This window comes from Chryseobacterium sp. HNCC26DJ239 (genome assembly GCF_057180445.1).
Window position 1 is genome coordinate 1 of the sequence record NZ_JBXUGJ010000001.1, and the last position, 230,686, is coordinate 230,686.

The window sequence follows — 230,686 nt, forward strand, 5'->3', positions numbered from 1 at the left end:
TTTCAATTGGGGAGGTGGGATTACAACCGAAGACAGAACAGGTTTAGCGGCAGGTTCTTATTCCGTAACGATTACAGATGCTAATGGATGTACAGGAGTAGTAAATGTAACGGTTACACAACCAACGTCAGCAGTTTCAGGAACAACAGTAGTAACTAATGTAGCTTGTAACGGTGGTTCAACAGGAGCAATTAATTTAACACCAACAGGAGGAACAGCTCCTTACACTTTCCTTTGGAATGGTGGAGCAACAACTGAAGACAGAACAGGTTTATCAGCAGGTTCTTATTCTGTAACCATTACAGATGCAAATGGTTGTACAGGAGTTGTGAACGCGACAGTTACACAACCAACTGCAATTTCAGGAAGTACTGTGGTGACAAATGTTGCTTGTAATGGTGGTTCAACTGGTGCGATTAATTTAACACCAACAGGAGGAACAGCTCCTTATACATTCCTTTGGAATGGTGGTGCAACAACTGAAGACAGAACAGGTTTAGCTGCAGGTTCTTATTCAGTAACGATTACTGATGCGAATGGCTGTACAGGAGTTGTGAACGCGACAGTTACACAACCGACAGTTTTAACTGCATCAACAACAGTAACCAACGTAGCTTGTAATGGCGGTTCTAATGGTTCTGCTGCGGTATCTGTTTCTGGTGGAACAGCACCCTATAATTATGCATGGTCAAACAATGCAACAACAGCTATAATTACCGGAATTGCAGCTGGAACTTATTCAGTAGTTATTACCGATGCAAATTCTTGCTCTATTACTCGTAACTTCACCGTTACACAGCCAACTGCTATGACAGCTACTGTAACCCAAACCAATGTAACTTGTAATGGAGGAAACAATGGTTCGGCAACTGTAAATGTTACCGGAGGTGCAGGTGGTTACACTTATCTTTGGTCGAATAATGCAACCACAGCATCAATTAACGGTTTAACTGCTGGAGTATATAATGTTACTATTACAGATGCTAACGCTTGTACAATTGTAAAAACTGTAACGATCACTCAATCTAGTGCAATAGCAGCTCCTACAGGTGCTTCTACACAAAGTTACAATGCAGGTGACACATTAAATGCATTAGTCGTAACAGGTACAGGAATTAAATGGTATGCTTCTGCAACAGATGCAGCAAACCATACAGGAAGTTTAGCATTGTCTACGCCAATTGCATTCAATACTACATATTATGCGACACAAACGGTAGGATCTTGTGAGTCTACACTTTCATTGGCTGTTTTAGCATACAACGCGAGTTTGGCAACAACAGAAACCGTGAAATCTAAATCAGATCTTCAAATTTATCCTAATCCAGTTAGAGAGATTTTGAATATCAGTGGTAAAGAAAAAATCAACAAGGTGGTAATTTTCTCTGCTGATGGTAAGAAAGTAACTGAAAAAACGCTAACTAACGGAGAACGAGGCATCAATGTAGAATCTTTGGTTCAAGGTGTTTATCTGATTCAGATTTTCACTGAGAAAGATATACAAACGTTCAAGTTTATTAAGAAATAGAAATTATTTGTTTTATTTTTTTAAATGGATCCGCCTCAGAAATGGGGCGGATTTTTATTTAAATATTATTTTTAGGTAATACGTTTTTTATTGCTTGCTTGTACCCATTTTTTATGAGTGCAGTTTGGGCATTCACCACCAATTCCTTCGATTTTCTTTTCTGTATAACCACAGAATGTGCATGAATAATAGCCTGAAGTAGCAATTAAAGGAGAAGACAGCTTTAAGCAACCCAACATTACCGGCAAGCCATACTTTACCTCTTCATCATTTAAGAAAAAAACACTTATTTCTCCGGAAGTTTCTTCAATTGCATATTCTATCTGGCCAAGATGCGAAACTCCTTTTAGTCTAAGTTCTGCAAAAAATTCATCGCTTCCTAAATTTTCTTTTTTGAAGTTCTCTACCGAAAAAACTCCGTGATCAATTAAACAAATAGGCTTTCCTTCTAATAAGTTTTCAAATTTTTTAAATCTGCCGATCAGTTTTGTAATGGTAGAATAAAGCACAATAATAACCGCAAAAACTACAAATGAAGAAAAAATCCCTACTTCTTTGTAAAACATGGGATCACCGGCTGCAGAGCCCAAACCAATAATTACAACTAATTCAAATATCGAAAGTTGCTTTACACCGCGCTTTCCTAAAAATCTTAAACCCGCTATAATTACAACAAACATAATGACAGTTCGAAGCACAACTTCTAATAAAAAAGTCCAATCTTCTGATCCAAAGAAAAGCTCCTTCCAGCTGAGTTGTAAAAAAAGTGCTGCTCCCATAGTATTGTTTTATGAATTGATTTTCAAAAAGTAAGCCAGGAGTATAGAAAAAATCTTCATTTTTCGTTAAATTGAAATAGGCTTTTTATGTGATATTTACAAGAATTATTGTAATAAAAATGAGGTCGATAAAACTAATAAAACAATTTTAATTTGTTGAAAAATCACTTTTTTGTAATACGTAATTCACATTTATATAATTCCACCTTTTTTGAAATTTATTAGCAGATTATAATTTAATTTTATAATTTAGCCGAAAAATAACCAAAACCATTAAAATCACATTAAACATGAGAAAAATCAAACTCTTATACAGAGATTTTTTACCATATTCTATTTCATTTACTTATAGCTAAATCTACTGTAAATTCTCCTTAAAATATAAGTTTATATCAAGCTGTCTTTTTTTGATCCTATCAATTCAACATGTAAAAGTGTTCAACAAAAAAGGATTTTTCAGCACAATTTGTAATTATTTACCAACCAAAAAATATAAAGGTTGGAACTTTATGATTTTTCAATCTATTATAATAATTAAACTTATAATGAAAAGCAGAATAATTTATAATCAAAAATACTATTATATTAAAAAAATAATTATAACTTTATAGTAAACATAAACTATTAGAAACCATGATAAAAAAACTCTTATAGCCTTATTTTCCCTAGCGCTTTTACAAGCCAACGCACAGGAAACTCAACAGTCTGGAGATGATGCCGCAGAACTTGCAAAAAAATTATCAAATCCAATTGCATCTTTAGTAAGTGTACCTTTTCAAAATAACTCAGACTTTGGAATAGGCAAGTTAAATGGAACTAGAAATACTCTCAATTTCCAACCTGTAATTCCTATCAGTATAAGTGAAAATTGGAATCTTATTGGTAGAGCAGTGCTTCCCATTATAAATCAATACAATATTACTGGTCTTAATGAAAAAGAATTTGGTCTTGGAGATGCTGTAGTAAGCACATTTCTTAGTCCGAAAGAATCTAAAAATGGATTAACTTGGGGTGCAGGTCCTGTATTTTTAATTCCTACTGGAACGGATGATTATCTTACAACCAAGAAATTTGGAGTAGGTCCTACCGCGGTTGCCTTATTACAAAAAAATGGATGGACCTATGGAGCGCTTATTAACCAAATTTGGAGTGTTGCCGGAAGTAGTTCTCGTCAAGATATTAGCCAGATGTTTTTTCAACCATTCATTACGTATAACTGGAAGAGTGGTTCAGGTCTTGGAGCCAATATGGAGCTTACTCAAAATTGGAAAAGCAACACTACATCCATGTGGTTAAATCCTACTGTAAGCGGGCTTACAAGTTTAGGAAAACAAAAAGTTTCTTTAGCAATTGGGCCTAGATTTAATATAGTAGCTCCTGGTGCTAGTAGAGCTGATTGGGGTGTAAGAGCTGTAATCATATTCCTATTCCCTAAATAAAATATTTCACACATGCTGAAGAATAAGAAATATCTTTCTATTTTCTTATTTTGCTGTACCGGTTTGTATTGCCAAGAAAAAGAACTTGAGAAAGAAAAAGAAATAGAAAAACACCATCAAATTGAATTTTCAATTACCCACGTTAATATTTTTAATGGGTATAATTCAGAAGGTGGCAGTTGGATTTCTTTACCAGCTTTTAGTTTAGACTACGATTATAAATTTAATGAAAAATGGAGCCTCGGTCTTCATTCAGACATAACCATAGAAAAATTTAGCGTAGAAGAAAATCTCGATGATAATAAAGTTGTAGAAAGAAGCTATCCTTTTGCGCCAGCGGTAATGGTGAGCCGAAAATGGGGACATCATATACTCATGTTTGGTGCAGGTGCCGAATTTGCGAAAGAAGAAAATTTATTCCTAAACAGATTGGGATATAAATATGAAATAGAACTTTCCGAAAAATGGGGTGTTGGTGCTGCTTTAAACTATGATTTTCGTTGGAAAGCTTACGATAGTTACACGATTGGAATTGGCGTAAGTCGCAGTTTTTAATACAAGAAATAATATATTTTTTTGATTTTGTAAAATTACTTTATGAAATATACTTTTGTAATAGCAGCCATTTTACTTGTTGGTTGTAAAAAAAATGAAGATAAGGCGTGCTGCGAGAAAGTATCAAAAGCCAATTTTTTAATGGCATCTTCCAATTGTGAAAGCTCAGGAAACAGAGCTGCTAAAATGATGGAAGGAACTCAAAATGCAAGTACTCAAAATAAATTGATGCTCATTCCAGAAGGAACCTATATGCAAGGTTCAAATGGAGATAAGTGGGCACTACCGCGTGAATTTCCGCAACATGAGGTTAAAGTTAATAGCTTTTATATGCAAGAGCATGAAGTAACAAATGCCGAGTTTAGCAAATTTGTTGAGAAAACAGGCTATGTTACAACTGCTGAAAAACCTGTAGATTGGGAACAATTGAAAAAAGAACTGCCACCTGGAACCCCTAAACCGGTGCCGGAAGTTCTACAACCCGGATCGATGGTATTTGTTGCTCCTGATAAGGTAAACGGTCTTGAAGATTTTTCTCAATGGTGGAGATGGGTAAAAGGCGCCAATTGGAGACATCCTGAAGGACCAGGAAGTGATTTGAAAGGAAAAGAAAATCACCCAGTTGTACATCTATCATATTACGACGCTGAAGCATATGCTAAATGGATGGGGATGCGCTTGCCAACCGAAGCAGAATGGGAATGGGCAGCAAGAGGTGGTTTAAAAAATAAAATTTATCCTTGGGGAGATGAGCATGTGAGTAAAGGACAGGTGAAATGTAATTACTGGACAGGCGATTTCCCAATTACCAATACACAAACAGACGGATATTATTATTCAGCACCTGTTAAAAGCTTTAAAGCAAATGGATATGGATTATATGACATGGCAGGAAATGTATGGGAAATGTGCTCAGACAAAATGGATGTAGACTATTATAAAACTCTTGCTAAAAATGCTAGTACTGTTAACCCAAAAGGTCCAGCAAAAACAAACTATCCAATGGATCCATATGCTTCAAAAAGAGTTGTAAAGGGAGGTAGTTTCTTATGTAATGATAGCTATTGTAGTAGTTACAGAGTTTCTGCAAGAATGGCTAATTCCGAAGATACAGGAATGATCCATACAGGTATTAGATTAGTAAAGGATTTATAATCTTTACGTATTTGCCAAAGGAACAGTACAATCAATTCATTGATGATGAAGTATTTATTTTGTAATAATAAAATATTAATATTTTTTTTTCTAACCTCTACATTTTCACTTGTATTTGGGCAAAATGATTTTTTCACTACCATTTCTGCTTCAAAAAGAAAGTTGGTGAGCGAAAAACTATCGTATGCTGCAGCTTTTGATTGGAAACATATCTATAATGACGTTGCTTGGGACAGATTAGGAGTAAGCATGGAAGCAGATTATCAGCAAAATTTTTGGACATTAGAAGCAGGCGGAGTTGTTCAGTATACTTTTGATAAACAGATCAGTAACTACTTCGAACTTAGGCCTTGGATTGGTATCCGATTAGAAAATCAAATAATTCCCAATCTTTCATTTGTTCAAGAGGTTAAAGCAGAGTGGCGAAATTTCATCTTTAGAGATGCACAAGACGATAACTATATTAGAACAACTCTAGAAACCAGTTTTAATTATAACCTTGATAAACTTGGGTTTAGCGAATGGATGGTTAACAGCGGATATGTTTGGTATTTTCTTAAAGATCCAGCTTTGGGCGAGAGATTTGCAAACTCTAAAGAATTCATGTTTAGTATCAGAAAAAAAGGTAAAAACAGCTTTTTAATTGGTTATAAATATGAAAGATATAGAAAATTTCTTGAAGAAGGAAACGTAAGAGCACACTCAGTAGAACTAAAAGTTTTTTTCTAAAGAACTCATCTTAAAAATTCTGAAACACACAAAATAACTTAATTTTTTCATAACCTGAATTTTTGTTTTTTCATTGGGTATAGAATTTGTTTACACCCCTATAAATAATGTTTTCTTTTATAAAAAAGCATTATCATGAAAATTTTAAATCACAAAAATTCCGGTTATGAAAACGCTTGTGCAATACATTATTCAATTTTTAAAATGGCTCGGAATTACCATTTTTTCTATACTTTTTCTTATGTTCATCATTCCTATTTTATTTCCGGGAAAGATTTCAGAACAAGTAAAAATATTTGCCAATAAACATTTAGCAGGAGAGCTCGATTACAAAAAAACTCATCTCTCATTTTTTAAACATTTCCCGTCTCTTACTGTCTCTGTTGATGATTTGGTATTGAAGGGATCTGCTCCTTTTCAGAAGGATACCCTGCTTTCCGCAAGAGAAGTTGCAGCTGGAATTAACCTCAAAAACTTAATTTTTGATGGCGAAGTAAAAATAGATGAAATCTACGTTACAGATGCGAAAGCCAACGTTTTTGTAAATACAAAAGGACAAGCAAATTACAATGTTTACGTTGCCGAGCCTTCAAAAAAAGTGAAAGACACTACAAAAGAAGGAGCTTCACTACAACTTGATTTTATACGTTTTAAAAACTGGAACATCAAATATCATGATCTTTCTGCCCAAATTTTAGTTGATGCAAAAGGACTAAATTACACTGGTAAAGGTGGTCTTAGTAAGGATGTTTTTGATCTTCAAACAGATTTAGATATCAATAAAGTAGATTTTAGTTTAAACAGAATTTACTACGCCAAGCAAAAGACATTGCACGCCGATCTTATCACCAGAATCAATACCAATGCACTTACTTTTGTACTCAGAAAAAATGAATTGCGAATAAACGAACTTCCTTTAAAATTTACCGGTTTTTTGAGTATTTTAAAGGATGGATATAACCTCGATATAAAGGCAGCATCAGAAAAAACAACGATTAGAGATATGATTTCGGTACTTCCACCACAATATCTTGAGTGGGCAAAAGACACCAAAATACAAGGAAATAGTGATTTGTTTTTCAGTTTAAAAGGTAGATTTAGCGAAGCAAAAAAATTAAAACCAAACCTTAAGGCTAGACTTTTTGTAAAACAAGGTTTTGTCTCGAATGCAAAATCACCTGTCCCGATGAATAATCTTAATATGGATCTTCATGTAGATTTACCATCACTCAACACAAATCAATTGTACATTGATTTGAAAAATCTAAGTTTTGATCTCGGAAAAAACAATAATTTTAAAGCTATTGTGAAAACAAAAGGATTGGAAAATATTTGGGTAAACGCGAATGTAAAAGGCGCCGTAGATTTACAAACTTTGGATGAAGCTCTAGGTTTGAATGAGATCAATATGAAAGGTTTGATCAATACAGACCTTAAAGCTAGAGGAATTTTCAACCTTGATGAAAAACTTTTCCCAAAAACAAATGGTTTCTTAAATGTAAAAAATGGATGGCTTAAAACCACATATTATCCTAATGCAATTCAAAATATAAATATAGCAGCAAAAATTAACAATACAGATGGTACTTTTAGAAGTTTAGGAGTACAGCTTCATCCTTTTTCTTTCGATTTTGAAGGAAATCCGGTGTTTGTAAAAGCAGATTTACAAAATTTTGAAGATTTACTGTATAAAATTCGCGCAAAAGGCACGCTCAATGTCGGAAGAATTTATAAAGTTTTTAAAAAAGAAGGATTTGATGTGAGCGGTTTGATTATGGCAGATTTATCTTTGAACGGAAAACAGAGCTATGCCACAACAGCGCAATACAGCAAGTTGGACAATAGAGGAACTTTAATTTTAAAAAACATAAAAGCGACAACTGAAACTCTTCCAAAATCTTTTTTTATTAAAGAAGGGAATTTTAGATTCGAAAATGAAAAGATGTGGTTTACTAAGTTTTTTGCCAGTTATGGAAAATCAGATTTTGCCTTAAATGGATATTTATTAAACACCATCAATTATTTTCTCGAAAGAAAAGGAACGCTGCACGGAAAATTTAATCTTTACTCTAATTACATTTTAATTGATGAATTTATGGCTCTTAAAAACGGAGACAATACCCAAAAATCAATGAATGTTGAGTATGCTAAAATAGAAAATCCTAAAAGCAGTGGAGTGGTGGTGATCCCAAAAAACTTGGATGTTGCATTGGTTGCAAACGCTAAAAAAGTTGAATTTCAAGGTTTAAAACTTAATCTTCTTAAAGGTATTGCTTCTGTAAATTCGGGACAGGTTTTTCTTAAAAATACAAACTTTAACATTATCGGTAGCCGAATGAATATCGATGCAAGATATCAAGACGAATCGCCAATAACTGCAAATTATGATCTTGCGGTAAAGGTTTATGATTTCAATGTTCAAAGAGCATACAAAGAAATTGATATGATTAAAGAAATGGCAACTTCTGCAAAAGATGTAAAAGGAATTGTATCTATAGACTATAAATTGAAAGGAGATTTCGATAAAAATATGAATCCAATTTATCCATCACTTGAAGGAGGTGGGATTGTAAATTTAAGAGATGTAGAGGTTAAAAACCTAAAAATGCTTTCTGCGGTGGGTGATAATATTGGCGCAAAAGCTTTTAATAATCCCGATATGAAAGGGGTTGATATTGAAAGTCACATCAAAAATAATTTAATACATGTAGATAAATTCACGTTTAAAGTTTCTGTATTACGACCTTCAATAAGTGGTACAACTAGTTTTAATGGCTTGCTCGATCTACAAATTAGAGTAGGACTTCCACCAGGAGGATGGATTGGTTTTCCAATTGTAGTAACGGGAACGCATGAAAAGCCAAAAGTGAAAATCCTCAGCAAAACCGGTCAAGGAATTATAGATGCCCTATACAACAGAAAGACCAACACAGTTATACATGAAGAGCAACGCGCTCCCAAAAAAACAAGAAGACAGCAACGTCTTGAAAGAAAAGCTCAAGAAGAAAAAGCAAAAGCAGCTGAAGCACAAATTGATAAAACTTTAAAATAATCAGTAAAAATCAAATCAGAGATTTATATCAAAACTTCATCAGAATAACTATTTTTGATGAAGTTTTGAATTATTACAGCTGTTTTAGAATATGAAATATAATTTTGATGAACCCATTAACAGACGAAATACAAACTCTGTAAAATGGGATTTTTTCCCTGAAGATGTTCTTCCAATGTGGGTTGCCGATATGGATTTTAAAATTGCACCCGAAATACAAAAAGCCATTTCGGAAAAAGCTGCATCTGGTTTGATGGGATATCAGTTTACCGGTGTAGAATTTAAAACTTCAGCGATTAACTGGCTGCAAAAATATCATCAATTTCAAATCAAAGAAGAAAATATATTACCCGTTCCAGGAGTTTTAGTTGGTATTTCAGCTATTATTACTACCTTTTTTTGTGAAGCTGATAAAGTAATTTTGCAGCCGCCTGTCTACGATCACTTTTTTGAAACAGTAAAAAACAGTGGGGCAGAACTTCTTTGCAATGATTTAATATATGATGAAAACTCTTACAAAATAAATTTTGAAGATTTTGAAGAAAAAGCAAAGGATCCCAAAACAAAATTTTTAATTTTCTGTAATCCGCACAATCCTGTAGGAAAAGTTTGGACCGAAAACGATCTAAGAAAAATTGCTCAAATTGCTTCTCAAAATGGAATTATTGTTATTTCAGACGAGATTCATTCAGATTTGGTATTTAGTGGCTATGAACATATTCCGTTTGCTAAAATTGCGAAAGATTATAATCTGATTTCTTTTACTTTAGCATCACCTTGTAAAACGTTCAATTTATCTGGTCTTTCTTCGGGTTATATCGTTTCAGAAAACTTCACAGAGCTTTTAATGATTCAGAAAACACTCCAAAAACAAGAAACAGAATGGCTGAATCCTTTTTGTTCTGCGGCTTTTATTGCTGCTTACAATTCGGGGCATCGATGGATGGAAGCTGTGAAAGAATATCTTTATGAAAACTATCTTTTTGCTGAAACATTTATCAAAGAAAACATCCCAGAAGTACATGTGGTGCCATCTGAATCTACTTATTTAATATGGATTGACTGTAAAAAATTAAATCAAAGTTCTAATGTTTTAGAAAAAAGATTAATTGCCGAATCTAAACTTAAACTTAATTCTGGAACTCGGTATGGAGCTGCGGGAGAAGGTTTTTTACGAATGAATATCGCATGTAGAAAAGAAATTTTGTTGGATGGGCTCACTCGTTTAAGAAGCTTTGTAAACAACCAAAGAAAATAAGAAAAACATTTTGGCATTTTGATTGATAAGATTAAATACATCTAAATCATTCATTATGAAAAGTTTAAACAGGGTAAGTTTATTTTTAATTGTAGGAATTGCTTTAAGTTCTTGCTTACCGCCGCCACCCAGACCTCCAAGACCTCCTAAACCGCCACGTCCGCCAAGACCTCCACATCATGGTTTACTTGAATTAAAAAAAACAGATTTGGTAGCCGAGTTTACAATGGCAGCATTAAATAAAAATACATAATCTTAAGCTCTTGTAAAAAGAGCTTTTTTTTTTGAAAAAGATTTAGCTAAAAATTTTATTTTTTTTAAGAAATTATGTTCGAATATAATAATTGAGACGTTTTTGCTTCATTTTAGTTTATCAATTACGCATGTTAAAATAGTTATTACAAGTAATATCGTACAATAAATACAATATTTAAACCTTTATCGTAAAATAATTTGAATATAATCAACAAAAATATTTTAATTATTAAATAGGTTTTATAATTTTAATTAAGTACCACATTATCAAATATTTGACCAATTCAAAATACAATGAATTAGCGCGATTTTTCCATTAATAATGGCACATACATGCATTATTTTTGGAGAAAATCGCAAATATTTTAAAATATATTTTAGTATTTTCAGAAAAATGTTTAATTTTAAACAAAAAATGCAAACGATGAAAAAAATCGAATTCTTCACCGAATCCGGTGAAACTCTAGGAAACAAAACAGTAAATGGTATCAAAATTACTGAAATCGAAAACTTTTTAGAAACAATAGATAATGAAAGCTTCGAGCATATTTCATTATACTATGATGAAAGACACAATGTCTTAAGTTTGGACGAAGAAGTAGGTGTAGTATTCCCTCAATATGGATATTTCATTACGAAAATATCTGAAAGCAAATTTGCACAATGCTTTGATTTTGTATAATTTTAAATAAATAGGAAAAAAGGCGATATCAATTTGATGTCGCCTTTTTTATTTTACCAATTTTTATCTACAATAAAAACCATTTGTGCCATTACAATTGCTCCCAGAAGCAGTTCTCTTTTGTTCACTTTGTCGAAAGTATCTTCTACAGAATGATGGTAATCAAAATACCTTTGTGTATCTACCACCATTTCGGCAAGCGGAATATCTATTTTTTTTAAGGGTAATACATCTTGTATTGCTTCTGTTTGATCAAAATCATACACGCCGTAAGGTAAAAAATAGTTTTTCCACTCGAAAACAAGACGCCTTCTCTGTGGCGACATATCTAACCTGAAACCTCTCGGAGAATATCCACCCGAATCTGATCCTAAAGCTAAAATATGTTTTTCTTCTTTTTTCTTCACGTAAGAAGCATACATCTCCCTTCCTTGTCCGCCATTTTCACTATTGGCATACAAAACTACACGAATGGTGTGTTTATTCTCCAATCCTAAAGCTTTAAAAGCACGCAGAACCTCTATACATTGCACAACGCCAGAACCATCATCATGAGCACCTTCAGCAAAATCCCAAGAATCAAGTTGAGCTCCCAAAAGAATAATTTTCCCATCTTTTTTACCAGGAATTTCAGCGATTATATTTTGGTTAATTGTTTCACCTTTCGATTGTGCAGCCATGTTCAGCTTTGCTTTTACACTTTGCTTTGAAAGAAGTTTCTCAAGCTCATCTGCAGATTTTGCACCAATCGTTACTGCGGGAATTCTCGCCTTATCATCTGGTTCGTAAACAATCATTTTTGCATGAGGGGTATCATCCGAAGACGTCGTTAGAGATCTTATAATTAACGCTTTAGCTCCTTTCTGACCCACAACCGATGCAGCAAGAAGTTTATTTTTTGCGGCACTTAGGTATGCATCTACAGTGTTTACATACGTTTGATCTAATGGATAGTTTACAAAGATAATTTTATCTTTCACATCAGCAGAAGTAAGTTTGATGAACTCTTTTACATCATTTACCATCATAATATCGGCAATCATATCTTTTCCGCCAGTTCCTTCAGAATTCCCGAAAGAGAGCATTTTAATAGATTTCCAATCTCCATTTGCCGTTTTGATTTGCAAATATTCACGACCTCTTACCCAAACAGGAACTTTTACATCCTGTCTCCAAACATTTTCTGCTCCCGCTTCTTTAAGGTTTTGCTCGGCCCAATCTGCGGCTTTTGCATATCCAGAAGTACCGCTAAATCTTGCCCCAACATTTTTTGTAAGCTCTCCCAGATTGTCGTAAGCAGTACCATTTAACATAATTTCGTCAGAGATTTTTTTAAACTCATCATGATAGTTAAATTTTTCTGCTGCAGGTTTTACCTTTTTTATAGGTTTCTTTTGTGAAAATAAAAATCCACTCAAAAAGAGTGGAAGTATGATGAATAGTTTTTTCATATTAAACAGCCCGAATCTTTTCAGAGCATAAATTTAATTAAAAAATAAAATAATTACTGCTTCATATCGTACATTAACAAAGCTGTAACTAATTTTGGCTCAATAAAAGTACATTTTGGAGGCATACTTAGTTTCAGATCAGAAATTTTAAGCATATCATTGAAGCTTACAGGGAAAACTCCGAAGCCTACTTTGCCTTCACCATTATCTACTTTTTCTTTCAAAAGGTTGATTCCTTCGATGTTTGATGTTCCTTTTACGTACGTAATTTTATCTGAGCTGTCAGAATCTTTAATTTCTAAAATATCTTTAATAATATATTTATCTAAAAGATGATGATCCAAATTATCTAAAGACATTTCTTGCGAACGCAGATCGTGTTTTACGTGAAGCGAGTAGTATTTCCCGTCCAAATACATAGAAATATGGAACTTTTGAGAAGGGTAGTACGGTGTTTCTCCTTTCTCATGGATAAGGAAATATTTTTCGATTTTAGCTAAAAATTCTTCGGTAGACAAGCCGTTTAAATCTGTAACGATACGGTTGTAATCATGAATCTTTATGGATTGGTTTGAAACAATAAAGCTGTAAACAAAATTGTACGCTTCTGTACCGTTATGTCTTTTATTTTTCTCTTTGTGACGTTTTGCGTGCATTGCAGTAGAACCAATTCTGTGGTGTCCGTCTGCAATGTAGAAAGAATCAATTTGGTCGATAACTTCTTTGAATTGTTGCAATTTTAATCTGTTATCTATTTTCCAGATTTTATGTCTGATGCCGAGAGTGTCTACATGATTGAAAATAGGAACATTTTTTTCTTCATGATTCATCAACAATTCAATTTTCGGACTCGATTGATAAGTAAGAAGCACAGGTTCTGCCTGTAGATTTACTTTCTCAAGGTAATGAGCAAGTTTTTCTTTTTTTTGTGGAATAGTACTTTCGTGTCTTTTAATTTTTCCGTTCCAGAAATCTTCAATACTTGCCAATCCCATAAGACCTCTGTAAACCTGCTTGTTAGGGTAAATTTGCTCGTATAAATAGAAAGAAGAATTATCTTGCACCAATACGTTTTCTTCCACAAGATCTTCAAAAGTTGTACGTATTTTCCTCAGATTCCTGTCTACGTCTTTAGATTTGCTCACTACATAAGGCTTAATCATGTTAATGTAAGTGTTCTCTTTTTGAGCCTTTTCTGCAATCTCAGCCTGAGTAAAATTATCTAAAGGATGTGTAGGGAATGTAGCCTCATGATCTTTATGAGGTCTTATTCCACGGAATGGTCTAAAAACAGGCATATTTTATTATATAGTTTCTTGGTTGATTTTTATGATTTGTTCTGCAAGTTCAATTCCTATTTTCTCTTGTGCATCGATGGTATTTCCTCCAATGTGTGGAGATAATGAAAGATTAGGATTCATTAAAAGGATAAGTTCTGGAGTTGGCTCTTGTTCAAAAACATCCAAAGCTGCACCGGCAACTTTTCCGCTTTCAATATAATCGAGTAGGGCAACTTCGTTCAGAACGCCGCCTCTTGCAGTATTTACAATATATACTCCGTCTTTCATTTTTTCGAATTGAGGAGCATCAATAATATATTCAGTAGTTTTTGGTGTGTTGATACTGATGAAATCTGAATCTTTCAAAAACTCATCTGTGTCGTTGGTAGAAGTAATGGTGAAATTTAAACTTTGTCCATCGAAAAAATCCAAAGTTAAAACTTCGGTTCTTGGCTTTCTGGTAAGTACTTTTACCTTCATGCCCAAAGAAATACCCATTTTTACCACTTCTTGACCGATGCTTCCAAAACCAATTACGCCAAGCGTTTTTCCTGAAAGTTCATAAGCATTATTGAAGGCTTTTTTCATCGCATTAAAATGCGTTTCACCTTCAAGTGGCATTAATCTGTTTGATTCGTGAAGAAATCTTGCCAAAGAAAAAAAGTGACCAAAAACCAATTCTGCAACAGATTTTGACGAAGCTGTAGGAGTATTGATTACGTACAAACCTTTGTCTATTGCGTATTCTACATCAATATTATCCATTCCGATGCCTCCTCTTCCGACAATTTTAAGACTCGGACAAGCATCAATAAGGTCTTTTCTTACCTTGGTTGCGCTTCTTACCAAAAGTACATTTACTTGGTTTTCGTTGATAAAATTAGCTAAGTGATCCTGAGCAACTCTATGCTCTAAAACTTCAAAACCTGCATTTTTCAGTACAGTTTCGCCGCCTTTTGAAATTCCGTCGTTGGCTAAAATTCTCATACTCATTTTTACTTTTTTATTAAATATCAGACATCAGAATAGGAAAATTTCCGTTCCAATGTCTGATATTTATCTTTTTATTAAGCTTATTTTTTTGGGTTGTCTAATATAAGCTATTTTATTGAATTCATCACATCCACTAAAACCTGCACGCTTTCAATAGGTAAGGCGTTATAGATACTTGCACGATATCCCCCTAAACTACGGTGACCATTCAAACCACTAATACCTGCAGCTTTCCAAGCAGCATCGAATTCTTCTTTCTTAGCATCGTCTATCAGTTTAAACGAAACATTCATTAAAGAACGGTCTTCTTCACGACAATAGGTTTCGAAAAGTGGATGGTTATCAATTGTATCATATAAAAGTTTTGCTTTTGCGATGTTTCTTTCTTCCGCAGCCGCAATTCCTCCATTATTTTCTAAATGTTGTAATGTAAGCAATGAAGCATAAACAGGGAAAACCGGTGGAGTATTGTACATCGATTCTTTAGAAATATGTTGCGAGTAATCTAAGATTGAGAACATATTTTCTCTTCCTGTTTTACCTAAGATTTCTTTTTTCACCACTACCAAAGTAACTCCTGCTGGTCCCATATTTTTTTGAGCTCCAGCGTAGATTAAATCAAATTTAGAAAAATCAATTTGTCTTGAGAAAATGTCAGAACTCATATCACAAACCATCAAAGTATCAACTTCTGGAAATTCTTTCATTTGAGTTCCGTAGATTGTATTGTTTGATGTACAGTGGAAATAATCGTACTCTGAACCTACTTTATATCCTTTAGGAATGTATGAATAATTATCTTCTTTAGAAGAACCTACAACATCTACTTCTCCTACTTTTTTAGCTTCTTTTATAGCTCCTGCAGCCCAAGTTCCTGTATCTAGATAAGCAGCTTTACCGCCAACTTTTAATAAATTATAAGGAACCATTGCAAACTGAAGACTTGCTCCGCCACCAAGATAGATTACTTCATAATTGTCACCAAGGTTCATTAATCTTTTTACAATTGCACGCGCCTCATCCATCACTGCTACAAAATCTTTACTTCTGTGCGAAATCTCTAGAAGAGAAAGTCCAATTCCGTTAAAATCTAAGATTGCTTCTGAAGATTTTTCGAAAACTTCCTGTGGTAAAATACAAGGACCTGCGCTGAAGTTGTGCTTTTTGCTCATAATATCAATTTGTTTTTTACAGTTTATATACTGTGATTTATTTTAGGGTTTATTTGAAAGTTTAAAGATAAAAAAAAACCGCCTCATTTCAAATGAGACGGCATAGTTTATTCACCATGAAGGAATGCTTTTTTGTTGAGTAGAGCTTCTTCGCTTTCTACGTGGTCTTCATCCGGCACACAGCAATCTACAGGGCATACTGCAGCACATTGTGGCTCTTCGTGGAAACCTTTACATTCTGTACATTTGTCTGTTACGATAAAATACACATCATCACTTACTGGTTCCTGAGGCGCATCTGCATCAATCGTAAGACCAGAAGGCATCGTAACCTTGCCGCTTAATTCTGTACCTTCAGAAGCTTTCCAATCTACAGCTCCTTCATATATTGCATTATTTGGACATTCAGGTTCACAAGCTCCGCAATTAATGCATTCATCAGTTATTTTAATAGCCATCGCTAATTTTTTTTTAAATTTGCACAAAATTACAAAATATTCCCAAACTGAAACAAATTATGAGTGTTGAGCAGAGAGTTTTAGAACTTGTCAAGTTAAGTGATTTCATTAAAGGTTTTTTATCAAAAGAAACGGAATATTTTAGCGAAATTGATTTAGAATTTGAACAAATATTAAGAAAATCAGAAATTGAAAATCCTTGGTTTACCCAGGAAAGTCAAAAACTTGCGCTTGCGCAGTGGGTTTCTGTTCTTAATGAGTCCCAAATTAAGGAGTGGATAAGTGCTTATTCTGAAAATAAAACCCAAAAAAGAGTAGGTTTAATCTTGGCGGGGAATATTCCGATGGTGGGTTTTCATGATGTGATTTCTGTAATTTTAAGCAATCACATTCCTGTTATAAAACTTTCTTCTAAAGACAGACTTCTTCTTCCTTTTTTATTAAAAAAATGGAAAGAATTTTCAAACGGAGAATTGCAATATGAATTGGTTGAAAGACTGGAAAATTTCGATGCTGTAATTGCTACAGGAAGCAATAACACAGCTCGCTATTTAGAATATTATTTTAAAAATTTGCCGTCAATTATTCGTAAAAATAGAACTTCAATTGCGGTTCTTTCAGGAAATGAAAGCGATGAAGAGCTTCAACTTTTAGCTACCGATATTTTCCAATATTATGGTTTAGGATGTAGAAATGTAACTCGACTTTTCATTCCTAAAGGTTTTACTATCGATCGTATTTTCGAAAACTTTTTACATTATAAAGAAATCATAAATCATAATAAATATGCTAATAGTTATGATTACAACAGAGCTGTTTATCTTCTAAACCAAGACCAGTTTTGGGATAATAATTTTGTGATGCTTAAAGAGGACGAGAAATTATTCAGTCCGCTTTCTGTGATTAATTTCAGTCGATATGAAAATCTTGATGAAGTGAAAAATTTCATCACAGAAAACCACGAAAATATACAATGTACCGTTTCTCAGGTTGAAGATTTTGCAGACGCAGTAAAATTAGGACAAGCGCAAAATCCTAGTCTAAATACATACGCAGACAACATCGACACGATGAAATTTTTGTCAGAAATCTGATAATTTTTTGTACATTCATGGCTACCAAAATTCATGTATGAAAAAGTGTGTTTTATTTGTAGCCTTGCTTGGTTTTTCTTTTGTTTTTTCGCAGAACAAAAGCATTTTTTCGTCGGTAGAAAATTTGAAAGTAGATGTAAAATCTGAACTTCCGAAGGAGAAAACTGAAAAGTATGATAAGCAATTTCAAAACTTTATTATTGCTTTAAAAAACAAAGACAAGACAAAAGTTACTACTTTGCTTTCAGAAAAAGTAAAAATTACAGTAAACGATGAATCTTTAAAACAACTTTCGGGCGGAATTAATTTCGATAGAAAAATCGAAGTTTATAAAAGTGGGATTCAAACTTTTTCTAATGGTGAAAACTTATCTGCGTTACAATATAAATTTACCAGTGATAATTCGAATCCTCCAAAAGATATTATCACCGTATTTTTCGAAGAAAACGGAAAAATTTCAGGCATAAAACCTGAATACAGTAAATAAAATCAAATAATAAATATTAAAAAACTATGAACACAAATGTCTTAGTATCACAATCTACAGATCTTGAAAGAGGAGATTTTTACAGAAAAACATACATTCATGTCGGCTTAGCTATATTAGCTTTTATTGGGGTGGAAACTGTATTATTAAAAACAATTCCTACTGAAGTAATCTTTTTAATGATTGGTCAGAAATACAGTTGGCTACTTATTTTAGGTGTATTTTGGCTAGCTTCTTTTTTAGCTACAAAATGGACACTTTCACAAAGTAAAGCCGTACAATATATGGGTTTGGGAGTTTACGTTTTGCTTGAAGCGATTATATTTTTACCGCTTATCTACATTGCACTGCTTCAAGAAGGTGCAGGTAATGTAATTTTTCAGGCAGCAACTCTCACAATTGCAATGTTTGCGGGTATTTCTGCAGTTGCTTTTACATCAAAAAAAGATTTTTCTTTCCTTAGAAACATCATTACAATAGGAGGATTTATCGCAATAGGATTAATTGTTGGGGGTATGATTTTCGGTTTTAATCTTGGTCTTTGGTTTTCGGTAGGAATGGTTATTTTAGCTTCAGCTACTATTCTTTACCAAACAAGCAAACTGAAAGATGTATACACTACAGATCAATACGTAGGAGCATCTTTACAGCTTTTCTCATCGATTATGCTATTATTCTGGTACATCCTAAGAATTTTAATGAGCAGAAGAAGTTAATTGACTTACCCATAAACTTAAAAAAAATCCGGCATTGTCCGGATTTTTTCATTTCAAAGCCAAAAATAACATACCGTATTTATACGGATTGACTTACTATCACTTTTTACGGATCTTTGAATAAAAAAAAGAGCAGTCCTAAACTACAAGCTAACAAAAACTAATAACCCAGTCAACTTAAAGTTTGAGACAATAAAAGGCAGTCTAATTGACTGCCTTTTGCTTTTTATAGAATTGTATAAAAATTCAAACCTTTAAAAGCTCAATCATTCTTTCTGGGCTTTCTGCAGAGAATACTGCGTTCCCCGCAACTAAAACATCTGCACCTGCATCAAAAAGTTTTGAGGCATTTTCAATATTCACGCCACCATCAATTTGAATTAAAGCAGTAGAGTTGTTGTTTAAGATTAAATCTTTAGTTTCAGCAATTTTTTTATAGGTATTTTCAATAAATTTTTGTCCGCCAAAGCCAGGATTTACACTCATCAACAATACCAAATCTACATCTGCAATAATGTCTTCCAACATTAAAACTGGAGTAGAAGGATTAAGAACAACCCCTGCTTTTGCTCCCAAACTTTGAATATGATGAATTGTTCTGTGAAGGTGTGTACAAGCTTCAAAATGCACAGAAACCAAATCTGCACCGTGGTTTACAAATTCTTCTACATATTTCTCCGGCTCAACAATCATTAAATGTACATCTACAAATTTTTTAGCATGTTGTTGAATAGTTTTCATCACAGGAAATCCGAAAGAAATATTAGGAACAAATCTTCCGTCCATCACATCTACATGCAACCAATCTGCCTGTGAATTATTAAGCATCTCTATATCTCTTTGCAGGTTTCCGAAGTCTGCCGACAAAAGGGAAGGAGCAATTAGTTTTGTTTTCATTTTTAAACTTTTTACTTTTAAATTGGCTCTTTTTACTTTAATTAATGATATTTCAACTTCATTTCTGGGGTAATCTTCAGTAGAGTTTCGTAGATTAATTTAATCACATTTCCTACATCTTCTTTAGAAACCATTTCTACCGTTGTATGCATATATCTTAAAGGTAAAGAAATTAATGCACTCGGAACACCTCCGTTGGAATGTGCAAAAGCATCAGTATCCGTTCCTGTTGCACGACTTGCTGCCGCTCTTTGATAAGGAATTTCTTCTGTTTTTGCGGTTTCAATAATTAATTCTCTTACTTTATGATGAACGCTTGGCGCAAAGAAAACCACAGGACCTTTTCCGCATTTTTGGTCGCCTTCTTTTTTCTTTTCAATCATTGGAGTAGTTGTATCGTGCGTAACATCTGTAACGATGGCAATGTTCGGTTTTATGGTATCTGCAATCATATCTGCTCCATATAAACCTACTTCTTCCTGAACAGAATTCGTAATATACAACCCGAAAGGAAGAGATTTTCCGTTTTCTTTTAAAAGCCTTGCTACTTCAGCAATCATAAAACCACCAATTCGGTTGTCTAAAGCACGACAAACAAAGTATCTATCGTTCATTTCGAAGAATTCATCCGGATAAGTAATCATACAACCTACATGAATTCCCAATTCTTCTACTTCTTCCTTAGAAATAGCTCCACAATCAATAAAGATGTTATCAATTTTAGGAGTAGGTTCGTTTTGATTTGCGCTTCTTGTGTGAATTGCAGGCCATCCAAAAACACCTTTTACAATCCCTTTTTCTCCATGAATATGAACCACTTTCGAAGGTGCAATGGTTTGGTCTGAACCACCATTTCTGATTACATAAATTAAACCATCGTCTGTAATATAATTTACATACCAAGAAATTTCGTCGGCATGTGCTTCAATTACCACTTTAAATTCCGCTTCAGGGTTAATGATTCCGTAGCAAGTTCCATAATGATCTACTTCCACTTTGTCTACATAAGGTTTAATATAATTCATCCAAACTTCCTGACCTTTGTGTTCGTAACCAGTCGGAGAAGCGGTATTAAGATATTGTTCTAAAAATTTTAGGGAATTCTTTTCAAATTTCATAAAAAGGAATGATTTTTGCGTTGTGATTTTTCTGTACGAAGTGTAAAAATAATGATTTTAAATAAAGTTTTCGTTTCTTTTCTTGTTTTTTTTGGAGTAATATTCAAAGCGCAAGGAGTAGATACATTGGGAATCAGGCCATTGAGTCAGTACCCACAAGACCAGCTCAGAACAGACGAATTTGGGCAAAAATATTTTTACGACGAAAGGCAAAAAGCAAAAATCTATGACATAAATGGTGAAACAGTGGTTGTAATGGACGAATTAAAACTCGTAAACAGACCGAAGTTCAACAATCAGCTAGATAAAAACTTTTATCTTTTCCTAAACAAAAAACTGTATAGAGTTTATCCCCTGTTTCTTACTGCTTTGCAACAGTATAGAGATATCCAAAAAGATATGAAGAGTATGGATTCTGCTGCCAAAAGAAAATTTGTAAAAGACAGACAGAACATGCTTGCTGATCAATACGAAAAGCAACTTAGAGATTTAACGACGACAGAAGGGCAGATTTTTGCCAAATTAATGAACAGAGCAACCGGAAAAAACGTTTACGAAATCATTAAGGAACTTCGTGGCGGTTGGAGCGCTTTCTGGTGGAACATGAAAGGTAAAGTGGCCGATATTGATTTAAAATCGCAATACAATCCTAGAGAAAATAGAACAGACGAATTTTTAGAATCTTTACTTTACTCCAACTGGAACTCTGGTTATTTACAACCTTATCCCGGTGCAAAAGATTTCAAATCACCATAAAAAAAATAAATTCCTGTATACTTTTACAGGAATTTTTCTTTTAATTTCTCAAATACAATTTTATCGATTGGTAATGGAAAAGGATTTTCAGGAGTATCAATATCTACCCATTCTGCCTTTTCAATACAAGGATCCATAATTAGAAAATCTTCTTCATTAATAATACGCACCAAATAATAGATGGTAAGCAATTGCTCGTTTTCTCTAAATCTAGAAGTTAAAAACTGCTCCTGAGTGTAAAAATGCTCCAAAATTTCAACCTTCACATTAAGTTCTTCTTCAAACTCACGATGAAGACAGTCTAAAACACCTTCACCAAGTTCTAGACCACCACCAGGAAGTTTCATAAGAGGTACACCTGCATATTCTTCAAATAAAGTAAGCACTTTCTTGTCTTTTACTGCGCACGCATACACTCTTACATTAATTTTGTCTATCATATATAATACTTTTGATTTCGTATTGCTAAATTAAAAATTTTGTTTCTATTAAAGATGAAAACTAAAACGATTGTTCGCAATATGAGCAAATTTTAAGCCTACTGTTTCCACGCGTTAATCATTTCTCTTTTTCCGGGAGGACCCTGCATTTTTTCTACCTTAAAATTAAGTTCCTGAAGTATTCTTCGCACACTTCCTTTAGATGAATAGGTTGTTAACAAACCATTCGTGTTCATTTTGTCAGTCACCATCTCAAACAAAGGTTTTTCCCAAAGATCAGGTTGAACTCTTGCCCCAAAGCAATCATAATAAACAAGGTTTATTTTAGGTAAATCAATGTTTTTAAGGTCGAAAAAGTCACACTGTATCTTCGTAAGGTTGAATCCTTTTACGATTTCATGACTTGTTTCCCACTCTGTTTGATGAATTTTTTGGTAAATATTTTTTAATTCTTCGTTATCAAAAAGTTCAAAATATGCTAATTCTTTAATTTCTGATTCAAGAATTGGATATTTTTCAAGGGTAAAATAATTAATGTCATGATTTTTGTCAGTTTGTAAATATTCATTAATTGTTACCAAAACATTCAAACCTGTTCCAAAACCGAGTTCTAAAATATTAATTTCGCAATCATTTATTAAATTTAATCCATTTTTAATAAACACATGATTCGCTTCTTGTAGTGCACCATGGTGTGAATGATAATTCTCATTCAATTCATTGATATACAATGTTTTACTACCGTCTTCCGTTGTTTTAATTTCTCTTTTCACGCTTTTTTTTATCAAATTTAAAATAAATTTTTATATTTGGAAAATTATGTTAAATTTGTAGAACATCATAAAAAATTTAAGAAATGATAATTCAAAAGACAGAAAACTCTAGAATTTCTACATTCGATCCTAATAATTTCTCTTTCGGAAATACCTTTATAGATCATATGGTAATTTGTGAATACGAGAATGGAAAATGGGGGGATGTGAAATTGATTCCTTATGGTCCACTTCCTTTTACACCTGCTATGATGGGGGTAAACTACGGACAAGCATGTTTTGAGGGCATGAAAGCCTATAAAGACAAGGATGGGCAAGTTTTCCTTTTCAGGCCTGAAAAGAATTTTGAGCGTATCAATAAATCTGCTAAACGTTTGGCAATGCCAGAAGTTACAGAAGAAATGTTTTTGGATGGTTTAAAAGCATTAGTTGATATCGACAGAGCATGGATTCCTCAAGGGGAAGGGATGTCTCTTTACATTAGACCTCTTATTTTCGCGACAGAAGAAGCGTTAAAAGCGAGAGTTTCTGATAAATATATGTTTGCCATTGTTGCAACACCTGCAAAAATGTATTACTCTGAACCTGTATCGGTAAAAATTTCTGATCACTATTCTAGAGCTGCAAGTGGAGGTGTAGGTTCTGCTAAAGCTGCAGGAAATTATGCTGCATCTTTTTACCCTACACAATTGGCAATAGAAGAAGGATACGAGCAAATTATCTGGACAGATGATGCAACTCACCAATACTTCGAAGAAAGTGGTACCATGAACGTTTTTGTAAGAATTAACGATACAATTTTCACTCCGCCAACTTCAGAAAAAATCTTAGATGGGGTAACTAGAGATAGTTTCATAAACCTTGCTAAGAAAAACGGAATCGAAGTAAGAATAGAACCAATTGCTGTAAAAGACGTTGTTGAAGCTCAGAAAAACGGAACTTTGAAGGAAGTTTGGGGAGTAGGAACAGCGGTTGTTACAACAGTTTTCCAGGCTTTAGGATATCAAGGCGAGAAGCTTGAGCTTCCTAAACTATCAGATGAAGAAAGCTATGCTGTTACGTTGAAAAACCAATTGGTAGCACTTCAAACAAACCAATCAGAAGATTCTTTTGGATGGAGAGTTTTGGTAGAAAAAAATGTTTTAGAGACAGTTTAATCTCACAAAAAATAAATATAAAGTCAGGTTTTTTCCTGGCTTTTTTTGTTTTTATATATTCATTTAATTACGTATTTTCGCAAAAGTTTATGAAAAAAATACTTCTTCTTTCAATTCTGGCTTTTGTAAGCTGTAAAAGAAACACTACAGTTTATCCGCCTGTTGGTGGAGTACTCAGTCAGTCTGATCTTAAAACATCTAAAGAGAGAACCAAAAATCTTAATATGATGGAAAGAAAACAGATTGAAGACTGGATGACTACTCAGCAAAATAAATATTACCCTACAAAACTTAATTATTGGGTAAGTGTTGACGGCTTCGATGATAGACAAAAACAACCAGACGATGCACCTGTATCATATTCTTATGAGCTTTACGATTTTGATATGACTAAAATTTACGACAAACCTTATAAAAGGGAAAATGCAAGATTTGGACATTTTGACGAGATTAAGGCTGTAGAAAATGCTTTACGATACATGAAACCAGGCGAAGAAGTTACTCTTTTAGTTCCATCATCATTAGCATATGGTACTTTTGGAGATCAAAATAAAATTGATAACGATGTTCCTTTAATTATAAAACTGAAATTAATTTAAATGAAACTATTAAACAAAAATATAATCCTTGCAGCGGCTAGCGTTTCGCTCATGAGCTGTACTCCAATTTATAAAAAAATGAATGTAGACAAAGAAACTTACGAAGGTCTAAAAGACGGACTTTATGCTAATCTTCAGACAACGAAAGGAAACATGATCGTGAAGTTTGAAGATAAAAAAGCACCTGTAACTGTAGCCAATTTTATTGGTCTTGCAGAAGGGAAAATTGATAACAAAGCTAAGGCTAAAGGAGTTCCTTACTATGACGGGACAATCTTCCACAGAGTAATTAAAGATTTCATGATCCAAGGAGGTGATCCTCAAGGAACAGGAATGGGAGATCCTGGATACAAATTTGAAGACGAAAAGAACGACTTAAAACACACAGGAAAAGGTACGCTTTCAATGGCAAACTCAGGTCCAAATACAAACGGTTCTCAGTTTTTCATTACTGAAGTGGCAACTCCTTGGTTAGACGGAAGACACACTATTTTCGGTCACGTAGTGAAAGGTATGGAAACTATCGATGCTATTGCTGCTGTTGAAAAAGGTGCTCAAGACAAGCCTAAAACAGATATTATTTTAGAAAAAGTAGGAATCTTCAGCAAAGGAGACGAATACAAACATTATGATGCTGCTAAAGTTTTCAACGAAGGAAAAGATAAAATCGCGGCAAACAACAAAGCAATGGCTGAAAAAGCTGAAGCTGAAGCTCTAAAAAAACTAGAAGCTTTGAAAGCAGATATGCAAAAAACAGAATCTGGTCTGTACTACAAAATTACTAAAACTACTTCTGGAGCTGCTCCAAAAGTAGGAGATAATGTTTCTGTACATTATGCAGGTAAATTAACAGACGGAACAGAATTCGATTCTTCGTTCAAAAGAAATGAGCCTATCGAAATTCCAATCGGAATGGGAAGAGTAATTAAAGGATGGGACGAAGGTATCCTTTTATTAAAAGAAGGAGAAACTGCTACATTACTAATTCCACCAGCAATGGGCTACGGAGAAAGAGGAGCAGGAGGAGTAATTCCGCCAAACGCTTGGTTAATTTTTGATGTTGAGCTTGTAAAAGTAAAATAGTCATTCAAAATAAAGTGATAAAAGCCATCCGAAAGGTTGGCTTTTTTTTATATTTTTACTTAAAATTTAATTATGAAATCAAAACTAATTTTTAGTCTTTTCTTTTTTATTACCGTACTCATTTCTGCACAGAAAAATGAACAACAAACCATAAACAATAGTTTTACAACGTTTTTTAATCAATTAAAAAACAAGCAAATAGACCAAGCGGTAGAAAATATTTACCCAAAATATTACACATTTGCCTCAAAAGACCAAATGAAAATGATTTTGAATATGACCTACAACAATCCCATGATAAAAGTGGAAGTTCAAAATTTTAAAGTCAATAAAATTGGCAATCCTGATTTGGTAAACGGAGAATATTTTTCTGTAGTAGATTATTCAACAAGAGTTCGATTTGGCACAGAAAATCTGCAAGAAGAGATGCGAAAAAACATTCAAAATATGTTGGTCCAAAAATACGGACAAGGCAACGTGATTTATTACGAGAACGAAATGGCGTATTTTATTAATGGTAAATCTAAAGCTTGCGCCGTTTCTAAAGATAAAAAAAACTGGAAATTTGTCTTGGTTGAAAAAGAAATGAAAGGAAATTTAGACAAAATTCTTCCAAAGAAAGTTTTAGATAAGTTTTAATCTATAAAAAATAATACTGGTGAATCGGAAGAGAGTTTTTCTAGAAACTAAATTTTTAAGCTACGTAACTTTTGCAACAATAGTCTCAGTTATTCTTTGCGTTTACTTTTCTGGAATACATTCGCATAGAAGCTTGTTTTTAAATTCAATATTATCGACATCAATTTTAGCGGCTATATTTTTCATTTTTATTTCATCAGGATTATATTTTGGAGTTAAATTAAAAGAAAATATCGGCGAAATAGTCAACAAACAAAAATTGACAGATGTTGCAAAAAAAACACCCTTATTCGATGCTTCAGGTGCTGATATTCCTATTGTAGGAGATGGAATTGGAGGCATTATTTTAGGTGTTATTTTATGGTTGTTTTTTACTTTTGTCGCTGTGTTTCTATTGTATTTTTTAGGGGTATTCTTTTGGTCTTCCGCATTAGTTTTTTCAGGAATGCTCTATTGGGTATTCTTCCGAGCCTTGCGATTAGTTTTTAAAAACGTTAGATTTTGCAAAGGAAACTTATTTAAAAGTACAACTTATGGTTTTATGTATTCCTTTCTTTATATTTCATGGATTTACGGAGTAATATTTTTGCTTCATTTTTTACAGCACGCTGAGAAAGTCACAACTTCATAAAAGACGTTTTTAACTAATTTTATGCTTCGTTATTTTATGTTTAATCAAAAAGTTTTGCGACTTTTGTGATACAATACTAATTTAGTTTTATGAAAATTATTGCAGTGATTCCTGCGCGATACGAAGCCAGTCGTTTTCCGGCAAAACTGATGCAGACTTTAGGCGATAAAACCGTCATTACAACAACTTATCAAAACGTTGTAGAAACAGGTTTGTTTGAAGAAGTTTTTGTAGCAACAGATTCAGAAATTATCTTCGATGAAATCATAAAAAATGGCGGAAAAGCTGTAATGACCGGTCAATACGAAACCGGAAGCGACAGAATTGCAGAAGCTGTACAAAATATTGATTGCGATATTGTTATTAATGTTCAAGGTGATGAGCCGTTCTTAAAACTAGAACCTTTACAGCAATTAATTGAAGTGTTTAAGAAAGATGATAATCAGGAAATTTCTTTAGCTTCATTAAAAATAAAACTTCACGAAAAAGAAGAAATCGAAAACCCAAATAACGTAAAAGTAATTACCGACAACAACGGTTTTGCTTTGTATTTTAGCCGTTCTGTGATTCCTTTTCACAGAGAGATTTCTTACGCTGTAGATTACTTTAAACATATTGGTGTGTATGCTTTTAGAAAACATGCTTTAATTCAGTTTTCGAAATTGGAAATGAAACCTTTGGAAATCTCCGAAAAAATTGAGTGCATTCGTTATTTAGAATACGGAATGAAAATAAAACTCATCGAAACCAACTTCGTTGGAGTAGGAATCGACACTCCGGAAGATTTAGAAAAAGCAAGAAAACTATTGTAAATAGCCAATTAAAAAGTAAAAAGAGACAAGTATAATTCTTAGTATGTTTGTTTTTTAAATTTCACAATCAACATACTACAAAATTCAGATATTTTATTACACTGGTAAACTGTTACATTGCTACATTTGTTAATAAAGGTTTATATTTGATTTTTATAAAAAGATTTAATGAAGAAATTAATTTTAATTTTTGCAATCATATTTTCGCAACATATTTTTTCACAAACCGCAAAAGAAATCATCGATAAAAACATTGAAGTTTCTGGAGGTTTAACACAATGGAAGTTATTGAATTCCGTAATGCTACAAGGGAAAGTAATTCTAGGAATTAAAGACGAATATCCTATTAAAATTTATCAGGCAAGACCCAATTTAACCAAAACCATCATTACCATCGGCGGAAAAGATACCGCTATTGAAGGTTACGACGGAACAAAAGGTTATGCAATGAATTACGCAGCCAATAAACTCCAAGAGTACAAAGAGTACGTTCCTGAAAGCTTTGACAACGATTTTATCGATTGGGAAAACAAAGGTTTTTCTGCGGAATATTTAGGTAAAGAAAAAATCGGAAATATCTATTGTCATAAAGTAGAACTTACAAAAAACGTAAATAAGAACATCTATTATTTTGACACCAGAACATTTATGTTGGTGAAAGAAATTAAAAAAGATGATACTTTAATCTACTCAGACTACAAAAAGGTAGGAAATTTGATGATGCCTTTTAGAATAGAATCATCGAGCCCGAAAAAAGACGGAGATTACGTGATGCTTTTAAACAAAGTGGAAATCAACAAAGTGTTTCCTGCTAATATTTTTAAATTCTAAACTGTTTTAAATATGAAAAAATTATTCATCATGCTGCTTTCATTCGTAGCATTTATCAATAGTTGCGCACAGAAAAAATCTGAAACCGCAAAAGCAAAAACCAAAGAGCTTATGGGAAAAACAATTTACGATTACAAAGTAGATGCGCTTGAAGAAGGCAAAACCATCAACTTTGCAGATTTTAAAGGAAAGAAAATTCTTGTCGTGAATACTGCTTCAGAATGTGGTTTCACACCGCAATACGCCGACCTTGAAAAACTGTACGAAGAATACAAAGACCAATTGGTAATTGTAGGATTTCCGGCAAATAATTTCGGTGGTCAAGAACCGGGAACCAATGTTGAAATTGGCGCTTTCTGCCAAAAAAACTATGGTGTAACTTTCCCAATGGCAGCAAAAGTTTCGGTAAAAGGAGACGATACTGCGCCAATCTTTAAATTCCTTACAGAAAAACAATTAAACGGAGTAAAAGACAGCAAAATCCTTTGGAACTTCACCAAGTTTTTAATTGATGAAAACGGTAAGTTGGTAGATTCTTTCGTGAGCAACGTAAAACCTACAGACGAAGCGATTACAAAGTATTTGAAGTAATTTTCAAAAAAAATCATAAAAAAAGCGGATTTTTATCCGCTTTTTTTATTTTTGAGTATGAAAAAACTAATACTCGCTTTCATGCTGATATTTTCAGTAAAAGCAATTTGCCAAGATCCTTATTTTTTAGGAAAAACTAATTATTGTACCCCCGAAAAGCCCGAGTCTAAAAAGAAATTTGATGCTGCAATACAAGGTTTAAATTTCCCCAAATATTATGGAGGAATAACAAACCTTTTAGTTAAAGCAATAAAAGAAGACCCAAAATACTGTGATGCATATTTTTTAGCTGGATATTATTTTCGCTTGCAAGAAATGCATAAAGAAGCTCTAACATTATATTACGTTGCTGATAGCTTATCCCAAAATAAAGCTCCAAATTTTAAACAAAACCTTGCTATTGAATTTATGAGATTAGGAAGAGTAGATAGGGCTCGTGAAAAATATATTGAAATGGTAAAATATTTTCCTCAAAATCCGGAAGGTTATTACGGAATTGGAAATACTTCTATCATATTGGGAGATCATGATTTCGGACTCGAAAACCTTAAAAAAGCAGAAGAACTCTACAATGGGAAAATGAAAGACGACGGAAGGTTTATGTATGGAATTCTTTACAGCTATAAAGAAAATTACGAAAAGGCTTTATATTATCTAGATGATGTTTATTCAACATACAAAAACGATGATGGATACCTAGCTTTGTATGCAATTGCACAAATAAAAGTTGGCAAAAGTACAAATGACGAAAAACTCATCAGAAAAGCTCAAAAAACTTATGAAAAAATAAAAGGAAAAACTTTTGATGAAGACATTCTTAAAAAATTAAAAGCAGAATTTTCTTAACAAGAATTTTAAAAATAAAAAGAGGAACTTATTATAAGCTCCTCTTTTTTTATCCATTTTTAATTCGTCTTGAAGACATATTTAAGAATCGTTTTACGAGCATTAATGCAGAAACGGTTAATCCTAAACCGAGAGCAATCCACATCCCGAATGCGCCCATTTCCATCGTTACACAAAGGAAATATCCTAAAGGAATCGTTATCAACCAATACGCAATAAATGTGTAAATAGAAGGAATTTTCACATCTTGTAAACCTCGCAACATCCCTAAAGCCGTAACTTGAATCCCATCTGACAATTGAAAAAGCGCCGCAATGATCATTAGTTTTGAAGCTAACTGTATTACTTCTACTTCTTCAGGTTTTGTGAAAAATGTTGGGAGAATATTTCTTCCTAAAATAAAAACCAAACCACAGAAACACATAAATAGAAAAGCGATTTTTAAATTATTGATTCCGATTTTTCTTAACTCAACAAAGTTTTGTTCGCCTAATTTCCTACCAATCATCACCGTTGAAGCCACACTAAAACCAATACAAAGATTAAAGGTAAAAGAAGCCATACTTAAAGCGATTTGATGCGAAGCAATATCGTGCGCAGAAATTAAACCACAAATAAAAGCAGCACCTGCAAAAGCCGTAACTTCAAAGAACATTTGCAGCGCAGTAGGAAAACCCAGTCTTACCATTTTTTCAAACATTTTCTTTGAAAACACCTGCATTTGAAGTGAAAATTCTTTAATATATTGTCTTGTTTTTTTCTCTTTTAAAAGTACAAAATAGAGAAAAACAACCATGAAAATTCTGGCAATTAAACTGGCTAATGCAGAACCTTTTACACCCATTTCAGGAAAAATCCAAAGACCTTTAATAAAGACATAATTTAGTGCAATGTTAATTACATTCGCAATAATGGTGGCTTTTGTAACTCCGATAGTGTATGATAAACCTTCGGAAACTTCTCTCAACGTTTGAAAAGCCATAAAAGGAACGATACTTATCGCCATTATGGTAAGAAAATCTATGGTATCTGGAATAATTTTCGCTGGTTGACCAGAATGATTTAAAAGAGGCATTCCCAACAAAAGAACAACCATTAATAGAATTCCCACCGACATATTAATAGCAAAACCATGACTAAAAACGGAGTTGATCGTTTTATGATCGTGTTGAGAATGCGCCTCAGAAACCAATGGCGGAATGGCAAAAGAAAAACCTAAAGCCAAAACAAACATCGAGAAAAACACAGCATTTCCCAAAGAAACCGACGCCAAAGCATCTGCTCCTAAAAGTTTCCCAACAATAATATTATCGAAAAGATTTACAGAAACCTGCCCAACTTGAGTAAGCATTACCGGGAAAGCCAGCGTTAACGCTTCTTTTGTATAGTTCTTATTTAAAATTTTCATGTTTATATATAAAAAAAATTTGCAGCATAATTACTGCAAATTTTTATAAATAGTTTTAATTTATAATTAAATTATTTCCTTACAAAACTTGCAACGTCTTCTTCTGATACTGAATTACCACCTAAGATAATCAATCTTTCTACAACGTTTCTTAATTCTCTTATGTTTCCAGTCCATGAAAGTGCCTTTAAAGCATCAATCGCTTTATCATCAAATTTCTTTACAGCAGTACCGTGTTCATCTGCAATTAGCTTAGAAAAATGGTCAACCAAAAGTTTTATATCTTCCTTTCTTTCATCCAAAGGTGGTACATAGATTTCGATTACAGATAATCTGTGATACAAATCTTCTCTGAATCTTCCTGCTTCAATTTCGGTCTGCATATTTTTGTTGGTCGCAGCCAAAACTCTTACATCTACCTTTATTTCCTTATCGCTTCCTACAGGAGAAACTTTGCTTTCCTGCAGCGCTCGGAGAACTTTTGCCTGTGCAATAAGACTCATATCTCCAATCTCGTCCAAGAAAATTGTTCCGCCGTTGGCTTGTTCAAATTTTCCTTGCTTGTCTTTAATTGCACCTGTAAATGAACCTTTTACGTGTCCAAAAAGTTCAGATTCAATAAGTTCAGAAGGAATAGCAGCACAGTTTACTTCCACCATAGGACCTCTTGATCTTTCACTAAGGTTATGAACAGCATGAGCCACCAATTCTTTACCTGCACCGTTTGGCCCTGTAATCAAAACTCTTGCATCCGAAGCCGCCACTTTCTCAATCATGTCCTGAATTTTCTTCAAAGGAGCAGATTCACCAATCATCTGATATTTTTTGTTGACTTTCTTTTTAAGAGTTTTATTTTCGTTTTGAAGGGTTTTATTTTCTTTTTTAAGTGATTCTTTAGTTAAAGCATTTTTCACGCTCGTAATCAATCTGTTAATATCGATTGGCTTTGATATAAAATCATAAGCTCCATCTTTCAGACAAGAAACTGCAGAATCTATATCTGCGTGACCCGAAATCATAATAAAAGTACTATCCGGCTTCAAAGCCATACTTTGTTTAAGCAATTCTGTACCAGAAAGTTTAGGCATTTTTATATCAGAAATCACCAAAGCAAAATCTTCTTTTTCTACGTTTTTATAGCCTTCAAGACCGTCTTCGGCAATTACAAATTCATAATCGGTAAGTTCATCAGAAAGAATGCTGTGAAGTACTCCGGAAATAGCTTTTTCGTCTTCTACAATAAGGATTTTTTGCATAGTCGCAATTTAATTAATTTTTGCGTGATAATTATCAAATATCATTCCTAAAATATCTGATTTTAAGAAAATAAATACTTTTATAAATTAATATTAAATTAAATTCTGAATTTCGGTATCAAAAGAGTAAAGATTATGAATTATTTTGAATAATCTCTTCTTCCGAAAATCGCAGAACCTACACGTACAGAATTGGCGCCACAATCAATAGCAATAGGAAAATCATCACTCATTCCCATAGAAAGTGTTTGTAATTCTTTTACGGAATTTAGTTCGTCGAAAAGATTTTTTAAAATTGAAAACTCAGATTTTATTTGGGTTTCGTTTTCCGTAAAAGTTGCCATTCCCATTAAACCTGTAATTTCAACATTAGGAAATTCACTATTGATAAATTTTTCAAAAATAGCTTTAGCTTCTTCAATTTCTAACCCAAATTTAGAATCTTCCTCAGCGATTTTCACCTGAAGTAAAACTTTAATTTTGCGTTCATGTTTTGCCGCTTCTTTATTGATTTCCTTCAAAAGTTTTTCAGAATCCACACTTTGTATCGTATCAATAAACTCAGCAATATATTTTACCTTATTGGTTTGTAGATGCCCAATTAAATGCCACTGAATATCTTTCGGAAGTAGGGGATATTTCTCTGTAAGTTCCTGCACTTTATTTTCGCCAAAAACCCTTTGTCCAAAATCGTAAACCTCCTGAATTGCAGAAGCGGGATGCGTTTTCGAAACCGCAACCAATTGTACATTCTCCGGAAGTTGACTTTTAATATGTTTGTAATTGTCCTGTAAACTCATAATTGCAAATTTCTGAATTTTAAAGCCAAAAAACGAATGATTTTTAAAATTAAAGTCCCCAAAACTGTAATAACAATTCTGAGGATTTTTTTTAATTCAAAATATCATTAATTTTAGGATAATCTGAAATTTTTCTAAATACAAAACGATTCGATTTTTGAAGCTGGTCTATAAACAAATCTAGTTCTCGAAGCGAATTTTCGTCAACAAGATATTGGTCGTGCGTAAGCAAAACCAAATGCTTCGAAGTTTTTTCTAAATCATTAAAAAATATGCTGTCTACACGTTTTAACATGACTTTATGGTCGTCTTTCAGAGTCATTTTCTTAGTAGGTTTCCATTCCAAGTCCCAACCAACCAAAGTGTAGCCTGCTTTTTTTAAACTATTGGCTGCTTCAGTAGAAGATTTAAGATCTGTCACTTCAATATCATTCAAACGCCAAATATTTCGACCTGGAGTTCTTGCGATATTTCCTGAAAGTCTCAAACTATCTTTGGCACGATTAAAATCTTTTACGACAAGATCAGGGTTTTTATAAAATTCAGCATATTGATTTTTAGCATGTTCGTAACTATGATTTGCTAATTCAATTAAAGTATCATTTTTTAAATCGTCTAAATCTTGTCTTTGCTTTTTGCTGTCGGAAGCGTGTCTACCTACCAAAAAAGCAGTAGCGTAAACCTTTCTTTTTCTTAAAACTTGCAGAAGATTTTGAGTTCCGCGATTGGGACCATCATCAAAAGTGAGATAAATAACCCTTTTTCCTTCGGGAACTTCTTTACTTTTTGCCAGATGTACTTTTGCGACGGGAGGCTTTTTCGCAACAGTATTTTTACTGCTAATTTTTTCTTTTTCTGTGTTGGAATTACATCCCGTAAATAAAGTTGATGCTGCACTCATCACTGCAATCATCCCTAGAAAAGTCTTTTTTACAGACTTTTCCGCAAAAGTTTTGTTCATAAAAAGTAAATGGAATTAAAATGTTAATATAAGTTAATTTTTCTAAAATTTAGTTAACAAATTTAATGCCGAAATTTTTACTTTTCCCTTTTAGTTGAAAATTATTTTTCCATTTCTAGATTTACTGAATTTAAACGTAAAGAATTTAAAATTACAGAAAGTGAGCTGAAACTCATCGCTGCAGCTGCAATCATCGGGGAAAGTAAAATTCCAAAGAAAGGGTAGAGCAATCCTGCCGCGATGGGCACGCCTAAAACATTATAAACAAAGGCAAAAAACAAGTTTTCTTTAATGTTTTTCACTAATTTTTCACTAAGTAATTTAGCTTTTGCAACTCCTAAAATATCACCTTTTAACAATGTAATTTCTGCGCTTTCAATTGCGGCATCGGTTCCGGTTCCCATTGCAATTCCAATGTTGGCTTGTGCAAGAGCAGGAGAGTCGTTGATTCCGTCTCCGGTCATTGCAACGATTTTTCCTTGTTGTTGAAGCTTTTTCACTTCATTCAGTTTGTCTTCAGGAAGACAATTCGCTTTAAAATGTAGGATTCCCAATTCATCTGCGACAGCTTTTGCGGTGTTCTCGTTATCACCGGTCATCATAATAACATCAACACCTTCATTCATTAATTGTTGAACCGCTTTTTTAGAACTTTCCTTTATTTTATCGGTAAAACTGATGAATCCTAAAACTTCATTTTCCTGTGCAACGTAAGAAATTGTGTGTGCTTTTGCCTGGATTTCTGCAACTTTTTGTTTTAAATCTTCAGAAATTGTAATCTGATTTGAAACCAATAAGTTTTCATTTCCTAAATAAACAATTTTTCCGTTGATTATTCCTTTCACGCCTTTTCCAGAAATATTTTCAAAGTTTTGAACTTTTTCAGGGGAAAGATTTTCTTCTTTTGCTTTTTTGATGACAGCATTCGACAAAGGATGCTCCGAATTTTGATTTAATGAATACGCCAAACTTAGAATCTGATTTGAATTAGAACTTAGCGTTTCAATATGTTCAACCGAAGGTTTACCCTCCGTTAAAGTTCCTGTTTTATCGGTAATTAAAACGTTTACTTTATTCATTTCTTCAAGAGCTTCGGCATTTTTTATTAAAATACCATTTTTAGCGCCTTTCCCAATTCCCACCATTAAAGACATCGGCGTTGCAAGACCAAGCGCACACGGACAAGCCACAATTAAAACCGCAACTGCATTCACAAAAGCAAATAAGGTTTTCTGACCTTGCGGACCGAAAAACTGCCACAAAAAGAACGTTAAAACCGCAATTGCAATGACTGTTGGAACGAAAACTTTCGACACTTTATCTGTTAATTTTTGAATGGGCGCTTTACTTCGGCTGGCTTCGTTTACCATTTTAATAATTTGCGAAAGCAGGGTTTCATCGCCTACTTTTTCAGCTTTCATAATGAAAGTTTGATTTCCATTAATCGTTCCGGAAGTTACTTTATCATCTGTATTTTTTTCGACAGGAATCGGTTCTCCCGTAATCATGCTTTCATCAACCACAGAATTTCCTTCGGTAATTTTACCATCAACAGGAATTTTCTCACCCGGTTTTACTCTTAGAAAATCTCCAATTTTCACTTGTGAAAGCAAAACTTTTTTTTCTTCACCATTTATAATAAGATTAGCTTCGTCGGGAGACAAATTCATTAATTCTCGAATAGCATTTCCCGTTTTTTTATGCGCTGCAGCTTCCATCAATTGCCCAAGAATCACCAAAGTTAAAATCACGCAAACAGCTTCAAAATACAGAGGAATTTCATTTCCGTGACCTCTAATTTCATGAGGAATTATTTCAGGGAAACTCAATGCTACAATACTAAAAATAAATGCTGCTGCAACTCCTAAAACAACTAAACTGAACATATTTAAGTTCCAGGTTTTAAAGGAAACCCAACCTCTTTTCATTAAAAACCATCCTGAATAAAATAGTACAGGAACCGTTAAAATCAATTCAAATACCCCTTGAATTTGATGCGAAAAAGGAAAGTCAAACAACATTCCGCCCATAGAAAGTATAAAAACCGGAATGGTAAATGCTAAAGAAATAATAAATTTCTTCTTTAAAATTTGAAACGTTTCATCTTCAGCATCGTCCTCTTTATCGGGCATTCGAACCAAATCCATTCCGCAAATCGGGCAATCTCCTGGTTCATCACGAATAATTTCAGGATGCATCGGACAAGTATATTGCGCCGTCTTTTTCTCTGGATATTTTACCAAATCCATCCCACAAACAGGACAACCCACATTAGAATCGTACACTTTATCGCCTTCACAAAACATGGGACAATAATATTTTCCAGCCATTTCATCGGTAACTTTTGGAGCATCGTGATGATGGTGTGAATGTTGCGCAGAATTTTTTACTAAATCTTCTGTGATAGGCTCCAAATGCATGTGACAAACAGGGCAATCGTCTTTTTCATCGTAAATTTTATCGCTTTCGCAAAACATCGGGCAATAATATTTCCCGACATTGTCTTTGAAGTTCTCCGGAAGATTGGTTTTAGAAAATTGAGGTTTGTAATTAGGGTCTTTTTCAAGCTTTTCCTCGATCGGAACCAAGTACATATTACAAACCGGACATCTTTTGCCTTGTTGAAAGTAGACTTTTTCTCCTTCACATTCCATGGGACAATAATAAACCGATGACGGTGAAATTCTTTCGCTTGGATGCGGTTTTTTATGATAATGCTCGTGATTTTCCATTGTTTTGATTTTATACTACAAATTTCATCAAAGCAAATGAAAAACCGTTATATATTTAAGGAGAATGTTTATAGAATTCTGATGTAATGAAAGGATTTTACACGTAAAATTTAAATTTTGTCTAATGCTTTTCGATGATGAACTTTTAATTTTTTGAATTCGGTTGGCGTAAAACCTGTGATTGTTTTAAACTGCGTAGATAAATGCTGAACACTTTTGTAGCCCAGTTTTCCGGCGATTTCGGTGAGCGTAAATTCGTTGTAAAGAAGAAGTTCTTTCACTTTTTCAATCTTTTGCAAGATGAAAAACTGTTCTAAAGTAATGTTTTCACTCTGGCTGAAAGTTTTTGAAAGCAAACTGTAATCTTTATGCAATTTTGAACTTAAAAAATCTGAGAAAAGAAAATTTTCAGAAATATCTAAATCGGATATTTTTTTGATAATTAAGTTTTTAATCTTTTCAATTAATTGATGAGCTGTATCTTTAATTCTTTCGAAATCATTTTCAATTAAAGCTTTTTCAATTGAATTTAATTGCTCTTGAGAAAGATTTTGTTCGGTTTCAACTTCTCCTAAGACAATAGATTGCAAAGGAATTTTAGCACCATCAAAAATAGCCTGAACAGCAGAAATACATCTGCCGCAAACCATATTTTTTACGAAAATTTTCATTTACTCTTCTTTAGATTTCAGTCTGTCTTTTACAAACTCAACTTTAGTTTTTCCGTGAGGCGTGGGATTTCCGTGCTCATCAAGGTTTACCATTACAATTCTATCGACGGTAATGATGGTTTGACGGGTCATTTTATTTCGCACTTCACACGCCAAAGTAAGCGATGTAGAACCGAAATTCGTCACTTCAATACCAATTTCGATAATATCTCCCTGTTTTGCAGAACTTACAAAATTGATTTCTGAAATAAACTTCGTTACAATTTTTTTATTTTCAAGCTGAATGACTGCATATAAAGCAGCTTCTTCATCAATCCACTGCAATAATCTGCCTCCAAAAAGTGATTGATTAGGATTTAAGTCTTCGGGTTTTACCCATTTTCTGGTGTGATAATTCATAAGTTTTACAAGTTATAGATGAATTTACGATTTTTTAGACCGCATAGCTTTTACTTTTTTGATAGATTCTAATGTGGTAAAACCTTTATATTCTTCAGATTCTAAAGGAAAAAGAGCAATTTTACCATCTTCATTATGATGAATTCCAAAGCCATATCTTTTTGCCAATGCAGAAGAACGCATACAAGCTTGTCCTTTAGAGAAAAACTTTTGCCTTTCTTCATTTTTTTCGCTTTCAGATAAATTATTTCTAATAAAATAGGTTTGAAAAATAACCTCGTCTGAAGTAAATTTGTAAGGATTTTTACTAATCATTTCGTATTGAATTTCCGCAACCGTAGCCACACTTTTTCTAGGCGGAGTCTCTGCTCTCGAAACCGGGCAATCTTCTGCAACCTCGATAAATGCGTTGTAATAATTGGTTGTGTGAATTTTCATGAGATTAAAACAAATACCTTCCGAAGGTACAAAAAAACCAAGAAAAAAAATAGTTTGTGAATCTTTCAAAAAAATCTATTTTAAGAATTAATAAATAATTTTTTAAGATTTTTTTAAATAATTAAAAAAACTGTTGGTTTTGAAATTAATAATTGTATCTTGCACCCGTTTATATTTGGAATCAATATTTTGTTCATTACCCTATGTTGTTTTTCTTTTATATACCAAATCTTTACTAATTTAATTTTTTTACAATGAACATTTTTGTTTCAAACATCAACTATGCAACTCAAGAGCACGAGTTACAAGATTTATTTTCAGAATTTGGAGAGGTTTCTTCAGCGAAAATTATTACAGACAAAGAAACTGGTAGATCTAGAGGTTTCGGTTTTGTTGAAATGGGTGACGAAGAAGGAAAGCAAGCTATCGAGGCATTAAATCAAAAAGAATTTAACGGAAAAGCGTTAAATGTATCAGAAGCTAAGCCAAGAGAAGAGAAACCAAGAAGAAGTTTTGATAACAACAGAAGCGGTGGCTACGGAAACAACAATCGTGGTGGCGGTTATGGAAATAATAGAGGCGGAGGAAACTACGGAAGTGGAAACGACCGTGGCGGAAAACGTTGGTAAAATTTAAAGCGGCTTTTAAGCCGCTTTTTTTATGTCTATTCTAAAAATTAAGGAGAAAAAAATTATTTTTTCTTCTTTTTCTTTTCCTTATCTTTTTTCTTGTCTTTTTTAGGATTCAGAATTTCTTCTGCAATGTGAAGTTTTGGCTCTTTAATTTTTGTTGGTTTAATTTCGATTTTTAAATCAAAATGCTCACGCAGATCTTCTTTCTGAAGCAAATTCTCTCTAAATAAAAATTCTAAAATATCTTTTCCTGAGTTATCAAAAAAATTAGCAGCAACTTCTTTCAAAAGAAAATTTCTATAATCTTCCATAGGAACTGCAACGCTATATTTAAAGATACGACCTTCTTTTTCTGTAGTAAGATACCCTTTTTCCACTAAAATTTTAAGATAAGTAGAAACGGTATTCTGGTGTGGCTTTGGTTCTGGATGTTGCTCCATTACATCTTTAAGGTAAAATGAATTAAGTGACCAGAAAAGTTTCATCAAATTTTCTTCTGCAGCGGTAAGGTGGTTAATTTTCATAAAAATTTAGTTCCTAAATTGAATATCGCAATAAAGATAAAGAAAAGAAACCAAAAAAGCTATAAAAGCGCCTAAAATAACCTCTTTCGGAGTATGTCTCTTAAGAATTATACGTGTAACTCCCACAAGAATCGCAATAAAAAGCCACACAATACCCATGTAGGTATCAAAGCTAAAAAATAAAGCAGCAACAAATATATTGAAAGCGGTATGCATTGAGCTTTTGATAAAATAATTACTAATCTGTAAAGCCAAGAGAAGAATTAAAATAAAGAGCATCACAAAATCAAAACTACCATATTTTATATAAGTAAAAGCAAGATAGAGCAGGACGCATATTCCTATAAATATATACAAAGTTTTTCTTTGCACACGGTTAGAAACATCCATATTTGTATATCTACCTGTCTTTACATGATACACAATCCAAAAGATTACAGGTAAAATTACAATTCCCAAAATTGGAAGAAAATGTTGTAAAGCCTCTTTAATATTATACTTTTGAATACTCATATAAATAAAAAATATAATTAATGAAATGAGAGGATTAAAGAAATCTGAAATTATTCTTGAGACTTTGTGCAGTAATGAAGGCTGTTTTTCTTCCATTTTTAAATTTGATAATGTAAATATAACACTATAAGCAAAAAAACAATTCATCTCAATGTAATAAAAACGAAGATTTTTTTATATTTTTGCTCAACTATTTTGTAATAAATAAGCAAAAGCTAACGCATGAAGGAATTTTCTAAAGAAGTATACCTGAAGTGGTATGAAGATATGACTATGTGGAGAAGGTTTGAAGACAAATGCCGTTCTCTATATCTAAAACAAAAAATCAGAGGTTTTTTACATTTGTATAACGGCCAGGAAGCTATCCCTGCTGGTTTTACTCATGCAATGGATTTAACTAAAGACAGTATGATTACTGCTTACAGATGCCACATCCATCCAATGGCAATGGGAGTAGACCCAAAAAGAATCATGGCAGAACTTTGTGGTAAAGCTACAGGTACTTCAGGAGGTATGGGTGGTTCTATGCACATTTTCAGTAAAGAACACAGATTTTACGGTGGTCACGGTATTGTAGGAGGTCAAATTCCTTTGGGAGCCGGTATTGCTTTTGCAGATAAATATTTTGACAGACAAGCAGTAAATATCTGTTTCTTCGGAGACGGTGCCGCAAGACAAGGTTCTCTTCACGAAACTTTCAACATGGCAATGAACTGGAAACTTCCGGTAATCTTCGTTGTTGAAAACAACCAGTACGCAATGGGTACTTCTGTAAAAAGAACTGCAAACCATGAAGATATCTACAAACTAGGTCTTGGATACGAAATGCCATGTCTAGCTGTTGATGCAATGGACCCAGAAAAAGTAGCTGAAGCTGCTTATGAGGCAATCGAAAGAGCAAGAAGAGGAGATGGACCAACTTTCATTGAAGCAAGAACTTACCGTTTCAGAGGTCACTCTATGTCGGATGCTGAACCTTACAGATCTAAAGAAGAAGTTGCTATCGCTAAAAACGATGATCCAATCGAATTGATTAAATCAAGAATTTTAGCAAACAACTGGGCTACAGAAACAGAATTAGAAGCTTTGGATAACAAATCAAGAGATTTCGTAGAAGAATGTATCGAGTTTATGGAAAACTCTCCATATCCAGATGCAGAGAAAGTTTACGAATACGTTTACGCTCAAGAAGATTATCCGTTCTTAGATAAAATAGAAAATCAATAAACTTAAATTAATTTGAAATTTGAATTTGAGTTTCCCTAATCTCAAATCTCGAATCTCAAATCTCAAATCAATATTAAATTATGGCAGAAGTAATTACAATGCCACGTCTTTCTGATACAATGACGGAAGGAAAAGTGGCTAAATGGCATAAAAAAGTAGGAGATCAGGTAAAAGAAGGAGATATCTTAGCTGAAATCGAAACCGATAAAGCAGTACAGGATTTTGAATCTGAACTTCAAGGAACTCTTTTATATGTAGGTGTTGAAGAAGGTAATGCAGCAGCAGTAGACACTGTTTTGGCAATTATCGGAAATGCAGGAGAAGACATTTCAGGTTTAATTGGTGGAGCAGCCGCTCCCTCAAACAACGCTTCTGAACCAACAAAAGAAGCACAACCTGAAACTCAAAACGCAACTGAAGAAGCTTCTGCCGAAGTTCCTGCAGGTGTGGAAGTAATCACAATGCCTAGACTTTCTGATACAATGACGGAAGGTAAAGTGGCTAAGTGGCACAAAAATGTTGGAGATGTAGTAAAAGAGGGAGACCTTTTAGCTGAAATCGAAACTGATAAAGCGGTACAAGATTTCGAATCTGAATTCAACGGTGTTTTATTAAAGCAAGGTGTAGAAGAAGGTGCTGCAGCTCCTGTAGATACTGTTTTAGCAATTATTGGCCCAGAAGGCACTGATGTTTCTGGAGTTGGTGCTCCTAAAGCGGCTAAATCTGCAGACAAACCAGCTGAACAACAAGCAGCAAAAGTTGAAGAAAAAGCAGCTCCTCTAGCAAATTCTTCATCAGACAGAGTAGCAATCTCTCCTTTAGCTAAAAAAATGGCTCAAGAAAAAGGTGTAGATATCAATACTATTCAAGGTTCTGGAGAAAACGGAAGAATCGTTAAAAAAGATATTGAAAATTATCAACCATCAGCAAAACCAGCTTCAGCTCCTGTAGCAACTGCAGCGGCACAAGTAGCAGTAAGTTTTGTACAAGGTGAAGATACAGAAACTCAAAACTCTCAGGTAAGAAACGTGATTGCAAAACGTCTTTCTGAAAGTAAATTCTCTGCTCCTCACTACTATTTGATGGTAGAAATCAATATGGATAAAGCAATTGAGGCGAGAAAAGAAATCAATTCTTTACCAGACACTAAAGTTTCTTTCAACGATATGATTATTAAGGCAACTGCAATTGCTTTAAGAAAACATCCGCAAGTAAACTCAAGCTGGGCAGGAGACAAAATTATCCACAGAGGAAACATCAACATTGGTGTAGCAGTAGCAATTCCTGACGGATTGGTAGTTCCTGTACTTAAAAATACAGACCAAATGTCTTACTCGCAGATTTCTGCTTCAGTAAAAGATATGGCTGGAAGAGCGAAAAACAAAGGTCTTAAGGCAAACGAAATGGAAGGTTCTACATTCTCTATTTCAAACTTAGGAATGTTCGGTATTGAAACTTTTACAAGTATCATCAACCAACCGAATGCTGCCATTCTTTCAGTAGGTGCTATTATTGAGAAACCAGTAGTTAAAAACGGTCAAATCGTAGTAGGAAATACAATGAAACTATCTTTGGCATGTGACCATAGAGTAGTAGACGGTGCAACAGGTGCTGAATTCTTACAAACTTTAAGAACTTATTTAGAAAACCCATTATCTTTACTAGTATAATAACTTTTTAAATAAAAAATTTAATACCTCTCAAAAATTGAGAGGTATTTTTGTTTTTGTGTTAAAAGAAAATATGTAATGGCTTACATTTTGATACCTTTTATGTATCCAACACAAAATTTAATTGATTATGAAATGTAAGACCAACTATATTTTGGCTGTCTCCTTATTATTAGCACTCAGCTGTAATTCTGAAATAGAAAATCTACCACAACCAGAAGAAGAAGGACAAGAAGCTATCTATCCGCCGGTAGAAACTAATCCAGCAAACACTACCTACACACCTGCTTTCGCAGGACAAACTAGAGTAAATGGGGTAAAAACTGTAACACCGTACAATTTTATTGTCCTTACTTCTTCTTTATCATCACCTTGGGGAATTACTGCAATGCCCGATGGAAGACTGCTCATCACTCAAAAAAATGGAACAATGAGAATTGTAAGCTCTTCCGGTGCGGTGGGAAATCCAATTATAGGAATACCTTCGGTAAATTCATCAGGACAAGGAGGTCTTTTAGGATTATGTTTAGATCCTCAATTTAGTACAAACAGAATGGTTTATTGGGTATTTTCTGAAAATGCAACTACAGGCGGTACTGTAACTGCAGTTGCTAAAGGAAATCTATCTACCAACGAAACCACTATTGAAAACGCTTCGGTTATTTACCGAGCCAATCCTTCTTCTTCAGCAGGAAATCTACATTATGGTGGAAGAATATTATTCGATTCTTCTGGGAATCTTCTTGTAAGCTCTGGTGAAAGATCAGATCTTTCCACACGTCCTTTAGCACAATCTGTAAGTGCTGCGCTCGGAAAAATCATTAGAATTACCAAAAATGGCCAGCCAGCGGCAGGAAATCCAACATTCACGGGAAACGGCGCATTACCTGAGTTATACAGTATTGGGCACAGAAATCCACAAGGATTGGCTATTCATCCAACTACCAATGAGTTATGGCAAAGTGAACACGGTCCAAGAGGAGGCGATGAAATTAATAGAATAACTCCAGGAGCTAATTATGGATGGCCAACAATTACGTATGGAATTGAGTATAGTGGAGCAACTATCGGTGCGGGAATCCAACAGCAAACAGGAATGCAACAACCGATTTATTATTGGGATCCTGTAATTTCTCCTAGTGGAATGACATTTTACAAAGGAAATAATATACCAGAATGGCAGAATAATCTATTTATAGGCTCTTTAAGCGGAATGCATATTGCACGACTCGTAATTAAAGACAATAAAGTAACAGGGGAAGAAAGATTATTGGCAAACGAAAATCAAAGGTTTAGAGATATTACACAAGGTATAGATGGCAGTTTGTATGCTATTACAGATGCCGGAAGGCTTTATAAAATTTCTAAGCAATAAAAAAATCTCCATAATGGAGATTTTTTTTATCCTAAAATCGTAACACCTTTTTGAATCATTTCATAAATGGCATCTCTACCATTGTCTGGTTTTACATTTACAGCCTTGGTTCCGTTAAAGTGAACGCAAGTTACATATCCATTGGCAACTGCGTCTAATGCAGTAAACTTCACACAGTAATCTAAAGCTAGACCTACAATTTCAACCAATTGAATATCGTGATACTTTAAATAATCATCCAAACCTGTTTTCATGAAATGATTATTATCTTGAAAACCACTGTAGCTGTCAATTAAAGAATTGGTTCCTTTTTGTACGGTATGATTTACTTTTGAAATATTCAAATCAGGATGAAATTTTGCTCCATTACTACCCTGAACGCAATGATCTGGCCACATAAATTGCGGAACCCCATTCAAAATAATAGTTTCGCCAACATTTTTACCATTGTTAGACGCAAAACTTTTGTGGTCTGCAGGATGCCAATCTTGTGTAAGAACAATTTGGTCGTAATGATTTTCTTCCATTAAAAGATTAATGTACGGAATAATTTCTTTTGCTTCTGGTACAGCCAAAGCGCCTCCTTCACAAAAATCGTTCTGAACATCTACGATGATCAATGCTTTTTTCATATCTATTTTACTATTATTTTAAACTTAAAAAAAATAAGAATAGAGTGGTACCAATTACCTCAATATTCATCCCAAACTTACTTCTTTTTTGGTAAATTTACCGAAACTAAAACTCAAAAACCTGTCCATTTTAAAAATATCGGACAAATAGGCACTGTATGGAAAGCTTTACTATTAAACGTAGTTTTTATGATTCACGACCGCGATCGCTTATCGTTAATTCTGACGAAATTATTTACGAAAATACGAACCTTAAAAGCCAACCTTTTACAACTATAAAAAAAGAAGACATTGCGGGACTTCGCCATGGAATTGAATTTATTAAAGGTCTAGAATTTACCATTGGCCGCATTTATTATATTTTCATCAAAACTAAAAATGGAAAAGAACTGAAGATTGATTTTAAACTTTTCTATGGTATTGAACTTCAAAAAAAACACAATTTATATTGCAGTATTTTGAATGCTCTTTGGAATCATTATTTCTACAAGATGGCAGACAATTTTGTAAAAGAAGCCAAAGAAGGAAAAACCAATAAGATTTCTGGTGTTACATTTGATGATACAAAAATTGCTTTCGATAACTGTGAAATTATCTTAACAGATTTAGAAATAAAAAAATACCATCATTATTTCATATTGTATTCAAAGAATAATAACCATATCAATAAGATGCTTTATTATCTAAAGGATGGAGACGCTGTAATTTTATTATACATTTTAAAAAACCTTATCAAAAAAATATGAGTAATCTTGAATCTAAACGCTATCCCATTGGGAATTTTAACGAGCCACAAACAATTTCCGACACAGAACTAGACGAGTATATTAAAGTAATTAAAGATTTCCCTGGAAAGCTTAAAAATCTAGTAGAAAACTTTTCTGATGAGCAACTCGATACTCCTTATCGTGAAAAAGGATGGACTGTACGCCAATTGATTAACCATCTTGCAGACAGTCATGCCAATAGTTTTATAAGATTTAAACTTGCTCTTACTGAAGAAAATCCAGTTATAAAACCGTATGAAGAAGCAAAATGGGCTGAACTTCAAGATAGTATTTCGATTAATATAAAACCAGCTATGAGAATGCTGAAAGGAATTCACCAAAGATGGACTCACTTACTGAAATCGCTTACCAATAAGCAATTTGAACGCACATTTCATCATCCCGAAGTACAAAAAGATTATAATCTGAGAGTGTGCCTTGCTCTTTATGTTTGGCATTGTAACCATCATTTTGCACATATCGAAAATTTAAAGAAAGAAAAAGGTTGGTAAAAAAAAGCCTACACAACGATCTCGATTTTCAAGAAATTAAAGATAGAATCAGTAATCTTAAGCCCTCTTCCAAAAGAAAATGGGGCAAGATGAATGCTGCTCAAATGCTTATGCACTGTAGTCTTGTTTTGAATGTACCGATTGGAAAAACAAAATTACCCAAACCTTTTTTTGTTTTTCGATGGATAGGCGCTCTCACGAAATACGAAATGACGATATTCAACAACGGAATTCCGCATAATATGCCTACTTTTAAGAAACTTATTGTTACTTTTGATAGTGATTTTGAAAAAGCTCAAAAAGAACTTCTTCAAAGTCTCGATCGGTACAGAGAGTGTTATTTGCAAAAACAATTGCCAAAATCTCATTCTTTGTTCGGGAAAATGTCTCAAAAAGATTGGGGATTTTTAGAATATAAGCATCTTAATCACCATTTAAAACAATTTAGCGCATGAGTTTATTCAATAAAATATTCGGAGAAAAAAAGGAAGATGAAAGTTCTGGCAATACATCATTCTGGAAAGTGATAGAGAATGATAATGATCTTAAAGAAGCCATTAACCAATCTGAGAATACTAAAATTGCAATATTTAAACATTCTACGCGATGTTTCATAAGCAAAACTGTTTTGAAGAATTTTGAGAAAGAAGTATCTCAGAATCCCGATACAAACATAGTTTTTTATTTTTTAGATCTTATAAAATATAGGGATCTATCTAATAAAATAGCGGAAGATTTTAATGTAAGACATGAAAGTCCTCAATTAATTGTCTTTGAAAACGGAAAACCAATTACCGATGCTTCACATCAAAACATTTCTTTAAGCGTAATTTAAAAATGAGTAATATTCAGAACTATTTAGCCAATGTATTTGAGGTTCCTGCAGAAAAATTAAGTTTGTGCAGCATTCAGTACGAATCTAGGAAAATAAACAAACACGAATTTCTTTTGCAGCAAGGAGAGGTTTGTCATCATACTTTTTTCGTAGAAAAAGGTTTGCTAAGAATGTATTCTATTGATAAAAATGGTAAAGAGCACATTATTCAATTTGCGCCAGAAAATTGGCTAATTGGTGATAGAAGCAGTCTTTATTTTAATGAGAAATCTAATTATTACATAGAAGCAGTAGAAGATTCTGAAGTATTATTTTTAAAACCCGATTTCTTTAGTAAGTTGCTAGAAGAATTTCCCAATACGATCGAAAGAAATGATCTCATTATTCAAAAGCATGTAAAAAGTCTTCAAGACAGAATAAATTCTCTTCTTGGCGAGACGGCGGAAGAAAGATATATGAAATTCACAAAAATGTATCCAGATCTTTTATTGCGCGTCCCACAATGGATGATTGCTTCTTACCTAGGAATAACGCCCGAAAGTTTAAGCCGTGTACGTAAAGAGCTTGCCAGAAAGAATTTTATTACAGATTAAAAAACAAATCAAACTTTTTAAAGTTTGATTTGTTTTATGTTTTCATTTTAAAATTACTCAAAATTTAAACCTGTCATTACTTTATTTAAATATTCTTGCTCTCTCAAAACTTTTTCATAAGACTGTTTGGCGTAGACTGGACAGATCCTGTAATCTTCAGCAAATGTATCGAAGCCCTGATTTTCTACAAACCCCGAAAAATTTGATAAATATTCGGAAATGAAATGATCGATACGCTTTTTTCTTAATTCGCATACAGTGCTAGTTTTCATTCTTTGTAACGAATTCAATATAAAAGATTTATCTGCCCCAAAACTGATAATCTGAGAAACCAACGAGGTATTTTGTCGTGCAATTGCTTCCTGAATAACAGGTTTTGGCTCGTCTTCAAAAATCATGACTTTAGTATTTAAAAATTAGATCTTTTGGTTGTTTGCTAAAGATTAGCCGTTCCTTCTACACCATCAGAATTATCTGTTTTATTTCCACTAATGGCGGCTGCAACAAAATTCATGAGACTTACCAATTTTCCTGCTTTTGTATCCCAGTAATAAGTATTTTTAGGCTCTACTCTTATAATGCTTACATTAGGATCTTCTTTACCATCAAACCAAGCGTTGGCAAGAGGCGACCATTTATCTTCAATGGTAGATTTGTCTTTGTAAACAAACGCTTCACCGAAAACTGAAAGATATTCAGAGTTCGAATTATTCATAAAATAAAGCTGAACTCTATTATCTTCTTTAATTTCGAAATTTTTATTACTCGTATCACTACTTATAAACCATAAATTTCCAGTATCGTCGGTTTCCTGTAAAGTCATAGGTCTGGAATTATTTGGAAGACTTCCAAGGTCTGTACAAAACATACAAATTCTGGCACTTTCTGAAAGTTCTTTGATTTTTTTTACCGCATCATTTCGCGTAAGATTTTCTGTAGACATAATAATATTTTTTTGTGTGATTTTTTAATTAATTCAAAAAGCCGACCAATTTTATAAATTCAATGAATATTCAACGTAAAATTGATTAATTTATGTTCAAATCACAATTCATAAATAAAAATTGCTAATAAAATTAAATTATTATGATTACAATCATAATTCATTATAATACAGAGTAATATCTTAGCATTCTTAAACATAAAAACTTTGTTTAGTTATTTAATAAGTCTTTAATTCTATTCTTTATCAGGAATAGAATTTTTTTTGGCTTAAAATATGTAATGGTTTAATATAAATGTAAAATTATGGTAGATAATTTTCCGGTAGCAAAGACACTTAGCTGTATGAAAATTGATGAAATAATACTTCTGGAATTTGGGGCAGAAGCAAAAATTTATCATCAAAACGAATATATTTTTAAGGAAGATGAGAAACCCGCATTTTATTACCAAATCATAAGTGGTATGATTAAGGAAAATAATTATAATGAACTTGGCAACGAGTTTATACAAAATATTCTTGGAGAAGACCAAAGTTTCGGAGATTCCTTTTTATTCCTTAATAAAAACTACAATATTAACGCAATTGCACTAAGCGAATGTAAAATTTTGAAACTAAAAAAAAGCGATTTTTACAAAATGCTTGAAGAGAAACCAGAAATATCAATTGATACCAATAAATGCCTTTCTCAAAGACTTTATTTTAAGACCGCAATGATTCAGAATTTGGCATTTCCATTACCAGAAAAAAGGATTTTAGGACTCTTAGATTATCTAAAAAGCTTTCATAAAGATGATGAAAAATATTCTTTCAGAGTAAAACTTACACGTCAGCAGATTGCTGATTTAGTAGGTTTGCGCGTTGAAACTGTTATTAGAACTGCCAAAAAACTTGAGAAAAATAACCTTTTAAAGATAGAAGAACGTAAAATTTATTACTAATACCATATTTTTCTATTTTGAATTTTTACAACGCCATTTTTTTCCATGTTTTTGATTGCTCTTATTACAGTTTCTACACTTAGACCTGTAAAAGAAGCTAATTGTTGACGTGTAAGAGGTAATTGCAATAGGAAAGATTCTTCATACTGAGAAACCTGATTTTCTTTAAAAAGATCAAGAAAAATTTTAATTTTTACTTCTGGGCTCTGTATGGCGATTGTCTGCATCATAATCAGTTGGCTATGAATAAACTTAGCGCTGCATCTTAGAATTTCGCTGTAATAGCTAGGATTTTCATTCAATAAGGCTATAAAACATACTTTTGGAGTACGCAAAAGCTTCACTTTGGAAATTGTATACGCATTAATACTGTATCTTTTATCACAGAAAAGATAACTTTCTGCAATGCTGCAATTTTCACTTAGAATTGCATGTATAAATTCTTTACCGTTTTCTATATAGTTATTGAGTTTTACTTTACCTTCAATAATAAAGTAGTGAAAATTAGGAATATCATTCTCTGAAAAAATTCTTTCTCCGTCGTCATAAGATTTATATTCTGCTCCAAACGAAAGTAAAAGATCTTCACAAATCATAGGCTTTTTTTAGTAGTTTTTAAGTTTGTAAAGAAAAAATAATTTTGTTCATCTGTGAATTATTTAGATACCACATAAGTACCACAACAGCTAAATTCACCCCTTGTAAAGGGAGATGTACAGAACATTTGTGTGATTATAATCATAAAAAGATAAGTCTTTTTGGAACTATATTTGAAAACCACAATCAAAAAATTCGCAATTGCGAAATAATAACAACAGCTCATAAAGCTGTTTTTTTAACCCATAAAATAGGGAATTTTATAATGAATAGCACGAAAACCAACACTGAAGCAACAGTAGAAATAGAAGATAATTTTACAGAAAACGAAGAGATTATAAAACTAGCGAAAGAAAATTCTCCGAGACTTTTAAATGTATGCAAAACCGCCCATCCAATCTTTTTTGAGAGATTAAAAAATATCAATCAGAATCTGAAAAAATCCGAGCTTATATTTTGTATTTATTTAAAGCTAGATTTTACGACCAAAGAAATTGCAACTTTTATTTTTGTAACTCCTAAAGCCATTCAAAACAGAAAAAACAGGCTACGAAAAAAACTTAACATCGCTTCTGATGTCGATATTTACAAATGGTTTGCTGATCTTTAAGTCGATTTAAATTTCATATATTTCAGAATTTGTAAACACATAGAATCTTCCTTTTTGCGGAAGATTTTTTGTATCTAAACCCGTAAACTCGCTAAAAGCAGGAAGAAGAATTTGATTTTCTGATACTACGAAACAGGGAAGTACAATATTTTTCACAGCAGAATCTAAAACAAAACCAGGGTGAATATGTCCGGAAATCTGAAATTTGCTTTCGGAAGCTTCAAAATTATGCGTGAAAATTAAATCTTGAAATTCGAGCTTTGTTTCGCTAAAATCTAAGGAAAGTTTGGTCTTCAAAGACGAATTAATTTTATCGTGATTTCCTTCAATCAGAAGAAATTCAAGATCTTGATACTTGCTTTTCCAATCACAAAATGCTGTAACTTCAGAATTATCTCCGGCGTGGAGCAAATCGCCAACAAAAATTATTTTTTCAGGTTTAAAATAATCAATTAATAGGGAAAGTCGTTCCAAATCTTTTTCAAAAATAGTATTTGAAAGAGCAATTCCGTTTTTTCTAAAATGCGCCGTTTTACCGATATGAAGATCCGAAAGAACCAGCGCTTTTTGGTTTTCCCAAAACATTGCACGCCGATTGGTAAATGTAAATTCTTGGTTTTGAACGGTAATTTTTTTTGTCGCGATCTTCATAAACAGCTACTAATTTATTGTTTTATTTTCATATACAATAAAAAACAGAACCCCTAATTTAAGGATTCTGTTTATGTATTAAGTTTTATGAATGTTGTTTATTTTTTAAGAATTTTTTTTGTGATTTCAGATCCGTCATTGAACATTAAATTCAAGACATAAGAACCTGTTTTTAATGATCTTACATTTACTTTTTCAGCATCAAAATCCGGGGAAATTAACTGTCCAGAAATACTGTATACTGAAGCTTTAGTAATGTTTTTTGCACCTATTACATATACATAATCTGTCACGGGATTTGGGTAAAGTTTAATATTTTCTGTGTTAGATTTTACATCTCTTACCGCCAGTAGAGCAGAATCAAACGTTTTTACTTTCAAACCACCATCAGAATAAGCCAAAACAATTTTATTTGAAGAATCTACCGCCAAATCGTTATATGTTGCTGCACCGTCTGAAATTACATTGGTTCCCACTTTTGTCCAAGTATTAGACCCTGAATTATAGGTGTAAACAGAGTTTTTCCCATGGTTTGCATTCGAACTGTCCCAAACACTTGCCGCTGTATAAATAGAGCCATTTGGAGCTACTGCAATCGCTGTATAATTTACTACGGTATCAGAAAAATTAGCAGGCCCAACCTGTACCCAATTTGTTCCGTCGAATTTCTTAACATTTAGTTTTTTACCTTCTGCAGAAGAAGAAACATAAGAAATATATGGTGTATTGTTGCTATCTAAAGCAATATCAATAAAAGAACTGTCCGAAGAATATGCAGAAGCAGCGCTTACTCCCCCCACTAATGTCCAAGTATCGGTACTTGTTGCATTTGTAGCAATTTTATAGACTTTCAAACCACTTGCAATTTGAGCTACATAAATATTGTTATCAGAACCAATAACCATTTTTGCATACGTTGCACCTCCTGCAAAATTGGTGTTTCCTACCTGTTCCCAAACTCCGTTATTTAATCTTTTTACATTTCCAGAACCTTCAGAATTAAACGCAAAAAGCACGTCTGAAGAAGATATTGCAATCGCTTGATAATTAACAGTGTTTGAAGTTGGATTGGTTAAAGAAGACCAACCTCCGCCACTAAATTTTCTTACCTCCATTCCTGATCCGGGATATCCAACCTGATTGCTGTAATAGAGATTTCCAGCACTGTCTTGTGCAAGCGAACTGAAAGTAGCTGTACCGGTTGTAATTCCTGCAACACCACCTGCATAAGACCAAGAAGTACCATTGTATTGCTGTACAGATCCTTTTGCAACACTTACATCATAATAAGAAACAGAATAAGTTCCTGTGCTATTTGTAAGAAGATTAATATAACCTGCACCACCTGCAGATATTGTAGATGCGCTCCCAACATTCTGCCATTGTTGCTGTGCAGAAACTCCAGTCGTAGATAAAACAGTCGCAGAAGCCAAGACTAATTGTTTTAATAAGATAGATCTCACCGTCATAGTTTTAATGTTTTTTAAATTGTTAAAAAAAAGATTAAATAATCAATAAATATTAAATTGGTATGTACCTTAATTTTTTAATGATTAATGTCTTTACAAATCTAAAACAGAAACGAAGCAGGTGTTCTTTTTCTCTAGAAAATATAATTTATTTTGATACTCATCACATACTTTGATGGGCTAAAAAGAAGATTTCTAACCTTGTCTGAAATGCTGTTGCAGCAAAAAACATATACATTTTTAATATTTTGAATTTAGAAGTGCTTCAAAATACAAAACAATTCATGTTATATAATTGTTAAAATAAAATGAAATAATTATGAATATTGCAATTATATCTGATCGATATATTGGTAAATATCGACCTCTTGAGGAATTCCTAATTTTTTTCGCAACCGGTATTTTTTATTTTGAACTGTTCTGGTTTCAATAAAAGTAAATTTTGCAATTTCTTTTGTACTTAGTTTCAGTTTTAGAAGCGCACAAAACTCTCTTTCCGAAGGCTGCAAATCTGAATGACTCGCTGAAAGACTTGCCGCAAAATCAGGGAAAGCCAATTCAAAATTAATTAAAAAAGTAGGGTCATTTTTTTCTAAAAGCTCAATAAGTTGCTGTAAAACTTCCGATGATGGAGCATTTTTTTCTGTTTTAGCTTCCGAATCTTGATCCTGCAAAGACTTTCTTTTTCTGCTGAAATAATAAATTCCAAGCGCGCTAAAAACGCCCATTCCCAAGATAATATAAAGATAATAGGAAGACGAATTGTTCTGTTCCTTCTCTTTACTTAAAACCTTCTGCAAAGAATTGTACTTACTATTCATTATCTTCAAATCATAAGCTTCAGCTTTCATTCGATAAAACTCTGCGCTGTCGTCTTGATGGATCGCAGAATAAATTCTTTGTAAAGGAAGATAGATTTCATTTAAATTAAGATCGATTCCGTTGTCTTTATTTATTTTTAAAGCTTTTTGAAAATAATCAATCGCCAACTTAAAATCTTCTTTTTTCTCATAATAATTTCCTAAAACCGTGTAATTCGTCATCAAATTTCTGTCGTCTACATTTTTATTGGGCTGAATTGCCAAAGACTTATCTGCAAATATCTTTGCCGAATCAATATTCAATTGAAGGTAAATATTCGCAAGATTTGAATAATTTAAATACTGAAAGGCATTTCTTTTCTCTTGATCGACAATCTCCTCTCCATTTTTTATGACTTGAAAAATCTTTTTCGACGCTTGTCGTGGTTCTTTTTTATCTAAATAAATATTGGCAAAACTGCTTAGCACATTTGCTTTGGCAAAAAATACTTTTTCACTATTTTGATCTGCTTTTTCTAGCAATTCGTAAGCTTCATCAAGGTTTTCTATGGCTCGATCGGGTAGATTATTAATAGAGTAGGTCTCGGCAAGATATACATTTGCCATGGCTTCAAAATAAAAATCTCGATAATTAGAAGATACTTTTTTAAGAATTTCAGCTTGTACAATGAGGCTATCTGTAAGGTTTTTGCTGTAAAAATACCGACATTTTCTATCGATAATTTTCATTTCAATATTTGTGCTTTTCAACTTTCTTGAAAGCTCTAATAACTTCGGGAGTTCTTGGAAAGCCTTGTCGATATTGGTTTTGTAAAGTTTGGTATTTGCTTCCATTTTTTGGTCGAGTTGCGTTTCAGATATTGTATTCTGTGCAAAAGAGAAAACGCTCACAAACAAAAAACAGCCTGTAAAAATTAGAATTTTAAGGGCTTGAACAAACTTCACGGAAACTTACTATTAAATTGACAGAGTAAAAATATGGAAAATGAAGTGATATTAAAAATATTCCACCATAAATATTATTGTAAAAAGAAAATTTTATCAACAATTCACTAAAAGTCAATCTATTTTATCTTTTTTGCTTGTTCAATCAATTTTTGAACTCTTGCATCCAAATCTTCACTCGTTAAAGTCTGTCGCAAACTATCTACTTTTATAGGGAAACTTAGTGGTGTAAAAGCATTAGAAAATTTCAAAACAATTTTCGATTTTTCAATTCTTTTAAAAGCCTCTACCAATCTTTGCTCCTGCAATTGCATGTTAAAAACCTCGGTATACGCCTGTCTTACAAGAAAATGATTGGGATCATGCTCTTCCAAAACTTTAAAAATTAATCCTGCCGAACTTTGCAGAGATTTATTAGAACGTTGTTGCCCAGGAAAATTCTGAACCACCATCCCAGAAATTACTGCAATATCACGAAATTTTCTTCGAGCCATTTCTGCCGCATTTATACTGGAAATTACATCAGTCATGAGATTTTCTCTGCTTAAAATTTTTCCTAAATTTTCTTCGTTTAAGGGAATTTCTTTATCGCTAAATAATTCAAAACCATAATCATTCATGGCCATCGAAAACGAAATGGGTGCTAATTTCGAGATTCGATATGCAACTAAAGCAGCCATCACTTCGTGCACCAACCTCCCTTCAAACGGATACATAAACAGATGATAACCTTCGCGGTTTTTAATCATTTCCACCAAAAATTCATCTTCTTTTGGAATATGAGAACGCTCTTCCTGATTCATTAAAAGCGGATGCAAAAATTTCAATTCTTTCTCAGAAGCTTTCGGGTTTAAAGCAATTGACAATTTTTCTCTTAAAAACTGTCCTAAATTGGTGCTCAACGGCAATCTTCCCCCCAAATAACTCGGAGCTTGAGCTTTTCCTTTAGAAGCACGCACAAAAACCGTCATGTCCTTAATCATCGCGACTTCCAAAACTCTTCCAGCCAAAATAAATTTCTCTTCTTTCTTCAATCTGGAAATAAAATATTCCTCAACCATTCCAATATATCCGCCGGAAATAAATTTTACTTTCAGCATCGCATCACTTACAATTGCGCCCATATTCATTCGGTGAAGCATGGCTATTTTTCGAGAAGTTACTTTATGCAAACCGTCTTCCATTACGACCACTTTGTGATATTCTTCGTAGCTTTTCAGAGCACTTCCACCAATTGTAAGAAATTCGATTATCGATTTCCATTCTTCATTCGTAATTTCCTGAAAAGTGTAAACTTGCTTGATTCTTTCGTAGGTTTCTTCGGGATAAAATCCGTCGCCAATTGCCAAAGTCATCAGAAACTGAACCAAAACATCAAAACACAAAACTTCCGGTTCTCTAGGTTCAATTACATTTTGTTTTACCGCTTCTTTTAAAGCAGAAACTTCAATTAATTCTAAAGAATGCGTTGGAACGCAATATATTTTAGAGATTTCAAAAGGGGAGTGGCCGCTTCTTCCGGCACGCTGTAAAAATCTGGCAACACCTTTTGCAGAACCAATTTGAATAACAGTATCAACAGGTTTAAAATCAATTCCTAAATCTAAAGATGATGTTGAAACTACCGCTTTTAGTTTTCCGGAACTTAAATTTTCTTCAATCCAATTTCGCAATTCTGCGTCTATCGAGCTGTGATGTATCGCGATTTGTCCGGCAAAATCAGGATGAACTTGCAACAAAAGCTGATACCACATTTCACTCTGGCTTCTTGTATTTGTGAAAACAATCGTAGATTTTGAGTTTAAAATAATGGGAACTACTTTATCGGCTAATTTCTGACCGAGATGTCCTGCCCAAGGTAAAATTTCAACTTCATCCGGAAAGACAGGGAGAATTTCAATTTTCTTATGTTCTTTAGCGGTAATTTTTGTCTTTTTAATGGAATATGGAATTAAAACTTCCATTGCTTCATCGAGGTTTCCAATTGTTGCCGTAATTCCCCAAATTTTAAGTTTAGAAACATATTTTCTAAGCTGAGAAATTCCCAATTCAACTAAAACACCTCGTTTTGAGCCTAACAATTCATGCCATTCATCCACAACAATCGTTTGGAGATTTTTGAAAAAACGTTGATGATTTTTTTGTCCCAACAATAACTGTAAACTTTCGGGAGTTGCGACCAAAATTTCAGGCATATTTTTAACCTGTTGTTGCCGAACTTTTGGGTCTGTATCCCCATTTCTCACTCCAACCGACCAATCCAGACCAATCTCGTCAATGGCTTCCTGCATTGCTTTTGCGATGTCTTTTGATAGCGAGCGAAGAGGCGTAATCCAGATCAATTTCAAACCGCTTTTGTATTTTTCGGGATGATTCAGGAAATCTGAAATTAAAGCTAAAAAAACAGAAAATGTTTTCCCAAAACCAGTGGGCGCAACCACCATTCCGCTGTACCCATTCCCGAATTTTTCCCAAGTTTGAACCTGAAATTTAAAAGGCGAAATCGATTTTTCCATCATCCAGTTTTGAATGATTTTAAAGCCATTGGTATTTTCGAAGTTGCTCAAATTATTTTTATTTTAAACTGCTAAAGTCACAAAAGATTTAGAGTTATTTAAAATTTTAAAAAGCTCAAAAAAGCTTTTGCAAACATTAATATTCACTAATAATGAAGAATTAAAAACTTTTATGCCGTTTGTGATTAAATCTACTGTATCAATTTCTTAATTTCTTCCAGATCATCAATTTCATCTACTTTTTTATCTTTTCTCCAACGTGCAATTCTTGGAAAGCGCAATGCAACACCACTTTTGTGGCGATTACTGAAACCAATTCCTTCAAAAGCAATCTCAAAAACCAATTCAGGCTTTACGGTTCGAACAGGTCCGAATTTTTCTATGGCATTTTTGTTCACAAACTTGCTTATTTCCATTATTTCTTTGTCGGTCAATCCAGAATAAGCTTTGGCAATTGTAACCAATTTATCTTCATTTTTTACGGCAAAAGTGTAATCGGTGTAGTAAGCGCTTCGCCTTCCGCTGCCTTTTTGAGCGTAAATGAGAACGGCATCTATGGTGAGCGGATCTATTTTCCATTTCCACCAATCGCCCTTTTTTCTTCCCGAATGATAGTGTGAATTTTTCTGTTTCAGCATCAAACCTTCACTGTTGATTTCCCTTGAATTTTCTCTTATTAGATTTAAATCTTCCCAGTTTTCAAATTCGATCAGTTCAGAAAGCTTTATTTTCTCGGGATTTTCGTTTAACAATAATTCTTCCAACATGGCGCGTCTTGACGAAATCGGTTTTTCGCGTAAATCTGTTCCTTCTATTTCTAAAAGATCATACACAAAAACCTGAATCGGAATCTCCGAAAGCATTTTCTTGGTTAAAGCTTTACGGTTCAAACGTTTCTGTAATTCATTAAAATTTAAAACATTAGAATCCTTTACCGCAAGTATTTCTCCATCTAAAACAAAGCTTCCCTTCATTTTTTGAACCGTTTCTTTAATTTCGGGAAACTGCTCAGTTACCAATTCTTCACCTCTAGACCAAATAAAAACTTCGTTATTTCTTTTGATAATTTGCCCACGAATTCCGTCCCATTTGTATTCAAGCTGCCATTCTTCGGGTTTGCCTAATTCTTCCAAATCTTTTTCCAAAGGATACGCCAAACAAAAAGGATAAGGTTTTGAGTTATCGGTATTGATGTTTTCGGCAAAAATAAGTTCGTTGAAAGAAACTGTTTCAGGCTGCCATTTTCCCATCAAACTGTGTGTTAAAGCACTGGATTCTTGATTGGAAAACTTCGTTAAAGCATTCACCAATGTTTTATCAGAAACCCCAATTCTAAAACTTCCGCCTAATAATTTATTGAAAATCAACCGTTCTGTATAATCCAAACCATTCCAAGACTTCAAAACAAAATGTTTTTTGTCTGTATCTGATTTGTCTTTTAAACCAATAATTTCAGTCATCCATTCAGACAGAGATTTATCGATTTTTTCAGTAGGTGGAGGAAGAATAAGCGACAGCGTTTCTCCTAAATCTCCCACCGAAGAATAGCTTTCCTGGAACAGCCAAAATGGAAGTTGAGTAATTTCCAATGCCCATTCTTTCATGTAATTGGTGTTCACATTTCGCTTCGGTCTTTTACCTGTAAATAGGGCGATAAACCAAACTTTATCACGATCTGGAGCACGTTCCAAGTAATCGATGATGGCATCGATTTTTGCATTGGTTTTATTGGTGCTTTCGAGAGCGTTGATGAGTTCTGCGAAATATTTCATTTTTATCCTAAATCTTGATAATTTTTATAATATTGAGAATGGCGTTAACGGCTATATTTTATTTCAAATGATTGCAAAGGCAAATAGTATTTAGTTGGAAGAGCTTATTTATAAGCTTCACCAAATCAAATTGTTAATTCATTCTTTGCTCTTTAAAATCATAAATAATTATTAATTAAACTTTTGGGATTAATAATTATTTACTTTCAATATTCTTTTCTTTTTCTTTTTCTTCCTCTTCATCATCTCCGTAAAGAGTTTCTACGACATCAGATTTAATGCCGATTTCGTTGATATATTTTGAAAAAACTTCGGTTTGACCGTGCGTAACGTGTACAATTTCTGCTTCTGTACCTTTCACAGCCTCTAATAATCCTTTCCAATCGGCGTGGTCGCTCATAGCAAAACCGGCATCTGCACTTCGCCATCTTCTTGCACCACGAACCTGCATCCAACCAGAGCAAATCGCTATCGCCGGATTTGGAATTTTCTTCATAACATTAGAATCTAACAAAGCCGGCGGAACAATCACAATTTCGTCTTGCAAATGCTTTACATTTTCTCTAAAATCTGGAATTTCATAGTCGGGAAGAGTGATTCCTGCGTTTTCAAAAGCTTCATTTAGTTTTCCAATAGAGTAGTGCACGTTGATTTTTCCTAAACCTTCAACAGCTTTCATAATTCGTTGCGCTTTGCCTAAAGAATAACCTATAAATACTGATGTTTTCTGATTTTCTTTATTTCGTAACACCCAATTTTGAAGTTTCTTATTAAGATCTTCAATTTCGAGCCAGTTGTAAATTGGAAGCCCAAAAGTACTTTCGGTAACAAATTCATGGCATTTTACCAATTCAAAGGGAGTGCTTAAACCATCGCTTTGAACTTTATAATCTCCGGAAATAACAGATACATAACCTTTATATTCCAATCGAATTTGTGCAGAACCAATAATATGACCTGCAGGATGAAGAGAAACCTGTACGCCATTGATCATTATTTTCTCGCCATATTCCACACTTTGAACCTCAATATCTTCACTAATTCTTGCATGGAGAATAGGTTTTGTGAAATGATGACAAAGATATTTTTTCATTCCCCAACGTGCATGATCGGCATGACCGTGCGTAATAATCGCCAAGTCTACAGGTCTCCAAGGATCGATATAAAACTTTCCTTGAGGACAATAAATACCTTTATTTGTAAATGTAATGAGTTTCAAGCGTTATAAATGTAGTGCTTTTGATGCTATTCAAAAAACTGACCAAATTTATTTTTAAGAAAAAAAATAAAAATCTGCTATTTTGAAAAATTAAAGTTTAAAAAAATGGCACAGAAAATGAAGTTACCTCCGCAAAATCAAATACAATGAACGTTAAAAGAACATTTGGAACTGTACTTACAGTACTTGGTATTGTAGGTCTTTTGTACACAGGATACAATCTAATCCAAAAAAGTGAAGCTTATACCAATCTTGCTGTTATTGGAGTAATTGGGCTAATTTTTTTCTTTGCCGGAATAGGGTTAGTGAAGAACACCAGAGATGAAAGTTAAAAGAATAACTTTCAATTATTTAAACAAAACTCTTATCATTTGATGAGAGTTTTTACTATTTTACTTCTAAAACTTCACCTGCTTTTGCGCTGTTGTAAATTTGTTCCGCTTCGTCAAAGAAAACATTTACAGAAATTTCAAAACCATTTGCCAAAAAGAAAGTTACCATTCCGTCTAGATTGTGGCTTAGAAAACCAATATGATTTACATTAATAATCACAGGTTTGCCCAAAGCTTTTGCACCTTCTAAAGAGGTGGCTCTTTTAAAGCGTTCAATTAATGATGCTTTAATATAAATTAATCCTTCTGAAGTTGATTTTAGTTTATACATATTTTGTGTAAATCTACAACATTTTAATATCCTAAATTTTGAATAGGATCCCTAATTTTTATATTTCGATACCACAAAAAATCAGAAATTTCAAAATTCACCCGATTTTTCACCTAAAAATAAATAAACCATCTAATTTTTTGAATTGATTCTATATTTACTTCCAATTATAAATATTCTTTCAGACATTTGCAGAAAATTGAAATTAATGCAGATTATAGATCTTGAAAACTGGAACAGAAAGGAACATTTCGAATTTTTTTCATCTCTAAAAAGCCCTTATTTTGGCTTTACCACAGAAGTAGATTGCACCAAAGCTTACGAAAACGCCAAGAAAAACGGATACTCTTTTTTCGCTTTTTACATGTACAAATCGATGATGGCCATCAATAAAGTAAACGAACTTAAGCTTAGAATTGTAGACGACAAAGTTGTTCAATACGATATAGTGCACGTTGGAAGCACAATCGGGAGAGCCGATGGAACTTTTGCCTTCTCATACTTCGAGCATTCTGAAGATTTCAGTGTTTTCAACGAGAGACTTCAAAATCAGATTGAAATCATTCAAAAATCTAAAGGTTTGGGAATCAGCAATAATGTTCTACCTCCGAATCATATTAGACACACCACCATTCCGTGGAGTTCTTTTTCGGCGATTCTTCATCCCTCAGATTTAGATCCAAAAGAATCGATTCCTAAAATTGCTTTTGGAAAATTTACCTTAAAAGATGGCAAAAAAATGATGCCCGTTTCCATTGAAGCGCATCATGGTTTAGCAGACGGACTGCACCTTGCGAGATATTTTGAGGAGTTTCAAAAACAATTAGACGAAGAATAATTACTGCGTTTATTGTCTTTTTCTCTTCATGAATCTAAAACCAATCGGTATGATTCAAAAAGCAAGAACTTTCTTCGACACTTCTTCGGGGATTGTTCGGGTCACCTTCGGAAAAATGGTACTTTTCCCGAAGAGCTCTCGAAGAAACACCGAAGAAAACCCAAACAAATTATCATTAAAACGATTTTCAATTTTTATGAAACATCTCTTCATAATTTACTTTTGACAAAAGATTTTTTCATTAATTTCGTGAAAAATCAAAAAGATAATGAAGATAAAACTCACCATTTGTTTGCTTGCTTTTCTTAATTTTTATGAAGCGCAGGAAAACTTAACGTATCAAAAGCCTTCTGCAGAGATCTTAAAGCTTGCCGATTACGAAAGACCTCCAAGTGTATTAACCAATTCTAAAAAAGACTGGATTGTTTTTGCCTACAGACCTACCTACAAAACATTGGATGATTTGAACCAAACTGAAATGAAATTAGGAGGTTTAAGAATCAACCCAACTACGAATATTTCAAGCTCAATTACATACAGCAACAATCTGAAAGTTCGTAAAATGAACGATAAAACGGAAACTCAGGTAAAAGGACTTCCTCAAAATGCAAAAATTACCAACACTACGTTTTCGCCAGATGAAAAAAAGATGGCTTTTACCAATACCACAGACAAAGGAGTTGAACTTTGGGTAATTGATCTTGAAACTGCTTCTGCAAAGAAAATTTCTCAGGATAATCTGAACGCCAATTACGGAATGCCTTATCGTTGGATGAAAGATTCACAAAGCTTTTTGATAAAAGTTCTTCCTTCGGACCGCTCGAAATTGATTGATTCTTCTAAAGATTTACCTACAGGACCAATTGTTTCTTCTGCAGATGGAAAAGTTTCACAAAACAGAACCTACCAAGATTTATTGAAAAATCCGCAAGATGAGAAGAATTTTGAAACATTGATGAGTTCAGAATTATATCATGTAGATTTAAGTGGAAACTTGAAAAAATTCAAAGAAAAAGATCTTTATACAGGTTTAAGTTATTCGCCGGATGGAAATTACATCATGATTTCTGCCATCAAAAAACCGTTTTCCTACATCGTTCCGCTCGGAAGATTCCCAATGACTTCAACCGTGTACGACGCCAAAGGAAACTTGGTAAAAGTAGTGAACGAAGTTCCTCTGAACGAAATTATGCCTAAAGGTTTTTCTTCAGTAAGAACTGGTAAAAGAGATATGGGTTGGAGAAGTGATAAACCTGCAACATTATCTTTTGCGGAAGCTTTAGACGGAGGAGATCAAATGAAAGCAGCAGATTTCAGAGATGAAATTTTTACTTGGGAAGCGCCTTTTGCGGGAGCTCCAAAGTCTTTCTTTAAAACCAAACAAAGATACGAAGGAACAAGCTGGACGAACAATCATTACGCCATTGTTTCTGAAGGTTGGTATGATACAAGAAATACAAAATCATATTTAATTGATTTGAATGACGGGAAATCTCAGGTTATTGAAGACAGAAATTACCAGGATGTTTATAACGATCCAGGAAGTTTCAGTACTACAAAAAATGATTTTGGCGAATATGTTGTCGATATGAAAGGCGATAAAGCGTATCTTACCGGAGCTGGTTTTACCAAAGATGGGCAACATCCTTTTGTAGACGAAGTAGATATGAAGTCTTTGAAAAAGAAAAGATTGTATACATCTAATCTAAAGAATGCAAAAGAAGAAATTATCGATATTATTGATCCTAAAAAAGGAGAGGTTTTAACGATTCAGCAGTCTGCAAGTGCGTATCCAAACTACTACAAGAAAAATATTAAGTCTAATAAATCTGAAGCGGTTACCAATTTTGCAAATCCTTTTGAAAGCATTAAAGATGTTTATAAAGAAGTAATTACCTACAAAAGAAACGATGGCGTTACTTTAACAGGAACTCTTTATTTACCTGCAAACTACGACAGAAAAGCGAAGAAAGAAAAACTTCCGCTATTAATTTGGGCTTATCCTACAGAGTATAAAGACAAAAATACAGCCGGACAAAACACACAAAACCCGAATGATTTTACCTTCCCATATTACGGGTCATTCGTGTATTGGACAACGAAAGGATACGCCGTTCTAGACGATGCTTCTTTCCCAATTATCGGGGAAGGAAAAACAGAGCCGAACGATACTTTTATTCCACAATTGGTTGCCAACGGAAGAGCTGCAATTGATGCAGTAGATCAATTAGGCTATATCGATAGAACAAAAGTTGCGGTTGGAGGGCATTCTTACGGTGCATTTATGACGGCAAATCTTTTAACACATTCTAAAGATTACGCTTGTGGAATTGCAAGAAGTGGTGCGTACAACAGAACTTTAACGCCTTTTGGATTCCAAAGCGAACAAAGGAATTATTGGGACATTCCAGAAATTTACAACAAAATGTCGTCTTTCATGAATGCAGATAAAATGAAAACACCTTTATTGTTAATTCATGGTGATGCAGACAATAATCCAGGAACTTTCACCTTACAAACGGAAAGATATTTCCAAGCACTAAAAAATCTTGGAGCACCTGTAAGAATGGTACTTTTGCCTAAAGAAGCTCATGGATATGTTGCCAAAGAAAACATTTTACATTTGCTTTGGGAACAAGATCAGTTCTTAGAAAAATGTTTAAAGAAATAATTAAAAAATCTCGCTCTTCAAGGGCGAGATTTTTGTTTGTATATTATTTCAGAATCGGCTGTTTATCTTTTTCAATAAAAATGTAGCGACTTTTAATACCGTTTTTCAGCATCTGCTTTTTACTGTTGAGTTCTTCAATGGTGCTTACAGTTTCATTTTTGAAATTGGCAGTTTTCCCGTCTTTAATTCCTTGTGAAAACATTCTGAGCGGATCTGCATAAATATCTTCCAAATACTTATTAAACTGTTTATTGGTAACTGTTAAAGCCACTTTTCCATAATGCGTTTCCACAAAATCTTTAGTATCATAATCTTCCGCAATTTTTTTATTGGAAATTAAATGATAAACAAAATTCTTTTCATCATCTTCAATAATAAAAATCAAACCGGGAAGTCCACGAAATTTATACGGACCTTCATTTATTTGAGTTTCTTTAGAAAACCAAGCCGTCCATTTTCTACCTCCAAAATTAGTAGTTGCCTTTTGAAGTTTGTAGCCGTTATAATCTTGGGTTTCATCGAAAAGCTTCCAAGTCATTTCGTCATTAGATTTCACCACAAAATAGTCGAAAAAATCTCTGTACCAATTGTTTTTAAAAGAATTTGGTGTTCTTTCCAACACCTGATCTGTTTTTGTACTATATCGAGAAACGGAGCTCTGAGCTTGCTTATTGATAGAATCATATTCCGCAAACTTTGCATCATAAAACGTAACAGATTTTGAGGTGATGTCTAAATTCATCATTTCTTTTCTGTAGTCTTCATCGGGCGAATTGCGGTATTTCAGTTCATATACAAATCTATTGGTTTGCGCTTGTAACAAAGCAGTTACAGCAAAACTGGCAAGAATAAATAGTTTCTTCATTTTATAGTTAATCAATTTTCCTTGCTAAAATACAAATAAGTCTTTTATATGTGATTTCGATTTAATAAAAAAACTGTATTTCTACAGTTTTAAGTATTTACCAAGTTAGACTTTTAGTTTTTGTATTAAAAACGATAAACTCTCTCTTTTCGGTTTTCTTCTCTATAGTTTCTATGTTTATTAACTTTAGATTTTTAGGATTATAGATTTTAATATCCTGAGTTTTTGCATCCAAAATTACTTTATCTGCGTTTTCAAAAGTAAGATAAGGCGAGTCGAAACAAACATTTCCTGTGTAGGTCATAGTTTCGGTTTTTTTATCTGTTCTATGTGCATCACTTTTAAGTTTAATATTATTTTGTACATTTTCTTGAGCAAAAATGAAGCTTGAAACACCCATCATTGCGCAAGTAAGCATGAGTTTAATATTCATCATTTAATAATTTTTAAGGTTTGTATAATTCTAGATTAATAAAGTTATTATTTGTTTTTAGTTGTTCTTTTCTTTCTTTTTCAGACTCTTTCATTATCTCATCTTCATTATATGTTTTTCCGTTAAAAGTAATGGTCATCCCTCCACTAGAACCTGCATTCTGACGTAAATCTCTTATTGGGTCCCTTTTATATTCCTGCCAATATTTTTTAAATTTTTCTTCATTTAAAGGAATTTCTTGTCTGTAAACAAGTTTTTGCTTTGGATTTTCTTCTGTTTGAGCAACTTTTTTACTTCCGACTAATACAAAAGAATGATCTTTTTTAGAATCTTCTACTTTTACTATTAATCCTGGAAGACCATGAAATTCATGTGGACCATCTTGAATTGGAATCTCTGCTGTAAACCAAGCAATCCATTCTCTTCCCAAAAATTTCGCTGTTGCTTTTTGAACTTTATAACCTAAAACTTGCGATTTTTCGGAAAAAATTTTCCAGTTTTGTGGCTGAGAAAGTGAGAGCAAAAGTGTTGTTGTACCCACCATAGTTTTATAGACAACGTCATAATTAGGGTATTTTTTGCGAACTTCATCTCTTACTTTAGGTTGTTGAACCGAAGTCATATCAATATGATTTCCGCCGCCTTGCTTCATCTTTTGCACATTTGCACTCAGTATAGAATCTGAAAGAATCTTTTTCTGACTCACAAATCGAGAACCTTCAGCTCTCGTTTCAAGAACCATATTTTCGGTGATTACCCTTTCTCGATTCAAAGAATCAGGTTTAAATGTATATTCGTAAATAAACTGATTAGATTGGGCAGAAATTAATCCGGTTAATAAGCAAAAAACGCTTGTAATAATAATTTTCATAAAATAGTTGTAATTCATATATAAAGGAATAAAAGTACTTATTAAAACATAGCAAAATCACATCTCCTTGAAAAAATAACAAAGTTTAACAGTATTTCTAATCTTTTAATAAAACTTGCTTCAAACTAATATTATAAAGCGATTCATCAAATTCAAGAGAAGGTTTTCCCAACATTCTTTTTATCTTTACATTTTTAAAATCTAAAATAATGAAGATTGAAATATGGTCTGATGTAATGTGCCCATTTTGCTACATCGGGAAAAAAAACTTTGAAAATGCTTTAGAAGCTCTTCCTTTTAAAGATAACATCGAAGTGGAGTGGAAGAGTTTTCAGCTAGATTCAAGTCTTGAAACTGGAAAACCAATCACAACTGCACAATATTTTAAAGAAAAGAAAGGCTTTCCCGAAGCTCAGGCTAAGCAAATGACAGCACAAGTTGTGCAAATGGGAAAATCTTCAGGGATTGATTTTGATTTTGAAAAAGCGATTATTACCAATACTTTTCAGGCTCACAAATTAATTCATCTGGCGAAAAAACATCAGTTGGGAGCAGAAATGGAAGAAGAACTTTTCAAAGCACATTTTCTGGAAGGGAAAAATATCGGTCTTGATGAAGTTTTAATTTCTTTAGGCGAAAAATTAGGGATTTCTACAGACGAAATTAAAAACACACTTTCTACAGAAACTTTGGATAACGAAGTAAAGCAGGAAATTGTAGAAGCTTCTCAATTGGGAATTTCCGGTGTTCCTTTTTTTGTAATCGACAGAAAATATGGAGTTTCCGGGGCGCAACCTACAGATTACTTTAAACAAGCCATCACACAAGCCTATAACGAAAAAACCGTTGCCGAAACTGCAGAAAAAAATCTTTCTTGCGGAGAAGAGAGTTGCGAAATTTAATTACGAGACAATGCTTACAGTAAATAAAGACCACAGTTATCTTTTAGAAGACATTCTTTTTGTTTTTGCTTTAGACTATGAAGCGAAAGAAATGTTCGACCACACCAGAAAACTCATCACCGGAATTGGAAAATTGAGTGCAGCAATCAGTCTTACAAAAGCGATTGCCGAGAAAAAACCTAAAATGATTATAAATCTTGGTTCAGCCGGCGGTTTTGGTTTTCAAAAGGGAAATGTGGTGTGTTGCACGAAGTTTATTCAGCGTGATATGGATGTTCAAGAACTGGGTTTTAAAAAGTTTGAAACACCTCTTTCTAATATTCCTGTCATTCTAGAAAACGGAATTGAAATCGAAAATCTTCCCATCGGAACTTGCGGAACCGGCGACAGCTTCGAAACCAACCACATCAATACAGAATACAATGTAATCGATATGGAAGCGTACGCTTTGGCTTTAATTGCATGGCAAGAAAATATTCCTTTTGTCTCTTTAAAATACATTTCTGATGATGCAGGAAGCGACGCGGCAGACGATTGGATGGTTCAGGTACATCTTGCAGCAGAAGCGTTTAAAAATATTCTTTTCAAAGAATAAGCTTCATCGTAGAAATTCAGTACAAAAAACATCGTTTAACGGTTTATAAAAGAAAATATCGTAATTTTGTACCCTCAAATTATGACAGGACTTACAGAATACTTACCGTATGCCTTTGCTCTTATTGTGGCAATCCCTTTTTTGGTTTTGCTTAGGCAGTTTGTTTATACTTACATCAACCTTAAAAATCAGGAGCTTAAACTCTTGGGCATAAAATCTAATTCTGAAAACAAAACGCATTCTTACGAAAGAATGACGCTTTTTTTAGAGAGAATAAAGCCTTCGAATCTTATCCAAAAATTTAATAAAGATTTGGCAATTCACGAGTTTATTTTCCTTACAGAAAAATCGATTACGGAGGAGTTTGAATATAATGCTTCACAGCAATTATACCTTACAAAAAACTCTTGGAAAAACATTGTTGATTCTAAAAATGCAGTTATCGAACTCTTGCACACAACGTACGAAAGTATGAACGACAAAGCAACTTTAGAAGACTACAAAACCATTTTCATCATGAATTTCATGAAAGAAAACGATTATATTTCAGACACAATTGAAGACCTTAGAAAAGAAATTATACTTATCTCATAACTTAAAAAAATAAATTTATAATAATGACTCAAAAATTTACTGCCCATCCTTGGCACGGAATTTCTGCAGGAGAAAATGCACCGGAAACTGTAAACGTATTTGTAGAAATCGTTCCTTCTGATACTATTAAATATGAAATCGATAAAGAAACTGGTTTCTTAAAAGTAGATAGACCACAAAAATTCTCTAACATTATCCCAGCTTTGTACGGTTTTGTACCACAAACATATTGTGATGACAGAGTAATGAAATTGGCTGTAGACAACGGTTCTACAGACGTTACAATGGGAGATCACGATCCTTTGGATATTTGTGTACTAAGCTCTCACAATTTCTGTTCAGGAGGTATTTTGATGGAAGCTAGACCAATCGGTGGTTTCAAAATGATCGACGGTGGTGAAGCAGATGATAAAATCGTTGCGGTTTTATTAGGAGATCACGCTTTCGGACATTTCACAGATATTTCTGAACTTCCAGAAGCTGAAGTTAAAAGATTAATGCACTATTTCCTTACGTACAAAAACTTACCAAACGAGCCTGCAAAATGTAGAATCGATGAAGTATATGGTGCGGCTCACGCAAAAGAAGTAATCAACGCTTCAATGGAAGATTACAACTCTAAATACGGAGAATAATTTCCAGGATTTATCATAAAAAATAGAAGCAGGCTAATTTTAGTCTGCTTTTTTTATTTTAAAGATTCTCTTTCAAATATTTCATTGCCTTGATGATGATTTCATCTTTTTTAACAAAGCTAAAACGGATGTAATCTGAATCGTTTTTATGCTGATAAAAAGCCGAAAGAGGAAGACAAGACACCTTTTTTTCGACGGTAAGCCATTTCGAAAACTCAACATCGGTCATAGTAGAAGAAATATTTCTAAAATTTACCGTTTGAAAAAAACCACCTTGCGATTTTTGGTTTAAAAGAAAAGGAGTTTCGGCAATCATTTCGCAAAAAGTATCGCGTTTTTGTTGCATAATTTTCCGATTGATTTCTGGGTCAAAAACATCTAAATATTTTGCAATAGCGTATTGACAAGGCGCATTTGTACTATAAGAAATGTATTGTTGATGATTTCTAAAGTTCTTTAACAATTCTGGCGAAGCTAAAAGATAGCTCACCTTCCAACCTGTAGAATGAAACATTTTTCCAAAAGAAAAAATACTGAACGTTCTTTTTCTTAATTCTGAATGTAAAAACGCACTGTAATGAGCGTAATCATCGTAACAATAAATATCGTAGATCTCCTCAGAAATTACGTAAATTTCTTGGTCTTTAATTAAATCATATAAATTTTGCCAATCGACAACATTCCAAATTTTCCCTGTAGGATTTTGTGGCGTATTTACGATAATTGCTTTCGTTTTATCGGTAATGAGGAGCTTTAGTTTTTCCCAAGAAATACTGAAATCATTTTCCACTTCATAGTAAACAGGAACACCTCCATTAATAAAGATAGAAGGAGCATAAGTATAGTAAGAAGGCTGAATAACAATTACTTCATCTCCAAAATCTAAAATCGACTTTAAGGATGTATACAAAGCAAAAGTAGAGCAGGGAACAATATTTACTTCTTCCGTAGAAATTTGTACAGACATCTTTCTAGAAGCATTAAACTCGACAATTTTATCAATCAACAATTCATTTCCCGCAAGCGATTCGTAGCTGTGCGAGATGCTATCTGCAGATTCTTTAAGGTAAAATCTAAGTCTTTCATCTACATCAAAATCCGGCAAACCCAAAGACAAATCAAAACTTTGATGTTTCTGCGCAAGCAAAGACATCTCGGTAAAAAATGTGTAGTCGTTAAACTGTTGATCTTTATTCATTATTCAGCTTGCAATTATATCTGTAAATTTTGGTAAAAACCCCATTGATAAAGAATCTAAAAAGGCATTTACATTAACGCAAAATACAAAAGAATTTTGAAAATTTTAATAAAATTATTAACGATATAAAACAAAAAAAACCGATTCAAAACTGAATCGGTTTCATTATTATTAAAATTGCTATTTTTTTATGATTTTCATAGATTGTCTTGAGCCATCTTTCATTTCAAGAAGTAATAGATAAATACCATTTGGTAAACCCTCTAATCTAATATTAGCATTTGGATTAGGTATTGTCTGAATAAATTTGCCACTCATATCCGAAACAATAATCTTACTTACCAATTCTGGACGGTTGATGTTGATTACATCTCTAAATGGGTTAGGATAAACTTGAATTGGATTTTTCAGTGCACTCTCGCTTACTTCAAGGCAACTCGTATCTAAAGTAGCTGTAACAGAAGTTCTTTCAGATTCACAAGTTGGTGTAAAGTTTAAATTATAGAAGTAAAAGTAGTACGCTGGATAACCTGTAAAGGTTGTTCCTGTAATAACAAGTTGCGGAGTAGTATATGGAAAAGTAGCTCCTGCACCATTTCTGTATAAATTAGCTGCCCCCGATCTTCTTATTGCATAATTTCCAACAGTTAAATATTTATTTAAAACAACAGTTTGAGGAGTTGAAGTACCCGCCCCAGTTGTTACAAATGGAGTAGAAGAAATTATGTTTCCTACTTCATCAAGGATTTCTATATTCCCAGCTTGACCTGATACACCAGAAAAAACATCAACAGAATTAAGAGTTAATGAAGAGTTAACTGTAAACAATAAATTCCAAGCAGTCGAAGTATTCAAATTTGATCCTAATGCTGCTGGATTTGCTGGCCCAACATTCGTAGCCGTTTCTACGGTTGCAGCAGAAGCCCAATAATTTGTAGTTGCCGTAAGAGCTGGAGTTGTAAATGAATTCCCTGTACCAACTAAATTTCCACCTGTATTAGCATCATACCATTTGATGACAGCTCCTGTAGGTGCAGTTGCCGATAAAGTTGCGGTATTGTTTGCACAAGACGTCGTTCCACCAGTGGTAGATAAAAGTGAAGGCCCAACGCAATTTGTAGATTTCGGCAAAGATACTAGAGACCAAGAGCTTACATTTCCTGATCCACAGTTAGATCTCACCCAAAAATAATACGCAGTATTGCTGCTCAACGGAGTAACTGTATAGCTTGTAGAAGTTATATTTGTATTTGTGGGTACCGTAGAAGCAGTTGGAGGAGTTGAAGAAGTGCTGTAGTAAATTTCATATGAACTTGGAGCAGGAGATGGAGTACTCCAATTTAATGTAACTGAAGTTGCTGTTGAAGAAGAATTTTGCGCATTAATAACAGGTGCAAAACAAGAAGGAGGTGTCCAAGTATAGGTAAAACCAGCTGGAGCCATTCCAGGAGGGGTAACAGAGCTATTATAAGCTTGTGTACTATTATTAGCTGTTCCAGTTGTAGAACCTGTAAAGGCATCGGTTGAAGCGTTAAGACGATTGTTAAAGTCTGTATTATTTGCGCCCCTTAAACCAATTTGAGCACTCCCCGTGATTGCAGTTGTGCCTACTAAATAAGATCCAGAATTATAAACTACTGAAATTTGATTACTTGTTTCTTTCAGTCTCATTTGAAAAGAGAAAGCATATACAAGAGTTGTACTAGTAGTATAATTGGGTCTAAAATTATTCCATTGTATAACCAGTTCTCTATTTGGAGCAGTACCCACAGTTTCCCAACGAATATCGCCGGTTACACCTGCAATGTTATTAAATGAATTTGTAGATCTTCCCCATGCAGAGGCAATTCCCTCATAGTTTGAAGTAGAGCTAATAGGATTTGCTGCTGTTGGGCTATCTGTACCTCCAAAAGTTATATAACCATGGGAAGAAACCTTTATATCCGTATAATTTATTCCATTAAAATTAAAATTAAAAGGTAATGGGAGAGAGTAAGAAACATTATATAAACTCCCAGCTCCAGAAGTTGAACTGGCTGTTTCCAAAATTGTACCTGCGATAATAGGAGTGTAGGTTCCCGAATTTTGTGCAAAACTATATCCACTTACCTGAGCTTGTGTTAAACAAGTTCCCAAGCTTAAAAAAGATACACCATAGATAAGATTTTTAAAACACTTGTTTTGAGAAATCTTACATAAATTAAAAAAATAGTTTTTATTCATTTCATTGTTTATTTTATCAAAAATACAAAAAACAAGTCGATAAAACAACAATACCTATAAAAATATCGTTAAAAAATTACAAATTAATCAAATATATCACTCCCGAATACATTTATTTATAAGACTCAAAAACACTATTAATTCAAATAAATTAAAAACTTACATATCATTTATTAATGAATTTTTAATCATAATGTATTATGCAATAAATATATTAAATGAATAATATGAGACAATTTCCAATAACTCTATGATAGAAATATTAAGAACTTTAAAAACATCTCATTTTTTTTATTAATTTTAAACAAATAATTTTTATGAAGAGAATTCTGTTGCCGCTATTCTCAGCGGTGTTTCTTGTTTCTTGCGGAACGTCAAAACCTACCACATCAACTTCTACCACTACAGAAAATGTAATTAGCAGAAGCGGAAAAGAAGAAAAAGCATTCAAAAAAGCATACGAAAGCATTAGCCTTGAAAGTTTAAAGAAAAACCTTACTGTAATCGCTTCAGACGAGATGGAAGGACGAGATACCGGAAGTCCTGGACAGAAAAAAGCAGGAGAATATATGATTAATTTCTACAAGCAAAACGGAATTTCTTTCCCAAAAGCTTTAGGATCGTTCTATCAAAAAGTTCCTGCAACTTATATGTCCAAAAGAGGTGGTAGAAATTTACCCGACTCTGAAAACATTCTTGCATTTATTGAAGGAAGTGAAAAACCAGAAGAAATTGTTGTGATTTCTGGTCATTACGATCACGTTGGAAGTAGAAAAGGAGTAGTATACAACGGCGCAGACGACGACGGAAGCGGAACTGTAGCGGTAATGGAAATTGCAAAAGCTTTCAATGAAGCTAAAAAAGCAGGTCATGGTCCGAAACGTTCTATTTTGTTTTTACATGTAACAGGAGAGGAGCATGGTCTTTTTGGCTCAGAATTTTATACAGACAACCCAGTTTTTCCTTTAGCAAACACCGTTGTAGACCTTAACATTGATATGATTGGTCGTGATGATCCTGAAAATCGTGGTAAACAATACGTTTATGTTATCGGTTCAGAAATGTTGAGTTCGCAATTGAAAGTAATCAACGAAGCGGCTAATAAAAGCACGAATAATTTAGAACTTAATTATAAATATGATGATCCAAATGATTCGGAGAGATTGTATTACAGATCAGACCATTATAATTTTGCTAAAAATAATATTCCGGTAGCATTTTATTTCGACGGAATTCATGAAGATTATCACAAACCAACCGATGATGTCGATAAAATTGATTTTCCTTTGCTTCAAAAAAGAGCGCAATTGGTTTTCGCAACAGCTTGGGAATTAGCAAACAGACCCGAAAGAATCGTGGTTGATAAAAAATAAATTTCCTTTAATTTTATTATAAAAAAGTCTGCAAATTTTAGTTTGCAGACTTTTCATTTAAGTACTCTATAAAATCTAAGTTTGTATTGGTTTTAGAAAAATCTAAATTAATTAAATAATCAATTTTTAGCGAATTTCTATATGAATAACCTTTGATTCTGATTGTTTTGCCGATTTTTTGCTTAGATACATAATAAATTTTCTCCCAAATCATAGGAAATTCTTCTTTACTTGAAATTTTACTTATTTCAAGAATTGGTTGTGCAATTTTGAAATATTTACTTTTGATAAGAAGAAAAATATGTTCATCGAACACAATAATGGAAGCCATTTTAACTTGATAATTAAAGATTGATTTACTACTTGAAATATCAATATTGGTAATTACATTTTGTATTTTGAAGATTTTTTTTCCAGATAAAAAATTTAAAAACTTATTATGTTTATGAAGATAATAATAGTGAAAAATTAAATTGCCTCCAAAGTAAAATACGGTAAGAAATCCACCTAATAAAAAATATATTTCCATATCCAAATATAAAAAAAAGCGGAGCTTGAAAAAACTCAAACTCCGCTATAATTTTTTTGCGTTAGATTATTTACCTAAATAAGATTTCAAAATCTTACTTCTGGTATTGTGCTTCAATCTTTTGATTGCCTTCTCTTTGATCTGACGAACTCTTTCTCTTGTAAGATCGAAAGTTTCCCCGATTTCTTCCAAAGTCATAGGATGCTTCCCATTCAACCCGAAATATAATCTTACCAAATCTGCTTCTCTTGGCGTAAGCGTATTCAATGCTCTTTCAATTTCAATTTGAAGAGATTCAAGCATCAAATCTTTATCCGGACTTGGAGATTCTCCAGAACGAAGTACATCATACAAGTTAGAATCTTCACCTTCTACCAAAGGCGCATCCATAGACAAATGTCTTCCGGAATTTTTCATAGATTCTTTAATGTCTTCCTCGCTCATGTCCAAAACTTCAGCCAATTCTTCAGGAGATGGTGGTCTTTCGTTTTCTTGCTCAAGGTGAGCGTAAGCTTTGTTGATTTTGTTGATAGACCCAATCTTGTTCAAAGGCAATCTTACAATTCTCGACTGTTCTGCCAAAGCTTGTAAAATCGACTGACGAATCCACCAAACTGCGTAAGAGATAAATTTAAAACCTCTGGTTTCATCATATCTTTTCGCTGCTTTCATCAAACCTAAGTTACCTTCATTAATCAAATCGGGTAGAGAAAGCCCTTGGTTTTGGTATTGTTTAGAAACCGAAACTACGAAACGAAGGTTGGCTTTAATCAATTTTTCCAATGCAGCTCTGTCGCCTGCACGAATTCTCTGTGCCAAATCTACTTCTTCGTCTGCTGTAATTAGTTCAACTTTACCAATTTCCTGCAAATACTTGTCTAATGAAGCGGTTTCCCTGTTGGTAACCTGCTTGGTTATTTTTAATTGTCTCATTTAATTTTGCCTCAAAAAAGAGTTAGTATCTTATTATACGTTTACAAAACCAAAAAGGTTACACATGATTTATTTTTTTTGTAAAAATTTCCTAATCATAAAATCAAACATCACTCAAACCAAACATGTTTTGAAAACCTGTTAGGTTTAGTTTAAAGATTTAATAACAAAAAAAAAGCGAAACCAAAGTTTCGCTTGTATATATTATTAAGATTAATCTATCAACAAAAAACAGTCAACAGCCAACCAATTTAAAACAAATCGTTCAACAATTTCGCCAATCTCAAACCTCCGTAAAGAAGTTGTCTTTCCATTGTTTCGTTGAATTTATACTGATAATCGTAAGACAATTTAGAACCATCCGGAGTTTGCGCATAAATTTTGTTCGCAATAAGGTGAGAATCGTACAACCAGTTTTCCAAATTTCCGCTTTGGATGTGCTTTACTTCATCCTTAGATTTAATGTCTAAAAGTTTTGCATACTCAGTATAACTGTACTTTTGTGAATCTACCAATTTCCCATCCCAAACCGAATGAAGATTTGTTTTTTCACCAAAATAAGTTACATTTATTTTATTTCCTCCCAAATCATCGGCTCTTCCCACATGCAAAGGCTGCGAAAGGTCTCCCATCATATGAATCAAGAAAATTAAAGCAATTTTCCTGTCTTTTTCAGAAGTTTTGTCGTCTTTTACTTGTGCCGAAAGTGTTTTAATTTGAGAATATAAATTAGCGCCTGCTTGAGCTTTCAAATTTTTCTCAAAAGCTGGTAAATCTGTTTGTGGGTCGATATTTACATAATGCCAAGCGGAAGCTTGCTTCCAAGCACCGGTTGTATCAGATTTTATAAAATCTGGCCAGTTTGCCCAATACGCAAGACGTTCTTCACCCATCAACTTTTTAATTTCCCTTCTTGCTTTCCCTGATAGATGGTTTTCTGCAATCTCAGCAATAACGCGGTGTCCCGTTAATCCCCATGCATAAGAATAAATTGAAGACACAGCAAAAGCCAAAACCAGAATTTTAGAATAAATACTTTTCATTTTAAAATAATTTCAGGGTGCAAAGATACGCTTAGTCCCGCTAAAAATCTGTGAATGAACAAAAATTCACAATATAAATTGAAGAGATAAACATAGTTTTACAACTGATTATTTTTTTACTAAAATTTTCTCTGTCGCTTTTTTACTTAAAATCTCTTTTACACCATTAATTTCAACTGTCATCGATTTATCAAATTCTTCAATTTTCAAAATTGAAATTTCACTATTCAGAAGCACATTTTTATCTGTTAAATAGCTTAGAAATGCTGCATCAGACAAAGTCATAGAAGTAAAAACCACTTTTTCACCAACGGTACAATTTGAAAGTTGTATTAAATCTTGAGCAATGATATTTCCTTTTTTATCCGGAATTGGTTCTCCGTGCGGGTCGTATTTCGGATAATTTAAAATTTCATCCATTTTATCAAAAAACAATTGCGAATGAACGTGTTCTAATTGCTCTGCAATTTCGTGAACGTTTTCCCATCCAAAATTCATTTTTTCTACCAAAAACATTTCGGTAAGACGGTGTTTTCTTACTACAAGTGCAGCTTCTTTCATTCCGGAAGCTGTTACAGTAAGCGGTTTATAGGTTTCGTAGACTACCCAATTTTTCTCTGCAAACTTCTTCATCATATTATTGGTACTGGGCATTTTTACGTTCAAAAATTTGCTCAGTTCGTTAATCGTGACTTTCTGATTGGCATCAACGAGATGGAATAGGGCTTTTAGATAGTTTTCTTCTGTGAGTGTTGCTTTCAAAATGTTAGAAACTTTTGAGTACAAATCTAACAAAATAAATTTTTATCCATAAAATTATTGAATTATGTTTTAAATTTGTTTTATGAAAATTTCTTTTAAAAACGATTACTCAGAAGGAGCACACATTAATATTCTACAAGCTTTAGTGAATTATAATGAAGATCAACAACCAGGTTATGGAGAAGATTTTTATTCGTTACAAGCAAAAGAAAACATCAAACAACAACTAAAAAGTGAGCAATCCGAAATATTTTTTGTTTCTGGAGGTACTCAAGCTAATCTTATTGTGATTTCAGCTTTGCTAAAACCTTATCAAGCAGTTATTTCGGCAAGTTGTGGACATATTTTAAACAATGAAACAGGAGCGATTGAAGCAACCGGACATAAAGTTTTAGGCATTCAAACAGCAGATGGAAAACTAAGGCCAGAAGATATTATTCCAGTTTTGGAAGGACATAAAAATGTTCCGCATCAAGTAATGCCGAAATTGGTTTACATTTCAAATTCTACAGAATTGGGAACCATTTATCAGCATGAGGAATTAAAAACATTGTCAGATTTTTGTAAAGCCCAAAATCTTATCCTTTTTATGGATGGAGCGAGACTTGCACAAGCGTTAACTTCAGAAATTAACGATATAAAATTTGAGCAACTCGCTGATTTAACGGATGTTTTCTACATTGGAGGTACCAAAAACGGAGCTTTGCTAGGAGAGGGCATCGTCATAAACAATCCCGATTTACAGCAAGATTTTGCCTTTAATATCAAGCAAAAAGGAGCTCTTTTAGCCAAAGGTAGAGTTTTAGGAATACAGTTCTTAGAACTTTTTAAAGACAATCTTTATTTTGAATTAGGAAAAAACGCGAATGTTCAAGCGATGAAAATAAAGAATTTCTTAGTAAAAAAAGGCGTAAAATTTTTAAGTGATACATCTACCAATCAAATATTTCCAATTCTTGAAAATGCCGTAATAGAAAAGCTTTCAGAAAATTTTGAATTCTATGTATGGCAAAAAGTTGATGAGAATTTTTCGGCAATTCGATTGATTACTTCTTGGAATACCAAAGATTCTGCTACAGATTGTTTTCTAGAATCTTTAGACAAAATATTATAAAAAAACAGCCATTTGGCTGTTTTTTTTATTTTAAAATTTTATTCACTGTATTACAATCAGCTTGTTCAAATTTTTGATTTTCTGGGTAAGAAATTTTCTTTTCATCGGTGTAAACCATTTGTACGCCGTTATCTTTTAATTCTCCAATACCTTCATAAAGTAAATTATTTTTCTGTAAAAAGAAAATATCACGTTTGCTTGTGGTTCCTTCAGAAACAAATTCATAGCTCAGTTTAAGCGTATCACCAGATTTAAAACCAGAAATATCGCCTTTAGAACTGTCTTTTTCATTGTTTTTATAAGCAAGTTTTCCAGTAATGGTTCCTAGATTATCATCAAAACTTGCAGCGACAGTATCTTTGCCAATAACTTTCATAAAGCAGAAAGATTTTGCGCCCAAAGTATCAATTGGTTGTTGAGCGGTTTCTATTTTAATAGAATCTGAAATGTTAGGTTCTTTATTTACAGATTCTTTTTTTTCGCAACTGATCATCAATAGGTTTACAATGCCTACAAATATTAATTTCTTCATTTTGACTGGTTTGATTTATGGTTTGTTTGGCTAAAATAAGCAACAAATCTTAATAAAACAAAACACAAAGTAAAATCCTATAATTTATATTATGTTAAGTTTTATGTTTTTCTGGAAAAAACATAGCTTTTAATTGGCTGAGATTCTGTTCTATTCCAAATCTTTTTTTTAAATTAGATAATCCAGAAATATTATCATGATGAAAGCTTTAATTATAGGTGCGACCGGAGCTACAGGCAAAGATTTACTACAACAACTACTGAACGACCCAGCTTTTTCGGCGGTAGATATTTTTGTACGTAAACCTTTAGGAATTTATAACGATAAGCTTACGGTACATGTTGTTGATTTTGAACATCCTGAAGATTGGAAAAACCTTGTAAACGGCGACGTTGCTTTCTCTTGTCTCGGAACCACTTTAAAAGACGCTGGAAGCAAAGATGCGCAATGGAAAGTTGATTACGATTATCAATACCAATTTGCGAAAAATGCGAAAGAAAATAATGTTGAAGATTATATTCTTGTGTCTGCTTATGGAGCTAATCCTAAGTCTAAAGTTTTCTATTCTCGCATGAAAGGCGAACTTGAAGAAGCCGTAAAACAGCTTCATTTCAATAAAATCACCATTTTTAAACCTGGAATGTTGGAACGCAAAGATTCTGAACGAAACGGCGAAGTTTTAGGCGGAAGAATTATAAAATTTGCCAATAAAATTGGACTTTTAGAAAGTCATAAACCTTTACCTACAGAAATTTTGGCTAAAGCCATGATTAATTCTTCAAAAATTAAAAGCAACGGCTACTCAAGCGTAAAACTGGGTAATATTTTTGCTTTCGCAGATAAAAACTTCTAAAAACCTTAATATTTATTATAAAACCGCCCGAAAACCTTTGGTTTTCGGGCGGTTTGCATTATGATTAGAATTCAAACTCTCCTATCAGAATTTTACTGTCTTTTTCTTCTTTATTTTCCTTTTGGGCTTGGAAAACGGCAATTTTTCGCTCTTGCCTTCCATCTGAATAATACAAATAGACTTCCGCCATTATGGTTGGAGGGCCTGAAAGTATATTTTGCCTTTCTCCAAAGAAATTGGTTTTTATTTTATACTTTCCTTTCATAGCTTTCTTCAATAGAAACTGTTCTGGTCCAAAACCTTGCGTAAAATCGTTGCTCAATCTTCCTCCAATGGCTGTAGATTTATGTTGATAAGAGCAGTCCTCTCCTCTCGGATCGGTTACCCAAAGGTCAATATCGGTATTGTCTTTATTCCAATTGATAACTACGCGAATATCTACAGGAAGGTCAGCTTTTAATCGGTCATCAATTTTACTTCCATCAACATTTTTATTTTGCTTTAAAATATTGTTGATTTCCATAATTAAAATTTCCTCAATGCCATTGTCACGTGCAGAAATTTCGTCTGTAAATTCTTGGTAAAGCAAAGATTTATAAATATTTAAAGCTTCCTGCGGTTTTTTATTATCTACCAAAGCAAGGGCATAATCTCTGTGACTTTGAGCATCAAAAGGTCTCCATTCCAGAATTTTTTGTGTAATCCACAATTCTTTATCATAATGACCTCTTTGTTTAAGCAAATAAGAAATGGTTTTGTACAACTCCTCATTTTCCAAATCGAGTTCTGCTAAAGTACTTAAAACTTTCAGGGCTAAAACTTTATCTCCTTTTTTGAACAGTAATTTAGAAACATCAAAATAATATGTTACCTGCTTTTCGTGCTGCGCTCTATTGTCCAAATATTTTTGATAAATAACTTCCGCAGATTGCAGATTTTGAAAATCTTTCATGTATTCTGCAGTGCTTTCTACATCGACTAAAGTAATTTTTCCGGCTGGTTTTCTTCCTGAATTGATAATTTCTTCTGCCTCATCAGAAGCTTTTTCTGCAACCACTGAATTTCTTTGCATTCCTAATGCGCCAGTAACAACAACTTCGTCAATACTCGTTGCTCTTACCGTATCTGTTCTTGATTGATTACTCACTTTAGGATACACTTTCTTTTCATCAGGTTTGAAATCTGTATTCCACCAAGTTTTTAATTCTCTGGTTTTATCAAAAGCTTTAGATAAAAGATTTCTTCGCTGTTCTAAAACAGTTCTTTTATTTTGGCTAACAATTTTTTGATATTCTGCCTGTAACTCTTGTGGAGGCGCGAGTTTGTAACGAACATAATCATTAACGTCTTCCAAAACAATTAAACTGGTATTTTTACTTACCACACCAAATTGTTCGCTAATATCTTTAATTTCGCTTCTATTTTGAGCAGAATTCACTTCTAATTCGTCAATTTTTCGTTGAGCCCAAAACTGTGCAATCTGCCAATTTTCTGTTGAAGAAGCATTGGTAAAATCTACAGGAACTTCAAATTTTTCAGTTCCTACATCAAAAACCGCCGTAAGTTTTCCTAAATTTCCAGAACTGATTCCGAAAATAGTAATCGGCTCATTCACCACAGAACCCACATTAGGAAAAACTTCTTTAATATTCGGATTTTCTTTGAATCCTAAAAAACGAACAGGTAATTTTTTAAGCTGTTGCAAAGCAGATTTTGTGTCTGTATCATTCAAATTGATGAAATTTCCACCTGATTGATTTGATAAGTTCTTCAACAAATTAAAATCAGAAGTTGGCGTACTTGTAATACTGTTCAAAGGTTTTTTGAACTTGATTTTTAAATCACCAAAATTAGAAATTCCATCAGAAAAAAGAAGGTATTCTTCTACTCCATTCAGTTCCTGTAAAGCGCCAAAATCGGTTCCGCCATCGTAACGAAGATTTAGAATTCGATTTTTTAAATTGCTCCAATTTCCGCCAGAAATAGTAAATTCTTCCGCTTTGTCTAAAGTATTATTTAAGGTAACAAAAGAAACCGAAACATTTTTGTTGTCGTTAAAATACGCATTCAAAAAATCTAATTCTTTGTCTCTATTTCTTTTTGAACCACTAAAAGAATTATCCCAAATAATTGCAATTTTCTGTGCTTTTTGCTTTTCCTTTACCGGAAAATCTACATTTACATTAGCTGCAAAATAAGCCTCTTCTCCCGAAGCTTTTTGCATCAAAACATTAGAGGTTTGGTTTCCTTTTGGAAGATTAATCTTTAAACTTTCCTGCGGTCTGAAATTTTCTTTTGAAATTTCCGCAATCCATTGATTTCCTTGTTTTTGAAAAGAAAAACTTCCATCAGGATTTTCAATAATTTTTGGTGTTGAAGAACCGTCATTAATCCAAACTTTCAAATCAAATTTTGGAATACTCGTTGCATTCGCAAAACTCATAAAGTACTGATATTCAGATTTTGAGTTTTTTAATTCTTGATGATACGTAATCTGAACCGTTCTGCTTCCTTTTTCTGGTAAAGGATAAATTCTCGTTCTGAAATTATTTCCTTGAACTTTTTCGATAATTCCAGGGTCTACATTTCTTTTTTCTACACTTTCAAAAACTTCTTTGGCTCTTTCTTTGGGAACGGGAACGGCATTTCTCAGTTTTCCATTTATATCTAAAGCGTAACCACTTACACTTACTCCATCTGGAAGCGGAAAAGTGAGCGTTCCTTCTAAAATTCTTTTCCCGGAATTGTAAAATGTGTAGGTTGCCGTAGTTGTTGCTAAATTTCCAAGAATTTTGGTTTCAAATTTTGCGCTTTGCAAAATAACGGGGTGCTTTTTTTCGCCTGTAATTTCCAATGAAGGAATTTGTGCAAATGCAGCACTGAAAACCAATGTTGCTATAAAGGTTGTTAGTTTTTTCATTTTTTAATTTTTAACTTCAGATTTTACCGCTAAAAAAGGAAAAACCGATTGTATTTGCTTGGTAACAATTCCAAAATTGAAACCTTGAACTTGTTCTACACCACTAAAATTAACCGCAATTAACTGTCCACAATGATTAAAAATTGGCGAACCACTTGCTCCGTGAGTAGACGTAACACTGTACTGAATTTTAGTTCCGTCTGATTCTTTACTGATTTGCCCGTTATACAACTGAACTTTCATTCCAGAATTGGTTTGCGCTAAATCTTCACCTAAAGGATAGCCAATCATTACTGCTTTTTCACCTGGTTTTAACGTTTTATCATCAACAACAGCATTGTCTAGATTAATGATATTCACCACTGTATTTGGTGTTTCTTTAGTAGAAAGTTGTAAAACTCCTAAATCGATTTCAGATTCTTTAGAAATTTTTTCGATGGTACAAGTAAGCCATTCATCCGAAGAATTATGAAGCGCCACAGAAATATCAATCGTTTTCATATATACCTGAATATCTTCTTCAGAAACATATTCTTTTTGCGGAATTGAAGCTGCCAAATCAGTAGATTCCGAAATCGTATCAGATGAAGATGCATCAGAAGAACTTACAAAATCTTCACCTGCACTTTGGTCTTCTCCTTCATCATAATCTCCCTCTTCATTGTATTCTGCATTAGCATTTCCCCAATTGGAGGCGATAAAAGTTTCATAACCTTCCGGAGAAATATCTGTTGTTAAAATTGAAGCAATTTTCATTCTGATATTTTGTGCATCTGCTTCTGTTTTTTCAATATTTTCGGATGAAGTCCAAGGTTGTAAAACATGACTATTAGAAATCATGTTTCCTTTTTTGTCAACAAAAAAAGCCGTTCCGTACAGTGTTTGGTCTGCAGCTTCAGGAATATTGAGCTGGATTTCTTTTCCTTTAATACGCGCGAAAAATCCGTATCTGTGCTTTACCATTACCACTGCATCTTTGTAAGCATCATAAATTTTGGTGTCGCTATCTAAGCAAACATTTGCTATAATAGGCTCTGCAGTTTGACGTTCTTTATAAAATTTGTATCCAAAGAAAGAAATTCCACCTAAAAGAATGACTCCTCCAAGACTGAAAAAAGCAATTTTGTAAGGATTTTTTTTCTGCTGCTCTGAAACTAAACTTGTTTTTGGAGCTTCTGGAATTAGTTCTGGTTTTTCTTCTGAAATTTCCCCATTTTCGGGTTCGATTGTAGATTCTAAAGAATTTTCTTCTGAAAATTCAAGATTTTGCGAATTATTTTTTGGCTGGTTTTCGCCGTTGAAATCTTCTTGAGATTCCGGTTTGTCGTTCATCATTTACGATTTACATTAATTTTAAACAAAAAAAAATGTTGACTCTAAAAGTTTAGAATCAACATTGATAAATTTATAAAAAATTTTTATTCTATTTTAAATTATTTAGAGCAGTCTCTAATTTTGGCATCATTGTAGAAATTTCCGCTGTTGCTAAACCTCCTACTGAAGCTCTAAACCAAGGTTCAGATTTGTCTTCACCAAATGCTGAGAACGGAACTAATGCCACTCCAGCTTCATTAATTAAATAGAAAACTAAGTCTGAAGAGTTTTCAATAACGCCACCGTCTGGTTTTGTTTTACCGATATAATCTAATTTAATTGTAAGGTAAAGCGCTCCCATTGGCTGAATTGAATCTACCGCAAGACCTTTCGCTTTCAAATCTTGAATTCCACCGTGAAGAACTTTTAAGCTTTCTTCTAATTTACCTTTAAAATCTTCGATAAACGCATTTACATCTGCAGTATCTTCATAATATTTTGCCGTTGCTTCTTGCTCTGGTTTTGGCGCCCAAGCTCCAACGTGAGTAAGCAAAGCTTTCATCTTATCGATGATAAGAGTAGGCCCGAATCCCCAACCAACACGCACTCCTGTTGCAGCAAGACATTTAGAAATTCCTTCAATATAAATTGTATATTCTCTCATTTCTGGGAAAAGAGAAACCGGATCTACGTGTTTTGCTCCAAAAGTAAGGTTAGAATAGATCTGGTCGTACATTAAGTACAATGGCTTCTCGTCTTCTCCTCTTTTTTTGTTTTCCTCTAAAATCATTTCACAGATTTCTCTTAATTGAGCTTCTGTAAACATTGTTCCTGTAGGATTCAAAGGTGAACAAAGCGCCAATAAAACTGCTCCTGACAAATGAGGTCTTAAATCGTCTGCCGTTGGCAAGAAATTGTTTTCTGGCGTTGTTTTTACTTCAATTGCATCTGCACCCGTAAGGTAAGCGTAATGGTTGTTATTCCAAGACGGAGTTGGGTAAACTACTTTATCTCCTTCATCTACAATTGTTTTGTAAACTGCATAAATTAAAGGTCTAGAACCAGCCGTAATTAAAATATCGTTTGGATTATAATCTAGATTCCATCTGTTTTTTAGGTCGATAGAAACTTGTTTTCGTAAAGATAAAAGTCCGTTTGCAGGCGGATAATTGGTTAAATTATTCTGATAAGCTTTCTGAATTTCTTCTTTAAGCTTAGCAGGAATTGGGTAGATATTAGAATTAAGATCACCAATTGTAAGGTTGGCAATTTCAGCGCCTTTTGCTTTAAGGTCGTTTACTTCATTACCAATTTTTACAATCTCTGAACCAATCAGGTTCGCTGCTAATTTTGAAACTTTCACTTTATTTTAAATTTATAATTACTTTAATTATGGTATGTTTTTAATTAAACCATTAAGGACGATTAATCTGTTGAGATTTTTTATGGTAAATATCAAAGATATTTTAAAACAATCCTCCTTAATGATTCAAAATAACACATTGCTTTTTTAATCCAGCTGCAAATTTACTTTGATTTGCTGAATTTTCTCTTCTAATGCTTTAATTTTATTTTCAAATTCTTCTTTTGAAGCTAAAGAATCTTTCACAGAAACATAAAATTTAATTTTAGGCTCTGTTCCTGAAGGTCTTACGCAAACTTTAGTTCCGTCTTCTGTGTAGTAAATTAACACATTAGATTTTGGAATATCATTCATTACTTTCGTTGCGTTTTCTGCAACCACAAAATTGGTTTGCTCTTTGAAGTCTTTCACTTCTGCAACTGGAGAACCAGCTAATTCTTTTGGTGGATTTTCACGGAAGTTTTTCATCATATTCTGAATTGCTTCTGCACCATCTCTACCCTTTTTAGTTACGTTGATTAACCCTTCATAATACAATCCAATTTCTTGGTAAATTTCGATAAGGTATTCGTACATCGTTCTTCCGTTTGCTTTGCACCATGCTGCAATTTCGCAAGCTAAAACGATACTTCCACAAGAGTCTTTATCGCGCACGAAATCTCCAGTCATGAAACCAAAACTTTCTTCTCCACCGCAAACAAATTTTTCCTGTCCTTCAAAATCACGGATCATTTTTCCAATCCATTTGAAACCTGTTAAACCAACTTTACAGTCAACCCCAAATTTTTGAGCGATATCAAAGAAAATATCAGAAGTTACAATCGTAGAACCAATAAATTCTCTTCCTGTAATTTTTTCTGCTTTTCTCCATTCATTTAGAATGTAATAAGTTAAAATTGTGTTGCACTGGTTTCCGTTTAAAAGCTGAATTTCACCTTCTAAATTTCTAACCGCGATACCTAATCTATCTCCGTCTGGATCGGTTCCGATAACGATATCTGCATTGGTAATTTTAGCGAGATCCATCGCCATTTCCAAAGCGGCAGGTTCTTCCGGGTTTGGAGAAGCTACGGTTGGGAAATTTCCACTCGGAATCATTTGTTCTTTTACCAAATCAATTTTCTTGAATCCTGCTTTTTCTAAAGCTTTTGGAACTGTGGTATACGTTGTCCCGTGAATAGAAGTGAAAACAATATTCAAATTATCTTTTCCAACGTTTTGATAGGTAGAATTTTCAATACAAGCATCGATATAAACATCATCTTGTTCTTCTCCAATCCATTCGATTAAATCGTCGTTTCCATTAAATTTGATTTCATCAAATTTTACAGAATATACTTCATTAATAATTGCTTCATCATGCGGTGGAACGATTTGCGCACCGTCATTCCAATATACTTTGTAACCGTTGTATTCTGGCGGATTGTGAGAAGCTGTTAAAACAATTCCTCCGTTACATTTTTTGTCACGAACGGTGAACGACAATTCCGGAGTTGGTCTGTGATCTTTGAAAAGAAGCACTTTAATTCCGTTTGCTGTTAAAACATCTGCCACTAATTTTCCAAATTCTCTCGAGTTATTTCTTACGTCGTAAGCAATGGCAACACTAATTTCCTCATTTGGAAATTGCTTTAGCATATAATTCGCAAGTCCCTGTGTTGCTTGCCCTAACGTATATTTATTTAAACGATTGGTTCCTACTCCCATTACACCTCTCATCCCTCCTGTTCCGAATTCTAATTCTCTGTAAAAAGAATCTTCCAAGTCTGGAGAATTGCTATCAATTAAGGCTTGTACTGCGTCTCTTGTTTCTTGATCAAATGTGTCGCTTAACCAAAGTTTTGCTTTTTCTAATGTTGTCATATTTGTAGTGTTTTTTTGAAGTAAGAAGAAGGAAGTTCAAAGTTTCATCTTCAAACTTCATTTTTACAATATTTTATATTTTTGTGATTAAGTATTAATTACTAACTGCAGCAGGAATAAAACCTACAACAACGAAAAGAAGAACACTTCCTGCAACTAAACCAGCCGTTTTACCTGCACTAGGTTTTTTGACACTTGTTACTACTTTTTTGTTGATTTCAATGTCTTTTCCGTTTTGTTTTCCGATAATCTTATCTTCTGTTTGCTCTATAAACTGGAATTTCCTCAATTTTTCTCCATCATTTTTTTGAACAATATAATTTGTATTATTTTGAAGAACAGAATAATCAAAGTTATTTTTCACACTAACTTTTGTTGAAACACAAGATGTGATAAATATAGAACACAAGAGCAAAAGAAAAAATATTTTATTCATCTACAGGTAATTTAAAAATAGTTTTATTGAAGTTTTTTATTTTCCACTTTCGATGTTTTATCAACTTTAAAAGCACGAATTGGATCGTTGTAATATACGAATTTTGCCGTATTTTGAATGTTACCATTTAATGAATCTTTTACGTTTACTTCCGCGTAATTTCCGTTTTTGGAATCTATTTTTAGGTTTTCAATTTTCCAGTAAGGAGCGATAAGACTTGCAGTATCGGCAATTTTTATTACGGCATCTTTGGTTTCACCTAAAAAATTTGCACGACTGCGGTTCAACATTTCAATTTCCGCTTTTCGGGTGTTTACAGAACCCATAAAAGTGGCGTAATTCTTTAAATTCAACCTGAAATTATCCGTTTTAATTTCGCTAGAAATATTCATTTCTACAGAATCTGCAATAGCAACTTTCTCTAGATTATATTTGGAGTAGACCACAATATTGTAAAAATCTACTCCTTTAGTTTTTCTATTTTCTTTGATGAAAAGCGTTTTATCTTTTACTTCAACCTCAAGATTATCGGCAATGTTTGGATACGTTTCTATTGCCACATAATTTTTATTTGATCTCGCATAAAAAATACGAAACTTGCCTTCCAAATTAAGGTTTACAAATTCCTCTACATCAACATCTTTATTTTCAATATTTCCTTTTGGAGAAATTTTTCCGCAAGCGATAAGCGAAACCAAACTTATGGCAAAAAGTACTTTCTTCATTTTAAATTACCTCGTCAATATTATAATTCTTGTGCTCTCTATTGGTTCTGATGATCATTTCACCCAAAAATCCTGCCACAAAGAGTAAAGTTCCCATCAACATCATCGTTAAAGCAATGTAAAACCAAGGGTTGCTGGTAATTAAATGACCGTAAATACCTCTCGCTACATCAATAAGCTTTGAAATACCCAACCAAATTGCAGAAAGGAAACCAACGATGAACATTAAAGTTCCTACTGCACCAAAAAAATGCATTGGTCTACCACCAAAACGACTTACAAACCAAAGTGTTACCAAATCTAAGAAACCTCTGATAAATCTTTCGGTTCCGAATTTTGATGTTCCGTAAGGTCTTGCTTGGTGAGGAACTTCTTTCTCGGTAATTCTTCTAAAACCTGCATTGGCAGCCAAAACCGGGATATATCTGTGCATATCTCCATACACATCAATCGATTTTACAACTTGTTTTTTATAAGCTTTCAAACCACAATTGAAATCGTGAAGATATACCCCAGAAACCTTTCTAGCCGCTGCATTGAATAGTTTTGAAGGAATATTTTTAGTCATTACATTATCAAAACGTTTTCTCTTCCAACCAGAAACTATATCGTAATTGTCTTCGGTAACCATTCTGTACAATTCCGGAATTTCTTCAGGAAAATCTTGTAAATCGGCGTCCATCGTAATTACCACATCTCCGTGAGTTCTTAAAAAAGCGGCATGAAGAGCCTGAGATTTTCCGTAATTTCTAGAAAATTTAATACCGTGAATTTGAGGATATTGTACTTTCATATTCTCAATAATGCTCCACGAAAGATCTGTACTCCCGTCGTCTACAAACCATACTTCATAAGATAAGTTGCTGTCTGTACAGGTCTTATCAATTCTTGTGAAAAGCTCTTCTAAAGATGCTTCTTCGTTTAACAACGGAATAACAATAGATAAATTCATTTAATTTTAATAAAAAATTATTCTTGATTGGGTTCTTCTTGGTGAATTGTTTTTGTTCTGAAAAACGCTCCGAAAAACAATGACAAAACTAAGTAAAATATCAGTATCGCTGCAAAATAACCTGAAAAATGACTTGCTGTAAGCATATCTTTTCCTTTTACAGCATCATCACTTACTCTCTGCAACCCTTCTTTATACTTCTGCTCTAGCTCGTCGATGTCTTTTTGATGTTTAAGAATTTTCTTTGCCGAGGTGTATTCTTTATCCAATTCATTTCTTTGTCTTTCTACATATTGATAGTTCAGCAACTTTTTAGCATCTGTATCTACAAAATTTAAAAAAGCAAAAATGCTAAAAATTGAAAGAAAACCTCCGATAAACATCGGATAAAATGCTCTTTTAAAAGCTTCTCTAAAACTTACCACTCGGGTAACGTTCCAATACGATTTTACCGACCAAAAAGCCGTACCGGCATAGAGAACCGGAAGTAGAAAAGCGTTCACTTTCAGTGAAATATCAAAATAATTGATTCCTGAAAAAAATGAGTAAACTACAAAGAAAACGATCATTGTAGCAATAAAAAGGATAATTCCTAAGGTAGTTGGACTTTTGGTCATGTTAAAAAAATTTACAAAAAGATGAAAAATTATTCACTTATATTTCAGCAAATTAGCCTAAATTAAAGGGTTTTTCATCATTTTTTCTTATGATTAGTTTTGAAGTTTATAATTAATTCCTATCTTTGCAACGGCAAGTCCTAAACAACCAGCTCCTGAGAATCCTCCAGGGTGGGAACGCAGCAAAGGTAATTGGTCGTAGCGGTGTGATTTAGGTAGCTTGCCATTTTTTTATGTCTTTATTTTTATTCTCTTTTTCTTGAATTAAATCATCTACAGTTTTTACGTGACTCCAATTCTCTCCAGTTTTAATACGATGAATTTGCATGTCTGAAACTCCATACTGTTTCGCCAAAGTTCTTAAAGAGTCTCCTTTTTTTAAACGCTGCTTTATTCTAAGAACTTCATTTTCAGTAAGCTTACCCATTTTTGTATTCGGTTTATAATCATCTGTCATAAACTGTTTTTTGAATTTTGCCAAAATTACTTTCGGTTTATTTGGGTAACGTTCTTTAAGATCTTCACGACTTGCCCAAGCTAAATTCTCGACCTCGTTGTTTGTTTTATCAAAATCTTTGTGAATTACAAATTTTTTGTCAGGATCTGTTGGTGCTTCCAAAAATAACGTTGCCACTGCTTTATGAAACATAATGGTAACGTGTATGGTTCTTTTTTTATCGATACGATGGTTCTGCTTTTTTCTTTTCTGAATAAGCTCATCACGTTGTGCGCGTAATTCTTTTTTCTTTTCAAGAACATCATTTTTAGTTCCCAAGCTTTTTATCATTGCCCCCAATTCATCAATTTGAGATTGCAATGTTTGTAATTTTTCTGCATCCACGGCAGATCTCGACTTAAATAATTTAAGCCTAAGCACAGGATAGCCTTCCTGTGTGCTTCCTTTCGCAATTTTTCCTTCTGGAAAATAGGAGTTATAGGTGCGAATTCTACCCAAATTAGAAACTTCTACTTTGGTTTGGTTTTCAAATTCGTAATTTAACGGATATTCCTTCCAAATTTCTCTCTTTCTCATAACTCTTTTTTTGTTATTAAACTTCTATTACTTCACCCAAAACAGGTAAAATAAGCTCTATATTTCGTTCTGCAAACTTATTGAGTGCATCTTCATGGTTTATTTTAATAGGAGCAAAAGTATCGAAATGACATCCAATTACTTTTGGGCATTTTAAAAGCTCTGCAGCTGCAAAACTTGCCTTGTTTGCACACATTGTGTAATGTGCACCAATCGGTAAGATAGAGATATCAATTTTACCAAATAATCTTTGGAAAATCTCCATATCACTCATTACACCAGTATCTCCAGCGAGATAAATGTTTTTTCCCGGAAGTCTGAAAATATATCCACACGGTTCGCCACCATAAGTTCCATCTGGAAAACTTGAGGTGTGAGAAGCTGGAACCATTGAAATTTTCAAATCATCAAACTTCGCTGAACCTCCAAAGTTAATATCGATAGAATGAGGATGATTGTAATATCCACAAATTTCTGGCTGTGCAATGATTTGTGCTTCAGGATGATTAGCTAAAACGTCTTTTACATCTGCGGTATGATCTCCGTGCGCATGCGTAATCAAAACGTAATCAATTTTCTGAGCTGTAATATCAAATCCAGAAGTTTCCTTTTGAAAGTTATAAAAGGGATCTGTTAAAATATTTTTACCGTTATAATTGAACAAAAAACAGTTTTGTCCTAAATATTGTATTTTCATTTTTAATTTAGTTTTATAATTTCTAAAAGATTTGTGAGAGGTGTATTGTAGTACAAAGATCGCAAAGATTTTTTATTGTTAACCCTTTTTTATTTGCGAAGGCCTTAACTCAATCTAAGCGAAGTTGTTAAATTTATTTTGAAGGAAATTTATCTTCAATCAATCTGAGATTAATCCCATGTTCCAAATAAGCTTTACAACCATCTAAAACAGTTGTAAAACCTCCTGTATTGTCGTTTATTACACTAAAAAGCGCTTCTCCTTTCTGAGGATAGCCGTAGCTTTTAATGACAACTAATGTTCCTTTTTCCATTTCCTTAAATTCATAATCAACTTGAATTGCAGGATTCCCCCACTCTGTTTTGATTATTTTATTTTCAATAATTTGATGAACATTTACTTCAGATTTCACTCCGTACATTTCCCATTCCCAAATTACAGTTTTCCCTTCTTCAAGCCTTCCGGAAGATTTTGTAAACCAAAAATTTGTAGTAATCTCAGGATTAATGAAAGCCTCAAAAACTTCCTCAATAGGTTTTCTAATGAGCATTTGTGCCTGAACGTAAATTTCTCTATCCATCATCTTCTGAATTTTTAAACTCCAAAATAGTTAAGACCAACAACCGTAAGAACCGCCATTACTAAAGTTAAAATCCCAACTTGCTTCAAAAAAGGATCAAGCTCGCGAGGATTTTTCACAGCCATAATTTGCCGTCTTACTTTCATTACAGGTAAAAGCAAAATCATCACGATAAACACATAATATTGTTGCGTTTGTAAAAAGCCTTGCAAACAAAGAAAAATCAAGATAAAAATTAATGGCAATTGTAAAAGCACAATTTCGTAAACCATTGCGTATTTAAACCCAATTCTTAGCGCAAAACTATTTTTACCCGATAATTTATCGCTTTCTATATCTCTCATATTGTTCAGGTTAAGAACAGCCATACTCATCATTCCAATTGCTGCGCCTGGAAGTAGCATATCCCAACTGAACGATTTTGTAAAAAGAAAATAACTTCCACAAACCGAAACCAAACCGAAGAATATGAAAACGAAAATATCTCCCAAACCCATATATCCGTAAGGTTTTTTCCCAACTGTATAGCCGATTGCTGCTAAAATACTTGCTACTCCTAAACCTATGAAAATGTAAAATTCATTCATAAATTCTGGGATAAATGCCACATATAAAAGAGCAATTGTCGCCACAAAAGATAAAGCTGAAAATAAAATTACGGCATTTTTCATTTGCTTTGCTGTAATTTTTCCAGAAGCTACCGCTCTCGCTTCTGCTTCAGTAGCTCTTTTCTCATCGGTTCCTTTTACACCATCACCATAATCGTTGGCGTAATTTGATAAGATTTGGTACAGCAAAGTTACCAAAAGTGCTAAAGCAAAAATCTTCCAATCCCAAATACCACCATCGCGATACAACCTCCATTTTGCAATAAAAGAACCCATGATAATTCCGCTTAAAGAAAGCGGTAACGTTCTAAGCCTAGCGGCTTTTATCCAATCTGACATTAAATTTTAATTTAATTATGCTTAGAATTTTCAATTTTATACATACAATAATTGAGCAGTTTCTTGAGTTTTACAAATGGTAAAGCCGCAATTTTAAATTTCCCTGCAGATGTATAAAATGTAATAGTTCCTAAATTTGTTTTTCTTTGCCAAAAATACTGAGAAATTTTCACAGTCTGAAGTTTTTCGACCTCAAAAGTTCGGTTATCTACATCCCAAATTCCCGATCTTACTCTAATAAATCTCTCGCTGTAGAACAACCGTAAGTTTCGGAACGAAATTATAATAAAAAACTCTACAACAACAACGAAAAAAACCACTAAAAACCAATACTTTACAAGCAATCCCTTATCAAATACAAAAATTATTAGAAGCGGAAAAACAATCCATTGAACCGTATGAACAAAAGCAAGTCTAAAATTAGGTTTTAAAAAATCTTTAAAAATTGGCATTTCTTTCCAAATAGAAGAAATTAATTTTTCTTTTTCCTGATTGCTAATCCCTGGAACTGCAGAAACATTTTTTTCTTCATGCTCATTTCTTCCTATTTGAAGAAATTTAACATAAGAAATATTCATTCTTTTTTGAATCCAGTTTTGTGTTTCAGTAATAACCTGTACCTTAGATTTGTTTACAATTGAGTTTCTGGTATTAAAAAGGCCGTATTCAAAAGAGAAACTTTTGGCGTTTTCTGTAATTTTAAAATTGAAAAATTTAATAATTGTTCGTACCGCATTAATGATGATTCCCAACAGAAGTGCAATTACCACGATACCAACTAAAACAGGAATTGAAAAGGCAAGAATCTGTTCTTCAACATTATCATAATCGATTTTTGATTCCCATTCCAACTTTTTCAGAATATTTACAAGCTCTGAAAAACCATAGATTACCAAACTTACCAGTGCTAGAAAACTCTGCAAATAATTGGCAGTTATACCATATTTTAAAATACTTGAGGTAGAAATTTTAATAGCACGAAGTTCTTCTTCCTCCTTTTTTGTTACAGTATTTATAAAATTCTCTGTAATTTCTTCTGATACAAAATTGGTTTCTGTTAAAAGATATTTCTTTAAATCGAGTGCATTTTGTTTGGTAAGTGCAGAAATTTTTACTTCTTTTTTGGAGCTTCCAGGTGTATCAATCTCAAGTTTATAAATATTAAAAAATTGATGGATAAACGGCTGGGAAATATTAACTTCCTGAATATTTTTCTTTTTGATTTTCGTAACAGAGGTATTGATAATCCCTTCGTGAATAATAAATTCTTCATTATCTTCGTCGATATAATATTTAAAGTGAAAATACTGTAAAATTGCGGCTCCCGCTAAAATTAATAATGCTAAAATAACGCCCAAAACAATCATCCACGATTGAATTTGCTGTTTTCGAACTACGAAAAGAATAATGAAAACCCATAAATTTTTGACCGCCATTCCCACATTGTAAAGAAATAAGAGAACGATTCCCGTTTTTGACTGTCTCTGTGGTTCAAAAAAAGAATTACGCACTTCTTCCATCTTCTACATTTTCTTTAGAAATACTTCCTCGTATGTGATGATTAATACCTTCTGCAATGTCTTCAGGTAAACCATTGATAGTAATATCTCCTCCATTTACACCCGCTGTGAAAACTGAAATTGCCTTTAAATGAAGCATTTTTGAGAACCAACCCTGTTCAACTTTTACATGTTGAATTCTATTGAAAGGAACAATAATAATGGTTCTTTTCAGCCATCCATGTTGTGAGACTAAGTCTTTTTCTCTCACCGCGTATTTCCTAAATTTAAAACCAATACAAGCATTTAGAAAAAGTAAAATTATCAAAAGAAAAAAAACTAAAATAATTGCCCAAATTTGGAATACACTAAGTTTTGAATGAAAAAAATACAACGCTACTCCTACTGACCCAGCTATAAACAGTGTAAAAATTGAAAGATTAAATAAAACAATGTTTAAATACTTCGGCGAAACCGAAATCATCTTAAGCTCTGAAAAATCAGGCAAATCAAAATCAAAAATTTGATTGTTTTGAAAGTTTTCTTCCATGTAAAATCGATTCAGTTTAGAGTTTTATAGTATTTTATTCCTTGCAATTATAGTTTAAAAAAAGGTAATGAAACTACTCATTACCTTTCAAAATATATTAAGAAATCCATTTATCTTTTCCGAAGTTTGGCTTTCTTTTTTCAAGGAAAGCATTTCTACCTTCTTGCGCTTCTTCCGTCATATAAGCTAAACGGGTTGCTTCACCAGCAAAAACTTGTTGCCCAACCATCCCGTCGTCAGTTAAATTCATTGCGAATTTCAGCATTCTGATTGATGTTGGAGATTTAGCCAAAATTTCCTGCGCCCATTCGTAAGCTGTATCTTCTAACTCGTCGTGAGGAATTACCGCATTTACCATACCCATTTCAAAAGCTTCTTGTGCAGAATAATTTCTTCCTAAAAAGAAAATTTCACGAGCTTTTTTCTGTCCAACCATTTTTGCTAAATATGCAGAACCGTAACCTCCATCAAAACTTGTAACATCTGCGTCTGTTTGCTTGAAAATAGCATGTTCTTTACTCGCCAACGTAAGATCGCAAACGACATGAAGTGAATGACCGCCTCCTACAGCCCATCCTGGAACAACCGCAATAACAGCTTTTGGCATAAAACGAATTAATCTTTGAACTTCAAGAATATTCAAACGATGTCTTCCGTCTTCCCCAACATACCCTTGATGTCCTCTTGCTTTTTGGTCGCCTCCACTACAGAAAGCCCAACCGCCGTCTTTCGGGCTTGGTCCTTCTCCAGAAAGTAAAACAACACCAATTGACGGGTCTTCAGACGCATCGAAAAAAGCATCATATAATTCTGATGTAGTTTTGGGTCTGAACGCATTACGGACTTCCGGTCTGTTGAAAGCAATTCTCGCTACTCCGTTGCATTTTTTATAGGTAATATCGTCGTATTCCTTAACGGTTTTCCACTCGATCATTTTGTAAAAATTTTTCCCAAATATACGGAATTGAGAAGAGATTTTGTAACAGTTTTTAGTTTAAAATTTGTATTAACCGTTTTAGATTTAAACTTTAAAACATAAAAAAACCGAAACATTTCTGCTTCGGTTTTTAAATTGAATCTAGAAAAAGATTACTTTGCTTGTTTCGCTTCTAATTCAGCTAGTTTAGCTTTCATAGCGGCAGCTTTTTCTGTATTTTTAGTGATGGTATAGATATCTTTTAAAGTAGATACCGCATCAATATTTTCAGGTAAAGCTTTATACCATTGCTCTGCAAAAGGTAATGCTCTGTTGAATCTTGCTCTTCTTTCTTCAATCAATTTCATCCCTTCCGTTTTATTGGTTTTGTTGGTTTCATTGATTTTTTTCACAGCAGCATCTTCATCACCGATAATGGTGTACACAAGATTCATATAAGCGTTAGAATAATCAGGCTTAATTTCAATCGCTTTTTTAAATGCTATTTCTGCATCAGCAGCAGTTGCAGGGTTTTTAGATTGAATAACTCCTAAATTATACCAGTTATCTGCATTTTTAGGATCTTTTGCTAACTGCTCTTTAATAACACCAGCAAATTTATCATTGTTTCCAGACGCGTAATACGCTGTTCCTTGATAATCTTTTAGTTTTGCATTATTTGGAAATTTTGCTAAACCTTTCTCGATTAAAGCGATAGCTTTATCATTTTGCTTTGCATTAAGATACAATGTCGCTAAAGTTTCATACAAATCTTCTTCTACACTAGGAGTTTGTTCTGTCTTAAAATCTGTATAATCTTTAGATTTTTTAACCGCCTCCCACATAGTTTTATCAAACTCCTGAACTTGCCCTTGCTTATCTTTTGCAGTATATTTAGTTTGTATTCCTGTATAACCTGTATTTAGCAAATCCTCATAAATCTTTGTAGCTTCTGGAATATTACCACTTGCGGCATAACTAATCCCTGCGTTATAAAGATATGTTTTATCATCTTGTCCGCTTGTTTTCAAAAGCGTATACACTTCGAAAAACTTAGGACCCGCTGCTGCATAATTTTTTGCATTAAATGCATCAATTGCAGCTTTGTGCGCCGCCTGAACTTTTGCATTAGCGTCTTCTTTCTGTGCAAATGTAAATGATGATACAAGGATAGCCATTCCTAAAATTAGCTTTTTCATACTATTTTTATTTAAATTTTATTCTTCTGAATTAGAATCCTCAGTTTCGCCGGTAGGATTTTGGTTTTCCGTTGGGTTTTCTGAATCAATTTCCAGGTTATTAGCTGTATTTTCTGCTCCTTCTTCTAGTTCTTCCGAATCTTCTACATCTTTATCCATTGCTACTTTTGCAATTGCAGCAATCTCGTCATTTTTCTTAAGGTTAATCATCCTCACTCCTTGAGTATTTCTACCCATAACACGCATTTCATCCATACCCATTCTGATGGCAACACCAGATTTATTGATAATCATCAAACCATCTTCGTCTGTTACATTCTGAATCGCGATAAGATTACCTGTTTTTTCAGTAATATTTAAAGTGATAACACCTTTTCCACCTCTATTGGTTTCTCTATAATCTAAAACGGCAGTTCTCTTACCATATCCTTTTTCTGAAACCACCAAAACAGTTTCATTTTCAAGGTCATTGGCTACAATCATACCGATTACTTCGTCGTTTTCTTCAAGAGTTATACCTCTTACCCCAATTGAGCTTCTTCCTACCTCTCTTACTTTTTCTTCTGGGAAACGAATACATTTTCCATTTTTAGTAGCAATCATAATTTGAGAAGTACCATTCGTAAGATATGCTCCTAATAATTGGTCGTTATCTCTAATTTCAATAGCATTTACCCCATTTACTCTTGGTCTAGAATATGCTTCAAGAGACGTTTTCTTAATAGTTCCGTTTTTGGTAACCATTACAACGCTCATTTGGTTTACATATTCTGTATCTTTAAGGTTATTGGTTCTGATGTATGCTTTAATTTTATCATCAGGCTCAATATTAATTAAGTTTTGAACCGCTCTACCTTTTGCAGTTTTAGAACCTTCTGGAATTTCAAAAACTCTCAACCAATAACATCTTCCTTTTTCTGTGAAGAACAACATGTATTGGTGGTTGGTTGCCGAAACAATATATTCTAAGAAATCTGAATCTCTTGTTGTAGCAGCTTTGTTACCAACACCACCTCTACTTTGAACTTTGTATTCAGAAAGCAACGTTCTCTTCACATAACCTGCGTGAGAGATTGTAAGAACCACCTCTTCGTTCGGAATAATATCTTCAATAGACATTTCACCACCAGAGAAGTCGATTTCAGTTCTTCTTTCGTCGCCGTATTTTTCTTTAATTTCGATTAACTCGTCTTTAATAATTTGGAATCTTCTTGGTTCATTCGCCAAAATATCTTCTAAATCTGCAATTTCTTTCATAATTGCATCATATTCATCACGAATTTTATCAAGCTCCATTCCTGTTAAACGAGCAAGACGTAAATCTAGAATTGCCTGAGCTTGAATTTCAGAAAGTTCGAATTCTGCAATTAAACCTTCTTTTGCCGCTTGAGGATTTGAAGAGTGACGAATAATTGAAATCGCTTTATCTAAAGCATCCTGAGTTCCAATTACCTTCATGAAACCTTCCAAGATATGCGCTCTTTCTTTCGCTTTTCTAAGCTCGTACTGAGTTCTTCTTACGATTACCTCATGTCTGTGCTCTACGAAATGATGAATGATATCTTTTAAGTTCAATTGCTCTGGTCTTCCGTGTACCAAAGCGATATTGTTCACGCTGAAAGAAGTTTGCAGCGCAGTGTATTTATAAAGTAAGTTTAAAACTACATTCGGAATTGCGTCGTTTTTCAATTCATAAACGATACGAAGGCCACGTCTATCCGACTCGTCTCTGATTTCGTAAATTCCAGGAATTTTTTCTTCTTTTACCAACTCCGCAGTTCTTGCAATCATCTCTGCTTTGTTCACTTGGTAAGGAACTTCGTTTACGATAATCGCATTTCTGTTTCCGATTTCTTCGAAAGCCACTTTTGCTCTAAGAACTACTCTACCTCTTCCTGTATGGAAAGCATCTCTTACACCATCGTATCCGTAAATGATACCTCCCGTTGGGAAATCTGGCGCAATAATGTGCTTCATTAAATCATCAATGGTAATTTCCTTATCATCAATATAAGCGCAAATTGCATCAATAGCTTCAGACAAATTGTGTGGCGCCATATTCGTAGCCATACCAACTGCAATCCCTGAAGTTCCGTTTACCAAAAGGTTTGGAATTTTTGAAGGTAAAACTGTAGGTTCCGTTAAACTATCATCGAAGTTATTTTGAAAATCAACAGTTTCTTTATCAAGGTCTGAAAGTACTTCATCTGAAATTTTCTTTAATCTAGCCTCGGTATAACGCATTGCTGCAGGTGGATCTCCATCCATCGAACCGAAGTTACCCTGTCCGTCTACTTGCGGGTATCGTAAACTCCATTCCTGAGCCATTCTTACCATCGCATCATAAACTGAAGAATCTCCATGTGGGTGATATTTACCCAAAACGTCTCCTACAATTCTGGCAGATTTTAAATATTTTCTGTTTGAAAAAACCCCTAATCCATACATACCGTACAGAACTCTTCTGTGAACGGGCTTTAAACCATCTCTTACATCCGGAAGTGCTCTCGAAACAATTACGGACATCGAATAATCGATATAAGACGACTTCATTTCATCAACGATGTTAATGGGGATCAGTCTTTCTCCTTCTTTTTGCATATAAAAGTGTATTATTATGATAATCAGACTTTTGTTTGTATGTCTGAAAATTATTTGTTTCAGTTAAATTATAACGTGCTAATTTAAGAAAAAAATACCGATTTTTGCCCTAGAAATTATCCACAAAATCTTAAATAAATCATAAATAAATGAGCGTTCTTAGCATCACCTTTCATTGTCCAAAAGATAATCTTGAAGCATGGTCTCAATACGTTGACGAAGAGTTGATTACATTAGCAGAAAATCTTCTTGATGTAGATAAATATATCCTATCTGAAGTGCAAAGCGATTATATCGAAGAAGGAAAAAACTACAATCTCCTATTGGTTTTTGAACATAGTGACCTCCGAGAAGATTTCATTAAAAGCGAACTTGAGAACATCGCTGAAAGAATTTTCAATAAATTCGGGCAGGATATTATGATTTTCAATACGTTTCTAGATCCTATTCAATCAAAGATGTAATAACAAAAAAACCGGTATTTCTACCGGTTTTTCTTATACTTTTTGATACATTATGGATTAATAACAATGGCAACTCTTGGTGGTCTTGGCGGCGCTACATAAACGCTTACCGGCGCTGGATGATGCACTACAGGACGATAATATCTATGTCTTACAGGTTCTCTGTAATATACCACCTCTCTTGACGGTCTTGTGTGGCAGTAAGCCACTTTTTTGTAATGTCCTTTTCCGTGCTTATGATGATGCTTCTGTGCACTTACCATACTTAATCCTGCAGAAAAAACCAACATCATTACAGCTCCTGCAATTTTAATCAAACTCTTCATATTTCATTGTTTTAAAAATTCAAAACAACCACAACAATGAAAGTGCCAATAATTGATTATGATTATAAATCCTGCAAATTTTAAGAAACTTTATAATGTTTTATGTTAAAAAATCGATTCACTTCTTTTTTCAAGCATCACTACATCTTTCCATTCACCATTCAGTTTACCTAGTTTCTTTCTAACGCCCACTGTTCTAAAACCGAATTTTGCATGAAACTTCAATGACACTTCATTCTCTGGAAATATATTCGCTTGAAGCGTCCAAAAACCTCGCTCTTCGCTATCTACAATAAGCTTTTTCAACAGTATCGAACCTAAACCTTGTCCTTGATACGCATTATCAAAATAAATACTGATCTCGGCAACACCTTTAAAACATTCTCTTTTGCTTACAGGTTTCAAACCACACCATCCAATAATTTCGCTTTTATCATTTTCTAAAATCCAACGGCATTCTTTTAGAAATTCCATATCCCAAGCTTCAGGTGAAGGACTTACAGTTTCAAACGTTGCAATCCCACCATCTATCCCCTGTTGGAAAATTTCTAACACTCTAGCTTCATCACCGGGACGCATTTCTCTTAGTTCGTAATACATTTTAATGATATTTTCTTTTACTTTTTCTTTTAATTCTTGTGTAATGGGTTTGCTCACCTTTTGCATCCATAGAAATTACACTTATATTCCCATCTACTTCCAAGACCGAAAGTTTTACATTTTCAATTCCATCCACGCCATGTTCTCTGATAGATTCTTCAAGCTCTGCTTTGGAGATTTTCACTCTGTTTAAGGCAGGTTCATCTACTTTTCCATCTCTTACTAAAATTACAGGGTCGTCTTCAATTAAACTATTAAATTTAGGATTCTTAAACATGAATCTTTTAACGATAAAATTAGCCGCAAAAAGAACAAGAGCCGCAACAATCCCACCCTGTAAAGAAGTATCTGAACCAACCATCGCATTTTGAACAGCATTAGAAATAAGAAGCAAAAGCACAACATCTCCCGCATTGAGCTGTGAAAGTTGATTTTTACCAAATACCCGAATTGCGACCATCATAAATAAATAGACACAAAGCGAGCGGAAAACTACGTTTAAAATTTCTTCCAATGTAAAACGATATTAGAAAACAAAAATAACTAATTGGCAGACATAAAAAAAACTGTCTAAAAAGACAGTTTTAAAAATACTATTTTGTTGTATTATCTGTTGTTGATATCTACTCTTACAGGCATTACATAGCTTGATGCAAGAACTTTATCATTCAGTTTTGAAGGATCTATTTTATACTGTAACCCGTTTAAAATGTTTTCAATTTCTTTGCTTACATATTTGCAGTCTCCTGTTGAGTGTACGTTTACAATCTTACCACTTTCAGAAATATCAAATTTCACTTCGGAATTTACAACCCCTTGTTGATAATCTTGATTTGTGAAATCAAAATTAGCCATTAATAAATTTCTAACTTCGTTAAACGTATCATTTTTATTAAGTTTAACTTCTTGAATGGTATTATCTGAAGAAATCTGAGCTTTTACCGTATTGAACATTGCTGCAAAAACGAATAAAAAAACTGATGCTGCTGCTATTTGAATTTTATTTTTCATAACTCTTTGATTTTAAAAATTACTGTTCCTTTTCTATTATCTTAAACCAAAGATATATAAATAAATTCATACAAATTTTACATTCAGTTAATATTGGGTTAACATTAAGTTGTAATATACTGATTGTCAAGTGAATAAATTTTTAAAATAATTAAAAATTTAACATTGGAAGTAAAAAAAATGCCTGAATTTTAGAAATTCAGGCATTTTTTTTATTTTTTTCTTTGCCCTGGAGCAAATGGTTTTGCCGACTTTGTACCGTAGACTTTTTTGGCTTGTCCGGGAGGCATTGGTTTAGAGTTGTAGCTTCTTCCCGCCGGATACGTTCTTACTTCACAAGAAACAAATGATAACGAGAAAATAACTGCTGCTAATATAAATTTTAAAGATTTCATAACAATTTTTTGTCTAAGGATCGCAAATATGGTACCAAATAAGATTTGAAGCCAATATTGAGCTTTTTATATTTACATTCCTTCAATTATTCTTTTAGAATTAAGTTCATCAAGAATAAATTTCGCATCACTTTCTGTGATATATTTACACTCATACAACCAATGAATTCTAGCAATCTGTACATGTGTGGGAATTAAATTATCTACTTTATAATATTCTTTAAGATAAAAATCTTTTTTACTTTCTTTAATATTCGAGATAAACAAGTCAACCATTTCTTTATCGTTCTTATTGTAGTAAAACTTCAAAGGTCTTTTAGCAGAAAGATGTTTCGAAGCTTCGTTTCTAAACTCATTATTACAAAATCCTATTGTAACTAAAGCAGGAATCATGCAAGCAATAAAAACAAAAAGTCCATTAGGATAAGAAAAATTGTAATAATCATTAATTATTATCGATAAAAAAATACCATTGAACAGCATTGAAATCGCCAAAATAATCAATACAAAATCTTTTGATTTTCTTGAAACTGTTTCTTCTTCGTAAATATCTTCAAAATGAATTTTAAATTCATAAGCGTCATTCATAAAATTATCTTTTACAAAAACACCATCATCCTGAATTTCAAAATACTTAGAATTTCTTCCGTTTTTTTGTGTTAAAGTTTTCATTTTACATTACATTTCCTTCTTCAAAAACTTCCCAGTCAAGCTCTTTTTAGACTTAATTATTTCTTCTGGAGTTCCTTGTGCTACAATTTGTCCGCCGTGTTTTCCGCCTTCTGGACCAACGTCTATAATATGGTCAGCAAGTTTTATCACATCCATATTATGTTCAATAATGATGAAAGAATTTCCTAATTCAACCAACTGATTAATGGCATCCATCAAAATTTTTACGTCTTCAAAATGAAGTCCGGTTGTAGGTTCATCTAGAATGTATAAAGTATTTCCGGTTTGTCTTTTTGCCAATTCCGTAGCCAATTTTATACGTTGTGCTTCACCTCCAGAAAGCGTTGTCGATTGTTGCCCCAAAGTAATGTAACCCAAACCAACATCCTGCAAAGTTTTTACTTTTGCAAAGATTTTAGGAATCGGCTGGAAAAATTCTACCGCTTCATCAATCGTCATATCCAAAACATCAGAAATCGATTTTCCTTTGTAACGAACTTCCAAGGTTTCCCTGTTGAAACGTTTTCCGTTGCACGTTTCACAATGTACGTAAACATCGGGTAAGAAATTCATTTCGATCACCTTCAAACCGCCGCCTTGACAAGTTTCGCATCTCCCACCTTTTACGTTGAAAGAAAATCTTCCCGGTTTGTAACCACGAATTTTAGATTCTGGCAATTCGGCAAAAAGATTTCTGATATCGGTAAACATTCCGGTGTACGTTGCAGGATTTGAACGAGGCGTTCTTCCAATCGGAGTTTGGTCTACATCTACGATTTTATCGATGTTTTCGAGTCCTTCAATTTTTTTGTAAGGCAAAGGTTCCTGAACTGCTCTGTAGAAATGTTTATTCAGAATTGGGTATAAAGTTCCGTTAATTAAAGAAGATTTTCCACTACCCGAAATCCCAGAAACCACGACCAATTTCCCCAAAGGAATATCGAGCGTTACATTTTTAAGGTTATTACCTGTAGCGCCTTTTAATACTATATTTTTACCATTTCCTTCTCTTCTTTTTTCAGGAATGGCGATTTTTCTTTTTCCGTTGATGTATTGAGCGGTAATTGTATCGGCTTTCAGTAAATCTTTTGGTTTTCCCTGCCAAAGAATTTCACCTCCGAATTTACCTGCTCTTGGACCGATGTCTAAAACTTCATCTGCTTCCAAAATCATGTCTTTATCATGTTCTACCACCAAAACTGAGTTCCCTATATCGCGAAGATTTTTTAAAGAATTAATCAATCTTTCGTTGTCTCTTTGGTGCAAACCGATGCTTGGTTCATCTAAAATATAAAGAACGTTCACCAACTGAGAACCAATCTGAGTTGCCAAACGAATTCTTTGAGATTCGCCACCAGAAAGCGTTTTAGAAGACCTGCTCAAACTTAAATAATCCAAACCAACATCCAGCAAAAACTGAAGTCGGGTTTCAATTTCTTTTAAAATTTCGTGAGCGATGATGGCATTTTTCTCTGTAAATTTATTTTTTACATCCGCCAACCAATCTTTTAAATCTGCTAAACTTAAGGCATTAATTTCAGCGATATTTTTTCCATCAATTTTAAAACTTAAACTTGAAGGTTGAAGACGCGTTCCTTTACATTCCGGACAAGTTTCTTCTGTGGTAAAATGTCTTTCTAGCAAAATTGCTTCGTAAGATTCTCTTTCCTCGATCAATTCTTCCATAAAAGGAATCAATCCATCAAAACTGATTTTGATTTTCTTGGTAATACCGGCGTATTTTAAGTCTTTATTAAATTCCTTATGACAACCGTTATACATGTAATCTAGCGCTTCTTCAGGAATATCTTGAAAAGGTGTCGCCAAGCTCAATCCGAAAATCTCAAGAATATTTTTAATCTGAGACAAAATCCATTTATTAGATTTAATATCTTCCAAAGGCAACAAACCACCTTGGTTGATTGATAATTTGGGGTTTTCTACAAAATAATCGGTGTTGATTTTTTTAATCGTTCCCAAACCTTTACAACTTGGGCAACTTCCTTTCGGAGAGTTAAAAGAAAACGTGTTTGGTTCTGGTAACGCAAGAGAATTTCCAGTCTCGGCATCCATTAAATTTTTAGAAAAATATTCAATGTCTGTGCTTCCCAATTTTTGAATTCCTATTAAACCTTCTCCCATTTCCATGGCGGTTCTCAGAGATTTTTCCATTCTGGCTTCAGAAGCAGATTCTCCGATAATCCAACGGTCGATTACGATATCAATATCGTGGGTTTTGTAACGGTCAAGTTTCAAATCATATTCAATATCTTGAAGTTCACCATCAATTCTTGCCTGTCCGTAACCTTTTTTCGCCATTTGAACGAAAAGCTCGTGGTAATGCCCTTTTCTTGAACGAACGACAGGCGCCATCAACATAATTTTTTCGCCTTTATAATTTTCCTTAATGGTATCAAGAATTTGCTCTTCGGTGTAGCTTACCAACTTTTTTCCTGTCGTTTGAGAATACGCATCTGAAACTCTCGCAAATAAAAGACGGAGAAAGTCGTACAATTCGGTAACAGTTCCCACCGTTGAACGTGGGTTTTTGTTGGTGGTTTTTTGCTCGATGGCAATTACAGGTGATAAACCTTCAATTTTGTCAACATCAGGACGCTCCAATCCTCCTAAAAACTGTCTTGCGTACGCCGAAAAGGTTTCGATGTAACGACGCTGTCCTTCTGCAAAAATGGTATCAAAAGCCAAAGACGACTTACCACTGCCCGAAAGACCAGTGATAACAACCAATTCGTTACGAGGAATTTTTACGTTGATGTTTTTTAAATTGTGTTCACGTGCTCCGTAAACTTCGATATATTCTGTTGATTTGCTCATAATTCGGCAGTGATTTTAGCTGAAAATCACGAAGTGCAAAAATACGGATTTTTAAATAATTAATAGTAGAGATTACACACTGAAACTTGTTTTTCGGAATATTAAAATAATTTAATCTTCAATTTTTTAATAAAAAAACCACAGCTTAAAAACTGTGGTTTGTATATCGATTTAATAATAATTATTTATCGTCTTTTTCGCCTGTCCAAGTTCCGCTTCTTGCAGGTGAAGGAATGTTGTTATTCCAAGTTCCGTTTCCTGTTTTTTGGATATTCAGATTTCCGTTGAAAGTTCCTTTTACTGGCATTGTAAGTTCTGCAACTAATTGACCTGTTCTATCTAAATGACCGTTGATTGCGTAATTTTCTTTAAAAGTCTCCGAATGCATTGTTCCGGTTACGTCGCCATCACTGGCTACAACAATATTCCAATCTCCTTTATCGTTAGATCCGGTGTACGTTCCAGACCAAGTTCCGATGTAATCAACGATAGTTAAATCATCATCAGAGTTACAACCGATAAACATGAAAGCCATTAAAACAAGTAAAAAATATTTCTTCATAAGACTATGAGGTTTGATAAAGTTTTTTTGTGGAGAATACGGGATTCGAACCCGTGGCCTTTTGACTGCCAGTCAAACGCGCTAGCCAACTGCGCCAATCCCCCTCTTTTGTAAGAAGCGTTACAAAAGTAAGTAATTAAACCATATATGCAAATATTTTGTTAAATTTTATTGAAGAAGTATTGAAAAATATTGCTAATTGCTTACAATTCATCAAAAAAGAAAACGTATGCCCCGAAAAGCATACGTTTAAAACAAGATTAATATAAAATCAATGCGATAGTAAGATTATCTCCACCCGCCACCTAAAGCCTGGTACAGATCTACTGCCGCTTTCATTTTGCTGTATTGTGCATTGGAAATATTCAGTTCGGCATTTAAAGCACTTACATTTGCGGTAAGTACTTCAAGATAATTTGCCATTCCGTAATTCACCAATTCCTTAGAGAAACTTACAGAATTTTGATATGCTGTTAATTCTTTTCTTTTTAAAGCAATAAAAGAATCCTGAACAGAAAATACTCTAATTGCATCAGAAACCTCTTTCCCTGCGGTAAGCATTGTTTTTCTGAAATTAAGATACGCTGTTTCTTTATTGGCAAGACTTACATCATAATTGGTTCTGATTTGTCTTTTATTTAAAATAGGCTGCACTAAACTTCCTACAACACTCGCAAATAAAGAGTTTACACTAAACAAGCGATCTATGTCTACAGACTGCACCCCAGTAGAACCCGTTATTCTTAAAGTTGGATAAAACTGTGCTTTTGCTGCATTGGTTAATTCGAAAGCATTCATCAAAGAATATTCAGCCTGCATTACATCGGGTCTGTTGGCTAAAAGATTTGCTGGATAACCCGTTTTAAGTTCCGTAGGAATAACCTGAACTTCAAGCGTAGAACGTTCAATATTTTGAGACGGAACCGCCATCAACAAACTCATTGTATTTTCTAAAAGTTGAATCTGAGTATCGATGTCTATTAAAGAAGCTTGTGCGTTGTACACTAAAGCTTCGCTTTGCTGAACGGCAACTTCTGTAAGAGTTCCTGCTTCTTTTAAAGCTTTTGATGCTTCAAGATTCTGCTCTCTTACTTTAATGGTTTCCGAAATAATTTTCTTCTGCTGATCCAACGTTAACAACTGATAATACGCTGAAGCGACCGAAGCCACCAAACCGCTTTTAACTGATTTATGTGCCGCAACTGTCCCTAAATAAGTTGCCAATTGCGCTTTTTCTTGCGCTTTTAATTTTCCCCAAATATCGGCTTCAAAACCTAGACTTAAAGTAATATCATATTGATTAATGTAACGTCTCGTCCCGATAATCTGCCCAAACTGTGTATTCACAGACTGAGTCTGAAATGTATAATTTGGTCCTACAGAAAGAGTTGGTTCGTATGCTGCTTTGCTTTGTTTCAGATACGCTTCTGCAGAATTAATACTTTGAAGCGCAATTCTGATATCCAAATTATTCTCTAAAGCTTTCTCGATATGACCTTGTAAAATGGGGTCTGTGAAAACCTCCTTCCAAGAAATCTCTGCCATAGATAGAGAATCTTTAGGAAGCATATCTGTACGGAAAAGATTTTCGCTAGTAACATCCTTTGGTCTTTCGTATTCTTTCCTGATGTTACAAGAAGAAACTACTGCCAAAGTAAGCACCGAAAAAGCTGTTCCTTTTATATAAATTGATAATTTTTTCATTTTTAAAACTCTAAATTTCTTACTCGGCTAAGTTCATGTCTTTTGGCTTGATAGGTTTTACTTTTTCCTGTAAAGCCTGGAAGATTACATATAAAACCGGAATCACAAATACTCCTAAAATAGTTCCGATAAGCAACCCAATTGCTGCACCTGTTGCAATAGAACGGTTACCAACGGCTCCAATTCCGCTTGCCAAAACCAAAGGCAAAAGACCACAGATAAATGCTAAAGAAGTCATTAAAATAGGACGAAGTCTTGCTTTTGCCGCATTTACCGCAGATTCTACAATTGTTTCACCATGATGTCTTCTTTGCACTGCAAATTCTACAATCAAGATGGCATTTTTAGCTAAAAGTCCCACCAACATAATCAAAGCGATCTGGAAATAAATATTATTTTCTAGCCCCATAATTTTTTGCCCAAAATACGCTCCCATAACTCCCAATGGTAAAGAAATAACCACCGTTAAAGGAAGAATATAACTTTCGTACTGCGCTGCAAGAATGAAGTAAACAAATACTAAACTCAAGGCAAAAATTAACATTGTTTGCGAACCAGAAGCTAGCTCTTCTCTAGAAAGACCTGTAAATTCGACACCATAATTTTGATCTAAAGTTTCACTCGCCACTTGTTGTACAGCCGCAATAGCGTCTCCTGTACTGAAACCTGCAGCATTTGCTCCTGTAATTTTTACTGAACTAAATAAATTGTAACGCCCAACAGATTGTGGCCCGTAAGTTTTCGTCAACGTAACAAACTGAGAGATTGGCGACATTGTTCCAGAGCCTGTTTTCACGTATAATTCGTTCAAATTACTTGCATCTTTTCTATCATCCGGCAGAGCTTGAATCATCACTCGGAACTGTTTTCCGTACTTGGTAAAGTCTGCGCTGTAAATTCCCCCAATGTAACCTTGCATCGTTTCTAAAATAGAGTTTACAGATACACCCATCTGTTTTGCCAATGGAACATTGATTTCCATTTGATATTGAGGATATTTTGTATTGAAAGAGGTTTGAGCAAACTCAATTTCAGGTCTTTGCATTAGATTGCCAATAAACTCATTGGTTTTCCCGTCTAAACTTGCAAAATCACCACCTGCTTTATCTAAAAGTACCATCTCAAAACCAGCACTGTTCCCAAATCCAGGTACACTTGGAGGTTGGAAGAATACTACTTTTGCATCTGGAACAGTTCCTGCAAGACCAAATAATTTTTTAGTAATTGCATCAGAACTAAGGTCGTCTCCTTTTCTTTCGTCGAAAGGCTTTAATTTAATGAAAGCCAAACCATTATTACTTCCGTTTCCAGACAACAAACCTCTACCTGTAGAAATCGTCACCCCTTGAATTCCTGGAATTTTCTGAGCGTTTTTCTGCAAAGTTTTCAGAACCGCATAAGTTCTTTCCATAGAAGCACCTGGAGGAAGCTGTACATCGGTAAAGATAATTCCTCTGTCTTCTGTAGGTACAAAACCTTTCTTCATGCTTGAGCTTGCCCAATAAATGATCCCTCCTGTGATTGCAAAAATCAATAAGGTTACCCATTTATGCTTAATCAGGAAATTAAATCCTCTTCCGTAACGTTCTGTTGCGGTTTGGAAAGCGATATTAAATTTATAAAAGAATTTCTGAATGAAATTTTTCTTTTCATAACCTTCATGATGCTCTGCGTGAGGTTTTAAGAACAATGAACATAAAACCGGACTCAACGTTAAAGCATTAATTGCCGAAATAATAATCGCAACAATCAAAGTAATCCCAAATTGCTGGTAAAATACACCGGTTGGACCTGTAATAAACGTAACCGGAATAAATACCGCCGCCATTACCAAAGTAATTGAAATAATTGCACCCGTAATTTCGTCCATCGCTTCTACGGTTGCTTTTTTAGCATCAGGAATTCCCTGCTCCATTTTTGCGTGAACGGCTTCTACCACCACAATTGCATCATCTACCACAATACCAATTGCTAATACCAAAGCAAAAAGTGTTAATAAATTTAATGAATATCCAAATAAATTAAGGAAGAAAAATGCTCCCACAATAGAAACCGGAACTGCAATGGCCGGAATTAATGTAGACCTAAAATCCTGCAAGAAAATATACACTACGATAAACACCAAAATAAATGCTTCGATTAAGGTATGAATTACCTTCTCAATAGACGCTTCAAGGAATTCATTGGTATCAAAGTTGAATGTATATTTTACACCTTCCGGATAAGAAGCTTCATTAGCTTTCAGCTGTTTTTTGATGTTTTCTATAATCTCTTGTGCATTAGAACCAGGTGTTTGAAATACTCCCATACTAATGGAAGGATTGTCGCCATTTTCCCCAACTCCTGAGTAAGAAAGACCACCTAATTCTACTTTAGCAACATCTTTAAGCATTAAATTCTGCCCGTTTGGAAGAGATTTAATGATAATATTGTCGTATTGCTCTTTCTCGTTGAATTTACCTACATATTTAATGATATATTCAAAAGAACTCCCGCTGTTTTGTCCGATAGAACCCGCTGCAGCTTCTCTACTCTGCTCATTAATTGCTGTACTTACATCTCCTGGAGTAATTCCGTACGCCGCAAGTTTTGCAGGGTCCAACCAAACTCTCATCGAGTAGTTTTTACCTCCAAAAACGTTAGCTTCACCTACTCCATTAATCCTTTGAAGATTCGGGATTACATTAATGTTTAGAAAGTTTTGAAGATAAACATCATCAATATTTTTATTTTCAGAATAAAAAGAAAGATACATCAACGCACTGGTTTGTTGCTTTTGCGTAACAACTCCTGAACGAGTAACTTCACTTGGCAAAAGCGGGCTCGCTCTTGATACACGGTTTTGTACGTTTACCGCAGCAATATCGGGGTTAATTCCTTGTTTAAAAAACACCTGAATCTGTGCTGAACCATCATTTCCCGCAGTAGAAGTAATGTAATCCATTCCTTCCACCCCGTTAATTTGCTCCTCTAGAGGAACAACAACGCTTTTCATAACGGTTTCTGCATTTGCACCGGTATAATTTGCTCTCACACTTACCGTTGGAGGAGCAATGTCTGGATATTGTGTAACCGGTAACACAGTAAGCCCCAAAACACCGAGAATAACGATGAGTATGGAAATTACAGTAGACAGAACCGGTCTGTTTATAAAGTTCTTAATCATGTTAGAATTTCGGTTTTAGAGATTTTACCACTTCATCTGTTGTGGTGGGTTGTTTTTTTACTGGAGTTCCGTTTTTCAAACTTCCAACACCTTGTGCAACAACATCATCACCTTGTTTTACACCATCTTTTATCAATGCTAAATTGTCGATTCTGTCGATGATATTTACCACTGTATTTTTCGCAGTATCTTTATCTACTTTATATACGTAAACAATACCTTGTTGCTCGTACGTAGAACTTTCCGGAATTACTAAAACATTGTTGTAGTATTTAGGAAGTCTAATTTTACCGCTGTTTCCGTTGCTTAATAGTTTTTGAGCGTTTGTAAATGAAACTCTAAACTGAATAGTTCCTGTTGAAGAATCAATTTGCCCAGTAATAGCTTCTACCCTTCCTTTTTCAGGATAAAGACTTCCGTTTGCCAATTCTAATTCTACCATCGGAAGATTCTTAATTTTCTCAGGCATCGACGCTCCCGGAGTTTTTTCTAGAAAATCGAAATATTCTTTTTCGTTCATAGAAAAGTAAGCGTAGATTTCTGAAGTATCCGAAACCGTCGTTAAAGCCGTTTGATCTGAAGGGCCAACCAAACTTCCCACTCTTAATGGTAATTTGCCAATCACCCCTGAAATAGGCGCACGAATAATAGAATATTCCACATTCGCTTCTGCACTTTTATAATTGGCAACCGCCTGGCTTTTTGCCGCTCTCGCTTGTTGAAGCTGAGCTTCAGCTTGTGCTAAATTGGCTTGTGCAGTTTGCAATTGTACATTGCTGATAATTTTTTTCTGAACCAAAGGTTGCAGTTTATTCACTTCCACATTTGCGGCAGCAACAGCAGCTTGAGCAGCAGCAATATTAGAATCTGCAGCACCAACTCCTGCTTTTGAAGCAGCGGCCGTTTGGCTCAAAGTATTGGTTTCAAGACGGAAAAGCGGTTGTCCTTTCGTTACATATTGCCCTTCATCTACCAAAACTTGAGTAATGTATCCTTGAATTTTAGCACGAACATCGTTATTTATTTTTCCCTGAATACTTGCAGGAAAAGTTTGATAACCTGTAATGTTTCTGCTTTCAACCTTTATCACCGGATAAGGTTTGGCAGCATCTTGCTTAGGTTCTTCTTTCTTACACGACGCCAAACTAAGAGCGGCTGCAGAAAGTATAAGTAGTTTAGTATTCATTCTATAGTTTATTAAGAGATTCTTGTATATTTTTTATATTTCTACTAAGCAGGTCTTTGTAGGCAATTACCCTTTCGTTGTATTCTTCGTAGTTTTTGTTTTGTTTTTTATTGAAAACATCAAGGTCGTCCAGAAGTTTTAGCTCGTCTTGCAGTTTTTGTACAATTTTTTCAAACCTGATTCTTTTATAATCATCATTAATGTAAAAATAGCGCTTTCTTTCATCAATTTTATTGTGGTCTACAATGAGTTCTGCATTTAAAAGAAGAACCAAACTTGTAGAAACCGAGCTTTTACTCGCTCCGAAAACGTCTACAAACTCATCAAAAGTAACGCCCGCTTTTTCAAAATCGAAAAGCAGGTACGCATAAATTTTTGAAGCTAATGGAGGTAAACTAAAAACTGTGCTGTAAAAACGTACAGCATCCTGAAAAATCTTGTCATCAAACTGAATGTTTGTATCCATAACCAAAATTTTAGCAAAAGTAAATATTGGTTCGGAACAAAACGAACAAACTTGATAGACTTTTTTAATTAAATGTTTAAGAAAGAATCAATGAGAACAGATTTAACTTTTGCCTTAAAAAATAATCTTCTCAAATGCTTTGCGCATTCCACCGGCGAGCATTACTTCGCCACAGTAAGAATATCCTTTACTTTCAAGGATTTTGAGCATCGCAAGATTATCAAAGTTGGTATCTACTTTTATACTTTGAATGTTGTGTGATCTTGTAAAATCTTCAATTTTGTCGAAAAGAATTTTCACTAAACCTTTTCCGTGGAAGTTTTCGTCTACCGCAACACGATGGATTACCACAAACTCGCCATTACTTAGCCAAGCTCCTTCAATGGAAGAATACGCAGGTTCGTCATTTAAAATTAAAGCTGTGTACACCGCAATTTCCTCATCTACAGTTAAAACAAATCCGAAACCTTTCGAAACATCAGATACAATGGTATCTCGGTTTGGATAACCATTTTGCCATTGATTACTGCCTTCGCTTTTTCTTCTAGCAATCGCTTGTTGAATAATTTCCCAAATTCTATCAACCTCTGCATGTTTGGCATTTCTTAATTCTATTTTCTGTTCCATTGAATGTTGATTTGTTATTTTTGAATTAAAACTTTCCACAAATTATAAGCCACAAAAAACCGAAAACTAATGAATTAATTTTCGGTTTCGAAGTAGTAAAATTTAAAATTATGAAATTGTTTTTTATTTAATTTGTTTGACTTTGTTGCAAATAAGCGTCGATAATTTCGAATGCTTTTTTCTCGTCTTTTAAGTCTACCATTACCTTCAAAGTAGTTGCAGTAGGCGTTGTAGTAAAAGTGAGATAATTGTTTTCTGTTTCGCTTGCAATATTTGCGTCGTCTAGCTTTGATTTAATCAACTGAATTTCTGCTGGTTTGTCGCTTTCAAAAACTGATACTCTCGTACTTCTTTCCATATATTTCATTTTGAGTACCTAAAATTAGTGAAAAACTTATGCAAAAGCAAATTTTATTATTTAAATTTCGTTAATGTGGTATATAATTTTATCTAAAACTATCTGAATTTCTTCCTCTGACACAGTAAGATGCGGTCTGAACCTAATCGATTGATCGCCACATGGTAAAATAATCACGCCGTTATCATACAAAATACTTCTTAGATGATTTCTTTGCTCCGGCGTCGGCAAATCTATTGCGCACATTAAACCACGACCTCTTGCATTTGAAATTTTATCCGGGAATTTATTTTGAAGGTCCAGTAAACCATTCAATAAGAACTCGCCTACTTTTCTTGCATTTTCTACCAGGTTTTCTTTTTCAATAACTTCCATTATCATTTTAAAACGAAGCATATCGGTAAAGTTTCCTCCAAACGTAGAATTGATTCTAGAACTTTCTCTGAAAACGTTGTTGGGAATTTCATCAAACTTTTCTTTGTTGGCTAAAATTCCGCAAACCTGCGTTTTTTTACCAAACGAAATAATATCCGGTCTTACACTAAAATGTTGAAAAGCCCACATTTTACCGGTAATTGCGATCCCTGTTTGTACTTCATCAAAAATTAATAAAACTTCGTTATCATCACATAGTTTTCTCAACCCAACAAAAAACTCGTCACGGAAATGATTGTCGCCACCTTCTGCTTGAATAGGTTCAATAATAATACATGCCACTTTATCAGGATTCATCAAAATCGCTTCTTCAATCTGAATTAAAGCCAATCTTTCGTTTTTGATGGTTTCTTCTAAATTTTCTTCGGTAATTGGAAACTGAAGTTTCGGATTTAAAATTCTTGGCCAGTCAAATTTCGGGAAATACTGATGTTTTCTTGGGTCTGAAGTATTGGTTAAACTTAAAGTGTAGCCACTTCTTCCGTGAAACGCTTGTCTGAAATGAATGCAAATTCCTGCTTCTATATCCAAATCTTTTTCAAAATTCTTTCTGGTTTTCCAATCAAAACACGCTTTCATGGCATTTTCAACCGCTAAAGTTCCGCCTTCAATGAAAAAAGCATATTGCAATTCTTCTGGCATCACCACGCGTTCAAATGTTTCTAAAAATTCGGCATATTCTTCGGGATATACATCTGCCAAAGTTGGTTTGTTGATGGCCATTTTTCCAAGCCATTCTGCTCTTTCCAAAAGATACGGATGATTGTAACCAATGGAAGCCGAAGCAAACATCGAAAACATATCGAGGTAGTTTTTCCCTGAAACTTTATCATGAATCCACGAACCTTGAGATTTTTCAAGGTCGATTACAAAATCAAAACCATCCGCTAAAACGTGTTTGGCAACGGTAGATTTTACTTTATTAGGTTGTATTTCTGTGTAATTTTCCATATTAATTTTTGTTTTTCAACGTTGTTCCTATTTTAATTAAAGCTTTACAAATCGAATTTAATTCCTTGTGCTAAAGGAAGTTCCGCTGTATAATTTATAGTATTGGTTTGTCTTCTCATGTAATACTTCCAAACATCAGAACCAGATTCTCTTCCACCTCCAGTTTCTTTTTCTCCACCGAAAGCACCACCGATTTCTGCGCCGGAAGTTCCAATATTTACATTCGCGATTCCACAATCTGAACCTGCATGAGAAAGGAACAATTCTGCTTCTCTCAAATTCTGCGTCATGATTGCCGAAGACAATCCTTGAGGAACATCATTTTGCATTGCAATCGCTTCCTCCAAATTTGAATATTTCATGATATACAAAATCGGTGCGAAAGTCTCGTGCTGAACGATTTCGTAAGAATTTTTCACTTCAGCAATACATGGTTTTACATAGCAACCTGATGAATAATTTTTACCTTTTAAAACTTCACCTTCAACGATGAAATTTCCTCCTTCAGATTTACATTTTTCTATTGCTTTAACGTAGTTATTTACCGCATCTTCGTCAATTAAAGGACCAACATGATTGTTTTCGTCTAAAGGATTTCCGATTTTTAATTGTCCGTAAGCTTTTACCAGCCTGTTTTTAACTTCATCATACACACTTTCATGAATAATTAATCGTCTTGTAGAAGTGCAACGCTGTCCTGCAGTTCCAACAGCTCCAAAAACGGCTCCAATTATCGACATATTCAAATCTGCGTGCTCCGAAATAATAATTGCATTATTCCCTCCCAATTCTAAAATCGATTTACCAAATCTTTCCGCCACTTTCGAAGAAACCATTCTTCCCACTCTTGTAGAACCTGTGAAAGAAACTAAAGAAACTCTTTTATCTTCAACTAATTTTTGTCCAATTTCGTGGTCTGCAACCAAAACGCTAGAAATACCTTCTGGAAGGTTGTTTTCCTTTAAAACTTCGTTCATAATATTTTGGCAAGCGATGGCGCAAAGTGGTGTTTTTTCGGATGGTTTCCAGATGGTAACGTTTCCGCAAATCCATGCTAAAGCTGTATTCCACGACCAAACTGCTACCGGAAAATTGAACGCTGTGATAATCCCAACAATTCCAAGAGGATGATATTGCTCGTACATTCTGTGACCAGGTCTTTCGGAATGCATCGTGTAGCCATGAAGTTGCCTAGAAACACCCACCGCAAAATCGCAGATATCAATCATTTCCTGAACTTCTCCTAAACCTTCCTGAAGAGATTTACCCATTTCGTAAGAGACCAATTTCCCTAAATCAGCTTTGTATTCTCTTAATTTTAAACCTAACTGTCTTACGATTTCACCTCTTTTTGGTGCAGGAATTTGTCTGAATTCTTTGAAGGCTTTCTCGGCTGTCTCAATTACCGTATCGTAATCAGACTCGCCTGAAACCTTTACTTTTGCTATAAGATTACCATCTGCAGGAGAATAGCTTTCTATTGTTTTTCCAGAGGCGAAAAATTTACCTCCTGTAGAAGTTCCTTTATTTTCTTCTTTAATACCCAGATTTTGAAGTGTTTTTTCAATTCCAAAATCTTTAGATTTTTTTGACATAAATATTTAGCTTTTCGTTTTTCTAAAGATAAAAAATTATCGGTAACAAAAAAATTTAAGAGAATTTAGATTGAAAATTATTTGGAATGATTATAAATATGACTATCTTTGTAGGGTAATCATTTGAATTTCAGAGATGGAAAATAACAAAACGGTAAATGAAGCGGAAGACGAAAAGAAAAAGTCTAAATGGAAATCGCTGGTGAAGAAATTTGGCATCGGTGGTATTATTTTCTTTACCGTGAAAGGAATTATTACTTCTACGCTTATTTATCTTTTAGGAAAGAATTTCTGGACGGTAATTAGCAATTATTTTACGACCTTATTTGATTAATTATTGATAAAATCTCTACACAGCGAAACGGCTCCGAATTTTTCGGAGCCGTTTCTTTTATATGATCTTAAAGCACATTAGTATACCAAAGTAACACCTGCACCCCATCCCATTTCGTTGTCGTAATTCCCAGATAATGAAAGCCATTTCTGCACAATGTATCGCAACCCTGTGTTGAACTCACCATCAGAATTTACCGTAAAATTAGCTCTCCATCTTCTAGAAATCGGAATATCTTCTCTAGATAATTCTAATAAAACTTTGCCATTTTGGTCTACACTTGCATCTGCAGTAATTAACATCGGTAAGACGTACTGCATCCCCAAAACAAAAGCACCTTTGGTTTTAGAAGTAGCTTGCTGCCCAAACCAAGTCTTTTTGCCATGATATTTGGTGTCCATATTTTCAGCCATTATTCTTTCCATAATTTCATGGTTTTTCTGAATTCTAAGACCTGCGTAAGGAAGTGCCCACTGAAATTTCCCCAAAAATCTACCCACTTTAAAATTTCCTTCCCAATGGTTAAAATCCCAGTTTGAATGAAACTCGTTCAAATTGGCCCATCTTGGCCCAATCATCGTCATGCTTTCTGCATGGATTTTATTTGAAGCCACATCAAGCATCGCCATAGAACTAACCATTCTGTTGTCTGCAATAAAATTCTTCCAAGCTAATTTTTTATTTGGCAACTGTGGATTAGGTTTTGAATTTTCATAGCTGAAAATTCTACCCATTCCTGCCATCATATGATACAAAATATGACAATGGAAAAACCAATCACCATCCTGATTTGCGGCAAATTCTATCGTGGTGGTTTCCATCGGCATGATGTCTACCACGTTTTTTAAAGGTGAATATTCTCCCTTTGAATTAATTAATCTAAAATCATGACCATGAAGATGCATCGGATGACGCATCATCGAATTATTATACATTTTAATTCGTAAAATCTCTCCTTTTTTCACTAAAATCTTATCTGTTTCTGCCACCGTTTTATTATCCAACGTCCACAAATAATGATTCATATTTCCTTGAAGTGTAAAATTTAAGCTACGAACACTATCCGTCGGAAGAATGGTTTTTTCAGGAGATTTGATAATATTATAAGACAACCTTTTAATATTTTTTTCTTCAACCATGTTCATTCCAGAATGATTAGAATGGTCTACACCTTCTTTTTCCTTAGTTTTTACGCCCATCATTTCATTCATGTGCTTCATGGTTGTTTTTCTTTGGTTTTCAGAAAGCTCGGGGTACATTACTTCATTCATATCCATCATTTGATTTCCCATCGTCATATTCATCGGTTTCATGTTTCCGCTCATTTCCATCATTCCGTTCATCATTTTCATTCCCTCAAAAAGCATTAGTCTGGGTAAGTTAGGAGCTTCTACTTTTTCCCCTGTACCAAGCCAAAGCGACGCATGACCAATCCTATCTTCGGAAGTTGCACGAAATTCAAAACTTTTATCTTCAGGAATAGTTACTTCAATATCGTAGGTTTCCGACACGCCCACAATTAGACGGTCTACTTCTATAGGAACAATATCGTTTCCGTCGTTGCCCACAACTTTTATTTTACCACCGCCAAAATTTAGCCAGAAATAAGTAGAAGAACCTCCATTTGCAACTCTAAGCCTAACCTTATCTCCAGCTTTTAAATTTGAATATTGAGAACTTGGCTGCCCATTAATTAAAAACTTGTCATAATACACATCACTTACGTCCATGGCTTCCATTCTTTTCCACTCGTTGAGTGCTTTTGTGCCGAAATTTCCAGATTTTATGGCTTCCCAATAACTTTGCACCGCATTTTTTTTAATTGCGTACCAATCGGTATTAGCCATGTGCAGACGTCTTGCGATTTGCTTAGGATTGTCATTACTCCAATCTCCCAACAAAACAGGAATTTCCTGTGTATACTTTACTGCAGGATCGCCTTCTCTTTTTTTGAAAACCAAAATACCATTCATCCCAATCTGCTCCTGCACACTTTCGTGAGAATGATACCAATAAGTACCGTTTTGTGAGATTTTAAATTTATATAAATGAGTTTCTCCCGGTTTTACAGGCTTGGTAGTTAAATTTGGAACTCCATCCTGCTCATTTGGTAAAATAACACCGTGCCAATGAAAACCTGTATTTTCTTTAAGCATGTTATGAAGGTAAATTTCTGCAGTATCGCCTTCTGTAAAATACAAAGTCGGAGCTTGTAACTTTCCGTTTACGGCAATTGCACGACGCTCTTTTCCAGTAAAATTTACAATCGTATCTTTTACATACAAATCATATCGTACCGTTTTACCTCCAAAACTTACTTTACCGTTTGAAGAATTTCTTTTTAAAGAAGAATTTGAAGATTCGGTATCATTCTGAGTTTGAGAATCGTCTTCAATTTCTACCAAATTCATCCCACATTTTGGGCATTTACCCGGTTTATCAGAAATAATTTCCGGATGCATTGGGCAAGTAAATTTCTTGGTGTGATTGTGAAAATCCTTTTTAGGTTGAGCCACAACTTCTTTTGATACAGTTTCGCTTTTATGCTGATTTGTGTTTTTAGGATTCAGAACTTCTGTTGATGTCTTAGTTTTAGCAACAGAACTTGTTTTTTTAGGCTGTGCCACTGTATTTTTCTTCTGAATAGTTGGTTTTTTCTGAATTTCTTTTGTTTTAACCTCTGCTTTAGGAATAGGTTTCACTGCTGGTTTTACAACAGTTTTTGGCTGTAAAACAACCGTTTTTTTCCGTAAGGTCATTCCGCATTTTGGGCAATCTCCCGGTTTGGAAGAAACTACTTCCGGGTCCATCGGACAAGTAAAGTACGTTTTTGTCGTTTGAGCAAAACTGAAAACAGAGAACAAAAGCATCAGAAATATTATCGCTTTTTTCATAATATTTCTATGTTTTAAAGTTGTACATCTTGAAGTAAATTTTAAATCAAGACATACAACTTTCAATTTATTAATAAAATAGGATCACTATTTAATTTCCGACTTTACTGTTCCGCAAGACAACATAGATTTGCCGTAGTAAGGATTTAGAATTTTAGATTCGTCGCTTAACCAGCTTCCGTCTGCCATCGGACAATACTGCACATACACAGGTTTTTCAGACACTTTAAACTCTTTTGTTAAAGCAATCATATTATCAGAAAGATTGAAAAAAGTTTCTCTTTGAGCGCTAATATTTTTTGCCTCAGAAATGGCAGTTGCATCTTTTCTTAAGATATTCAGATTACCTTCCGAAACCTGTTTGTAATCGATAGTTGAAGCTGTTTTAATAAATTCTGAAGCTGCTGTAGATGTTTTTTCTGCATCATCTGAAGCCAATGCCGATTTTATAGCGATATAATTTTGGTAAAGCTTTGAAACTTGTGTATCTTTTTTTGATTGTGCTGAAATAGAAATTATTGAAAATAAAGATAATGCTGTTGTAATGATAAATTTTTTCATTGTTGTAAATTTTAATTTTTATAATAGAATTGTTTAATAGTTTCGCCAATGGCAAAATACTTTTATTCATCTAATGAATTGACATTAAATGAAAAACACATTCTATATTCTAAAATTACAAAAACTAATGAAAATCGGAACCGGCCTATTTTCTGGCGGCGCATTAATTTGAATTTGAGTAAATTTTGTTGCAGAATAAGACTTATCTACAAAGAAAAAGACATATGAAGAAAGTTCAGAAATGTGTTGTAACAAATCAATTTTCAAAAAATCTGATTTCTGAGACTCATCAACTTTTACTAATTTGAATTCTGTTTTACAGCAATCTTTTTTGGTTTTCATACCACATTTGCTGCACACATCTTCCAATTTTTGACTTATAGAAGCAAGTTCATCCATGCAATAATGCACACCGAAAACCGCTCCGCTAGAAAATGCGAAGTAGAAAACCGAAAACAATATTGCAAAAATCTTTTTCATTTTAGCAAAGTTAAAAATATCTTCAATATAGTTGTTATAGAATTTTGTATAGTTGTTATAAAATTCTGCAAATAAAAACTGCAGAAATTTTTTCCGCAGTTTTACAAATTTATTATTAAAAAAATAGCCTAACTAATTTTAATTCTTACTTAATTTTAAATTCAAGTTTTACATTAAAAAATCTTCCAGTAAGTCGCACAGGAACAGGATACATTAAACTCGTATTAGAATCTGTAACCCACTGATTGGCAACAGTATTATTAATATTAAATGCGTTAAAAACCTGAACACCTAAAGTCAATTCATCAAAATTACCCCAAAAACCGTAGGTTTTCTTGTTGTCTTTTCTGTCGATAAACACTTTAGAAAGTCCCAAATCTACTCTTTTATAGGAAGGCAATGTTTTTTGATATTGATACGGGTCGGTGAAAACCGGCGCTCCATTTGGAAGTCCCATCGCATAAGTTAGCGTAAGATTTACGCGCATCGAAGGGAATTTCGGCATATAATCCTGATAAAACATCGCAAATCTAAATCTTTGGTCTGTTGGTCTTGGAATATAACCCCTTCCATCAATATTTTCATACACTCTTGCGTAACTCGCAGACAACCAAGAATCTATACCCGGAACAAATTCCCCAAAAAGTCTTGTATCAATTCCGTACGCATAACCTGTTGCATTGTTTTTTCCTGAATATCTAATTCTCACATTATCCATATAATACGGAATTAGATTATCCATTTTTTTATAATAAAGTTCGGTTGTTAATTTAAACGGTCTATCATCAAAAGTAAATTCATAATCATTTTTTAAAATTGCTTGAATCGACCTTTGAGATTTAATATCCGAATTAAAATTACCGCTCAAATCTTTAATCTCTTTATAGTAAGGCGCTTGATAATACACTCCTCCCGACAAAGTAAACAACATATCGGTATTCCAATCTGGTTTGATAGCAAACTGTGCTCTTGGCGAAAAAATGGTTTCGTTATTGAAACTCCAATGTGCGACTCTCGCTCCTGCATTCACAAAAACTTTGCTTGCTCCCCAATAAAACTTCTGAGAATACTGTCCGTAAGCAGAAAGTCTCGTTGGTTGAATGTGGTTTTTCCCAGAAATACTGTAGAACAAATCTAAATCTGAAGCGTCTAAAACTCTTGGATCAAAAGGTAATTTCGGAATGCTGTAACCACTAGAATCTACCAATTTCCACTCATTGGTAAGGTCTTGTAAATTTTCTTTTTCAAATTTGAAACCTAGCTCAATGTCGGTATTTACATTCGGAGAAAAACGTGTTCTGAACTGAGTTCCGTATGTTTTTACATGTAAATCATTTCGGGCATTTTCAATTTGTCCGCCAACATCAAAAGAAGTAACCGGAGCTCCAGTTATTGGATCATAGGTTTGCAAAACGTAGCTTGAAGCTACTGTATAATACTCTCTTTCACGATTTTGATAGGCAAAATTATCGAGCGTAAACCTCCATTTGTCTGATGCTTTATAATTTAAAGAAACTGTGCCCATCATATTTTTATAAGCATCTTCTTCTTTTCCGTTATAATAAACATTCAAATTAATGGGCTGACTTACCGTTCCGAAATTTACTTCTCGTTCTTTTGGAACCATTTCGTAATCATTTTTAGAGTAAAAACCAATAAATGACAACGATAACTTTTCGTTAAAATGATAATTTATATACGATTGAAAATCATAGTATTTCGGGTTGAAATCTGTATCTTCATTCAGTGTGTTAAGAACGAGATTCGTATTTCTGTAACGACATGAAAATAAAGCCGTAAGTTTTTTATTTTTTGAAGCTAAACCTGTCGTTAATCTTCCTCCAATTAAACTTCCTTCCCCAGAAACTTCAAATTTTTCGGGTTCACGGTAATAAATATTTAAAGCGGAAGACATTTTATCTCCATATCTTGGTTCAAAACCACCGGCAGAAAAATTGACGGTAGAAACCATATCTGGATTGATGATACTTAACCCTTCTTGTTGAGAATTTCTAATTAAAAAAGGTCTGTAAATCTCAATATCATTAATGTAAATAAGGTTTTCGTCGTAATTACCACCACGAACCATGTATTGTGAAGAAAGCTCCGTGTTTGAATTTACCGAAGGTAGCGTTTTAATCAAACCTTCAATTCCACCAGAAATACTGGCTACATTTTTAGCATCTTTAGCCGAAATTCTTACTCCAGTAAGGTCTTTGGAGCCTCTGTCTTTCTTTTGGAAAACAACTTCTTCAATATAATGGGTAACTTTCGCAGTGTCTTTCTTCTTAACTTGCGAAAACACAAGCACAGGAAGCATAAGACCGAGTGGTAAAACTAGTTTTTTCAATAGAAAAGTTTTAAGATTTCGGGGAGTGAATTTATTAATTTTTATTTGATAATTCTGCTTTTAAGAAAAATATTTGACCATTCGTCTATAAATTCCTGAGGTAATTTTTTAGCTTTTATCGCCGAAATCGCCATAATAATATCTTTATCACCTTTCACAAAATAATACACTTGAGACTCTGTCGTTTCCGAATCTGAAAACTCTTCAGTTTCTACTGTAAACAAAACATATTCTCTTTCACCGGGTTTATTTCTTGAAATTTCGTTGATGGTAACTCCTTTTGCTTTGTCTAAAGTCATTTTTTTATGACCTTCATACACCGTTTCTAAAGGTACATTTACTGCATTTTTCATGATTAATTTAGTCACGATAATGCTGTAATTTTCCCAATTTTCATGTTCAGGAATGTATTCTAGCATTTTCATCTGCATATTTTGCTTAGAATCGGCAAGTTTCAATTTGTATTTTGCCGGAAATTCTATTTGCAAAGAATCTGTTTTCTGCGAAAAACTAAAAGAAAATATTGAAAAGAAAATGAGAAACGATAGTTTTTTTAACATACAATTAAAAGATAAAAATATTTAGCTAAAACATTAAGATTACGGATAAATTACTCAAACCATTCTTCTATAATAAAGGTAAGCTCTGCTCCTTTAATAAAATTCAATAAACTCATATTTTTGGTTGCGTTTTTATTTTGTAATTCAATAAGATAAAGTAAAGGACTAGCAAAAACACCATCATGATACCAAAACGAAAACCTTTTTGTGGTATAATTTAATTTAAAAAAATCGAGGTGTCTTAAATTACTAATCCCAATAGAATCTTTTTCGAAGGTCTTTAGTTCATTTTTAAATTTAGAAATAAATTCACTTTTATTAATCTTTGGATTATCATTAAAAAACTTATCAATGTGATATTGAGTGAAAAGTTTAGGATTTAATATTCCGGAAGAAATTAAAAGATTTATTTCATTAGTTCCATTACTACAAACAACTTGATTTTCAAAGCTATAACAATTTTTATTTACAATTATTTTATTTGTAAATTTTTGATACTTGGTTTTTTTATATTCAAATTTAAATTCATTGTAAATTAACGAATCTTGTGTTGTCGCAAAACTTTTCATTTGCGACATATAAAAGTTGGTTATCAAGAAAAATGTAAGACCAATTATTTTCAATTTAAAAAGCTTTACAAGTATCAAAAACTTCTACAAAATCGCTTCTCTTACTCTTGTCAATTTCTGAAGAAGGTCTTCTAATAAATCTAGTCTCAACATATTTGCTCCGTCTGACAAAGCTGTTTCAGGAGTTGGATGCGTTTCGATGAAAATTCCGTCTGCACCTACAGCAATTCCTGCTTTTGCAACGGTTTCAATTAAATCTGGTCTACCTCCAGTAACACCAGAACTTTGGTTAGGCTGTTGTAAAGAATGTGTAACATCCAAAATAACGGGAGCATAGTTTCTCATGGTAGGAATTCCTCTGTAATCTACGATTAAATCTGTATATCCAAAAGAATTTCCTCTTTCAATAATCGCCACTTTAGGATTGTTAGAATCTGTCACTTTTTGAACCGCAAATTTCATTGATTCAGGAGATAAAAACTGACCTTTTTTCAATGAAACACATTTTCCAGTTTTTGCAGCGGCAACCAAAAGGTCGGTTTGGCGAACCAAAAATGCAGGAATTTGCAACACGTCTACATATTGAGCAGCCAAAGCTGCATGTTCGTTTTCGTGAATATCTGTGGTCGTTGGAATATTGAAAGTCTCTCCTACTTTTTTCAGAATTTCTAAAGATTTTTCTTCACCAATCGTCGTAAAAGAATCTACTCTACTTCTATTGGCTTTTTTGAAACTTCCTTTAAAAATGTACGGAATTTCGTATTTGTTGGTTAATTCTACTACTTTTTCGGCAATTCTTAAAGCCATGTCTTCGCCTTCAATAATACAAGGACCGGCAATTAGGAAAAAGTTTTTTGAATCTTTGTGATGTATGTTTTCTAAGTACTGAATCATTTTTTTGATATAATTAAAAAGTTCAGTAAAAATACAGAATTTTTAAGTCATTTTTTTGATGACTTTCTCAAAAGTATTTAAATTTCTGCTGGTAAATTGGTCTTTCATGCTTTTTTTACCCAAAATTTTTCCAAAAGTAGAATCTAAAGTATTTCCTTTGGGAACTTGCCAATAAAAATAACCGTTTACCATTTTTGCTTCTTCATTTTCTGTTTTTAAAGAATTTTGAAATTCTTTCATTAAAGTATTTTCAAAATCTGAGTTGCAGACAAAAGCGTAAATATGCAAACTTTCATCTTTCTGAAAAGGATTATTTCCAAGGCATTCCGTTACTTCAACTTGCGATTTAACAAAAAGAAAAGCTTCATAATCAAAATGTTCAGACATCACTTTTTCGAGTAATGGTTTTAATTCTTCAACATTTTTTTCAGACGAAAAAATTATATTTCCAGAAGCCAAAACAGAAATCACATTTTTCATTCCAGCATTTTCAAAAACCTTGCAAACATCGGCCATTTTCATGTTGGTTCCTTTTACATTTACGCCACGGAGGAAAGCACAGAATTTCATGGGTTTAAAAAGTTACGTTATACCAATTTAGTTAAAAATTTATTCTGAAGAAAAGGATATTCTGCCAATTCTGCTCCAAAACTTTTGAAAAAAACTTCAATTCCACGGATATTTCCTCCCATAAAATTGAAAATTTTCTGCTCTATATTTTGTTCTAAAATTTTATCAATAAGAAACGATGCTCCGTTTTCAGAAATCATTTTCTCATCATTAATTAAAGCCAAAAGATGAAGTTCATTTTTTTCTTCAATCACAACAGCAAGATTTATTATTTGGGTTTCTTTATAAGCGCCAAAAAAATTCACCGCTTTTTTCTCGTTCAAAAAAGTAATATAATCTTCCAATTTTGCGTAATCGCTTTCAGAAAGACCTTTGTAATTATTTTTGATAAAATGTAAGATTTCTGCACTCAATTTCAGTTCAGAAAACTCTAAATATTGCGCCATTTTTACGGTAGATTTCCTGCCTTTAAAATATTTTTTTCTTCTCAGAAAAGCATATTCTGTAATTGGAACTTTATAGTTTTTTCGGCTTTCTAAAATTGTTTTAAATCTATTTTTATCATTAAAATTATAAAGAAATACGAGGAATTTCCCCCTTAAATACTGTAAAAATTTTTCGTTTAATTCTGAATTATCTTCTTTAGAAAAAACCCCTAATTGCTGACAAAACAAAGGCATGTGAACAAAATTGAATCCAAATTTTTTCTTTAAATGTACAGGCATTACCGCTTCGTAATCATTCCAAACTAAAAGCTGCCAATTTCCTGAAAGATGGTCAAGAATTTCTTTCTGTGCATACCAATTTTTCTGCGCAGAATGATTGATGCATTGCGTATATTTTTCAAAATCAATTTCGTGATACTTTACTGTTTTAATCATATCAAACCTTCGTCTGCAAAACTCAAATACGAATTTTGAGTGATAATTAAATGGTCTAAAAGCTGAATATTCAACAATTCTCCCGCTTCTTTTATTTTTTTTGTGATGCCAATATCTTCTTGGCTTGGCTTTAAATTTCCTGAAGGATGGTTGTGCGAAACGATAATTCCGGTAGCAAAATGGTCCATCGCAATTTTGAACAGTACGCGCAAATCTACCAACGATTGATTGATTCCGCCTTGCGTAAGTTGCGAAATATGCAACACTCTATTATTTTGATTTAAAAATAACACCCAAAATTCTTCTGTTCTTAAATCTGATAAATGAATTTTTAGAACTTTATACGCATCTTTACTGCTTCCAATTTGTGGTTTTTCAGGAATTTCTTGTGAAGCTCTTCTTCTCCCAATTTCCAAAGCTGTCGCAATAGAAATGGCTTTTACTTCGCCTACTCCTTTAAATTTCATTAAATCTTTCACGGTAAGCAAACTCAATTGATGCCAATTATTTTCAACCGAAGCAAGAATTCTTCTGGCTAATTCTACAGCAGTTTCGTCTCTGCTTCCGCTTCCCATAATGATGGCTAGAAGTTCAGAATCCGACAACGAATTTTTACCTTTTAATAAAAATTTTTCTCTAGGTCTGTCGTCTTCTGCTAAAAATTTAATAGACATCTTCTACAGTTTTTGATTAATAAAATGCGTACAAAATAACCGTTTTCGAAGAACTGTCGAGATATTTTGCAGTCTCTTGAAAAGCCTTTTGAGAAAGCATTGGGCAACCCAAACTTAAACAAGCCGGCGTTTCAGATTCTTTATCCGAAACACATCCCAAAGAATGCAACACAATTGCACGTTTTCTAGCATTAGAATTTGTAGAATCTAGCCCGTCTAAACGATACGATTTCCCAAACTGACCTTTGTAAGATTCTTTAATTTCGTATTTTCCTAAAGAAGATTGGTAAGAATTTTCCGTATTGCTGAACTTCAATTGTCCGTCACCACCAGAACCTGAACCATGAGAAACAATTGCCGATTGTAAAATTTTATCATTTTTAAGGTCGTACACAAAATACCTGTATTTGCCTGATTTTATTTTAAAATTAATAAAAACCGCAATGTCTTGGTTGTACTTTTTGTCTTTCAAAAATGTTTTTAGTTCAGAAACTTTTTCTTTCGGAATCTGCACAGATATGTTCTGTGAACGACCTTCACAGCTCATCAAAAACAGAATCAACAAAAGAAGAAGTTTTTTCACGACATTTATTCTACAATTAAACCATCTACCATTACCAGTTTTCTGTCGGTAATTTCGGCAAGATTAGGGTTGTGCGTTACAATAACAAAAGTTTGGTTGTATTTGTCTCTCAAATCAAAAAACAAACGGTGAAGGTCATCCGCATTTTTTGAATCTAAATTTCCTGTAGGCTCATCCGCAAAAATAATTTTTGGCGAATTGATTAGTGCTCTTGCAACCGCAACACGCTGTGCTTCACCACCAGAAAGTTGCGAAGGTTTATGGTCTAAACGATGTTCAATTTTCAAATCTCTAAAAATAGATTCGGCTTTTTCAATCGCTTCTTTTTCATTTGAACCTGCAATTTTTGTAGGCAAAAGAACGTTTTCTAACGCCGTAAATTCAGGTAAAAGTTGATGAAACTGAAAGACAAAGCCAATATTTTGATTTCTGAATTTAGAAATCTGTTTGTCGTTCATATTGATAAAAGATTCGCCGGCAATGGCAATCTCTGTGTTGTTTTCTTTTGGGTTTGAAGGACTATCAAGCGTACCCAAAATTTGCAGAAGTGTAGATTTTCCTGCACCAGATTCTCCCACAATAGATACCACTTCACCTACTTTAATATGAAGGTCAACTCCTTTCAAAACCTCTAAACTTCCGTAAGATTTACGGATATTGGTTGCTTTAATCATGCTTCAAAAATAGTGATTTTTTTTGCTTAAATATTTCTGATTTACTTCTCTTCTAAGAAATTATCCTTTTCTAATAGAAATTCTAAAAGTAGTTCCTTTTCCTACTTCTGTTTGTGCAATTTTGATGTCTCCATTATGATATTCCTGCACTACTCTTTTCGCAAGACTTAACCCTAAACCCCAACCACGTTTTTTTGTAGAATACCCAGGTTTAAAGGCATTTCTCGCTTGTTGATTGGTAATTCCGCTGCCGTTGTCTTTTACTTCTATCAAGATATTTTTATTTCTTTCTAACATCCAAATTTGTAAATTTCCTTCGCCTTTCATCGCATCAACAGCGTTTTTTACTAAGTTTTCAATTACCCAACTGATTAGAATTTTATTATGAGGAATCAAAACATCATACATTGGTAAATGCAGCGAAAAATCAATTTTTCTGGAAATTCTGGTTTTTAGATAGTCATAATTTTCAACAATCGTTTGGTTCAGATTCATGTCATTAAGTTCCGGAACAGAACCAATTTTTGAAAATCTTTCTGAAATTGTTCTTAATCTTTCAATATCTTTTTCGATTTCAAGAACGCCTTCAGAATCGGGCGTTTCAAGTTTCATAATTTCCATCCAACCAATCATTGAAGATAGCGGCGTTCCGATTTGATGTGCGGTTTCTTTTGCCAAACCTGCCCAAAGATAACCTTCATCAGTCTTTTTCATCGTTCTTAAAAACCAAAAAGAAAACAGAAAATAACTAAGAATGAAGAAACCTAAAATGTATGGAAAATATTGAATATTATTTAACAAAACCGAATTATCATAATACACAAACTGATTATCTCCCTTCGGAATTTTAATTTCAATAGGAGGATAATGTTTCGCCATCTCTTTCGCTAAAGTCAGTATTTCTCTATCATCATTTTCTACTTCTTTTGGTAGATTTTTATGCCCCATAATGTTATCATTCTTATCTAAAAGAATTAACGGAATGGTATTATTTGAGCTATAAATCTGCAGAAGCAATTCTTGAACCTCTAAATTAGGGTCGCTATATTCCTGCTGAAATTTCATGGCACTTACTAAAATATCAACCCTTTTAATTTCCTCCTTTCGAAGAAAATTAATAAGAATTGTAGTCGCAATAACGAAAGTAAGAACCACTATTGTAATTAAAACAAATACAACCCAGTTATTCATTCTTGATAAAAACGGACGGCTTTTCATGAAGCTAATGTAATTATTTTAAAACATTCAGTATTTTTTGAAGTTCTGCACTTCCACTTCCTTGATAATTATTGATGATGATTGAAAAAACATAATTTTTTCCGTCTTTTGAAGTGTGAAACCCTGCAAAAGATTTGGTATCTCTCATCGTTCCGCTTTTCATTTTAAGACCATTATCTTGCGTAGGAAAACCTTCGTAATATGCCGCAAACCAAGCTTGTTTTTTTGCATACAACAAAGCCTGAACTTCTGCTTTTGCAGAGACATAATTTTGAGGTGAAAGTCCGCTTCCATCAGCAAAATTAATCATGTTTACATTAATCCCTTTCGACTTCCAGAAATCTGTTAGATAAGAAACTCCGGCTTTAAATGAAGGGTCGTTTTTCTTCTCTTTTCCTAAGGTTTTAATAAAATTTTCACCGTACAAATTCACCGATTTTCTTAAAAACCAGTACACAATTTTATCTAAACTAGGAGATTCGTACGTGAAGAAAATATTATTTTTAGGCGTTTCTAAAGCTTTTTTTCCTTGAATTTCCAATTGTGCATTGGTCATCACATTTCCTGAAAATTCAATTCCAGATTCTTTCAACCATTGTGCAACTTCTGAACCCAATTGTAAAGGCGGATTCGGCACAGAACCAGAAACTGTAAGCGATTTTGCAGGTAAAGTTCCATTGATTAAAGCTACATCAGAATGTGGTGCTGTAAATACCAAACTTTGGTCTGAACTTCCGCCAACTTTCACATCGTTCAACCATTTTACGCCAACTAAAGGATAGGAAAAGCTTTTAATTGTGTTTCCATTCATATTCATGTCAAATTGGTTTTCTCGCCAATTCACACCCCAAACTCCAGCTCCGTAATAATTTCCTAAATCGTCCCATGGCCAACCTCCAGGAATGGTTTGATGGTCGAAATAAGAATCATCAATAATCAAATCTCCAGAAATTTTCTTAATTCCAGCTTTTTTGATGGCTTCCATAAACTTTTGCTTGAAATTCTCAGGTTTATATCCTTCATATCTCCAACTTCCTAATGTTGGGTCGCCATTGGACGTGATGAAAAGGTTTCCGTTCAAATTTCCTGAAGAAATTGTCCCTGAATAAGAAGAATTAGTTTTGTAAGTATAATTTTTTCCTAACGTTTCTAAAGCTGCGGCTGCCGTAAAAATTTTCTGCGTAGAAGCGGTAGAAAGCCCTTTATTTCCGTTGTATTCGTAAATTAAATTTCCTGATTCATCTGCTACGTAAAAAGAAAGATTCGAAGAAATTGCCAACGAAGAATTCATCAGACTTTTTGTGGCATCATCTAATTTTTGTGTAATATTCTGCGCAAAAAATATTTGAGTAGAAAAAACCGACAGCAAAATATATTTTTTCATAAATAAATTTCTGGAAATGAAACTTTTATAATTATTTAAATGTATTCAGAAACAAATTCTTTAATTCCTTTAAAATTTGATTACAGCTCAGTTCCTGCTTCAATTTCATAAGGTTCTTTTCCTTTCTCGAAAACCCTCGTCAATTCACTTCCTTGAACGGTAATTTTATTGCCCATTCTTCTTACCCAATTTCCTTCGCGAAGACCAACAACTTTGGTGTCGTTTTGAGATAAAAACTCTAAAATTCGAGTTTCTCTGGTTTCTCCATTGTGTTTCAGTTCTGGATGAGGATCTAAATAATGCGCATTAATATTGAAAGGAACCAATCCCATACAATCAAAACTTGGAGGATAAACAATTGGCATATCATTCGTGGTTTTCATATTTAAACCAGCAATATTGCTTCCTGCGCTGCAACCAAGATAAGGTTTTCCATTTTCTACATTTTGTTTTAAAACAGACATCAAATTCTCTTCATGCAACGTTTTAACGAGCAAAAAAGTATTTCCACCGCCTGTAAAATATCCTTTTGCGGTTTGTAAAGCTTCTATTTTGTTTTCAAACTCATGCAAACCTTTCACTCTAATATTTATAGTATCAAAAAAAGATCTTGCAATATCTGTGTATTCGTCGTGAGACATTCCGTTGGGTCTTGCGAAGGGAACGAAAATAATTTCGTCGATCCCTTTGTATAAATCGATTAATTCGTCTCTTAGATAATCCAAAAATTCGCCGCCAAAAAGTACGGACGTAGAAGCTAAAATGATATTCATTACTTTAATTTTAGTAAAAACAATGTGTTTTCAAATTTGTTTAAAAACAAAGATAACTAAAACTGAGAATTCATGCGCCACAAGAAAAATTCTTTGTAAAGGATTGTTTATCTTTGTAAGTATTAATTCTAATTATACGAAATGAAATTTTTTATCGACACTGCTAATTTGGAGCAGATAAAAGAAGCAAAAGACCTAGGAATTTTGGATGGCGTTACAACCAACCCATCTTTAATGGCAAAAGAAGGAATTCAGGGTGCTGAAGCAATCAAAAACCATTACAAAGCGATTTGTGAAATCGTAGATGGAGATATTTCTGCAGAAGTACTTTCTACAACCTACGAAGAAATGATTAAAGAAGGAGAAGAATTGGCAGCAATTCATCCAAACATTGTAGTGAAAATCCCGATGATTAAAGACGGTATCAAAGCTTTGAAATATTTTTCTGATAAAGGAATTAAAACCAACTGTACTTTAATTTTCTCTCCTGGACAAGCACTTTTAGCAGCAAAAGCGGGTGCAACTTACGTTTCTCCGTTCTTGGGAAGATTAGACGATATTACGACAGATGGTTTGAATTTGATTCAAGAAATCAGATTGATTTTTGATAACTATATGTATGAAACTGAAATTCTTGCAGCTTCAATTCGTCATTCAATGCATATTATTGACTGTGCTAAAATTGGTGCAGATGTAATTACGTCGCCACTTCCTCCAATCTTGAGCTTGCTTAAACATCCTTTAACAGACAGCGGATTGGCTCAGTTTATTGCAGACTCTCAGAAATTAGCATAATTAATTTGAGATTTTAAATTAAAACTTCAAATTGTCATCAAAATAAAAAATCCCGAAACAAAGCTGTTTCGGGATTTTTTTTATTCATGTAAAATACTTTTTACCATTCAGAAGCTCTTCTTCGTTTTTCAATCATATAATCAACGGAAATTTTGCCTGCTCCCAACGTTATAATGATGCTATAAATAGAAAGATAGAGCAAACTCATCTCTTTTTTATCAAAACCTTCGGTTCCAAGAACTACAAAAGCCGCAATTGCCATGGTGAAAATTAAAAAACCTGCTGCAACTCTTGTAAACAATCCTAGAATAAGGAATATTGAACAAACAAACTCTGCAAAAACAGTTAAGATTAACGTTACTTTTGATCCTAATCCCAAGAAATCGAAAAACTCAATATTTCCACCTTCAATAAGGGTTTGAAGCTTTGGAAAACCGTGAGAAAGCATAGCAAAACCTACAAACAATCTTACGATGAAAATTACGATGTCAAAAATTAATGGATTAGTTTTTACGTTTTGATAATTCATTGAGTAAAAATTTAGATTAATACGAATGCAAATCTTTTACCACAACGATTATTATTGAGTTTTCGTTTATCTATATCCAAAATTTTTCAAATCTCGGTCGTTTTTCCTCCAATCTTTTTTCACTTTTACGAAAAGATTAAGGTGAATTTTTTTAGCGAAGAATTTCTCTAAATCTAGTCTTGCTTCTGTTCCCACTTTCTTGATTGCCTCACCTTTATGACCAATAATGATTCCTTTTTGGGTGTCTCTTTCCACATAAATAATAGAATCGATGAAGATAATTCCTTCTTTTTCTTTGAACATTTCTGTTACCACTTCCACCGAATACGGAATTTCTTTGTCGTAGTTCAAAAGAATTTTTTCTCTAATGGCTTCATTTACGAAGAAACGTTCCGGCTTATCGGTGTACATATCTTTATCATAATATGGCGGGTTTTCCGGCAACATCGACTTTAATTTCGGCAAAATAATATCAGTATTGAAAGCATTCAGCGCTGAAATTGGAAGAATTTCTGCTTTAGGAATTCTCTCGTGCCATTCTGCAACCATTTTTTCTAGTCCTTCTTGGTTGGTTTGGTCTACCTTATTTAAAAGTAAAAGTACCGGAACCGGAATTTTATTCAGTTTATCAATCAAAAATTCTGATGGCTCTGCTTTATCGGTAACATCTACAATGAAAAGAAAAACATCTGCATCTTGCAAAGAATCTTTCACAAAATCCATCATTTTTTCTTGCAAGCCGTATTTTGGGTCCAAAACTCCAGGCGTATCCGAAAAGACAATCTGAAGGTCTTCCTCATTATAAATTCCAAAAATTCTATGACGTGTTGTTTGGGCTTTCTGCGTTACAATCGCCAACTTCTCTCCCATCAATGCGTTAAGAAGTGTAGATTTTCCTGCATTAGGCTTTCCAACGATATTTACAAATCCTGCTTTGTGCATGTATTTTATTTACAATTTAATATTTAAAGTTTTGCAAAGGTAGTAAAACAAATCCATCTGCAATTTTTGACGGAACTTAGTTTTCTGTATTTTTGATTTTTTAAATCTAAACAATGAACTGGATTATTTTAGTAATTGCGGGCTTATTTGAAGTTGCTTTCGCCTCTTGCCTCGGAAAAGTAAAAGAAACAAGCGGAACCACGATGTATCTTTGGTTTGCAGGGTTTTTAATTTCACTCACAATCAGCATGCTTCTTCTGATAAAAGCTACCCAAACTTTACCCATCGGAACCGCGTACGCAGTTTGGACCGGAATTGGCGCCGTCGGAACGGTTTTAATGGGAATTTTCTTTTTCAAAGACCCTGTAAGTTTTTGGCGAATTTTCTTTATCGTTACTTTAATCGGTTCTGTTGTTGGTTTAAAAGCGGTTTCTCATTAATTTAATAAATGCAAAGAATTTAATTTTTATCACTTATGGAAGAATAGTTTTTTGTAATTTTAAAGAAAAATATGAAAAAAACTTTACTCCTATTAACTTTGATGAGCAACTTTATTTTTGCTCAAAACCCTGACCTTTTTAGTAACAATTGGTATATTTCGCAGGTTGTTATTAATAATCAGACAATCACTGCACCAGTAATGCAATTGCCAATTGGAGAATCTTTTTTTCAAAATGCTGGAGGTGTGTACAATTTTAATTCAAAATATTTCAATATGGCAGCAGTTAGTTTAACGTTTAATACGTTGACTGATAGTTTTACAAAGTTAGGAGGAAGCTGTACATTAGCAGTTTATAATGGTACAAATGTTGCGACAGCTCAAGCTTTTGATGGAAGCAATTGTAATTTTTATCTTGATTCGACAGGAGGAAGTATTTATAATTATCAGATTATAAATAATGGAAGTTCTAAAACACTTATCATAACAAATCCCACAACTGGAAACCAAATTTATTACAATAATTATTACATTTATTTAGGAACGAAAAATAATATTCTTAAGAAAAATCTCAAATTTTATCCGAATCCTGCGAAAGATTTTTTAACGATAGAAAATATTGAAAGAAATTTAAAATTAAATATATTTGAAATTTCTGGTAAACTTGTTTATGAAACATTGACTTCCGACACATCAATGAGAGTTGATATCAGTCATTTTCAAAAAGGACAATATATTATGATGATTGAAAATCATAAACCTGAATTTTTTATAAAAGACTAATTTCAACCAATGTAAATAAAAAAGTGCCTCAAAAAAGGCACTTTATTTTTTATATACTAAAGGAAGAATTTCATTATGTCTTAACCCATATTTTTTGATTTCCGCATCCGAAAACTTCTGCGAATAAAAATTGGCATCAACTTCAAAACCTGCTTTCCTTAAACGATCGAAATAATCCATTCCGTACCAACGAACGTGATCGTATTGCCCGAAATGTTTCTGTCTTTCTTTTGGATCGGTAATTGAAAAATCTTCATACGTTTTCTCTAAAGAATTTTTCATCGGAACTTGCAAAATTCCCCAACCTCCTGGTTTTAGAATTCTATAGAGCTCACTCATCGCTTTAGCATCATCCTGAATATGTTCTAAAACGTGGTTGCAAAATACCACATCAAAACTTTCATCCGCAAAAGGAAGATCCAGAATATTGGCTTTTACATCTACAATTGGCGAAAAAAGATCTGCCGAAATGTAATCTAGATTTCTCATTGTTTTGAACTTCCTCAAAAATTCTTGCTCTGGAGCAATATGCAGAACTTTATAATTTTTTGTAAAAAAATCTGTCTCATTTTGAAGATACAGCCACATTTGTCTATGTCTTTCAAGGCTTAAAGTTCCGGGAGAAAGTGCATTTTCACGTTGTTTTCCGTATCCGTAAGGCAAAAATTTTCTGTACGATTTTCCATCTATAGGATCGTAAAAATTATCGCCTTTAAAAAACTGATAGATAAGTGGTCTCGCCCAAATACTCATTTTAATAAGTGCAGGACGAGGAATTTTGTTTAGTAAAAGTTTGGTAATCTTTTTCAATTTTTATTTTATAAGAAGCTGCGAAGCAGCGATATATTGGTAGTAATAATATTATTGCTTTGAACAAAGGAGGTGCGAAGCACCGAAATGTAGGTTTAAATTAAATCATTAAAAATATAATCTTCGTTATAATTAACTTCAAATTTATTCAAAAAATCTAAATATTCTTCTCTAAATGATTTTTTATGATGATGCTTTTCTTGATTATTAATATAATTTATAACATCCGACAGTTGAGATTTACCGTATGAAAACGCTCCGTATCCTTTTTGCCATTCAAATCTAAATGGTAGAAATCTTTTTTCGTTAATGAATTTTGACGAATTAGACTTTATTTCGTTTACTAAACTGGAAATTGATTGATTGGGTCTTAGTCCTATAAGAATATGAATGTGGTCGGGCATTCCATTAATACAAATCAATTTATGATTATTGTTTTGGATAATTCCTGTAACATATTTGTAAAGTTCTTCTTTCCAGTTTGTCTGAATTAGGGCATCCCTAAATTTAACTGCAAAAATGAGTTGAATATGGATTTGCGTATAAGTTGCGTTTGATTCGGACATAAAAACCAATATGTCGGTGCTTCGCACCTCTTTTAAAAATATTAATTACGATTCTACCAACATTTCGCGGCTTCGCCACTTCAAAACAACTATTGTCTAATTCATTTAAAAATCCAATTGAAAAGCTTTTTCTTCATCACTTACAATTCCCAAAGCTTCGTAAATATAATCGAATGTTGAAAGCAATACTGGTTTACCATTGATTACAGCAACATCGTGCTCGAAATGAGCCGAAGGTTTGTTGTCCAACGTTGTTACCGTCCAACCATCATTATGGAACTTTACTTTTTCAGTTCCAAGGTTAACCATGGGTTCGATTGCGATTGTTAAACCATCTTTAATTACTTTACCACTTCCCTGCCTACCATAGTTAGGAACTTGAGGATCTTCGTGCATTTGTCTTCCCAAACCATGTCCTACCAATTCTTTTACCACACCGTATCCTTCTTTTTCACAGTGATTTTGGATCGCAAAAGAAATATCGCCAATTCTTTTTCCTCTAATACATTGTTCAATCCCTTTGTATAAAGATTCTTTGGCAACTTTTAGTAATTTTTTGGTTTCGGGAGCTACTTCTCCAATTTCAAAAGTATAGGCGTGATCTCCTACAAAACCATTCAAGATAGCGCCACAATCTACAGAAAGTACATCGCCTTCTTTAATTTCTTCTTTCGTTGGAAAACCATGAACCACCTGTTCGTTTGGAGAAATACAAAGTGAATACGGAAAACCTCCGTATCCTAAAAATGCTGGTTCAGCACCGTGATCTTTGATAAAATCGTGAGCAAGCTTATCTAAATAAAGTGTAGTAATCCCTGGTTTTATTTCTTTAGCAATCATTCCTAAAGTTTTAGAAACCAATCTTGCACTTTCTTTCATTAGACGAAGCTCGTCTATATTTTTTAAATGAATCATTATTCTAAAAATGTAACAATCTAGCAGTGTATCAGTGTAACAATGGCTGATTGGTAGATCGTTATATTAGTAAATTGTTACATTGGATTGTTTACCAAAACAATCCTTTTTTCTTTTCTTTTTTCAATTTTGAATAGGCTAAAACTTCGCCACCCTCCACACGGAATTCTATTCTTTGTGTAATAATATTGTAAATTTCTCCCCACCCAGGAAAACCGCCAATATTTCTGTCGTCTATAAACCAATCTGCATCTATTTTTCTAGATTGCGTTTCAGAGTCAAAAACTTCTCCTTCAAAGCTTGAATTTACTGCGTAAAATTCAATTCCATTTTTTCTGCAAAATTCAATGGCGTCTTCAAGAGCCTGCCCATGTCGATACGTCCACAAAATAAGTCTATATCCTTCAGATTGTAACTTTTTTAGAGTCTCAAATGCAAAAATTTTAGCTTTTCCAACTGCAGGATATGCGTCGTCAACAACAGTTCCGTCGAAGTCTACTGCAATTTTTTTATTGTTCATCATTATTGTCTGAGTTTAACAGCGCAAAGATACTAATAAAAATAAAAGAGTGCGACATTGCTGCTGCACTCTTATTTATAAAATAGTGTTAAATACTAACTAACTTTTAACCCAATTAAACTGAAACTGTAAATCTGGCGTTGAGATTCTGTCTGTAATTTTTTGAAGTCTTGATGGTAATTTCATCAAATATTCTTGTGCTTTTTCTGCTTTTTCATTAAGCCCTTTTACGTGCTCAATTTTCCATTCATCAAGAAGGTCTTTCAAAATATTAATGTAATCTTGCCCTGTATACACCATACATCTTTGTGCTGCATCTGAGAAATGTCCCCAAAGTTCTCCTGCCATTTGACCCGATTGTCTCATCATGTGAGCAGGCATAACGATTTTTTTACGCATCATATCTTCGAATGCTAAAATCATTTCTGAAGGATCAATTTCTAAAATTTTTGCTACGAAATGTTTGTAGGCTTTTGCGTGTCTTGCCTCGTCGGCAGCAATTACACCACACATTTTTGCTAATTTTCCGTTTCCAGATTGCTTTGCAAGAGTTCCTACTCTTCTGTGCGAAATGTTAGTTGCCGTTTCTTGGAAACTTGTATATACGAAGTTTCTGTAAGGATCCATACTTGTTCCTAAATCGAAACCGTCATTAATTAAATATTGAGTAGTAATTTCTACTTCCCTCATATTTACTCTTCCGCAAAGGTAAAGGTACTTGTTCAAAAGATCACCGTGTCTGTTTTCTTCGGCAGTCCAAGCTCTTACCCAGTTTGCCCAACCGATTTCCTTTTTTTCTTGATCTACACCATCAACACCCATTAACCAAGATTCGTATGAAGGCAAAGCTTCTTCTGTAATACAGTCACCAATAAGTGTTACGAAAAGATCATAAGGCATTTCACGAGCGAAAGTTTGAATTTCTTCTAAATCATATTTAAAATCTGCACTTGATGGGTCTGGAAGAAAGTCTGAAGGTTGCCAAATCTTTTCGATTGGCGTTAAAAATTTATCGAGAAAAGAACCGACTTCCTTTTCTAAATTAGCCATTACTTCTTTCCTAACCAAGTGTTGATACATTCTAAATTAATTTTTATGAGGTACAAAGATAAGATTTAATTTATTATTTGTGACATAATAAAGGGAGAGTTATGATGCATATCATAAAAGACCGCTATTTTCATAACGGTCTTCTTTGTTTTATATTGTTTGGTAAAGACTAGTCAACAAGAATATTTCCCGTCATTACTGCTGGGATTTCTACACCCATTACTTTTAAAATGGTTGGAGCCATATCTCCTAATTTCCCTGGCTTTAAATTCCAGTTATGGTCTTTATCCATTACGATTAAAGGAACCAAGTTGGTCGAATGTTGTGTATTTGGTGTTCCATCAGGATTCATCATTACATCAGAATTACCATGGTCTGCAAGAATAAATACAGTATAACCGTGCTCATAAGCCATTGTCGCTACTTTTTCGATACATTTATCAACCGTTTCTGCTGCTTTTACTGCCGCTTCAAAAACTCCTGTGTGACCCACCATATCCGTATTGGCAAAATTTAAGCAAACAAAATCTGCTGTTTCATTTTCAAGTTCCGGAAGAATAGCGTTTGTAATATCGTAAGCAGACATTTCCGGCTTCAAATCGTAGGTTGGAACATCTTTCGGACTTGGACAAAGCAATCTTTTCTCTCCATTAAATTCTTCTTCTCTACCTCCAGAAAAGAAAAACGTTACGTGAGGATATTTTTCTGTCTCTGCAATTCTAATTTGAGTTTTACCGTTTTTTTCTAAAACTTCACCCATTGTTTCCTGTAAAACGTTTTCATCAAAAACTACATGTACGTTTTGGTAGGTTTTATCATAATTCGTTAAGGTAACATAATAAAGATCCAATTTTTTCATGTCGAAATCCGGATAATCGTGTTGGCAAAGAACTTCTGTAATCTCACGTCCTCTATCTGTACGGAAGTTGAAGCAAATTACCACATCTCCATCTACAATTTTAGCCACTGGAATAATTTCTCCCGCTTCGCTATATTTTGTAAGAATAATTGGTTTGATGAATTCATCTGTTACATTCGCATCATAAGAAGCTTGAATTGCCGCTAAAGCATCGGTAGTTTGCTCGCCAATTCCGGCAGTCATTGCATCATACGCTAATTTTACACGCTCCCATCTTCTGTCTCTATCCATTGCAAAATATCTTCCTACGATACTTGCCAATTCGCCGGTAGTTTCAGACATGTGCTGTTGCAATTCTTTAATGAAACCCAATCCAGAAAGCGGATCACAATCTCTACCATCAGTAAATGCATGAACGTAAACGTTTTCGTCTAATCCGAAATTTTTTGCAGCCGTTAAAAGACCTTTTAAATGATTGATATGTGAATGTACACCCCCATTTGAAACCAAACCAATAAAGTGTACTTTTTTGCTTTCTCTTTTAGCGTAGTCAAAAGCATCAACAATCGCTTTTTCATGGCCTAAAGTTCCGTTTTCTACCGCCATGTTGAGCTTTACAAGGTTTTGGTAAACTACTCTACCTGCACCCAAATTCATGTGACCAACTTCAGAATTTCCCATTTGACCTTCTGGTAAACCCACAGCAAGACCACTTGCTTCTAAAGTTGTATGCGGAAATTTTTGATAACAACTATCCATAAACGGAGTATTGGCTTTTTCGATTGCTGAAACATCCGGATTCATTCCCAATCCCCATCCGTCAAGGATCGCTAATATTGCTTTTTTTGACATTCTTTGAAAATTTTAACAAACAAATGTATTTATTTATTCATGAAAACACGAATTTGAATGTTTAATTTTTTTTGAACATCCATTTTATCTTCAAGCAAATTTTAAATATTTATAAAAAGGTTTAGAAGATAATTTTTAATTTTGCCTCATGGATTTAAGAGACCAACTGAAAAACCTTTTTCCTGAACACGAAGAACAGGATTTTGAAATGCCCGAAGAAGCTTTTGTACAAAAAGAACCTTTGGTTTGTAAATTTGAAAAGAAAGGAAGAAACGGAAAACCCGTAACCATCGTTGAAGGTTGGGAAGGAAGCGACGACGAGCTTAAAAAAATCTCAAAAAAAATAAAAACCACCCTTGGAATTGGTGGTAGTGAAAAGGATGGAACGATTATCATACAAGGTGACAACCGTGATAAAATAATGGTTATCCTTAAAGAAATGGGCTTTAAAACCAAGAGAGTCGGCGGATAGATCTAGAAAAAGATCTGGGTTTCCGGCATTTGTTTTTGAAGTTTTTCTATCTCTTCTTTAGGAATAGAATTTCCTGTAATAATTAATGTTTTCAAGTTTTTGAGTCTGGAAATTTCTTCAGGTAATGTTTTTAACTGATTATTGGCAAGATTTAAACTTGCTAATTTTTTCATGTTTTTTATTTTCGGAGAAATCTCAGAGATTTTATTTTCCCCAATATTTAAAAATTCAAGGTTTTTGAGTTTTAAAATTGTTTCAGGAAAATTAATTAACGTGTTTTTTTGAAGTTCCAGATATTTTAAGCTTTTAGGAAATTCAGAATGGTCCAAATCATTAATTTGATTGGCAGAAAGGTTTAAAAATTCTAAATTTTTAATTTGATCTACATCTGAAACATTGCTTATCTGATTGCTATGTAGATTAATTTCCTTTAAACCCGAAATTTTAGTTAAAGCCGGAGGAAATATATTCAAATTGTTGGCGTCCAAATGTACAGCTTTTAGATTCTGAAGTTTTGAAAACTCAGGATTTACCGAAGTAAGCTGATTGAGATTCATTGAAAAAGTATTCAGTTTTTGCAATTTTGAAATCTCATCTGGAATGTATTTTATATTATTTTCGTTAATGTTGAGAATTTGCATTTCTTTTAAACTAAACAAAACCTCATCAATTTTCTCAAAATTATTCCCCATCATATTCAAAAAAAAGATAGAGTCTAGCTTCGAAATCTGCGGCGGAAGATTGAACAAACCTTTATCTCTGAAACTCATACTAAAAACCGTTTCTTTCGACTGTAAAGCAGCTTCAATATCGGTATAGGTTGGATATTTTACGGGATCTATCTGAGCAAAAGCTGTAGAAAATAAAGCAAAAGAAAATAAAATAAGACACTTTTTCATAAATAAAAAAGACCACCGGAAAGAGTTCCGGCAGTCTGTATTAAAATTTAAAATTACTTTTTAAGAATTTTAGCTGTTTTTTGGAAACCGTCTGCTTCAATATTTAAAATTATCACTCTTGAAGCTTGAAGTTGGCTTGTAAAATCCAAGTCTAAATTAGTAACAGAACCATTGAATTTCTTCTGATACTCAATTTTACCATCTACACTGTACGCTGTAATCGCAAGATTTTTCAAAGCTTTTGGAGAATTAATTTTCACTAATCCTGAAGTTGGGTTTGGTGCTACAGTTACTTCTGTTTCCTTAATAACTTCGTTAGTTGCCAAACTTGCTGTTGTTCCCAAGAACTGAGATAATGCAACAACAATAGTTGCAGATTTACCTTTATAATCAATGGTATTTCCTGTTGCATCAATATCAACATCAATCGTTGAATCTGGATGTTGAATAGAGAAGAATCCAAACTTTTTATCTGGCGTGAAAGTTAATCCCGTTGGTTCAGATCCTGCAGGCATTGAAGCGAAAAGTCTTACATTTGGATTAGCTTGTGTATGATCTGGTCCTACTACCCAAATGTAGTTTTTACCACCATCTTGAAGCACCCAAAGGTTTCCAAGTTCATCAAACGTAAGATTATCATTACCATCTCCCCAAGCTTCTGTTTTAATACCTTGTGCTGTATTGAAAGAATATGTAGTTGTAAGACCTCCTACAAAAGTTTCAACATTAGAAAGTGTAGAACCGTTGTCTTGCATTCTATACACTTTGTTTAAACCTTTTGCTGTAAAATAAATTTTACCGTCTAACGGACTGATTTCAACATCTTCAACTCCATTAAAAGAAGTTCCACCTAAAGACTGAGCTAAAGATTGTGTATTGTTTTGGTCTGCCTGAGTTTTATTAGGAACCTGAATCCATTCTCCTGTACTTACAACAGGATCTCCTCCGCTTAAGCCTTGTGTTAGTTTCAAAACATAAAGATTTCCTGAAGCTAGATTATTCGGAGTATCCATCACATATTTGTACACCATGTGCGTTCCACCATCTTCACCGAAATAAGCAATTGTTCCGGCATCATTAATCACCACATTTTCATGGTTCATGATTCCCATTTGCCAAAGTTTATCTTTGGTTCCGTTGGTATTATGAGACATTACCTGTGCTGTTACAGGATTAATTTCTACTAACCAACCATAATCTTTGTATCCATCGGCATTCGAGTCGTTAGAAGTTACCGATTCTTCTGCTGTAACCACTGTTCCCCAAGGTGTAATTCCTCCAGAACAGTTTCTAATTGTTTGCACCAAACTTGTATCTGAAAAACTAACTGCTCTAGATCTTGAAAGCTGCCAAAGTTTTGTCGCTGCATTGTAATTTACTTCAGCCATTGTAACACCTCCAGGATTGGTTTCGTGGTTTACAGAAAGATACCCATCTACACTGCTGTTGTTTTTAGCAACGTAAGCTGTAAAATCGTTTACACCTCCTACAAGACCTCCTCCTTCAGTATAATTATCGCCTTCTTTTAGAATTAATTGATATCTATGCTCCTGAGGAATGATTAGCTTTGAAGTTTGTGTAGTTGGTACGATAGAAGTAAAACAACTAATATGAGTTCCGTTGGTACAGTTTGAAGGAGGCGTTACTACAGTTGAGTTTTTAAGGTAAGCATCAATAGTTAAATCAGAGCTTGTAGTTCCTCTGTTGTGAAGCTCAATAGAAATTCTATTATTTCCTTGTACAAATTTGTTTTTTGGTATTGTAAAAATATTAATTGCGGTTTCTGCAGCACCATCTACTGTAGTACTCGATAACGTTGTATGTGTTACAGCTCCGGAAGGCATGTTATCTCTTATCACCTCTTCTCCATTAAGATAAACAATAATGCCGTCGTCTCTTCTCACACCAAATTCAATATTATTGCTAAGATCGGCAAGGTTTACTGTAAAATCTTTTACAAAATAAGCGGTAAGCAAACCCGTAGTTCCGTTATGAATAATCGTTGTTACAGGATCTCCATATCCTAAAGGTCCGTTCCCTGAAGCCCAAGAAGATACATCAAAGTTGGTGTTTTTCCAGGTAGAAGCAGGTGCTGTATCCGAATCGTAATACTTCCACGAGCTTTGAAGGTTAAAAATTGTAGTTTGTGCCTGTATTGCAGTTGTTGTCATTAACGCCAAAGCTGCAATGGTAAGTAGTTTTCTTTTCACTTTTAATAATTTATCATTGTTGATGCAAAACTATCTTTTTAGAATCAGCAGCTCGTTACGCTACCTTTAATTAAACACCGATGAATATTAATAAAACTGAAAATGAACGTTAAGAAATTTAATTAATTGTTAAATCTTAAATTTGTGATAAAATGAAGTTTATTTTCTTGATTTTGTCGCTTTACTGATATCCGTTAATGTATTCAAGAAACTTATTAATTGTTTCTTCTCTTCATCGGAAAGATTCAGTTTATCTGCGGGAAGCGTTTGGTTTTTCATCGGCAAACCAAGACCTTCTCCTCCGCCTTCATTGTAAAATTCAATCACTTCTTCTAAAGTATTAAAAGCACCATTGTGGAAATAAGGTTTTGTTAAAGCAATATTTCTTACCGTTAAAGTTTTAAATGAATTCTCATAAATCCAAGAATTTTCTTTCTTTACATTCGACTGAATTCTTCCCGGATCTGAATCTAATTCCAATGGTGATTTTTGAATTGGCTGTTTGGTAATTCCTAAAACCTCAGATTCATTTTCATTAAAAAACGGCGGAACTAAACCCGAAAAATGAGGCGCAAAATGACAGGTTGCACAATTTGCCTTTCCCATAAAAAGATTGAATCCTTTTTTGGCATCTTCAGAAATTTGCTTTTCATTTCTCATAAAACGATCAAAATCGCTGTCAAAAGAATACAGTGAAGCCACAAACGAACTCAAAGCTTTAGAAAAATTCTGCTTATTTATTTTTTTATCCTTAAAAACCTTTGAAAATGCAGTTTTATAATCTGAATTTGCACTTAGTTTTTTTACAATTTCTTCATAGTTGGTATTAAACTCATCTTTATTGTAAATAACATGTTCTGCTTGTTGCTCCAAGTAAAAAGCACGCATATCATAGAAAAATCTCTTTGCAAAAACTGCGTTATAAAGCGTTGGAGAGTTCCTTAAAACCGTTCTTCCTTCCACATTACTTACAGATTTTACCTGCAAATCTGTGAAAGCATTCTCTGGTAAATGACAACTGGCGCAACTCATTTTTCCGTTTGAACTGAAACTCGCATCATAAAAAATCTTTTCTCCTAATTTCCTTACATCATCGCCGTCTTCAGACTTTTTCAAAATGGTGTAAAAATAGGGATCAAAAAAATCTGATTTAAAGAAATTGGTATTTGAAACATTCCAACCAGAAAAATTATTCAAATCATCACTTCTGCCGTCCCATTTTCCAAGTTCTTCGTACAAAGGCTGAATGGTATTTTTGTAAAACTCAATTCGATCAAAAGTTTCAAAATCTGTATTTTTTGCCAAATAAAGAAGTGAATTTTCTATAATCTGAATAGCTTTTTCTGTTTTAAAATTCTTAAAATAATCCTCATCTTCAATGTAACTTTTCATCCCCGAAAGCACATGAGAAGTTTCTTCTGAAATATTCAAAGAACCAGGCGTATCAAAACCAGTAATTCCTAAACTGTAAATTCGGATCAACTCTATTCGAAGCGGTAAAGTTTTATTATTCGTATTACTCAGCCCATTTTTAAGCGCACTCAGATAAAAATTCGCATAATTATTATAGAGGAAATTGGTAATGGTTTTAATTTCTTCTTTCTCGTTTTGTGCTTCATCAGAATAAATCAATTCATCTAAAACCTGCAAACCTTCCGGAGGCAACGTGTAAGAAGAAGTTCCCGCTGCTTCAATATGGAAAAGTGGTGCAGCGTTTAAATGCGTTTTGGTAAATTCTGGGTAATGATACGCAACAAAAAACTCGATTTCTTTAAAAGAATTTCTCGTTTTGGTAATCGTTTCTCTTAATTTTTCAACTGAAATTTTATCTTCTGAAAACAATTCCGCATCATTTTTCAAATATTCAAGTTCAATTTTAAACTCGGTAAGTCCTTTATTAATGAAGGATTCTTCTACTTTTTTTCCTTTATATGAAGGGTTAAAAGACATTGCAGAAAATATCAATACTAATGCAGAAATGGTTACAAGGTAGAATCTCACAATTTTTGATTTCGAGCAAAAGTAAAGCCTCTGTGTTATGAATATTTTAAGGATAAATTAAATAATGTTTACATTTATTTTGTGCCAATTTTAGTACTTTTATATTCAGAAAAATAAAATTTATGCTTAATAAACTTGCAGCTTCAGAGCTTATTCTAAATGAAGACGGAAGCATTTATCATTTGAACCTTTTACCCGAAGATATTGCCGAAAAAATAATTTTGGTGGGCGATCCAGACCGTGTTGCGAAGGTTTCAAAACATTTCGATAAAGTTGAAATCAAAAAAATAAAAGAGAATTTTATACGCATACCGGAATTTTAAGAGGTGAAAGAATCACAGTAATGTCTACAGGAATTGGAACTGAAAACATTGATATTGTGATGAATGAACTTGATGCTTTGGTAAACATCGACCTTCAAAACAAAGAATTCAAAAGCGAAAAAAAATCGTTAAAGCTTTTCAGAATGGGAACTTGCGGAAGTGTAAACCCAGATGTAGAAGTAGACAACATGTTGGTAACGCAGAATGTTGTCGGATTAGACGGTTTGATGAATTTCTACCAAGATTATCAATTTGAAAACGAATTTTCAAAGAAATTTTACGAGCAATTTCCTTATGAAAAAATAAAACCTATGCTTTACTTCTCTGAATGGTCTGAAGAATTGGGTACCTTATATAACGATGCAAAATATCACGGCAACACAGCAACTTTCCCTGGTTTTTACGCTCCACAAGGAAGACAGCTGCGTTTACGCGCAACCGACGAAAAATTTTTAGAGACTTTAAATGATCTAGGAATTACCAATTTCGAAATGGAAACTTCTGCCATTTACGCTTTCGCTACTCTTTTAGGTCATAAAGCAATAACTGTAAACAATGTAATTGCCAATAGAAGACGCGGCGAATTTTCAAAAGACCATCACGCTTCAGAGCAACACCTTATTGAATGGGTACTGGAAAGAATTGTGAAATAATAAAAAAAGGATTGCGAATGGCAATCCTTTTTTAGTTTTACATTAGTAAGGGCAGTTTTTTTCGTATTCTTTTATAATATTAATATAAAGCTGAGCTTCATATTTAAGCATTTCTCTACCAATATATTCCGTTCTATCCTCACGATTACCTTCTATGTCATGAGATTTTTTCTTCACCTCTTTGCGGTATGCAATTACATCGTCCCTCATTTTCCTTTGAAACTCTTTGTCATACACTCTTACACCTAGGTCGTCTAAATACTTTGTAAATTCAGGACAATCTTTTCCGGCAACTTTAAAGGCGTTTGCAAAATTATCTAAACTTCTTTCTTTGTTAAAAATTTTAATATCTAATGGTGTAACAGCAAAATTCTCCTGATTATTTTTCAAATAAAACATTGAATATGCATATTCACAAGTTCCTTTTGCTACTTTATTTGAACCTGGAGCCGCTTGACATATAAAATTAGCTTCGCCATACAAATTAATTTTCCCTTCATATATCAAAGGTAAATACATTACCTGCTTTGTATCTTTTAGCACATTATTTTTATCGAAAACCTTAATATGAAGACGTTCAAAAGAAGCTTTTTCCTCATAATCATCATCCAGTATTTTGAAACGAACAATATCCTTGGAATTCATTTTTTCTAAAGGACCATTTTCAGAAGTTTTATAATCGATTCTTACATTTGTATTTTGCTCTCCTCCAAAAAAATATTTAAAAGTACTTAAAGACGGTAAAGAAATTCTTTTAAAAAGAACCGTCATTTTACTTCCATCTGCTTTAATAATTTCTACAGGTGTATAATCGCTTTTTTTCTTATCGGTCTTTTGTGCAAATATTCCTGTGGCAAAGAATAACAAAAATATAGGTAATAACTTTCTCATTTTACGATTTAGAATAGGGTTAATTATTTTATGCGAACATATTAAAAAATATCATTAAATAATCGTTTATTTTAATAATTCAAGTGTAGAAACAAAAAAAGGACTGCGAATGGCAATCCTTTTTTAGTTTTATTTAAATCTTTACCTTAAAATTCAGTAATCGTAACGTAAAAATGTGCAGAATTTAAGCTTTCATTTCCGCTCGATACATTCGTTAAGTTAATTCTAATATTGGAAGTTGAAGTCATTCGCGGATTATTTATTCCAAAAGTTTCATTTCCAGCAAAATCTCCGGCAGGCGAAACAACGATAGTTGCTCTTGTAGAAGAAAGCTGCAAACTCGCAGGAATTGCAATGTCTAAAACTGCTGTACGACCAGACTGTAAATTGTTAATGGATACATTTGGCCAAACCTCAAAACTTACTTGGTTTTTATGTACACTCCCTTTTTGCCCAAGTTTGTACTGACCATTTACATCAATTTTCACATTTGTGTTGGGGGTACTTGTTCCAATTCCTACATTAGCACTGTTGTCACCTAATACAATTGCATTTGCCTGGCTTGCTGTTGCATTAGTTCCTATTGCAACCGCGTTTTGCGCAGTAGATTTTGCACTAACTCCTAAAGCAACCGCATTCAAAGCCGTTGTCATAGAACTATCACCAATTGCTGAAGAACTTTGTCCAGTCGCTTTTGAATCAACTCCTACTGCTAAAGAATTAAAAGCAGTAGTTTGAGCGCTATACCCAATTGCAGCAGAATTTTGACCTATAGCTTTGCTGGTTGAACCTACTGCCGTAGAGTTTTGATTGTTGGTTTGTGTATTAAATCCTATAGCAGTTTCGCTGTTAGAAGTTGTCTTTGAGCCATATCCTACAGCTAAAGATTGATATCCAGCTGCATTAGAATTGTATCCCATTGCAGTACTTTCATTGCTATTTGCTTTTGCATTAGAACCAATTGCTACTGCATCTTGATTACCAGAAGTTCCCGTTCCCAAAAGTATCGATCTATCTGATCCTAAACGTCCAGAAAAATTACTGTTTACTTTGAAAACAAGATCATCATAAGTAGAAGTTCCAATAAACATCGTTGTGTTTTGTCCGGCATTAGAACCGTTATTATTTCCACTTGTATTCCAAGCGGAAGAAGAAGATCCGTTTCCCGGTGAACTGTTTCCCGGAGAGCCCGAATTAGAAGAAGAGTTTGTGACAACACCATTCCATTGGCCTCCATTCCAATAGTACAAACCAGCTGGTGTGAAGCCACCGGTTCCACTATTCCATATCAAAAGGCCATTGGCTGGAGATGAGATGGTTGTATTGTCTGTAGAAGAAGTAAGAGAAATACTGGGTAAAAGAAACCCCTTATTGGAACTGTTTAGGTGGAGTATCGATGAGGTATCAGGCGTGGTCGTTCCTATTCCGACCTGAGCGTGAAGCATCGATCCTCCGATAGCAACCATAAAGGCAGCTATTAGCATTTTTTTTTTTTTCATTTTTACATCAAAATTTGATAACGCAAAAATATAATACATCTATAAACCTTTATTTATGAAAAAAAACTTTTTTTCTGTGAAAAAAATTAATTTTATAAACCTATTCATTAAATAAATGAAAAATTATACTAAACCCTAAATTGTTTGAAAATTTAATAACAAAGTTTAATTTTTATTAACGAAAATTTAACGTTAAGTTTTTAAACTTAGGAATATTTATTGTTTAATCTTTAACATAATCATCAAATAATTATAATTATGAACAATAAAGAGTATAACAAAGCTGAAAATGCAGTAGACAACACAAAAGATTCTGTAAAAAATGCAGCAAACCAAGTTAAATGGAAAGCTAATGAACTTGCAGATAAAGCAAAGGAATATATAAATGAAAAAAGAAATAACGACGAAGAAGCACAACAGGAAGATTGGTTTGAACGTGTAAAAGCAAATGCATCGGAAACTTGGGACGAGATTAAAGATAAAGCAAACGACGCTTGGGAAAAAACAAAAGATACCGCCGAAGATGTAAAAGCTGAATGGAATAAAAAAACAAACTAAACAGTCCTTCTTTATATATTATTAAAAAAACGAAGTCTTTTTGCAAAGGCTTCGTTTTTATTATGCTTTAAACACAAATAATCGTTACATTTGTAGATTAATAAACATTAAAATACTATGTCATACGGTTTACTTAAAGGCAAAAAGGGAATTATTTTTGGAGCCCTTAATGAACAATCTATTGCTTGGAAAGTTGCAGAAAGATGCCACGAAGAAGGAGCAGAATTTATCCTTTCAAACGCTCCTATCGCTATGAGAATGGGAGAATTGAATTCTTTAGCTGAAAAAACAGGTTCGGAAGTAATTGGCGCAGATGCTACTTCTATTGAAGATCTTGAAAAACTTTTTGATGCTGCTGTGGCAAAATTCGGAAAAATAGACTTCATCCTTCACTCTATCGGTATGTCGGTAAACGTGAGAAAAGGAAAACATTATACAGAGATGAACTACGATTGGTTAGAAAAAGGTTGGGATGTTTCAGCGGTTTCTTTCCATAAAGTAATGAGAGTGGCTTGGGAGAAAAACTGTATGAACGAATGGGGAAGCATCGTTGCTTTAACGTATATCGCTGCACAAAGAACGTTCCCAGATTACAACGATATGTCTGACAATAAAGCGTACCTAGAAAGTATCGCAAGAACTTTCGGAAACTATTGGGGAGAAAGAAAAGTACGTGTAAACACAGTATCACAATCTCCTACTCCTACAACTGCAGGAAGTGGTGTGAAAGGTTTCGGTGGTTTCTTAGGATATGCTGAAGATATGTCTCCGCTAGGGAATGCTACAGCTCTTGAATGTGCAGATTACTGTGTAACTTTATTCTCTGATCTTACCAAAAAAGTAACAATGCAGAATCTTTTCCACGATGGAGGTTTCAGCAGCTCTGGTGTTACTCAAAAAGTGATTAGCAAATACGACGCAGAATAATTATTCGTAATGAATAATTAGCAATAAGTAATACTAAACTCCGGAACATTTTGTTTCGGAGTTTTTTTGTTTTAAATAATTAATAAATATCAATAAAAGCGAGCTAAAGCCCGTTTTAACAATAATGGAATCCATTTTAGTTTTGGTCAAAATTTCAAAGACTTTTGGGAAATAGTTTCGGCGGAGCCTATGGCTCCGCCGAAAGTTAAATAAAAATGTTAATATGACGCTATAAAATTATAGTCTGTATAGAATGCGCTGGTGCAGAAATTTTTGCAGCCATACCTTCAATCCAAAGATTCGTATCAATATCATTATCCGAATCGTTCATTACAACAGTTACCAATTGTCCGTTCTCATTCATAAAGGTTGTAGAGGTTAAAGCCGCTCTGTTTGACGAGCTTCCAATTCTCACCGCATTAGGTTTAATAAATTTAGAAACATGACCTATGTAATAATATTCGTACGTATAATGCACTTCGCCTGTTTTTGTATCGGCAATAATTGGAGCAAAGCAAAAATTTCCTACATGGTTTGGACCTCCTGTTTCATCTAAAAGAACATTCCAATCTGTCCATAAAGCAGTGCCTTTATTAAAATCGTTAATCATATTTCTACCATACAATTCACCTAATTTTACATCGTAAATTTTAGACAAATCAAATTGTTCTTTACAACCTTCGGTAAATGCTAAAAATTTATCCGGGAAAGCTCTTTGTGTCTCAATTAAATTATCAAAAAGCTGCGTTTTGTTATTCCATGTTTCATACCAGTGATAGCCAATTCCGGAAGCATATTTTGAAGTTTCAGGATCGCTTAATGTAGTGGTTGCTCTTTGGTAAATCAAATCACGATTGTGATCCCAAATCATTACTTTTTTATTTTTAAAACCGTTTTTCCATAATGTCGGTCCCAAATTATTTTTCAGAAAATCTCCTTCCTCTTCTGCGGTATAAATGCAAGATTCCCAAGTTTGTGTCGCCATAGGTTCGTTTTGAACCGTTAATCCCCACACATTGATGCCTCTTTTTTCGTATTCTTTAATGAATTTCACATAATAATCTGCCCATGTTTGGTAATACGCGTTTTCCAATCGCCCCCCTTTCAGCATACTTTTGTTAGATTTCATCCATGCAGGAGGGCTCCATGGAGAAAAATAAAAAGTAAAATCTTTCCCAATTGCTTTCTGTGCTTCTTTTATTAAAGGAATTTTATATTTTTCATCATGTGCAACATTAAAAGATTTCAATGAAGCATCATTTTCTGAAACATAAGTATAAGAGTCGCTAGAAAAATCACAAGAATTCATGTTGGTGCGAACCACAGTGTAACCTAAACCATTTTTTCCATAATAGGCATCAATAATTTCTTTCTGCTTATTTTTGGGAAGTTTATAAAAAGTTTCTGCAGATGCGTCTGTAATTGCACCTCCTATCCCTATTAATTTTTGATATTTAAAATCCGGATCCACAAAAATACAAGCATCAACTTCTTTTGGTTGAGGCATTTTTTCAAATTTCACCATTCCTTTATCCACCATTTTTTCGTTGGTTTTAGAATTGGTGATTATCACTTTTGCGCTTTTGCCGGTATTTTTTTTCCAATAATTTTGTGCATTTGCATTGAAAGTGATTCCAACCACAAAGCAACTTACAACTAGCTTTTTCATGTATTTCTTCTTCTTTTTTCTAAACTTTGATGAGAAATCACCTTTCTCTTTTTTTATATGTATTATTTATTTTGATACACCCTTACATAATCGATGTAATATTTTTGTGGGAAAATAGTTTCATCTACGCCCTCTTTTCCACCCCACAACCCTCCAACGGCGAGGTTTAAAATAATATAATAAGGTTGATCAAAAGGCCATGCTTCAGAAGTTTTTTCTTTATTTTCATAAGTAAAAAACTTTTTATCGTCTATATAAACGTCTATTTTCTCGGGTGTCCAATCTGCTTTATAGACATGAAATTTTTCGCTCGCATCTTTTACAAAAAGCGTATCAGTTTTCTGAGTTCCGATTACATGGTTGTATTTTTTGGTGTGTACAGAAGCGTGTATAAATCCTTGATTGTATCCTACATGTTCCATAATATCAAGCTCGCCATCATCTGGCCATTGTTTCATACCTTCACTCATCATCCAGATTGCAGGCCAAGTACCGCGACCTTTTGGAAGCTTAGCTCTTACTTCAACGGTTCCGTATTGAAAAGAAAACTTCCCTTTGGTTAAGAGTCTCGCAGAGGTATATTTATTTTCTTCCCATTGCTCTTTCTTTGCTTCTATTACGAGATTCCCGTTCTCCATTCTTGCATTATCGAGTCGGTTTTTGGTGTAAAACTGAAGTTCTTCATTACCATAACCATGGCCACCAACATCGTAGTTCCATTTTTGTGAGTCTGGCAAACCTTTACCGTTAAATTCATCATTCCAAATCAATTTTCTAGATGAATCTGGTTGGTTTGAGGCACAATTTGAAACAGAAAAAAGTAATGTTCCGCTCACAAAAAGGGTGATAAGATTTTGGATTTTCATTGTTTACTTTAAATTTTATCTTTTACAGCTTGCTAAATTGATCTTTTGCCAAAAGAAAACTCTAAAACGTTTAGTCTTTTACCACCAAAAGCGGGTTTTATCCCGCTCCTAGTGTTGAATTTCAAATTTATTTTGACCAGTTGATTCTTTTTGTCTGAACATTCTGAGAATCTGTTCCTATCATAATATCAAATTCTCCGGCTTCCCAATCGTAATTTAATTGATCATCGTAAAACTTCAGATTATCTGGAGTTAATGAGAAATTAACTGTTTTAGTTTCACCTTTTTTAATGTAAACTTTCTCGAAAGCTTTCAACTCTTTTACCGGTCTTACTACTTTCCCAAATAAATCTCTAATGTATAATTGTACCACTTCTTCCCCATCATAATTCCCAATGTTCGAAACGTTTACACTTATATTTAGAGTTTGATTGCCTTTCAAATTGTGGGCGCTCAATTTCATTTCAGAATATTTAAATTGAGTGTAACTTAATCCATATCCAAAAGGAAATTTAGGATCATTATCCAAATCAATATAGGCCGAAACATAGTTTCTATCCGTATTATTTTTTGCAGGTCTTCCCGTGTTGTAATGATTGTAATACACTGGAATTTGCCCTTCAGTTCTAGGAAAAGACATCGGAAGTTTTCCTCCCGGATTTACCGTCCCAAAAAGAACATCGGCAATAGAATTTCCTGCTTCAGTTCCCAACCACCAAGTGTACATAATCGTCGGTATATGATCTGAAGCCCAATCAAAAATCAAAGGTCTTCCTGCGTTAATCATTAAAACAATAGGCTTTCCGGTTTTCTCAATTTCTTTTAACAGTTCTTCCTGAACGCCTGTAAAATGCAGATTACTTCTACTTTTTGCCTCACCGCTCATGGCGTGACCTTCACCTAGAGTCATAATTACAACATCTGCTTTTTTTGCTGTTTCTACAGCTTCTGCAAACATCGATCTGTCTTGGTCATCAACATTTGCACCTTTTGCATACAATAATGTTGAATTTTTATCTAGCTGATTTTTAATTCCATCAAACTGAGTAACAATTCTTTGGTTATCATCTTTAAAAGCAACCGACCAAAACCCATGATTGGCTGTAGTTTCCTTACCGAAAGGACCGATTAATGCAATCGTTTTAGTCGTTTTTGAAAGTGGTAAAATATTCTTTTCATTTTTCAACAAAACAATACTTTTTGAACCAAATTCTCTTCCAAATTTTCTGTTTTCAAGATTATTAAGTTGTGCTTGTTGCCTTTTTTCATCACTGAAACGAAAAGGATCGTCAAATAAACCCATCTCGAATTTTTTCACTAAAATTCTTCTCGCTGCATCATCAATGAACTTTGGATCTACTTTCCCTTCCTGCACCAATTTTGGAAGTTCCGCCATGTATGCACGGCTTTCCATATCCATATCGCTTCCAGCAATAATGGCTCTTTCTGCAGCTTCTTTGTTATCTTTAGCAAAACCGTGAGGAACCATTTCTCCAATACTTCCCCAATCTGAAACCACAAAACCTTTATAATTCCACTTACCTTTTAAAAGATCTCTTAGAATATATTGATTTCCTGTTGCAGGAACTCCGTTGATATCGTTAAAAGAATTCATAAAAGTAGCAACACCTGCTTCAGCTGCCGCTTTGAAAGGAGGCAAATAAGTTTCGTTGAGCTGTCTTAAACTCATATCTACAGAATTATAATCTCTTCCTCCAACAGCTGCACCGTATGCCGCAAAATGTTTTGCACAGGCCATAATAGCATCCAAATTTCCAAGACCTTTACCTTGAAAACCCCTAATTCTTGCTAAACCAATCTGTGTTCCTAAGTAGGTATCTTCTCCTGCACCTTCCATTACTCTTCCCCATCTTGGATCTCTTGCAATGTCTACCATCGGCGCAAAAGTCCAATGAATTCCATATGCAGAAGCTTCTGTAGCAGCAATTCGTTCTGATTTTTCAATTAATTTCAAATCCCAACTTGCCGCTTGTCCTAAATTAACTGGAAATGTAGTTCGATATCCATGAATAACATCCAAACCAAAAAGTAATGGGATGTGTAATCTAGATTTAAGTGCCAATTCCTGAAATTTCCTAGTTTCTTCTGCACCTGCAACATTGAGCATAGAACCTACTTTTCCTTGCTTAATTTCGTTTAAAACATTGGCAGAATTGGAATTCTGAGGTCCAGTTGCGTATTCAAAACCGCTGTATTGAACGAGTTGGCCTACTTTTTCTTCCAGCGTCATTTTAGATAAAAGTTCCGCTACTTTTTCATCAACAGATTTTTTCTGAGAAAATGAGGTGAGACTTGATAATCCTAAAATAACAATAAGAAGTTTTTTCATCGTATTTGATATTAAAAAATAAATGTAGCAGTAGAATTTGCCGCTAAACTTACCGGAGCAGTTTCCTGATTATATTTTATATTAAAACTTTTTTCTGTTGAATTGCTGTTTTGAGCAATTAAAACAATTTTACCTTGCGGGGTTTTGAAAGCTACCGTAGAGATGTTATCAACCTGGGTTGAAGCAATTCTCTGAGAATTTACAGGTACAAATTTTGATGCATGCGCAATAATATAATAAGCAACATTTTTTTCGTAGCTTGTGCTATTACTAATAGTAATTGCGCCTTTACATTGTGTACAACCACCATTAGTATGAGGCCCAAAAGAAGCATTATTTGCAACGTTCCATTCTAGAGCATTTTTACTCCAGTTTCTCATAGAACCTATGATTACATTTTTGGTATGCCATTCTAGATCCCCACTAAAACCTCCTGTAGAGCTCGTCCATTGTTCTGTAAAATATACATTTTTTGTAGGAAATAAATTATGCACCGTAGATAATGCAGAAATATCTCCGGCATAAAGATGAAAAGCAGAACCATCAACAAAAGGATTAGCTGCAGTATCATTCAAAACAGACAACGGATAGGCTGGGTTATCGCAATTATGATCGTACGCAATAATTTTTGTTGAAAGGTTAGCTGCCTGAAGAGCAGGACCAAGATTTGCTTTAATAAAAGTTGCCTGATCTGCGGCATTCATATACATACTCGGATTATTACCGGGATGTAATGGTTCATTTTGAGGTGTAATCGCATCGATGGTAATGCCCTGCGCTTTCATTGCCAGAATGTATTTAACAAAATACTGAGCATATGTAGCGTAATATTGTGGTTTTAAGCTTCCACCAATAGAACTGCCGTTGTCTTTCATCCAAACGGGTGCCGTCCAAGGTGTTGCAACAATTTTAATTGTAGGGTTTATTACTAAAATATCTTTCAGCATCTGAATTAAATCATTATCTTTTGATAAACTGAAATTGGCAAGAGTAGCATCTGTAGAACCGCTTGGCATATCGTCGTAAGTGAAAACCTCACTGTTTAAATCTGATGCACCAATACTTATTCTTAAATAGCTTACCCCGATTCCGTTCGCGCCAAAAAGATCATTCAGTAATTCTTGTTTTTTTGCTGTTGAAAGCTGGTTGATTACTTCTACACTTCCACCAGTTAAAGTATATCCGAAACCATCAATGGTTTGGAAAAGCTGCGAAGCATCTACCTCTACAGTTGAATAATTATTGGCAGCAGAGTTAAAAGTAAAATTGCCTTGTTGCTGTAATTTTACCGACTGATCGCCTTTAGTAAGCCATACAACCACAGGTTTCCCGGATGCGTTTCCTCCGTTATTTACAGGTGTTTCCGAACCTGAAGCATCTGCAGAAGTACTGCTGCAGTGTAAAAAAGAAAGAAGTGCTACACCGCAAAGTGCAGCACCTCTCAAGAAACTATATGAAGTTTGTAATTTCATTTGAAGTTTTTGGGTTAAATTTATGTTGTTCTTCTAAATTCAACTTTGTCTATGCTTAGACCATTAACGGTACCACCACCGCATTTAATTTCAAGATAAACAGTTCCTGTTGTTGTTGCGGTGAATACTCCTGCATTTTTAACAGCATCACAACCAACATTAGAAACTTTACCTTTAAATGCTGAGGTTCCACAACCCGCCCATGTATTGATGTTTCTGTAAACAGTACCTCCAATATCTTGGCCGTTCACAGGTGCTGAATTCAATACATACACTTCAAACCAAGTATTTACCAATGGCGTAGCTGAAGAAGCAACCATATCTATAGAATATTTTTGTCCTGCAACTACGTTTATTGCCTGATAAATTCCTTGTTGATTGCCTCCGTTAGCAACAATTGTAGCTTTGCCATTTGCCAAAACCCATTGTGCACCAGAGCTGCTAATTTGATGTATTGACCATTTTGAAATTTCAGTAGGGGTATCAAACCTTCCTCCTTGAACCATATTTCCAGCAATAGGATCTGATGTAGGAACAACAATCGATTGAGAACCAGTCCCTGCCACAACACCTCCTTTGCCAAGAGCTTGATGCTCTACCAAATATGTTCCTGCATCTGGCAAATATAAATCTTGAATATTTTTACCTACACTAAAGCCTTCATCATCAACATTCCATTTTGTAGTAATGTAGTTGGTTGCATTAGTTTTAAGGACATATCTGTTTTCTGCAGTTTTTGTTACGGTAAACGATCCATCTACAGGTTCTTGTGATAAACCAGCGCCATCGCCTTCAACAGAATCTGGTACACAACTTCCTAGAAAAGCAAATGAAGCTACAAGAAGTAAATTTTTTGTGAAAAATCTATTAATCATTTTTGGTGAGTTTTAATAATTAGGATTTTGTTTAAGAATAGTACCTGTAAGTTCTGTATATGGAATTGGCATTACTTCATTTTTCCCCGCAACAAAACCTTTTGAAGCTAATTTTGAAGCTGCTTCTCCCCATCTTACCAAATCAAAGAAACGATGTCCTTCACCAGCAAGCTCTCTTCTTCTTTCGTCTTTTACAGCTTGTAATGTAACTGGAATTGATGGCAAACCAACTCTAGATCTTACAGCATCCAACAAAGCTTGAGCTCTTGCTCCTGTTCCATTTAAGGCTTCAGCTTCCATCAAATAAGTATCAGCAAGTCTTATTAAGATATAATTTTGACGGTAATTTAGTTCTGAAGGACCAGGCAAAGTTGAAACCTCGTCTTTTGTAGGCATGTATTTGTTTAGGAAATATCCTGTATCCATATATGCTGGTGAATAGTCTGCTTTATTCTGTTGCTTAAGAAGCCCCATATTCAGTACGGTTGCACCAACGCGAGGATCATTTTGTATAAAGTTGAAAAGATCTGTTGAAATTGTATTGAAAGCCCATCCCGAAACAACATCTGGTGCATCTGTGGTTTTTCTAGTATAAGATCTTGGTGCCGTCATAATACAGATAGAATTTCCTTCATCCTTACCTTGCCCCCAAAATCCCCAATCTGAGCTCGCTTTATTGGTGTGCATTACTTCAAAGATAGACTCTGTAGTAAATTTATTATCCGTAACCCAAAGGCTATTATAATCTGCTACCAATTGGTATCCATATTGATTGGTAGTTCCGGGAGTTCCGTTTACCTGTGCTAATTGCGCTGCTGCTTCAGCTTTTTTATTTTGGTACAATAATACTTTACCAAGCATCGCTCTAGCTGCTCCCTGTGTAAGACGACCTCTCTGATCTCCACTCACCGTCATAGGAAGGTAAGCGATTGCTTCGTTTAGATCTTTCTCTATTTGAGCATATACTTCAGCTTTTGGAACTTGAGGTACATTGTAGAAATCATCAGAAACTGTGAAAGTTTTTAAGATTAACGGAATATTTCCAAACATTCTTAAAAGATCGAAATAGTAAATTGCTCTTAAGGTTTTGGCTTCAGATATAAATCTATTTCTCACAGAGTCACTCATTGTAGCAGCAGGAGCTCTTGCGATAAGCTCATTGGCTCTTGCAATCCCTTGATAATAATCTCTCCAATAGCTTGCAGGCATTGTATTGGCATTAAGTTGCCAGTTTGAAACCCCTTGAATTCCGGCTCCATCGGTGGCACTACCTCCTCCTGCATAGAAATCGTCTGATGCAGCATTGAAAAAAGTGACCATATTTTCGAATCCCCCTGCATATTTTCTAACAGGATCATAAGTTCCTATTAAAGCAAAGAAACATTCTTGCTCGTTTCTAAAGAAATTTTCGCCTTCAAAAGCTCCAAGATATTCTTTTTCTTCTAGGGTTTTATCATTACAAGAAGTTGTAACCGCAGGAATTGTTGATAGAAACACTGCGGCAAGACTTATTTTTAAAATTTTATTTTTCATATAGATTTAATTAGAAAGTTATATTAGCTCCAAACATGAAAGTTCTCGCTTGCGGGTAAAATGCTCTGTCGATTCCGAAAGAATCTCCTGCTGCAATCTCAGGATCATATCCTGTGTATTTTGTAAATGTAAATAAGTTTTCACCTGTTACATAGAAACGTACTTTACTTGCACCAATGTTTTCTGAAACTGTTGTTGGCAATGTATATCCTAAAGTTACCAATTTAATTCTAAAATAATCTCCCTTCTGTAAGTACCAATTCGAAAGTCTAGAATAGTTTCTGTTAGGGTCATTTCTAGTAATTCGTGGATTTTCATTTGTTGATCCTTCACCAGTCCATCTATCCAAAATTTTTGTTTGATAGTTGGCATCAAGCATATCTAATCTTCTTAAACCTTGGAAAACCTTATGACCTGCTGCACCTTGTCCGAATACACTGAAATCCCAATTTTTGTAATTAAGGTTTAGCGTTGCTCCGAAGTTATATTTAGGAATAGAACTTCCTAAATTTACTTTATCTAAATCTGAAATAACACCGTCACCATTAGCATCTGCCCAAATGAAATCTCCTGGCTTAGCATTAGATTGATACATTTGTCCGTTTGCATTTACGTAAGAATTAATTTGTGACTGATTTTGGAAAACGCCCAAAGTCTGGAATCCGTAAAAACTATTATATGCTTCTCCTGGCACAATTCTTTGGATGGGACCCATAGATTGGAAACCGGCACCGTCTTCATACAATCTTCCTGTTTCAAGAGATAAAACTTTGTTTTGATTGTATGCGAAATTTCCATTGATAGAAAGAGAGAAGTCGCTCCAGCTTTTTTTGTATCCTAATTCTACTTCTACACCGCGGTTTTCCATATCTCCGATATTTGCTACTGGTGCAACGGTTGCTCCTACATAACCTGGAATTTGAACCGGTCTAAGAATATCATTGGTCGTTTTCTTGTAAAGATCAACTGTTAAGGTAAAGTTTCTAAACAGTTTCATATCTGCAGCAATGTTAGTTTGAGTTGTAGTCTCCCATTTAAGATCTGGATTTGCCAAAGTATTTGGCAGATAACCAATCATTACAGTATTATTTCCGTTTGTGTAATTAGCGCCTGGAACGTAAAAACTTGCAAATCTAAAAGAACCAATACCATCGTTTCCTAACGTACCGTAGCCTCCTCTAAGTTTTAAAGTATTAATCACATTATTCTCTGGCCAGAAATTTTCTTTATCAACATTCCAACCTAATGAGAATGAAGGGAATAATCCCCAGTGATTATTTGGTCCAAACAATGATGATCCATCATATCTTAAAGTCCCTGTGAATAGATATTTGTTTTTATAATCATAAATTAAACGACCAAAATAAGAAGCCTTGTTCCATTCTACATTATCCCATGCATTAGATAGTCTGTTTTCTATAGGTAAATCAAAATTAAAAGAAGCATCAAGATAGCTTGTTACTGGTAAATTAGTATGTGTTACTGTTTGCCCGTATCCAATATTATAATCGTAATATCCTGTACCCGCCATCACATTAATGTTGTGATTTCCGAATTTATTTTGATAAGTAAGCGTGTTTTCCATACTCCACTCAAATTTGGTTTGAGTTGTACGGCTAAGACTGTTATTATTTACATTGCTGTATGTTGGGCTCAAATAAAATAATGGTGTAAAGTTTTGGCTACCCCAATATGCTTTTTTTCCATTTAATGAAGATTTAAAAGTAAAATGATTTAGAAATTTAACTTCTGCATATACATTTCCTATAAAATCATCAGACCAGTTTTTATTCCCCAACTGAGTGTATTTAAATGCAAGAGGATTGGTCATTTCCTGATTTACATATGGTGAAATTCCGTAAGGATTACCATTTTCGTCTCGTACAATGTAAGGGTTAGAATACATGTTTGCATTTACTGTAGACATGTCTGTAACCACCGCTTGAGTAATAGGATCTAAATTTACTGCAGAACTTAATGGTCCTCCAAATTCTCCATTGGCATTAATTCCCTGATTTTTCTGATTTGTGTATGCAAAAGTCTGCCCTAAAGTTAGCCAATTGGTTACTTTATGCGTAGAATTAATTCTTGCTGTTAATCTCTTATAATAAGAAATATCTCTCATTACAATACCAGATTGATCGTAATAGCCAAAAGAACCGTAAAAAGTAGATTTTTCGTTTCCTCCCTGTACACTTACTTCATGGTTTTGTCTATCTGCAGAACTAAATATAATATCTTGCCAATCTGTACCTACTCCATAAGCTCCCGGATTTTGAAATCTTACAGGATTACCATCATTCGCAAATCCTTCATTAATAACAGTAGCGTATTGAGTAGCATTTAAAAGATCTAATTTTCTAGCAGCATTGCTCACTCCATAAAAACCATTGTAATTAAGGTTTAATCTTCCTTTTTTACCTTTCTTAGTTGTTACCAAAATTACACCTCTTGCGGCAGAAACCCCATAAATGGCAGATGAAGCTCCATCTTTAAGAACCTCCATACTTTCAATATCACTCTGTGCAAGCCAACCGATACCATCTACTACAATACCATCTACTACCCAAAGCGGGTCGTTGTTGGAAGAATAACTGGTAATACCTCTTACACGAATGGTAGCTGAAGCTCCTGGTTGCCCAGAATTTGTTATAACATTTACTCCGGCTGCTCTACCTTGCAAAACCTGTTCGGGTTTTCCTGCGGGGATTCTCGCAATATCTTCTTCTTTGATACTGGCAATAGCTCCCGTAACATTAGATTTTTTCTGAGTACCGTAACCAATCATTACGACTTCTTCGATAGCCGTTTCTTTCTTATTCACGGTATCGTTTTTTACATTCTGAGCGCTGAAATTCGCAGTAAAATAAAGCACTGCAACCAGCCCCAAACTTCTTTGTATTTTTACATTCATATACAGATAGTTTTTTAATTCTCAAATTGAGACAATAAAAATATATTTTTTTTTTATTAGTTAACATATTTTTAATAATTATTTTAATTTTTCTTTTATTTTTGGGCTTTCAGAGCATATTCAATTTGTTAAAAAATGAACTTTTACTCTCTAAAAACTGAATAAATAATACCGGAAATGCCCACGAACATTACAAAAATTGCTTTACCGCTCAAACTAACTTTCCTTATCTTTTCTATGGTTTTGAACTGTATGGGAATTATTATCCTTCAACTTTCAGATGAAAATATTTCATATAATAAACTTGGTTTTTTAGAATCTTTTAAAGATTTACCCATTGCTTTTATTTCTCTTTTTGCCGTAAATTTTATTAGCAGAATGGGAACAAAAAAATCAATAATTTTAGCACTTTCTATTGTTGGTGTTTGCTCATTAATATTGCCTTTCGCGCAAGTTTTTTGGTTTTACAAACTCTGGTTTGCTATTATAGGGACGTGTTTTGCTTTAGGGAAAATCTGCGTTTTCAGTATTATAAAGAATAACATTTTGGAGGAAAAAGCTTTAGCGAAAACAATGACAAGTGTAGAAGCTTCTTTTATGATTGGTATTTTTGTAGTAAATACAGGTTTTGGATGGCTTATCTCCAGCAAATACGGAGAATACTGGAAATTTGGCTTTTTTGGAATTTCTATTATAAGCCTCTATACAATTTATCTTTTCTCCAAAATACATCTCGCTGAAACAAAAAATAAGAATAATAGCCTTCTTCCTGATCTTAGTGGCTTCGGGAAACCGGCCTTTATTGCTTTCTTTGGGCTCGCTTTTTTTATTGTTTTTACCGAACAGTCTTTCAACTCTTGGCTACCCTCTTTTTACAAAAGGCATTTAGGAGTAAATTCTTTTTACGCATTGCAGGCATCTTCATTTTTAGCAGTTTTTTGCTACTTGGGAAGGATCATTACTTCGCACATCATTAAAAAGTTTGAGCTTTCGAAATACTTTTACTTCTGTGTATTTATGGTTCTCCTTATATTATCGGTTATCATGATGATCCAGTTTATGGGTGATGAAAAATCTAGATTACTTCTGTTTATATTTCCTATCATTGGTTTTTTTCTTGCACCGCTCTACCCTGTTGCCAATTCAAAAATGATTTCTTTTGCAGAAAAAGACAGAATTAATGTGCTCACTTCTATAATTGTGATTTTTTCTTCACTAGGAAGCTCGGCAAGTTCTGCGATTATATCTATTTTATTCCAGCAAAACCTTCTCAACTTATACGCTGCCTACATTTTTGTAGCTGTAATTGTGGTGTTTATATTAGGATTTTCATTTTTTAAGCTCCTTCATCAAAAATTATAGAAATAATTTTAATTTTACAGCATGAAAACAGATCATAACAAAAGTATTGAAACGCTAAAAGAACTAATCGACAGCAAAGATTTTATTCCGAATGTGTCGGTAGACTGTACTATTTTTGGTTTTCATAACGGTATTTTGAAAGTTTTACTCCTTAAATACCATGATCTAGATTTGTATTCGCTTCCCGGTGGTTTCGTTTTCTTAGATGAAGATTTAAGACATGCTGCCGCGAGAGTTTTGTATGAAAGAACTCGCCTGAAAGATATTTTCTTAGAACAGTTTCACACTTTTGGAAGACTGAACAGAACCGAAAACAATGTTCACAAAATCCTGATTCAAAATAAAGGATTGGATATTACAGAAGATCACTGGATTTTTCAACGTTTTTTAACGGTAGGATATTGCAGTTTGATTGATTTTTCTTTGGCCAATACATTTCCTGATGCCTTCAACGAAACCTGTGACTGGTTTGAGGTAGATAAACTTCCTCAAATGGCTTTTGATCATGATAGAATTATTAAGTCTGGACTAGAATTTTTAAGAGATAACATCGATACTCAAGTTGCTGCTTCTAACCTTCTTCCGGAGAAATTTACAATGAAAGACCTTCAAAGTTTATACGAGACAATTTTAGGAGAAACCTTTAGAAGAAACAACTTTCAGAGAAAAATTTTAAGCATGAATATGCTTGAAAGACTAGAAAAACTCTACGATGGCTCTGCAAACAAAGCGCCTTACTTGTATAAATTTATTGAGAAATACCACTCAAAATCAAAGCCTTACACATATTTAGATGAAGATTTCAGCTAAATATCTCGTCGCACTAAAGATTACAACACATATTTTTTTGTCGGTCTCTAAAAAATCTTATTTTTAGAAAAACAAAAATTCATGTCATATTATCCTCTTACAAGTATACCAGATTATTTTGGAATAGATTCTTTTTTAACCGAAGAGCACAAACTTATAAGACAATCTGTGAGAGATTGGGTTGAGAGTTTTGTAATGCCAAAAATAGATGAAGCTGCCCAAAACCACACCGATTTGCCTGATTTAATGAAAGAATTAGGAAAAATTGGAGCTTTAGGACCTTATATTCCTGAAGAATATGGAGGTTCTGGTTTAGATCAAATATCTTACGGATTAATTATGCAGGAATTGGAAAGAGGTGATTCGGCGGTGCGTTCTGCAGCGTCTGTTCAAAGTTCTTTGGTGATGTTCCCAATCAATGAATTTGGTTCTGAAGAACAAAAAAGAAAATATTTACCCCAACTTGCTTCTGGTGAAATGATTGGTTCTTTCGGACTTACAGAACCTAATCACGGTTCAGACCCAGGTTCAATGGAGACACATTTTAAAGATATGGGAGATTATTATCTTTTAAATGGTGCTAAAATGTGGATTACCAATGCTCCACTTTGTGATATTGCCGTAGTTTGGGCGAAAAATGAAGAAGGAAAAATTCAAGGTTTAATCGTTGAAAGAAATATGGAAGGCTTCACCACACCAGAAACCCACAACAAATGGAGTTTAAGAGCTTCTAAAACCGGTGAATTGGTTTTCAATAACGTAAAAGTTCCTAAAGAAAATCTATTACCCAATGTTGTTGGCTTGAAAGGTCCATTATCTTGTTTAAACTCTGCTCGATACGGAATTTCTTGGGGTGTGATTGGCGCTGCAATCGACTGTTACTGTACAGCTGTACAATATTCAAAAGAGAGAAAACAATTTGGAAAACCAATTGGCTCTTACCAGCTTCAACAGAAAAAATTGGCAGAATTTTTAACTGAAATTACCAAAGCACAATTGCTTTGTCTGCAATTAGGAAATCTAAAAAACGAGCATAAAGCAAGTCCAGCTCAAATTTCAATGGCGAAAAGAAACAATGTGAAAATGGCCATCGATATTGCAAGAGAATCCAGACAAATTCTTGGCGGAATGGGTATCATGGGAGAATTCCCAATGATGCGCCACGCCGCAAACCTAGAATCTGTAATTACCTACGAAGGAACTCACGATGTACATTTATTGATTACAGGATTGGATATTACTGGTTTTAATGCATTTTAAATGACTAAAAAAATGATACACTATCCGGCTTTTAAATAGTCGGATATTTTTTTTAGTTAAAATGTAATAAACTTTTGCTAAAGTTTTTTAAATAGAATTCTGCAGTTATCTATTTTATTATTTTTGAATTCACACAACAAGGATTTTAAAACAATAAATAATAATGATGACAAAAACTTTCATTTTAACTGCTGTATTACTCTCGCTCACTTTCATAAAATCTCAATCGTTGAAGGTTGAATATGCTGTACAGTTTAAAAACCAGAAACTACCAAATTTTGGTAGTGAAGATTTTCGTAAAAGAGCTGAAAAACAACAAAATGAAAAACAAAAACATATCCTTTCTTATCTAGACGGAAATTCAGTTTATGAATCTTTTCCTGCTCCTCCAATATACGATACCGTAAACAAACCGAAACGAATTTATTTAACTGAAGTTCCTTTAAATACTTTTTCAACGCCAAAAATAAAGGCTATAAAACGTAAAGATAATCCAACATTTTATGCTCTTCAAAATATAAAAGGCGAAGAATTTTATCAATCTGGTATTCCAGATGATAAAATATTAGAAATAATAGATTCAAAAGAAAAAGTCTTAGGATACAACTGTAAAATTGCAACAGTAGAAAACCAAAGTAAAATAAACACAAAAGTTTGGTACACAGAACAAATCAAAATAAAAACAGGTCCTTTTACATATTATAACTTTCCTGGACTTGTCTTAAAAGTTGAAACAGATTATTTATCTATTGAAGCAAAATCTGTAGAAAAAGATGCTAAAAATGTTACAGTAGAAGATATTGATAAGAATCTAAAAGTCTACAATCAGGAAGAATTTAAAGAAAAACTAAGGCAATTGTAAAATTCTTAGATGGAATTTCTTTCGGCGCCGGCGAAGCCGGCGCCGAAAGAAACCAGACGAGGCGGGAGCGAAGCTCCCGCCTCGTCTGGTAACCTCAAAAATCAACTTCCTGTAAAAGTCTTCACATTTTCTGTAAAACCGACTTCAGGATTTAGGATTTCTAAAATAATATTTTTTACCGCAACCATCGCGTCGTCTAGATTTCCTTTATCAAAATTTAAAGAAGCAACGCCTTTTTTAGCTTCGGCAAAACTCCAAATTCCAGTTTCAATCGGGAATCCCCAAAATTCAGGTAAACTTTGCACAACATATTGATAAATACAAAGTTGTAAGGCTTGTTTACGTTCGCTGTTGTGAAAATATTCATCAATATTAGACTCGTCAATTTTCACACTTAAATTTTTGGTTTTTGCTGTCTTGTAATCGATAATTCTTACCGTTCCGTTCAATTGGTCGATTCTATCGATATAGCCATAAAAAGAAATTTTATCTTTCGTTTCTTCATCTAAATAAAAATCTATTTTCTCGAATTTTCTTTCAATATCAATAATTTTCAACTGATTTCCAGTTTTCACCAAATCAAGGTCGAAATTGAGTAAAGAAATAATTACTTTTTTCGCAATGGCTCTATGAATAAAATTCATCCCTTTTTCGTAGAATTCAGGTTGATGTTTTAGCTTATCAATAGCACCATCAACATAAGTATCTACCGCTTTAATTGAATCTTGTAAATCTTTCTCAGTCAAAAACTTACCTTTTAAATTCTCATAAATATCTTGAAGAGAATAATGCACCAAATTTCCATAATTTCTTACAGAAAGTTCTTCTTCAATTTCGTCAGTTTCTGCGGTATTAAGGATTTTAGAAATATAAAAATCTACAGGATTATAAAGATAACTCGTTAAATGTGAAGCCGAAACGCGCTCTTTCCAAAGTTGTAAACGTTCCAAAACCGCTGTTGTCTTTTCGATTTCTACAGGTTCAGTTTTTATCGGTTCGCTGGTGTTTTCAATAATTAAATGTTCAATTTCATGGTTACTTTCCATTTCAATTTGTGTAATGAAACGGCTTTTTTCGCCAGTATTAACACCAGAACTTAACGCATTATATAAGAGATGAACATTTTCTGCATCCTGAATCAGTCGATAAAAATGGTAAGCATAAATACTGTCGTTTTCAAGATAAGTGTGAAGCTCAAAATGACGTCGAATATCAAAAGGAATGTATGTATTTTGTGAATTTCCGAGCGGAAGTTTTCCTTCGTTTACCGAAAGTAAAATCACGTTTTTAAAATTCAGCAAACGTGTTTCTAAAAGCCCCATTACTTGTAAACCTTTCAACGGTTCGCCCTGAAAATCGATACTTTCTGTATTAATGTGTTGATTGATGAGAACCTCCAAAGTTTCCATTTTAATGGCAAAATTGTAGGGAAGAATCTGGTTTTTAATAAGTCTGAAAGCGTTTTCAAAATGCGAAATGTTTTCATATTGAATATCATCAATATCCAACCATTTCAAACCGGCACAAAAATCGATGAGCAAATCGAGATAATCTTGCGCTGATCTTGCTTTTAACAAAAGCTTAAAGTAAGAAAGTTCAGATAAAAGTTCGGCAAAAAGTTTTTGCGAAATGTATACGATGTTTCTTTCTTCAACTTTAGATTTAAAATCGGAGATTACTTTTTCATCGTTTTCGGAAGTAGGAAGTTCTTCCAAAATCGGGTAAATATCTCTGTAATAATACGTTGTTTTTTTCTTTTCTAATTGTTTTTGAAGGTAAAAAAGGTTTTTAATGGCATTTGAAAACGACAGATTTTTCAGAGGAAAACCCATAGTAATATTCAGATATTCAACCGAATGCATTACATCCAAACTTGCGGGTAAAAGATTTTCATCCAGTAAAACTACAGCTGTATCTGAATAAGTTTTGTCGGTATTTTCAGCAAAAATTTCAGGTAAAATTTTAGTCTGACTAATATTTCCCGAAACTTCATATACTTTAAGGTTTTTCTTTTGATTGAAATCGTTCTCAATCCAGTTAAAATCTCGAACATCATTGAACTCTTTCCAAGTGGTATGACTTCTTAAAAATTTCCCAGCTTCTTGCCTTTCATCATCAAAATAATAATGGTCTCCCTGAAAAAAACATTGTGCTTTGTCCCACTGCAAAAGGTTTCTTACTAATTTTTCTTCAACCGGAGTAAAAGCATTAAAGCCACAAAAAACAAATTTCTTATCGATTTCTTTGGCGTATTGCTGTATTTTTTCTTTGGCAATTTCATGAATCATTCCCGAAGTAGCCCAATTTTTTTCCAGCAAAGCAGATTTTAAAACTGGTAAATATTGATTCATGTTTCGCCAAAAATTCAAGAATTTTTTTCTCGGAACATCATCATCACCTAAATCTTGCGCCCATTCTTTAATGCGCTCTTCATCAAACATATATTGTAAAACCGCCGTATCACTTTCAGAAAATTTCAAAATATCGTCCCAATCTTTCTGCAAAGTTGGAAACCATTTTAAAAAATCTGAAAAACTATCCATCGGAACAAAACTTTGCTTTCGGTACACTTCGTAAGCAAAAAGCCACAAAGAAATCCCTTGAATAGGTTGCTGAGCAACAATATCGGTAATGAGCTCTTCAATCGTAAAAAAATCCGGTAAAAAACCGGAATATTTTTTTTCTTCGAGAATTTGCCTGATAAAAACAATTGGTCTTTTTCCCGGCAATACAATACTGAACTGCGAAAGGTCGCTTTCTTGGCTCAGTAATTCTGTGATTATTTTGTTAAGAAATTTCAACTTTCTCGATATTTATTAAGTTTTTGAAGTTCTTCGGAAATCAAATTGTTATAAAAAGCTTGCTTTTCTTTGTCTATGCCATGCTGAGTTTCTTCATCATATTTCTTTTGAAAACTTTTATACTCTGCCAAATTTTGATTGTACAAAGCAGGAAATTTAGTTTGATAATCTAAAGAATTTTTAATGCTTTCAGCGATTTTCTTTCTCAATTTTCTTCCGAAAAGTTCTGCAATATCAAAGTGTTTTTGTTCGTGCAAAAGAACATAATCTGTAACTCTATCTTTTAATTTCCAAGATTTTTGAGTATCAAAATAAACGGAAACATCAATTTTTACAGAAGCTTTCGGATTGGTTGTTGTTTGCGCAGAATAGCCTACTCCACAACTTGCCAAAGCAACTACAGCAGAAGATTTTCCGAGATTCGTATCTCCTTGAAAATCTTTCCAAACCAACTTTCTGCCTTCACTCCAGTTAATTTTTTGTGCAGATAAACCTAAAACCAAAAATGTTGCAATAATCGAAAATTTAAACTTCATTATTGTACAACAATTGTTTTGGTGATGTAATTATTGTCTCCGTTCCAAAATTTGAACGTATAGGTTCCAACTGATTTGGGTGCAAAATTTATTTGATTTCCACCAGAAAAAGTTCCTGTTCCGCAATTGGCATTGGTTTTAAATTTATATGAAGTTACAGTTCTTTCAAAATCTGCAGTATGAACGTAATCGTATCCATAAAAACCTTCACAATTGGCATTATATTGAGAGTATGTTCTAATGCTTTGTACACCAAAAACATCCATTGTATCGTTCACAATCTTCACACTATCAATTTTTACTTTTGCGACAGATTCTATAGTTTCGTAATCGTCATTATCATTACATGATACAAATAAAAAACCAGCAAGCGCCCCTAAAAATCCTAAATTCAATAAAGTTTTCATTGCATTAATATATTTTGTAACTTTTTGTTGTTTTATTAAAATTCAAAGAATAAATGTACGAAATTATGAATTAAAATTACCTTTTGATAGATAAACAACTTTTTTAGTTTCGTAAAATTCTTCTTCAAAATAAGTTTTCAAATTGAAAATTTCACATCTAATTCCTGCTAATTCTTCCGCAAGGTCGCCACCTTTTAAATAAAGAACACCATTATGTTTGGGATTGAACTGCTCTTTTTCAAATTTACCTTTCAACCAACGAAGAAATTCCGGCATTTGAGTAACCGCTCTGCTTACCACAAAGTGGAATTTATCTTTTAATTTTTCTGCTCTTCCGTGTATTGCCGTAACGTTCGTTAAGCCAACTCCTTCAGCAACAGCGTTTACCACCGTAATTTTTTTCCCGATAGAATCAATTAACGTAAACTGCGTTTCAGGAAAAAGAATTGCCAAAGGAATTCCCGGAAAACCTCCTCCGGTTCCGATATCCAAAACTTTCGTTCCAGGTGCAAATTCCATTACTTTCGCTATTCCCAAAGAATGTAAAATGTGTTTTTCGTAAAGAGATTCCATATCTTTTCGAGAAATTACATTTATTTTTTCATTCCATTCATTATACAAACTTTCAAGTTTTGCAAACTGTTCTTTCTGAGTATCAGTAAGATTCGGGAAGTATTTTAACAATAACGCTGTAGACATCTTTTATATTATAATGAGCAAAAATAAACCTTTTGAAGTCTTTTATCAAGTTTAATTTAGATTAATCTTTATCAAAAAAATTAAATTAATAATTAATTTTTGACAATGCACTGTTTGAATTCTATTTTGATGTGATGAGCTTTAAAACAATTCTATTTTTCAATAATAACATTATCTAGAAATACAATTTTATGATATTATAAGATTTTAATTTGATTGTTAAAAAACGCGAAAATAATTTACTCCTAAAAATGTAAAGTGAATACAATTTGATATTTATTTTAAGCAAAAAAGACAAACAATATTTCAACACCGAAAAATGTAACCTCCCGATAATCAAAACCAAAACTACAGATTTAAAACATCTATATCAGCACAAATAAATCACCTTTGCAGAAAAAAAGACAAACGAATCGTTTTTCACTATATTTAGCAACAAATAAATAATAAAAATGAAAAAATTTTCACTTTTACTGTTATTCTTTAACATATTTGTATTAAAAGCTCAATCTATTGGAGATACAATTAAGGTTAAAGCATTTAATTATAACAGTACCACAAGGGATACGGTAATTGCCTTCCCTAACAATCCCAATTTAACTTTCGAAAAAATACTGTTGAAGTACAGCATGCGCTGTAAAGACGGCTTGGTATCCAACTCATCAAATACCAATTTAGGATGCGGCGAGTGGGATTATTCTTGCAATACTTATGTTGTAGACCCTTCCAAAACACATAATGTAAATAACATTACGCCTAGTCATTTCATCACCAATTTTTCAGGGACAAGTTTTCCATACAAAAATACACCCGTTTATAATTATTACAGAGGAAATCAATCAAATGTTCAGATTACCTCCACAAGTAATGAAACCATTGCAAACATTGGCTCTGGAACCAATTCTTTAAATAAAGCATTTAATACTGTAAATTTAGCAGCTAAATCACATTATTTAATTACTGCTTCTGAACTTTCTGCTGCAGGATTAACAGCGGGAGAAATCGACGGTCTAAGTCTAATGATTTTACAAAATGCAGGACAAGCCAAATATTTAAAAATAAAACTAAAACAAACTACAAAGACCGCCTTAAACGGTGCTGTAGATTTAACTGGTTTAACAGAAGTGTATTACCAAAACACTACATTTGTAGCCAATCAACTCAATAGATTTCAGTTTCACACCCCTTTTATGTGGAATGGAACCTCAAATTTATTGGTAGAATTTAGCTTCTCAAATATTGATGCAACTTCTTTGGCTCAAACTACTGTAGAATCAAGTACTACAAGTTTTATTTCGGCACTTAATAGTGTGAATGAAAAGGATCTTTTGTTTGCAAACAATAATTACGTTGAAACCAACAGCTACAAAGGCGTGGGCGGAACCCAAAGCAGAACCATTGAAGCATGGATAAAAACTTCTAATGGTGAAGGTGAAATTTGCAGTTGGGGAAGAGACTTTACAGGCGAAAAGTGGGTATTTAGATTAGCTGCAGGAAGATTAAGAGTTGAAATAAGCGGCGCTGGAGTTGTTGGTAACACGTATGTGAACGACAATCAATGGCACCATATTGCAGTGGTTTTAAACGGAGGTTCATTGTCTAATGTAAGTTTCTATGTTGATGGAGTTTTAGACGGATTATCTGCAACCAGTTCTGCAGCCATTAACACCAATATTTCTCATGCAGATTCTTACAAAGTGAGAATTAGCAAAGGCGTAAACAATCGATACTTAAACGGTTTAGTAGATGATGTTCGTATTTGGAACACCAATTTATCTCAAACCACTATTAGTAATTGGAAGAACTTAAAAATAGACTCTTCTCATCCAAATTATTCTAATCTGCAATTGAACTATCAATTCAATGAAACCGGAACTTCCATTATAGACAGTTCTCCAAACGGAAATAATGCCACTCTTATTGGAAACGAATTCAAAACTTCGATAACAGACGGTTCTTCTCTATTTAAAAATTTCGAAGTCAATAACCAAAGACCAAACTTTAAATTTTACAAAGGAGACTATGTAAATAACATTGTTACAACCTCTGTAGATAGGCCTGTTGCAAAATTACCTACCTATTTAATGGTATCTAGAAGTATTGTATCTCAACAATCATTGGGATTAACAGATCAAATTAACGAAACCGCGCCTCAAGAAATCTGGAGTCTGGACGAAAACATTTACAACGAAACTACAGGAAGTTTAATTACACAAAATACATTAGCTCAAGATGGTGTAATTAATATCGCTAGTTTAAACTACGTCGAAAGAACACCGTATTACAATCAATTAGTTTCATTTGTAACCCCATACGGAATCAATTTAGATTTAGGCATGAAGGGTAAATATTGGTTGATGGACGCCACAGATTATCAAACCATTTTAAAAAATAATAAAAGAATCTTAATGACATTGGGCGGTGAATGGCAAGAAGATATGGATTTAGAATTTTGGTTCATTGTAGGAACACCCCCAAGAAATGTAGTACAATACGACCAAATTTGGCAAGGTACAAACAGTCTTGGTTCAGCTTCCATTGCGCAAATTTTAGCAGATACCAAATTTGAACCGAAATCTATTGCTTTAAATTCTGCAGCAACTGATTTCAAAATGAAATCTTCCATCACAGGACACGGAGCTCAAGGCGAATTTAGCCAAAACGGAGGTCAAATTTATCATAAATTATTGCTAAACAATGTCGAATTGTATAATTGGACCATCACGCAAAGCTGTGGAGACAACCCGATCTACCCACAAGGAGGAACTTGGGCTTACGATCGCCAAGGTTGGTGTCCCGGTGAAGAAACTTTACTGAAAGAGCAGATCTTAACACCGAATGTAACACCCGGAAGCAATGTTACCATAGACTATACAACTTCGAGCCCACCTGTAAGTACGGGAACTTATACTTATCATGTCGCTCACCAGTTGGTTGGTTACGGACCTGCAAATCACACTTTAGACGCTGCAGTTATAGACATTATTACACCAAACAACACTGCACTTTATACAAGAGTGGGAAAAACTTGTGGAAATCCAATCATTAAAATTCAAAATACAGGTTCTACCAACCTTACTTCACTAACGATTAGTTATTGGATGAATGGCAGCACTTCTCCTCAAACGTACAATTGGACAGGGAATTTGGCATTTTTACAAACCGCCGAAGTAGAACTTCCTTCTTCTACAGCACTTTGGTCTGATGTTCTTGGTTCTAATAATAAGTTTTATGTAGAAATTTCCAATCCCAATAACGGAACAGATCAATACATCCATAATAATACTTACAACTCTAAATTTGATTTACCTGAAATTCTTCCTAATACATTCGTTTTAGAAATTAAAACAAATAACTACGCCAACCAGAACAGTTATCAAATTACAGACGTTAACGGCAATATTGTGTATCAAAACAGTTTACCTGCTAACAATACAGTTTACCAACAAACCATCCAAAATACAGGTTGTTTAAAATTAAAAATCTACGATACAGGAAATGACGGTTTGCAGTGGTGGGCAAATACCGCACAAGGAACAGGCTATGCCGTAATTAAATCTACTTCTGGAGCAACCCTTAAAACACTAAATCCTGATTTTGGAAGCTTTTACCAATATGATTTTACAGGTAGTACATTTTTGAGCACAGAAGAGTTAAATTATCTAACGACTTTAAAAGTTTATCCAAACCCGACTGTAGACAATGTTTTCATCAGTTCAAACCAACCATTGGCGAATGCAAAAATTGCTTTAATAAATATGTTAGGGCAAAGATTCAACAGAAACTTAAAGCATGAAAACAAAAACACAGTACAATTAGATGTAAGCGATTTAGCAACGGGTATGTACATCGTGGAAATCATCAACAACGGCATCAAAACAACTAGAAAATTAATGATTAAATAAGTTTTCAACCCAGTAGCAAAATCACAGTAAAATATTTCTTTCAGTTTGCTAGTTTAGAAAATCTATCTTAACAATTATACCCTGCAGAAAGTTTATCGAATTTATTTTCGGTAAACTTTTTTATTACTAAAATTTTGAAATTTATGCCATTAGATTTAATAATTTTTATGTCCAGAAAACATATATTGTTAAACTAAATATAAAATTTTAATATTTTTTATAATTTGTTTTTTCTCACATTCTTTTATTCTATCTTTGTTTAAAAGACAAAAAAATTCATGAATAAACTATCAGAAAGAGTAAACAGATTGGGTTACTCACAGACTTTTGTGATGTCTAACAAAGCAAGAGAAATGAAAGCCAGTGGTATTGATGTGATTAGTTTAACTTTAGGAGAACCCGATTTTGATGTTCCGGATGATATTAAACAAGCTGCTTTCGATGCAATCAACGAAAACTACAGCCACTACTCTCCTGTTCCAGGTTTTCTGGAGCTTCGTGAAGCCATTTCTGCAAAATTAAAAAGAGATAATAACTTAGAATACAAACCTTCTCAAATCTGCGTTTCTAACGGGGCAAAGCAATCAATTATCAATGTTTTGGCTGCGTTATTGAATGACGGAGACGAAGTACTTCTTCCCGCTCCTTATTGGGTAAGCTACGACGAAATGGTAAAAATGATGGGCGGCGTCTCTGTAGTTTTACCAACTTCTTACGTTACAGATTTTAAAGTAACTGCAGAACAACTGGAAGAAGCTATTACAGATAAAACAAAAGCCATTCTTTTCAGTTCGCCCTGCAATCCTTCAGGTGGATATTACACTTATGACGAGCTAAAGTCTATCGCCAAAGTTGTTGCTAAATATCCGCATGTAACAATCATTTCAGACGAAATTTACGAATATATTAATTACGAAACCAAAACTACATCTATTGCGCAGTTTCCAGAGGTTTTTGAGCAAACTGCAGTAATTAACGGAATGTCTAAAGCTTTTGCAATGACAGGTTGGAGAATTGGGTATTCTGCGTGTCCAGAATGGTTGGCAAAAGGCTGTGAGAAAATTCAAGGGCAAATGACGAGTGGCGCAAATACAGTGGCACAAAGAGCTTCGATCACTGCTTTAAAAAATGATCCTTCAAAATATAAATACATGATTGATGCTTTCAAAGAAAGAAGAGATCTTGTATTTGATTTAATTAAAGAAATTCCTGGCTTCAAAGTATTGTTGCCAAAAGCTGCGTTTTATCTGTTCCCAGATGTTTCCCATTATATAGGAAAAACTTTGGATGGAACCGAAATTAAAAACTCAGACGATTTTGCCATGTTCCTATTAGAAAATGCCCACGTTGGATGCGTTGGAGGAGTTTCTTTTGGAAGCCCAGAATGCATCAGATTCTCCTACGCAGCTTCTGAAGCCGAATTGAGAGAAGCTATGAGAAGAATTAAAGTTTTACTTGAAAAGTTTAACTAAGAAAGTAAATAATAGATACAAAGTAAAGTCTGGAAATTTTCCGGACTTTCTTTTTATAGATAAACCCAATCGAACAAAATTTACTTTTAATGAAAATCACGAATTTATAGGCTTCATAATAGATTTTAAACCAAAAACTATTATAGATTTTATTTATTGAAAATCATTTTTATTATAGATAAATCTATATATATTTGCACTCGTAAAGTTTAATTAAAAAAACAAGAAAATTATGTCTTTAGTAGGAAAAAAATTCCCAAATGTAACAATCGACGCAATGTCTGATATGGGTGACGATTTAAGAATTAACGTACTTCAAGAAGCTGTTGAAAACCAACAAAAAGTACTTTTATTCTGGTACCCAAAAGATTTCACTTTCGTTTGCCCAACTGAGCTTCACGCTTTCCAAGAGGCTTTACCAGAGTTTGCAAAAAGAAACACTAAAGTAATTGGTGCTTCTTGCGATACCAACGAAGTACACTTTGCTTGGTTGAACGTTGCAAAAGAAAACGGTGGTATCGAAGGTGTAACTTACCCACTTTTAGCTGATACACACAGACAATTGGCAAACATTTTAGGAATTGTAGATCAGGATTTCGAATACAACGAAGAAGGAGAAGAAGTTTTCACAGGATCTAACGTTACTTACAGAGCAACTTACCTTATCGACGAAACTGGTAAAATCTTTCACGAAGCGGTAAACGATATGCCTTTAGGAAGAAATGTAAAAGAATTTTTAAGACTTATCGATGCTTATACTCACGTACAAAAGCACGGTGAAGTTTGTCCTGCAAACTGGGAAGAAGGTAAAGAAGCAATGAAAGCTGACAGAACTTCTACTGCAGAATATTTAGCTAAAAATTAATATCTTAATTTTAATATAACAATGTAGCAAAATAAAATGTACCAATATAACAATGTAGCAGTTTACCAATATTTTTGAACTGTTAAATTCAATTGTTATATTGATAAATTATTTGATTGCTACATTGTTAAATTTTATTCTAAAATTTAATTTATGTATACAGAATTAACTGAAGATACACTACAAAATATAGTAAACGACAACGAAAAAGTAGTGGTACAATATGGTGCAACTTGGTGCGGAAACTGCAGAATCATGAAGCCAAAATTCAAAAAGCTAGCTTCTGAAAACGAAAACATTCCTTTTCTTTATGTAGATGCAGAAAAATTGCCAGAAAGTAGAAAATTGGCAAAAGTAGACAACTTACCAACTTTTGCTATATTCAAAAATGGAGAATTGATAAACCAAGTACAGTCTAACCAAGCGGAAAGTTTAATTAATCTTTTCAACGAATTATAATGAAGTTACCAATTATAAGACAGTTCTACCAAAACCAAACTCCTGAAAACCTTGAAAAAACACTAGAAGTTTTAGAAAGTTTTTGCGAATTTAGAGGGACGAGCGAAGAAGATTTGAACGTAGCCGGAGAATTGATCACCAATATCTGTGGCGCTCTTGAAGTACATGCAAATGTACAAAATGGCATGAGCGAAAAAGATGCCTTAAACTCTTTTGCACAAAAGGTTTTAGGATCAATAGACAAATAAATTATCGGGAATAAACCGATAAAAAAATCCCGATGAAATAATCATCAGGATTTTTTATGTTATGTATTTTCAATTAGAAAATTTCTCTTCCTGAAAAATGGAATTGAGCCTCAATAAGAGCATTCTCATCAGAATCAGAACCATGTACTGCATTTTCGCCAATGCTTCTTGCAAACATTTTTCTGATTGTTCCTTCAGCAGCTTCAGCTGGGTTTGTAGCTCCGATTAAAGTTCTGAAATCTTCAACAGCATTTTCTTTCTCTAAAACCGCTGCAACGATTGGTCCTGAACTCATAAATTCAACCAACTCACCATAAAATGGTCTTTCAGCGTGTACTTCGTAGAATTTTTTCGCATCTGCTACAGTAAGCTGTGTAAGTTTTAACGCTTTAATTTTGAAACCTCCTTCAGAAATCTTTCCTAAAATTGCACCAATGTGTCCGTCTGCAACTGCATCTGGCTTAATCATGGTGAATGTAATGTTAGACATAAATTGATATTTTAATTATTGTCACAAAAATACGAAAAAAATTGAAAAATCTGTTTTTAAGTTTTTTTTAACATGAAAATAACTTTTATTAAGAAAACGTACCACAATCTTTGGCACAGTAATTGTTTATTATATTCCGATTCTCATGTTTAATTTGAGTTTTCATGGTTATTAGTTTTTACCCAGCTTCGGCTGGGTTTTTTATTTTCAATAAAACAGCATTTTAATTATTAAATCAACAATTTGAAATTGATTTAAAAACGCAGTCCATAAAGATTCAAGTTAAATTAAAGAATATAAATAATCAATTATTGTTGAAAAATAATTATTCCATAGTATTTTCTTCCGCCTCATCCATGAGTTTGATGTAAGTAGAATAACGAGAGTGTTGAATTTCTCCGGTTTCAAGCCCTTCCAACACAGCACATTTTGGCTCATTTACATGAAGACAGTTATGAAATTTGCACTCCTCTCTCTTTTTAAATATTTCTGGAAAATAATGCTGAACTTCTTCTTTTTCGATATCAATCATTGCAAATTCACGAACTCCGGGTGTGTCGATCACATTTCCCCCAAAATGCCAAAAATACATTTGCGCAAAAGTTGTCGTATGTTTTCCTTTTAAATGAGTGTCTGAGATTTCCGAAGTACGAAGATTCAAATCTGGCTGCAAAGCATTTACCAAGGTAGATTTACCACAACCGGAATGCCCGAAAAACACAGACGTTTTATCTTTTAAAATCTCTTGGAGGTCGTCCAGATTTAATTTTGAATAAGAAGAAATTTCTAATGTTTGATACCCAATTTCGTTGTACAAAAACTCAATATCTTTCACCAATTCAATTTCATCTTCATTCAAAACATCCATTTTATTGAAGAGAATAAGCGGTGTAATGTTATAGGCTTCGCAACAAGCCAGGAAACGATCTAAGAAACCAAGAGAAGTTTCTGGGTGTTTTAATGTAAAAATAAAACAAGCAATATCAATATTTGAAGCGATAATATGTGCCTCTTTTGACAAATTGACAGATTTTCTGATCAAATAATTCGTTCGTGGTTCAATTTTCGTAATCCACGCAATATCATCTTGCTCGAGCTGAAATTCTACAAAATCGCCTACAGCCAAAGGATTGGTAAGCCTCGTTTTTATAAGCTTAAACTTTCCTCTAATTCTTGCTTCGAAGATTTGTTGCGTTTCTAGTTCTAAAACTTGATACCAACTTCCTGTAGATTTAATGATTTTTCCTTTCATTTCTTTTACTGGATGCAAATATAAATAAAAAGGCCTGAAAAGGCAGTCAAACGAAATGTTTTTCTACTTTTTCAAGCCTTTTTGCTTCAATTTTAAAACTAAAACTTACTGATTAATCATAATGTTGTTTTGAACTTCAATAGATTCTTCATGAATAGATTTAAAAATTTTCTCGATAAATTCTTGAGACATGCCTGTTTCTCTAGCTTTTTGAGTAGCATATTCTGTAATTTCTTTCCATCTTTCAGGCTGAAAAATAGCAATGTCATTTTCTTTTTTCAATTTTCCTATTTTCTCTGAAATCTTCATTCTCTGTGAAAGCAATTCTATAATTTGGAAATCGATGTCCGAAATTAACGTTCTATGTCTTCCCATTTCACCTGCAAAACTCGCCAAATCTGAATTTCTAACTTTTAAATTTGAAATTAAATCTGCCAAAACTTCCGGTGTAATTTGCTGTGCCGCGTCACTCCAAGCTTCATCCGGATTGCTATGAGTTTCTATAATAGCTCCTTGATAACCAACATTTAACGCTTCTTGGGTAATATCTGCCAAACCTGTACGATTTCCGCAAATATGAGAAGGATCAATCAACATCGGAATATTGGGAAACTGACTTTTGAAATCCAAAGCAATCTGCCAATTTGGATTATTTCTGTACTTCGTTTTCTGGTAAGTAGAAAATCCTCTGTGAATAACGCCAAGATTTTTAATATCTTGTCCTAAAAGTCTTTCCAAAGCACCAATCCATAAAGCAAGATCCGGATTTACCGGGTTTTTTACCAAAACAGTTTTGTTGGTTCCTTTCAAAGCTGTCGCAATTTCCTGAACTGTAAAAGGATTCACCGTAGAACGAGCTCCAATCCACAAAATATCTATATCTGCTTCCAAAGCTGCAAAAACGTGGTGCGCATTGGCAACCTCAGTCGCAGTTTTAAACCCGTATTCTTCTTTTACTTTTTTCAACCAGTTAAGACCAATCACTCCTACTCCTTCAAAACCGTTTGGTTTTGTTCTTGGCTTCCAAATTCCTGCGCGAAAAACCGGAACATTAATGTTTGTTTCACGAATTCTCCTTGCCGTTTCCAACATCTGAGCCTCACTTTCAGCACTACATGGTCCTGCAATCATCAATGGTTGCGAGAGATCTTCGATCCAGTTACTGTTTACATCTTTTAAAGTCATATTTCTATTTTTTTATTTTAAATACAGGGTAAATTCAAATTATAAAAAGGTTTATAATTCTTTTCAAAAAGCCGTTAAATAATTTTAATGGAAACAGAAATCTCACGAAAGCGTTTCTGTTTTTTAGAAAAGAAATTTTAATTAGCTATACCAATAAAATCGGTAATATCCAGTAAAATTTCTATAATAATTAGCAAACAAACCAAAATAACCACCGAAAGTTTCAGCAGTTTGATACCCGAAAAAAGGGTTTGAAAACAGAGATGTAAGAGAAATCTTATTCATTTAAATTTCGTTATAACACCTGTTAATCAATTGGTTATGATTAAATATGCGTTGATTTTTATTTTCAAGAATGAAAATAACGAGACAAATATATAAAATTATGTCAAATCAAACTTCATTAAATCATCTAAATCTTTCAAAAGAGGATTTTTTTCAGCAAATTTTTCGTAGATTTTTCTTTTGGTAAGAACTTCAATTTTAAGATTTTCGAAGTCTCTTTTGTATTCAATTTCAATAGAATAATTATGAACTTTTCTTTTAAAATGATTAAAAAACTCTCCACTAATTCTATCAAACTCGGTTTTGGCAGAATCTGATGGATATAAAACCTGAATGATGTTTTCGCCTTTTTTCTCCAATTTAAAACCTTTTACGGCATTAAAAACGAAAACATTTTTAGTTTGCAATTGTTTCAGTAAAAGGTTCCACTCTGCTTGAAGATCAGTTTCTGTAAAATGGTTTTTGGGTAAATCTTCTGTTTTTGTTACTAAAACTTCCTCTTTTTCAACAGGCTCTGTCTTATTCATAAAAGATGAAATACTCAGTCCGCCCGAAGAACTTGGTCTAGATAACGGTTTTGCAACTTTTTTTACAGGGACAGCCTCTTCAGAAGTCGTTTTTACTTCCGTAGTTTCAACTCGTATAGGTTCTGCTTTTTTCTCTTGGCTAGGTAATTTTATTTCTTGTTTTACTTCAAGAAACGGAGCCAGTATTAAGAACTTTTTTTTTTTAAAACATCTACACCGCCTGTTAGAGAAGATAATTGCATAAGAGCAATTTCTACTGTTAATCTTGGGTTTTTAGAGTTTTTATAATTAATATCTGCATGATTACAGATTTCAATACCATCAATCAAAAGTTGCGGACTCCAGCTTTTTGCTTGTTCGGCAAATTTAGCTTTTGTTTGATCTCCTACTTCAATTAATTCAATTGTAGAAGCACTTTGAGCCATCATTAAATCTCTAAAATGATTCCCGAGACCGGCGATAAAAGTATGAGGATCAAAACCTTTTTTTACAATTTCATTGAAAGCAAAAAGAACTTCTGGTATTTTATTTTCTTTCGCTAAATCTACAATATTTAAATACTGATCGTAATCTAAAATATTAAGAACTTCCGCTGCTTTTGCTAAGGTGATATTTTTATGCGAAAATGTCGATAGTCTATCAAAAATTGAAAGTGCATCTCTTAAAGCACCATCTGCTTTTTGTGCAATTAGATAAAGTGCATCGTCTTCGTACTGAATAGATTCTTTCTCTGCAATTTTTCTTAAATGCTCCTGAATATCCAAAATTGTGATTCTTTTGAAATCATAAATCTGACACCTGGAAAGAATGGTCGGAATAATTTTATGCTTTTCTGTCGTCGCAAGAATGAAAATGGCGTGAGCAGGTGGTTCTTCTAATGTTTTAAGAAAAGCATTAAAAGCTGCAGAAGACAACATGTGCACCTCGTCTATAATATACACCTTATACTTCCCTACTTGTGGCGCATATCTTACCTGATCGATTAATTCACGAATATCATCAACAGAGTTGTTTGAAGCGGCATCGAGCTCATAAATATTATAAGCAAAACCATCTTCTGAAACAGAACCGTCTTTTTCGTTGATTTTTCTTGCAAGAATTCTGGCACATGTAGTTTTCCCAACACCTCTTGGCCCACAGAACAATAAAGCTTGTGCAAGCTGATTTTCTTCGATTGCATGTTCTAAAGTATCTGTAATGTGCGACTGCCCAACTACAGTGTCAAACTGCTGCGGACGGTATTTTCTTGCAGATACTATAAAATTTTCCATTGCCCAAAAGTAAGAATAATTGTTTTAATCTGAAAATATAAAACTTCAGAGTTATCAACAAAAAAAGTAAATCTTCATACGAAGATTTACTTTTTGTTTTCTTTTTTATTATAGGCAAAGTCTACCATTTCCTCAATAGCAGCTTCTATTTCTTTTCTACCTGCTTCTGTTTTTAGATCAATACCACAGAATGTAGTTCCGTTATAACCTGTGTAAAGGTTTAGGTGATAAATCCCAGCAATCATTAAAGCAGTAATTGCACGATATCTCGTTGCATCTTCTCCAAAGTGAGGATCTGTAATGTTTTTGAATAGCTCTTCGCCAATAATTTCGCGCTCATCCATCACTTTTTTAAGCACCGATCTACTTTCTGAAAGCTCCCAAATTAAGATTTTTTGAAGTTCCTTATTTTTCTTAAGGTTTTCAAATTGGTTAATCATTGCGTTTTTAGACAACTGTCTTCCGCCATCAGAAAGATCCAAATCTGTTTCACCGTTAAAATTACTCCAGTAATCTTGCGATCTGATGTACTCATCAATCAGCTTATCTGTACTCCCAAAATATTCATAGATAAGTTTCTTATCGTATCCTGCAACTGCAGCGATTTTACTTACCATAAGACCTGAATATCCTTTCGTTTTCAAAATTTCACCAACTGCACCAAGCAGTTTTTGTTTAGTTTTTTGTTTGTCTCTAATAGGACCTTGTACTACTTTTCTAGGCATTTTGTTTATTATTTGAGGAATTTACAATATTTAAACTCTCAGTATTAATAAGGTTTAACTTAGCTATTGTGTTTGGTGTGAGCATTCCATGCTAGTAAAATTTCAATTCAAAAAACCTTTTTGCGAAATCCAAATCATATTGAATTTATTTTTAAAGATTACTTAAAATCAATTTCTATAATTTTAATAAATAATTTTATCCCGTAGAAGAAGTTTGATATTACCAATAATAAAATATCCTCTCTTAAGTGTTTTTAAATTAAATTAATATTTTGATTGCTTTAAAATGCTAATTAAATTTTGTGAGGTAGGCATAAGACACCATTCAAATTCTATTCCAAGTTTACCTGAAAAAAGTTGAAAAGCATGTGGTAAAGATATAAAATTCTTAATTACCATATAATTTTTTTAATATTTTTTTGATGACCAGAATCATATTATTTAAAAAAAAGCCCATAAATAAACGAGTTTGGCCGAAAAATTGAAGTTATTTTTTTACAAAAAATTCTCCAAAATAATTATGAAAACTAAAATTGCTGTTATTGGATCAGGTTTTTCTGGTCTTTCCGCTGCGTCTTACGCTGCAAAAAAAGGCTTCGAAGTTCATGTTTTCGAGAAAAATAATAATTTTGGCGGTAGAGCCAGACAATTCAAAACTGAGAATGGTTTTGTATTCGACATGGGCCCAAGTTGGTATTGGATGCCTGATATTTTTGATGCCTATTTTGAAGATTTTGGTAGAAAAACCTCAGAATTTTACGATTTAATCTCTCTAGATCCTCAATTTGAAATGGTTTTTTCTGATCATAATTTGCATTTACCTGCAAATTTTGAGCAAATGAAAGCTATTTTTGAATCTATTGAAACCGGTGCAGCTCATCAATTGGAGCGATTTATGAATGACGCCAAAACGAAGTACGAAATAGGCATGAAAGATTTCGTAACCAAACCTTGTATTTCCTGGTTTGAGTTTTTCTCATTAAAAATTCTTAAAAACTCTGTTAAACTAGACCTTCTTTCTGATTTCCGAAGCTTTGTTTCTAAATATTTTAAAGATCAAAAACTTCGTACATTAATGGAATTTCCTGTAATTTTTTTAGGTGCTTCTCCTCAAAAAATCCCGGCTCTTTACAGCCTTATGAATTATGGAGGCTATAAATTAGGAACTTTTTATCCGATGGGCGGTTTTTACAAGATCATTGAAGCAATGATGGCTATTTGCGAAGATTTAGGAGTTCAGCTTCACAAAAACGCCACAGTTTCAAGCATAAATTCAGAGAACGGTAAAGTAAAATCAATCACAGTAAATGGAGAAGAAATAAAGTTTGATAGCGTGATTGCTTCTTGTGACTATCATCACACAGAATCTAAACTTATTGATCACAATCAAAAAAATTATCCTTCAGAATATTGGAAAACCAGAACTTTCGCCCCTTCATGCCTTATTTTTTATTTAGGACTGAATAAAAAAATTAACATTCATCATCACACACTTTTCTTTGAAAACTCTTTGGATGTACATACTTCAGAAATTTATGATGATAAAAAATGGCCTTCAAAACCTCTTTTTTATGTATGCTGTCCTTCACAAACAGATCCAACCGTTGCTCCTCAAAACTGTGAAAATCTCTTTCTTTTAATGCCTGTTGCTACAGGGATTGAAGACTCTGCGGAAATGAGAGAGAAGTATTTTCAAAACATGATGCAAAGAATTGAAAAACATACAAAAACAGAAAATTTGGAGGATGCAATTATTTATAAAAAAAGCTTTTGTCTGGATAATTTTAAAGAAGATTACAACGCCTACGAAGGTAACGCTTATGGACTTGCCAATACTTTAAGCCAAACCGCTGTTTTAAAGCCTTCGGTTAAGAATAAAAAAATAAAAAATCTATTTTACACAGGGCAATTAACGGTTCCGGGACCAGGTGTTCCGCCGTCTATTATTTCAGGTAAAATAGCTGCAAATTTAGTCACAATTTAATCTTAATGATATGAAACAGAAATTCGACGAACTTTCTTATAAAATCAGCAAGCAAACTACAAAGCAATACAGTACAAGTTTTTCGCTTGGGATTTTGGCATTGTCCCCAAAAATTCGAGATGCTGTTTATGCGATATACGGCTACGTAAGACTTGCGGATGAAATTGTAGACAGTTTTCATGGATACGATAAAGATATTTTGCTTAGAAGATTAAAAATTCAGACAGAAGAAGCGTTGTCTGAAAAAATTTCTTTAAACCCCATTCTACAGTCTTTTCAGGAAACTGTTTATCAATATAAAATCGATCATTCGTTAATAAATCAATTCTTGAAAAGCATGGAAATGGATCTTCACAAAATAGATTACAATTCTGAACTTTACAAAGAATATATTCTTGGATCTGCAGAAGTGGTGGGTTTAATGTGTTTACATGTCTTTGTAGACGGCGATTTGCAAATGTTTGAAAAACTAAAACCATTCGCCATGAAACTGGGCTCTGCTTTTCAAAAAGTAAACTTTTTGCGTGATTTGAATGACGATTTTGAAATTTTAGGACGAACCTATTTTCCGGGAGTGAATATTCTTAATTTTAATACTGAAGATAAATTACAGATTGAAAAAGATATACAGGAAGAATTTAGACTTGCTTTGGAAGGAATAAAAATGCTGCCAAAATCCTCAAAATTTGGCGTCTACTTAGCCTATAGATATTATATTTCTTTATTCAATAAAATAAGAAAAACACCTCCACAATCTATTTTAAAGAAAAGAATTAGAATTTCAAACGGAAAGAAAATAGCCGTAATGATGAGCAGTTATCTTCAATATAAAATCGCGATTATCTAATATAAATTTATGATTCACACCCTTAAACGAACTCAGCAACTTCATTGTGATATTTCTACAGCATGGAATTTTTTCTCTGCAGCAAAAAATCTGTCTGAAATTACTCCAAAAGACATGAGTTTTATTGTAAGAACAGACCTAAAAAACGAAGAAATATATGAAGGAATGATTATCGACTACTATGTATCTCCTTTATTTGGACTTAAATTGGAGTGGCAAACTGAAATTACTCAGGTTGAAAAAGAAAAAAGTTTTACCGATTTTCAGAAAAAAGGCCCTTTTAAACTCTGGAACCATCATCACGAGTTTATCCCCAACGAAAAAGGTGTTTTGATGATTGATACGGTAGATTACGAATTGCCACTAGGTTTTCTAGGCGAAATCGCACACAATATTATGGTAAAAAAAAGACTTGAACATATTTTCGATTACCGCTACAAAATATTAGCTAAAAAATTTACACCCTAGTTAAAATTCTATGAATTTCTTAATCGTTTTAATCACATTTTTTATTATGGAAGGCATCACATGGTGCATTCATAAGTACGTAATGCATGGTTTTATGTGGTTTTTACACAGAGATCATCACGATCATTCTAACGAAGGTCATATTGAGTGCAACGATTATTTTTTTCTGATTTTTGCAATTCCTACCATTGCTTTAATGTATTACGGAACCATCAATGGATTTAATGCTTACTTTTATATCGCTTTAGGAATTACGCTATACGGAATGGCCTATTTTTTTGTGCACGACATCTTTATACATCAACGTTTCAAGATACTAAGAAACACACAGAACCCTTATTTACTGGCTATTAGAAGAGCTCATAAACAACATCATAAACACACAGGAAAAGAATACGGCGAATGCTTTGGATTTCTGTGGGTACCTGTAAAATACTTTAAAATGTACTTTAAAAAAGACAAAAAATGATGCAGTATACCTATCTATTAATCAACTTTTTTACCATATTTATATGTTTTATTTTTTCGTTTCACCCGAAGATAAAATTCAATAAGTTTTTTAAAGCTTTTATTTTATCATCATCCTTTGTTGCTTTATTTTTTATTGGATGGGATATGGTATTTACCGCAAAAAAAGTTTGGTGGTTCAGCCATCAATACACCATCGGTCTATCTCTTTACAATCTTCCAATAGAAGAAGTTTTGTTCTTTTTATGCATTCCTTTTTCATGTGTTTTCACCTATTTTTGCCTTGATAAGTTTTTTAATTTTTCATGGATAAAAAAAATAGAAAACCCTTTGCTCTTACTGTTTTCAGCTGCTTTATTTTCAACAGCAATTTATTTCCGTGAGCAAGTCTACACATTTACCGCTTTTACAACTTGTAGCTTTAGTATTCTTATCTTAAAATACGTTCTGAAAGCCGATTGGATAGGAAAAGCATTAATTATTTACCTACTTTTGAGTCCTGGTTTTTTAATGGTAAATGGTTTACTTACAGGAACCGGACTCCCCTCTCCTGTTGTAAATTACAACCCTGAAGAATTTATGGGGTACCGAATTCTTACCATCCCAGTTGAAGATTTTTTCTATGGTTTTGAATTGATTCTATGGAATCTTTATTTCTTCCTAAAATTAAAAAAATATGAGCAAAATAAATATTTTCTGGTTTAGACGAGATCTTCGTTTAGACGACAACACCGCTCTTTATGAAGCATTGAAAAGTGATAAAAAAGTGCTTCCCATCTTCATTTTTGATAAAGAAATTCTTTCTAAACTCGAAAATAAAGATGATAAAAGAGTAGATTATATCCATCAAGCTTTACAAAACATCAATCAGCAATTAAATACTTACGGCAGCAGCACAAGAACGTATTTTGATACGCCACTTGATGCTTTCACAAAAATTCTAAAAGAATTTGAAGTAGAAACCGTGTACTGCAACCGCGATTACGAACCACAAGCAATTGAAAGAGATAGAAGAATTGCAGAGTTTTTAGCAAAAAACAATATCAAAATGCTTGATTATAAAGATCAAGTAATTTTCGAAAAAAATGACATCGTAAAAAGTGATAAATTACCTTATACAGTGTACACTCCTTATTCCAGAAAATGGAAAGAAGCGTATCGTAATTTGGAATTCAATTTTAAAGACTTTGATTTTACGGGCTTTTATCAGAATCAATCTTTCCAAATATTGGAATTAAAAGAAATTTGCTTCAACAAAACAGAACTTGAATTTTCAGTTCCACAGCTGCAGGAAAAATTGATAAAAAATTATCACGAAACAAGAGATTTTCCTTCACTTGATGCTACTTCACATCTCGGTACCGCACTCAGATTCGGAACCATTTCTGTACGAAAATGTGTAGAATTTGCTTCGCAAAACAACGAAACCTGGCTTAATGAACTGATTTGGAGAGAATTTTTCATGCAAATTTTATATCATTTTCCGAAAGTTGTCACCACATGTTTCAAAGAAAAATACGAAAATATAAAATGGAGAAATAATGAAGAAGAGTTTAAACTGTGGTGTGAAGGCAAAACCGGTTACCCCCTTGTAGACGCAGGTATGAGACAATTAAACGAAACTGGCTTTATGCACAATCGCGTTCGAATGGTTGTAGCAAGCTTTCTTACCAAGCATCTCTTAATAGATTGGCGATGGGGAGAAGCTTATTTTGCAGAAAAGCTTTTAGATTACGATCTGTCTTCCAACAACGGCAACTGGCAATGGGCAGCTGGTTGTGGTTGCGACGCCGCACCATATTTTAGAGTTTTCAACCCGGAAGAACAGCAGAAAAAATTTGATAAAGACGCAAAATATATCAGAAAATGGCTTCCCTCCGACTATATTCTTTTCCCTATTGTTGAGCACAAAAAAGCTCGTGAACGTGCGCTGGAAATTTATAAAGAAGCGGTGTCGTAAATGTGATAATGAATAAATATTAAAAAGTTCTTAAAAAACCTGCTACATACCACAAACACTAGATTCTGGGCATACAATTTGTTTGGTAGAGAATATACTTATAATACCACCAAAATCATCATGAATATTACAGAACTTAAAATCACAAATCTGGTAGAATACCAAAACCAGACATTTGCAGTAAAAGAAATATTTGAGCCTAAAGAAAATCATTATTATGTAAAAATAGAAAACGATTTTTCTAATATAACAGTATCTGCGGAAGATATACAACCCATACCTATTAATGAAGATTGGTTGCAGAAGCTTGGTTTTTCTAAAACATACAGTTCGGAACAGAGAATAAGATATGAAAGACCTGAAAATTTTATAAAATATGATTTTGATCTTTCTGCAAAAAAAATAATCGAAGGATTAAAAATTTACGGAAACTCTGTAAAATGCAGATACATCCATGAAATGCAAAATATTTTTTCGAGTTTAATAGGAAAACCAATTCTTAATAACTTTAAAAAAGAAAATACTTTGATTGTGTAAAAGATACGTTTAAAACTAAAAGAAAAGATTCTGAAAAATTTCAGAATCTTTTTTTTATTATGTTTTATCGCACAATCAGCGGTGTTTTTCAATCTAAGAATTTCAATAAAAATGTGAAATTAGAATTTAAACAAGTTCTCGCATTTCACTCGGGACTTTCCCTGTATATTTTTTAAAGAAATTGGTAAAATTTCCTTCATCATTAAATCCTAAGTTATACGAAATTTCAGAAATCGTGTGTGAAGAAAACTTCAAAGCATTTTCTGATTCTTTAATTACTTTCTCGATAATAAGCTGTTTTGCTTTTTTACCGGCAACCAATTCAGAGATCTCTGTAAGCTTCCTTGTGGAGACCTGAAGCTCTCCCGCATAATAAGAAACTTTTTTGTGTTCTTTAAAATCTCTTTGCAACAATACTCTGAAACGATTTACATAAGAAACATATTCAAACTTTTCGTCTTCAATCACAATTTCTTCTTCCTGCGCTAAAAAAGCATGTAAAAGCAAAGACTCGATAAAATTATGAGCTGAAGAAATATAAAGACTTTCATCTTTCAATTTGAACTTTTCCATTCTGTTAGCAAGAGCTGTTTTCTCGTGGAAGCAACTTTCGCAAATAGGAACAATGTAAAAATTTGAATGAGCGTTGAAAAATAGTTTAGAATTAATAAAAAAACTATCTTGAGGTGTTCTTTCGTAAAAACATGATCTGAAAACAATACAAAAAGTCTCTTTTGTAACCTCACCAAGAAGTTCAAATATTCTTCCCGGCCCAATATAAACAACAGATTTCGGATTTACAGCTACTTCGCCCAAGTCCGTTTTCAGTGTTAAAGCATCAACAGATATTACAATGGTGTAATACTGATGATTATTGAATTGTCTAGAATTATTATTAATTTGAATTATCTCAGTAAGCGGTTTTACAAAAAATCCTACTTTTTTTATTTGATAATTTGATGCATCGCTCAGAATCATTCTACAAATGAATTTTAAAAAAGTAAAATTAATAATAAAAAGCATATATAGCAAAGGAATTCACCTTTATTTGACCTATATTTTTAAAATATTAACACAGATTCATTAAAGCTAATTAAAATTCTATTTTTTTACTTTTTCATAGAGATTATAATCTGTCCCAGACGGTTTTAGGCGATAAATTTTTTCCAGAATAACGTTGTCGTTTTTCAAATAATTTTTAATTCGGTATTCTTTTATCAATTTATAGTTTTGCTTATAATAAGCAGAATCTTTTTCAGCGAAAAGATTTTGATACGAAAGAAGGTATTTCGGCTGTCTGTTTTTAACCGTATTTATCCAATAATTTTTTCGGTCTTTAATAATTTCGTTTTGAATTTTTTTATCAACCAAGCCTACTTCATCAATTGTTTTTAAACCGGAAAAATATGGCACATAACCCGCTGGTTCAAGCAAAATCCACTGTTTTTTGTCTTTTTCGTAGGTATGAAGAAACAGACCAATTTGTCTTCTGTAATTCCACTCGCCGTTTCCTGTCGCAATAGAATGTACGGCTTGAAAAGCAACCATTGGCAAAATATAGAAAAAGATAAACAATGTAAGCCAAAGGTTTCTTTTTTCTTTAATTTCCAGAATAAATATAAGTACGGGAACAAATAATAAAATCTGTGGAACCCAGTAATACCAATCGAATAGACTTTTCTGAGAAATAAAAACCAACTGTTTTACCCAGGCGAAAATAAAAATAATCCATAGAAAATAATTTCTGCTATTACGTTGTCTTACAAGATAAATAAAGCACAGCAGCTCGAAAATAGCAATTAATATGGTTATCGGATTAAAAGTTCCCGGTAGTTTTATCATTCCCCAAAAATTACCATAATTGTAATTGAAATACTCCCAACTTTGGGCAACATTGAAGTTTCCGTCATACCTTAATTTTTTAGCGACAATTGTGTTGTTTACCACTTCGCCAAAATAAAACCAGTTGAAAGATAAAGAAACAGCAAGTCCAAAAATTCCTCCGAAAACATAGGTCCAGCGAATTCTTTTATTCCAAATTACATCGATAATAAATGTAATCCCCAAGAAAATAACGGTATCTATTCTTGTAAACATAATGAATGCCGGTAAAAAGAAAAGCACCCATTTTTTCTCCTTTTTGAAACCATAATAAAGTAAAGCCATTTCTAAAAAGAAGACTATTCCGTATTCCATTCCTAGGATAGAAATCTTTATTGAGGGAGGTAAAAGGCCAAATAATACAATGAAAATAGCTTTAAGTTTATTGTTTTTAAACAGGAGATGCGATAAAAGAACGCTTCCTATTGTAAAAAGAATCGAATTAAAAAGTAATAAAGGTTCTATGAAATTTTCTTTGCCAAAAACTAAATTAAAAATGTACGACACAAAAACATACAAGTGCGTTGTAGAGGCAGAAATTTTAGTTTCTCCGTTGAAGCCAATTACTCCGTAATCCAAAAGATTCTGAGCAACCCGCCAAGTAATAAAAGCATCTTCTTGAATATGGTGTGTAAACAAGAAAATAATCTTTACAATAAGAGCCAGAAAAAATGCGTAAATGGGAAGTTTTTTGTTTCCGGAATCGGTCATCGTACTTGAGTTTTTTTGCAAATATAGCCTATTATTGCTGATTTTCAAGACAAAAAAAAACGGAACCGAAGTTCCGTTTTAATTATTGATTTACTGAGTAACGTTCATTATCGCACGTGTAATCTGATTTTCTTTTTCTTTAGCGTAAGTAGAATCAAAAGGCTCCATTACATCAAAAAGATATTGATAATATGGGGTTATCTTTTGAATATCTTCTGCTTTTTGAGTTGCTTTTTCTTTGCCCATTGATTGAAGATCTTTTACAAAAGCATTGAATTTTTTATCAATTGGTTCTATAGATTTCACCAAGTAATTGTAAGCTTTTTGCTTTTGCCCCAATCTTGTGTAAGCATCGGTAACGGCAGTTACAACAAGAGAATATTCTGCTGGTTTAGATTTCATCGCCCTTCCAATATTTCGTTGTTCACCTGAACTTAGAGTTAAATAGAAATCGTATTCTTCAAAAATTCCTTTTTTCAAAACTTCTGCAAGATCTAGCGCTTTCTTTTCCTGCCCCGCCATTAGATACCCATACACCATAGAACTTAATGATCTAGGATCGTTAAACTTCTCTGCAGGAATTTCTTTTGAAGCTAAATCTAAGATTTCTAACGCTCTCTTTTTATCTCCTTTTAAAGCTAAAGCAGCAGCAGCTCTACTTGCAGCTCCTCTATAACTAATGATATTTGAAGTTGCCGTTTCATCAAAATGCACATTTAAATCTTTAAAATTACCCCACTTAAAGTTTTTCACAACATTATAAAGGTTATCTGCATCTACTCTTCCCATTTCGCCATCACTACTTCTTTCTGTACGGATAGGAACCAATCTGTAACTGAACCCATCAAACTGTAAATATTCATTAAGATAGAAAATATTTTCATTGTCATAAACACCTCCAGAAGAGAAATTAATTGATCTTTTCCAGTCGAAGTTTGCCAAAATATCAAACATAATCAAATTGCTTTTATACAAAGTATTAGCTTCATACTTTACTGTAATTTGATCTACAACGTTTGGCAAATCTGCTGCATTAATTGTTCCTGATTTTAATGCATTTGCTTTATTTACAGGAATTACAAATTTATTTACAGGCAAGAAATTGTACTTTTCAAATTTTTCGCTTCCGAAGATTTCTTTTAATACTTCATCTTTTTCCGGAGAACGCATTTTAATAAAGTTTACAGCCTCTTTTACTGTCATAGAATCTTTCACAATATAATTTTGGAAAGCTTTCAAAACACTTTCAGCTGTACCTTTTTCCTGAAGAGTTTCAAAAATATTTTTCCAGTCTCCTGGTTTCATGATATAAATTTGATCATTCACACCATCTCTATAATCATCATGAGTAAGTTGCCCTGGAACTGGCATTGCGTTGTATGTTCTTCTTTTCACCTGATCGATATTCCAAGGTGTTGAAAGCAGTGTAAAGTTTACCACTTTTACATCATCTCTAAATCTTTCAGTTTCCTGCATTGCCCAAACTGGGTACGTATCGTTATCTCCATATACAAAAAGAATGTCGTTTTTCGGTAAAGATTTAAGTACAGAATATGAATAATCGTAAGCAGTATAACGCTCACTTCTATCGTGTACGTTATAATTTTGGAATGCCATTAAGAAAGGAACTCCTAATAGAAGTACTCCAAAACCTACATTTGCTGCGTTAGATTTTACTTTAGATTGCAAATACCAAAGAATGGCACCTGCTCCCAAACCAATCCAAATAGCAAAAGTATAAAACGAACCAACCATTGCATAATCTCTTTCACGCGGCTCGTAAGGTTTTACTCCGGTGTAGAAAATAATACCTATACTCGTTAAAATAAACAAAGAAAGAATGGCATAGAATCTTCCAAAATCTCTGTTGAGCTGAAAAAATGCTCCTAAAAAACCTAATAATAAAGGTAGGAAGAAAAATGCTACTGTACTTTCGTTTTTGAATTTTGCAGGCATCGCGTCTTGATCTCCCCACAAAGCATTATCGATGAAAGGAATACCAGAAATCCAGTTTCCTTTAGTAATTTCCTGGTTTCCTTCAAGATCATTTTGTCTTCCGGCAAAATTCCAGAAAAGATATCTTACAAAATAATACCCATTTTGAAAAGTAATAAAGTAATCCATATTATCGATCAAAGAAGGTTTTTGTACTTTAATCAAATCATAAGGTCTTACTTTTAAATAATCAGAAACAGTAATTTCTTTTTGATCGTATTTTGTTCTAAGCTCATTAAAGATTTCCTGAGCTTCTGGGCTGTCTGCAATATCCGGATTGTCAAAATTGAAAGTAAAATCTGGAGCACCATACATTGCCATATAATTACCCATTACAGCTTTGTCTTCACTGAACATTCTAGGCATTAAGCTTACATGATCTTTATTAAATACATAATTAAACCTTTCACCAGTTTTTATATATCTACCAGTTTTTTCGTCTTTCTCGTAAATGTCGCCAGTTTTATCAGTTTTAAAACTACCGTCTTCGTTTTTCTGAATTCCGTTTGCATCAAGAAAAGCTGTATAGTTTTGCCCGTAAAATGTTGGCCAGTCACCATATTGCTCCCTGTTATAATAATCTTTCATACCAATTGCAGTATCCGGATCATTAAGGTTCATTGGTGGGTTTGCATTTGCTCTTATAGGGATTACCATCCAACAAGAAAATCCGATAATCATAAATACCGCAGAAAGAGCAATAGTTTGATAGATTTTTCTTTTAGTTTTTCTCGCATATTTTATAATGAAATATGAAATAGCAACCATTAAAACAAAACCAACAATAGTCCCAGAATGGAAAGGAAGACCTAATCCGTTTACCATAAAAATTTCTAACCATCCAAACATTGTCATGATTAATGGGAAGATAAATTTAAAGACAATCGCTAATATTACTAAAGTTACTCCATTTGCAACAAGAAAGTTCTTCCAAGTAAACTCGTAGTTTCTTGCATAATAAACAAGACATACTGCAGGAATTGCCAACATACACATCATGTGAACGCCCACAGAAAGACCCACAATGAAGAAAATTAAAACAATCCAACGATCTGAATCTGGAGAAAGATATTCGTTTTCCCATTTGGTTACCAACCAAACCAACAACGCAATAAACATAGAAGCCATAGAGTAAACTTCTCCTTCTACTGCAGAAAACCAAAATGTATCTGAAAAAGTAAAACAAAGAGCTCCAATTACACCAGAAAAAAGTATAGCAATTTCTTGATGTTTTGTAACTTCTTCAAAATCTTTATTCAGCAATCTTCTCACCAAATGAGTAATTGTCCAAAATAAAAAAAGAATTGTAAATGCACTAAAAAGTGCAGACATTGCATTTATTACCACAGAGTAATTTTCTCCATTTCCAAACGCAAAAATTCCTGCCACCGCACCTACAATCTGAAAGAGAGCAGCTCCCGGAGCGTGGGTTACTTCAAGTTTTACAGCAGAAGAAATATACTCGCCACAATCCCAAAAACTAAAGTTGGGTTCTATGGTCGAAAGGTACGTGATAAATGCAATGGCGAAAATCACCCATCCGAGAACGGTGTTCCATTGCCTGAAAGTCCAGTTTTTCATAGTATTAAATCAATCTTGCGAAAATAAGATTTTTAGATGATTTTATATCGATTTTAACAAAATTTAAAAAATTTGGCGTACATTTTGACTGCAAAAACCAAAAAACACGAAAAAAAATATCATTTTTTTTACACATCAATGCTGTAGAACAAAACAAAACTTTATAGTTATAGAATTTTTTGTATTTTTGCGGTCAGATTTTTGTTGAAAAATTAACAATAGATTTATAATGAGTAATGTTTACGATAATATTCTTGGCCTTATAGGGAATACCCCTATGGTGAAGCTTAATACTGTTACAAAAGATATTCCCGCAACTGTATATGCCAAGTTAGAATCATATAATCCTGGACATTCAACCAAAGATAGAATTGCACTTCATATCATAGAAAACGCAGAGAAAAAAGGTTTATTAAACAATGATTCTGTTGTGGTGGAAACCACTTCCGGAAATACCGGGTTTTCGATAGCCATGGTGTGTATTATTAAAGGCTACAAATGTATTCTTGCTGTAAGCGACAAAACCAAACCGGAAAAAATCGCTTACCTAAAATCTCTTGGAGCACAGGTATATGTTTGCCCAGCAAATGTTCCTGCGAATGACCCCAGATCATACTACGAAGTTGCAAAAAGAATTGCAGCCGAAACCCCTAATTCGGTATACATCAATCAATATTTTAACGAATTAAATATTGATGCACACTACCAAACTACAGGACCTGAAATTTGGGAGCAAACCCAGGGAAAAATAACCCATCTTTTTGCTTGTACAGGAACTGGAGGAACTTTATCGGGTTCAGCAAAGTTTTTAAAAGAGAAAAATCCTGATATTAAAATTATAGGTGTAGATGCACATGGTTCAATCCTTAAGACGTTTCACGAGACAGGAGAAATAAATCAAGAAGATGTACACCCTTATCAAATTGAAGGAATGGGAAAAAATTTAATCCCTTCTGCTCTTTTATTTGATAAGATTGATGAATTTGTACGTGTAAACGACGAGATGTCTGCCTACAGAACAAGAGAAGTTGCTTTAAAAGAAGCAATAATGGGTGGTTATACTACAGGGGCGGTTACTCAAGCTTTAATGCAATATGCAAACTCTCATCAGTTTACAGAGAATGATCTTGTTGTTTTAATCTATCCAGATCATGGTTCAAGATACATTACTAAAGTGTATAGCGATAAATGGATGGCTGAACAAGGTTTTGTAAACAACTGTTTTCATAACTACGATGATGTTTTTAAAACAGAAATCATTAAATAAAAAGAATTAAATTATTATAACAAGCCTTTTTTGTAAATCACAAAAGGCTTTTTTACTTAAAAATCACATACGAGACATGTCGGATATTTTTAAAAGAATAAAAGAAAACCCGGGACCATTAGGACAGTTTGCAGATTACGGAGAAGGATACTTTATCTTCCCAAGATTAGAAGGACCAATCGGGCCAAGAATGCAATTTCAAGGTAAAGAAGTAATTTTCTGGAGCGCAAACGATTATTTAGGAATGTGTAATCATCCTGAAGTAAAAGAAGCGGATGCACAAGCTGCTGCAGAATTCGGAATGTTCTATCCAATGGGAGCAAGAGCAATGTCTGGAGAGACAGAACAGCATTTACAGTTAGAAAGAGAATTGGCTGATTTTGTTCAAAAAGAATCTGCATATCTTTTAAACTTCGGATATCAAGGGATGGTTTCTACCATTGATGCTTTGGTAAGCAGAAACGACGTAATCGTTTATGACGTAGATTCTCACGCTTGTATCGTAGACGGAGTAAGACTTCACGCAGGAAAAAGATTTACTTACAAGCACAACAATATTGAAAGTTTAGAAAAAAACCTTCAGAGAGCAACAAAAGTAGCGCAAGAAACTGGAGGTGGTATTTTAGTAATTACTGAAGGAGTTTTCGGAATGAGAGGTCAACAAGGTAAACTAAAAGAAATTTGCGAATTAAAATCTAAATACAACTTCAGACTTTTAGTAGACGACGCTCATGGTTTCGGAACTTTAGGTAAAACTGGAGCTGGAGCAGGTGAAGAGCAAGAATGCCAAGACCAAATCGATGTTTACTTCTCTACTTTTGCAAAATCTATGGCTGGTTTTGGAGCTTTCATCGCGGGAGACAAAGAAATCATCAGATATTTGAAATTCAACTTGAGGTCTCAAATTTTCGCTAAATCCTTAACAATGCCAATGGTAATTGGAGGTTTAAAAAGATTAGAACTTTTAAGAACAAGACCTGAGATTAAAGATAAACTTTGGGAAAACACCAACAAACTTCAAAACGGATTAAAAGAAAGAGGTTTCAACATTGGTGATACCAACACTTGTGTAACTCCGGTAATGATGCAAGGGTCGCCTGTAGAAGCAACTCTTTTGGTAAAAGACCTTAGAGAGAACTACAGAATCTTTACATCAGTTGTAGTTTACCCAGTTATTCCTAAAGGAATGATTTTACTAAGATTAATCCCTACTGCTTCTCACACAGACGCAGAAATCAACGAAACTTTAGCTGCATTTGAAGCAATTCACGATAAATTGGTGAACGGACATTACAAGCAAATGGAGCAACAACTTTTAGCAGAACAAGGTTTAAGCTTTAAAGAAATTTAATTTTTAAACTTTACGAAATATAGAACCTCAGATTTTCTCTGAGGTTTTTTGTGTTTATGTCTTTTTTTTCAAAAAGCTAAAGAACTAAAAATCAATGAAAATTCATCAAAAAACATCGTTATTAAAATTCCTTTTTCGATAAAAACATTATTTTATAGGGAAGGAAAAAATCAAAAATTGAAAATTTGCGATAAGCACAAAAACAATTAATTTTTCTAAAAATTTTATTTATTTCATAATTTTAAAGATTAATTTTAAACAATCAATCACAAAACAAATCATTTTTAATTAAATTATTAAACAATTATTAATTCAAAATTTTTAACAAATTTTAACTTAATATCGCTTTAAAACAGCAATTAGGCGTTATATTCTGTTAAAAATTAGGCACTTAGTTTTCATCGGGGTACATTTGCAACCATGATTTCAAAACATACAATTATGAAACACAATCTAAAGTACTTAAGAATTGTAATTTTGAGTTTGGTATTAAGCTTTGTTTCTTTAAACTTAAATGCACAGCAGAAACAGAACTATATACAAAAAAACAAAACTCTTGCAGAAAAACTTTCTACTAAGTACGGCATCCCAAGTTCTATTATTTTAGCAGTAGCTTTTGTAGAATCGGGAGGTGGAACAAGCAAAAATTCTAAAACATTAAATAATCATTTCGGAATTGTAGGCAAAAACAACATTGGTTCTAGATACAAACAATTTGAATCTAAAGAAGCAAGCTACGAAGCTTTTTGTAAGCTAATTGCCAGAAAAAATTATTACAGCGCCTTAAAAGGAACTGAAGACTTCGGAAAATGGGTAAAAGCCATCGCAAGCGCAGGTTACTCTACACAACCCGGAGAATGGATGAGGAAGATTAATCTCATCATTCACAAATACCAACTTAAAGACTAAATTTTCCTTCCTGGAAAGCACAGAAAAAAGTAAAAATAAGAGCTTCAAAATTTTTTGAAGCTTTTTTTATTTCATCTTGTAAGGAATATGGAAACTAAGTAAATTAGCGTCTTAAATTTCCTTAAATTTTTATGTCTCAAAATAGAAATTGGCGGGTGGTATCACTGGTTACCATTTGTTTTTTTATATATCTTATTTCATCAGTGATTAGCCTTGCTTTCGGCTACAAATGGGAGCCTTTTGATAAAGTAAATCTTTTAACGGATGTATTAGAATCTGATGTTAAAGAAGAAAATAAAGACATAAAAACATTCGCGAAAAATAGTCGAACTGACAATTTAGCGACAGATTTTGAGCTTTATAAAAAGCCAGACCTTATTACTCGTTTTTATAAAGACGAGAATATCAACACACTCTCCCACTTTGCGGAGAAACTTCATCAGCTAAAAACTACAGGAAAAGGGAAAATCAGAATTGCTTATTTTGGCGACAGCATGATTGAAGGAGATATGCTTACACAAACCCTTAGAAGTCTTCTGCAAAAAGAATTTGGCGGTTACGGTGTAGGTTTTCTTCCCATTCATACCAATGTTGGGAATTTCAGACAAACAGCTTCTATTGAAGGAAGCGGTTGGGAAACCACTAATTTCATGGATAAAGATGCGAAAAACATCTACGTTTCTGGTTTTAGCTTTAACGGAGTTGGAAATACACAGTTTAAAGATAAATCTGTTCAAGTTGTTCCTTCCCTGCAAAAATATCTTCTTTACGGAAATTCTAACGCTGCAACTGTTAATTTAAACGGAAAAACGATTCGTCTTGAAGGAAAAAGCATCGTTAATTCACAATTATTATCTTCTGATAGTACAAGAACTGCCAATTTTAAAAGCAACGCAGCAAATTATCGTTTATACGGAATGAGTTTCGAATCTGAAAACGGAATTATCCTTGATAACTTCTCTTTCAGAGGAATCACCGGAATTGAATTCAAAAAAATTGATGAAAATTTCTTAAAATCGGTTCAGGAAGCCAATCATTACGACCTTATTATAATGCAATACGGTGTAAATCTTTTGTGGAAGCCAGACTCTTCTGATTTTACTTTTTATACTAAAAATATGACTCCGGTTTTAGAGAAATTCAATAAAGCTTTTGCAGATAGTGATATTTTATTGATAAGCAGTGCAGACCGAGCCTTCCTTTACAACGGAACTTACCAAACTGCAACAGGAATTCCAAATGTTTTAGAAGCACAGGCAAAATTGGCATTCGATAATCATCTTGCTTTTTTCAATCTTTTTGAAACCATGGGTGGCGAAAATTCAATTGTAAAATGGGCATCGCAAAATCCGCCTTTAGCCAATAAAGATTATATACATCCAAATATGAAAGGGAGCGAATATTTAGCTCAGAAAATTTATCAAGCCCTCATGAAAGACTACAAAAAATACAAACCTAATACTCCAACTGCTCAATGAAATCTTTAGAAAATCTTTTTTCTACCTTCGACTGGAATGCCTTTCTGAGCCAGTTTTTGTATGATCCTAAAAATCCTTTATTATTTAATAATGGTTTTTTCGTGTATTTTTTTACGCTTTTTATTGTATTATTTTTCATTCTAAAAAACCATCATACGGCGAGAAGATATGTTTTCACGTTCTTTTCTTTGTATTTTTTTTACAAAGCAAGTGGTTGGTTTGTAGGTTTGGTTATTATTTCAGCGTTAATAAACTATGCAATTTCCAATTTCATTTATCATACTAAAAACAAATCTGGGAAGACTTCGCTTTTAATTTTGAGCATTGTTATCAACCTTGCCATCCTATTTTATTACAAGTACACCAACTTTTTCATTACCGTTTCGAACGAACTTTTCAATACAGAATTCAATCCGTTGCATATTATTTTACCCATTGGAATTTCATTCTTCACTTTTGAAAATTTGAGTTACACCATCGATGTCTATCGTGGAGATTTCAGACCTGCGAAAAAATTTACAGATTATCTGCTTTTCCTTTCCTTCTTCCCGAAACTTATGATGGGTCCTATTGTAAGAGCACATGATTTTGTCCCTCAAATCAATAAACCTTATCGAATTACGGAGTACGATTTTGCGATGGGATTTTATCTAATTGTTTCAGGTTTAATCAAGAAGTTGGTGATTTCTGATTACATTACTTTAAATCTGGTTAACTATATTTTCGATACGCCGTCTCTTCATACAGGTCTGGAAAATCTTTTTGCGGTTTATGGTTATGCGATGGTTATTTACTGTGATTTTAGCGGCTACAGCGATATTGCGATTGGTATTGCGTTGTGGCTTGGTTTTAAAATTCCAGCTAACTTTATTTCGCCTTATCAAAGTAAAAATATTACGGAATTTTGGAGAAAATGGCATATTTCTCTTTCTTCTTGGTTAAAAGATTACCTTTATATTCCGTTGGGAGGAAACAGAAAATTCTCTATCGGTTCTTTTATTTTTGTAACTCTTTTCTTGGCAGGAGCATTTTTAATGTCTGTAAATCTTTTTAAACTTAATTACATCTACGCTTCAGGAATTTCGGCTATTTTACTCTTAATTTTCCTTCTCCCAGCTATGATTACACGTGATACAAAAGGAATTGCCGCAAACTTCAACCTTTTAACAACCATGCTTTTAGGAGGTTTTTGGCACGGCGCAAGCTGGAATTTCATTATTTGGGGAGCCATTCACGGTATCGGTTTAGGAATTCATAAAATTTGGATGCTTTCCACAGGAAGATCATTAGCTAAAGTAAATAATTCATTGGTTTACAAAGTAATTATGGGAGTTTTCACATTCCATTTTGTATGTTTTGGATGGATTTTCTTTAGAGCCGAAAACTTCGATGCAGCCATGACGATGATTAATCAAATTATCTACAACTTCGATGCAGACGTATTTTTACCGTTTTACGAAAACTACAAAAAGGTAATTTGGATGATTGGTTTCGCGATGATTATTCATTTTATTCCCGACGATGCTGCAAAAAAAACGCTAAGCAAAATGAAGACAATTCCGCTTGTTGCTTACGTTCTTGTCTTTTTTGCGTTCCTAATTCTTTACGGATATTTCAAAACTGCAGAACAGGTTTTACCGATTTACCTTCAGTTTTAAGCATAAAAAACTGCAGATTTTATTCTGCAGTTTTTTTTATCGCTTTCCAAATTGTTTCCGCTTGATTTTCGTAGCCAGGTTTTAAATAGTGAACTCCATCACCACTCGCCTCTTTTTTGGCTTGTGCTTTCTTAAAATATCCTTTTCCGCCCATCGCTGCAAAAAGATTGAAAAAAGCAACGTTATTTTTTGTGGCACTTTCTTTTATCCAACCAATAATTTCTAAAGTTCGAGGTTCTTTTGGTAAATTATCGGGAGGACCAATTAAAACAATCGGGAGTTTAGAATTTTCTTTTCTAAACTGGGAAACAACTTGGTCAATATTCTGTTGAAACTCTTCCTTTTCCACTTTTCCAAAAGCTTCATTCGTTCCTAAAGCAATAAAAAGTACATCAGATTTCAATTTAGATAACTGCCGTAGTTGCAGCGGATACTTCAAAAAATCTCCATAAGTTGCCCCATTTACGCCAACTGTATTGAAAACCACTCCTTTTTTTACATTCTTTAAAAACTGAAACCCGTAAAAAATATTTCCTTCAGGATTTGAAGCTCTCATCAAAAACACATTTTGTGGCGCTTTGTAAGAAACTTCAGTTTTAGAATCTGTAAAACTAAAACGACCGAAAAGGCTAATGCTTTTCTCGAAATCTGAATTATATTGATAATCGTTTTTCTCAACTTTATACACAGAACCAGCGGTAGGATTTAGAATTTTTGTTCCGTTCAACGCGCGAAGTTTTGTGGTTGTTGTATTGTATTGAGAAACAATTTCGTGGAAAGTTTGCCCTTCTTTTGCAGTATGATTTAGCAATTGTGATTTCTTTTCAGCAAAATTTTTAAGGGGTTGATTTTCAAAATATAGAGAAAAAGATTTGCCATTCATTTTTTCATCATGGTAAATCAAAACTTTATCAAAACTGTCTTCTGAATTTTTAAAACTGATTTCTAAAAAAGAATCTTCTTTATTTCCTATCACAAAACCGCTTGCTCCTATTTCGGGAAAAACTTTTTGCTCGTGAACCAATCTAAAGGTTTCCCAAGGTGTATTTGTTGCAGAAGAAAAATCTTCAGAACCATTGGTATTCGCGACTTGATAAGGAAAAACCAAGCCTCGACCAGCATTTCCGTAGCTTTCTTGAAACTCTTTTCTTAAAAATCCTGTAAGATAATCTGCCTGAATGTGCGAATCGCCAATAAATAAAATCTGAGTAACCTGCTCCTGATTTAGCTTTTCTAAAAATGGTTTCAAAACCTGTTCATTTTCAATATTTTGAGATTTTACATTCATTGAAAACGCTAAAAAAGCCGCCGATAAAACGATTTGAGAAAATTTCATAGTGTGAATTTATAAATTTTCTCTAAAACCATTTCTATGAAAGAGTAAAATATGTAAATCTGATTTTAAAACGTAAATTTGCAAAAATTTTTTTATTGAAAGACCTGCTTCTTATTACTCCACCGTTTACGCAACTCAATACTCCATATCCTGCAACAGCTTATATTAAAGGTTTTCTGAATACCAAAAATATTTCAAGCTTTCAGTTAGATTTGGGGATTGAAGTTATTTTACAATTATTTTCAAAAACCGGACTTGAAAAAATCTTCAATAAAAACATCGAAATTTCTTCAATTTCAGAAAATTCACAGCGTATTTTTAGCTTAAAAAACGAATATATCAAAACCGTCGATCAGGTAATTTCTTTTCTTCAAGGGAAAACACCAACTTTGGCAAGACAAATTTGTTCGATGAATTTTTTACCCGAAGCTTCACGTTTCAATCAGTTAGATGATATGGAATTTGCCTTCGGAAATATGGGTTTGCAAGACAAGGCTAAACATTTGGCAACGTTATATTTAGAAGATTTATCCGATTATATTATTGAAGTAATAGACGCAGATTTCGGTTTTAGTCGTTACGCAGAAAGGTTAGGAAAAACTGCCAATTCTTTCGATGAATTATACTCTAAAATTACTGGAAATCAAACTTTTATTGACGGAATTACATTAGAAATTTTAGAGGAAAAACTGCAATTCGTACAGCCAAAACTGGTTTGTTTTTCAATCCCTTTTCCTGGAAATTTATATTCAGCTTTTCGTTGTGCACAGTATATTAAAGAAAATTATCCGTACATTAAAACAGCAATGGGAGGCGGTTTTCCGAATACTGAATTAAGAGAAATCAAAGACAAACACGTTTTTGAGTTTTTCGATTTCATTACGTTAGATGATGGCGAACTTCCGATTGAATTACTTCATCAAAATATTACAAATACAGCGGCTGAAAATTTCGAATTCAAAAGAACATTTCTTATTGAAAATCAAGAAGTTGTTTATAAAAACAATTCAACTCGACACGATTATAAACAAGTTGACGTTGGTACTCCAGATTATACAGATTTACAATTAGACCAATATATTTCCGTCATCGAAATTGCCAATCCAATGCACAGTTTATGGAGCGACGGAAGATGGAATAAACTTACAATGGCGCATGGTTGTTATTGGGGAAAATGTACTTTTTGCGATATTTCTTTAGATTACATCAAAATTTACGAGCCTATTGCGGCAAAAATTCTGGTCGACAGAATGGAAGAACTCATCCAAACAACTGGCGAAACTGGTTTTCATTTTGTTGATGAAGCTGCTCCACCTGCTTTGATGAGGGAAGTTGCTTTAGAAATTCTGCGAAGAAACCTTGTTGTAACTTGGTGGACGAATATTCGTTTTGAAAAAAGTTTTACTCGAGATTTGTGTTTTCTCTTAAAACTTTCAGGTTGCGTTGCGGTTTCGGGAGGTTTGGAAGTTGCAAGTGACCGCTTGCTAAAACTTATTGATAAAGGAATTTCGGTAGAACAAGTCGCAAAAGTAACAAGAAACTTTACCGAAGCCGGAATTATGATTCATGCATATTTAATGTATGGCTATCCTACGCAAACGGTTCAAGAAACTGTCGATTCTTTGGAAATGGTTCGTCAACTTTTTGAAATGGGGATTTTACAGAGTGCTTTTTGGCATCAATTTGCAATGACTGCGCATTCACCGGTAGGTTTAAATCCTGAAGAATTTGGAGTTACTCCAATAAAACAAGAAATACTTTTCGCCAACAACGACATCGAGTTTACTGATAAAACCGGCATCGACCACGGGAAATTTGGATTTGGTTTAAAGAAATCTTTGTTCAATTATATGCACGGAATTAATTTCGAGCTTCCACTTCAGGAATGGTTTGATTTTAAAATTCCGAGAACGACCGTTCATCCAGATTATATTCATGATTGCCTTTTAGAAGAAGAAGATTTTAAATTTAAAGGCAATTCAAAAGTTGTTTTTTTAACTAAAAATGTAATCGCTGAGAATCGCATAAAAAAGAAAAAACAGAATGAATATTCGTACACAAAAATTACGCTTCATTTAAAAACGAATATCGTAAGTATCAATTTAGATACAGAAAAAGCAGATTGGCTGATTAAAATAATGCAAGAAAACAGTTTTGAAAATTCGAAACTTTCGATGTTGCAAAATCTCAAAAATAATTACGAAGAAAGTTTTGATGATTTTGAATTGTTTTGGTTTTCAAAACCGATGCAACAATTGAAAGAAAACGGTGTAATTCTGACTTTGTAAAAGAACCCATATTTCGGAGCTTCGCTCCTCACTTTATAAAAATAAAATCCTGAAAAATTTAATTTCAGGATTTTTATATTTTATACAAAATTAATTTGAAATTATTTTGATAGGTCTTCATCCTATCCTTTACTAAATAGTCCCTTCGGGACTCTTTAAATTTAAATAAAATCTATTTTTTATCTTTTTCAATTCCGTCTTTCACTACTTCACCTACAATAATTTTTTCTTGAATTTTAATAAAATTAGGGTCTAAAATCGCCATTCTTTCGGCAAGAGATTTATAGGTAGGAAACTTTAGAATAGAAGCTCTTCCAGACATGTCTTTATACAAGGTAAAAACTTTTCCGCTCGCGGTTGTTAATCTTTTAGTAGTCGTATTATATCTTCCAATATACTTACTTTTCGCATCATAAATTTCAATATCTATTAAAGTTTTTTCTTCAATAGTATCTCCAGAACCAAAACTGACGGGCAAATTGGTAAAATAACCAACTGGTTTTCCGTTACTTAAAATTTCACCAACATTATTTACAGTAATATTGAGCCGGTCTACTTTAGATTTTACAGTATATGCTTCTTTGGTTCTGTTATCTAATTTTCTTTTGGGAGAATTTGCAAAAACGGCATCGAGATTTTTAATATTAATGCCTCTTTCGTCAATAATTTTTAAATCTTTAATACAAGTAAAAACAGCAGATTTTTCTTCCCCAGAAAATGCGGAAGGAGAAATATAATCCAACTCTAAAGTTTTGTCTTTATTGTAAACCCTATTAAGTTTAATGTAGCTGTCACGAACAGAATCTGTAACGCTTTTATCTACAAACTCCACGGTATAGATAGGAGTTTCTTTGAGATCCATAAAGGTATAGATACCATCTTTATCGTTTACTTTAGCAACATGTACACCATCGATGGTTACAATTCCTCTTTTGGTTTTAATGATTTGAGCATTGCTCAACTGGCTGCAAACCGAAAATAGAATTAAAAACAATATTCTCATGAAAACAGTTTGTGGTTTCTGATTTGGTGATTTTTAAGATAAAAAAAAGTGTAACCAAAGTTACACTTTTTTGAAAATATATTTAGCTTTTCAAATATTATTCGCAAAGGATAATTCCTTTGTTATGATTAAATTCGATTACACCACTTTTGATTGGAAAAGCGTAAACAGTTTCACCTTTTTCAAGTTCTTGAGTGAAGTTTTTAGAAAAAGTAGCTTCTAAAGACTTAGTAAAAACCTTTACTTTTCCACCAGATAAAGAAGAAACAATACCTGCGTGATTTTTCATGATGTGAAATTCACCGTTTTTTCCAGGAAGTAAAACTGAATCTACTTCTCCTTCAAAAACTACCTGTTCTGGTGTTAAAATTTTTATATTCATTGTAATTGCTTTTGGCTTTTGGCTAATAGCTATTGGCTATCAGCAATTAGCAAATTATGCGTTATCCGCTAACATTTTTTCTCCAGCTTCGATAGCTTCTTCGATAGTTCCTTTCAAGTTGAAAGCTGCTTCTGGTAAGTGATCTAATTCACCATCCATAATCATGTTGAATCCTTTGATTGTATCTTTAATGTCTACTAAAGATCCTGGAATACCTGTAAACTGCTCTGCTACGTGGAAAGGCTGAGATAAGAATCTCTGAACTTTTCTTGCACGGTAAACAACAGATTTATCTTCTTCAGAAAGTTCTTCCATACCAAGGATTGCGATAATATCTTGCAACGCTTTATATCTTTGAAGAATTTCTTTTACTCTTTGTGCACAGTTGTAATGCTCATCACCAATAATTTCTGGAGCCAAGATTCTTGACGTAGAAGCCAATGGATCTACCGCTGGATAAATACCTAATGAAGCAATTTTTCTATCTAGTACTGTAGTTGCATCCAAGTGAGCAAACGTTGTTGCAGGAGCAGGGTCAGTTAAGTCATCCGCAGGTACGTAAACCGCTTGTACTGAAGTAATTGAACCATTTTTAGTTGAAGTAATTCTTTCCTGCATCGCCCCCATTTCAGAAGCTAGAGTTGGTTGGTAACCTACCGCAGAAGGCATACGACCTAAAAGTGCAGATACCTCAGAACCAGCCTGTGTAAAACGGAAGATATTATCTACGAAGAAAAGTACGTCTCTACCTTGTCCTGTCTCACCACCGTCTCTGTAGTACTCAGCTAAAGTAAGACCAGAAAGTGCTACTCTTGCTCTTGCTCCAGGTGGCTCGTTCATCTGTCCGAAAACGAATGCTGCTTTAGAGTCTTTCATAACTTCTAAATCTACTTTAGAAAGATCCCAACCTCCGTTTTCCATAGAGTGCATGAAATCGTCACCATATTTAATAATACCTGACTCTAACATCTCTCTCAAAAGGTCATTTCCTTCTCTCGTTCTTTCACCTACACCGGCAAAAACAGAAAGACCACCGTGTCCTTTTGCAATATTGTTAATTAACTCCTGAATCAATACAGTTTTACCTACACCAGCACCACCGAACAATCCAATTTTACCTCCTTTTGCGTAAGGCTCAACTAAGTCGATTACTTTAATACCTGTAAATAAAACTTCTGCAGAAGTTGAAAGTTGATCAAACTTTGGAGCTGGTCTGTGAATTGGAAGACCACCTTCTTTAGAAATTTCCTGAATTCCGTCAATAGCATCACCTACAACGTTGAAAAGTCTTCCGTTTACAGCTTCGCCAATTGGCATTGTGATTGGTTTTCCATACCCGATTACATCCTGACCTCTCTTAAGACCATCAGCTGCATCCATCGCGATACATCTTACTGTATCTTCACCAATATGCTGTTCTACTTCTAATACTACTTTTTCACCGTTTTCCTTAGTAATCTCCAAAGCATCATAAATGCTAGGAATAGCCTCTACGTTAGTAAAAACAACGTCGATTACCGGACCAATAATTTGAGAAATTTTACCGTTTATTTGGTTTGCCATTGCTAAATTTTTTCTTGGTGCAAATATAATGATTCTTCATAAACACGCAATTGCTAAAAAAAAGATTTTTATCATACTTTTTTACTAATTTACCAATGTCCCAGTTTAGCAGTTTACCAATCATTTGGAAATGAAAAACATTGGTACGTTATTGCATTGTTACATTGTTACATTATACTTATATTTGCAGTCAAAAATTTTTCAGGTTGAAAGTTTTCAGAAATTTTAGCGATTATCATTCAGAAAAGCCTTTGGCATTGTCTTTAGGAATGTTTGATGGAGTACATCTCGGTCATAAAAGTATTATCAATGAGCTTATTAAGATTGGTTCTGAAAAAAATCTGGAAACAGCAATTCTCACTTTCTGGCCGCATCCGCGCTTTGTTTTTAACCCTAATGAAGATTTAAAACTCCTTAATACTTTAGAAGAAAAAAAAGTATTAATGGATAAATACGGAATTGAAAATCTTTTCTTAAAAGAATTTGACGAAGAATTTAGAAACCTTACCGGCGAAGAATTTGTACGACAAATATTGGTAGAAAAACTCAACGTAAAATATCTTATTGTAGGTTACGACCATGTTTTCGGGAAAAATAAAAGCGGAAATTTTGAATTGCTGAAAAAACTTTCTAAAGAATTAGATTTTGAGGTAGAACAAATGGAAGCCATCAATATTCATGAAAACAATATCAGTTCTACCAAAGTAAGAAATGCTTTATTAGAAGGACATATTGTGGAAGCGAACGAAATGTTGGGTTACTCCTACTCTGTTTCGGGAACCGTTGCTCACGGAAAAAAAATTGGAAGAACAATTGGCTATCCAACTGCAAATATAGAAACAGAATCTATTAAACTTCTTCCTAAAAAAGGCGCTTATATTGTAGAAGTTTTTGTGAAAAATAAACAATATAAAGGAATGCTAAGCGTAGGAACCAACCCTACCGTAAATGGCGAAAAACTTACGGTTGAAGTTTACATCCTAGATTTCTCTGAAGATATTTATGATGAAGACATTACCGTAAAATTCAGAGATTTTCTTCACGAAGAGATAAAATTTGAAGGTTTAGAAAAATTAATCGAAAGATTAGATGAGGATAAAAGACTCACGGAGGCGTTTGAGTTTTAGTCAATCAATAAATTTTTAATTTCCTCTAACTTATTTTCATTAATAACATAAGTCTTACACATTGCATTATGCTGGTTTCTTCTTAAAGGCAATGGTTCCAAAGCGTACACAGGTTTATATCTGAAGCCACTTAAAACATGTACAAGTGTTAGAAAATTTCTTTTAAAAGATTGTACAATGTTGGATTTTGCGCCTCATCGTTTATCACTCTTATTTTCCTATAAAACTTTCCAATAGATTTTCCAAAAAAATGCTCTAAAAGTGAATTCATTACAACAACGATGATAATAGACATTGCTAAAACATCTAACCAATATGGATTATACGTTTTAGTAATTAAAGCAATTAACACAAGTATAATGAAGCTTAAAACAAAACCAATTAAGACATCTATAATCTTGGCTTGAGTTCTCCTGCTTTCAACATCTTCCTCAGTACGATTATATCTTACATCAAAAACCAAATTTTCCCTATATCAATTTCTATTTTCATCAAATTTTATTCGCGATACTTCCTTCTTTACCGTTAATTCTGATATTTTTTTCATAAAATAATTTCACTTTGCGCTTTCTTCGTTAAAGATTTAAAAACCAAATCATAAGATTGGTCTATCATTTTTAAAATTAAGTCTCTTTTTAAACCATCTACCGAAACCGAATTCCAGTGGGTTTTGTTCATGTGATAAGCGCCGGTTATTTGTGGATGTATTTCACGAAGTTCGAGACTCCATTCCGGATCTGTTTTTACGTTTATAGATAAAGGTTGCTTTTCGAGCGCCATTAAAAGAAAGATTTTTGTTCCTACTTTTAAAACGAGTGTTTCATTATCGAAAGGAAAACTTTCCTTAACTCCTTTTTTAGCTAAACAATAGTCTAAAATTTCGTTGGCATCCATCGTGTTTTTTTTTACGAAAGTAAAGAAAATCTAAATACAGAACCCTTTCCAAATTCACTTTCTACTGAAATTTTTCCGTTTTGGCTCTCGATAAACTCTTTACTGATGCTTAAACCTAAACCTGTTCCCTCTTTTTTACTTCCGGGAATTCTAAAATATCGGTCAAAAACTTTTTCAATATATTCCGGCGCGATTCCTTGTCCATGATCTTCCACTGAAAAAACGACGGCATCAGATTCTTTTACCACAGAAATCAAGATTTGTGAATTCTCATAAGAATATCGAATTGCATTCGACAAAAGGTTATTCAATACCCACGATGTTTTTTCGGAATCGGCAAATACTGTTGTAACATTAGAATCGATATTGGTTTTTATGGTAATATTTTTCTGCTCAGCCAAAGACTTATTGGCTTCTAAAGCATATTGTACAATTTCTAAAACATCAGAAGATTTAATATTCAATTTTACAGAACCACTCTCCACTTGTGTAATATTCAACAGTTCGCCGGTAATTTTCAATAATCTGTTGGCGTCATCTTTTATACCATTAATTAAATTACTTTGCTCTGCATTTAGATTTCCTATTTTTTCGTTTTGCAACAAATCTACGCCCATTTTTATGGAAGAAATTGGAGTTTTAAACTCATGAGAAACAGTTCCCATAAAATTAGTTTTTGCAAGATCGAGCTCTTTAAACGGTGTAATATTCCTTAACATTAATACTTTTCCAATAAACTGGGTTTCATTTTCACCCGTTGGAATGATGTTAATATCTATCGTTTCTTTTTCGAAATAACTTTCTTTACCGTTCGCATAAATCTTCATTGGGTTTTCTACGTCGTCTTTAATAATATTTCTAATCAAATCATTATTTACCGCAACTTCTTGAATTTGTTTTCCCACAAAACTTTCGCGCGTAAGATTTGCAATTTTCAGAGCTTCATCGTTTACGAAAAGTACACGATTGTTTTCATCTACGCCAATAACGGGATCGTTCATATTATCTATGAGCGTTTCAATTCTTTTTTTGCCTTTTAAGATTTTTTCAAGCTTAGATTCTGAATATTCTTGCAGTTTTTCAGCCATTACATTAAAGGAATGCGAAAGATCTCCAAACTCGCTATTGCTATCGAAATGTAGTCTTTCACGATAATTTTGATTGGCAATTTGGCGAATACTCTCCGTAAGTGCTTTTATAGGATCTGCAATATTGGCGGGAAGATTCACCAACAAAATAAAAGCAATTAAAAAACAAAGTGTCCCAGAAACCGAAATCACAAAAATTGCCTGTTTTGCTGTGTCTTCAGCAATTCTACTTTTTTGCTGAATGGCATTCATGTTCAGTTGCATAAGTTCAGAAATATCTTTTCTAATTTTAGACTGAAGCTGAACCTCATCTCTATGATTTTTTAAGGCAGAAAAATGAGAGGTAATTTTATCGGTAACTTCTCTTTCACCTGGTTCTGTAACATTTTTTTGCTGTTTAGAAAGATGTTTTTCAAAAACACCAAAAGCCAAAGAATCCGAATTGATTTCTTCCAAAGCCAAAAGCATATTTCGTGAATATTCCAACGTATTGTAATTGGCTTCGAGAATATTGCCTGTTTCTTTTTTGAGCTGATTGATGTACCAACCGCTAATAACCGCCAAAAGCAAGATCATTACAAAAAGAAGCCCGACTCCTATATTAAGTTTAGTTTTAATTTTCATTCTAAAAGTTCTATCTAAATTTACCTCATCTTTTCAGCTTAAAATAACCAAATCGATGTTTTCCTGAGAAAGTTTATTGAGCAAAGTATTGAAGGTATCTGTTGCAAGAATTACCTTCCATAAATTTAGGTGAGGCTTTCCAATACAGACCGTAGAAATTTTACGTTCCTCACATTGCTCAATGATAGTTTGTGCAATTTTTGAAGATTCAATTTTAATAATTTCTGCACCCAATTCTGTAGCGAGTTTAAAGTTATTAATTAAAAATCTTTGTTTATCCAATGCTATTTTGTCTACACTTTCTTTAGGAATTTGAACATATAATAAATACCACTGGCTGTTGTAATAATTGGCTAATCTTGCCGTTTTCCGAATTACATTTTTCGCCGTTTTCTCGTTCGAACTTATGCAAGCAAGAAATTTTTCTTTCTTTAAAGGTTTATGAGAAATTACCTCAGTTTCTACTTTTCGGGTAACCTGTGAAGCCACCTCTTTTAAAGCCAGTTCTCGAAGCTGTAAAATATTTTCCGGTTGAAAAAAATTGTTAAGCGCAGAATTTATTTTTGCTGAATCATAAATTTTCCCAGCTTTTAAACGGGTAATAAGTTCATCGGCTGTTAAATCGATATTCACCACTTCATCTGCTTGAAAAAGCACCGAATCCGGAATGCGTTCCGAAACTTCAATCCCTGTAATTTCTTTAATCTCTTCATTTAAACTTTCAATATGCTGAATATTCACTGCCGAAATCACATTAATTCCAGCCTCCAAAATATCCAAAACATCTTGCCATCTTTTTTGGTTTTTGCTTCCTTCAATATTGGTATGAGCCAACTCATCAACAATTACCACTTCTGGGCGAAGATTCAGAACCGCTTGAAGATCGAACTCCTCAAGTTCCTTGCCTTTATAAAAAAGTTTTCTCCTTGGGATTATCGGAAGCCCGTCTAACAAAGCATGAGTTTCTTTTCTAAAGTGAGTTTCTACGTAACCGATTTTCACATCAATTCCGCTTTCGATTAAAGCATGAGCTTCTTGCAGCATTCTGTAGGTTTTGCCAACACCTGCGCTCATCCCTATATATATTTTAAACTTTCCGCGTCGTGATTTCTTAATTAAATCAAGAAAATCTTGTGCAGATTTTTCGGTTTCAGCCATTTTTAAAATTTAGTTTTTATTGTTGTGAAAACCCGAATTTTTGAAAATTTGAAATAAATTTATTTAGACTTTTCAGCATTCATTTTTTTCTCAAGCTGTAAAATTCTTTGTTCCAGCTTTTCAATTTTTTCTGAATCTGTAAGTTTTACAGGCGTATTTTCTTCCAACTTCCATTTTTGGTAACCTATATAAATTCCTGGTACAAGTGTAAAAATCAATAAAGTATCCCAAAGAATAATACTTTTAAGACTTCTTTTTTGGTTTTCCAAACTTTTAAACTTAAAGTATTTTGAAAGAAGAAAAGTTGCCCAACCAATAAAAAGACAATTGATGAAATAAAAATAAAAACCTCCAATAAAATAAGTGAAATCGAGATGAGCAATTCCGTACGCCGCAGTACATAAAGGTGGCATACATGCGGTTGCAATGGCTACACCTGCAATAATTTTTACACCTTCACGCTTCACAATCCCAATAAAACCAGCCATTCCGCCAAAAAATGCAAGAAGAATATCAAAAATAGTTGCTTTTTGAAAAGAATTTAAAACATCTGTGGTATGATCAAAAGGGTTTATTAGAAAGAAAAAAGTAGCTGCAATAAGACTTACCAAGGTCATTTTAATCCAATTTCGGATGGCTTCTACCCTCAGTTTTCTATCATTAATTGCCATTCCAAACGAAAAACCAATGATTGGCCCCATTAAAGGAGAAATCAACATGGCGCCAATTACCGCACTTACCGAATTGGTTGTTAAGCCAATACACGCAATAATCATTGCAAAACCTAAAATCCAAAGATTAAACCCTTTAAAAATTACGCCTTCTTTTATTTCTGCGTAGGTTTCCATTTCATGCTCTTCTCGTGCAGCATAAATTTGTTGATTCAAATATCTTCGGTAAAGTTTAAATCTACTCATCTAAATATATTTAGCGAAAGTTAAAAATTATTATGCAGTATTTTCTTCACGAAATCTAAATTCAGTTTAAATTTTCACACTTTTTATTTTCTAATTTTCTCATCGGATTTTTGTCATTAATTTTCAAAAACTCTTACTCAAAAAAAGAGCAAGAGTTATTTTATTCTGTAAGGTATTATTTTAAAAACTTACCGCTAAAGATGTCGTCATAGAAAATACATTTTCTTTAAAATTTTGTTCTCTATTAATAAAAATAGCATCTTTTGAACTCAAATTTTTAGCTTCTACTCTCCAAACCAAATTGGGAAGAATCCAATAATCGGTATTTACAGAGTAACCAAAAGTTTTGAAACCGTTTGTTGTTCCTGTGGAAATTATCACTCCATTTTCATCACTGTAATACTCTACTCTTCCTGCAACACTGAATTTTGAAGTAGGAGAATATTTTCCAATCACAACAGGAGAATACCACGTATTGTATTTTTTGCTTCCTTTTGATTTTTGTTCTGCTCCAATGTCGAAACCTGTAATTAAAGCAAATTTATCACTCAACTGAAAACATCCGTACAAATTATGAAAGTACCTCATCTGTTTTAAACTGTCTGGTTTATCGTTTCCGATAAAAGAGCTGCTGTTCAGGGTAATTTTTTCGTTTGGTTTAAAAGTCAGCTGATGTCCAAAAGCGGGCGTCGAATTTCCATCTACTCGCTGAATTCTTTGCCAACCGTTCAAAACCAAACCACTTAGAAACCATTTTCCGTTATTGGTGGTGTAAGAAATTTTTGCTCCGGTTTCAAAATAAGGCGAATTATCGGCAAGCATACTTCTGGTAAGCGTAAAGCAATCTTTACTTATGGCGCTTTCAAAACCAATATGGGAAGGCATAATTCCGGCATCAATCCAAATATTTTTAGTTTTGGAAATTTTCAAGCCAACGTTGGCTTCGTAAATATTTTTCAAAACACCTGTTTCTGCGGCGTAATTGGCATTCATATAAGTTCCGGCGGCGAGTGCAACGTTGGCTCTTACATTTTCTGTTTCGTAATTGGCTTTCACAAAACCTAAATTCAGATTTACTTCATTATTTCTGTTGTGGCTGTACACAAATCCCGGTCTTGAATTATTTTCCGGATTATTAAAATCGTACTGATAATACACTTCTGCATATCCACTTATCTGTAAAGGTTTTCTTGGCTCTTGCTGAGCGAAAAGTGAGGTTGAAATTCCAAGCATAAAAAATGCTGGTAAAATTGTTTTTTTTGTCATGATTATTTTTTAGAAAATAGCGATGGGAGAAAAAATTTCCTTCGTATAAATTCTAGGTTAAATTTATGATTTATTTTAAATTGTCTAAAGCAATATTTAGTTTTAAAACATTGATTTTTTCTGTTCCGAATAATCCTAAAAATGGCTTTTCTATATTATTGTTAATGAGTTCATTTACTCGAGCAACTTCTACATTTCTTATTTTCGAAATTCTATCCACTTGAACTTTCGCTGCTTCAACAGAAATATTTGGATCTAATCCAGAACCGCTCGCTGTAACCAAATCTGATGGAATATCTTCTTTTTTTACTGACGGATTATGTTTTTGGAAATTGGCGATTCTATCTTCCACGGTTTTTAAATATTCTGGGTTGGACGGTCCCTTGTTGCTTCCTCCTGCTCCTGCCGCATTATAATCTACTGCAGAAGGTCTAGACCAGAAATATTGATCTTGATCGAATTTCTGCCCAACATTTGCATAATATTTTTTCCCATTATGGGTTATAATTTCTCCTTTCCCGCTGTTTGGAGCTGCTTGAGCGATTCCGAAAATAAATAAAGTATAAATTCCTGAAAAAAATACTGCACAGAAAAGAGTTAATCTAATGGCAGATAATATTTGGTTTTTCATTTTTAATAAGTTTTAATTTTAGATAAATAAAGCAACGACAAGATCTATTAATTTAATCCCCACAAAAGGTATGATAACGCCTCCCAAACCATAAATTAAAAGATTTCTTCTTAGTAAAGCACTTGCCCCAAGAGGTTTATAAGCCACCCCTTTTAACGCTAAAGGAATCAACATCGGGATAATAATCGCATTAAAAATAACTGCTGAAAGAATTGCAGATTCCGGAGAATGCAGATTCATAATATTTAAACCTTGTAATGCAGGGATCGAAGCAATAAACAAAGCCGGAACAATTGCAAAATATTTAGCAACATCATTGGCAATACTAAAAGTAGTAAGCGTACCTCTCGTCATGAGAAGTTGCTTCCCAATTTCTACCACCTCAATTAGTTTTGTAGGATCATTATCCAGATCTACCATGTTTCCGGCTTCTTTTGCCGCTTGAGTTCCGCTGTTCATAGCAACGCCAACATCGGCTTGTGCAAGAGCGGGAGCATCGTTGGTGCCGTCTCCCATCATGGCAACCAATCTTCCGTCGTTTTGTTCTTTTTTAATGTAGTTCATCTTATCTTCAGGTTTAGCTTCTGCGATAAAATCATCAACTCCGGCTTTTTCTGCAATGAATTTTGCTGTTAACGGATTATCACCTGTAACCATCACAGTTTTAATCCCCATTTTGCGAAGTCTTTCAAATCTTTCCTGAATACCGGGTTTAATAATATCCTGAAGTTCTATTACCCCCAAAGCTTTTTCATTTTGGGAAACCACCAAAGGCGTTCCTCCATTTTCAGAAATTTCTTTTACTTTAAGATCTAATTCTTTTGGGAAAGGATTTCCTGCTTCAACCACTATTTTTTTAATTGAATCTGTAGCACCTTTTCTAATTCTTACATTTTCAAAGTTAACTCCGGAACATCTGGTTTCTGCTGTAAACTGTATAAATTCAGGATTCTGAATGCTTAAAGATTTTGGCTGAATACCCGCAAGTTCCACAATAGATTTTCCTTCCGGCGTTTCATCCGACATCGAACTAAGTACTGCGGCTTTTATTAAATCATTTTCATCCACATTATTTGCAGGATAAAAAGCGGTTGCTTTTCTGTTTCCAATCGTAATGGTTCCGGTTTTGTCTAAAAGCAAAACATCTACATCTCCCGCAGTTTCTACTGCTTTACCACTTTTCGTAATCACATTGGCTCTCAAAGCTCTGTCCATTCCCGCAATACCGATTGCAGAAAGCAAACCTCCAATCGTTGTAGGTATTAAACAAACAAAAAGAGAAATAAATGCTGCGATAGTAATAGGTGTATTTGCATAATCAGCAAAAGGTTTCAAAGTAATAGTTACGATAATGAAAACCAAGGTAAAACCGGCAAGCAAAATGGTAAGTGCAATTTCGTTGGGTGTTTTCTGTCTTGAAGCTCCTTCTACCAAAGCAATCATTTTGTCTAAAAAACTTTCACCAGGTTCTGTAGTTACTTTCACTTTAATTTTATCTGAAAGTACCTTCGTTCCTCCTGTTACACTACTTTTATCTCCTCCCGCTTCGCGAATAACCGGCGCACTTTCGCCTGTAATTGCGCTTTCGTCTATCGTTGCCAAACCTTCAATAATTTCTCCATCCGAAGGAATAATGTCGCCCGTCTCGCAAATAAAAACATCTCCTTTTTTTAATTGATTCGAAGTAACCAATATATAATCCTGATTGGTAAAATCTAAAAGGTTCTTCACTGCAAGAAATTCTTCTTTCACTTTTTTTGCAGGCGTTTCTTCGCGGGTTTTTCTTAAAGAATCTGCTTGTGCTTTTCCCCTTGCTTCTGCGATAGCTTCAGCAAAATTGGCAAATAGCAAAGTAAGAAATAGAATAAAGGTTACCACAATATTGTATCCTAAACTTCCCTGATTTTTTTCTCCCAAAGCAATCCAAATACAAACACCCGCCATTACTACCGTTCCTATGTAAACCATAAACATTACGGGATTACGAAACATTTTAGAAGGGTTTAATTTTAAGAATGACTGTTTCCAAGCTTCTTTCATTAAATCTGCCTGAAACAGATTGTTATTATTTTCTTTCATTATGATTAAACTGTTATAAGTAAAAAAAATTTACATTGAAAAATATTCTGCGATTGGACCTAAAGCCAAAGCTGGGAAAAATGATAACGCCGCGACAATTGCAATGACAGCAAAAACCATTAAACCAAATGTAGAATTGTCGGTTTTTAAAGTTCCAGCACTTTCAGGGATATATTTTTTTGCCGCTAAACTTCCTGCAATTGCAACTGGCCCGATAATTGGCAAATATCTCGCAATAAGCATCACAATTCCACAGGCAATATTCCAAAAAGGATTGTTATCTGAAAGACCTTCAAAGCCGCTTCCATTATTGGCACTTGAAGAAGTAAACTCATACAACATTTCACTAAAACCATGAAATCCTGGATTATTAAGCCAACTTCCATATTCATTAGGATTTGATGAGACCATGTAACTTGAAATTGCTGTTCCTGTAAGAATTAAAAAAGGATGAATTAAAGCGATAATCATTGCAATTTTCATTTCTCTGGCTTCAATTTTCTTTCCTAAAAACTCAGGCGTTCTTCCTACCATTAAACCGCTAATAAAAACAGCAAGGATGATAAAAATGTAGAAATTAAGAAAACCAACACCTACTCCTCCATAAAAAGCATTCACCATCATACCAAGCATCGTATTCATGCCAGAAAGAGGCGTAAGAGAATCGTGCATTGTATTTACAGAACCGTTACTGGTAACAGTGGTATTAATTGCCCAATACGCAGAAGCTGCAGGTCCGAAGCGAACTTCTTTCCCTTCCATACTTCCTAAATTTTGGGTGATGCCCATCTTTTCGATAGCAGGATTACCGCCCATTTCGTTAATAACCGTTGGAACTAAAAGCAAAAGAAAACCAACAGTCATTACTCCAAAAATAGTGTAAGATAATTTCCTTCTTTTTAAAACGAAACCTAAAGCAAAAACCATAGCAATAGGAATCAGCATAATAGAAACTGTTTCAATAATATTGCTAAAATAGGTAGGATTTTCTAGTGGATGCGCCGAATTGGGTCCGAAAAATCCGCCGCCATTAGTTCCTAATTGTTTGATGGCTACAAAAGCTGCGACAGGACCTCTACTTACCTCTACTTTATCTCCTTGTAAACTTGTGATACTGTCTTTTCCTTCAAAAGTCATTGGAGTTCCGCTAAAAGCCAATAATGAGGCAACAACCACTGCAATAGGAAATAAAACTCTCGTACTTGCTCTTACAAAAAGGAAATAAAAATTACCTAATTTTTCTGTAGTTCTCTCTTTCATTGCGATAAATACAACCGCTGCAATTGCCATTCCGCATCCTGCAGAAATAAATTGCCAAAGCATAAGTGTAAGTTGCCCTAAATAAGAAAGCCCAGATTCTCCCGAATAATGTTGCAAATTGGTATTGGTTACAAAACTGATCGCGGTATTAAAAGCCAAATCTCCGCTCATGGAAGGATTATGATCTGGATTTAGCGGAAGCCAACTCATGTTTGTTAAAACAAACATCGAAATAAGAAACCACACGAAATTTATAATAAGCAATGCTGCTAAATTTTGCTTCCATGTCATTTCTATAAGAGGATTTACACCTCCTATTTTATAAAATAATTTATCGATTGGATCGAAAACTCTGTCGAGCCAGGTTTTCTGATTGGTAAAAATTTTTCCGATATATCTTCCAAGTGGTAATGCGATTGCAAGTACAAGAAGATACATGAGGATAATTCCTGCAATTTCTGTATTCATTTTTTTATTGATTAAAATTGAATGTTCAATTATTAAAAATGTTAGTTTTTACTTTTTTAGAATTTTTCTGGTTTTACAAGCACGTATCCCATATAAATAAATACGGCGAGAGCAACGATTAGTAAGGCAGTCATATTTTCTCAAAAGTTTTAATGGTGAAATAAAACACTGCGTAAAAAGCAGCTCCAAGGATTGTTAAAGTAATTGTCATGTATAAATTAATTAAGTATGTTTTTTAAAATGATTCCCGTGCTTACGATAATGAGGTACAGCAGAATTAAAAGACGCCATGGTCTAAAGATTTTTGCTGCCTGAATTTTCCAGTTTTTCATGATGTAATGTTTTGATATGCCACAATATTCACAATACCGAAACCAAAAAAGCAAGTCAACACCTAAACTATTGTTTTACAACATATTATTTAATTTTTAAAAATTTAATGCAATAAAAAACCCTTTCAAAATGAAAGGGTATAATTATCGTTTTGGAAAAATTTTAAGCCTGAATTCCGTATTCTGCGATTTTACGATACAGCGTTGTAAGACCAATGTTCAGTAATTTTGCTGTTTCGGTTTTATTTCCGTTGGTGTAATTGAGAACTTTTTGAATATGAATTTTTTCGGCACCAGCAAGTTCAAAAGCAGAAAGCGTTTTGTCTTTATTAGATGAAGAATGGCTGTTCTGAAAATCCAAAGGAAGCGACTCACTTCCCAACATAGACGAGTCGGTAAGAATTACACTCCTTTCGATTACATTTCTAAGTTCTCGAATATTTCCTTTCCAAGAATGATTCTGTAATGCCAAAAGATATTCTGAACTGATTCCCTGAATTTTCTTCCCCATTTTTGAAGAAAATTTATGGAGAAAAAACTGTGCGATAGCTTCAATATCAGAAATTCTATCTCTTAAAGAAGGCAATTGAATATTGAAGATATTAATTCTATAATACAAATCTTCTCTAAATCTTCCTTCTTCAATTTCTTTTTCTAAATTACGATTGGTTGCCGCAATAATTCTTACATTTATTTTGGTTGTTTTATTGTCTCCAACTTTTAGAAACTCTCCAGATTCCAAAACTCTAAGCAATTTTGCTTGAAGATCTAAAGGCATTTCACCAATCTCATCAAGAAAAACGGTTCCGTTATTGGCTTCTTCAAAAATACCTTTAGTCTCTTTTAAAGCTCCGGTAAAAGCGCCTGCTTTATGACCAAACAATTCGTTTTCTAAAAGCTCTTTGCTAAATGCAGAACAATTTACAGCAATAAAGTTTTGCTTACTTCTGCCACTTGCTTGATGGATGGCTTGTGCAAAAACTTCCTTTCCAGTTCCTGTCTCTCCCGTAAGTAAAACTGTGGCGTCGGTGGTTGCAACTTTTCGCCCAGCTTCAATAGCGTTTGTTATTTTTTTAGAATTGCCAATCACAGATTCAAAAGAATGTTTATTCCCGAGCATTTTTTCGAGATTTTGAATTCTCTTGTTTAAAGAAACTTTCTCTATGGCTTTATAAACAAGCGGAATGATACGATTATTATCATCTCCTTTCGTAATGTAATCGAAAGCACCATTTTTAATAGCAAGAACTCCATCGGGAATATTTCCGAAAGCTGTTAATAAAATAATTTCGGCAGAATTTTGAATCGTTTTAATTTTCTTCACAAACTCCACACCGCTTCCGTCTGGAAGTTTTACATCGCAAAGCACAACATCTATAGGGGTTTGATTTAATCTTTTACTTGCATTTGATAAATCGGAAGCTTGAAAAACTTCAAAGCCTTCCAAAGACAAAATTCGGGAAAGTAATGTTCTGATTTTTTCTTCGTCATCAATAACGAGTATCGTACTCATGAAGGATAAATTTTAAGCAAAGGTAATTTTATTTAGAATTTTAAAATGTTTTTTTATTGCAATCCGTAAAAATTAGTACTTTTGAAAAAAATTACTTGTATGAAAATCAAATCATTTATTTTAGTTTTAGCAGTAAGTGCTTCTACATTTGCATTTGCACAAGAAGCTCAAAAAGTAGGACCACCTGCAGGAAAAGCTATTGTAGGAGACGTTTACGGTTCTGCTGTTCCTAAAAAAGCTGAATCTAAAGCAATGAATACAGAGCAACTTAGCAAAAAACTAAAAAAAGCTAAAAAAGTAGAAAACGTTGCTGTAAAAGGTAAAGTGGTAGACGTTTGCGAAAAGAAAGGATGTTGGCTAACCATCCAAACTGAAGACGACTCTCGTTTTTTTGTAAAAATGAAAGACTATGCTTTCTTCGTACCAACCGCTCTTAAAGGTAAAACTGTAGTGATGGACGGAAATGCCGAAGTAAAAACAATTTCTGTAGACGAACAAAAACACTATGCAACTGATGCTAAAAAACCTCAATCTGAAATTGATGCTATTAAAGCTCCAAAAGAAGAAGTAAGATTTGTAGCCAACGGAATTAAAGTTGTGAACTAAAAGTTAAAAAATATAGTTAAAAAAATTCGGCGAAGCCTTTGGCTTCGCCGAATTTTTTTTTATTCAAAAGAGAAACTTACCACTTCATCAAGTTTTGGATATTTACTTTCAGAAATAAACTTTTTCCCAGAGCAATCTATTTCGCTCCACCCTTTTTTGTCTTTAATATCTCCTACCACGACAACATACGGAACAAAAGAAATTTCATCTTTCCCTTCTTCATATATTTCTTTGTACTGAACAGCAATGTCTAAAATACATTCGTGATCTGTATTCAAACTTACGTTTCGGTAAATAATATCGTAATGCGTTTCTTTGTTTTCAGGAATATCAAAATAATCTTCCCAACCATTCGTATCAGATTTTAAAGTTGCCATTGCATCCAAAGCATAAAACAAAGCAATAGTGTAATATTTACGAGTTTCTTTTCTCAAATAATCGTTTTCGTAATGCCCTCCTTCAAACAAAACAACAGGAAGTCCTGCCTTCATAAAATTATCTCCGGTAGAGGTCGGGTAAAACTCATCGGAGTATCTTCCGATGTGATGCGGGATAAGCGGCGCCACTTTTTTATGAATCGACGCGATTACAGCCATGCATTTCTTTCTATTTTCTGTAATCCGACGTTCTACCTCTTCGGACGGAGAAAGGAACGATAAGGTGGCCGGATGAACGCCGTCGGTAGTAAAAATAGTCCTTTGCTCATGAAGGTTCAATCCATATTGGTAAGAACCCTCATTAATTACTTCTTTCAAAAATTTAAGCTCCGTACTTTGGTTCGTATGAAAATCACGATTAAGGTCGATCTCTTGAGCATTTAATCGAGTCCATTTTTTAGAACCATCGGGACTCAACATAAAAATAAAATCTAAGCATATTTTTTCAAGCAACTCTTCCTTTACTTTCGGATTGCATTCCAAAGTGTATAACAAATCCAACATCGCATGAGTAGCGTTGGATTCATTGCCATGCATTTGAGACCAGGCAATAATTTTAACATCGCCTTTTCCAAGGCTCATTTTATAAATCGGTTGGTTAAGATAAGATTTTCCAATCTCAGAAATAGAATCGCTGAAATTCTGCTGTAGGTAAATAAATAATTTTTCAGGGGAAATATAGCGATTACAGAAATCAGGATTTGCTGTATACAAACTTTCAAATTGCATGTTTCTAAATTTACAAAGTTCAAAAATAATCTTTTTCAGATTAAAATTAAAAATTAACATCTGTAATGTGATTAAACAGTTGAAGTTGACAAAATGACTGTGGATAAAATTGTTAATTAATAATAATTCAATAATACATATTTAAAATATTTATTTTCAGCCATTTATAAAATTCAAATAAAGCTTTAATGTATATTTACTTTAAGTGTAAAAAATATGATTTATCCGCATTTGAGTGTAACTTTGCTAAACGCGTTACCTTACTTTATTTTTGTTGATATTACAATTGTTACAATTGTAAATTGTTGAAAACTTTACTCGAATTTTAAAATTTTAAAGCGAAATTTAGATGAGTTTACAAATCGTAACTGCAAAAAGAGGCTTATTTTCAATTTTAAATAACTTCATCAAAACCCAAGTCGTAAAATCATTATAAGTGTATAAAAACACCCTAAATAAGCCGTAAAAATGAAAAATATAGTACTTTAAGGGTCGTTTAATAATGTAAATTTCAGTTCACTACTCTATTTTGCCGAAATTTCGCAGAAAACATCCTGTTTAAGGTGTTTAGAAGTGTAAACTATAAAGAACTTTGTAATTTTTAATTTTCTGAAATTTAAAAAGAGCGTTTACTTAAACTATTACTTTAATGTTTAGCTTCAAAAATGTAAAATGTTGAAAAAATGTTTAATAATTTATCATTGTAAATTTTATCAACAATATAAATATCTGTAAAACAAAGATATATATAGTTTACATTTGTTGTTAATAAAATTTCAATTTTGTTTACATTTGTATTTGTGTATTGTAAATTTATTATTTACATTTGTAACTCGTAATTTACACGATGTTTTATGAGTTTAAATGAAAGAATTGCAAAGGTTATTGAATATTCGGGATTAAGTTCTTCAGAATTTGCAGACGAAATAGATGTACAACGTTCTTCTATTTCGCATGTTACTTCTGGTCGAAATAAACCTTCACTCGAATTCATTATAAAGATAAAGTCTAGATTTCCGGAGATTCTTTGGGATTGGTTGGTAAATGGAGACGGAGAAATGCTGAAATCAGAGCTTTCTGACGATGTCTCTGACTCTCTCGAAGAAAATTCAAAACCTACTTCCCTGCCCGATTTATTTACACTTATTAGCAGTGATGAAGAGAAGGAAATTCCTGTGAGAGAAATTCCTTTGCCGAAGGAAGACTTTACGCCTTTTTCAGAATCGCCTGTAGCGCATCAAAGTAAAGTAGAAGAAAAAATATTCGATTCTCAGCGATTAGAAAATTCAAATCAAAATTTTGCTAAACAATTTACTGGAAACCAACAAGATAAAATAAAACGTATCGTAATCTTCTACGAAAACGGAAAATTTGAAAGTTTCGAACCTTAAACTTAATTTTTGAACATAAAAAAAGCTCCTCAACGGAGCTTTTACTTTTTTATCGAGAAATAATTATTTCTTTTTTCTTCTTTCTAATTCTTTTTGAATAAGACCTAATTCTCTTCCGGTTTGTCCGGCAACAGAAGTATTTTCTTGCGCCCTTCTTGTAAGATAAGGCACAACATCTTTTACTGGTCCGTAAGGAAGATATTTAGCCGCATTATATCCTTTATCAGCAAGAACAAAGGTAATATTGTCGCTCATTCCGTATAATTGTCCGAAATAAATATTTGGATGATTATGTGCTAAACCTGCTTCATCTATTTTATCCATCACCAATTCTGAAGAAATTTCGTTGTGAGTTCCAAAGAACGCCGAAACCTTATCTAAATTGACCATCACGAAGTTAATTCCTGCATTATAATTCTTATCAGAAGCCTCTTTTGTTGGCTGAATTGGGTCTGCATAACCTTTTTCTGCCGCTCTTGCTCTTTCCTTTTCCATGTACGCGCCACGAACGATTTTATAACCTATAAAGTAGCCTTTTTCTTTCGCTCTTTGAAGGTTTTCATTCATGTATTCAAGTCTTCCTGTGCGATACATTTGGATGGTATTCCATACAATTGGTTTTTCCTGATTGTACTTTTCCATCATCTCTTCACAAAGATGGTCTGCCGCATCTTGCATCCAGGTTTCTTCTGCGTCTACCATTACTTTTTTATCGTTTTCGTGGCAAAGTTTACACACTTCATCAAATCTTTTCACAACTCTTGCCCATTCTTCTTTTTGGCTTGATGTAAGTTCAGAACCCTTTCCTACAGCTTCATAAAGGTCGATTCTTCCAAAAGCAGTTGGTTTAAAAACGATAAAAGGAATTGCAGGATTTCCTACTGAAAATCTAACGATATCTTTGATTTCTTTGCACACTGCATCAAAAGTTTCTTCGTCTTCTTTTCCTTCAATAGAATAATCGAAAATACTTCCAACCCCTCTTTTGAAGAGTTGTTTCACCGCTTTCATACTTTCCTCACGAGTTTCGCCACCGCAAAACTGCTCAAATAAAGTAGTTTTTACAATGCTTTTTACGAAAGGAAAATTATTGTGAACTGTGAAGTTTAAAACTGAAGTTCCAAGACTTGTAAGAGCCGGCTGTTCAATCATTTTGAACATCCAATACGCTTTTCTTAACTGTGCATCTGTTTTGTCTGCAAACGCTACTTTGGTATCGTTAAAGATGGGCATTATTTAAGTTTGATTAGATTTTTGCAAATGTAAACAAATCATTAATCATGGTAAAGGATAATTTTATATTTTACCACAAATTCCGTTTAAAAGCATAGAAATAATGCCTATAAAAACCCATAACCTCAAGATATTAAGGGTCATAAATTTACTTTTTCGGGTAGAATTTATCATTAAAAAAATACAAAGTATAAAAACAAATAATCCTACGGCGAAATAATACTCCATTATACCGTTAAGTCCGGTTTTATCGATGATTCCTGCGGAGATAATCATAGTGATAATTTGGAGTGAAATAACGATGCTATTTGCTGTCTTTTTGGAGAAAAAATTAGGAATGGTGACGTAGCCAAAAACTTCATCAACCTTCCTGGTTAAGGTATCTTTTACGATGTCGATTATCAATAAAATTAGAAATAAAAACACCGCCATTAGTAAAACTTTTTTAGAAAAAGTTTGGTAATATACCATCATTCCAAAAAAAGGATACAATGTAAGAGCAACGAAAGTGAGGTTATTGATAATTAAAATTCGGCTTAATTTGTGGCTGTAATACCACATTCCAAACTGGTAAAAAATAAAAAAAAGAAATACGCGATAGGAAATTAAAGCCGCAATTCCTAGAGAAACTATCAACAGAAACAGGTAAATATATAAGAAATATTTCTGCTTGATGAAGCTTTGAATCCTGGTTCGGAACGGTTTTACAAGATGATCTTTTTCAAAATCATAGAATTGATTGATAATTCCTCCTGTTAAAATCGTAAGAACGGTGCAAAAAATAATGCCATGAACTTTAAAATCAAAAACAAAACTTCTGAAATTTTCGTCTTGGTTGAATAGAAAAAACGTAGAAACATAAAGGGCAAAAGTAAGCAAACCCGCGACAAAAAATCTTGCTCCCAAAAGAAATCCTACAAACTGTGAAAATCTGTAGAATAAGGGTTTTATAACAATATTTTTCTCCTGAAAACTTTCTTTTTCAGAACCCATTATGTAAGGTGTTTTTTAGAATCTGTAAATCACTTCTTTATGAAATCCATCCAACATTTTCTCTGCTTTTTCGTAATCTTGCGTAAATCCTAAGATATAACCACCGCCTCCGCTTCCGCAAAGTTTTAGGTAATATGCATTAGAATCAAGACCTTTTTTCCAAATATTGAAGATACTTTCCGGAATCATCGGGCGGAAATGTTCGTAAGCCCAATGCGAAAGTTTTTTTAGATTTCTAAAAAACGGATTCATATCTTTTTTCAGGAAAGCCTCAATACAAGCATTGTTGTAGCGAATAAACTCTTCTTTAAGTGTTTTACGGAAACCTTCAGTCTTCATTTTTTCAAAAAAGATCTGAATCATAGGACCAGTTTCACCGGTAATTCCGGAGTCAATTAAGAAAA

General features: G+C 33.6%; 217 protein-coding genes, 1 tRNA gene, 1 other RNA gene and 2 pseudogenes (1 of these 221 cut by a window edge). 78 read left to right on the forward strand and 143 right to left on the reverse strand.

Annotated elements, in window-relative coordinates; translation table 11 throughout:
• Positions 1–1,528, forward strand: a 1,528-nt coding sequence (locus AC2A1D_RS00005; protein ID WP_484041617.1) for a T9SS type A sorting domain-containing protein, incomplete at its 5' end; no start/stop codon positions are given.
• A gap of 71 nt (positions 1,529–1,599) precedes the next feature.
• Here AC2A1D_RS00005 and AC2A1D_RS00010 read toward each other — a convergent pair.
• Positions 1,600–2,307, reverse strand: coding sequence for a DUF421 domain-containing protein (locus AC2A1D_RS00010; protein WP_484041618.1), 708 nt, complete (start codon positions 2,305–2,307; stop codon positions 1,600–1,602).
• 890 nt (positions 2,308–3,197) lie between these two features.
• On the opposite strand from AC2A1D_RS00010, the gene AC2A1D_RS00015 reads away from it, so the two are divergent.
• The 8 genes from AC2A1D_RS00015 to AC2A1D_RS00050 all read left to right on the forward strand — a co-directional run bounded on the left by AC2A1D_RS00015 (position 3,198) and on the right by AC2A1D_RS00050 (position 11,432).
• Positions 3,198–3,746 carry a hypothetical protein gene (locus tag AC2A1D_RS00015; RefSeq protein ID WP_484041619.1) on the forward strand — a complete coding sequence of 183 codons (549 nt, stop codon included), beginning with the start codon at positions 3,198–3,200 and terminating at the stop codon, positions 3,744–3,746.
• Positions 3,747–3,758: 12 nt separating this feature from the next.
• Positions 3,759–4,301 carry a hypothetical protein gene (locus AC2A1D_RS00020; protein ID WP_484041620.1) on the forward strand — a complete coding sequence of 181 codons (543 nt, stop codon included), beginning with the start codon at positions 3,759–3,761 and terminating at the stop codon, positions 4,299–4,301.
• 42 nt (positions 4,302–4,343) lie between these two features.
• Complete coding sequence (locus AC2A1D_RS00025; protein ID WP_484041621.1) at positions 4,344–5,456, forward strand: formylglycine-generating enzyme family protein; 1,113 nt, start codon at positions 4,344–4,346, stop codon at positions 5,454–5,456.
• A gap of 165 nt (positions 5,457–5,621) precedes the next feature.
• The gene (locus AC2A1D_RS00030; protein WP_484041622.1) at positions 5,622–6,185 is read left to right on the forward strand and encodes a hypothetical protein; all 564 of its coding nucleotides are present in this window, start codon (positions 5,622–5,624) and stop codon (positions 6,183–6,185) included.
• 166 nt (positions 6,186–6,351) lie between these two features.
• The gene (locus tag AC2A1D_RS00035) at positions 6,352–9,237 is read left to right on the forward strand and encodes an AsmA family protein (protein WP_484041623.1); all 2,886 of its coding nucleotides are present in this window, start codon (positions 6,352–6,354) and stop codon (positions 9,235–9,237) included.
• A 91-nt stretch (positions 9,238–9,328) separates the two neighbouring features.
• Positions 9,329–10,495, forward strand: a complete 1,167-nt coding sequence (locus AC2A1D_RS00040) for a MalY/PatB family protein (RefSeq protein WP_484041624.1) — start codon at positions 9,329–9,331, stop codon at positions 10,493–10,495.
• A 55-nt stretch (positions 10,496–10,550) separates the two neighbouring features.
• On the forward strand, positions 10,551–10,748 hold the full coding sequence (locus AC2A1D_RS00045) for a hypothetical protein (RefSeq protein ID WP_484041625.1): 198 nt from the start codon (positions 10,551–10,553) through the stop codon (positions 10,746–10,748).
• 426 nt (positions 10,749–11,174) lie between these two features.
• Positions 11,175–11,432: a hypothetical protein gene (locus tag AC2A1D_RS00050; protein WP_484041626.1), complete on the forward strand. Its 258-nt coding sequence runs from the start codon at positions 11,175–11,177 to the stop codon at positions 11,430–11,432.
• A gap of 53 nt (positions 11,433–11,485) precedes the next feature.
• Here AC2A1D_RS00050 and AC2A1D_RS00055 read toward each other — a convergent pair whose 3' ends face one another.
• From AC2A1D_RS00055 to AC2A1D_RS00075, 5 genes are all read right to left on the reverse strand, one after another.
• On the reverse strand, positions 11,486–12,883 hold the full coding sequence (locus tag AC2A1D_RS00055) for a M28 family peptidase (protein WP_484041627.1): 1,398 nt from the start codon (positions 12,881–12,883) through the stop codon (positions 11,486–11,488).
• A gap of 53 nt (positions 12,884–12,936) precedes the next feature.
• The gene (locus AC2A1D_RS00060; RefSeq protein WP_484041628.1) at positions 12,937–14,181 is read right to left on the reverse strand and encodes a DUF1015 domain-containing protein; all 1,245 of its coding nucleotides are present in this window, start codon (positions 14,179–14,181) and stop codon (positions 12,937–12,939) included.
• Between the two features lie 6 nt (positions 14,182–14,187).
• Positions 14,188–15,150: a D-2-hydroxyacid dehydrogenase gene (locus AC2A1D_RS00065; RefSeq protein WP_484042317.1), complete on the reverse strand. Its 963-nt coding sequence runs from the start codon at positions 15,148–15,150 to the stop codon at positions 14,188–14,190.
• Positions 15,151–15,263: 113 nt separating this feature from the next.
• On the reverse strand, positions 15,264–16,328 hold the full coding sequence (serC, locus tag AC2A1D_RS00070; RefSeq protein WP_484041629.1) for a 3-phosphoserine/phosphohydroxythreonine transaminase: 1,065 nt from the start codon (positions 16,326–16,328) through the stop codon (positions 15,264–15,266).
• Positions 16,329–16,435: 107 nt separating this feature from the next.
• Complete coding sequence (locus AC2A1D_RS00075) at positions 16,436–16,786, reverse strand: 4Fe-4S binding protein (RefSeq protein WP_484041630.1); 351 nt, start codon at positions 16,784–16,786, stop codon at positions 16,436–16,438.
• A 59-nt stretch (positions 16,787–16,845) separates the two neighbouring features.
• On the opposite strand from AC2A1D_RS00075, the gene AC2A1D_RS00080 reads away from it, so the two are divergent.
• The 3 genes from AC2A1D_RS00080 to AC2A1D_RS00090 are packed head-to-tail and all read left to right on the forward strand — an operon-like array spanning position 16,846 to position 19,083.
• Positions 16,846–17,880, forward strand: a complete 1,035-nt coding sequence (locus AC2A1D_RS00080) for an acyl-CoA reductase (RefSeq protein ID WP_484041631.1) — start codon at positions 16,846–16,848, stop codon at positions 17,878–17,880.
• A gap of 37 nt (positions 17,881–17,917) precedes the next feature.
• Positions 17,918–18,367, forward strand: a complete 450-nt coding sequence (locus AC2A1D_RS00085) for a peptidylprolyl isomerase (RefSeq protein WP_484041632.1) — start codon at positions 17,918–17,920, stop codon at positions 18,365–18,367.
• Between the two features lie 26 nt (positions 18,368–18,393).
• Complete coding sequence (locus tag AC2A1D_RS00090) at positions 18,394–19,083, forward strand: Bax inhibitor-1/YccA family protein (RefSeq protein WP_484041633.1); 690 nt, start codon at positions 18,394–18,396, stop codon at positions 19,081–19,083.
• Positions 19,084–19,329: 246 nt separating this feature from the next.
• Here AC2A1D_RS00090 and rpe read toward each other — a convergent pair whose 3' ends face one another.
• Both rpe and chrP read right to left on the reverse strand, forming a co-directional pair.
• Complete coding sequence (rpe, locus tag AC2A1D_RS00095; protein ID WP_484041634.1) at positions 19,330–19,980, reverse strand: ribulose-phosphate 3-epimerase; 651 nt, start codon at positions 19,978–19,980, stop codon at positions 19,330–19,332.
• A gap of 41 nt (positions 19,981–20,021) precedes the next feature.
• Positions 20,022–21,098, reverse strand: coding sequence for a chryseobasin maturation metalloprotease ChrP (chrP, locus tag AC2A1D_RS00100; protein ID WP_484041635.1), 1,077 nt, complete (start codon positions 21,096–21,098; stop codon positions 20,022–20,024).
• 51 nt (positions 21,099–21,149) lie between these two features.
• Here chrP and AC2A1D_RS00105 point away from each other — a divergent pair, with 51 nt between their 5' ends.
• Entirely contained in the window at positions 21,150–21,854 is a 705-nt protein-coding gene (locus AC2A1D_RS00105; protein WP_484041636.1) for a DUF4294 domain-containing protein, read from the forward strand.
• Positions 21,855–21,877: 23 nt separating this feature from the next.
• Here the strand turns inward: AC2A1D_RS00105 and AC2A1D_RS00110 are convergent, their stop codons facing one another.
• Positions 21,878–22,294 (reverse strand): NUDIX hydrolase, encoded by a 417-nt coding sequence (locus tag AC2A1D_RS00110; protein WP_484041637.1) that lies wholly within the window; start codon positions 22,292–22,294, stop codon positions 21,878–21,880.
• A gap of 98 nt (positions 22,295–22,392) precedes the next feature.
• On the reverse strand, positions 22,393–23,067 hold the full coding sequence (gene mnmC2 / locus AC2A1D_RS00115; RefSeq protein ID WP_484041638.1) for a tRNA (5-methylaminomethyl-2-thiouridine)(34)-methyltransferase MnmC2: 675 nt from the start codon (positions 23,065–23,067) through the stop codon (positions 22,393–22,395).
• Between the two features lie 83 nt (positions 23,068–23,150).
• Here mnmC2 and AC2A1D_RS00120 point away from each other — a divergent pair, with 83 nt between their 5' ends.
• The 9 genes from AC2A1D_RS00120 (at position 23,151) to AC2A1D_RS00160 (ending at position 30,256) form a co-directional block, all read left to right on the forward strand.
• Positions 23,151–24,224: a branched-chain amino acid aminotransferase gene (locus AC2A1D_RS00120; RefSeq protein ID WP_484041639.1), complete on the forward strand. Its 1,074-nt coding sequence runs from the start codon at positions 23,151–23,153 to the stop codon at positions 24,222–24,224.
• Positions 24,225–24,313: 89 nt separating this feature from the next.
• Positions 24,314–24,823, forward strand: a complete 510-nt coding sequence (locus AC2A1D_RS00125; RefSeq protein WP_484041640.1) for an FKBP-type peptidyl-prolyl cis-trans isomerase — start codon at positions 24,314–24,316, stop codon at positions 24,821–24,823.
• Between the two features lie 78 nt (positions 24,824–24,901).
• On the forward strand, positions 24,902–25,906 hold the full coding sequence (locus tag AC2A1D_RS00130) for a peptidylprolyl isomerase (protein WP_484042318.1): 1,005 nt from the start codon (positions 24,902–24,904) through the stop codon (positions 25,904–25,906).
• Between the two features lie 72 nt (positions 25,907–25,978).
• On the forward strand, positions 25,979–26,545 hold the full coding sequence (locus tag AC2A1D_RS00135) for a hypothetical protein (protein WP_484041641.1): 567 nt from the start codon (positions 25,979–25,981) through the stop codon (positions 26,543–26,545).
• 19 nt (positions 26,546–26,564) lie between these two features.
• Positions 26,565–27,176, forward strand: coding sequence for a hypothetical protein (locus AC2A1D_RS00140; RefSeq protein ID WP_484041642.1), 612 nt, complete (start codon positions 26,565–26,567; stop codon positions 27,174–27,176).
• Positions 27,177–27,265: 89 nt separating this feature from the next.
• Positions 27,266–27,988, forward strand: coding sequence for a 3-deoxy-manno-octulosonate cytidylyltransferase (kdsB, locus tag AC2A1D_RS00145; RefSeq protein WP_484041643.1), 723 nt, complete (start codon positions 27,266–27,268; stop codon positions 27,986–27,988).
• A 168-nt stretch (positions 27,989–28,156) separates the two neighbouring features.
• Positions 28,157–28,819, forward strand: a complete 663-nt coding sequence (locus AC2A1D_RS00150) for a histidine kinase (RefSeq protein ID WP_484041644.1) — start codon at positions 28,157–28,159, stop codon at positions 28,817–28,819.
• Positions 28,820–28,831: 12 nt separating this feature from the next.
• A complete protein-coding gene (locus AC2A1D_RS00155) occupies positions 28,832–29,410 on the forward strand; it encodes a glutathione peroxidase (protein WP_484041645.1) in 579 nt (192 codons plus the stop codon).
• A gap of 57 nt (positions 29,411–29,467) precedes the next feature.
• On the forward strand, positions 29,468–30,256 hold the full coding sequence (locus AC2A1D_RS00160; protein ID WP_484041646.1) for a tetratricopeptide repeat protein: 789 nt from the start codon (positions 29,468–29,470) through the stop codon (positions 30,254–30,256).
• Positions 30,257–30,305: 49 nt separating this feature from the next.
• Here the strand turns inward: AC2A1D_RS00160 and AC2A1D_RS00165 are convergent, their stop codons facing one another.
• From AC2A1D_RS00165 to AC2A1D_RS00200, 8 genes are all read right to left on the reverse strand, one after another.
• Positions 30,306–31,664 carry an MATE family efflux transporter gene (locus tag AC2A1D_RS00165; protein ID WP_484041647.1) on the reverse strand — a complete coding sequence of 453 codons (1,359 nt, stop codon included), beginning with the start codon at positions 31,662–31,664 and terminating at the stop codon, positions 30,306–30,308.
• 71 nt (positions 31,665–31,735) lie between these two features.
• Positions 31,736–32,920 (reverse strand): sigma-54-dependent transcriptional regulator, encoded by a 1,185-nt coding sequence (locus AC2A1D_RS00170; RefSeq protein ID WP_484041648.1) that lies wholly within the window; start codon positions 32,918–32,920, stop codon positions 31,736–31,738.
• 140 nt (positions 32,921–33,060) lie between these two features.
• Positions 33,061–33,720 carry a YggS family pyridoxal phosphate-dependent enzyme gene (locus tag AC2A1D_RS00175; RefSeq protein WP_484041649.1) on the reverse strand — a complete coding sequence of 220 codons (660 nt, stop codon included), beginning with the start codon at positions 33,718–33,720 and terminating at the stop codon, positions 33,061–33,063.
• 91 nt (positions 33,721–33,811) lie between these two features.
• On the reverse strand, positions 33,812–34,681 hold the full coding sequence (locus tag AC2A1D_RS00180; protein ID WP_484041650.1) for a polysaccharide deacetylase family protein: 870 nt from the start codon (positions 34,679–34,681) through the stop codon (positions 33,812–33,814).
• Positions 34,682–34,782: 101 nt separating this feature from the next.
• Positions 34,783–37,413, reverse strand: a complete 2,631-nt coding sequence (locus AC2A1D_RS00185; RefSeq protein ID WP_484041651.1) for a copper-transporting P-type ATPase — start codon at positions 37,411–37,413, stop codon at positions 34,783–34,785.
• Positions 37,414–37,523: 110 nt separating this feature from the next.
• Positions 37,524–38,084 carry a helix-turn-helix domain-containing protein gene (locus tag AC2A1D_RS00190; RefSeq protein WP_484041652.1) on the reverse strand — a complete coding sequence of 187 codons (561 nt, stop codon included), beginning with the start codon at positions 38,082–38,084 and terminating at the stop codon, positions 37,524–37,526.
• On the reverse strand, positions 38,085–38,483 hold the full coding sequence (locus AC2A1D_RS00195; RefSeq protein WP_484041653.1) for an acyl-CoA thioesterase: 399 nt from the start codon (positions 38,481–38,483) through the stop codon (positions 38,085–38,087).
• Positions 38,484–38,507: 24 nt separating this feature from the next.
• The gene (locus AC2A1D_RS00200; RefSeq protein ID WP_484041654.1) at positions 38,508–38,921 is read right to left on the reverse strand and encodes a DUF6157 family protein; all 414 of its coding nucleotides are present in this window, start codon (positions 38,919–38,921) and stop codon (positions 38,508–38,510) included.
• A 254-nt stretch (positions 38,922–39,175) separates the two neighbouring features.
• On the opposite strand from AC2A1D_RS00200, the gene AC2A1D_RS00205 reads away from it, so the two are divergent.
• A complete protein-coding gene (locus AC2A1D_RS00205; RefSeq protein ID WP_484041655.1) occupies positions 39,176–39,550 on the forward strand; it encodes an RNA recognition motif domain-containing protein in 375 nt (124 codons plus the stop codon).
• Positions 39,551–39,612: 62 nt separating this feature from the next.
• On the opposite strand, the gene AC2A1D_RS00210 is transcribed toward AC2A1D_RS00205, so the two are convergent.
• Positions 39,613–40,077: a BlaI/MecI/CopY family transcriptional regulator gene (locus AC2A1D_RS00210; protein WP_484041656.1), complete on the reverse strand. Its 465-nt coding sequence runs from the start codon at positions 40,075–40,077 to the stop codon at positions 39,613–39,615.
• Positions 40,078–40,083: 6 nt separating this feature from the next.
• Positions 40,084–40,686, reverse strand: coding sequence for a phosphatase PAP2 family protein (locus AC2A1D_RS00215; RefSeq protein WP_484041657.1), 603 nt, complete (start codon positions 40,684–40,686; stop codon positions 40,084–40,086).
• A 126-nt stretch (positions 40,687–40,812) separates the two neighbouring features.
• On the opposite strand from AC2A1D_RS00215, the gene pdhA reads away from it, so the two are divergent.
• From pdhA to AC2A1D_RS00230, 3 genes are all read left to right on the forward strand, one after another.
• A complete protein-coding gene (pdhA, locus tag AC2A1D_RS00220) occupies positions 40,813–41,817 on the forward strand; it encodes a pyruvate dehydrogenase (acetyl-transferring) E1 component subunit alpha (RefSeq protein WP_484041658.1) in 1,005 nt (334 codons plus the stop codon).
• Positions 41,818–41,897: 80 nt separating this feature from the next.
• A complete protein-coding gene (locus AC2A1D_RS00225) occupies positions 41,898–43,487 on the forward strand; it encodes a dihydrolipoamide acetyltransferase family protein (protein WP_484041659.1) in 1,590 nt (529 codons plus the stop codon).
• Positions 43,488–43,617: 130 nt separating this feature from the next.
• Positions 43,618–44,862: a PQQ-dependent sugar dehydrogenase gene (locus AC2A1D_RS00230; RefSeq protein ID WP_484041660.1), complete on the forward strand. Its 1,245-nt coding sequence runs from the start codon at positions 43,618–43,620 to the stop codon at positions 44,860–44,862.
• Positions 44,863–44,888: 26 nt separating this feature from the next.
• Here AC2A1D_RS00230 and pncA read toward each other — a convergent pair whose 3' ends face one another.
• Positions 44,889–45,494 (reverse strand): bifunctional nicotinamidase/pyrazinamidase, encoded by a 606-nt coding sequence (pncA, locus tag AC2A1D_RS00235; protein WP_484041661.1) that lies wholly within the window; start codon positions 45,492–45,494, stop codon positions 44,889–44,891.
• A 158-nt stretch (positions 45,495–45,652) separates the two neighbouring features.
• Between pncA and AC2A1D_RS00240 the strand changes: the two genes are divergently transcribed.
• The 5 genes from AC2A1D_RS00240 to AC2A1D_RS00260 are packed head-to-tail and all read left to right on the forward strand — an operon-like array spanning position 45,653 to position 48,201.
• Complete coding sequence (locus AC2A1D_RS00240; RefSeq protein ID WP_484041662.1) at positions 45,653–46,240, forward strand: hypothetical protein; 588 nt, start codon at positions 45,653–45,655, stop codon at positions 46,238–46,240.
• The gene (locus AC2A1D_RS00245; RefSeq protein ID WP_484041663.1) at positions 46,237–46,773 is read left to right on the forward strand and encodes a YfiT family bacillithiol transferase; all 537 of its coding nucleotides are present in this window, start codon (positions 46,237–46,239) and stop codon (positions 46,771–46,773) included. The genes AC2A1D_RS00240 and AC2A1D_RS00245 overlap by 4 nt, the downstream gene beginning before the upstream one ends.
• Positions 46,767–47,228: a DUF1569 domain-containing protein gene (locus AC2A1D_RS00250; protein WP_484041664.1), complete on the forward strand. Its 462-nt coding sequence runs from the start codon at positions 46,767–46,769 to the stop codon at positions 47,226–47,228. The genes AC2A1D_RS00245 and AC2A1D_RS00250 overlap by 7 nt, the downstream gene beginning before the upstream one ends.
• Positions 47,225–47,608 (forward strand): bacillithiol system redox-active protein YtxJ, encoded by a 384-nt coding sequence (gene ytxJ / locus AC2A1D_RS00255; RefSeq protein WP_484041665.1) that lies wholly within the window; start codon positions 47,225–47,227, stop codon positions 47,606–47,608. Before AC2A1D_RS00250 ends, ytxJ begins: the two co-directional genes overlap by 4 nt.
• 2 nt (positions 47,609–47,610) lie before the next feature.
• Entirely contained in the window at positions 47,611–48,201 is a 591-nt protein-coding gene (locus tag AC2A1D_RS00260) for a Crp/Fnr family transcriptional regulator (RefSeq protein WP_484041666.1), read from the forward strand.
• Between the two features lie 53 nt (positions 48,202–48,254).
• Here the strand turns inward: AC2A1D_RS00260 and AC2A1D_RS00265 are convergent, their stop codons facing one another.
• Positions 48,255–48,599 (reverse strand): hypothetical protein, encoded by a 345-nt coding sequence (locus AC2A1D_RS00265; protein WP_484041667.1) that lies wholly within the window; start codon positions 48,597–48,599, stop codon positions 48,255–48,257.
• Positions 48,600–48,637: 38 nt separating this feature from the next.
• Positions 48,638–49,144 carry a pyridoxamine 5'-phosphate oxidase family protein gene (locus AC2A1D_RS00270; protein WP_484041668.1) on the reverse strand — a complete coding sequence of 169 codons (507 nt, stop codon included), beginning with the start codon at positions 49,142–49,144 and terminating at the stop codon, positions 48,638–48,640.
• Between the two features lie 305 nt (positions 49,145–49,449).
• Here AC2A1D_RS00270 and AC2A1D_RS00275 point away from each other — a divergent pair, with 305 nt between their 5' ends.
• A complete protein-coding gene (locus AC2A1D_RS00275; protein ID WP_484041669.1) occupies positions 49,450–50,085 on the forward strand; it encodes a Crp/Fnr family transcriptional regulator in 636 nt (211 codons plus the stop codon).
• On the opposite strand, the gene AC2A1D_RS00280 is transcribed toward AC2A1D_RS00275, so the two are convergent.
• The gene (locus tag AC2A1D_RS00280) at positions 50,082–50,681 is read right to left on the reverse strand and encodes a Crp/Fnr family transcriptional regulator (protein WP_484041670.1); all 600 of its coding nucleotides are present in this window, start codon (positions 50,679–50,681) and stop codon (positions 50,082–50,084) included. The two genes, AC2A1D_RS00275 and AC2A1D_RS00280, sit on opposite strands and share 4 nt — an antisense overlap.
• A 266-nt stretch (positions 50,682–50,947) precedes the next feature.
• Between AC2A1D_RS00280 and AC2A1D_RS00285 the strand changes: the two genes are divergently transcribed.
• Positions 50,948–51,292 carry a helix-turn-helix transcriptional regulator gene (locus tag AC2A1D_RS00285; protein WP_484041671.1) on the forward strand — a complete coding sequence of 115 codons (345 nt, stop codon included), beginning with the start codon at positions 50,948–50,950 and terminating at the stop codon, positions 51,290–51,292.
• A gap of 6 nt (positions 51,293–51,298) precedes the next feature.
• Here AC2A1D_RS00285 and pdeM read toward each other — a convergent pair whose 3' ends face one another.
• From pdeM to AC2A1D_RS00315, 6 genes are all read right to left on the reverse strand, one after another.
• On the reverse strand, positions 51,299–51,943 hold the full coding sequence (pdeM, locus tag AC2A1D_RS00290) for a ligase-associated DNA damage response endonuclease PdeM (protein ID WP_484041672.1): 645 nt from the start codon (positions 51,941–51,943) through the stop codon (positions 51,299–51,301).
• 98 nt (positions 51,944–52,041) lie between these two features.
• Positions 52,042–53,406: a T9SS type A sorting domain-containing protein gene (locus tag AC2A1D_RS00295; RefSeq protein ID WP_484041673.1), complete on the reverse strand. Its 1,365-nt coding sequence runs from the start codon at positions 53,404–53,406 to the stop codon at positions 52,042–52,044.
• Between the two features lie 338 nt (positions 53,407–53,744).
• Positions 53,745–55,067: a tetratricopeptide repeat protein gene (locus tag AC2A1D_RS00300; protein WP_484041674.1), complete on the reverse strand. Its 1,323-nt coding sequence runs from the start codon at positions 55,065–55,067 to the stop codon at positions 53,745–53,747.
• Positions 55,068–55,297: 230 nt separating this feature from the next.
• Positions 55,298–57,745 (reverse strand): ligase-associated DNA damage response DEXH box helicase, encoded by a 2,448-nt coding sequence (locus tag AC2A1D_RS00305; protein ID WP_484041675.1) that lies wholly within the window; start codon positions 57,743–57,745, stop codon positions 55,298–55,300.
• A 140-nt stretch (positions 57,746–57,885) separates the two neighbouring features.
• Positions 57,886–59,466, reverse strand: coding sequence for an ATP-dependent DNA ligase (locus tag AC2A1D_RS00310; RefSeq protein ID WP_484041676.1), 1,581 nt, complete (start codon positions 59,464–59,466; stop codon positions 57,886–57,888).
• 196 nt (positions 59,467–59,662) lie between these two features.
• Positions 59,663–60,685 carry a ligase-associated DNA damage response exonuclease gene (locus AC2A1D_RS00315; protein WP_484041677.1) on the reverse strand — a complete coding sequence of 341 codons (1,023 nt, stop codon included), beginning with the start codon at positions 60,683–60,685 and terminating at the stop codon, positions 59,663–59,665.
• A gap of 146 nt (positions 60,686–60,831) precedes the next feature.
• Here AC2A1D_RS00315 and AC2A1D_RS00320 point away from each other — a divergent pair, with 146 nt between their 5' ends.
• A complete protein-coding gene (locus AC2A1D_RS00320) occupies positions 60,832–61,017 on the forward strand; it encodes a hypothetical protein (protein WP_484041678.1) in 186 nt (61 codons plus the stop codon).
• Between the two features lie 55 nt (positions 61,018–61,072).
• Here AC2A1D_RS00320 and AC2A1D_RS00325 read toward each other — a convergent pair whose 3' ends face one another.
• Complete coding sequence (locus AC2A1D_RS00325) at positions 61,073–61,348, reverse strand: hypothetical protein (RefSeq protein WP_484041679.1); 276 nt, start codon at positions 61,346–61,348, stop codon at positions 61,073–61,075.
• A 208-nt stretch (positions 61,349–61,556) separates the two neighbouring features.
• Here AC2A1D_RS00325 and AC2A1D_RS00330 point away from each other — a divergent pair, with 208 nt between their 5' ends.
• Positions 61,557–62,186 (forward strand): CatA-like O-acetyltransferase, encoded by a 630-nt coding sequence (locus AC2A1D_RS00330; RefSeq protein ID WP_484041680.1) that lies wholly within the window; start codon positions 61,557–61,559, stop codon positions 62,184–62,186.
• 268 nt (positions 62,187–62,454) lie between these two features.
• The gene (locus AC2A1D_RS00335) at positions 62,455–64,857 is read left to right on the forward strand and encodes an alpha/beta hydrolase family protein (RefSeq protein WP_484041681.1); all 2,403 of its coding nucleotides are present in this window, start codon (positions 62,455–62,457) and stop codon (positions 64,855–64,857) included.
• A 43-nt stretch (positions 64,858–64,900) separates the two neighbouring features.
• Here the strand turns inward: AC2A1D_RS00335 and AC2A1D_RS00340 are convergent, their stop codons facing one another.
• The 3 genes from AC2A1D_RS00340 to AC2A1D_RS00350 form a co-directional block, all read right to left on the reverse strand.
• Positions 64,901–65,722 (reverse strand): GLPGLI family protein, encoded by an 822-nt coding sequence (locus AC2A1D_RS00340; protein ID WP_484041682.1) that lies wholly within the window; start codon positions 65,720–65,722, stop codon positions 64,901–64,903.
• A 97-nt stretch (positions 65,723–65,819) separates the two neighbouring features.
• Positions 65,820–66,158 (reverse strand): hypothetical protein, encoded by a 339-nt coding sequence (locus AC2A1D_RS00345; RefSeq protein WP_484041683.1) that lies wholly within the window; start codon positions 66,156–66,158, stop codon positions 65,820–65,822.
• A gap of 10 nt (positions 66,159–66,168) precedes the next feature.
• A complete protein-coding gene (locus tag AC2A1D_RS00350; RefSeq protein WP_484041684.1) occupies positions 66,169–67,026 on the reverse strand; it encodes a GLPGLI family protein in 858 nt (285 codons plus the stop codon).
• A 209-nt stretch (positions 67,027–67,235) separates the two neighbouring features.
• Here AC2A1D_RS00350 and AC2A1D_RS00355 point away from each other — a divergent pair, with 209 nt between their 5' ends.
• From AC2A1D_RS00355 to AC2A1D_RS00370, 4 genes are all read left to right on the forward strand, one after another.
• Positions 67,236–67,928, forward strand: a complete 693-nt coding sequence (locus AC2A1D_RS00355; protein WP_484041685.1) for a DsbA family oxidoreductase — start codon at positions 67,236–67,238, stop codon at positions 67,926–67,928.
• 10 nt (positions 67,929–67,938) lie between these two features.
• Positions 67,939–68,523 (forward strand): 5'-methylthioadenosine/S-adenosylhomocysteine nucleosidase family protein, encoded by a 585-nt coding sequence (locus tag AC2A1D_RS00360; protein WP_484041686.1) that lies wholly within the window; start codon positions 67,939–67,941, stop codon positions 68,521–68,523.
• 81 nt (positions 68,524–68,604) lie between these two features.
• Positions 68,605–69,117 carry a DUF7935 family protein gene (locus tag AC2A1D_RS00365; RefSeq protein WP_484041687.1) on the forward strand — a complete coding sequence of 171 codons (513 nt, stop codon included), beginning with the start codon at positions 68,605–68,607 and terminating at the stop codon, positions 69,115–69,117.
• Between the two features lie 23 nt (positions 69,118–69,140).
• Positions 69,141–69,752 carry an inorganic pyrophosphatase gene (locus AC2A1D_RS00370; RefSeq protein ID WP_484041688.1) on the forward strand — a complete coding sequence of 204 codons (612 nt, stop codon included), beginning with the start codon at positions 69,141–69,143 and terminating at the stop codon, positions 69,750–69,752.
• A gap of 58 nt (positions 69,753–69,810) precedes the next feature.
• On the opposite strand, the gene AC2A1D_RS00375 is transcribed toward AC2A1D_RS00370, so the two are convergent.
• Both AC2A1D_RS00375 and AC2A1D_RS00380 read right to left on the reverse strand, forming a co-directional pair.
• Entirely contained in the window at positions 69,811–70,950 is a 1,140-nt protein-coding gene (locus AC2A1D_RS00375; RefSeq protein WP_484041689.1) for an aminotransferase class I/II-fold pyridoxal phosphate-dependent enzyme, read from the reverse strand.
• Positions 70,951–71,130: 180 nt separating this feature from the next.
• Positions 71,131–73,173 (reverse strand): Ig-like domain-containing protein, encoded by a 2,043-nt coding sequence (locus AC2A1D_RS00380; RefSeq protein ID WP_484041690.1) that lies wholly within the window; start codon positions 73,171–73,173, stop codon positions 71,131–71,133.
• Positions 73,174–73,490: 317 nt separating this feature from the next.
• Here AC2A1D_RS00380 and AC2A1D_RS00385 point away from each other — a divergent pair, with 317 nt between their 5' ends.
• On the forward strand, positions 73,491–74,546 hold the full coding sequence (locus tag AC2A1D_RS00385) for a M28 family metallopeptidase (protein ID WP_484041691.1): 1,056 nt from the start codon (positions 73,491–73,493) through the stop codon (positions 74,544–74,546).
• Positions 74,547–74,583: 37 nt separating this feature from the next.
• On the opposite strand, the gene AC2A1D_RS00390 is transcribed toward AC2A1D_RS00385, so the two are convergent.
• The 4 genes from AC2A1D_RS00390 to AC2A1D_RS00405 form a co-directional block, all read right to left on the reverse strand.
• Entirely contained in the window at positions 74,584–75,075 is a 492-nt protein-coding gene (locus AC2A1D_RS00390) for a hypothetical protein (RefSeq protein WP_484041692.1), read from the reverse strand.
• Positions 75,076–75,141: 66 nt separating this feature from the next.
• On the reverse strand, positions 75,142–76,008 hold the full coding sequence (locus tag AC2A1D_RS00395; protein ID WP_027385416.1) for a sigma-70 family RNA polymerase sigma factor: 867 nt from the start codon (positions 76,006–76,008) through the stop codon (positions 75,142–75,144).
• Positions 76,009–76,259: 251 nt separating this feature from the next.
• Positions 76,260–77,051, reverse strand: a complete 792-nt coding sequence (locus AC2A1D_RS00400; RefSeq protein WP_484041693.1) for a S1/P1 nuclease — start codon at positions 77,049–77,051, stop codon at positions 76,260–76,262.
• Positions 77,052–77,159: 108 nt separating this feature from the next.
• Positions 77,160–77,813, reverse strand: coding sequence for a metal-dependent transcriptional regulator (locus tag AC2A1D_RS00405; RefSeq protein WP_484041694.1), 654 nt, complete (start codon positions 77,811–77,813; stop codon positions 77,160–77,162).
• Between the two features lie 82 nt (positions 77,814–77,895).
• On the opposite strand from AC2A1D_RS00405, the gene AC2A1D_RS00410 reads away from it, so the two are divergent.
• A complete protein-coding gene (locus AC2A1D_RS00410) occupies positions 77,896–78,927 on the forward strand; it encodes a threonine aldolase family protein (protein WP_484041695.1) in 1,032 nt (343 codons plus the stop codon).
• A gap of 25 nt (positions 78,928–78,952) precedes the next feature.
• On the opposite strand, the gene AC2A1D_RS00415 is transcribed toward AC2A1D_RS00410, so the two are convergent.
• On the reverse strand, positions 78,953–79,459 hold the full coding sequence (locus tag AC2A1D_RS00415; RefSeq protein WP_484041696.1) for a hypothetical protein: 507 nt from the start codon (positions 79,457–79,459) through the stop codon (positions 78,953–78,955).
• 199 nt (positions 79,460–79,658) lie between these two features.
• Here AC2A1D_RS00415 and AC2A1D_RS00420 point away from each other — a divergent pair, with 199 nt between their 5' ends.
• Complete coding sequence (locus AC2A1D_RS00420; RefSeq protein ID WP_484042319.1) at positions 79,659–80,312, forward strand: NAD(P)H-binding protein; 654 nt, start codon at positions 79,659–79,661, stop codon at positions 80,310–80,312.
• Between the two features lie 64 nt (positions 80,313–80,376).
• Here the strand turns inward: AC2A1D_RS00420 and AC2A1D_RS00425 are convergent, their stop codons facing one another.
• From AC2A1D_RS00425 to AC2A1D_RS00460, 8 genes are all read right to left on the reverse strand, one after another.
• Positions 80,377–83,232: a VIT domain-containing protein gene (locus tag AC2A1D_RS00425; RefSeq protein WP_484041697.1), complete on the reverse strand. Its 2,856-nt coding sequence runs from the start codon at positions 83,230–83,232 to the stop codon at positions 80,377–80,379.
• A gap of 3 nt (positions 83,233–83,235) precedes the next feature.
• Positions 83,236–84,567 (reverse strand): S1 family peptidase, encoded by a 1,332-nt coding sequence (locus AC2A1D_RS00430; protein ID WP_484041698.1) that lies wholly within the window; start codon positions 84,565–84,567, stop codon positions 83,236–83,238.
• Positions 84,568–84,655: 88 nt separating this feature from the next.
• On the reverse strand, positions 84,656–85,909 hold the full coding sequence (locus tag AC2A1D_RS00435; protein WP_484041699.1) for a pyridoxal phosphate-dependent aminotransferase: 1,254 nt from the start codon (positions 85,907–85,909) through the stop codon (positions 84,656–84,658).
• 147 nt (positions 85,910–86,056) lie between these two features.
• Entirely contained in the window at positions 86,057–87,772 is a 1,716-nt protein-coding gene (locus AC2A1D_RS00440; protein ID WP_484041700.1) for a phospho-sugar mutase, read from the reverse strand.
• A 94-nt stretch (positions 87,773–87,866) separates the two neighbouring features.
• On the reverse strand, positions 87,867–88,136 hold the full coding sequence (locus AC2A1D_RS00445; RefSeq protein WP_484041701.1) for a hypothetical protein: 270 nt from the start codon (positions 88,134–88,136) through the stop codon (positions 87,867–87,869).
• A gap of 95 nt (positions 88,137–88,231) precedes the next feature.
• Complete coding sequence (locus AC2A1D_RS00450; protein ID WP_484041702.1) at positions 88,232–88,933, reverse strand: GIN domain-containing protein; 702 nt, start codon at positions 88,931–88,933, stop codon at positions 88,232–88,234.
• A gap of 1 nt (position 88,934) precedes the next feature.
• Positions 88,935–89,885 carry a glycosyltransferase family 2 protein gene (locus tag AC2A1D_RS00455; protein WP_484041703.1) on the reverse strand — a complete coding sequence of 317 codons (951 nt, stop codon included), beginning with the start codon at positions 89,883–89,885 and terminating at the stop codon, positions 88,935–88,937.
• Between the two features lie 17 nt (positions 89,886–89,902).
• Complete coding sequence (locus tag AC2A1D_RS00460) at positions 89,903–90,502, reverse strand: DUF4199 domain-containing protein (RefSeq protein ID WP_484041704.1); 600 nt, start codon at positions 90,500–90,502, stop codon at positions 89,903–89,905.
• A 131-nt stretch (positions 90,503–90,633) separates the two neighbouring features.
• Between AC2A1D_RS00460 and ffs the strand changes: the two genes are divergently transcribed.
• An RNA gene (ffs, locus tag AC2A1D_RS00465) (signal recognition particle sRNA small type) lies at positions 90,634–90,731 on the forward strand.
• A gap of 648 nt (positions 90,732–91,379) precedes the next feature.
• On the opposite strand, the pseudogene AC2A1D_RS00470 reads toward ffs, so the two are convergent.
• The 9 genes and pseudogenes from AC2A1D_RS00470 to gyrA all read right to left on the reverse strand — a co-directional run.
• Positions 91,380–91,535: pseudogene (locus tag AC2A1D_RS00470) on the reverse strand (NUMOD4 domain-containing protein); the annotation flags it as partial.
• Positions 91,536–91,551: 16 nt separating this feature from the next.
• On the reverse strand, positions 91,552–92,232 hold the full coding sequence (locus AC2A1D_RS00475; protein ID WP_484041705.1) for a metal-dependent hydrolase: 681 nt from the start codon (positions 92,230–92,232) through the stop codon (positions 91,552–91,554).
• Positions 92,233–92,365: 133 nt separating this feature from the next.
• Positions 92,366–92,812 carry an SRPBCC family protein gene (locus tag AC2A1D_RS00480; protein ID WP_484042320.1) on the reverse strand — a complete coding sequence of 149 codons (447 nt, stop codon included), beginning with the start codon at positions 92,810–92,812 and terminating at the stop codon, positions 92,366–92,368.
• Between the two features lie 14 nt (positions 92,813–92,826).
• Positions 92,827–93,759: a 1,4-dihydroxy-2-naphthoate octaprenyltransferase gene (gene menA, locus AC2A1D_RS00485; protein ID WP_484041706.1), complete on the reverse strand. Its 933-nt coding sequence runs from the start codon at positions 93,757–93,759 to the stop codon at positions 92,827–92,829.
• 11 nt (positions 93,760–93,770) lie between these two features.
• On the reverse strand, positions 93,771–95,279 hold the full coding sequence (locus AC2A1D_RS00490) for a PH domain-containing protein (protein WP_484041707.1): 1,509 nt from the start codon (positions 95,277–95,279) through the stop codon (positions 93,771–93,773).
• Positions 95,263–95,808 carry a PH domain-containing protein gene (locus tag AC2A1D_RS00495; RefSeq protein ID WP_484041708.1) on the reverse strand — a complete coding sequence of 182 codons (546 nt, stop codon included), beginning with the start codon at positions 95,806–95,808 and terminating at the stop codon, positions 95,263–95,265. Before AC2A1D_RS00495 ends, AC2A1D_RS00490 begins: the two co-directional genes overlap by 17 nt.
• Positions 95,809–95,905: 97 nt before the next feature.
• Entirely contained in the window at positions 95,906–96,742 is an 837-nt protein-coding gene (locus AC2A1D_RS00500) for a 1,4-dihydroxy-2-naphthoyl-CoA synthase (protein ID WP_484041709.1), read from the reverse strand.
• 155 nt (positions 96,743–96,897) lie between these two features.
• The gene (locus AC2A1D_RS00505; protein WP_484041710.1) at positions 96,898–97,923 is read right to left on the reverse strand and encodes a tetratricopeptide repeat protein; all 1,026 of its coding nucleotides are present in this window, start codon (positions 97,921–97,923) and stop codon (positions 96,898–96,900) included.
• Between the two features lie 18 nt (positions 97,924–97,941).
• A complete protein-coding gene (gyrA, locus tag AC2A1D_RS00510) occupies positions 97,942–100,524 on the reverse strand; it encodes a DNA gyrase subunit A (RefSeq protein ID WP_484041711.1) in 2,583 nt (860 codons plus the stop codon).
• A 149-nt stretch (positions 100,525–100,673) separates the two neighbouring features.
• On the opposite strand from gyrA, the gene AC2A1D_RS00515 reads away from it, so the two are divergent.
• A complete protein-coding gene (locus AC2A1D_RS00515) occupies positions 100,674–100,988 on the forward strand; it encodes a DUF4286 family protein (protein ID WP_484041712.1) in 315 nt (104 codons plus the stop codon).
• Positions 100,989–101,038: 50 nt separating this feature from the next.
• On the opposite strand, the gene AC2A1D_RS00520 is transcribed toward AC2A1D_RS00515, so the two are convergent.
• The 17 genes from AC2A1D_RS00520 to amaB form a co-directional block, all read right to left on the reverse strand.
• Positions 101,039–101,314, reverse strand: a complete 276-nt coding sequence (locus AC2A1D_RS00520; RefSeq protein ID WP_484041713.1) for a hypothetical protein — start codon at positions 101,312–101,314, stop codon at positions 101,039–101,041.
• A 105-nt stretch (positions 101,315–101,419) separates the two neighbouring features.
• Positions 101,420–101,971 carry an N-acetyltransferase family protein gene (locus tag AC2A1D_RS00525; protein ID WP_484041714.1) on the reverse strand — a complete coding sequence of 184 codons (552 nt, stop codon included), beginning with the start codon at positions 101,969–101,971 and terminating at the stop codon, positions 101,420–101,422.
• A complete protein-coding gene (locus AC2A1D_RS00530; RefSeq protein ID WP_484041715.1) occupies positions 101,916–102,428 on the reverse strand; it encodes a DUF421 domain-containing protein in 513 nt (170 codons plus the stop codon). Before AC2A1D_RS00530 ends, AC2A1D_RS00525 begins: the two co-directional genes overlap by 56 nt.
• A gap of 92 nt (positions 102,429–102,520) precedes the next feature.
• On the reverse strand, positions 102,521–102,925 hold the full coding sequence (locus tag AC2A1D_RS00535; protein WP_484041716.1) for a hypothetical protein: 405 nt from the start codon (positions 102,923–102,925) through the stop codon (positions 102,521–102,523).
• 212 nt (positions 102,926–103,137) lie between these two features.
• The gene (locus AC2A1D_RS00540; protein ID WP_484041717.1) at positions 103,138–103,320 is read right to left on the reverse strand and encodes a hypothetical protein; all 183 of its coding nucleotides are present in this window, start codon (positions 103,318–103,320) and stop codon (positions 103,138–103,140) included.
• Positions 103,321–103,392: 72 nt separating this feature from the next.
• Positions 103,393–103,992 (reverse strand): hypothetical protein, encoded by a 600-nt coding sequence (locus tag AC2A1D_RS00545; RefSeq protein ID WP_484041718.1) that lies wholly within the window; start codon positions 103,990–103,992, stop codon positions 103,393–103,395.
• Between the two features lie 6 nt (positions 103,993–103,998).
• Positions 103,999–106,827 carry an excinuclease ABC subunit UvrA gene (gene uvrA / locus AC2A1D_RS00550; protein ID WP_484041719.1) on the reverse strand — a complete coding sequence of 943 codons (2,829 nt, stop codon included), beginning with the start codon at positions 106,825–106,827 and terminating at the stop codon, positions 103,999–104,001.
• Between the two features lie 181 nt (positions 106,828–107,008).
• Complete coding sequence (locus AC2A1D_RS00555) at positions 107,009–107,389, reverse strand: hypothetical protein (RefSeq protein ID WP_484041720.1); 381 nt, start codon at positions 107,387–107,389, stop codon at positions 107,009–107,011.
• A gap of 30 nt (positions 107,390–107,419) precedes the next feature.
• A tRNA-Ala gene (locus AC2A1D_RS00560) sits at positions 107,420–107,493 on the reverse strand.
• A 184-nt stretch (positions 107,494–107,677) separates the two neighbouring features.
• The gene (locus AC2A1D_RS00565) at positions 107,678–109,093 is read right to left on the reverse strand and encodes an efflux transporter outer membrane subunit (protein ID WP_484041721.1); all 1,416 of its coding nucleotides are present in this window, start codon (positions 109,091–109,093) and stop codon (positions 107,678–107,680) included.
• Between the two features lie 19 nt (positions 109,094–109,112).
• Complete coding sequence (locus AC2A1D_RS00570; protein ID WP_484041722.1) at positions 109,113–112,259, reverse strand: efflux RND transporter permease subunit; 3,147 nt, start codon at positions 112,257–112,259, stop codon at positions 109,113–109,115.
• 1 nt (position 112,260) lies between these two features.
• Positions 112,261–113,445: an efflux RND transporter periplasmic adaptor subunit gene (locus AC2A1D_RS00575; protein WP_484041723.1), complete on the reverse strand. Its 1,185-nt coding sequence runs from the start codon at positions 113,443–113,445 to the stop codon at positions 112,261–112,263.
• Position 113,446: 1 nt separating this feature from the next.
• On the reverse strand, positions 113,447–113,911 hold the full coding sequence (locus tag AC2A1D_RS00580) for a transcriptional regulator (RefSeq protein WP_484041724.1): 465 nt from the start codon (positions 113,909–113,911) through the stop codon (positions 113,447–113,449).
• Between the two features lie 114 nt (positions 113,912–114,025).
• A complete protein-coding gene (locus AC2A1D_RS00585) occupies positions 114,026–114,538 on the reverse strand; it encodes an N-acetyltransferase family protein (RefSeq protein WP_484041725.1) in 513 nt (170 codons plus the stop codon).
• Positions 114,539–114,665: 127 nt separating this feature from the next.
• A complete protein-coding gene (locus AC2A1D_RS00590) occupies positions 114,666–114,896 on the reverse strand; it encodes a DUF2007 domain-containing protein (protein WP_484041726.1) in 231 nt (76 codons plus the stop codon).
• A 60-nt stretch (positions 114,897–114,956) separates the two neighbouring features.
• Positions 114,957–116,282 (reverse strand): L-lysine 6-transaminase, encoded by a 1,326-nt coding sequence (gene lat, locus AC2A1D_RS00595; protein WP_484041727.1) that lies wholly within the window; start codon positions 116,280–116,282, stop codon positions 114,957–114,959.
• Between the two features lie 44 nt (positions 116,283–116,326).
• The gene (gene amaB, locus AC2A1D_RS00600; RefSeq protein ID WP_484041728.1) at positions 116,327–117,877 is read right to left on the reverse strand and encodes an L-piperidine-6-carboxylate dehydrogenase; all 1,551 of its coding nucleotides are present in this window, start codon (positions 117,875–117,877) and stop codon (positions 116,327–116,329) included.
• A gap of 136 nt (positions 117,878–118,013) precedes the next feature.
• Between amaB and AC2A1D_RS00605 the strand changes: the two genes are divergently transcribed.
• Positions 118,014–118,211 carry a hypothetical protein gene (locus AC2A1D_RS00605; RefSeq protein ID WP_484041729.1) on the forward strand — a complete coding sequence of 66 codons (198 nt, stop codon included), beginning with the start codon at positions 118,014–118,016 and terminating at the stop codon, positions 118,209–118,211.
• Between the two features lie 77 nt (positions 118,212–118,288).
• Here the strand turns inward: AC2A1D_RS00605 and AC2A1D_RS00610 are convergent, their stop codons facing one another.
• The 15 genes from AC2A1D_RS00610 to pepE all read right to left on the reverse strand — a co-directional run bounded on the left by AC2A1D_RS00610 (position 118,289) and on the right by pepE (position 133,276).
• A complete protein-coding gene (locus AC2A1D_RS00610) occupies positions 118,289–121,105 on the reverse strand; it encodes a multicopper oxidase domain-containing protein (RefSeq protein ID WP_484041730.1) in 2,817 nt (938 codons plus the stop codon).
• 87 nt (positions 121,106–121,192) lie between these two features.
• Complete coding sequence (locus tag AC2A1D_RS00615; RefSeq protein WP_484041731.1) at positions 121,193–121,666, reverse strand: DUF3347 domain-containing protein; 474 nt, start codon at positions 121,664–121,666, stop codon at positions 121,193–121,195.
• 102 nt (positions 121,667–121,768) lie between these two features.
• Positions 121,769–122,146, reverse strand: coding sequence for an HYC_CC_PP family protein (locus AC2A1D_RS00620; protein WP_484041732.1), 378 nt, complete (start codon positions 122,144–122,146; stop codon positions 121,769–121,771).
• Between the two features lie 145 nt (positions 122,147–122,291).
• Positions 122,292–124,496 carry a TonB-dependent receptor plug domain-containing protein gene (locus AC2A1D_RS00625; RefSeq protein ID WP_484041733.1) on the reverse strand — a complete coding sequence of 735 codons (2,205 nt, stop codon included), beginning with the start codon at positions 124,494–124,496 and terminating at the stop codon, positions 122,292–122,294.
• 41 nt (positions 124,497–124,537) lie between these two features.
• The gene (locus AC2A1D_RS00630) at positions 124,538–125,056 is read right to left on the reverse strand and encodes a hypothetical protein (protein ID WP_484041734.1); all 519 of its coding nucleotides are present in this window, start codon (positions 125,054–125,056) and stop codon (positions 124,538–124,540) included.
• 50 nt (positions 125,057–125,106) lie between these two features.
• Positions 125,107–125,625, reverse strand: coding sequence for a hypothetical protein (locus AC2A1D_RS00635; RefSeq protein WP_484041735.1), 519 nt, complete (start codon positions 125,623–125,625; stop codon positions 125,107–125,109).
• An 84-nt stretch (positions 125,626–125,709) separates the two neighbouring features.
• A complete protein-coding gene (kdsA, locus tag AC2A1D_RS00640; RefSeq protein WP_484041736.1) occupies positions 125,710–126,519 on the reverse strand; it encodes a 3-deoxy-8-phosphooctulonate synthase in 810 nt (269 codons plus the stop codon).
• Positions 126,520–126,561: 42 nt separating this feature from the next.
• Complete coding sequence (locus tag AC2A1D_RS00645) at positions 126,562–127,089, reverse strand: DUF1697 domain-containing protein (RefSeq protein WP_484041737.1); 528 nt, start codon at positions 127,087–127,089, stop codon at positions 126,562–126,564.
• A 17-nt stretch (positions 127,090–127,106) separates the two neighbouring features.
• On the reverse strand, positions 127,107–127,970 hold the full coding sequence (locus tag AC2A1D_RS00650) for a hypothetical protein (RefSeq protein WP_484041738.1): 864 nt from the start codon (positions 127,968–127,970) through the stop codon (positions 127,107–127,109).
• Positions 127,967–128,644, reverse strand: coding sequence for a RadC family protein (gene radC / locus AC2A1D_RS00655; RefSeq protein WP_484041739.1), 678 nt, complete (start codon positions 128,642–128,644; stop codon positions 127,967–127,969). Before radC ends, AC2A1D_RS00650 begins: the two co-directional genes overlap by 4 nt.
• 16 nt (positions 128,645–128,660) lie before the next feature.
• Complete coding sequence (locus AC2A1D_RS00660; protein ID WP_484041740.1) at positions 128,661–129,227, reverse strand: murein L,D-transpeptidase catalytic domain-containing protein; 567 nt, start codon at positions 129,225–129,227, stop codon at positions 128,661–128,663.
• Between the two features lie 5 nt (positions 129,228–129,232).
• Positions 129,233–129,901: an ABC transporter ATP-binding protein gene (locus AC2A1D_RS00665; RefSeq protein WP_484041741.1), complete on the reverse strand. Its 669-nt coding sequence runs from the start codon at positions 129,899–129,901 to the stop codon at positions 129,233–129,235.
• A gap of 60 nt (positions 129,902–129,961) precedes the next feature.
• The gene (locus AC2A1D_RS00670) at positions 129,962–131,119 is read right to left on the reverse strand and encodes a sensor histidine kinase (protein WP_484041742.1); all 1,158 of its coding nucleotides are present in this window, start codon (positions 131,117–131,119) and stop codon (positions 129,962–129,964) included.
• 13 nt (positions 131,120–131,132) lie between these two features.
• Positions 131,133–132,503, reverse strand: a complete 1,371-nt coding sequence (gene dacB / locus AC2A1D_RS00675) for a D-alanyl-D-alanine carboxypeptidase/D-alanyl-D-alanine endopeptidase (RefSeq protein ID WP_484041743.1) — start codon at positions 132,501–132,503, stop codon at positions 131,133–131,135.
• Between the two features lie 80 nt (positions 132,504–132,583).
• On the reverse strand, positions 132,584–133,276 hold the full coding sequence (gene pepE, locus AC2A1D_RS00680; protein ID WP_484041744.1) for a dipeptidase PepE: 693 nt from the start codon (positions 133,274–133,276) through the stop codon (positions 132,584–132,586).
• 141 nt (positions 133,277–133,417) lie between these two features.
• Between pepE and fsa the strand changes: the two genes are divergently transcribed.
• Positions 133,418–134,071: a fructose-6-phosphate aldolase gene (gene fsa / locus AC2A1D_RS00685; protein WP_233109850.1), complete on the forward strand. Its 654-nt coding sequence runs from the start codon at positions 133,418–133,420 to the stop codon at positions 134,069–134,071.
• Positions 134,072–134,171: 100 nt separating this feature from the next.
• On the opposite strand, the gene AC2A1D_RS00690 is transcribed toward fsa, so the two are convergent.
• Together AC2A1D_RS00690 and era are read right to left on the reverse strand one after the other, a co-directional pair.
• Entirely contained in the window at positions 134,172–134,600 is a 429-nt protein-coding gene (locus AC2A1D_RS00690) for a DoxX family protein (RefSeq protein ID WP_484041745.1), read from the reverse strand.
• Positions 134,601–134,666: 66 nt separating this feature from the next.
• On the reverse strand, positions 134,667–135,542 hold the full coding sequence (gene era, locus AC2A1D_RS00695; protein ID WP_484041746.1) for a GTPase Era: 876 nt from the start codon (positions 135,540–135,542) through the stop codon (positions 134,667–134,669).
• 113 nt (positions 135,543–135,655) lie between these two features.
• Here era and AC2A1D_RS00700 point away from each other — a divergent pair, with 113 nt between their 5' ends.
• Positions 135,656–135,982: a DMT family transporter gene (locus tag AC2A1D_RS00700; protein ID WP_484041747.1), complete on the forward strand. Its 327-nt coding sequence runs from the start codon at positions 135,656–135,658 to the stop codon at positions 135,980–135,982.
• Positions 135,983–136,053: 71 nt separating this feature from the next.
• The gene (locus AC2A1D_RS00705; RefSeq protein ID WP_484041748.1) at positions 136,054–136,764 is read left to right on the forward strand and encodes a T9SS type A sorting domain-containing protein; all 711 of its coding nucleotides are present in this window, start codon (positions 136,054–136,056) and stop codon (positions 136,762–136,764) included.
• A gap of 42 nt (positions 136,765–136,806) precedes the next feature.
• Here the strand turns inward: AC2A1D_RS00705 and AC2A1D_RS00710 are convergent, their stop codons facing one another.
• From AC2A1D_RS00710 to gpmI, 6 genes are all read right to left on the reverse strand, one after another.
• The gene (locus AC2A1D_RS00710; protein ID WP_484041749.1) at positions 136,807–137,574 is read right to left on the reverse strand and encodes a class I SAM-dependent methyltransferase; all 768 of its coding nucleotides are present in this window, start codon (positions 137,572–137,574) and stop codon (positions 136,807–136,809) included.
• A 95-nt stretch (positions 137,575–137,669) separates the two neighbouring features.
• Entirely contained in the window at positions 137,670–138,140 is a 471-nt protein-coding gene (gene tnpA, locus AC2A1D_RS00715) for an IS200/IS605 family transposase (RefSeq protein WP_484041750.1), read from the reverse strand.
• A gap of 105 nt (positions 138,141–138,245) precedes the next feature.
• Positions 138,246–139,055 (reverse strand): type I methionyl aminopeptidase, encoded by an 810-nt coding sequence (gene map / locus AC2A1D_RS00720; protein WP_484041751.1) that lies wholly within the window; start codon positions 139,053–139,055, stop codon positions 138,246–138,248.
• Between the two features lie 91 nt (positions 139,056–139,146).
• Positions 139,147–139,578, reverse strand: a complete 432-nt coding sequence (locus AC2A1D_RS00725; protein ID WP_484041752.1) for a BT0820 family HAD-type phosphatase — start codon at positions 139,576–139,578, stop codon at positions 139,147–139,149.
• A 96-nt stretch (positions 139,579–139,674) separates the two neighbouring features.
• Positions 139,675–140,655, reverse strand: a complete 981-nt coding sequence (locus AC2A1D_RS00730; protein ID WP_484041753.1) for an acyl-ACP desaturase — start codon at positions 140,653–140,655, stop codon at positions 139,675–139,677.
• Positions 140,656–140,794: 139 nt separating this feature from the next.
• Complete coding sequence (gpmI, locus tag AC2A1D_RS00735) at positions 140,795–142,336, reverse strand: 2,3-bisphosphoglycerate-independent phosphoglycerate mutase (RefSeq protein WP_484041754.1); 1,542 nt, start codon at positions 142,334–142,336, stop codon at positions 140,795–140,797.
• A 148-nt stretch (positions 142,337–142,484) separates the two neighbouring features.
• On the opposite strand from gpmI, the gene AC2A1D_RS00740 reads away from it, so the two are divergent.
• The gene (locus tag AC2A1D_RS00740) at positions 142,485–142,808 is read left to right on the forward strand and encodes a translation initiation factor (protein ID WP_484041755.1); all 324 of its coding nucleotides are present in this window, start codon (positions 142,485–142,487) and stop codon (positions 142,806–142,808) included.
• A 2-nt stretch (positions 142,809–142,810) separates the two neighbouring features.
• Here the strand turns inward: AC2A1D_RS00740 and AC2A1D_RS00745 are convergent, their stop codons facing one another.
• From AC2A1D_RS00745 to AC2A1D_RS00755, 3 genes are all read right to left on the reverse strand, one after another.
• Positions 142,811–143,707, reverse strand: a complete 897-nt coding sequence (locus AC2A1D_RS00745; RefSeq protein WP_484041756.1) for a leucine-rich repeat domain-containing protein — start codon at positions 143,705–143,707, stop codon at positions 142,811–142,813.
• Between the two features lie 53 nt (positions 143,708–143,760).
• The gene (locus tag AC2A1D_RS00750; RefSeq protein ID WP_484041757.1) at positions 143,761–145,917 is read right to left on the reverse strand and encodes an alkaline phosphatase PhoX; all 2,157 of its coding nucleotides are present in this window, start codon (positions 145,915–145,917) and stop codon (positions 143,761–143,763) included.
• Positions 145,918–146,076: 159 nt separating this feature from the next.
• Positions 146,077–147,918, reverse strand: a complete 1,842-nt coding sequence (locus AC2A1D_RS00755; protein WP_484041758.1) for a cytochrome-c peroxidase — start codon at positions 147,916–147,918, stop codon at positions 146,077–146,079.
• Positions 147,919–148,040: 122 nt separating this feature from the next.
• Here AC2A1D_RS00755 and AC2A1D_RS00760 point away from each other — a divergent pair.
• Positions 148,041–148,894, forward strand: a pseudogene (locus AC2A1D_RS00760) (nucleoside phosphorylase).
• A gap of 42 nt (positions 148,895–148,936) precedes the next feature.
• Here the strand turns inward: AC2A1D_RS00760 and AC2A1D_RS00765 are convergent.
• Both AC2A1D_RS00765 and AC2A1D_RS00770 read right to left on the reverse strand, forming a co-directional pair.
• Positions 148,937–149,785: a hypothetical protein gene (locus AC2A1D_RS00765; RefSeq protein ID WP_484041759.1), complete on the reverse strand. Its 849-nt coding sequence runs from the start codon at positions 149,783–149,785 to the stop codon at positions 148,937–148,939.
• Positions 149,786–149,931: 146 nt separating this feature from the next.
• The gene (locus AC2A1D_RS00770; RefSeq protein ID WP_484041760.1) at positions 149,932–151,284 is read right to left on the reverse strand and encodes a hypothetical protein; all 1,353 of its coding nucleotides are present in this window, start codon (positions 151,282–151,284) and stop codon (positions 149,932–149,934) included.
• Positions 151,285–151,542: 258 nt separating this feature from the next.
• On the opposite strand from AC2A1D_RS00770, the gene AC2A1D_RS00775 reads away from it, so the two are divergent.
• Positions 151,543–151,842, forward strand: a complete 300-nt coding sequence (locus AC2A1D_RS00775) for a hypothetical protein (RefSeq protein ID WP_484041761.1) — start codon at positions 151,543–151,545, stop codon at positions 151,840–151,842.
• A gap of 117 nt (positions 151,843–151,959) precedes the next feature.
• Positions 151,960–152,769, forward strand: coding sequence for an enoyl-ACP reductase FabI (locus AC2A1D_RS00780; protein ID WP_484041762.1), 810 nt, complete (start codon positions 151,960–151,962; stop codon positions 152,767–152,769).
• Between the two features lie 229 nt (positions 152,770–152,998).
• On the opposite strand, the gene AC2A1D_RS00785 is transcribed toward AC2A1D_RS00780, so the two are convergent.
• From AC2A1D_RS00785 to AC2A1D_RS00815, 7 genes are all read right to left on the reverse strand, one after another.
• The gene (locus AC2A1D_RS00785; RefSeq protein ID WP_484041763.1) at positions 152,999–154,438 is read right to left on the reverse strand and encodes a glycoside hydrolase family 30 protein; all 1,440 of its coding nucleotides are present in this window, start codon (positions 154,436–154,438) and stop codon (positions 152,999–153,001) included.
• A gap of 62 nt (positions 154,439–154,500) precedes the next feature.
• Entirely contained in the window at positions 154,501–155,304 is an 804-nt protein-coding gene (locus AC2A1D_RS00790; RefSeq protein ID WP_484041764.1) for a glycoside hydrolase family 16 protein, read from the reverse strand.
• Between the two features lie 127 nt (positions 155,305–155,431).
• Entirely contained in the window at positions 155,432–157,654 is a 2,223-nt protein-coding gene (gene bglX / locus AC2A1D_RS00795) for a beta-glucosidase BglX (protein ID WP_484041765.1), read from the reverse strand.
• An 11-nt stretch (positions 157,655–157,665) separates the two neighbouring features.
• A complete protein-coding gene (locus AC2A1D_RS00800; protein WP_484041766.1) occupies positions 157,666–159,126 on the reverse strand; it encodes a glycoside hydrolase family 30 protein in 1,461 nt (486 codons plus the stop codon).
• Positions 159,127–159,146: 20 nt separating this feature from the next.
• Positions 159,147–160,001 (reverse strand): hypothetical protein, encoded by an 855-nt coding sequence (locus AC2A1D_RS00805; RefSeq protein WP_484041767.1) that lies wholly within the window; start codon positions 159,999–160,001, stop codon positions 159,147–159,149.
• Between the two features lie 12 nt (positions 160,002–160,013).
• Positions 160,014–161,534: a RagB/SusD family nutrient uptake outer membrane protein gene (locus AC2A1D_RS00810; RefSeq protein WP_484041768.1), complete on the reverse strand. Its 1,521-nt coding sequence runs from the start codon at positions 161,532–161,534 to the stop codon at positions 160,014–160,016.
• Positions 161,535–161,544: 10 nt separating this feature from the next.
• Positions 161,545–164,448: a SusC/RagA family TonB-linked outer membrane protein gene (locus tag AC2A1D_RS00815; protein WP_484041769.1), complete on the reverse strand. Its 2,904-nt coding sequence runs from the start codon at positions 164,446–164,448 to the stop codon at positions 161,545–161,547.
• 177 nt (positions 164,449–164,625) lie between these two features.
• Between AC2A1D_RS00815 and AC2A1D_RS00820 the strand changes: the two genes are divergently transcribed.
• From AC2A1D_RS00820 to AC2A1D_RS00835, 4 genes are all read left to right on the forward strand, one after another.
• The gene (locus AC2A1D_RS00820) at positions 164,626–165,810 is read left to right on the forward strand and encodes an MFS transporter (RefSeq protein WP_484041770.1); all 1,185 of its coding nucleotides are present in this window, start codon (positions 164,626–164,628) and stop codon (positions 165,808–165,810) included.
• A 21-nt stretch (positions 165,811–165,831) separates the two neighbouring features.
• Positions 165,832–166,620 (forward strand): NUDIX hydrolase, encoded by a 789-nt coding sequence (locus AC2A1D_RS00825; RefSeq protein WP_484041771.1) that lies wholly within the window; start codon positions 165,832–165,834, stop codon positions 166,618–166,620.
• An 81-nt stretch (positions 166,621–166,701) separates the two neighbouring features.
• Positions 166,702–167,880 carry an acyl-CoA dehydrogenase family protein gene (locus AC2A1D_RS00830; RefSeq protein WP_484041772.1) on the forward strand — a complete coding sequence of 393 codons (1,179 nt, stop codon included), beginning with the start codon at positions 166,702–166,704 and terminating at the stop codon, positions 167,878–167,880.
• Positions 167,881–168,043: 163 nt separating this feature from the next.
• The gene (locus AC2A1D_RS00835) at positions 168,044–168,742 is read left to right on the forward strand and encodes a GLPGLI family protein (protein ID WP_484041773.1); all 699 of its coding nucleotides are present in this window, start codon (positions 168,044–168,046) and stop codon (positions 168,740–168,742) included.
• A 101-nt stretch (positions 168,743–168,843) separates the two neighbouring features.
• Here AC2A1D_RS00835 and AC2A1D_RS00840 read toward each other — a convergent pair whose 3' ends face one another.
• From AC2A1D_RS00840 to rsmG, 4 genes are all read right to left on the reverse strand, one after another.
• On the reverse strand, positions 168,844–171,543 hold the full coding sequence (locus tag AC2A1D_RS00840) for a PD-(D/E)XK nuclease family protein (RefSeq protein ID WP_484041774.1): 2,700 nt from the start codon (positions 171,541–171,543) through the stop codon (positions 168,844–168,846).
• Positions 171,540–172,079: a DUF922 domain-containing protein gene (locus AC2A1D_RS00845; protein ID WP_484041775.1), complete on the reverse strand. Its 540-nt coding sequence runs from the start codon at positions 172,077–172,079 to the stop codon at positions 171,540–171,542. Before AC2A1D_RS00845 ends, AC2A1D_RS00840 begins: the two co-directional genes overlap by 4 nt.
• Entirely contained in the window at positions 172,079–172,486 is a 408-nt protein-coding gene (locus AC2A1D_RS00850) for a hypothetical protein (RefSeq protein ID WP_484041776.1), read from the reverse strand. Before AC2A1D_RS00850 ends, AC2A1D_RS00845 begins: the two co-directional genes overlap by 1 nt.
• A gap of 63 nt (positions 172,487–172,549) precedes the next feature.
• On the reverse strand, positions 172,550–173,185 hold the full coding sequence (gene rsmG / locus AC2A1D_RS00855; RefSeq protein ID WP_484041777.1) for a 16S rRNA (guanine(527)-N(7))-methyltransferase RsmG: 636 nt from the start codon (positions 173,183–173,185) through the stop codon (positions 172,550–172,552).
• Between the two features lie 452 nt (positions 173,186–173,637).
• Between rsmG and AC2A1D_RS00860 the strand changes: the two genes are divergently transcribed.
• From AC2A1D_RS00860 to AC2A1D_RS00880, 5 genes are all read left to right on the forward strand, one after another.
• Entirely contained in the window at positions 173,638–177,090 is a 3,453-nt protein-coding gene (locus tag AC2A1D_RS00860; protein ID WP_484041778.1) for a LamG-like jellyroll fold domain-containing protein, read from the forward strand.
• Positions 177,091–177,368: 278 nt separating this feature from the next.
• Positions 177,369–178,562, forward strand: a complete 1,194-nt coding sequence (locus tag AC2A1D_RS00865; protein ID WP_484041779.1) for a pyridoxal phosphate-dependent aminotransferase — start codon at positions 177,369–177,371, stop codon at positions 178,560–178,562.
• A 232-nt stretch (positions 178,563–178,794) separates the two neighbouring features.
• Positions 178,795–179,427 carry a peroxiredoxin gene (locus tag AC2A1D_RS00870; protein ID WP_484041780.1) on the forward strand — a complete coding sequence of 211 codons (633 nt, stop codon included), beginning with the start codon at positions 178,795–178,797 and terminating at the stop codon, positions 179,425–179,427.
• Positions 179,428–179,580: 153 nt separating this feature from the next.
• Complete coding sequence (locus AC2A1D_RS00875) at positions 179,581–179,886, forward strand: thioredoxin family protein (RefSeq protein ID WP_484041781.1); 306 nt, start codon at positions 179,581–179,583, stop codon at positions 179,884–179,886.
• Entirely contained in the window at positions 179,886–180,134 is a 249-nt protein-coding gene (locus tag AC2A1D_RS00880; RefSeq protein ID WP_100375496.1) for a DUF6952 family protein, read from the forward strand. Before AC2A1D_RS00875 ends, AC2A1D_RS00880 begins: the two co-directional genes overlap by 1 nt.
• Before the next feature lie 73 nt (positions 180,135–180,207).
• Here the strand turns inward: AC2A1D_RS00880 and AC2A1D_RS00885 are convergent, their stop codons facing one another.
• The 7 genes from AC2A1D_RS00885 to AC2A1D_RS00915 form a co-directional block, all read right to left on the reverse strand.
• The gene (locus AC2A1D_RS00885) at positions 180,208–180,624 is read right to left on the reverse strand and encodes a nucleoside-diphosphate kinase (RefSeq protein ID WP_266175093.1); all 417 of its coding nucleotides are present in this window, start codon (positions 180,622–180,624) and stop codon (positions 180,208–180,210) included.
• 325 nt (positions 180,625–180,949) lie between these two features.
• Complete coding sequence (rsgA, locus tag AC2A1D_RS00890) at positions 180,950–181,876, reverse strand: ribosome small subunit-dependent GTPase A (RefSeq protein ID WP_484041782.1); 927 nt, start codon at positions 181,874–181,876, stop codon at positions 180,950–180,952.
• Between the two features lie 105 nt (positions 181,877–181,981).
• Positions 181,982–183,061, reverse strand: a complete 1,080-nt coding sequence (locus AC2A1D_RS00895) for a chorismate mutase (protein WP_484041783.1) — start codon at positions 183,059–183,061, stop codon at positions 181,982–181,984.
• 141 nt (positions 183,062–183,202) lie between these two features.
• Complete coding sequence (locus AC2A1D_RS00900) at positions 183,203–183,346, reverse strand: hypothetical protein (RefSeq protein ID WP_484041784.1); 144 nt, start codon at positions 183,344–183,346, stop codon at positions 183,203–183,205.
• Positions 183,347–183,444: 98 nt separating this feature from the next.
• Entirely contained in the window at positions 183,445–183,873 is a 429-nt protein-coding gene (locus tag AC2A1D_RS00905) for a hypothetical protein (RefSeq protein WP_484041785.1), read from the reverse strand.
• A gap of 185 nt (positions 183,874–184,058) precedes the next feature.
• A complete protein-coding gene (gene dnaX, locus AC2A1D_RS00910; RefSeq protein WP_484041786.1) occupies positions 184,059–185,144 on the reverse strand; it encodes a DNA polymerase III subunit gamma/tau in 1,086 nt (361 codons plus the stop codon).
• Between the two features lie 86 nt (positions 185,145–185,230).
• Positions 185,231–185,869, reverse strand: a complete 639-nt coding sequence (locus AC2A1D_RS00915; protein WP_484041787.1) for a TetR/AcrR family transcriptional regulator — start codon at positions 185,867–185,869, stop codon at positions 185,231–185,233.
• Positions 185,870–186,389: 520 nt separating this feature from the next.
• Between AC2A1D_RS00915 and AC2A1D_RS00920 the strand changes: the two genes are divergently transcribed.
• The 7 genes from AC2A1D_RS00920 (at position 186,390) to AC2A1D_RS00950 (ending at position 192,133) form a co-directional block, all read left to right on the forward strand.
• Positions 186,390–187,853, forward strand: coding sequence for a phytoene desaturase family protein (locus AC2A1D_RS00920; RefSeq protein WP_484041788.1), 1,464 nt, complete (start codon positions 186,390–186,392; stop codon positions 187,851–187,853).
• 10 nt (positions 187,854–187,863) lie between these two features.
• On the forward strand, positions 187,864–188,700 hold the full coding sequence (locus AC2A1D_RS00925) for a phytoene/squalene synthase family protein (RefSeq protein ID WP_484041789.1): 837 nt from the start codon (positions 187,864–187,866) through the stop codon (positions 188,698–188,700).
• A gap of 9 nt (positions 188,701–188,709) precedes the next feature.
• Entirely contained in the window at positions 188,710–189,168 is a 459-nt protein-coding gene (locus AC2A1D_RS00930) for an SRPBCC family protein (protein ID WP_484041790.1), read from the forward strand.
• Between the two features lie 10 nt (positions 189,169–189,178).
• Complete coding sequence (locus AC2A1D_RS00935; RefSeq protein ID WP_484041791.1) at positions 189,179–189,637, forward strand: sterol desaturase family protein; 459 nt, start codon at positions 189,179–189,181, stop codon at positions 189,635–189,637.
• Complete coding sequence (locus tag AC2A1D_RS00940; protein WP_484041792.1) at positions 189,634–190,341, forward strand: lycopene cyclase domain-containing protein; 708 nt, start codon at positions 189,634–189,636, stop codon at positions 190,339–190,341. The genes AC2A1D_RS00935 and AC2A1D_RS00940 overlap by 4 nt, the downstream gene beginning before the upstream one ends.
• A complete protein-coding gene (locus tag AC2A1D_RS00945) occupies positions 190,313–191,596 on the forward strand; it encodes a cryptochrome/photolyase family protein (protein WP_484041793.1) in 1,284 nt (427 codons plus the stop codon). Before AC2A1D_RS00940 ends, AC2A1D_RS00945 begins: the two co-directional genes overlap by 29 nt.
• Before the next feature lie 120 nt (positions 191,597–191,716).
• On the forward strand, positions 191,717–192,133 hold the full coding sequence (locus AC2A1D_RS00950) for a hypothetical protein (protein ID WP_484041794.1): 417 nt from the start codon (positions 191,717–191,719) through the stop codon (positions 192,131–192,133).
• A 126-nt stretch (positions 192,134–192,259) separates the two neighbouring features.
• Here AC2A1D_RS00950 and AC2A1D_RS00955 read toward each other — a convergent pair whose 3' ends face one another.
• From AC2A1D_RS00955 to AC2A1D_RS00965, 3 genes are all read right to left on the reverse strand, one after another.
• Positions 192,260–193,111, reverse strand: a complete 852-nt coding sequence (locus AC2A1D_RS00955) for a helix-turn-helix domain-containing protein (RefSeq protein ID WP_484041795.1) — start codon at positions 193,109–193,111, stop codon at positions 192,260–192,262.
• 123 nt (positions 193,112–193,234) lie between these two features.
• A complete protein-coding gene (locus AC2A1D_RS00960) occupies positions 193,235–194,725 on the reverse strand; it encodes a hypothetical protein (RefSeq protein ID WP_484041796.1) in 1,491 nt (496 codons plus the stop codon).
• Between the two features lie 90 nt (positions 194,726–194,815).
• Positions 194,816–198,301 carry a glycosyltransferase family 117 protein gene (locus tag AC2A1D_RS00965; RefSeq protein WP_484041797.1) on the reverse strand — a complete coding sequence of 1,162 codons (3,486 nt, stop codon included), beginning with the start codon at positions 198,299–198,301 and terminating at the stop codon, positions 194,816–194,818.
• 229 nt (positions 198,302–198,530) lie between these two features.
• Here AC2A1D_RS00965 and AC2A1D_RS00970 point away from each other — a divergent pair, with 229 nt between their 5' ends.
• The 5 genes from AC2A1D_RS00970 (at position 198,531) to AC2A1D_RS00990 (ending at position 204,964) form a co-directional block, all read left to right on the forward strand.
• Positions 198,531–199,568, forward strand: coding sequence for a PLP-dependent cysteine synthase family protein (locus tag AC2A1D_RS00970; protein WP_484041798.1), 1,038 nt, complete (start codon positions 198,531–198,533; stop codon positions 199,566–199,568).
• Positions 199,569–199,644: 76 nt separating this feature from the next.
• Positions 199,645–200,919, forward strand: coding sequence for an aminotransferase class I/II-fold pyridoxal phosphate-dependent enzyme (locus tag AC2A1D_RS00975; protein ID WP_484041799.1), 1,275 nt, complete (start codon positions 199,645–199,647; stop codon positions 200,917–200,919).
• A gap of 441 nt (positions 200,920–201,360) precedes the next feature.
• The gene (locus AC2A1D_RS00980; RefSeq protein WP_484041800.1) at positions 201,361–201,828 is read left to right on the forward strand and encodes a glucosaminidase domain-containing protein; all 468 of its coding nucleotides are present in this window, start codon (positions 201,361–201,363) and stop codon (positions 201,826–201,828) included.
• A 131-nt stretch (positions 201,829–201,959) separates the two neighbouring features.
• Positions 201,960–203,306 carry an SGNH/GDSL hydrolase family protein gene (locus AC2A1D_RS00985; RefSeq protein ID WP_484041801.1) on the forward strand — a complete coding sequence of 449 codons (1,347 nt, stop codon included), beginning with the start codon at positions 201,960–201,962 and terminating at the stop codon, positions 203,304–203,306.
• Entirely contained in the window at positions 203,303–204,964 is a 1,662-nt protein-coding gene (locus tag AC2A1D_RS00990) for an MBOAT family O-acyltransferase (RefSeq protein ID WP_484041802.1), read from the forward strand. Before AC2A1D_RS00985 ends, AC2A1D_RS00990 begins: the two co-directional genes overlap by 4 nt.
• 19 nt (positions 204,965–204,983) lie before the next feature.
• Here AC2A1D_RS00990 and AC2A1D_RS00995 read toward each other — a convergent pair whose 3' ends face one another.
• Entirely contained in the window at positions 204,984–206,300 is a 1,317-nt protein-coding gene (locus AC2A1D_RS00995) for a GDSL-type esterase/lipase family protein (protein ID WP_484041803.1), read from the reverse strand.
• A gap of 95 nt (positions 206,301–206,395) precedes the next feature.
• Here AC2A1D_RS00995 and AC2A1D_RS01000 point away from each other — a divergent pair, with 95 nt between their 5' ends.
• Positions 206,396–208,588 carry a B12-binding domain-containing radical SAM protein gene (locus tag AC2A1D_RS01000; RefSeq protein ID WP_484041804.1) on the forward strand — a complete coding sequence of 731 codons (2,193 nt, stop codon included), beginning with the start codon at positions 206,396–206,398 and terminating at the stop codon, positions 208,586–208,588.
• 172 nt (positions 208,589–208,760) lie between these two features.
• Here the strand turns inward: AC2A1D_RS01000 and AC2A1D_RS01005 are convergent, their stop codons facing one another.
• The 3 genes from AC2A1D_RS01005 to atpD all read right to left on the reverse strand — a co-directional run bounded on the left by AC2A1D_RS01005 (position 208,761) and on the right by atpD (position 211,536).
• Entirely contained in the window at positions 208,761–209,591 is an 831-nt protein-coding gene (locus AC2A1D_RS01005) for a hypothetical protein (protein ID WP_484041805.1), read from the reverse strand.
• A 97-nt stretch (positions 209,592–209,688) separates the two neighbouring features.
• Positions 209,689–209,973, reverse strand: coding sequence for a FoF1 ATP synthase subunit delta/epsilon (locus tag AC2A1D_RS01010; protein ID WP_484041806.1), 285 nt, complete (start codon positions 209,971–209,973; stop codon positions 209,689–209,691).
• A 54-nt stretch (positions 209,974–210,027) separates the two neighbouring features.
• Positions 210,028–211,536: a F0F1 ATP synthase subunit beta gene (gene atpD, locus AC2A1D_RS01015; protein WP_484041807.1), complete on the reverse strand. Its 1,509-nt coding sequence runs from the start codon at positions 211,534–211,536 to the stop codon at positions 210,028–210,030.
• 206 nt (positions 211,537–211,742) lie between these two features.
• Between atpD and AC2A1D_RS01020 the strand changes: the two genes are divergently transcribed.
• A complete protein-coding gene (locus AC2A1D_RS01020; RefSeq protein WP_484041808.1) occupies positions 211,743–212,663 on the forward strand; it encodes a bifunctional riboflavin kinase/FAD synthetase in 921 nt (306 codons plus the stop codon).
• Between the two features lie 148 nt (positions 212,664–212,811).
• On the opposite strand, the gene AC2A1D_RS01025 is transcribed toward AC2A1D_RS01020, so the two are convergent.
• The 11 genes from AC2A1D_RS01025 to AC2A1D_RS01075 all read right to left on the reverse strand — a co-directional run bounded on the left by AC2A1D_RS01025 (position 212,812) and on the right by AC2A1D_RS01075 (position 224,893).
• Positions 212,812–213,126 carry an RDD family protein gene (locus AC2A1D_RS01025; RefSeq protein ID WP_484041809.1) on the reverse strand — a complete coding sequence of 105 codons (315 nt, stop codon included), beginning with the start codon at positions 213,124–213,126 and terminating at the stop codon, positions 212,812–212,814.
• Positions 213,127–213,206: 80 nt separating this feature from the next.
• On the reverse strand, positions 213,207–213,557 hold the full coding sequence (locus AC2A1D_RS01030) for an MmcQ/YjbR family DNA-binding protein (RefSeq protein ID WP_484041810.1): 351 nt from the start codon (positions 213,555–213,557) through the stop codon (positions 213,207–213,209).
• Between the two features lie 11 nt (positions 213,558–213,568).
• Entirely contained in the window at positions 213,569–215,269 is a 1,701-nt protein-coding gene (locus tag AC2A1D_RS01035) for a HAMP domain-containing sensor histidine kinase (protein ID WP_484041811.1), read from the reverse strand.
• Between the two features lie 33 nt (positions 215,270–215,302).
• Positions 215,303–216,427: a sensor protein KdpD gene (locus AC2A1D_RS01040; RefSeq protein ID WP_484041812.1), complete on the reverse strand. Its 1,125-nt coding sequence runs from the start codon at positions 216,425–216,427 to the stop codon at positions 215,303–215,305.
• 59 nt (positions 216,428–216,486) lie between these two features.
• On the reverse strand, positions 216,487–217,344 hold the full coding sequence (locus AC2A1D_RS01045) for a DUF389 domain-containing protein (RefSeq protein WP_484041813.1): 858 nt from the start codon (positions 217,342–217,344) through the stop codon (positions 216,487–216,489).
• A 180-nt stretch (positions 217,345–217,524) separates the two neighbouring features.
• Positions 217,525–218,610 carry a porin gene (locus tag AC2A1D_RS01050; protein ID WP_484041814.1) on the reverse strand — a complete coding sequence of 362 codons (1,086 nt, stop codon included), beginning with the start codon at positions 218,608–218,610 and terminating at the stop codon, positions 217,525–217,527.
• Positions 218,611–218,680: 70 nt separating this feature from the next.
• Entirely contained in the window at positions 218,681–219,241 is a 561-nt protein-coding gene (locus AC2A1D_RS01055; RefSeq protein WP_484041815.1) for a K(+)-transporting ATPase subunit C, read from the reverse strand.
• 18 nt (positions 219,242–219,259) lie between these two features.
• Positions 219,260–221,320 (reverse strand): potassium-transporting ATPase subunit KdpB, encoded by a 2,061-nt coding sequence (gene kdpB / locus AC2A1D_RS01060; protein ID WP_484041816.1) that lies wholly within the window; start codon positions 221,318–221,320, stop codon positions 219,260–219,262.
• A 30-nt stretch (positions 221,321–221,350) separates the two neighbouring features.
• Positions 221,351–223,048: a potassium-transporting ATPase subunit KdpA gene (kdpA, locus tag AC2A1D_RS01065; protein ID WP_484041817.1), complete on the reverse strand. Its 1,698-nt coding sequence runs from the start codon at positions 223,046–223,048 to the stop codon at positions 221,351–221,353.
• Positions 223,049–223,104: 56 nt separating this feature from the next.
• Positions 223,105–223,182 carry a potassium-transporting ATPase subunit F gene (locus AC2A1D_RS01070; RefSeq protein WP_484042321.1) on the reverse strand — a complete coding sequence of 26 codons (78 nt, stop codon included), beginning with the start codon at positions 223,180–223,182 and terminating at the stop codon, positions 223,105–223,107.
• 361 nt (positions 223,183–223,543) lie between these two features.
• Positions 223,544–224,893 (reverse strand): sigma-54-dependent transcriptional regulator, encoded by a 1,350-nt coding sequence (locus AC2A1D_RS01075; protein WP_484041818.1) that lies wholly within the window; start codon positions 224,891–224,893, stop codon positions 223,544–223,546.
• 99 nt (positions 224,894–224,992) lie between these two features.
• Here AC2A1D_RS01075 and AC2A1D_RS01080 point away from each other — a divergent pair, with 99 nt between their 5' ends.
• Positions 224,993–225,499 (forward strand): DUF4920 domain-containing protein, encoded by a 507-nt coding sequence (locus AC2A1D_RS01080; RefSeq protein ID WP_484041819.1) that lies wholly within the window; start codon positions 224,993–224,995, stop codon positions 225,497–225,499.
• A gap of 59 nt (positions 225,500–225,558) precedes the next feature.
• Here the strand turns inward: AC2A1D_RS01080 and AC2A1D_RS01085 are convergent, their stop codons facing one another.
• Positions 225,559–226,665 (reverse strand): M14 family zinc carboxypeptidase, encoded by a 1,107-nt coding sequence (locus AC2A1D_RS01085; protein ID WP_484041820.1) that lies wholly within the window; start codon positions 226,663–226,665, stop codon positions 225,559–225,561.
• Between the two features lie 854 nt (positions 226,666–227,519).
• Between AC2A1D_RS01085 and AC2A1D_RS01090 the strand changes: the two genes are divergently transcribed.
• On the forward strand, positions 227,520–228,056 hold the full coding sequence (locus AC2A1D_RS01090; RefSeq protein WP_484041821.1) for a helix-turn-helix domain-containing protein: 537 nt from the start codon (positions 227,520–227,522) through the stop codon (positions 228,054–228,056).
• Positions 228,057–228,119: 63 nt separating this feature from the next.
• Here AC2A1D_RS01090 and AC2A1D_RS01095 read toward each other — a convergent pair whose 3' ends face one another.
• The 3 genes from AC2A1D_RS01095 to AC2A1D_RS01105 form a co-directional block, all read right to left on the reverse strand.
• Complete coding sequence (locus tag AC2A1D_RS01095; RefSeq protein WP_484041822.1) at positions 228,120–229,289, reverse strand: proline dehydrogenase family protein; 1,170 nt, start codon at positions 229,287–229,289, stop codon at positions 228,120–228,122.
• Between the two features lie 63 nt (positions 229,290–229,352).
• Positions 229,353–230,282, reverse strand: a complete 930-nt coding sequence (locus AC2A1D_RS01100; protein ID WP_484041823.1) for a UbiA family prenyltransferase — start codon at positions 230,280–230,282, stop codon at positions 229,353–229,355.
• Between the two features lie 15 nt (positions 230,283–230,297).
• Positions 230,298–230,686 carry the 3' end of a mevalonate kinase family protein gene (locus AC2A1D_RS01105; protein ID WP_484041824.1) on the reverse strand. 544 nt of this gene lie beyond the right edge of the window, so 389 of the gene's 933 nt are visible here — the last part of the coding sequence; its start codon lies beyond the right edge, outside the window — the gene reads right to left on this strand; the stop codon is at positions 230,298–230,300.

Coding starts and splice junctions, on each gene's coding strand:
- AC2A1D_RS00010 (WP_484041618.1), bottom strand. CDS start 2,307: ATGGGAGCAGCACTTTTTTTACAACTCAGCTGGAAGGAGCTTTTCTTT.
- AC2A1D_RS00020 (WP_484041620.1), top strand. CDS start 3,759: ATGCTGAAGAATAAGAAATATCTTTCTATTTTCTTATTTTGCTGTACC.
- AC2A1D_RS00025 (WP_484041621.1), top strand. CDS start 4,344: ATGAAATATACTTTTGTAATAGCAGCCATTTTACTTGTTGGTTGTAAA.
- AC2A1D_RS00035 (WP_484041623.1), top strand. CDS start 6,352: ATGAAAACGCTTGTGCAATACATTATTCAATTTTTAAAATGGCTCGGA.
- AC2A1D_RS00040 (WP_484041624.1), top strand. CDS start 9,329: ATGAAATATAATTTTGATGAACCCATTAACAGACGAAATACAAACTCT.
- AC2A1D_RS00045 (WP_484041625.1), top strand. CDS start 10,551: ATGAAAAGTTTAAACAGGGTAAGTTTATTTTTAATTGTAGGAATTGCT.
- AC2A1D_RS00050 (WP_484041626.1), top strand. CDS start 11,175: ATGAAAAAAATCGAATTCTTCACCGAATCCGGTGAAACTCTAGGAAAC.
- AC2A1D_RS00055 (WP_484041627.1), bottom strand. CDS start 12,883: ATGAAAAAACTATTCATCATACTTCCACTCTTTTTGAGTGGATTTTTA.
- AC2A1D_RS00060 (WP_484041628.1), bottom strand. CDS start 14,181: ATGCCTGTTTTTAGACCATTCCGTGGAATAAGACCTCATAAAGATCAT.
- AC2A1D_RS00065 (WP_484042317.1), bottom strand. CDS start 15,150: ATGAGAATTTTAGCCAACGACGGAATTTCAAAAGGCGGCGAAACTGTA.
- serC (WP_484041629.1), bottom strand. CDS start 16,328: ATGAGCAAAAAGCACAACTTCAGCGCAGGTCCTTGTATTTTACCACAG.
- AC2A1D_RS00075 (WP_484041630.1), bottom strand. CDS start 16,786: ATGGCTATTAAAATAACTGATGAATGCATTAATTGCGGAGCTTGTGAA.
- AC2A1D_RS00080 (WP_484041631.1), top strand. CDS start 16,846: ATGAGTGTTGAGCAGAGAGTTTTAGAACTTGTCAAGTTAAGTGATTTC.
- AC2A1D_RS00085 (WP_484041632.1), top strand. CDS start 17,918: ATGAAAAAGTGTGTTTTATTTGTAGCCTTGCTTGGTTTTTCTTTTGTT.
- AC2A1D_RS00090 (WP_484041633.1), top strand. CDS start 18,394: ATGAACACAAATGTCTTAGTATCACAATCTACAGATCTTGAAAGAGGA.
- rpe (WP_484041634.1), bottom strand. CDS start 19,980: ATGAAAACAAAACTAATTGCTCCTTCCCTTTTGTCGGCAGACTTCGGA.
- chrP (WP_484041635.1), bottom strand. CDS start 21,098: ATGAAATTTGAAAAGAATTCCCTAAAATTTTTAGAACAATATCTTAAT.
- AC2A1D_RS00105 (WP_484041636.1), top strand. CDS start 21,150: ATGATTTTAAATAAAGTTTTCGTTTCTTTTCTTGTTTTTTTTGGAGTA.
- AC2A1D_RS00110 (WP_484041637.1), bottom strand. CDS start 22,294: ATGATAGACAAAATTAATGTAAGAGTGTATGCGTGCGCAGTAAAAGAC.
- AC2A1D_RS00120 (WP_484041639.1), top strand. CDS start 23,151: ATGATAATTCAAAAGACAGAAAACTCTAGAATTTCTACATTCGATCCT.
- AC2A1D_RS00125 (WP_484041640.1), top strand. CDS start 24,314: ATGAAAAAAATACTTCTTCTTTCAATTCTGGCTTTTGTAAGCTGTAAA.
- AC2A1D_RS00130 (WP_484042318.1), top strand. CDS start 24,902: ATGAATGTAGACAAAGAAACTTACGAAGGTCTAAAAGACGGACTTTAT.
- AC2A1D_RS00135 (WP_484041641.1), top strand. CDS start 25,979: ATGAAATCAAAACTAATTTTTAGTCTTTTCTTTTTTATTACCGTACTC.
- kdsB (WP_484041643.1), top strand. CDS start 27,266: ATGAAAATTATTGCAGTGATTCCTGCGCGATACGAAGCCAGTCGTTTT.
- AC2A1D_RS00150 (WP_484041644.1), top strand. CDS start 28,157: ATGAAGAAATTAATTTTAATTTTTGCAATCATATTTTCGCAACATATT.
- AC2A1D_RS00155 (WP_484041645.1), top strand. CDS start 28,832: ATGAAAAAATTATTCATCATGCTGCTTTCATTCGTAGCATTTATCAAT.
- AC2A1D_RS00160 (WP_484041646.1), top strand. CDS start 29,468: ATGAAAAAACTAATACTCGCTTTCATGCTGATATTTTCAGTAAAAGCA.
- AC2A1D_RS00165 (WP_484041647.1), bottom strand. CDS start 31,664: ATGAAAATTTTAAATAAGAACTATACAAAAGAAGCGTTAACGCTGGCT.
- AC2A1D_RS00170 (WP_484041648.1), bottom strand. CDS start 32,920: ATGCAAAAAATCCTTATTGTAGAAGACGAAAAAGCTATTTCCGGAGTA.
- AC2A1D_RS00175 (WP_484041649.1), bottom strand. CDS start 33,720: ATGAGTTTACAGGACAATTACAAACATATTAAAAGTCAACTTCCGGAG.
- AC2A1D_RS00180 (WP_484041650.1), bottom strand. CDS start 34,681: ATGAACAAAACTTTTGCGGAAAAGTCTGTAAAAAAGACTTTTCTAGGG.
- AC2A1D_RS00185 (WP_484041651.1), bottom strand. CDS start 37,413: ATGGAAAATCACGAGCATTATCATAAAAAACCGCATCCAAGCGAAAGA.
- AC2A1D_RS00190 (WP_484041652.1), bottom strand. CDS start 38,084: ATGAAAATTTTCGTAAAAAATATGGTTTGCGGCAGATGTATTTCTGCT.
- AC2A1D_RS00195 (WP_484041653.1), bottom strand. CDS start 38,483: ATGAATTATCACACCAGAAAATGGGTAAAACCCGAAGACTTAAATCCT.
- AC2A1D_RS00200 (WP_484041654.1), bottom strand. CDS start 38,921: ATGAAAATTCACACAACCAATTATTACAACGCATTTATCGAGGTTGCA.
- AC2A1D_RS00205 (WP_484041655.1), top strand. CDS start 39,176: ATGAACATTTTTGTTTCAAACATCAACTATGCAACTCAAGAGCACGAG.
- AC2A1D_RS00210 (WP_484041656.1), bottom strand. CDS start 40,077: ATGAAAATTAACCACCTTACCGCTGCAGAAGAAAATTTGATGAAACTT.
- AC2A1D_RS00215 (WP_484041657.1), bottom strand. CDS start 40,686: ATGGAAGAAAAACAGCCTTCATTACTGCACAAAGTCTCAAGAATAATT.
- pdhA (WP_484041658.1), top strand. CDS start 40,813: ATGAAGGAATTTTCTAAAGAAGTATACCTGAAGTGGTATGAAGATATG.
- AC2A1D_RS00225 (WP_484041659.1), top strand. CDS start 41,898: ATGGCAGAAGTAATTACAATGCCACGTCTTTCTGATACAATGACGGAA.
- AC2A1D_RS00230 (WP_484041660.1), top strand. CDS start 43,618: ATGAAATGTAAGACCAACTATATTTTGGCTGTCTCCTTATTATTAGCA.
- pncA (WP_484041661.1), bottom strand. CDS start 45,494: ATGAAAAAAGCATTGATCATCGTAGATGTTCAGAACGATTTTTGTGAA.
- AC2A1D_RS00240 (WP_484041662.1), top strand. CDS start 45,653: ATGGAAAGCTTTACTATTAAACGTAGTTTTTATGATTCACGACCGCGA.
- AC2A1D_RS00245 (WP_484041663.1), top strand. CDS start 46,237: ATGAGTAATCTTGAATCTAAACGCTATCCCATTGGGAATTTTAACGAG.
- ytxJ (WP_484041665.1), top strand. CDS start 47,225: ATGAGTTTATTCAATAAAATATTCGGAGAAAAAAAGGAAGATGAAAGT.
- AC2A1D_RS00260 (WP_484041666.1), top strand. CDS start 47,611: ATGAGTAATATTCAGAACTATTTAGCCAATGTATTTGAGGTTCCTGCA.
- AC2A1D_RS00265 (WP_484041667.1), bottom strand. CDS start 48,599: ATGATTTTTGAAGACGAGCCAAAACCTGTTATTCAGGAAGCAATTGCA.
- AC2A1D_RS00270 (WP_484041668.1), bottom strand. CDS start 49,144: ATGTCTACAGAAAATCTTACGCGAAATGATGCGGTAAAAAAAATCAAA.
- AC2A1D_RS00275 (WP_484041669.1), top strand. CDS start 49,450: ATGGTAGATAATTTTCCGGTAGCAAAGACACTTAGCTGTATGAAAATT.
- AC2A1D_RS00280 (WP_484041670.1), bottom strand. CDS start 50,681: ATGATTTGTGAAGATCTTTTACTTTCGTTTGGAGCAGAATATAAATCT.
- AC2A1D_RS00285 (WP_484041671.1), top strand. CDS start 50,948: ATGAATAGCACGAAAACCAACACTGAAGCAACAGTAGAAATAGAAGAT.
- pdeM (WP_484041672.1), bottom strand. CDS start 51,943: ATGAAGATCGCGACAAAAAAAATTACCGTTCAAAACCAAGAATTTACA.
- AC2A1D_RS00300 (WP_484041674.1), bottom strand. CDS start 55,067: ATGGAAGCAAATACCAAACTTTACAAAACCAATATCGACAAGGCTTTC.
- AC2A1D_RS00310 (WP_484041676.1), bottom strand. CDS start 59,466: ATGAAATATTTCGCAGAACTCATCAACGCTCTCGAAAGCACCAATAAA.
- AC2A1D_RS00320 (WP_484041678.1), top strand. CDS start 60,832: ATGAACGTTAAAAGAACATTTGGAACTGTACTTACAGTACTTGGTATT.
- AC2A1D_RS00325 (WP_484041679.1), bottom strand. CDS start 61,348: ATGTATAAACTAAAATCAACTTCAGAAGGATTAATTTATATTAAAGCA.
- AC2A1D_RS00330 (WP_484041680.1), top strand. CDS start 61,557: ATGCAGATTATAGATCTTGAAAACTGGAACAGAAAGGAACATTTCGAA.
- AC2A1D_RS00335 (WP_484041681.1), top strand. CDS start 62,455: ATGAAGATAAAACTCACCATTTGTTTGCTTGCTTTTCTTAATTTTTAT.
- AC2A1D_RS00340 (WP_484041682.1), bottom strand. CDS start 65,722: ATGAAGAAACTATTTATTCTTGCCAGTTTTGCTGTAACTGCTTTGTTA.
- AC2A1D_RS00345 (WP_484041683.1), bottom strand. CDS start 66,158: ATGATGAATATTAAACTCATGCTTACTTGCGCAATGATGGGTGTTTCA.
- AC2A1D_RS00350 (WP_484041684.1), bottom strand. CDS start 67,026: ATGAAAATTATTATTACAAGCGTTTTTTGCTTATTAACCGGATTAATT.
- AC2A1D_RS00355 (WP_484041685.1), top strand. CDS start 67,236: ATGAAGATTGAAATATGGTCTGATGTAATGTGCCCATTTTGCTACATC.
- AC2A1D_RS00360 (WP_484041686.1), top strand. CDS start 67,939: ATGCTTACAGTAAATAAAGACCACAGTTATCTTTTAGAAGACATTCTT.
- AC2A1D_RS00365 (WP_484041687.1), top strand. CDS start 68,605: ATGACAGGACTTACAGAATACTTACCGTATGCCTTTGCTCTTATTGTG.
- AC2A1D_RS00370 (WP_484041688.1), top strand. CDS start 69,141: ATGACTCAAAAATTTACTGCCCATCCTTGGCACGGAATTTCTGCAGGA.
- AC2A1D_RS00375 (WP_484041689.1), bottom strand. CDS start 70,950: ATGAATAAAGATCAACAGTTTAACGACTACACATTTTTTACCGAGATG.
- AC2A1D_RS00380 (WP_484041690.1), bottom strand. CDS start 73,173: ATGAATAAAAACTATTTTTTTAATTTATGTAAGATTTCTCAAAACAAG.
- AC2A1D_RS00385 (WP_484041691.1), top strand. CDS start 73,491: ATGAAGAGAATTCTGTTGCCGCTATTCTCAGCGGTGTTTCTTGTTTCT.
- AC2A1D_RS00390 (WP_484041692.1), bottom strand. CDS start 75,075: ATGGAAATATATTTTTTATTAGGTGGATTTCTTACCGTATTTTACTTT.
- AC2A1D_RS00395 (WP_027385416.1), bottom strand. CDS start 76,008: ATGAGACAATTAAAAATAACCAAGCAGGTTACCAACAGGGAAACCGCT.
- AC2A1D_RS00400 (WP_484041693.1), bottom strand. CDS start 77,051: ATGAAAAGTATTTATTCTAAAATTCTGGTTTTGGCTTTTGCTGTGTCT.
- AC2A1D_RS00410 (WP_484041695.1), top strand. CDS start 77,896: ATGAAAATTTCTTTTAAAAACGATTACTCAGAAGGAGCACACATTAAT.
- AC2A1D_RS00415 (WP_484041696.1), bottom strand. CDS start 79,459: ATGAAGAAATTAATATTTGTAGGCATTGTAAACCTATTGATGATCAGT.
- AC2A1D_RS00420 (WP_484042319.1), top strand. CDS start 79,659: ATGAAAGCTTTAATTATAGGTGCGACCGGAGCTACAGGCAAAGATTTA.
- AC2A1D_RS00425 (WP_484041697.1), bottom strand. CDS start 83,232: ATGAAAAAACTAACAACCTTTATAGCAACATTGGTTTTCAGTGCTGCA.
- AC2A1D_RS00430 (WP_484041698.1), bottom strand. CDS start 84,567: ATGATGAACGACAAACCGGAATCTCAAGAAGATTTCAACGGCGAAAAC.
- AC2A1D_RS00440 (WP_484041700.1), bottom strand. CDS start 87,772: ATGACAACATTAGAAAAAGCAAAACTTTGGTTAAGCGACACATTTGAT.
- AC2A1D_RS00450 (WP_484041702.1), bottom strand. CDS start 88,933: ATGAAGAAAGTACTTTTTGCCATAAGTTTGGTTTCGCTTATCGCTTGC.
- AC2A1D_RS00455 (WP_484041703.1), bottom strand. CDS start 89,885: ATGAATTTATCTATTGTTATTCCGTTGTTAAACGAAGAAGCATCTTTA.
- AC2A1D_RS00460 (WP_484041704.1), bottom strand. CDS start 90,502: ATGACCAAAAGTCCAACTACCTTAGGAATTATCCTTTTTATTGCTACA.
- AC2A1D_RS00475 (WP_484041705.1), bottom strand. CDS start 92,232: ATGAAAATACAATATTTAGGACAAAACTGTTTTTTGTTCAATTATAAC.
- AC2A1D_RS00480 (WP_484042320.1), bottom strand. CDS start 92,812: ATGGATAGAGAAATTTACGTTCAGGCACAAATGCTCATTAGAAAACCT.
- menA (WP_484041706.1), bottom strand. CDS start 93,759: ATGTCAGATTGGATAAAAGCCGCTAGGCTTAGAACGTTACCGCTTTCT.
- AC2A1D_RS00490 (WP_484041707.1), bottom strand. CDS start 95,279: ATGGAAGAAGTGCGTAATTCTTTTTTTGAACCACAGAGACAGTCAAAA.
- AC2A1D_RS00495 (WP_484041708.1), bottom strand. CDS start 95,808: ATGGAAGAAAACTTTCAAAACAATCAAATTTTTGATTTTGATTTGCCT.
- AC2A1D_RS00500 (WP_484041709.1), bottom strand. CDS start 96,742: ATGATCGAGTGGAAAACCGTTAAGGAATACGACGATATTACCTATAAA.
- AC2A1D_RS00505 (WP_484041710.1), bottom strand. CDS start 97,923: ATGAAAAAGCTAATTTTAGGAATGGCTATCCTTGTATCATCATTTACA.
- gyrA (WP_484041711.1), bottom strand. CDS start 100,524: ATGCAAAAAGAAGGAGAAAGACTGATCCCCATTAACATCGTTGATGAA.
- AC2A1D_RS00515 (WP_484041712.1), top strand. CDS start 100,674: ATGAGCGTTCTTAGCATCACCTTTCATTGTCCAAAAGATAATCTTGAA.
- AC2A1D_RS00520 (WP_484041713.1), bottom strand. CDS start 101,314: ATGAAGAGTTTGATTAAAATTGCAGGAGCTGTAATGATGTTGGTTTTT.
- AC2A1D_RS00535 (WP_484041716.1), bottom strand. CDS start 102,925: ATGAAAAATAAAATTCAAATAGCAGCAGCATCAGTTTTTTTATTCGTT.
- AC2A1D_RS00540 (WP_484041717.1), bottom strand. CDS start 103,320: ATGAAATCTTTAAAATTTATATTAGCAGCAGTTATTTTCTCGTTATCA.
- AC2A1D_RS00545 (WP_484041718.1), bottom strand. CDS start 103,992: ATGAAAACTTTAACACAAAAAAACGGAAGAAATTCTAAGTATTTTGAA.
- uvrA (WP_484041719.1), bottom strand. CDS start 106,827: ATGAGCAAATCAACAGAATATATCGAAGTTTACGGAGCACGTGAACAC.
- AC2A1D_RS00555 (WP_484041720.1), bottom strand. CDS start 107,389: ATGAAGAAATATTTTTTACTTGTTTTAATGGCTTTCATGTTTATCGGT.
- AC2A1D_RS00565 (WP_484041721.1), bottom strand. CDS start 109,093: ATGAAAAAATTATCAATTTATATAAAAGGAACAGCTTTTTCGGTGCTT.
- AC2A1D_RS00570 (WP_484041722.1), bottom strand. CDS start 112,259: ATGATTAAGAACTTTATAAACAGACCGGTTCTGTCTACTGTAATTTCC.
- AC2A1D_RS00575 (WP_484041723.1), bottom strand. CDS start 113,445: ATGAATACTAAACTACTTATACTTTCTGCAGCCGCTCTTAGTTTGGCG.
- AC2A1D_RS00580 (WP_484041724.1), bottom strand. CDS start 113,911: ATGGATACAAACATTCAGTTTGATGACAAGATTTTTCAGGATGCTGTA.
- AC2A1D_RS00585 (WP_484041725.1), bottom strand. CDS start 114,538: ATGGAACAGAAAATAGAATTAAGAAATGCCAAACATGCAGAGGTTGAT.
- AC2A1D_RS00590 (WP_484041726.1), bottom strand. CDS start 114,896: ATGGAAAGAAGTACGAGAGTATCAGTTTTTGAAAGCGACAAACCAGCA.
- lat (WP_484041727.1), bottom strand. CDS start 116,282: ATGGAAAATTACACAGAAATACAACCTAATAAAGTAAAATCTACCGTT.
- amaB (WP_484041728.1), bottom strand. CDS start 117,877: ATGTCAAAAAAATCTAAAGATTTTGGAATTGAAAAAACACTTCAAAAT.
- AC2A1D_RS00605 (WP_484041729.1), top strand. CDS start 118,014: ATGGAAAATAACAAAACGGTAAATGAAGCGGAAGACGAAAAGAAAAAG.
- AC2A1D_RS00610 (WP_484041730.1), bottom strand. CDS start 121,105: ATGAAAAAAGCGATAATATTTCTGATGCTTTTGTTCTCTGTTTTCAGT.
- AC2A1D_RS00615 (WP_484041731.1), bottom strand. CDS start 121,666: ATGAAAAAATTTATCATTACAACAGCATTATCTTTATTTTCAATAATT.
- AC2A1D_RS00620 (WP_484041732.1), bottom strand. CDS start 122,146: ATGAAAAAGATTTTTGCAATATTGTTTTCGGTTTTCTACTTCGCATTT.
- AC2A1D_RS00630 (WP_484041734.1), bottom strand. CDS start 125,056: ATGTTAAAAAAACTATCGTTTCTCATTTTCTTTTCAATATTTTCTTTT.
- AC2A1D_RS00635 (WP_484041735.1), bottom strand. CDS start 125,625: ATGAAAAGTTTTGCGACAACACAAGATTCGTTAATTTACAATGAATTT.
- kdsA (WP_484041736.1), bottom strand. CDS start 126,519: ATGATTCAGTACTTAGAAAACATACATCACAAAGATTCAAAAAACTTT.
- AC2A1D_RS00645 (WP_484041737.1), bottom strand. CDS start 127,089: ATGAAATTCTGTGCTTTCCTCCGTGGCGTAAATGTAAAAGGAACCAAC.
- AC2A1D_RS00650 (WP_484041738.1), bottom strand. CDS start 127,970: ATGATTAAAACAGTAAAGTATCACGAAATTGATTTTGAAAAATATACG.
- radC (WP_484041739.1), bottom strand. CDS start 128,644: ATGTCTATTAAATTTTTAGCAGAAGACGACAGACCTAGAGAAAAATTT.
- AC2A1D_RS00665 (WP_484041741.1), bottom strand. CDS start 129,901: ATGATTAAAGCAACCAATATCCGTAAATCTTACGGAAGTTTAGAGGTT.
- AC2A1D_RS00670 (WP_484041742.1), bottom strand. CDS start 131,119: ATGAAAAGCCGTCCGTTTTTATCAAGAATGAATAACTGGGTTGTATTT.
- dacB (WP_484041743.1), bottom strand. CDS start 132,503: ATGAAAAAATATATTTTGCTGTCGGTTTTTTCTACTCAAATATTTTTT.
- pepE (WP_484041744.1), bottom strand. CDS start 133,276: ATGAATATCATTTTAGCTTCTACGTCCGTACTTTTTGGCGGCGAATTT.
- fsa (WP_233109850.1), top strand. CDS start 133,418: ATGAAATTTTTTATCGACACTGCTAATTTGGAGCAGATAAAAGAAGCA.
- AC2A1D_RS00690 (WP_484041745.1), bottom strand. CDS start 134,600: ATGAATTATCAAAACGTAAAAACTAATCCATTAATTTTTGACATCGTA.
- era (WP_484041746.1), bottom strand. CDS start 135,542: ATGCACAAAGCAGGATTTGTAAATATCGTTGGAAAGCCTAATGCAGGA.
- AC2A1D_RS00700 (WP_484041747.1), top strand. CDS start 135,656: ATGAACTGGATTATTTTAGTAATTGCGGGCTTATTTGAAGTTGCTTTC.
- AC2A1D_RS00705 (WP_484041748.1), top strand. CDS start 136,054: ATGAAAAAAACTTTACTCCTATTAACTTTGATGAGCAACTTTATTTTT.
- tnpA (WP_484041750.1), bottom strand. CDS start 138,140: ATGTCCGAATCAAACGCAACTTATACGCAAATCCATATTCAACTCATT.
- map (WP_484041751.1), bottom strand. CDS start 139,055: ATGATTCATTTAAAAAATATAGACGAGCTTCGTCTAATGAAAGAAAGT.
- AC2A1D_RS00725 (WP_484041752.1), bottom strand. CDS start 139,578: ATGATGAACAATAAAAAAATTGCAGTAGACTTCGACGGAACTGTTGTT.
- AC2A1D_RS00730 (WP_484041753.1), bottom strand. CDS start 140,655: ATGTATCAACACTTGGTTAGGAAAGAAGTAATGGCTAATTTAGAAAAG.
- gpmI (WP_484041754.1), bottom strand. CDS start 142,336: ATGTCAAAAAAAGCAATATTAGCGATCCTTGACGGATGGGGATTGGGA.
- AC2A1D_RS00740 (WP_484041755.1), top strand. CDS start 142,485: ATGGATTTAAGAGACCAACTGAAAAACCTTTTTCCTGAACACGAAGAA.
- AC2A1D_RS00745 (WP_484041756.1), bottom strand. CDS start 143,707: ATGAAAAAGTGTCTTATTTTATTTTCTTTTGCTTTATTTTCTACAGCT.
- AC2A1D_RS00765 (WP_484041759.1), bottom strand. CDS start 149,785: ATGAGAAAGTTATTACCTATATTTTTGTTATTCTTTGCCACAGGAATA.
- AC2A1D_RS00770 (WP_484041760.1), bottom strand. CDS start 151,284: ATGAAAAAAAAAAAAATGCTAATAGCTGCCTTTATGGTTGCTATCGGA.
- AC2A1D_RS00775 (WP_484041761.1), top strand. CDS start 151,543: ATGAACAATAAAGAGTATAACAAAGCTGAAAATGCAGTAGACAACACA.
- AC2A1D_RS00780 (WP_484041762.1), top strand. CDS start 151,960: ATGTCATACGGTTTACTTAAAGGCAAAAAGGGAATTATTTTTGGAGCC.
- AC2A1D_RS00785 (WP_484041763.1), bottom strand. CDS start 154,438: ATGAAAAAGCTAGTTGTAAGTTGCTTTGTGGTTGGAATCACTTTCAAT.
- AC2A1D_RS00790 (WP_484041764.1), bottom strand. CDS start 155,304: ATGAAAATCCAAAATCTTATCACCCTTTTTGTGAGCGGAACATTACTT.
- bglX (WP_484041765.1), bottom strand. CDS start 157,654: ATGAAAAAACTTCTTATTGTTATTTTAGGATTATCAAGTCTCACCTCA.
- AC2A1D_RS00800 (WP_484041766.1), bottom strand. CDS start 159,126: ATGAAATTACAAACTTCATATAGTTTCTTGAGAGGTGCTGCACTTTGC.
- AC2A1D_RS00805 (WP_484041767.1), bottom strand. CDS start 160,001: ATGATTAATAGATTTTTCACAAAAAATTTACTTCTTGTAGCTTCATTT.
- AC2A1D_RS00810 (WP_484041768.1), bottom strand. CDS start 161,534: ATGAAAAATAAAATTTTAAAAATAAGTCTTGCCGCAGTGTTTCTATCA.
- AC2A1D_RS00815 (WP_484041769.1), bottom strand. CDS start 164,448: ATGAATGTAAAAATACAAAGAAGTTTGGGGCTGGTTGCAGTGCTTTAT.
- AC2A1D_RS00820 (WP_484041770.1), top strand. CDS start 164,626: ATGCCCACGAACATTACAAAAATTGCTTTACCGCTCAAACTAACTTTC.
- AC2A1D_RS00825 (WP_484041771.1), top strand. CDS start 165,832: ATGAAAACAGATCATAACAAAAGTATTGAAACGCTAAAAGAACTAATC.
- AC2A1D_RS00830 (WP_484041772.1), top strand. CDS start 166,702: ATGTCATATTATCCTCTTACAAGTATACCAGATTATTTTGGAATAGAT.
- AC2A1D_RS00835 (WP_484041773.1), top strand. CDS start 168,044: ATGATGACAAAAACTTTCATTTTAACTGCTGTATTACTCTCGCTCACT.
- AC2A1D_RS00845 (WP_484041775.1), bottom strand. CDS start 172,079: ATGAAGTTTAAATTTTCGATTATTGCAACATTTTTGGTTTTAGGTTTA.
- AC2A1D_RS00850 (WP_484041776.1), bottom strand. CDS start 172,486: ATGAAAACTTTATTGAATTTAGGATTTTTAGGGGCGCTTGCTGGTTTT.
- rsmG (WP_484041777.1), bottom strand. CDS start 173,185: ATGTCTACAGCGTTATTGTTAAAATACTTCCCGAATCTTACTGATACT.
- AC2A1D_RS00860 (WP_484041778.1), top strand. CDS start 173,638: ATGAAAAAATTTTCACTTTTACTGTTATTCTTTAACATATTTGTATTA.
- AC2A1D_RS00865 (WP_484041779.1), top strand. CDS start 177,369: ATGAATAAACTATCAGAAAGAGTAAACAGATTGGGTTACTCACAGACT.
- AC2A1D_RS00870 (WP_484041780.1), top strand. CDS start 178,795: ATGTCTTTAGTAGGAAAAAAATTCCCAAATGTAACAATCGACGCAATG.
- AC2A1D_RS00875 (WP_484041781.1), top strand. CDS start 179,581: ATGTATACAGAATTAACTGAAGATACACTACAAAATATAGTAAACGAC.
- AC2A1D_RS00880 (WP_100375496.1), top strand. CDS start 179,886: ATGAAGTTACCAATTATAAGACAGTTCTACCAAAACCAAACTCCTGAA.
- AC2A1D_RS00885 (WP_266175093.1), bottom strand. CDS start 180,624: ATGTCTAACATTACATTCACCATGATTAAGCCAGATGCAGTTGCAGAC.
- rsgA (WP_484041782.1), bottom strand. CDS start 181,876: ATGAAAGGAAAAATCATTAAATCTACAGGAAGTTGGTATCAAGTTTTA.
- AC2A1D_RS00895 (WP_484041783.1), bottom strand. CDS start 183,061: ATGACTTTAAAAGATGTAAACAGTAACTGGATCGAAGATCTCTCGCAA.
- AC2A1D_RS00900 (WP_484041784.1), bottom strand. CDS start 183,346: ATGAATAAGATTTCTCTTACATCTCTGTTTTCAAACCCTTTTTTCGGG.
- AC2A1D_RS00905 (WP_484041785.1), bottom strand. CDS start 183,873: ATGAATAAGACAGAGCCTGTTGAAAAAGAGGAAGTTTTAGTAACAAAA.
- dnaX (WP_484041786.1), bottom strand. CDS start 185,144: ATGGAAAATTTTATAGTATCTGCAAGAAAATACCGTCCGCAGCAGTTT.
- AC2A1D_RS00915 (WP_484041787.1), bottom strand. CDS start 185,869: ATGCCTAGAAAAGTAGTACAAGGTCCTATTAGAGACAAACAAAAAACT.
- AC2A1D_RS00920 (WP_484041788.1), top strand. CDS start 186,390: ATGAAAACTAAAATTGCTGTTATTGGATCAGGTTTTTCTGGTCTTTCC.
- AC2A1D_RS00925 (WP_484041789.1), top strand. CDS start 187,864: ATGAAACAGAAATTCGACGAACTTTCTTATAAAATCAGCAAGCAAACT.
- AC2A1D_RS00930 (WP_484041790.1), top strand. CDS start 188,710: ATGATTCACACCCTTAAACGAACTCAGCAACTTCATTGTGATATTTCT.
- AC2A1D_RS00935 (WP_484041791.1), top strand. CDS start 189,179: ATGAATTTCTTAATCGTTTTAATCACATTTTTTATTATGGAAGGCATC.
- AC2A1D_RS00940 (WP_484041792.1), top strand. CDS start 189,634: ATGATGCAGTATACCTATCTATTAATCAACTTTTTTACCATATTTATA.
- AC2A1D_RS00945 (WP_484041793.1), top strand. CDS start 190,313: ATGAGCAAAATAAATATTTTCTGGTTTAGACGAGATCTTCGTTTAGAC.
- AC2A1D_RS00950 (WP_484041794.1), top strand. CDS start 191,717: ATGAATATTACAGAACTTAAAATCACAAATCTGGTAGAATACCAAAAC.
- AC2A1D_RS00955 (WP_484041795.1), bottom strand. CDS start 193,111: ATGATTCTGAGCGATGCATCAAATTATCAAATAAAAAAAGTAGGATTT.
- AC2A1D_RS00960 (WP_484041796.1), bottom strand. CDS start 194,725: ATGACCGATTCCGGAAACAAAAAACTTCCCATTTACGCATTTTTTCTG.
- AC2A1D_RS00965 (WP_484041797.1), bottom strand. CDS start 198,301: ATGAAAAACTGGACTTTCAGGCAATGGAACACCGTTCTCGGATGGGTG.
- AC2A1D_RS00970 (WP_484041798.1), top strand. CDS start 198,531: ATGAGTAATGTTTACGATAATATTCTTGGCCTTATAGGGAATACCCCT.
- AC2A1D_RS00975 (WP_484041799.1), top strand. CDS start 199,645: ATGTCGGATATTTTTAAAAGAATAAAAGAAAACCCGGGACCATTAGGA.
- AC2A1D_RS00980 (WP_484041800.1), top strand. CDS start 201,361: ATGAAACACAATCTAAAGTACTTAAGAATTGTAATTTTGAGTTTGGTA.
- AC2A1D_RS00985 (WP_484041801.1), top strand. CDS start 201,960: ATGTCTCAAAATAGAAATTGGCGGGTGGTATCACTGGTTACCATTTGT.
- AC2A1D_RS00990 (WP_484041802.1), top strand. CDS start 203,303: ATGAAATCTTTAGAAAATCTTTTTTCTACCTTCGACTGGAATGCCTTT.
- AC2A1D_RS00995 (WP_484041803.1), bottom strand. CDS start 206,300: ATGAAATTTTCTCAAATCGTTTTATCGGCGGCTTTTTTAGCGTTTTCA.
- AC2A1D_RS01005 (WP_484041805.1), bottom strand. CDS start 209,591: ATGAGAATATTGTTTTTAATTCTATTTTCGGTTTGCAGCCAGTTGAGC.
- AC2A1D_RS01010 (WP_484041806.1), bottom strand. CDS start 209,973: ATGAATATAAAAATTTTAACACCAGAACAGGTAGTTTTTGAAGGAGAA.
- atpD (WP_484041807.1), bottom strand. CDS start 211,536: ATGGCAAACCAAATAAACGGTAAAATTTCTCAAATTATTGGTCCGGTA.
- AC2A1D_RS01030 (WP_484041810.1), bottom strand. CDS start 213,557: ATGGATGCCAACGAAATTTTAGACTATTGTTTAGCTAAAAAAGGAGTT.
- AC2A1D_RS01035 (WP_484041811.1), bottom strand. CDS start 215,269: ATGAAAATTAAAACTAAACTTAATATAGGAGTCGGGCTTCTTTTTGTA.
- AC2A1D_RS01040 (WP_484041812.1), bottom strand. CDS start 216,427: ATGGCTGAAACCGAAAAATCTGCACAAGATTTTCTTGATTTAATTAAG.
- AC2A1D_RS01045 (WP_484041813.1), bottom strand. CDS start 217,344: ATGAGTAGATTTAAACTTTACCGAAGATATTTGAATCAACAAATTTAT.
- AC2A1D_RS01050 (WP_484041814.1), bottom strand. CDS start 218,610: ATGACAAAAAAAACAATTTTACCAGCATTTTTTATGCTTGGAATTTCA.
- AC2A1D_RS01055 (WP_484041815.1), bottom strand. CDS start 219,241: ATGAAAAACCAAATATTATCTGCCATTAGATTAACTCTTTTCTGTGCA.
- kdpB (WP_484041816.1), bottom strand. CDS start 221,320: ATGAAAGAAAATAATAACAATCTGTTTCAGGCAGATTTAATGAAAGAA.
- kdpA (WP_484041817.1), bottom strand. CDS start 223,048: ATGAATACAGAAATTGCAGGAATTATCCTCATGTATCTTCTTGTACTT.
- AC2A1D_RS01070 (WP_484042321.1), bottom strand. CDS start 223,182: ATGACTGCCTTACTAATCGTTGCTCTCGCCGTATTTATTTATATGGGA.
- AC2A1D_RS01075 (WP_484041818.1), bottom strand. CDS start 224,893: ATGAGTACGATACTCGTTATTGATGACGAAGAAAAAATCAGAACATTA.
- AC2A1D_RS01080 (WP_484041819.1), top strand. CDS start 224,993: ATGAAAATCAAATCATTTATTTTAGTTTTAGCAGTAAGTGCTTCTACA.
- AC2A1D_RS01085 (WP_484041820.1), bottom strand. CDS start 226,665: ATGCAATTTGAAAGTTTGTATACAGCAAATCCTGATTTCTGTAATCGC.
- AC2A1D_RS01090 (WP_484041821.1), top strand. CDS start 227,520: ATGAGTTTAAATGAAAGAATTGCAAAGGTTATTGAATATTCGGGATTA.
- AC2A1D_RS01095 (WP_484041822.1), bottom strand. CDS start 229,289: ATGCCCATCTTTAACGATACCAAAGTAGCGTTTGCAGACAAAACAGAT.
- AC2A1D_RS01100 (WP_484041823.1), bottom strand. CDS start 230,282: ATGGGTTCTGAAAAAGAAAGTTTTCAGGAGAAAAATATTGTTATAAAA.